Raw genomic sequence first — 226,239 nt, forward strand, 5'->3', positions numbered from 1 at the left:
GAGTTCCACCGGATGGGCCTGCGCCAGATCGAGGCGTCGGTGGGCTGGTTGAGCACCGTGGACGAGCTGGCTGGCCTGCTCAAGGCGGAGGCGCTGCGGTGAGCGGCCTGCTGGCGGGCCGTACGGCGCTGGTCACCGGCGCGGGCAAGGGTTTCGGCAAGGCGATCGCCGCCGCGTTTCTGGACGAGGGCGCTGCGGTGGTGCTGCATCACCACAGCAGCCCGGTGGACGACCTGACGGGCAAGTACCCGGACCGGGCCACGGCGCTGCGGGCCGACCTAACCGACGGCGCCGCGGCGCGGCGGCTGGCGGCCTCGGCGGCGGCCGCGTACGGCTCGGTCGACATCCTGGTCAACAACGCCGGCGTGATGGCGGTCGGCCCGTTCACCGACTCCACCGAGGAGCAGTGGGCGAGCGACATCGGCCTCAACATCTGGGCGCCGCTGCGGGTCACCCACGCGGTGCTGCCGGGGATGATCGCGCAGGGCCACGGCAAGATCATCAACGTGTCTTCGCAGCTCGCCCTGCGCCCCTGGGACCGCGGCGCCGTCTACGCGGGCACCAAGGGATTCCTGCTGAGCTGGACCAAGTCACTGGCCGCCGAGGCCGGACCGCACGGCATCACGGTCAATGCCATCGGGCCCGGCTCGATCGTCACGGACATGAACAAGGACATCTTCCCGGACGAGGCGGCCGAGCAGGCCAAGGCGGCCGAGTTGCCGCTGCGGCGGATGGGCCGACCCGCCGACGTGGCCGGGGTGGCGGTGTTCCTGGCGTCGGCGATGAGTGACTTCATGACCGGGCAGATGCTCGGCGTCAACGGCGGGAGCCAGATGTGATGACGGATCTGCCGGGCACCGATCGCGCCGCCGAAGCCGACCTGGGCAAGGCCCTGCGGTGGCTGGTGGAGAACACTGATGCGCTACTGGCCGACCTCGAGACCTACGTCCGCCTGGAAACGCCCAGCGACAGCAAGCCCCACCTGGACAGAGGGCTGGACTGGCTCACCGGTCTACTGACCGCCACCCTCGGCGATCCGGAGTCGATGACCCGGCACGACGGTGGCACGTACGGCGACACCCTGGTCGCCGACTTCTCCGGCCTCGGATCGCGGCGCCTGCTGCTGCTCTGCCACTACGATACGGTGTGGAAAGCGGGGACCCTCGCCGAGTGGCCATACGCGGTGACAGGGCCGGCCGCCACCGGCCCCGGCATCTTCGACATGAAGACAGGCCTGATCCTGGGCCTCTGGGCGATCCGGGCACTGGACGCGGTCGGCCTCACCCGCCCGCCGCTGCGGATCGTGCTCAACGGCGACGAGGAACTGGGCAGCATCTCGTCCCGGCCTACGGTGGAGGCCGCCGCCGATGGGGTGACCGCCGCGCTGGTGCTGGAGCCGGGCGTGGACGGCGCGGTCAAGACCGCCCGCAAAGGCGTCGGCATCTTCCGGATCGAGGTGGACGGCGTGGAGTCCCACGCCGGCCTGGACCCGGAGCGCGGCGTCAGCGCCATCGACGAGGTCGCCCGGATCGTCCTGCACCTGCGGTCGTTGCAGGACCTGGACCGGGGCACCAGCCTCAACGTCGGCACGGTCACCGGCGGCTCGCGGACCAATGTGATCGCCGGGCAGGCCCGCGCGATGCTGGACGTCCGGGTGACCACGCCCGCCGAGGCGGCCCGGATCGAGGCCGCGGTGACCGCGCTGACCCCGGCGCACGAGAAGCTGACGATCCGGGTGACCGGCGGCTGGAACCGCCCGCCGATGCCCCGGACACCGGGCATCGCGGCGATGTACGGCCTGGCCCGCACGATCGCCGCCGGGCTCGGCGAGGACCTCCGGGAGTGCGCGGCGGGCGGCGGCAGCGATGCGAATTTCCTGGCTGCGCTGGAGTTGCCGGTGCTGGACGGGATCGGCGCGGTCGGCGACGGCGCGCACGCCCGCGGCGAGCACATCCTGATCGAGCCGACGGTCGCCCGCGCCGCTCTGGTGGCCGGCCTGATCCACGTGTTCGCGCTGTGACCGGGATCCGGGAGGTGCTGCGCGGCGAACTGGTGTCGATCGCGACCGATACCGCCCCGCTGGACGGCATCCTGTACGAGCCGGACGGTGGCGCCACCGCGGGCGCGGTGATCCTCTTCCACGGCAACACGATGAACTTCTACGTGGGGCCGCCCCGGTTCCTGCCGCCCGCGCTGGTCGCGATGGGCTTCGCGTGTCTGGCCTTCAATCGCCGCGCGCACGACGTGCTCAGCGTTCGCGGCGACAAGGGACGGATGGAGGGCGGCGCCTTCCAGACCACCGCGCAGGCGCTGGCCGACCACGCGACCGCCGCCGACTGGCTGGCCGCGCGCGGGTATCCGGCGCCGGTGGTGATCGGACACAGCAACGGCGGCATGATGGCCGCGCCGCACGTCGCCGCCCGTCCGCAGACCCCGGCGCTGGTGCTGCTCTCGGCCGGTGCGGGTGGGCCGGCACGCACCCAGCGGGAGGGGCTGCTGGCCGGGCCCCGGCTGCCCGAGGTGCGGGCGCGGGCCGAGGCGATGGTGGCGGCCGGGCGCGGCGACGAACTGATGCTGCTGCCCGGCTGGTGGTACGTGATCACCGCGCGCAGCTTCCTGGACCGGATCACCACCGTGCCCGACATCCTGGCGTACGCGCCGCGGATCACCTGCCCGGCGTTGTACGTTCGCGGCGACGCCGAGTCCGAGGCGACCTTTCCCGGCGAGAAGTTCCGGCAGCTGGCCGGGGGGCCGTGCGAGTCGGTGGTGGTGCCGGACTGCGACCACTTCTACAACGGACGAGAGGCCGAGGTGACCATGATCGTGGCCGACTTCCTGCGCCGCCGGGTGGTGTCATGAGCTACGAAGGCTACCGGGCTTTCTCCTACCTGCGGCCCGGCGTGGACTACCGGGAGATCGAACTGGCCCCGACGTTCGGGCGGATGCCGCCGTACGACCTGGGCCTCGACCCGCGGCAGGCGGAACGCGCCGCACGGTTGCTGCGCGACAACATCGTGATCAGCCTGCACGAGCACCCGCAGAATTTCCCCGCCGACATGACCCGGCTGGGCGAGTACAACCGAGCGGGGCGGCAGTTCACCAGCTACGAGGGTCTGGCCGCGTCGGGGCTCACCGCGGTTTTCGACAACATGATGAACGGCACCGGATGCGTCATCAGCCACACCGGGTGGAGCTGGGAGGACACCATCTATGACATCGGGATGCGGCTGGCCGACCTGGCCAAGCAGTCGTACGCCCATGTCGTGCACGACCTGGCCGACATCGAGCGGGCGCACCGGGACGGGACGATCGGCATCGTCCTGTCGCTGGAAGCGGCCACCCCGATCGAGAACCAGGTGGACCGCATCGACATCCTGTACGGCCTGGGCATCCGGCAGATGGGGATCGCCTACTCGGAGGCGAACGCCCTCGGCGGCGGCCTCAAGGAGCGTAACGACGGTGGGCTGACCGCGTTCGGCCGCCGGGCGGTGGAGCGGATGAACCGTCTCGGCATCGCGATCGACATCTCGCACTCCGGCGACCGCACCTGCCTGGACACCATCACCGAGTCGTCCGCACCGGTGCTGATCACGCACGCCGGCGCCCGCAGCGTCTGGCCCACCTCCCGCATGAAGCCGGACGAGGTGCTGGTCGCCTGCGCCGAGCGCGGAGGGCTGATCGGCATCGAGGCCGCGCCGCACACCACCATCTCGCCGGACCACCCGCGGCACGACATCGACTCGGTGATGGACCACTTCCGGTACTGCGTCGACCTGATGGGGATCGAACACGTCACGTTCGGGCCGGACACCCTCTACGGTGACCACGTCGCGCTGCACCGGGAGCTGGCGAAGTCGCCTGGCTTCTCTGACCCGCCGCTGGTGGCGCCGTTCGAACCAGTGGAATATGTGGCCGGCGTGGAGAACCCCACCGAGGGCCTGGCCAACATCATCGGCTGGCTGGTTCGTCAGGGGTACTCCGACGCCGACATCCAGGCCGTCACCGGCGGCAACATCTTGCGGGTGCTCAAGCAGATCTGGTGACCGCGGCGCCGGGCGCGTACCACCCAGGGCAGCAGTACCCGGTCAAAACGCCTAACCGGCGACGGCGGGGCTACCGTCAGCGCCTCCACGTCGCCGTTCGGGGCGTCCGCCGCACCCGGCGTGGGGTGGCAGGACCGCGCCCTGTGATGCACCGAGTGCCGATCCGGTCGCGATCCGCGAGTCGCCAGAGGTAGTTGGTGCTGGGGGCCGACCGCACGCGCTACCGACGCCGCGAGGCATTGCGTGCGTCATGACACGCTGGGCTGTATCCAGGCCGCCACCGCGCCCGTCCCTGACAGCCATCATCCACCTCGACGAGTAACCGCGGCCGCCGGCTGCCACGTCACGCCGACCGGCAGGTCTCTCGGACTGCCGACGGGGACCGTGGCGGACGTCCTGGTCTTCCCGTCGACGCTGACTGCGTAGCTGACCGGCACACCTGAGTCGGAGCCCTCCAGAAACCACCCGCCCGTCGGAAAGACTAATCCGCCTCACGTCCGACGCCAGCACTGGCCTTCGATGGCTGATAATACTGCGTTATCGTGAATGAGCGACGTACCGCCCAGCGACACGCCGCCGGCGCCCGCTGAGACCTCTCGCCTGGATGTCAGTGGATTTCTCAGTCACCGAGGAGCCGGACTACGTCGCGTTCGAGCTGTCGGTCACAGGTAGCACTCCTCGTTGCACAGAGTGTTGATGTACTCGTACAGCTCGTCAGTCCAGTGGAACCATTCGCCGCGTGCGTGCAGGTGACGGAAGCGGCGCTGCAGGTCGGCTTCGATGGCACGGCGCCGGTCGGTGTCGGGTTCGTAAATGGCGTGCGCCAGATGCAGGTAGGCCGGGTTGCCGGTCTGGAGCTGAGCGAGGCGGCGGCGGACATCGGAGGCGTGTCCGATCTTGACCAGGTCGGGGAACTCAACGATGAAGTAGACCCCAGGGCCGTGGTGCGGCTCGTCGGGGGGCATACCGGCTTCGATCATCGCGTCCTTGGGGCTACCCCAGCAGTCACCGCCGGTCAGCCGGCCAATCCTGCTCACGGCTCCTCCCGCCGGGTACAGGTGCCGGCCGAGGCGGCGGCGCGGCGGGCGTTGAGGACCTGGAGAAACTCGTCGCCGGCCTGCTGCTTGGTGGTGCCGTTGCGGATCAGCCAGGAGCGGGCCTGTTCTCCGGTGAAGCTTGCCGGGCGGGCCGCAGCCCATGCGGTGGCATCAAGGACGAGCACCGGCGCGCTCGGCGGTGGGACGGTCAACGGGATGGGAGTGGTCATGACCAACCGTTGTACTCCTCACCCGCCACGTCGGGATCGCTCAGGGACCGCCGGCCGCCACCGAGATCCGGCGCGGCGAGCGTGAGCCGCAAGAACCGGCCGGCCTCAACCAGACCCTCGCCGCCGTCTGGCACGGCAGCATCTTCACCACCGCGATGCTTGCCCCGGCTGCGGCCGAGGGCACACTCGAACTCGAGTTCGCGGTCCTCGCCACCAGGTCCCCCGGCTGGAACTCCGGCTGGCGGCTCTCTGAACGATAGGAGATCAGCAGTGCCGCGTTACAACATCCCCCAGCCCGACTACATCGCCAACCTCAACGCGGCCCTGGAGTAACCCGCCGCGCGGTGCCCACCTCGAAGACGATCAGACCCGGCGGCCCGGCTGGCTCGGCCTGGCCCTCCCGCGCTTCGAGGTCGTCCGCGCCGCGATCCTCTACCCGCCGCGTTCGAGGCGCCACCGGGCATTCGTCCTCGTTGATCTTCGCCCTTACCGGCTCTCCCCTCCCCCACCATGACGAAGGTGAGGCATGTTCACGGCCGGCCCGGGCGGTGAGTCCGGCACGGCGCCGGGCCAGCGCGGCGGCTGAACCGGCGCTGCGCCGGCCGGTAGCGCCGATGCTCGCCGCGCCGGTAGACGCCGTGCCGGACGCTCCGGGCCTGGTCCACGAGCCGAAGTGGGACGGGTGGAGGTGCCTCGCCTTCCGCGAGGCTGACGGCGTCTACCTGCAATCGAGGGCCGGTCGGAACCTCACCACCTACTTCCCGGACATCACCCGGGCCGTCCGGATGCTCCCGCCCGGCGTAGTGCTCGATGGTGAGCTGATCGTGTGGCAGCGCGGCCGCACGAACTTCGCGCTGCTCCAGCGGCGGGTCACCGCCGGCCGCGGGCTGCTCAGCCTCGTCCACGAGTGCCCCGCCCACTACGTGCTGTTCGATCTCCTGGCCGACGCCGGCGGCGAGGTGATCCTGGACCTGCCCCTGGCGGAGCGGCGGGCCCGGCTCGAGCGGCTGCTCGTCGACGCGCCGGCGCAGCTCACCCTGACCCCGCAGACGACCGACACGCAGCAGGTCTCGGACTGGCTGGTGAACTGGACCGTCGCGGCTGGCATCGAGGGCGTGGTCACCAAGCGGCTGGGCTCCAGGTACGAGCCGGGCCGGCGCGGCTGGTGGAAGTTCCGGACCAGGCTCGCGACCGAGGCGATCGTCGGCGGGGTGACCGGCAGCATCCGCAACCCCGTCACCGTGCTGCTCGGGCGGTTCGATCGGAGGGGGCGGCTGCGGTACACCGGTCGAACCCATCCGCTGACCGGCGCCCAGTGGGAGCAGCTCGCCGGGATGCTGTCTCCGCTGCACCCTCTGCAGCACCGGCGCGCCGCCGTGGTGCACCCGTGGCCGGAGCCGCTGCCGGCGTCCTGGTCGGGGCAGCTGGAACGGCCGGAGCCGCTGCGGTACGTGCAGGTGGAGCCGACGGTGGTGGCGGAGATCGACGCCGACGTCGCGTTCGAGCACGGGCGCTGGCGGCATCGGGTGCGGTACGCGCGGCCGCGGCCGGACATGTCGGTGTACGACGTGCCGCTGCTGCTCGGGGAGGAGGAGGGCTACTTCGGGAAGCCGTAGAAACGCGCCTGCCCGCCAGCGCGCGGTCGGCGGGCAGGGCACGGGCGGCGGCTACTGGAGCCGGGCGTTGGCCTGTGCGGCGGCGGTCGACATCTCGAACACGACGACGCCCGGTCCCTCGCCGGCGGCGAGGGTGACGGCTCCTCCGCCTCTCCCCCGCCAGGCGTTCCCATGAGCACTCTGCAGCGGGCTGGCCCTCGGCCGCCAGGGTCTTGTCCGCTGGCGGCGCGGCGAGCAGCTGCTTTCGGTGCTGGTTGCCGTCGGTCATCCACCGCGCCGGCCCGCGCCTGGCGGGCCGGACGGAAGCTGGCCGGTCAGGCGTTGGGGCCGTCGCCAGCTGTCGTGCTGCTGGTGCTGCTCACCGGCTCCACCCGCGCGCTGGTGAGGCTCTGCCGGTACTCCAGGGCCTCAGGCACCTCGTCGTACTGCAGGAGGTTGCCGGTCAGCGCGAGCAGGTGCGTCTTGGTCTCCTGAGGGGTGACGTGGAAGAACTCGCGGCGCTGGTTGACGAGGTTCACGCGGCGGTCCGCCAGGCGGGTGTGCATCTGGGTCTCGATGCCGACGGCGTCCTCGGAGAAGAACAGGGCATGCACGTCGAAGTTGAACGGCACCGAGGCGTCGCTGAGCTCCCGCACCCGGTCGAGCGGGTCGAGCCGCCGGGTCATGCCGATCTTCACCATGTCCTCGCCGAACGCCCCGATGTTGGAGATCACGTAGACGTACCCGGCGCGGACGTTCGCGGCCCGATAGTCCACGGCCTCCGCCGCCGCCTCGACCTCGGCGAGGCGTTCCTCCATCTGGGCCACGCCCTCGGCGTCACCCTTGGCCTGAAGGGCGGCGAGCGCGTTGACGTAGTGCTGCCGCTCCTTCTCCAGGCGCGCGCGCTCGCGCTCAATTTCCTGCTGGACCTTTCGCTCCTCGCGCAGGCGCGCCTTCTCCTCCCGCTCCCGCTCCTTTTCCTCGGCAACCTTCGCCAGGTAGTCCGCGGTGAGCGCGAGCTCCTTCTTGCGCAGGCGGTGGTACTCGTTGGCAATCCGGATGTCCATCGTCTTGCCCAGACGCGCGATCGTTTCCGCCACCTTGTTCAGGCGCTCAATGGCCGCGTCCAGCCTGTAGGGCCTGAGGCCGCGGACCAGGTTGTCGGCCTCGGCGTTGTAGGCGCGCAGGACGAGCTTCGAGTAGTCCCGGATCATGGCCCGTCCTTTGGCCTCCGAGCCGGAGACGGTCACGCGGGTGTCCGCCTGGACGGCGCCGCCGTCCTTCATGGCCATGGCCTTGATCCGGTCCTGGACGGTCGCGAGCTTGCCCTGGTAGGCGACGGCGTCGGTCAGCGGGTGCCGGTACTCGTACACCCCGACCTCCTGCAGCAGCACGGTCTCCTCGGTGACGACCACCTGCCGGCTCAGCGTGCCCAATCGCTGGTCGAGCTCGGCTGTCTGCTGCGTCAGCCGGTCGCGGTACTGCTCCAGCTCGATGGCGGCCATCTGCCCCAGCCGTTGCATCTCGGACTGCAGACGGCCGCGCTCGGCTCGCAGCTGGGTGACCTCGCCCTGGCGCTGGTCCAGCTGGCCCTGCAGCCTGGTTGCCTCGGCATGCCACGAATGGAGCTTGTCTCGCAGCTGCGCGTTCTCTGCGGCCAGCTCCCGCGCCTTGCCGCGGGCCCCGAGGAGCGGGATGTCCTCGTTGATCCAGAGCTGCCACCCAGGAGGCGGAGGGCCCCATGCCGGGTCCGGCGTCCAGCCAGCCGGGGGTGTCCAGCCGGCCGGGGCCGGGGGCCAGTTCGGCGGTGGGTTGTATCGCATCGTCATGGGGGTCGTGTGTCCTTTCCGGCTGCCGCACACCATTCAGCCACCGCGCCGGCGCGCTCGTGGCGGGACGGACGGAAGCGAACTGATCAAGCGTGGCGGCCTTCGATGAAGTGGTCAATCAGCCGCAGGTGCTTCGGGGTAAGGCCGACGTGCTGAGGCGGGCAGACCGTTAGCACCTTCCCCAGCGAGCGCAGTGGCGCGTCGCAGCCGCGCCACTCCACCCGCCAGCGCAGGGCGGGTGTCCCCGCTGCTCGGGACGTTGGGGTGCCGACCCGAGCGAGGCGACGTAAGCGTCCCCGCTCGGGAGGATCCGGCTCATCATGAAGACCCGTCCCGCCGCCGCGTCCGCGGCGCAGCTGTGCGCCAACTGCCTGGTCTTGGTCGGCCGGCACGGCGACACGTGGCGGCACACCGCGATCCTGGACCGCAGCCGGTACGAGGTGTGCGAAAGCCCTTCCCCCGGCTGGGCGGCGAAGGTGTACGAGGTGGAGCGCGGGCACGGGCAGCCGGTCGGGGGGTCGCGGTGAGTCTACTGTCGGATCGGGGCCTGTTCGCGGAGATCACCGCTGGCGGGCTGGCCCTGGACCCGTTCGAGCCGGAGCTCATCCAGCCCAGCTCGGTCGACGTGCGCCTGGACAACCGGTTCCGGGTCTTCAACAACCACCTGTACACGCACATCGACCCGTCGGTTCAGCAGGACTACCTGACGAGCGAGGTGGTGGTCCCGGAGGGGCAGCCGTTCGTGCTGCACCCCGGCGAGTTCGTGCTGGGGTCGACGCTCGAGGTGGTGTCGGTCAGTGACCGGGCTCGCCGCCAGGCTCGAAGGGAAGAGCAGCCTCGTCCGGCTGGGGCTCCTCACCCACTCGACCGCAGGGTGGATCGACCCGGGCTTCTCCGGCCACGTGACGCTCGATCTGTCGAACGTGGCGAACCTGCCGATCGTCCTGTGGCCGGGCATGAAGATCGTCGTCCTGTCGGACACCTTCAACCCGTGCTACGCCGGCGGCACTCGAGCGCCGCAGCTGCGCGCCGACGCGACTCGGGTCGGCAGCTCGAACATCAAGTTGTCCGTGGAACCTCTGCTGCCGGCGCGGGCTGTTCGCCCTCTCCCGCGCTCCGGGACCCCTCATGATCACCTCCGGACCGTGACCTCGGATCGACGGCCGCCGCACGTCACCGTCTCGTCGTCGTTGATCCATGGAGCACTTGGCACGGTGAATCCAGCACAACGCTGACAGTCACGCCGCCGCGCGGGACACCGAGTCTCCGCTGCGGCCGAGGCGGTTTTCGGGACCAGGCCAGCCCCGTGCAGGATGGCGCCCTTGGCGGCTCTCCACCGCGCCCGGGCCCCCACGCGGGGCTCCCACCCGGAGACCCCGAGGTCGTTCGTTGCACCGTCAGTCGGCGGTGTCTGGCGGCATGGCTGCGGTGATGGTCAGCTGTGTCGCGCCGTCGCTTTCTTCGATCGTCAGCACGATCTCGAGTCCGGTGTTCAGGATCGCATCGAGGTCGGCGTGGTCGTGCGGGGCCGTGGTTGCTACCACTTTTTCATCGGTATATACGCAGAGTGGTGCTGGCGATGGCTCGTCCCGCTTGGGCTCCAAGGTCAGCAAACCGCCAGTCGGTGCCACCGGGCCGGTCAGGTCCACGTGGACCTGACCCGATTCGAGCAGCGCCTTCAATAGGCTTCGTCGGCGTAAGCGGGTGAAGTCGAGCAGGTCGAGAAGTTCCGGAGCTGTGGCGGCATACGCGGATCGCCACTCGCCGACGCCTTGTCCTCCGAGCCAGGCTCGCAGATTCTCAACGGTTGGTTCGAAGTCGGCGGGGAGCTGTCGGCTGACGGCATGCGCCAGACGGCGGGATCGGACGCCCGACCGCATCAAAACGAGGGCGGCGGGGTCGCCGACGCCATACCGCACGTAGGCTCCCAGATCAGGACAGAGCCGCAGCTCGTTCTCCAACTCTGATAAGCGCAGGTTGGTCAGCTCGATGAGTGCTCCGAGGGTCCAGGCCAGGTAGTGCTCGAAGAGGGTCGTGACGGCGTCAACCATCTGCTCGATTCGCCAGGCAGGCTTCGGGGCCGCTGCGAGAAACTCCTCTGCCAGCCGCGGAAGTGACGCGCCCCCGAGCCATCGCGTGAGAAGGTCAGCGACCGCGACATCGATGGAGGCACCCTGCTTGCTTTGACGGAACCCCCACTTTGGCGCTTCGGAGAATTCAAGAAGCCGATCAATAAACGTCCGTAGCAGGCGCGCCACATACTTCGGTTCGGTGAGGTCGCCAAGTTTGTTCGCGTTTGAGAGTTCGACCAGCTGGTCAGCGAGGTTTCGACCTAGCCGGTCGAGCGTGCGCGCTGTTCTGACTGATGTTCCGGTTCGACGCCAGCGGGTGCGTGCTTGCGGATCTGTCCGTGCGTAGACGGCGCGGACGGATGCAGCGATGGATAGGCATCGTTGCCGGCTGGCGGGCGATTGGAGGGCGGCGAGCGTGGAGTTAACGATCACCGCGATGTCGAGATCGCTGGGATCGGTGCCTCGCTCCTCTTCAACGGCCAGGAACGTCCAGACAAAGCTGATGAAGTCGTCTACGACAGAGTGCGCTGACTCTGCGGAGGCGGGGGCCTCGAACAACGCGTCTTCGTTCGCCTGCTGAGCCTCCTCGAACTGGGCGAAGGCTTCCAGCGCCTCATCAGTGGTCATGCAGGATGTGACCGCGAGTTCGTCGGCGTCTGGATTGAGGTCGTGGAAGTCTTGCTCGGTCGGCTCTGCGGCTCGGACGAGGACGATCCAACCTTCGGTCTCTCTTCCCGCGCGGCCGGCTCGCCCCATGGCGTTGACCAGTCGGGCGCCGCGAAGGCGAGCGTCGGCCGGCTGATCAGCGTATTGCTGGTCGTAGATGATGACCGTTCGTACGGGTAGGTTCACGCCTTCGGTGAGCGTCGACGTGCAGGTCAAGAAAGGAAGCGTGTCGTCGCGGACGGCGTTTTCGATGGCTTCGAGGACCTCGATGGGAAGGCCGGCGTGGTGGAAGCCGACGCCGCGTCGCAGGACGTTGACGAGCGGGTGGTCGTCACCGAGTTGGAGTCGTACGAAGTCAACGAGGGGTGCGGCCGGTGGGTATTCACCACGGACGTCGGCGATGCCGCGAGCAAGGGTCTGGGCAAGGCTGCGCGTGTTCGCCACGATGAGGACGGAGCCCGCATGCCCTAAGGCCGTGATCATGTCGCTCGCAATGCGGTACTGCTGCGTTGATCGACTACCGTCTACCTGGAGTCCATACTGCCGCCGGGCGCTACTCGTCGACTTGCGGACCAGCTGCCATCCGGTGTCGTTCATGAAAAGTCGCGACGTATGGCCGTTGGCCATCCGGAGTCGGATGAGGCCGGTGACATCAGTGACGAGACGGTAGGGCCATGTCGTCGCGCGGGTGTTCTCCTCGACGCGCGTCGTGTCCCAGCGGGCCGTCGCCGTGAAGGCGGCGTGTAGGCGTCGGGGTCCTCGCCATTGAGATTCGTACCGCAGCGATTGGCCGTCCGGGCTGAGCCACTGCGCGACGGTGCCGGCGTTGCCCATGGCGGCCGAGATGAGGACGATACGGTGGTCGGTCTCTCGGGTGAGGTGGTCGAGGATGGCGATGTTGGACTCGAGGATGAATCCGCGGCCGCTCTCCTTGAGTAACTGAGCCTCGTCGAAGATGAACATGCCGAACCGGTTGAGGACTCCTGGTGCGTCGTGCCGAAGGAGGTGGGCGAGCCGTTCCGGCGTCATCACTTCGACTTCTGGGTCGTCGAGGTTCTCGATGGAGTCGAAAAGGTCCTCGATGGTCGGGAAGTCGGACGGTTCCGGTGGCGTCTCGCGCTCGAGCATGCGGAGGCGGTCGCCCATGGCGCGCCGCACCTCGCGGCCGAGGCTGCGGGTTGGCACGACGTAGCAGACGCTTGTAGCGGTTCGAGCGATGTGCTCAACGGAAAGGATCTGGCCCAGGAGGGTCTTGCCTCCGCTGGTCGGTACCGCCAGGACCATGCGTCGGACATCGGGGTCGAGCGGCGAGCGTGGGCCGGCGAGTAGGTCCCGTTGAGGTTCCCAAAGTGTGAGGACAGCGGGGCGGCCGAGTGTGAATGCCTGTCGGACGAGCTGCGGCACGTCCGGCGGCAGGAGACTCGGGTTCCACAGCGAGCCTGCTTCGGCCTCGTCGGAGAGGTTGAGGAGGTGAGCCGCAACCCAGCGGGCGTTGAGGTCGCCGGGCCCAGCCGCGCCGATGGCGACGCGGGTGAGCCGCTCACGTCCTCGCTGTAGGCGGCGGATGTTGCCGCGGGCGAAGAATGCGAGTAGGTCGTCGGCGCCCAGAACCGTGAGATGTGTCGGTCCGAAGACCGTCGTGGAGAGGTCGGGCAGCTCGGACGCGGTAGCGATCAGGTCGAGCTGACGACGCCAGGCGCCGAACCATTGGAACAGTGTTCTGGTTTCGAAGCCAAGAAAGGCTAGGCCTGCTTCGAGCGCGAGCGTGCCGACATGGTCGAGCAGGGGCGGCTCGGTGGCGATGTCATCGCGCAGCCTGTTCATGATCGCGGTGGCGTTGGGGTCCCGGCCACCGCGGCGATACCCGATAGCGGCGGCGAAGCCGAAGGAGAGGCGCTCAGTGTGGGACCAGTCGGGCTGGTTGAGCGCCAAGTCGAAGATATGAGCGCTGACCAGGAACGCCTGTCGCTGCCGCTGCGGGGTGTAGCGATCTCGCGCTTGAGCGACGGCCGCAATGCCGTGCAGGTACCACGCCGCGTCGAGGAGCTGGTCCGGCAACTCCGAAGTCTGCAGAAAGAGCTGCACCTCCATCTGCGCCATGAGCTGCTGAAGTTCGTCCGCGGTCGGCAGGTTGGTACGCCCGTCGAGGGCGGCGATCAAGAGTTCCAGGTCTAGAGCCCGCTCCACACGATCTCCCTTACGCGTAGTGCGAACTGCGGGAAGTCCGGTACGGCCACGACTATGCCTTCTGCTTGTCCGGGACCGCTAAAGGCGGGGAAAGCCTCGGCGATGGCGTCGAACGCCCCCGGGCCGGTCGGTGCGTGCTGTGAGGACGTTCCAACGGTGACACCCACGCCGGCGCGCTCGTCCTGGTCCAACCACAGCTCGACGAGCTCGGCGTAGAACGCGCCGAGCGGACCGCCCTGCGCGATGGTTTCGGGACCGGCCAGCTTGGCGAGGTACTCCTTGCCCCGGCTCACCAGCTGCTGACTCGCCCGTTTGATCGTCGCCGAGATGGCTTTCGTGTTGGCCTCGTGTTTCTTGATCTCCCAGAGGCGGAACACCAGGGTGTCGCTTTCGACCCGGTAGATGACGAGCCCGTCACCACCCGGCTCCAGGGGGTCCGGCTTAACCGAGTGGGCGTGAACGAGTTCGCGTCCGTCGGCGCAGATGCGGCGCTCGCGGACGAGCCGGTTCCAGAACAGCTCTGCGACGAGGCCCTGCAGGTGATTCTCGTTGGCCGGCTTGGCCGGCAGCCCGAATCCAATCCCCGCGTAGATCGCCACCGCCTCGGCACGCACGCCCGACTCCGCTGGGCCGCCGTCACGACGCTGCCGCCACCGCTCGAGTATGGGCGAAGCACCACAACGAATAGCCATGGCGTCCTCTGCCAGGAGCTGGGCAGCGGTCTCGCGATCGGGTCCGCCGACCGACAAGCCCAGGCCGCCCACGACATAAGCATCGGTCCCGCTCACAGCAAGGGCGAGAAGCTCCGTGAGCGGCGACGACACATCGTCCATCACCAGCGACCACTCCTCTCCGACGCATGTGGACAGCATTGTCACCCAAAGCGAAGAGACCTGCGTTCTGCTGGCATCGCTGAGGGAGCGGACAGATGTAGGCATACTGCTGGCATGCCTGATGGACTTCATGGTCCGAACGTCATCAGCGGAGGCGGGTCGGTTCTTCTTCTCGTAGGGGTCAGCGGCGGTCAAGCGGTGCACCTCGTGCGCCGACAGGAGCCACCGGAGCCAGGTCGTGGCGCCGTCCCCGATTACTACTTCGATCCATCGAACAGTGATCGGGAGGCGATCCGGCGTCACTATGACAGGGCGGTGCTGCTGGATCCGGTCTGGGCGTGGACGACGATGTGCGGACGGGTCTGGGCGGCGATGGTCGGCGGCGACGGTGGTGCGCTCAGCAGATACCGGGAGCCGGCGTTCGCGCCGACCTGCCGGCGATGTCTGGCGCTAATGGATCGCCTGTTCGCCGCGCCCGCGGTTGATCAGCGGGTGCCGGTCGTGGCGCAGCTGGTCTACGCTGCGGTGCGCGAGCACGGTTACGCCGAGGTGCGTGGGGTGCCCGGGGATCAGCTCACCGTGCTCCGGAGGCAGATCCGGTCGCTGATCCGGCAGCGGACGGGTCATTCGAGTCAGACCTTCGTTCAGCGTGACCTGGTGCTGGTGATGTGCGGGCCGCTGGGTGCCCGCCACGAGCAGGCCGAGATGCGGGCCGCTGCGGAGGCGGTCGAGGCTGCCCTGTTGGGTGTGGAGCCGATGACGTCAGTCCGGCCCGAATGGGTTGTCTCGTGGAGCGGCAGCTAGACGTAGCCTGGGCAGATCTACGACGTCATCGTGCTGAGCGAAGTCGAGGAGGGAGAGCTGGCCTTCGTGCATAGTTCGCAGGCCGTACGAATCTGGCCACCGTGCTCCGCCACGATCGACCGCGGATATCGGTCGGATTACCTTGGCACAGGCGATCAACACAGCCCTACCGGGCTGGCCGGTACTCATGTTCCGAGGTGAGACCGAAGCTGCCACGAGTTGAGCCTGAAGTGAACGTCTACAGTGCGCTACATGACTGCCCGCGCCACTGATCCGGGTACCCCGGTGCCGATCGTCGTTCGGCGAGCCGTGCGCGCGCTGGGTCTGGAACGGGCCGCACTCAAGGATGAGGTGGAACGCTACGGCCAGGATCCGCAGCCGGGCTGCCCGTACTTGGTGGAGAATCTCGCGTGGCGCGTGGCGCCGCGGCACACCCAGCGAGCTCACCGGCGGCGGCTGTGGCAGGACGTCATGCTGTACGCGCGAATTGTCACGGTCAACGTCATGGACCATCTGTGGGCGGCCCAGCGGTTGCTGGACGTTACGGACGAGCTCCCGCTGTACGCGCACATGACGGTCGGGCGGGTTGTGTGCGAGGCGGCCGCGAAGGCCGCCCACCTCTTGGACCCTACGATCGACTACGAGACGCGGCTGTTGCGTGGCGCGGTTGTCCTACTCGACGATGTGGACTCCCGGGTTAAGGCGGCGAAGGCGCTCCCCGGGTCGCTGCCGGTGACGCCTGACGCGCTCACTGAGGCGGAGCGGAGCTCGCAGGCCCTGCGCAATCGCATTGCGAGTGCAGGGATCACGGAGGTGCCCGGGGCCCATGGCAGGCCTGCATGGCTACAGTTTTCCGACCGCAATGGCCGGGTGCCGCTGAAGCTGCAGCTGATCAGCCTGGTCGAGACGTCCTTCCCGCACCGGCCCAATCTCTACCGGCACACTTCGGGCGTGGTGCACAGCGCCCCATGGATGCTCGCCGACGCAGTCACCTCCACGCGGATGGTGCCCCACCTGCAGCTGAGCCCCGACATCCTCGGCATCGGCGCGACCGCGCTGACCTGTCTCGACGCCGCAGGGGTGCTGTCCGGGGCGTACGCGTCGTACTACGGTCACGACGCTTCCGCCGCCACGACCGCCCGTCAACTGCGTACTCGGGCGATGGACGTGTGCATGAACGAGTGGTTCGCCCGGCAGCAACTCGCCGCCGGGCGCTGACGCCCGCCTCCTTCTGCCGAGGGCCGCCTGCGCCGTGGCCGGTTGATCCGCACCTGGGCCACCTACCTGGCCCGCCGGGGGGTGCGACAGTTCCGGCCGGGAGCGCAGAGAGGGGACGTACCGGTGATCTGAAACCGTCAAACTTGACGGGTTGTGTCGGCACGTGATCGTGCGCCGTCGTCCGTCATCGTTGCTACAGGCGCTGCTACATCGTTGGTGGGCCTTGTCGGACCTCCGACGGCCTGGCGACGGCCTGCATACCACCACTGAGTGGCGAGGAACTCCAACTCGGGCTTGCATCTGGTACCTAGGTACAGGCTTACTGTCGGGGGTATGAGCAGTATGAGCAACCAACACATCACGGCAGAGGACGTGTGGGTTCCGGATGCCTGCACCCTGCCGACGGCTGAGCGGCCGCTGCGGCTCGCCGAGTTCGATCAGTTCTTCAGCGACGCTGTCCGGGGTGTCGACCGACTGTCGGCACAGCATCTGCGGTTGCAGCTCGACGGCGCGGCGCAGGTGGAGGAGACCGCGCGGGATCTGACGGCCCGTGAGTCGCTTTGCTGCTCGTTCTTCGCTTTTGACCTCTCCCGGCCCTCTCCGGACTCCCTGACGTTGGACGTTCGGGTACCGGTGGCACACGTCGACGTGCTCGATGCTCTCGCCGAGCGGGCTGCGGCTTTTCGGGATCAGGGATGACCGGGTCGGGATTGCGCAGCGGCCAGCTGGCAGACGCGGCCGGGGTCAACTTGCAGACGCTGCGCTACTACGAGCGCCGCGGCCTGCTCACCTCCCCGCAGCGGTCACCCGGCGGGCATCGGCTCTACCCGTCCGAGACAGTCACCCTGCTGCGGGTCATCAAGACCGCGCAACGCCTCGGCTTCACCCTCAACGAGGTCGCCGACCTGCTCGACGCCGGCCGGCACCACCACGGCACCCGCCCGGACACAGGCCTACAAGCACGGGCCTCCCAAAAGCTCGTCGAGGTCGAAGAGAAGTTGGCTGACCTCACCGTCATCCGCGACACCCTGCGCGCCGCCATCTCGGCCGGCTGTGACGACCTGGTCGCCTGCGCCGGCAGCTCCTGCTGCCCCCTGCCATTCGTTGAAATCGCCGGAAGGAACGACCGTGTCGACACCTGCTGACCGACTGCGCCGCCTGCTCCCCTCCAGCATGACCGGACTCGCGGCAACCGCCTGCGCCGCCTGCTGCGTGCTGCCGTTGCTGCTGGCCGCCGGGATTTTGAGCGGTGCCGGCTGGGCCGCCGCCAACCGTTTCCTGCCCGGCGTCGCCGTCGCCTTGGCCGTGCTCGCCGGCCTGTCCTGGTGGTGGGCCAGCAAGCGCCGCCACACTGCCGGCTGCTCCGGTGGCAACTGCTCCTGTGGCCAGGCCGACCAGCGCGACCGCGAGGTGGCCCCGCTACGGTCCGACGTATGACGGTCGCGCGCTCGATCCTGCTTTTCCTGCTTGCCGCACTCGCCGAAATCGGTGGCGCCTGGCTGGTGTGGCAGGGCTGGCGGGAAAACCGAGGGCTGTGGTGGATCGCGGCCGGAGTCACCGCCCTCGGGTTCTACGGCTTCGTCGCCACCTTCCAGCCGGATCCGAACTTCGGCCGCATCCTGGCCGCCTACGGCGGCGTCTTCGTCGCCGGATCCCTCGCCTGGGGCATGGTCGTCGACAAGTTCCGCCCCGACCGCTACGACCTCATCGGCGCAACCATGTGTCTCGTAGGGGTCGCCGTCATCATGTACGCCCCGCGCAGCAGCTAGCGCAAGCCGTCACGCTCGATAACGCCGCATCCGGATCGTTACGGCTGCGGGCGCTCCTTGTGCCCAGCTTCGAGGAGTTGGACCATCTCGGCGATACGTTGGGGCCGTTGATCGGGTCGGCGTTTGGTGGCGTCGATCCAGCGTAGGTAGGCCCGCCGGTAGAACTGGGCCAGGGAATCGAAGAACGCTGCGGCCTGCGGATGCGTTTCTAGCGCGGCGGCCACGTCTTCGGCGAGGTCGTCACGTTGGGGGCCCTCGGGCTCGATGGTGACGGTGACGGTGTCGCCGACGGCAAGGCCGCAGCCGCGTAGCCAAGCCGGGCCGAGGGTGAACGCGAAGCCGTGACCGTCTGGTTCGACGACGCCGCGCACACCTATGTTGTTGACGGTGCCGCGGATGTGGTGGCGGGGCTTGGTTCCCCAGACGGTGTCCGGGTTGAAGGGGATCGGGATCAGGACCCGGCCGCGGGTGGCGGCGGCGACCATGGCGGTGAACTGTTGACCCTTCACGGAGTCGTCCATGTGAGGCACCTTTGTTCGGTTCGACAGCGGGCGGGCCGGCGGTGCTGGGTGTCGGCCTGAGGCGAGCAGCGGTTCGAAGATGTCGCGGCCTAGCGTGACGGCCTGGTCCTGGTCGAGGACGGTGGCGGCCAGACCGGGATGGGCGGCGATCCACGCCTGGGCGTTCGAGGCGTTGGTGAAGAAGTTGATGGTGGAGCAGCAGGTATCGACCGAGCGGCCGGTCGTTCCGGTGGCCGCGTACACGATCACCGCCTCCGTCAGCTGGAAGGTAGCGGCACCGTTGGTGATGGTCACGCGGACCGGTTGGCCGGTGTGCGGATCGACAGAGGTGATCACCGCGTCGGTGCCGAGCATGAACGGCATGCCCAACGCGTCGATGGCACACATCGCGAACACCTCGACATCGCCGAGCGACACCACGTGCGGCGTTGGCGTTGGTGAGAACGGGTAGGCCGCGACCAGACGCCCGGCGCTGTCTACGGCGACAAGGTCCTGCCGAGCGAGTTCGCGCAGCGCGTTTGCTGTGTCCAGTTCTGCCGTGTTGACGGCAGTGCGGATGTCGGCGCCGCTGGGAGCAGTCCCGGTGGCGGCGAAGTGGCGCAGGATCGCCCGGTGCACCTGCCGCAGCCTGTCGGGCAGCTGCTCGGCACGGCGGGGCCGGTCGGTCCGGATGGCGTTGCCCGGCTGTGCCCAGCAATCGGCCAGGCTGGGCTCCGTCGCGGCGGTAGCGGATTCGGCGCCCATCGCCTGGCGCAGGGCAGCGCGTATGCGCCCACCAGTGGGCAGATCCAGCCGACAGGCCGCCGGCCCGTCACCGCTGCCGCCCATCACGTCCACGCCGTTGACCAGGATCGACGGCGACGGATAGTCCCCCACCACCTCGGTCACCACCGCAGGCAGCCCGAGGTCGGCCAGCGCGGCCTGCAGCGCCTCCCGAGCCCGAGCAAGGTTCGGACAGTCCGGCACGGAACGGAGCTCAACGCTCACCCGGCCATGCAGGGCTGATCCGACGAGGGCCTCGATGAACCGGCCCGCGCCGTCGATGGCCTGTTCGACAGGGAACACCGCGATGTCCTCGCGTCCTTGGGCCTCAGCCCAATGACCTGCAGCCTGCCCGCTGGAAAAGAACAGCTGGTCACGGCAGCAGCTGGACATCACTGCTGCAACCGCGTCGCCCACACTCTTGCCGCGCGCTCGCACGAAGGACACGACAGCACCATCGGCCGAGTTTTCCTGAATGCCGTCCGGTCCCAGGAGCAGCGAGATCGGCTGCCCGGTCGTCTCCAGCGACGACTGCACCGCGATGGTCTTGCCCAGCACTCGCGGTAGCCACAAGGTGTCCGGCGCGCACCACGCATACAGCGTCTTCCCGTCGACTGTCAGTCGGTGCGGCGACGGCATCTCGGGCAGGGACAGGCCCCAGAAGGCAATGATCCTGCCCTGGTTGTCCTGGTGGTGAGTGCCGGCCAACACGCCGTCGAGAGCAGCGGCCACCTGCTGCTCCGGCACACCGAGTCGCCCGGCCAGCGCGGGGGCCGTGACCGGCGTGCCCTCGGCGAGCAGCCGCCACAACCCGACGGCGAGGCGCGCCTGCGCCGGATCGAGCACCGGCATGATCTTCAGGTACTCCGCCAGGAGCCAGTCCAGCTCGCCCACCTCGGCCCCTACAGCATCTGCCGCTGCGGTCATCAACAGCCTCCCCACGGCAAGCGGCCTCGATGGCAAAACGCACACCGCCTGGCCGTCACGGCTCTACCGGTACCAGACTGGACCTTCCAGTACAGGGGAAGGTCAAGGCGCGACGACAGGAGGTCACCGGATGCGGATCGGGGAACTCGCCGCGGCAACCGGCACGACCACCAAGACGCTGCGCTTCTACGAAGCCAGCGGCCTGCTCCCACCCGCGCCGGCTACCGCGGCTACGGCGGCGACGCCGTTGCCCGGCTCGACTTCATCCGCCGCGGCCGTATTGCCGGACTCACCCTTGCCCAGATCCGCGACATCCTCACCGTCCGCGACACCGGCCACGCCCCCTGCGGACACGTACGCCAACTGCTCGCCGACCAGCTCGCCGCCATCGACGCCCAGCTCGCCGACCTACACGCCCTGCGCGCCACCGTCGCCCAGCTCCACCACTCCGCCACCAACGCCGAACCCGACACCTGCCCGCCCGAGCAGGTATGCCGCTACCTATAGCCGCCCAGGTGTCCTGGGGCTCTCGACGTTGAAGCGGAGCTGAAACAGGCCCTGGTCCTCGCTGACCAAGTGGCCGAGCGCTTCCCGGCCGCGGCGGTCCTCGGTCCCGTGGAGTCGGGCACCCGCGGGCGGTGGGGGCCATCGCCGCGACGCCTCGCCAATCGCCTCGCGACGAACGGCCAGGCGCGCGACAAGCCGGTCAGTGTGCGCGTGCTCGGGGCAGGGATTGCAGGGTCAGGCCGATGCGGGCCAGGCTGATCGGAATCGCCACGAGCATTGGCCACACCAGGGTCGGGGCGAAAAGCAGAACGGCGGCCACCATCGCCACGTCCAGAGCGACAAGGCCGAGACCGCCGGCGTCCCCCAGGCGAGCGCGCCGATAGCTACGCCGGCTGGTCGCCGCAGTGATCAACGCGGCGACGACGGCAAGCAGCGTGAGCCCGAACACGGCCGCAGCCGGAGCGGGAACTGGCCAGCTCCAGACGTGGGCGGCGACGAGGGTGGCGCCCCAGCAGGCACCGACAACGGGGCCGGTGGCCAGCAGCATCCGGGCGGTCCGCCGGCTCGGGGAGTGCACGACGAACGCGTCGGTGATCTGGTCGACCGTGCCGAATTCGGCGATCGCGGCTCGGGCCGCGTCCGCCGGCGGCAGCCCGGCGGCGAGGTGGTGCTGCCAGGTCTCGGTCAGCCCGTCGGCGAGCTCGTCGACCGCGTCGGCAGGCAGGCGGCGGGCCAGGACGCCGAGGTGGGCGTCGATCAGCTGGTGGCTGGCCACGGCTTGGTCCCCAGCATTGTGGTGATCGCGGCGGCGAACTCGCGCCAGTTGTTGCGGTCGGCGTGCAGCCGCCGCTCGCCGACCGGGGTGAGCTGGTAGGTACGCCGGCGCCGGCCGTCCACGCTCGACCAGGACCCGGCGATCAGACCAGCGCTTTCCAGGCGGTGCAGGGCCGGGTAGATGGTGCCGGTGGGCAGGTCGAACCGGCCGCCGCTGCCCTCCCGCAGGGCCTCCTTGACCGCGTACCCGTGCCGCGGACCGTCCTCCAACGCGGCGAGGAGCAGCACGTCCAGATGGCCCTTGAGCTCCTGCGCACCCACCTTCATGAGCGGAGCCTATCCCCTGCATAGGTAGTTATGCTACTGTCCGGCCGATAGGTAGTAATCCTAGCTATTGGGTGGTCGAGATGGGTGAACGACCGGCGGTCGAGGCGCAGGGCCTGGTCAAACGGTTCGGTGAGGTGCCCGCCCTGGCCGGCGTGGACCTGCAGGTGCCGACCGGCGGGGTGCTCGGGCTACTCGGACCGAACGGGGCGGGCAAAACCACTGCGGTGCGGATCCTGACCACGCTGCTGCCCCCGGACGCCGGGCGGGCCAGGGTAATGGGCTTGGACGTGGTGCGTCAGGCGGACGCGGTGCGACGGGTCATCGGCCTGTCCGGTCAGTACGCCGCCGTGGACGCCTACCTGACCGGTCGGGAGAACCTGCGCATGATGGGTCGGCTGTCCGGACTGCCCCGGGCCGCCGCGCGGCGGCGGGCCGATGACCTGCTGGAGCTGTTCGACCTCACCGACGCTGCCGGCCGCACCGCCCGGACCTACTCCGGCGGGATGCGCCGCCGCCTCGACGTGGCCGCGAGCCTGGTCGCCGCGCCTGCCGTGCTGTTCCTGGACGAGCCCACCACCGGTTTGGACCCGCGGGGGCGGCTCGGGCTGTGGCAACTGCTCGGTGAGCTGACCACGCACGGCACCAGCATCGTGTTGACCACCCAGTACCTGGAGGAGGCCGACCGCCTCGCCGACACCATCGTGGTCCTCGACCACGGCCGGGTCATCGCCACCGGCACCGCCGACGAGCTGAAGACTCAGGTCGGCGGCGACCGCCTGGAGCTGCAGGCACCCCCCGGCGCCAACCCGCACCCGCTCGCCGCAGCGATGGCCGGCCTCGGTTCCGCGCCGCCAACCGTTGACGTCGAGGCCGGCCGCATCGTCGTTCCGGTCGCCGATGGACCGGGCATCCTGCCTGACGTCGCCGCCCGCCTCGCCACGAGCGGGCTGCGGGTATCGGACCTCGCCCTGCGCCGTCCCACGCTCGACGACGTGTTCCTCACCCTCACCGGGCAGCCCACGACTACACCGTCCGCCTCGGACACCATGACGACCGGGAGCGTCCGATGACCGCGACCATCGCGCCGGGCAGTGTCGTGCGAATGAGCGGGCCGGGCTGGCTGCTGGCCGACGTTGCCACGATCACCGGCCGCAACCTGCACCGCCTGATGCGGGTACCGACGCTGATCGCGTTCGCCACCGTGCAGCCGGTGCTGTTCGTCCTGCTGTTCACCTACGCCTGGGGCGGCGCCATCCACCCGCCCGGCGTCACCCGCTACATCGACTACGCGCTGCCCGGCATCTGGGTCCTCGCCATCGCGTTCGGCGCCTCCCAGACCGGCGTCGCCCTCGCCGACGACCTGACCACCGGCATGATCGACCGGTTCCGGGCACTGCCGATGGCCCGCTCCGCCGTCCTGGCCGGCCGCGTCGCCGCAGACGCCGCCCGCAACCTGTTCGTCCTCGCCCTGATGACCGGCGTCGGCTACGCGATCGGATTCCGCTTCCACGCCGGCCCAGCCGCCGCGCTGGCCGCGATCGGGCTCGCCCTGGCGGTCGGGATAGCGTTCTCGTGGATCTTCGCGCTGCTCGGGCTGCTCGTCCGCGACCCCGAGTCGGCCGGTATCGGCGGACTCTTGGCCGTCATCCCGCTGATCTTCACCAGCTCCACGTTCGTCCCGGTGGCCACCTTCCCCGGCTGGCTGCAAGCCTTCGCCAACGTCAACCCGATCACCGTGACTGTCGACGCGCTGCGGGCGCTGTGCCTGGGCGGCCCGACCGCCACCCACGTGTGGCAGGCCCTGATCTGGATCGGTGGACTGCTCGCCACGGCCATACCCGCAGCTGTCATCCGCTACCGATGCACCACCGCCACATGAACACCCAGCCGGTGCTCGACGACGGCTGAGGTGCCAGGCCCGACAGGTGGCTTCGGGACATGACGCCCCCGCGCGTCACCGCCTGCTGGGCCCGCGCTGCGAGCTGGCTCATTGCTTTAGGACCTACCTCCCTGCAAGTCAGCGTTCGCGGCTATCTGCGCAGAGGTTTGTGCGCGTAGCAGCATGCCGGCTGTCGCGACGGCGCAGCAGATCGCGACGGCGATGAGCAGCGACTGGTAGTTGCGCGCCGCGTGGAGCAGGGCGGCAGCGGCCAGCGGAGCGGCAGCTCGGGAGACTGTGACGGGCAGGGCGAGGATGCCGGCGATGCTGGCGTACGCGGTGGTGCCGTATCGGTCGGCGAGCAGGGCAGGTGCGGCGAGGCTGGACACGCCGAAGCCGAGCCCGAACGCCACGACCGCGACCACGGAGCCGGTTCGGCTGCCGGCCAGGACGGGAAGGCACGCGGCGGCAACGGCCTGGATCCCGAAGATCACGGCGACCACGGTCGTCATCGAGGCGAGCCGCCGGGCTCCGGTCAGGACGATTCGGCCGGTGACGGACAGGACGCCGAGCAGGCCGGTGACGGCTGCGGCGAAGGTCGCGGGGTGGCCGCGGCTGGTGAGGTAGCCGACCAGGTGGACGACCATCGTGCTGGTCGCGGCGCCGTGGGCGACGAAGGTGATCACGAGGATCCAGAATCGGATGTCGCCGGTCGCGGTACGGGCTGAGGCCGGCCGCCCCTGCCGTCGTTGGTGCGTGGGTGGGTGGGGTGGTCTGCGGATGGTGGCGGCGTGCAGCGGGACGGTGATCAGTCCGTGGATGGCGGCGAGGACGATCAGAGCGGTGCGCCAGTCGAGGTGTTCGACGAGGACGCTGGTCAGGGGGAGGAAGATCGTGCTGGCGAATCCGGCGACGATGGTGACCGCGAGGAGGGCGTTTCCGCGTCGCTCGGGGGTGAACCAGGTGACGATGACGGCGAAGGCGGGTTCGTAGAGGACCATCGCACCGGTGACGCCGATGCCGATCATCACCGCGTAAAGCTGCCAGACGGTGTGGACCTGGGACCAGGCCAGGACCAGCGCGGTGGCGCTCGCCGAGCCGACGGTCATGAGGGCACGTCCGCCGTGGCGGTCGAGCCACCGCCCGACGGGGATGGCCATGAGGGCGCCTGCGAGGACGGACGCGGTCAGCGCGCCGGTGGCGGCGGTGGTGGACGCGCCGAGACTGGTGGCCATCGGGTGCAGCAGGACTGCATAGGCGTAGTAGAGGGTGCCGTAGCCGACGGTTTGGGTGATGGCGAGCGCCGCGACGATCCGCCGGCCGTGGGTGCTGTGGTGCCCGCCGACGCTGGCGTCGGCGGGCACCGTCGTGGTGGCGGGCATCAGCTACCGCAGCAGCCACCGGTCTGACCGCCGGCGGGGGCGGCGTCGAGGGTGATAAGGCTCAGCGGAGCGGACAGCAGCCCACCGGCGATGCCGGTGGCCAGACCCCGCCCGGCCGGCTCGGCGACGGGAGCCGGGCCGCAGCAGCTGTCACCGTTGACCGAGTCGGCGGGGTTGCTGTTGCAGACCCCGGTCTCGGGCAGGTCGAGCTGCACGTCGCGGGCGGCGTCCCAGTCGCCGGCGAGGGCCGCGACGACGGAGCGGACCTGCTCGTAGCCGGTGGCCATGAGGAACGTCGGTGCCCGGCCGTAGCTCTTCATCCCGACCGCGTAGTAGCCGACCTCCGGGTGGGACAGCTCGTCCACGCCGTGTGGGGGCACCGTGCCGCAGGAGTGCTCGTTCGGGTCGATCAGCGGCGCGAGGGCGCGGGTGGCGCCCATGACCGGGTCCAGGTCCAGCCGCAGCTCGGACGCGATGGAGTGGTCGGGACGGAAGCCCGTGGCGGCGACGATCCGGTCCACCGTGATCGACTCCTCACCACCGTCGGCGTGCCGCACGACGACAGCAACGCGGCCGTCGGTCGAGGTGAGGGCGTGCACCGAGAAGCCGGTGAGCAGCCGGATCCGGCCGGCGTCGACGTGCGCCCGCAGTCGGGAGCCGAGTGCGCCGCGCGCCGGGAGGGCATCCGCGTCCCCGCCCCCGTAGGTGCGGGCCGGGCTGGCCGTGCGGATCGCCCAGGTGACCGTGGTGCCGGGTTCGGCGGCGGCCAGCTCCGCCAGGGACAGCAGCGTGTTCGCGGCGGAGTGGCCGGCGCCCACGACCAGGGTGTGCCGGCCGGCGAAGCGGTCCCGGTCCGCTTCGAGCACGTCCGGCAGGGCGTGCTCGAGGAACGCCGCCGCGTCCTTCTCGCCCCGGGCGGCCAGGCCGGAAGCGCCGAGGACGTTCGGGGTGCCCCAGGTGCCGGAGGCGTCGATCACCGCGCGGGCGAGGATCTCCTCGCCGTCGGCGAGACGGACCAGGAATGGCGTGGACTCGCGTCCCGCGGTGCGCAGCCGGTCGAGGCCGAGGCGGCTGATCGCCTCGACGCGGGCGCCGTAGCGCAGGTGCGGCTTGAGCCGCGGCAGCTCCGCGAGGGGCTGCAGGTAGTCGGCCACGAGGTCCGCGCCGGTCGGCAGGGCCTCCAGGTCGGGGGCGACCCAGCCGGCGTCGTCGAGCAGCCGCCGGGCGGCCGGGTCGATGTTGTACCGCCACGGGGAGAACACCCGGACGTGGCCCCACTGGCGCACCGCCGCTCCGGCGGTGTCGCCGGCTTCCAGGACGGTGAACGGCAGGCCGCGCTCGTGCAGGTGCGCGGCGGCGGCCAGGCCGACCGGACCAGCACCGATCACCACGACGGGGAGGTTGTCCAGGGCACTCATCAGGGAACTCCTTGTGTTGAGAACAATCAGATCAATCGGCGGACGGTGGCCTGGGCGGCGAGGTCACCGGCTGGTTAGGTAATGACGGGATTGCGGCGTTCGAGCAGGGTCACGTCGGGCTTAGCAGTTCGACGCTCCGCTAGAACCGTCCGTAGGCCGCATACGTGGCGGTGCGGGCGGCGTCGTAGAGGCGCTGAGCCCGCTGGTCGGTGGTGGTGACCTCGGCGCAAGAGTCGCAGAACCGGACACCAGCAGCGGGCGACTTCGATCGACGCGCGAACCGGAACATGACATTCCCCTTCCTTCGGACGGCTGTCTTGACGTCCGTCGAATCAGAGAGTTGCATGCTGATTAGAGAGATGTCAACCTAGAGGCATGTCGAAGCAAGTGGCTCCCCTCACCCTCATCGATCTGACTGCCGACACGCCGTGCTGCCCACCTCTGGCGCAGCGGCGCGTGCCGGCCGAGACCGCGGCGGTGCTGGCGCCGGCATTCAAGGCCCTCGGTGACCCGGTGCGGCTGCAGCTGCTGTCGATGATCGCCTCCGCCGAGAGCGGGGAGGCGTGCGTCTGCGACCTGACCCCGGCCTTCGACCTGACCGGGCCCACGATCTCGCACCACCTGAAGGCGCTACGCGAGGCCGGACTGGTCGACTCGGAACGGCGAGGCACGTGGGTGTACTACCGCGCCCGGCCAGCCATCCTGCGTCAGCTCGCCGCGCTGCTCACCGTGGAGCCGACACCCGCCGCGTGAGCCGGGACCTCCCCCGAATTCCGCCGGACATGCCTGCGGCCAGGGCGCTGACGACGTAGGTAGCGTCGCGGCCGACGCCGCGCAGCGTGTTCGACGAGAACGACCGCTGGAACTCCAACCCCACATAGACCAACCCCGGGTGGGTGGCCGAGATCCCGCCCACGTGCCGGGGCATACCGTCCTCCAAGGTCCCGAGCGGGGCGAGATAGTCCAGGTGTGGGCGGTAGCCGGTGGCGAAGATGACCGCGTCGACCGGCTCGCGGCTGCCGTCGGCCCAGACGACGCCATCGGGGATGAACGCGGTGAACATCTCCCGGCGGGCGAGGAGCCCGGAGGCGACGGCGTCGCGGTAGACGCCGGTGTCGAGCACGGCGGCGTGGCGGACGAGGCGGGTGAGCACCCACCGTGGGAGGCGGTCCGCGCCGGTGACGTCGAGCCAGTGGTGCAGGTCCCGGCCGCGTATGCGCTGCGGTACGAACTGGATCGGCGCCCTGGTGGCCAGGGTGACCGTGGCGTGCGGAGCCAGTTCGTGCGCGACCTGAACGGCGGAGTTGCCGGCACCGACGACGATGACCCGCTTGCCGGCGTAAGGCTCGGGCCGACGGTAGTGCGCGACGTGCCGCAGCTCGCCGGCGTAGTGACGCTGGCCGGGCAGGACGGGCAGGTACGGGTTGCCGAAGGAGCCGCTGGCGGCGACGACGCCCGCCGCCGCGATCTCGTCGCCGGTGTCGGTGTGGACGAGGTACCCGCCGGCCGGGCGCGAATGCACGGCGGTGACCCGGACCCCGTTGCGGATATCGGCGTCGACGCTGCCGGCGTAGCGGCGCAGGTAGGCGACGACCTCGTCGCGGCACGGATACCGGTCGAGGTCTTCCCCGCTGAAGGCCATGCCGGGCAGGGCGCTGTATCGGGCCGGGGAGAACAGGGTGAGGCTGTCGTAGTAGTCCGGCCACGAGCCGACCGGCTCGACGCCGACGTGCAGGACGACCGGGCGCAGCCGGGCAGAAAGGGCGGCACGTGCGGCGGCGAGGCCGGACTGACCGCCGCCGACGATGATCACGGGTTCTGGAGAGGTGGTCACACCATCATCATATCGTCGTTTTGTTGAATGACAATATGATGATGGTGGGGGAGGCTAGGAGACATGGATCAGTCGACGCCCGCAGCCGGGGCGCCCGCCACCGGGCCGACCGGGCTGGCGCCGGACACGCAGGAGTTCCTGAAGGCGCTGGGCAGCCCGACGCGCCAGCGGATCATGATGCTGTTCGCGCAGGGCGCCGAGCTGTCGGTCGGAGAAGTGGCCGAGCGCACGGGCATCAGTCAGGCCACAGCGTCGCAGCAGCTGACCCTGCTGCGACGGGGGCGGGTGGTGACGTCGCGGCGCGACGGGAAGACCGTGTACTACCGGGCCGACCGGGACGGGGCGCTCGCGGCGCTGACCGAGTTGCAGGCCTATCTGATGACCTGCTGCTGACCGGACTTCACGCCCAAAGCGACGCCGGCCACCCGGACTTGACCGCCCCGCGGACCTGACATGCGGCGCGAGACCTGGAGCTGCACCCTGCCCAACGGCTGGTCACAAGGGCGATCCGACATCTGGCCTCCGCCACGGGGCTACACCCTGTGACTAGTCCCGCTTGACAGCTCTCAATCGCTCAGCAATCATTGAGTCAATGACTACTGAATTTGCTTCCCTGTCGGGGCGCGCACGGATCCACGCCGCCCTCGGCGACCCGGCGCGCCTGGCGATCGTGGACGCGCTCACCCTGGGCGACGCCTCCCCCGGCGAGATCGCCCACGATCTCGGCATGCCGACGAATCTGGTCGCCCACCACGTCAAGGTCCTCACCGAAGCCGGCCTGGTCGTCCGGGGCCGCTCCGAGGGCGACCGGCGTCGCACCTACCTGCGGCTACAACCCGAGGCTCTGGCCACGCTGACTCCGCCGCCGCTGGCCCGGGTGGGCCGGGTGGTGTTCGTGTGCACCCGCAACTCCGCCCGCTCGCAGCTCGCCGCCGCCCTCTGGTCCGACCGCACCCAGACGGCGGCGGCCTCTGCCGGCACGAAGCCCGCCGGGCAGGTTCATCCTCGCGCCGTCGCCGTGGCCCACCGGCACGGCCTCGACCTGAACCCGACCGGCACCTCCCACGTCGCGGACATCCTGCGGGACGACGATCTGGTCATCGCCGTTTGCGACAACGCCCACGAGGAACTCACCGGCCCGGTCCGGCCGCGCCTGCACTGGTCGGTTCCGGACCCGGTCCGCGTCGACACCGACGCCGCGTTCGAGGCCGCGTTCGCCGACCTGGCCGCCCGCGTCGACCGCGTCGCCCCCGTCATCACCCCCGCCATGAGTTCGGGAGACCGCCATGACTGACACCAGTCCCTACCTGCGCGAAGACCTCTCCGTCGACCAGCAGCTCGCCCTGCGCACCGCCGCCGCCCGCCTTGCGGCCGAGTTCGACGGCACCTACGGCACCGAGACGGTGGAGCGGTTCCTGCACGCCAGCTACGACCAGTTCGCCACCGTCGGCAGCGTCCCCAACTACCTGCCGCTGCTCGCCGAACGGTTCGCCCGCCAGCGGCTGCGGGCCCTGGCCCGAGTGGAGGGCCATCACCGTGACGGCCGCCCGGTCGCCTTGTTCTTGTGCACCCACAACGCCGGCCGTTCCCAGATGGCGCTCGGCTTCTTCACCCACCTCGCCGGCGACAGCGCGGTGGCGTGGTCGGGTGGCAGCGAACCCGGGATCGAGGTGAATCCGGCGGCGATCGCGGCGATGGCCGAACGCGGCATCGACATCTCGGAGGAGTTCCCGAAGCCCTGGACCGACGAGGTCGTGCGCGCCGCCGACGTGGTCGTCACGATGGGCTGCGGCGACGCCTGCCCCGTCTTCCCCGGCACCCGCTACGAGAACTGGGACCTCGACGACCCTGCCGGCCTCGACCTTGCCGGCGTGCGGCCGATCCGCGACGAGATCGAACGCCGGGTCCGTCGCCTTCTCGACGGGCTGCACGTCCCCGCAACCCGTTAAACCACCACACGCCGGGCCGACACCCGGCTCCGGGAAGTCACACCAATGGGAGAGAACAGACTGATGACCATCGCACTCTGGCGGCGGCTGCTGGCCGAGTTCACCGGCACCGCCCTGCTGGTCACCGCCGTGGTCGGCTCCGGCATCATGGCCACCGCCCTCTCCCCCGGCGACGTCGGCCTCCAGCTGCTGGAGAACTCGACCGCCACCGCGTTCGCCCTCGGCGCGCTCATCCTGATCTTCGGACCGGTCTCCGGCGCGCACTTCAACCCGGTCGTCTCCGCCGCGGACTGGTTCCTCGGCCGCCGCGCCGGCACCGGGCTGACCGGCCGGGACCTCAGCGGCTACACCGTCGCCCAGGTCGCCGGGGCGATCGGCGGGTCGGTGCTGGCGAACCTGATGTTCGACCTGGCCGCCGTCGACTTCTCCGGCAAGGACCGCGCCGCCGGCAACCTGTGGCTGGGCGAGGTCGTGGCCACCACCGGCCTGATCCTGCTGATCTTCGCCCTCGCCCGCTCCGGCCGGGCCCCCGTCGCCCCCGCGGCGATCGGCGCCTACATCGGCGCGGCGTACTGGTTCACCTCGTCGACCTCGTTCGCCAACCCGGCGGTGACGATCGGCCGGGCGTTCACCGACACGTTCGCTGGGATCGCTCCCGCCTCGGTGCCCGGCTTCGTCATCGCGCAGCTCGTCGGCCTCGCCGTGGGCGTCGGTCTCCTGGCTGCGCTCTACCCCGACGCCGGGCAGGCCGCCGACCAGGTCGTCGTGCCCACCGACGAACGTGACCCCGCGCTGGACCATCACGCATGAGCGCAACCCCGGAGCACAGCGGAGTGGACAGGTCGTACCGGGGCCTGCTCAACCCGCCGCGTCCCGCCGGCCGCTACCGCCAGCTCGACCGCAACAGCAACCCCGACCTACACCTGCCCGCGATTCCTGACGAGGCGCCGGTCAACCGGCCCTGCGACCCGTACAGCAAGAAAGGCTCCTGATGTCCAAGCCCAGCGTCCTGTTCGTGTGCGTCCACAACGCCGGCCGCTCCCAGATGGCCGCCGGTTGGCTGCGCCACCTCGGCGGCGACGCCGTCGAGGTCCGCTCCGCCGGCTCCGCCCCCGCCGAGACGGTCAACCCGGCTGCGGTGGAGGCCATGCGCGAGGTCGGCATCGACATCACCGACCAGACGCCCAAGCTCCTCGAGTACGAGACCGCTGAGTCCTCCGACGTCATCGTCACCATGGGCTGCGGCGACGCCTGCCCGGTCTTTCCTGGCAAGCGTTACGAGGACTGGAAGCTCGAAGACCCGGCCGGCAAGGGCGTCGAGGCCGTCCGCCCCATCCGCGACGAAATCCGCGCCCGGGTGGAGGAGCTCCTCGCCGACCTCACCCCCGCCGCCTGACACACCTCCCCCGTCTGTTGCCCGCCGCCGGCCCGTCCGGCGGCGGGCACACCCCTGAGCAGGAGCCCCTCGTGCCCGACCCGCACCGCCTGATCATCATCGGCTCCGGACCCGCCGGATACACGGCCGCCCTTTACGCCGCCCGCGCCAACCTCGCACCCCTGGTCATCGAGGGCAGCCAGTCCGGCGGGGCGCTGATGACCACCACTGAGGTGGAGAACTTCCCTGGCTTCCCCGACGGCATCACCGGCCCTGAGCTGATGGACAATCTCCGCAAGCAGGCCGACCGCTTCGGCGCCCAGTTCATCACCGACGACGTCACCCGCGTCGACCTCACCGGCCCCGGCTTGAAGACCGTGTACGTGGGCGAGAAGGCCTATCGAGCCGAGGCTGTCATCCTTGCCACCGGGTCCGCCTGGCGGCCTCTCGGCGTCCCCGGCGAGCAGGAACTCCTCGGCCACGGCGTCTCGTGCTGCGCCACCTGCGACGGGTTCTTCTTCCGCGACCAGGACATCGCCGTCGTCGGCGGCGGCGACACCGCAATGGAAGAGGCCACCTTCCTCACCCGCTTCGGCAGCGTCACCATCGTGCACCGCCGCGACACCTTCCGCGCCAGCCGCATCATGGCCGAGCGCGCCCTCACCAACGACAAGATCCGCGTCGTGTGGAACAGCGTGGTCGAGGAGATCATCGGCAACGACGGGGTAGCCGTCGGAGCGCGCTTGCGCGACGTCCACACCGGCGAGGTCACGGTCCTCGACGTCACTGGCGTGTTCGTGGCCATCGGCCACGATCCCCGCAGCGAACTGTTCCGCGGCCAGGTCGACGTCGACGACGAGGGATACGTCCTCGTGCAGTCCCCCAGCACCCGCACCAACATCCCCGGCGTCTTCGCCGCCGGAGACCTCGTCGACCACACCTACCGGCAAGCCATCACCGCCGCCGGCACCGGCTGCGCCGCCGCCCTCGACGCCGAGCGGTACCTCGCCGCCAACTCCTGAATCTCCGTCGGTCCTGCCGGTTGCAGGTCCGGCAGGACCGACATCCCGTAGTCAGCTCCGGGGCGCCAGGGGGTTCTTGAGCTGCACCCCGATGCGCGGCAACCTACGCTGTGAAAATGTCCGCGCGCCCACGGCCGCCGATAGCAGAGGCATCATGTCCCACATTTTGATCATCGGCGGCAGCGACGCCGGCATCAGCGCCGGGCTGCGCGCCCAGCAGGTCGACCCGTCCGTCGAGACCACCGTGGTCGCCGCCGGCGCCTTCCCCAACTACTCGATCTGCGGCATCCCGTACCACATCTCCGGCGACGTGCCGGACTGGCGGGACCTGGCCCACCGCACACGCGACGACCTCGAACGCGCCGGGTTGCGGCTCGTCTTGGACACCCGCGCCCGGCACATCGATCCCACGTCCCGCACCGTCACGGTCAGTGGACCAGGCGGGCGTGACGAAGAGCTGCGCTACGACCGGCTCATCATCGGAACCGGCGCCGTCCCGGTCCGCCCGCCGATCGCCGGCTTGCACGAGCTCACACCGGCCGACGGGGTGCATCTGCTGCACACCATGGACGACACCCTCTCCCTTGCCGAGACGCTGCGGCGGGGCCCGGAATCCGCGCTGATCGTGGGGGCGGGCTACATCGGGCTGGAGATGGCCGAAGCCCTGCACGCCCGCGGCCTGCAGGTCACCATGGTCGAGCAGATCCCGCAGGTGCTGGGCACCGTCGACCCGCAGCTCGCGACGCTGGTCGCCGACGAACTGGCGCACCACGGCGTGCGGGTCGTCACCAACACCACCGTCACCGAGGTGGCACGCGACGGCGGCCGGCTGAAGGTCACCGGCCATTCCACCGACCAGTTCGGCGACACGGGCAGCTTCAGCCAGGTCACAGACGTCGTGCTCGTCGTCGTCGGCGTGCGGCCCGACACCGCGCTCGCGCAGACCGCCGGGGTCCGGCTGGGAGTGCGCGGGGCGATTGCGGTGGACCGGCGGATGCGCACCGGCGTGCCGGACGTCTACGCCGCCGGGGACTGCGTGCACACCTACCACCGGCTCCTGGACACCACCACGTATCTGCCGCTCGGCAGCACCGCGCACAAGCAGGGCCGCGTGGCGGGAGAAAACGCCGCCGGCGGCGACCGGCAGTTCGCCGGCTCGCTGGGCACCCAGGCGGTCAAAGTCTTCGACCTCGTAGCCGCCCGCACCGGCCTGCGCGACGCCGACGCCCGCGAGCACGGATTCGATCCCGCCGCGCACGTCTCCCGCGTCGACGACCACAAGGCCTACTACCCGGGTGCCAAGCCGATCACCACCGCGATCACCGGCGACCAGCGCAGCGGACAGCTGCTCGGCGCCCAGCTCATCGGCCACCGCGACACCGCGGTCGCCACCCGCGTCGACATCTACGCCGGCGCCCTGCACCACCGCATGACTGTCGACGCCCTCACTGACCTCGACCTGTCTTACACCCCGCCGCTGGGCAGCCCCTGGGATGCCGTGCAGATGGCCGCGCAGCTGTGGGTCAGTGCCCACACCGCCGACCTCCCCTGACGGCGTCAGGGTTTCGCCTGCTCCCGTGGACTCTCTTAGTCGCTCCGCATTCCTCGCTTGCGGTGTCCCGATGTCCGGGCGATCCGCCAGTCACTTCGGTTGACCTCGCCGCTGCGTTGGCACCATTGCGACCACTTCGTCAGGCCCCACCGGTCACGTTCAGGCGCGTAGCAGCTCGCTGATCTCCGCGACCGTGGCCTTGGCGGTGCGCCCCGCGCCGGCCAGCGTCGCCGACGCGGGGCCGGTCCAGTCGCCGTAGCCGAGCAGGTAGAGGCGGGGCTCGTCGACCGACCGGGTGCCCACCGTCGGCACCCCGTCGTCGGCCAAGGCCAGGCCGAGAGGCGCCAGGTGCGCGAGATTCGGCTGGAATCCGGTGCACCAGATGACGGCGTCGCAAACCTGCTCCCGGCCGTCGGCCCAGGCGACGCCGAGTGGGGTCAGCCGCTGGAACATCGGCTGCGCGGTGAGGACGCCGCGGTCACGAGCGGCGCGGACGCTGGGGACCATGACGATGTCACCGAGGTCGGACACGCCCTGCGGCGATCCCTGCTGCGCGTGGCGTGTGGCCACGCCGAACAGCACCCGACCGTCGACGTCGTCCGGCATGAACCGCGCCGCGCGCAGGGTGACCCAGGTGGCCTCGGCGACCCGGGACACCTCGGCCAGGATCTGCGCCGCGGAGTTACCTCCGCCGACGATCACGACCCGCTGCCCCCGGAACTGCTCCGGCGAGGTGTAGTGCACCGTGTGCGGCTGCCGGCCGGCGAACTCCTCACGGCCCGGGATGTCGGGCACGTACGGGCAGTCCCACGTACCGGTGGCGGAGATGACGTACCGGGCCAGCCAGCTCCCGTCGTCGGTCTCCACCGCCAGGCGCTCCCCGGCTGGCCGCACCTCGTGCACCCGGACCGGCCGGCGCACCCGCAGGTCGTACCGCTGCTCGTAGGCCCGTAGGTAGTCCACGACGTGCCCGGCGGTCGGGAACTCCTCGCCCTCCTGCCGAGGCATCCCCCACCCCGGCAGCGGGCTGTACTCCGCTGGGGAGAACAACCGCAACGAGTTCCAGCCATGCCGCCACGCGCCACCCGGCTGCGACTGGGCGTCGAGGATGACGTAGTCCAGACCGGCGCGGCGCAGGTAGTAGCCCGCCGCCAGGCCCCCCTGCCCGCCCCCGACGACCACCACGTCACACGATCCGGGCACGCCGGCACCTCCCTCCGTCCGCCGATCATCATGCCGAGCGGCCCAAGATCCCCACACGCTGGGCCGATGCAGACACTCGCCCGTCCGGCGGCGGACACGACCGGGACGGATCAACAAGGCTCCCTACCCGCAAACTGACGGTGACCCGGTCCTGGTTCCACCGGCGTGGAACGATGGAAGACGTGGGAACTGCGAAAACTGCTACGCCTGCTATCTCGCCGCTTGCTGGCGAGCCGATTAAGCGTGCCGATGCTGAGCGGCTCGCGGGAGTGCTGAAGGCATTCGCCGACCCGGCCCGGCTGCGACTGCTCAGTCTGATCCAGTCCTCTCCGGAGGGCGAGGCGTCCGTGAGTGACCTCACCGCGCCGCTTAATCTCTCCCAGCCGACCGTGAGTCATCACCTTCGGATCCTCACCGAGGCCGGCCTGCTCGAGCGCGAGAAGCGCGGCGTCTGGGCGTACTACCGCCTAGTGCCGTCCGCGATCGCCGCGATCGCCGAGCTGTTGACGCCGCCCCGCAAGCGGGCGACGAAGAAGGCCCGCTGAGCGGCACTGTCGAAGGCCGGCGACGAGTGCGAGCGGCACGCCGGCATGCATGAGCACTGCCGGGTGTGTGCTGAGGCGTGCCGGCGCTGCGAGAAGGCATGCCAGGATCTCCTGGCAGCGCTCGGCAAGGTCCGTGTTGACGTCGGTCGGCCGACCACACACGATTGCCGTGACCTTGCGACCGAGTTACTCAAGTCGGTCGAGCCTCGGCGCTATCACTCGCACCGCTGGAATCCGATGGCCCACCCGCACTGATCCGGATGCACGAGAGGCCCGCATCAGCGGGCCTCAAGGCGGGCGCGGGAGCCCGGAAGGGCGTCCTGCGGTCTTTAGGCTAGCAGGACTTTGTGCGTCGCGGGCAAAGTCCTGCAGGCGACACGGGAGGCCGCCACTCGAGGGGACATAAGCGGCCCGAGTGCACAGGATCGCCTGCGTTACGAAGAGCCGCCCCGCCGCCCACGTACCGAGATGTTGCGCGACGACCCGGCCGCAGCTCGACGGGACAGCCATCCCTAGCAGTACGTCCTGCGCGGCGGCGAGCACCGGCGAGCGTGGACGGGCAGTGCCGGTATCGGCCTCGGGCACGGGCGGGGCCGGGTGGGCAGAGCGGCAGTTGCGAGCGGCCGGACGAGCTGTTCGCCATGTAAGCGAGAACGTTGTGTCATGCCGGCGACAATGGGAGATGCGGTCCCGCGTCGTCGTGCTCGACGAACTTAATGGCAGCGGGTCCGGGGCCGCGCAAGCCTCGCCTGTGGCCGTCCTGCAAGTAGGGGCAGCCATACTGCTGGCATGCGTGACGGCCTGCATGGACCGAACGTCATCATCGCTGGGGAGCAGGTTCTGCTTCTCGTGGCGGTCAGCGGTGGTGAGGCCGTGCACCTCGCGCGCCGGCACCGGCCGTCGGAGCCGGGCCGCGGCGCTGTACCCGAGCACTACCTCACGGGCGGGGATCGCGAGCGGGAGGCAGTCCAGCGGCGGTATGACGTTGAGGCGCTGCGGGAGCCGGTCTGGGAGCACACGACGATGTGCGGCCGGGAGTGGGCGCTGATGGTCGGGGGTGAAGGGGGCACGCTGAGCAGGTACCGGGAGCCGGCGTTCGCGCCGACCTGCCGGCGGTGTCTGACGGCGATGGACCGCCTGTTCCCCGCGCCTGCGGTCGACCGCAGGGTCCCGGTCGTTGCCCAGGTGGTCTGCGGCGTGGTGCGTGAGCGCGGGTACGCGGAGGTCCGGGAGGTGCCCGGTGACCAGCTTGCCGTCCTCCGGAAGGAGATTCGGTCACTGATCAGGCAGCAGACGGGCCACCCCGCCCAGACACTCGTTCACGGCGATCTCCTGCTGGTGATATGTGATCCGCTGCGGGACCCGGAGGCAGAGATGCGCGCGGCGGCCGAAGCGGTAGGAGCAGTGCTGTTCGGGGATCAGCCGCTTCCGGCCACGCGACCCGAGCGGCCTTGGATTGTCACGTGGACCGCGTGGGACCTGGGCTAGATGTACTGACCACAGACGTTGGTGACGGGTAGATCTTGAAAAAGGTGAGGGCCTTCGGGTTCGGTGTGGATTGCGACGTCCTACCCCGAACCTGCGGAGGCCCTCATGCCCCACCGTAATGCACCGTTGTCCGAGACTGGCAGGCTGCGCCTGGCCCGCTGCGTGGTCGAGGAACGGTGGCCACTACGCCGGGCCGCGGAACGTTTCCAGGTCTCACCCACCACCGCGAAACGCTGGGCCGATCGATATCGCACCGACGGGCCGGCGGGTATGACCGACCGTTCCTCACGCCCGCACCACAGCCCGGCCCGGACCTCGCAACGCACCGAACGGCGTGTCGTCAAGGTCCGGACCCTGCGCCGGTGGGGTCCGGCCCGCATCGCGTTCCTGCTCGGGCTGAACCCGGCCACCGTGCACCGGGTCCTGACCCGCTACCGCCTCGCCCGGCTCACCCACCTCGACCGGGCCACCGGCCGGATGATCCGCCGCTACGAGCACGAACACCCCGGCGACCTGGTGCACGTCGACATCAAGAAACTGGGCAACATCCCTGACGGCGGCGGCCACCGCGTGCTCGGACGCCATGCCGGCACCCGCAACCGCTCGGCCATGCCCGGCGTCACCCGCGTGCGACGTGGCGAGCCCCGGCTCGGCTACCACTACCTGCACAACGCCGTGGACGACCACTCCCGCCTGGCCTATACCGAAATCCTGCCCGACGAGACCAAGGAAACCGCCACCGCCTTCTGGTCACGCGCCCACACCTGGTTCACCGCCCAGGGCATCACCGTCACACGAGTGCTGACCGACAACGGCTCCTGTTACCGATCCCAACTCTGGCGCGACACCCTCACCACAGCCGGGATCACCCACAAACGCACACGGCCCTACCGACCCCAGACCAACGGGAAAGTCGAACGCTACAACCGCACCATGCTCGATGAATGGGCCTACGCACGCCCCTACCGCACCGAAACCGAACGCCGTGAAGCCCTGCCCGCCTGGCTGCACACCTACAATCACCACCGCGGACACACCGCACTCGGCGGCCTACCACCCACCAGCCGCGTCCCCAACCTCTCGGGTCAGTACAGCTAGATGCCGGATCGGCCCTTCCGCGTGCTCGCCACTCGCGGCTGCTTGAGCTGGATCTGCAGCGCGGCTCCTGGACGCGGTCAGATGGGCGGGGTTGCGGTGCTCGCCGCGTACGCGGCCGGCAGCTCGCCGGACGCTGCGTCCTGGTCAACACCGGCCCGTTTCCCTACCACGACGAGTGGAAACAGCTCGTCGCCAGCATGGAGAGCGCGCTGCGACTGCACCACCACAAGCCCGGCACGCTGACCTCGTTGGCGAAGTACTTGCACCAGCGCACCAGCGGCATGATCGGCAGCCTGTCGTACCTCATCCGCGCCGCGGCGATACGCGCGATCCTTGACGGCACCGAGACCATCTCGCGGGCCGCGATGGACGCGGTGCGCATTGACCACGCTGCCGAGTCCTCCGCCCGCCGCGCCGGTTCGCGACAATGATCCCGGCGACCGCCGGCTGGGGGCAGCCGCGGCTTCGGCGGCTGCCCAGACGCATCGCCCCGGTACACGACGAGACGCTCGAGTCGTACATCGACCGGCTCGCGGCGAGAAACTACCTGTCCCGCGCTGACCTCGCCGCCCACCTGAGACCGCGGCGCCAGGGCAGCCGCCGCGAGGCCATCGCGTCGGAGTCTCTCGCGGCGGTCACCGGATTCGCCGAGCCGCGGCTGGCCTACGCCTTGCCGGAGATCCGCCAGCGCGTCCCGTACCGCTACGCACCGCCGATGATCGGACAGGTCGTCGGCAGCTACCCCAACCGGCGACATCCGTTATGCCGAAGATGCGCGGGCGCCACCGGCCCCGTGACGATCTGGGCACGATGCGACTACAACGTCTGCGTCCGTCACCAGCTATGGGTCGGCGACGGTGTCTCGCAGCCACGCGACCAAGTCGACGTGGCCGACATGCCCGAGATTGTCCAGGCGCAGACTCGGCTGCGGCGGCTCATCCGCCGCCGCGGTTACCCCCGCGTGCGCTTCTACTTCTCCGACGCCTGCGCTATCGAACACTGGGGCTCACGCAACCCGTTTGCTCCGACCCCACGCAACGAGCGCATGAGGCGTCTGCACGCCCGCGAGCACGCGGAGTTCCTGCCCTTGCCCTACGGCTACGCGGCGCAGTACCCCGAAGTCGTCACGATCTTGTCCGTGATCTCCTCACCGTTCTGGCGTCGCACGGCCACGTCGGGCGAGATTGCGGACCGCTTCCGCTTTTACGACGAGATCCTCAAGGGACATCCAGCGCACCCCTCCAGGTACAGCCACGGTGGACTCGCCTCATGGATCAACCACGAGCGACACCCAACCGGGCCCGCTGACCCCGACGGCGAGCGGACCCTGCGCCGGCTGTACCTGGGCACCGCCGGGGTGCTGCGACTGTACGACCCCGCAGCCGATGCACCTCACCGCCCGCGAAGAGCGCAAACATGACTATCAAGACCACCACCGCTGCCTCACCCGGACCGGACCCTAAATCCGGAGCTGAGCTGACCGGCATCCAACAGGTGGTCGCGTGGGCTGCCGGTCTGCCGGGCCTGCCCGCCGACGACGGCCGCTTCAGCATCCGTCGCCTCACCGTCGCCTGGAACCTCGAAGCATGGGCCCGCTCCCGGCACACCGCAATCAGCTACCGCAGGGATCTCACCACATACCTCAACTGGTGCGTCCGCGAGCGACTAGACCCGCTCACCGCCCGGCCGAGCGACCTCACCCAGTTTCGGGTATGGCGCGAGCTGCACGGCCACACAGACCGGGCCGCAAAACCAGCCACCGTCGCCCGCGCGCTGTCATCATTGTCCAGCTGGTACCGCCACTTGGTGGCCAACACCGACGGCACGGTCGCCCGCAACCCCACCGCCAGTGTGAAGCGACCTCAGCTCCCCCAAGCCGCAACAACCGCCGGGCTCACCCCCGACGAAGTAGACCAGCTACTCGCCCAAGCCGACACCCAGTGCGCCGCTCGAACTGCAGTCGCTGCCGCTCATCCGAGCCCCAGCCACCGGGCTCGCCACCTGGCAGCGCTCCGCGACCGGGCACTGCTACGACTACTCGCCGACCTCGGTCTGCGCATCGGCGAGGCCCTCGACTGTCAGGTAATCGACCTGAGACACAACGCCGGCCACCGCACGCTGCGCACCGTCGCCAAGGGACGTGATCAACGCGAGCGCGCTCTACCGGCGCACACCACCGAAGCGCTCGACGCCTACCTCGCCGTTCGGGCCGCCGGCGCCGGGAACCTCACCGGCCCGCTGTTCGCTACCTCCGGCGTCGACGGCAGGCCCGGCCGCCTCGCCGAGCCCAACGTCTTCCTCATGATCCGCCGACTCGCCGCCGCAGCCGGCATTCCGTCAGCGGCAAGGCTGTCACCGCATTCGCTGCGCCACGCCTTCGCCACCACCGCCCGCGAGGCCGGAGTTCCGCTCGAAGACGTCCAGGACGCCATGGGCCACGCCGACCCCCGCACCACCCGACGCTACGACCGCGACCGGCACAAACTCGACCGCGACCCCGCGCACAAACTCGCAGCGCGCCGCGCATCGCGACGGACGTCAACAGACACACCTCACTGAGACCGCAGGCGAGGTACGGCCATCAACCAGAGCCGAATGTCCACCGCACTGCAAATCCGATCAGCGCACGACGTCGGGCCAAGCACCGTGGCCCACGCGCGCTCGCCCCGACGTCGGAAGACCCCCTTCAGTGCGAGGCTCTAGACTCGACGCCCGTACTCGGCCCAAGATAATGAGAGAACCTACACATGGCCCAAGATAATGAGAGGCATGGCTTTCCAAGGATTCTCACTAACTTGGGCCACCGCAGCTCAGGAGCCATCCGTGTGGCCCAGGTCAATTGAGAAATGACACCTGTGGCACCGGGACGGTGACTACCGGTACGGACATCGATGTGCTTTGGTGAGCACACACCACAACACACCTCCCGGGAGCACAGATGATCAGGATTGCTCGGAGCAGCGTCCTGGCCGTCCTCACCGCCGCCGCCCTCACCGCGACGCTGGGGCTGCCCGACGTCGTCACGGCCGCGCCGAACCCCAGGAAAGTCCGGGTCTGCGCGCTGCGACCGCTGCCGCTGCCGGCCGATCTGAACGGTTACGCCCGGGTGGTCGACCCGACCGGTCGGTTCACCGCCGGCGTCGGCTACCGGGTCACCGACGACGACCGCCACCCGCTGCTGCTGCTCTGGGACGGCCTGGCGCGCCGGGACGGCCCTCCGCGCCGGCCGCTGGTCTGGGACGAGCCGCGCCTCACCATCGTCCCGACAGAGGCGGAGCTTCAACTCGCGAGCATCAACCGGCACGGCGTCATCATCGGCAGCGGTTTCGTCGACAACTCCCACCGGCCGTGGCGCTACCGCGACGGCCAACTGGAGTGGCTACCCATCCCGCCGACGGTCTCCGGCGCCTCGGCGTACGGCATCAACTCCCGCGGCGACATCGTCGGCAGCGGCGCCGTCGAGGAGACCGAGACATCCCTGCCGCTGCTCTGGCCAGCGGACCGGCCGGGCGCCGTCGAGGTGATCGACGCCCCGCCCAACGCCGGCGCGACGGAGATCCTCGACGACGGGACCATCGTCGGCAGCGCGGGAGGCTCGGGCGGTTCCCTGAGCTCCGGTTGGGTACGCCGCCCGGACGGAACGACCGTCCTGCTCACCGCGCCCGGTGCCCGGTGGTCCACTGTCTTCGCAGCCCAGGGAGACTGGGCGGTCGGCAGAATCGGCGCCGGCAGCCCGTACGAGGACAGCACCTCGGTGCGCTGGAACCTGCGGACCGGGCTGGCGGTCGCGGTCAACCCCGCGCTGGGGCCCGCATCCGACGTCAACGCCCGAGGCACGGTGCTCGGCGACCGGGCGGTCGACCACGACGGCCGCATCGTCCCGCTGCGCGGCGCCATCCCCGACGTCCTGATCATCTTCGGCTGGGCGATCGCCGACGACGGCACGGTCGTGGGCTCCACCAACGGCACCCGGCTCCGCCCGGCGCGCTGGATCGGCTGCTGACGAGCCGGATCACCTGTCCCCCGCCCCAGCCGAAACGACTCGCAGCGGATGCGGGGTTGCGGGCGACCACACTGGCGCAGATAGACACAGATAGACGTCCTTGCCAGGGCGGTCCCCCGGGTGGTCGGGGTCCCCCCGGGTCTTGTACCAGGTCCGGATTGACGGCTGGCGCATCGACGACAGTGTTGAAGTTCGATGCGGGCTAGCCTCCAGCCATGGGCGACGCCGCCAACCTGGAAGCCGCCGGTGCTGCGGTACGGCACCTGAGCGGCCTGCTGGCGGACGTCTGGTTGGCGGTGGACGCTCCGGACCACGTCGGTGGGCGCTGGATGGAGATCTGCCGTGGGTCGCCGGTCAGCCCAGTGTTCGTCTGCATCGACGCCATGAGCAACGTGCTGCACGTGCGGTACCTCGACCCGGAGAACCTCTCCATCGTCTACCTGCCCGGCTGGTACTACGAGGTGGCGACGGCCGCCTCGCTGGGCCGGCCGCTCGACCCGTCCGCCGTGACCGTGCTGGATTTCCCGACCGCGCGTCCGCTCGCCTTCGACCTGACCGTCGAACACAGGATCGGGGGTGCGGCGGAGACCGTCACACTCTCCCAGGGCCGCGAGCCGGTCGAATACGAGCCACTCCCCTTCGGGTACGCGTTCGCGCCCGCGCGCGGCTTCGGTATCACCGATGCGCCGGCGGGCGCCGACCCGGCGACGGACCGGTCGGCGATCTTCCACTGGGGTGCGATGTCGCTGCGGGTCGCCGCGGCGCCGGGCGTCACGTTCGCGCAGCGGCCGTTGCTGGGCGAGGTCGCCCTGGGTGTCGTCCGGGCGGCCTACCGTCCGGGTGACGGCACCGTCACCTGCGATCAGGCGCTGCGCTTCGAGTTCGAGCGGCACCGTCATCCGATGACAGTGCCGCCGCTCGGCGCGCCGTTGCGTGCCGTACCGCTGGCGGAGCCGGACATCGTCGCGAACGCCGTCGCCATGGGCCGGGCACTCGGCGAGCCGCAACCCGTGGCGGTGCAGGAGACCTGCCCGGACGGCGTCGACCTGGTGCTGATGAAGCCGGACCCGCGCCGGCTGCCTCGGGGAACCCCGTGGAGTTGGCAGCCGAACTGGCTGGTCGAGACGGCGAAGGTCGTCGACGATGCCGTGTTCGCGATGTTGATGAGCCTGCTCGACACCTACGTCCAGTGGCTCGGCGGGTTGCCGGAGGCCGCACCCGTACCGATCCGCATCCGCGTCGATCCGGCGAGTGCGGAGGACCGCTTCGCTTATCGACTCGACTTTCTGGACGCGGACGGCGAGGTGTCGCCCGAACCGCCGGACACGACCGCGGCCTTCGCGCCGTGCTTCCGGTTGACCGTGGTCCGCACCGAGAACGTGCGGGTCGTCCTGGACCTGCCCCTCGGTGCCGCGGGAGATTCGGACATCGACGGTGTCGTCCAGTACCGCGAGAAGGTCGTCACGCATGTCGACGACGTGCCGCTGCTGATCGCCGACGGCGAGGTTGGCGCCAAGGCCGTTCTGGAGGCACGGGCGGCGACGATCGAGGAGCTGGTCCACATCGTCGTGGCGGTCGGCGAGTTCGTTCCGTTTCCGCCCCTGCAGGTCATGTACGACCTACGTGACCTGGGCAGCGTGGCGGCGTACGTGCTGACCGGGAAGAACCTCTACGGCGAGCCGATGGGCGGCCTGGAGGCGGCGATCACCCTCGGTGGTGTGCTCCTTCCCGAGGTCGCCGAACGGGCGGTCGGCTCGCTGCTCGCCTCGGGCCGGCGGGTCACGACCCTCGGCGACGATCCCGGCCGGCGTCTGCGGGAGGCGGCGGAGGCAGTGGTGCCCGGCGACGCGGTGTTGGCCCGTTCGCTGGTCGAACGCATCGAGGGTCAGCCATGACGCGGGTGCCGGCCAACGCCGGCCTGTCCGTACCGGAGCGGCTCGCACTGCTGGGCCAGTTGCAGCGCATGACTCCCCAGGCCCGGGCGCTCCTGCGGACGGACGTCCCGTCGCCTGCGTTCCTGCGTGATCCCGAGCAGCTGATTGACCGGTCCGGGGTCTGTTTTCGGTCCGGTTTTCTGCAGCATGCCTTCGAGGCGGTGCGCCGGGACTTCCCGGGCATGTCGATGGAGGGGTTCCTGGCCGCCGCAGGCCAGGGGTCGCTGCTGTCCGGTGTGGTCGACGCGCTGCTCGGGGAGGCGTCCGCGACGCTGCTGCGCACGTCGGATCCGGCGCGCTACGTCGACGCGCTGCGGCGGGCGTACGCCGATTTCCGGACGGTGTCGACGCCGTTCGACGGCGGGGTGTCCTATGGGTCCTACCGCTACCACGAGGGTTTTCACGTCGAGTTGCCCGATGATCTGAACGTCATGCCGATGAACGCTCCGGTCAGCCCGGGCCTGCGCTACCCGGCGTACGGCGCGGTGGTCACCGGCCGGGGCAACCGCTCGATCGGCACGGTGCTGGCGTCGCGGGTGTGGGACCGGGAGATCCCGTTGACCGCGCGGGGTCCGGAGCTGTTCCGGGAGTTGCAGGTGCGGAGCTCGGACGAGTTGCACGCCTGGGATTACGACCCTGACCTGCTGATGTCCGAGGTGCAGATCGCCCACATGATCTCCACCGGGGACGCCCCGATCTACCGTTTCTCGTTCGAGACGGGGCCGCCCAGCGCCCGGACGGTCACGCAGGCGCGTTGGGAGCTCGCGGCGCGGTTGGAGGACGAGCGGATCCTGACCGGCGACGACGCCGAGCTGCAGCGGTTGTGGGATCACCATGGTCGTAGCGCGACCGCGCCGCGCGGGGATCCGCTGGACGTGCGCAGCCGGTTCGGCCGTGATCCGTACTTCCGGCTGTCCCGCGATGAGTTGTTCGAGATGGCCATGCGGCTTCCGTCGGCGCGGAACGTGGCCATCCGTGTCTACGAGTGGGAACACGCGAGGCCTCAGCGGTTCATCAAGGAGATGCAGCGCTGGGTTCGGACGTTGCGGAAGAAGCTCGACGAGGATCTGTGGAGCAGCCGGCTGTCGATGCTGACCGGGGCGAGCGAGCCGGCCAATCTGCACCTGCTCTCCCCACGGGATCACGCGCTGACCGACCTCTACGCCGGACGCATGATGGGCGGCATGACCCGGCTGGACCGCTGGGGTAACCGCGTGGTCCCGACCATCGCGGAAGAGGCCGACTACGACTATGCGGCGCGCGCGCAGGACTACACGTCCACGTACGGCGCGACCGCGGAGCCGTTTCCCCTGACCGACATCGCCCGGGTGACCGAGCCGGTCATCGCGTTCGACCAGCGGACCCTGGCCGAGCTGATGGCCGCGCTGCGGGACGACGAGTGGCAGCGGGCGCTGGCCTCGACACCCGAGGCGGCCGGGGCCTGGAACGAGCTCGTGCGACGACTCAACAGCCAGGTCGACCGCTACGGCATGCCGACCGCGCTGCGCCTGCCCCAACTCTGACTGGAGGATCGGCCATGCCGGCAACACCAGAGGCCACGCTCCGTTTCGTGCAGTTGCGCCGGGCGGGTGACCCCGCGGGTGCTGAGGACGGCGCCTGCTCCACGGGACCGAAGGTCATCGGACCGGTCCTCGACTTCCGCGACGACTGGTCACCACCGGTCAGGAATGCGCTGGCCAGCCGCGACGTCGAGCAGGCCTGGGCACTGTACGACGCCCGGAGGAAGGAGCAGGACGACGCGATCGAGGACCTCGGTCGGTTGGCCCTGGCCCTGTTGCGGCGGGCCGCCGTCGACTCCAGCCTCACCGTCGGGAAGCTGCGTCAGGTCATCACCGCGTGGGCGGCCGAGCGGCAGGTGACCTCGGAACAGCTGCGCGGTCCGACAGCCGCCCTCACGCGCTGGACCGTGGACATGACCGCCCTCGGCCGGTTCCTGGGTCGGCCGCGTGGCGTGGCGTCGACCGTCCTCCTGCGGCTGCTGCGCGGCATCACCCTGATCCGTCTCGCTGGCAGCGACGCCGAGGACGTCTGCCTGGTCCGCTCGCTGATCGGTGGCCGCGACCTGGAGCTGCCGCCCGGACCGAAGCCGGCGCCGCAGTTCGACGCCGACGTCGGCTACGCCCAGCACTTCGGAGACCTGGCCGTTCACGCCGGGCGTCTGCTTGCCCGGGCACTCGTCACCGGTAATCCGGATCCGACGCTCGCCGACGTCCAGGCGGCCGGCTTCGCCGACCTCGTCCCGGCCATCGAGGCGGCGTCCCGCGCCGCCACCGAACTGGGCGTGCCGGCCACCGGCACGTTGCGCGCCCTGCGCAAGCTGTTCGACACCGAACGCGAGGCTGCCCGCCGTCGTGCGGACCGGCGGGCTGAGGCGATGGATCCGGGGCGGCTGGTCGAGAGCGGGCCCGTCGTCGTTGGTGACGACATTGAGTACGTTCCGCCACGGGTTCCGGTGCTGAGCGCGCAGGCGCGGGTCGTCGGCCGTGGCGACCTCATGGTCATCCGGACCGTGCATCTGCGCTACGAGTTCGGCGAGATCTCGCACGTCGAGAACGTGCTGGCCAGCGAGGTACGCGGTCGCACTCACGTGGTCGACACCAGCACCCGGGAGTCGGTCACCACGTCGACGCAGTCGATCGCCGAGACCACCCAGGAGCTGGAGACCACGGAGCAGAACAGCCTCGATCGGGCGCTGACCACCGCTGCAACCCAGAGCACCTCGATGTCGTTGGGGGTCAGCGTCTCGGGCGGTTTCGGCCCGGTTCAGGCCGGCGTCGACATCAACGCTGACCGGTCCACGACCACCGCGAGCAGCATGAGTTCGGCCGTTTCGTACTCCAAGACGCTCACCGAGCGGGCTTCCGAGCTGTTGCGCAGCGAGGTTTCCGAGCGTCGCGCCATCACCAGCACGACCCGGGTGACCGAAACCAATGATCACCGGTTCGACAACGCCGACGGGTTGGCGAACATCACCGGCGTCTACCGCTGGCTCACGAAGGTCGACCAGGCTCAGGTCTACAACTACGGGGAACGGCTGCTGCTCCAGTTCATCGTGCCTGAGCCGGCCGCCGTGCTGGTCTACCTGGCGCAGCAGAGCAGCGACGAGGGTGCGGTCGCGAAGCCGGCCGGTTGGTTCCTCGACGTCGCCGACCTCAATGAGGAGAACTACGCCGAGAAGGCGGCGCGCTGGGATGTGGTCGGCGTCGAGCCACCGCCCGAGCCGGAGGTGTCGGCCACCGTCACGTTCGCCGACCCGCCGGCGCGGCCGTTCGACTACGCCCAGAACTCCACTGACAAGTCGCAGCCGGAGTGGGGTTACAGCTCGTACGTCGGTGAGGTTATGGTGCCGGCCGGCTTCGAGGCCACCGAGGCGTACGTGACCACCACCTGGGGGCTGGTGGACGGCGAGTACACCGCGGAGGAGGGCAGCCCGCCGCAGGCTGTGCAGATCGCGATCGGTGAGAAGCGGGTCAGCAGCAACGACGGCGGTGACGGCCAGATGCACGTCCCGCTCGACCAGGTGCTTCCCGGGCCGCTGCCCGTCGGGATCAGCGCCGATCAGCGTGGTGGTCTCACGGTGGTGGTGCGGGTGCGTTGCGAACGCACCACCGCCGCGTACGAGGCCTGGCGGCTGCGGGCGTACGAGGCGATCCGGGCCAGCTATCTGACGCAGTTGGCGGCCTACGACAACGACCAGCGTCTGCGGCTGGCCCGCGCGGTGTACCGGTCCGAGCAGCCGTCGGAGATGAACCGGCGGGTCGAACAGTTGGAGTTGAAGCGGGCTTGCCAGAGTGTGCTCTTCGGCCACGAGTTCGACCAGTTCGGCAGTCTGACCTTCCCGGCTGACGAAGCCCCGCGCATCAATCGTCTTGAGATCACGGCGGAGGCGGACCAGATCCAGTTCGGTGAGGACCTCTTCGACTGGGAGAACATGGTCTACCTGTTCTACCCGTACCAGTGGGCCGGTCGGGAGCGGTGGGCGACGCTGCGGACCCGGACCAGCTCGGACCTTGTTCATGAGGCGTTCCTGCAGGCCGGTGCCGCTCGGGTGACGGTGCCGGTGCGTGCCGGCTACGAGCATGCGGTCGGGAGGTACCTGGAGACGTCGCAGATCCCGGTGCTGACGCCGCGCCCGTGGCGGGACGGCAGGAACCCGTACCCGCCGATCGAGGTCCTGATCGGCGACGCCCTCGACCGCCCGGGTGAGGAGGTCGCCGTCGACGAGCCTTGGGAGGTCTGCACCCCGACGGCGCTGATCTGTCTGCAGACGGGGGCCGAGCTGAATCCGGAGCCCGCGTGACCGACGGGCTGTCCTCAGGTGCGGGTTCGGTGCAGCCAGTCCTGGGTGAGTGACCGCAGCAGCGTGGGTTGTTCGAACGGGAGGTAGTGCCCGGCCGCGTCGATCGCGGTGAAGGTGCCGCGGGGATAGTGGCGCATGGCGTGGAACTGGTCGGCGTAGCCGACGATGCCGTCCTGTCGGCCGGTGATGACGCTGACCGGACCGTCGAAGGCGATGTCGGCGTCCTCGTCGGGAAGGGCGTAGTCGGTGCCCGCGCGGAGTTCTTCCTGGAACTTCTCGTCGCCGGGGCCGCCGGACTCCAGTGCCGCGAGCACTGTCGCGACGACAGCCGGCGTGCGGTGACCCAGTGCCACGTTGAGGTGTGCCCGCAGTCCGGTGGGGGCGGCGTCGAGCCAGCCCGGGGGCGCTTCGGGGGGATCGAGCTCGGGCAGGGTCCGGCTTGCTGGCGCGATGGTGACGCCCGGGCAGACGAGGAGGAGACCGCGGACAAGCTCGGGCCGCTGGCGCGCTATCCCGGCGGCCAGGTAGGCGCCGTAGGACGCACCTGCCAGCAGGACCGGCGCGTCGACGTGGCGGTCGAGCCAGGCGCATACGGTGTCCAGCACGGCCTGGGAGGCGGGCCGGCAGGTCACTGGGGAGTCGCCGTGGCCCGGCAGATCCACGTACACCTCTCGCAGGCCGGCGCCCGCGAACGCCGGGCCGAAGGCGGCGGCCGTGGCGGCGCGCGTCGTGCTGAACATGGGAAGGCAGACGACTGCCGGTCCGGCTCCCGCTGACTCGTCAACCGCCAGGCTCATGTCGGGATCCTAGCGAGCGTGTTCGCCCTCGGCGCCGGCCCGGATGTGGGTGGGCGTGCGCGGGGGTCCGGGCCGGACCCCCGCACGCTCATCCGGTCAGAGCCAGGGCACCTGCGGGGACGGGTAGAAGTCGACCTCCTGCAGTCGCCAGCGGGGTGCCTGCTCCCCCAGTCGCGTCCGGAACGACTCCCAGTTGTGGCTGGCTGCCGTGGACCAGCCGAGTTCGGCGATCGCGGGCAGGCGTGGGAAGGCCATGTACTCGATGTCGTCCAGGGTGCGCAGCGTCTCGGACCACAGCGGCGCCTCGACGCCGAGGATCGCGTCCTCGCCGACGCCGGTGACCCGGGTGGCCGGATCCCAGCCGTACGCGTCGGACACCTCGATGTAGCCGGCCCAGCGCAGCCCGAGGCGGGTGTTGGCGTCGTACTTCATGTCCAGGTAGGACTTGCTCGCCGGCGACATGACCACCTTGTTGCCCCGGGCGGCGGCCTCGGCCAGGTCGGCGTTGGTGGTGCCGGTGCCCCAGAACTGCGCGACGACGTCGGTCGGCGGGTCGGCCTGCGCGACCTCGTTCCACCCGGAGGCGCGCTTGCCGTACTTGGCGACCAGTGGGAGGACCCGGTTCATGAAGGTGCGGTAGTCCTCGTCGGTGGTCGCGTGCGCCTCGTCGCCGCCGATGTGCAGGAACGGGCCGGGCGTGATCTCGGCAAGCTCGCGGATGACGTCCTCGACAAAGCGGTAGGTCAGGTCGTCGTTGATGCACAGCGAGCTGTAGCCGACCGCCGTGTCGGTACGCGGGGCCGGTGCGACGCCGCCGCAGTTGAGTTCGGGGTAGGTCGACTGGGCGGCGTTGGTGTGCCCGGGCATGTCGATCTCGGGAACGATCGTGATGTGGCGGGCCGCAGCGTACGCGACCACGGCCTTGTAGTCGGCCTTGGTGAGGAACCCGGGGCCGACGCCGTCGACTCCGGTGCCCGGCCCGCCGCCGACCGTGGTGAGCCGGGGCCAGGAGTCGATCTGGATCCGCCAGCCCTGGTCGTCGGTCAGGTGCAGGTGCAGGTAGTTGATTTTGTACTGGCTGAGCAGGTCCACGTACGCGGTGATCTCGTCGACGGTGTGGAAGTGCCGGGCCACGTCGAGCATCGCGCCGCGGTACGCGAAGCGGGGGTAGTCCACGATCCGTCCGCCGGGCACCGTCCAGGTGACCCGCTGCCGGTCGGGTGCTTCGATCTGGGCGGGTAGCAGTTGGCGCAGCGTCTGCGTGCCGGCGAACAGCCCGGCCGCGGTGTTGGCCCGGATCGTCACGCCGCGGTGGGCCACGTCGAGTTGGTAGCCCTCCGGACCGATCCGTGCGTCCGCTCCCCCGACGACCAGGGCGATCTCGGGCAGCGGAGTCGAATGTACGGGCAGCACGGGCAGCGGGTAGCCGGTGGCGGGGCGCAGGGTTTCGGCGAGTTGCCGTCCCGCCTGCCAGGCGGCGAGCGAGCCGGGTGCGGTGCGGATGACGGTCAGCGGGCTGATCCGGAAGGTGCCGCGGGTGTCGGGGCGGGTCTCCACGGGTGCGGGGACCACGTCGGTCAGCTGCCGGGGTGGGGTGGTCGGGGCGGCGACGGCCGGGGCTCCCGGAAGGATGAACGGCAGTCCGAGTGCGGCTATGACCAGCAGCCGCGTCATGGTGTGTCGGCGACGCACGGATACCTCCAGGCCTTCGTGGTGATCGGTGGTGATCGATCCGATTCGCACGCTACCCGGGGTGCGCCGGAACTGTAAACCTTCCTTATTGTGCTCGCCTGGACGGCCGTGCCCACCGGGGCCCTGTCGCCGTCCTCACGCGGGTTGCTCGGGGGGAATTCGAGCGTGGGCCGAGAGGTTCTCCGGTTGGAAGATCAGGTTCACTCAATCGGATGGAAGAACCATGCACGTGCGCTCAGACGCGGTAGTGCTGTTCGGCGTCACGGGAGACCTCGTCTCGAAGAAGCTGTTTCCGGCGCTGTACGAATTGACCAGGCGCGACCGCCTCGACGTCCCCGTGATCGGCGTGGCCCGCTCCCCCTGGGATGACCAGCAGCTCGTCACCACCGCCCGCAAGTCGGTCGCCGAGGCCAACGACGAGGTCGACGACGAGACCTTCGACGCGCTGGCGCGCAACCTCTCGATGATCTCCGGCGACTACGCCGACCCCACCACGTACCAGCGGCTGGCCGCGCGCCTGCAGGGCGCCGAACGTCCGATCTTCTACCTGGCGATCCCCCCGGCGGTGTTCGGCTCCGTCGTCGAGGGCCTCGCGGCGGTCGGTCTGGCCGACCGCGGCCGGGTCATCGTGGAGAAGCCGTTCGGGCGCGACCTGGAGTCCTCCCACGAGCTGGACCGCACGCTGCGCGCGGCCTTCGACCCGGAGCGCGTGTTCCGCATCGACCACTACCTCGGCAAGGAAGCCGTCGAGGGCCTCTACGCCTTCCGGTTCGCCAACCGGCTGTTCGAGCCGCTGTGGAACAGCGAGCACATCGACAACATTCAGGTCACCCTCGCCGAGGGCTTCGGCACCCAGGGCCGCGCGGGCTTCTACGACACCGTGGGCGCCACCCGCGACGTGCTGCAGAACCACATCCTGCAGGTCGTCGCGCTGATCGCGATGGAAGCGCCGGTCGCCGACGACACCGACGCGTTCCGCGAGGCGGAGGTCGCGGTGCTGCGGCAGATCGAGCCGCTGTCGCCGGAGTCCACCGTGCGGGGTCAGTACGCCGGCTACCGGGACGAGCCGGGCGTACGGCCGGACTCGAACACGGAGACGTTCGTCGCCACCCGGTTGACGGTCAACTCCCCCCGCTGGGCGGGAGTGCCCTTCTACCTGCGGACCGGCAAGTCCCTGCCCGGGACGGCGACCGAGGTCGTGGTCGAGTTCAAGCAGCCGCAGCGGTCCCTCATCCCGGCCGAGGGCGGCGCCGTGGCACCCGCGAACCTACTGCGGTTCCGGCTCGGCTGCGGCGACGGCATCACCATGTCGATCCAGGCGAAGAGCCCGGGCGCCGAGGTGGCCAGCCGTCCGGTTGACCTGTCCGTGGACTTCGGCGCGGCACTCGGGCACCGGCAGGAGGCGTACGAGCGCCTGCTCGACGACGCGATGGACGGGCAGCACCTGCGGTTCGCCCGCGAGGAGACGATCCAGCAGGAGTGGCGCGTCGTCGGACCGATCCTGGATCTGCCGGCGGAGGTGCAGACGTACGACAAGGGCACGTGGGGTCCGGTGGACGCCGACGCGCTCGCCGGCGGCTGGCACGCCCCACACCTGCGGTGACCGTGCCGGGCATGGTGCGCGGACGCGGCCAGCTAACGCCTCGGCTCAGATCCCTGGCCTTTCAATTGCCCCCGTTCGGGGTGTCGGCGATCTGAGTGACGAGGAAATCGAGCCGTTCTTCCTGGCCGGCCGGGGGGATGCGGCCGCTGTCGGACAGGACAGCCATGCCGTGCAACGCGCTCCAGATGACTTCGGCGAATAGTTCGCGTCGCTCGTTGTCCGGGCGGAAGCAGCTCACGAACTCGTCGAAAGCGGCCCGTAGCGGGGGCAGTGTCTCGGCGCTCGCGAACTTCAAGTCAGTGGGCAGGACGAACATCGCCTGGTACAGGGCAGGTCGTTCGGTCGCGAACTCCAGGTAGGCGCGGCAGACGGCACGCAGGGCCTGCCCCGGCTCGGGGGCGGCCTGCCGCGCGCGGCGCAGGTGGGCGGCGAGTTCACCGAAGCCGTCGACGGCGACGGCGCTCACGATGGCGTCCTTGCCGTTGAAGTGGCTGTACAGCACCGGCTGGCTGTACTCGACGCGTTCAGCCAGCCGGCGCGTCGTCACCGCCTCCCAGCCTTCGGCTTCCGCGAGTTCGCGCGCGGCCGTGACGATCAGCTCATGGCGCTGGGCGCGTTCACGCTCACGGCGCTCGTTGATGGCGGACATGACAACATCCTAGCAGCACTAGACATGCTGTCGAGGCTAGGGTTATCGTCGCTACCACTACTAGTGCCGCTAGGAATCGCTGCGGCACTACCGTCGGGAGGGGACCCAACCCATGCTCACCAACGTCGCCAGCGTGCTCGCCGGACTGATCGGCGCGGGCATCATCCTCATCGGCGCGCGCGCCTTCTGGGCGCCGCAGGCCGCGGCAGGCTTTGGCATCCCCGGCACGCCGACCGAGGATCGGAACTTCCAGGCCTGGCTGACCGTCAAGGCCGTGCGCGACATTGCCTCAGGGCTCTTCATCTTCATCCTGCTGGCGGGAGCGACACCCCACCTGTTGGGTTGGTTCATGCTGGCCGCCACCGTCATCCCCGTCGGCGACGCGCTGATCGTGCTGCGCAGCAACGGGCCCAAGGCGGCCGTTTACGGCATCCACGGGGCCACCGCCGTGGTGATGCTGGCGATCAGCGTGCTCCTGCTCGTCGCGTAACCGCTTGTCACGCCGCTCGGGTCGGGACTCACTGGCCGAGTTGTGCGGCGAACCGGCGGCGTACCGGCGGAATCGCGTTGACCGTGCTCAGCACCGTCCGGAAGGCGAGCAGGAAGCACAGGCCTACTTCACGGTCCCGGGCCAGCCGAATGGCGGATGCAGCGCGGGGTAGCGCCGCGCGGGGCGGCTGGACCGCTCAGCTCACCGGACCGACCGTCCGGCGATCGTGAGGTTTGCCAGCTCCGCGATGTATGGGCAAGTGGTGAGGACGTTTCTCGCCCGCTTCGGAGAGGAAGCAGCTGATGCTTTCCGCGCTCGATCGTCGGCACACCGTCGCGCCGCCCGGTTACAGCCGATGGCTCATCCCCCCTGCGGCGTTGGCCATCCACCTCTGCATCGGCCAGGTCTACGCCACCAGCGTGTACAAGAACTCGCTGATCGCCCACTTCGATGCCAGTCAGACCGCCATCGGGGTGATCTTCAGTATCGCGATCGTGATGCTGGGGTTGTCCGCCGCGATCGCCGGGACCTGGGTGGAGGCGAACGGGCCGCGTAAGGCGATGTTCGTCTCCGCCTGCTTCTGGGCGACGGGCTTCCTGGTGGGCTCGCTGGGCATCGCCACGAAGCAACTGTGGCTGCTGTACCTGGGGTACGGACTGCTCGGCGGCATCGGTCTGGGGATCGGGTACATCTCCCCCGTCTCCACGTTGATCAAGTGGTTCCCGGACCGGCCGGGCCTGGCCACCGGGCTGGCGATCATGGGGTTCGGCGGTGGGGCGATGGTGGCCTCTCCCCTGTCCCGGCAGTTGCTGTCGTTCTACGACCCGGGCTACGACCCTGCCAACGCGGGATCGACGGCGTCGGGCAGCGCACTGGTGTGGCTGTTCGTGACGCTCGGCCTGGGCTACTTCGTGATCATGATGTTCGGGGTGGCGAACGTGCGGGTGCCCGCGCCGGACTGGCGTCCCGCCGGGTTCGACCCGGCGACGGTGGCGGCGAAGCCGCTGGTCACCACGGCGAACGTGTCGGCGGCGAACGCGGTGAAGACCCGGTCGTTCTGGCTGCTGTGGGTGGTGCTGTTCTGCAACGTGACGGCGGGCATCGGGATCCTGGAACAGGCCAGCCCGATGATCCAGGACTTCTTCCGGGACAACGGCACCTCGGCGGTGACGGTGGCTGCGGCCGGCGGGTTCGTGGGGCTGCTGTCGCTGTTCAACATGGCCGGCCGGTTCGTGTGGTCGTCCACCTCGGACGTGATCGGGCGTAAGCCGATCTACCTGGTGTATCTGGGTGTGGGCATGGTGCTGTACGCGCTGCTGGCCCTGGTCGGGCAGACGGCCACGGCCCTGTTCGTCCTGCTGGCGTGCGTGATCCTGTCGTTCTACGGCGGCGGGTTCGCCACGGTGCCGGCGTACCTGCGGGACCTGTTCGGCACGTTCCAGGTGGGCGCGATCCACGGCCGGCTGCTGACCGCCTGGTCGGCGGCGGGGATCGCCGGCCCGCTGATCGTCAACGGGTTCCTCGACGCCGAGGGCGAGCCGGGCACGTTGACGGCGGCGGCGTACCGGCCGGCGCTGTTCACGATGGTGGGTGTGCTGGCGGTGGGGTTCGTGGCGAACCTGCTGATCCGGCCGGTGCCGCAGCGGTTCCACGAGCCGCCCACCGGTGGGGACGCGGACGAGGGTACGGCGCCGGTGGCGGCGGAGAGGAGTGGCACGCGATGAGCGACGACGGCCGGCACGGGCAGCAGGCCCGGTTGTGGATCTCCTGGTTGGTGGTGGCGGCGCTGCTCGGCTACGGAGTGGCGCAGACGGTGATCACGGCAGCGAAGCTGTTCACCCACTGACCGCCGGGTGGGTGCCGCGCTGACGCGGCACCCACCCGAGGTCGGTTCAGAGACCGCCGGAGACGCGCAGCACGGTGCCGGTGGCGTACGACGCGTCCGGGCCGAGCAGCCAGGCGATGGCGGCCGCGATCTCGTCGGGTTCCCCGGCGCGGCCGAGCGGGATGCGGCCGGTGGCGGTGTCGGCGCGGTCGGGTACGCCGGAGTCCGCGTGGATGTCGGTGCGCACGATGCCGGGCGCGACGGCGTTGACCCGGATGCCCCGCGGGGCGAGCTCCTTGGCCAGGCCGACGGTCAGGGTGTCGGTGGCGGCCTTGACCGCGGCGTAGTGCACGTACTCTCCGGGGCTGCCGAGGGTGGCGGCGGCCGAGGACACGTTGACGATGGCGCCGCCGTCGGTCATCCGGCGGGCGGCCTGCTGGGCGCAGAGGACGTAGCCGATGAGGTTGACGTCGACGACCCGGCGCAGGTCGTCGACGCGCAGCTCGGTGAAGGGCCCGATGGGGCTGGTGACGCCGGCGTTGTTGACCAGACCGGTGAGCGGGCCGAGCTGCGCGGCGGCGGCGAACAGGTCGTCGACCTGGGCGGGGTCGGTGGTGTCGGCGCACACCGCGATGGCCTGCCGGCCGGTGGCGTGCAGGTCGGCCAGGACGGCGCTGGCGGCGGCGTGGTCGCGCCGGTAGCACAGAGCGACGTGGTGCCCGGCCGCCGCGAGGCGGCGGGCGGTGGCCGCGCCGATGCCGCGGCCACCGCCGGTGATGACGGTGACGGGTGTCATGGTGCCTCCCGCTGTTTCCTGGGGCCGCGTAGGGGTCGCGCCGACGCTACCGTGACCGGCGCGGCTCGGTCGTCGAGAGGAGAGTCACATGGAGCGGGCGTTGGTGCTCGGTGGTGGCGGGGTGACCGGCGTGGCCTGGGAGCTGGGCCTGCTGGCGGGGCTGGCCGACCGGGGCGTCGTGGTGTCCGAGGCGGATCTGGTGGTGGGCACGTCGGCGGGCTCGGTGGTCGGCGCGCAGGTGTGCTCGGGCATGCCGCTGGAGCAGCTGTACGAGGCGCAGTTGGCGCCACCGTCCGGCGAGCGGACGGCACGGCTGGGGTTTGCGACGCTGGCGCGGATGGTGTGGGCCGGTGGTCGGACCCGCGACGCGGTGCGGTCACGGGCGCGGATCGGGGCGATGGCGGTGGCGGCCCGTACCCCCTCGGAGGCGTCGCGGCGAGCGGTCATCGAGGCTCGCCTGCCGGCCCGGGAGTGGCCGGCGCGGCGGCTGCTGGTGACCGCGGTGGACGCGTCCTCGGGTGAGTTCGTGGTGTTCGACGGCGACAGCGGGGTGTCCCTGGTGGACGCGGTGGGTGCCAGTTGCGCGGTGCCCGGGGTGTGGCCGCCGGTGACGATCGGCGCGCGCCGCTACGTCGACGGTGGGATGCGCTCTGCGGTGAACGCGGACCTGGCGGCGGGCGCCCGGCGGGTGCTGGTGATCGCGCCGACGTCGGGGGCGTTCGGGCCGATGCCACGGCTGTCGGCGCAGGTGGCCGGATTGCGGGCGGCCGGCTCGCGGGTCGCGGTGGTGACGCCGGACGCGGGGGCGCGCGAGGCGATCGGCCGCAACGTGCTGGATCCGGCGCGGCGGGCCGGAGCGGCGCGGGCGGGGCGGGCGCAGGCCGCCGTGGTGGCGGACGAGGTGGCGACGCTCTGGGCGTGATCGCTTACGCTCACCGCCTGTCCGGTCTGACAACGGAGGTGCGCGGTGGCGGATGTGAGTGTCGGCGACGTGGTGGAGGACTTCGAGCTGCCGGACGAGACGGGCACGCCACGGCGGCTGTCGGAGTTCCTGGCGGCGGGGCCGGTGGTGCTGTTCTTCTATCCGGCGGCCTTGAGCCGGGGTTGCACGGCGGAGAGCTGCCACTTCCGGGATCTGGCGGCGGAGTTCGCGGCGGTGGGCGCGACCCGGGTGGGCATCAGCCGGGACACCGTGGAGAAGCAGGCGGAGTTCTCCGCGCGACACGGCTTCGACTATCCGCTGTTGTCGGATCCGGACGGGGCGGTCGCGCAGCAGCTCGGGGTGCGGCGGCGGCTGCCGTTGGGGGCCTTGAGCACGAAGCGGATGACGTTCGTGATCGGCGCGGACCGGCGGGTGATCGAGGTGATCCACAGCGAGGTCAGCATGAACGACCACGCGGACCGGGCGCTGCGGGCGCTGGGCGGCTGAGCGGACCGGAGCCCCGTGCGGCGGGTGTCGCAGCCGGCTGATATCAAGACAGCAATCAAACAGGTGTACGGAAGAGGGTTCTGATGGATGCCGGCCAGGGTTTGTCCACTGACGAGGTGCAGAGCCTGCGGGAGGCGTTGGCGGCCGGGCGTAAGCCGCGGGTGGTGTTCACCGCATCCGCGGGGCAGATCGCCGGTCAGGGGGGTCAGGTGGTGGAGCTGACCGATCCCGAGGTGTCCGACGAGTTCGTGGTGGTGCGCTTCGGTCGCGACGAGTTGCCGTTCTCCCCCGCGGATGTGGCGATGGCACCCAAGGGCGCCGGTCGTCGGGTGGTGGAGCCGAAGCCGGAGCCACCGGCGGAGGAGCCGCCCGCGGTGGCGGCGCCCGAGTTCGTGTTGGACACGCCGCGGGTGCCGACGCCACGGCGGGAGGAGCCAAAGGTGGAGCAGGTGGAACAGGTGGAGAAGGCGCCGGCACGGCGGGCGGTCAAGGCCGTGAAGCCGAAGGGCCCGGCGGGCCTGACGGTGACGCTGGCGTACGCCGACGGTGAGTGGACGGTCGCGGCGCAGCAGGGCAGCAAGGCCCTCGCCAAGCCGTACGTGGTGAAGCCGGCGGAGGCGTTGAAGATGGTGGCGCTGGTCGACGTGCCGGGCGTGCAGGAGGCGGTGGAGCAGATCCTCGGCACCGAGCGGGCGGAGGCGGAGCAGCAGGCGGAGAAGCTGCGCGCGGAGCTGGCCGAGATCGAGGCACGGCTGGCGGAGCTGCGCGAGGCCCGCTGAGCGCGTCGGTCCACTGACCGTTCCGGCCCCTGATGCGGGGTCAGTGGCGGGTGTGGTGGTCGAGCAGCCGGGTGAGCATCCGGGTCAGTTGGTCGCGTTCGTCGGTGGACAGCGGGGCGAGCAGATCGCGCTGGACCCGTTCCACGGTCTCCCCCATCCGGTCGGCCTCGTCGGTGCCGGCGTCAGTGAGGCTGATGACGTTGCGGCGACGGTCGGCCGGGTCGGGGGCGCGCACCACGAGCCCCCGGCCGGCCAGGTCGTTGATGGCCGCCACGACGTCGCTGCGGTCGATGCCGCAGCGCCGGCCGAGGTCCGCCTGGCTGGCCGGGCCGCCCTCGGCCAGTGCGGCGAGCAGTCGATAGTGATAGCCGCGTAGGCCGTGCGCGGCGAAGCCCTCGCCGATCAGGCGGGCGGCGTGGCTGGCGGTCTGGTTGAGCAGCCAGCTGGGGGTGGTGCGTAGCCCGGCGGGTGACTGCGGGCCGGTGGATTCCATGCGGCGCAGCCTAGCAGAAATCGTTGGTGCTACCCACGATTCATGCTACGTTGGTCGCACCAACATTGGTTTCGCCAACGTTTGAAGGAGGCGGCATGTCCACCGCACCCATCCTCAACGGCCAGGTCATCGGCCAGGCCCACTACGCCACCCGAGCCCTGCTCGAACGAGCCATCACCCCGCTCGGGATCAGCTTCGGCCAGGCGCTCGCGCTCAACGTCCTCGCCGACGGCGCCGTCGACCGGGCACGGCTGGTGCACCGGATCACCAGCACCCTGAAGGTCGACGAGCCGGCGGTGCACGCGGTGATCGGCCAACTCGTCGACGCCGACCTCGCGCAGGTCGGCGACCGCGCTCCAGCGGGCGACGGTGAGCCGCAGGTGTCGCTCACCGAGAGCGGTCGCGTCACACAGGGCCGCATCCGTGCCGCCGTCGCGGACATCACCGCCCGGCTGTACGCGGACATCCCGACCGACGAGATGAGCACGGCGGCCCGGGTGCTCGCCCTGGTCACAGACCGCGCGAACACCGAACTGGCGGCGGTGCCGACCTGATCAGAAGTAGTCGAGCAGCTGCGCCGGCCCGCCAGCGCCCAGCAGGTCGAGGGCGGCCGGGTCGGTACCGGTGGAGTACCGCAACAGCCCGGCCTGGGCGACCGAGCGGGCGTGGGCGGCGCCGGCGTACAGCAGCGCGAAACCGCGGACGGTCAGCCGCAGGTCCGCCTCGCCGCTGATCCGGGTGAGCTCGGCGGCGCCGTCAGCGACGGTCAACCGCCAGGTGCCGGTGTTCCAGTCGGCGAGGTCATCGTCGAGGGCGAAGTCGACGATGCCCCGGACGTGGGTGGGCCAGCCGCGCGCGCTGACCGCCCGGGCCACGTCCACCGGCCGGTGCATCCACAGGTTCCGTTCGTGCTCGCGGGCCGACTCGAGCGGCAGGTGGGCGCTGACGGCGTCGCCGTCGAGCGGGCACAGCCGCAGGGTCGGGGCGACGCTGGCCCAACTGCCGAGCACACCGACGAGTTCCCGGGCGGCCTCGGCGGTGCTGGCCAGGGCCTCGTCGACGGTGAGCACGGAGTCGGCGCCGTAGCCACGGCCCCGTTCCCAACTGGCGTAGCCAACCAGATCGCCAGCGTCCTCGACCAGGGTGAGCCCGTCGCCGGGCAGGCCGCCACCGGCGGCGAAGAAGTCGAACAGCTGACCCCGGCGGCTGAGCGGACCGTTGCGGTGCCGGGTGACCCGCTCGTACAGGGCGGCGACGGCGGGCAGGTCGGCGGGCGTGCCGGCGCGGATGGTGAACCGGGGGTCCGGCCGGTGCCGGGGCAGCGAGACAGTGGGCAGGTTGACGACGCGCAGCACGCCGGCGACCTCCCAGCCGCAGGCGCGATAGGGGGCGACGACGGTCGGGTACAGCGCGCTGATCGCCGCTCCCCGTTCGTGGGCACCGCGGAGCAGGGCGCTGAGCATGGCGCGGGCCACGCCCCGGCCGCGGGCCTCGGGGGCGACCGCCACGCCGCCGACGTCGGCGGCGGGCACCGCCCGTCCGGACCACCACTGGTCGTGGTGCAGGTCGACGGCCTTTCCGACGAGCCGGCCGGCGTCGTCGAACGCGCCGTAGCGGGTCAAGCCGGGCACCGCCTCGGTGGCGTGCGGAGGTCGTTGCGGGTCGGACCCGAAGGCGAACCTGCCCAGCTCCCAGGCATCGGCGAGGTCGTCGGCGGTGAGTTCGCGGACGTGCACGGCGGTGGGCATCGGCACACCCTAGCGGGATGGATCTTCGAGAGCCGCCGAATTACCGACGGGGTGCGGGGCCGATGCCGGCCCCGCACCTCCGTGGTCAGTGCTGCGGGATGTTGGCCACACCGATCCGCTTGCGGAACACCCAGTAGGTCCAGCCCTGGTAGGCCAGCACGACCGGGGTGAAGATCACCGCAACCCAGGTCATGATCTTCAGGGTGTAGGGGGTGGAAGCGGCGTTGGTGGCGGTCAGCGTGCCCGCCGCGTCCAGGGTGGACGGCAGCACGTTCGGGAACAGCGCGGCGAACAGGGTCGCCACCGCCAGGGCGATCGCCACGGCCGTACCGGTGAACGCCCAGCCCTCCCGGCGTACCCGGGCGGCGGCGAGGCCACCGAGCAGGGCGAGGGCCGCGCCGACGGCGAGCACGACGGCGGCCGGGCTGGAGCGGATGCTCAACGTCCAGCTCAGGAACGCCACCGCGAGCACGGCGGCGGCGACCCCGATGCGCACCGCGAGGGCGCCGGCGCGCTCGCGGATGTCACCGGTGGTCTTCAGGGCGAGGAACACCGCGCCGTGGGTGAGGAACAGCGCCATGGTGGTCGCGCCGCCGAGCAGGGCGTACGGGTTCAGCAGGTCGAGCAGGCCGCCGACGTACTCGTGCTCGGCGTCCAGCGGCACACCACGCAGGATGTTGGCGAAGGCGACGCCCCACAGGATCGCCGGCAGCAGCGAGCCGACCACGATCGCCGCGTCCCAGCGGCGCTTCCAGGACGCCTCGGGGCGCTTGTGGCGGTACTCGAAGGCCACCCCGCGGGCGATCAGGGCCAGCAGGATCAGCAGCAGCGGCAGGTAGAAGCCGGAGAAGAGGGTCGCGTACCACTCGGGGAAGGCGGCGAACATGGCGCCGCCGGCGGTGATCAGCCACACCTCGTTGCCGTCCCAGACCGGGCCGATGGTGTTGATCAGGACGCGGCGTTCGCGGTCGTTGCGGCCGAGCACGGGCAGCAGCATGCCGACGCCGAAGTCGAAGCCCTCCAGGATGAAGTAGCCGGTGAACAGCACGGCGACGAGGAGAAACCAGATGGTGGTCAGTTCCACGATGGGCTCCGGGATCAGTAGGCGAAGGCGAGCGGACGCTCGGCGTCGTCGGTGTCGTCGGTGGGGGGCTGTTCGCTGACGTCGGGTACGCCGGCCTTGGCGTAGCGCAGCAGCAGCTTGACCTCGATCACGGCGAGGGTGGCGTAGATCAGCGTGAAGGCGGTGAACGAGGTGACCACCTCGGCCAGCGAGACGCTGCGGGACACGCCGTTGCGGGTGAGCATCTCGCCGAAGACGATCCACGGCTGGCGGCCCATCTCGGTGAAGATCCAGCCGAAGGAGTTGGCCAGCAGCGGCAGCACCGGCATGGCCAGCCCGGCGCGCAGCAGCCACTTGCTGCTCGGGGTGCGGCCCTTGCGCTGGCTCCAGAGCACCAGCAGGGCGATCGCGCCGGCGGCCAACCCGAAGGCGATCATGAAGCGGAAGCTCCAGTAGGTGACCGGGATGATCGGGGTGTAGCTGCCGGCGCCGTACTGGCTGGCGTACTGGGCCTGCAGGTCGTTGATGCCCTGCACGGTGCCGTTCGGGTCGCCGGTGCCCAGGTACGACAGCAGGTGCGGGATCTTGATGGCGAAGACCTCGCGGCTGCCGTCGAGGCTGCCGACGGTGAGCACGGAGAACGAGGCCGGGCTCTCGGTGGTGTAGAGACCTTCGGCGGCGGCCATCTTCATCGGCTGCACGTCGGTCATGATCTTGCCCTGGATGTCGCCGGTGAACACCACGGCGGCGGAGGCGACCAGAACCACCCAGGAGCCGAACTTCGTGGCGAAGCGGTAGGCGCCGGTGTCGGCGGAGTCGCGGTTGCGGATCACGTGCCACAGGCCGACGGCCACGACCAGCGACCCGGCGACCAGGAAGGAGCCGGCCAGGGTGTGCGGGAAGGTGACCAGGGCGACCTTGTTGGTCAGTACGGCCAGGAAGTCGGTCAACTCCGCACGGCCGGTGTCCGGGTTGAGCCGGTAGCCGACCGGGTTCTGCATGAACGAGTTCGCCGCCAGGATGAAGTACGCGCTGAGGTTGGTGCCGATCGCGGCGGCCCAGATGCTGGCCAGGTGCGCCCGCTTGGGCAGCCGGTCCCACCCGAAGATCCACAGGCCGATGAAGGTGGATTCGAGGAAGAACGCGACCAGCGCCTCGATGGCGAGGGGCGCGCCGAAGATGTCGCCGACGAAGCGGGAGTAGTCACTCCAGTTCATGCCGAACTGGAACTCCTGCACGATGCCGGTGACCACGCCCATCGCGAAGTTGATCAGGAACAGCTTGCCGTAGAACTTGGTGAGCTTGAGGTAACGCTCGTTGCCGGTGCGGTGCCACAGGGTCTGCAGGATGGCCACCAGCACGGATAGGCCGATCGTCAGCGGCACGAAGAGAAAGTGGTAGACGGTGGTGACACCGAATTGCCACCGGGCGACGTCCAACGCGTCCACCTGAAACCCCCAGCTGTTCATACTACGAGACGTAGTAAATACTACTGCTCGTCGTAGAAGGATGGGCAGGGCCGGGCGACCCAAACCGGCCCGGGACCAATGACCCTGATCACCCCGGCCGCCCGGCCCGGCGCCGGCCGCCGCGGGCAACCAGGCGACCCGCCCTCGCGGCCCCGCCGCCGCGTGCGACGATGGCGCGCTGATGGACACCGCGCACTCCCCCTGGCGACCACCGCTGATCTGGCGCGCCGCCCAACTGCTGGCCCGGGCCCTGGTCGGCCTGCTGGCCCGCCTCGAGGTCACCGGCGACGTCGCCGCGCACCTGCGTCGCGGACCGCTGGTGCTGGCCGCCAACCACATCAGCCCGTTCGACCCGGTGGTGATGGCCGCCGCCTGCCAGACCCGCGGCATCGCTCCCCGGATCATGGCGACCGCCGGGCTGTTCCGCGCCCCGGTGATCGGCACCCTCATGCGCCGCGCCGGACACATCCGCGTCGACCGCGGCACCAACGCCGTGCACCGGGCACTCGACGCCGCCACCACCGCCGTGGCAGGAGGTTCGGTGATCCTCATCTACCCCGAGGGGCGCATCGGCCTGGACCCCGGCATGTGGCCCGAACGCGGCAAGACCGGCGCCGCCCGGCTCGCCCTGGCCTGCGCCGCCCCGGTCATCCCGGTCGCCCAGTGGGGCGCCCACGAGGTGCTGCCCTACCGGGCGCCCCGGGGAGCGCTGCGGGGCATCGCCCGCTCGCTGTGGCGCCGCCCGGTGATCCGCGTGCACTTCGGCGAACCCGTCGACCTGGGCGAGGTGAGCGCCGCCAGCCCCGGCGCCGCCCGCCGGGCCACCGACCGGATCATCGACGCGCTCACCGACACCCTCGCCCCACTGCGCCCCGACGAACCCGACGCGCCCCGGCAGGTCGACCCGGGCCGCCCGAGCGACCCCAGTCGCGCCCATCGCCGCCGGCCGGGCAACTGACCGGGCGACTGGCACAGCGATCACGTGTCGCAACGCCGGATCGGGGCGCCGAGCCGAGCACCGCCGGCTCGGTCGGCAGGAGAGGCGAGGGCGACCACCGGTCGACGAATGTCGCCGGCAGGTCACCCAAGGTCCACCGGCGGCGGGCATACTGCGTCGCGTGCTGACCCGATCCGGCTACCTCGACGCGCCCGCGCCGCTGGCGTTCGCCCACCGCGGCGGCGCCGCCGACGGCGACGAGAACACCACCGAGGCGTTCGCCCGCGCCATCGGCCTGGGCTACCGGTACGTGGAGACCGACGTGCACGCCACCGCCGACGGGGTGGCGGTGATCTTCCACGACCCGACGCTGCGCCGGATCACCGGCGAACCGGGGCGCATCGCCGACCTGCGCTGGGACGACCTCGCCTCGGTGCGGGTCGGCGGTGCGGCCGTCGTACCCCGGCTCGACGAGGTGCTGGGCGCCTGGCCGCAGGTCCGCTTCAACATCGACGTGAAGGCCGACGGCGGCGTCGAGCCGACGGTGGCCACCGTGACCCGGGCCGGCGCCGCCGACCGGGTGCTGCTCGCCTCGTTCAGCGACGCCCGGCTGACCCGGCTGCGGGCGCTCACCGAGGGGCGGGTCGCCACCAGCCTCGGCATGCGCGGGGTCGCCCGGCTGCGGGTCGCCTCCCTGCACGGCCGCCCCCTGCGGCTGCCCCCGTCGGTGGTCGCCGCGCAGGTGCCGCCCAGCTACGGGCGGGTGCCGGTGGTGGACCGCCGGTTCCTCGACTACTGCCACCGACTCGGCCTTCAGGTGCACGTCTGGACGATCGATGAACCCGCCCAAATGCACGACTTACTGGATCGTGGTGTGGATGGCATCATGACCGATCACGTCGGCGTGCTGCGCGACGTCTACCGCAGCCGCGGCCACTGGGCCGCCTGACCGGCGAAGGACCCCGATGGCCGAGACCGTGACCCCCACGGTGGACGAGACCCCGCCCCCGGCGAGCACCCGCCGCGAGCGGAGCGGCTGGTACATCTACGACTGGGCCAACTCCGCCTTCCAGACCACCGTCATCACGGTGTTCCTCGGCCCGTTCCTCACCACCGTCGCCGAGTTGGCCGCCGGCTGTCAGTTGGGCGCGGACGACTGCGACGGCTACGTGCACCCGCTGGGCATCCGGGTGGCCGCCGGCTCCTACTACCCGTACCTGATCTCGCTGTCGGTGCTCCTCACCGTTTTCGTGCTGCCGGTCATCGGGGCGATCGCCGACCGGTCGGCGCACAAGAAGCGACTGCTCGGCGGCGCCGCGTTCACCGGCGCCGGCGCGACCATGGCGATGGCCTTCGTCACCGGCGACCGCTACCTGCTCGGCGGGGCGCTGTTCCTGGTCGCCAACATCTCCTTCGGCGCGGCCATCGTGGTGTACAACTCGTTCCTGCCGCAGCTCGGCGGCCCCGACGAGCGCGACGGCATCTCCAGCCGCGGCTGGGCGCTGGGCTACCTCGGTGGCGGCCTGCTGCTGGCGTTCAACCTGGTCGCGGTGACCCTGTTCAGCGAGGACGACAACCCGCAACGCACCCTGGATCTGGCCCGCTGGTCGATCGTGTCCGCCGGGGTGTGGTGGGCGGCATTCACCCTGATACCGCTGCGCTGGCTGCGTGAACGCCCCACCGCGGCGGCACTGACCCGCGGCGGCAACGTGCTCACCGACGGGTTCCGGCAGCTGGCCCGCACCCTGCGCGAGATCAAGGCGTACCCGCTGACGCTGTTCTTCCTGCTCGCGTTCCTGGTCTACAACGATGGCATCCAGACCGTCATCACCCTCGCCAGCCAGTACGGCACCGAGGAGTTGCGGCTGGAGCAGAGCACCCTGATCGTCACGATCCTGCTGGTGCAGTTCCTCGCCTTCGGTGGCGCACTGAGCCTCGGTGCGCTGGCCCGGCGCATCGGCGCCTGGAAGACCGTGCTGCTCAGCCTGGTGCTCTGGACCGGTGTGATCATCGGCGCGTTCCGGCTGCCCGCCGAGGCGCCGGTGCCGTTCATGGTCCTCGGCGCGGCCATCGGCCTGGTCCTCGGCGGCAGCCAGGCGCTGAGCCGGTCGCTGTTCAGCCAGCTCATCCCGGCCGGCAAGGAGGGCGAGTACTACGGCTTCTACGAGATCAGCGACAAGGGCACCAGCTGGCTCGGGCCGCTCGCGTTCGGCCTGGTGTTCCAGCTCACCGCCTCCTACCGGGTGGGTCTGGTCTCCCTGCTGATCTTCTTCGTGGTCGGTTTCCTGCTGCTCCTGGCCGTGCCGATCCGCCGGGCCATCGTCGCCGCCGGGAACACCCCGCCCCGGGTGCTCTGACCAGCGTCCCGCTTACGCCGATCCAGGATTGCCGATGGGCTAGGCTGCCCGACCGTGACCGACGACGACGCCACCGCCCCGACCTGCCTGGCTCACCCGTTCCCCGGCCAGCCGCACGCTCCGGCCGGGTGCGCGGCCGCGCGCGGGCTCGACGGGCGCCCGGTGCACGCCGCGGCGTTGAAGTTCTTCTGGGGGCCGATGGACTGCGGCAAATCCACCATGGCGTTGCAGATGAACTACAACCACGCCCGGCAGGGCCGCCGTGGGCTGGTCACCACCCGCATCGACCGGTCGCTGGGCCCGCAGGTCACCACGCGCATCGGTCTGGCGCACGAGGCGATCGAGGTCACCGACGACCTGGACCTGCGGGCCCTGGTCCGGGGCCGGTGGGCCGACGGGGTACGCGTCGACTACCTGATCTGCGACGAGGCGTGCTTCTACACCGTTGAGCACGTCGAGCAGATGGCCGAGCTGGTCGACAGCTACGACGTGGACGTGTTCGCCTTCGGTCTGGCCACCGACTTCCGGTCCTGCCTGTTCCCCGCCGCGCAGCGGCTGTTCGAGCTGGCCGACGAGGTCGCCCGCATCCAGGTCGAGGTGCTGTGCTGGTGCGGCCGGGAGGGGCTGCTCAACGCCCGGGTGGTCAACGACCGGGTGGTCCGGGAGGGCGCGCAGGTCGTCATCGGCGACACCGTGGACACCGCAGATGTGCGCTACCAGGTGCTCTGCCGCCGGCACTACCGCTCGGGCGACCTGGGCCCGCGCGACTGACCGCTGCGCTCACGCCGTGCGGGGTCGGCGAACCGGTCCGCGATGATCACCGTGACGGTCACCATGGTGGCCAGCGCCGCGCACGCCGCGACGGGCAGCGCCAGCAGGACGCAGGCTGGCAACAACGCCAGCAGTACGACCACCCCCGCGATCCGGCTGGTCGGCCGGATCCGCCACAGCACCGCCTGATAGGCGGCGTGCCCGGCGAGGAACAGCGCCGGACCGCCCAGGGTGAACAGCGCGGCGACCGTGGTGGCGTCCGCACCGGGCTCGCGCAGCAGCCGCTCGTCGCCCGCCGCCGTGACGATGATGCCGGCGACCATCACCGGGTGCAGGTAATTGAACGCCACTCGGCTCAACCCGCCGGTGCGTTCACCGGCGCGGGCGATGACCTCCGTCGCGGCCGGCGCCGAGCGCGCGAAGTACACCCACCACAGCGCCACCGAGCCGGCGAACGCCAACAGGAACGCCGCCGATGTCACCGTGTCCAGGTGCTGGGTGAGGGTGCTCCCGGTGAGCAGGATCGACTCTCCCAGCGCGATCAGGATGAACGCCTGGCACCGCTCAGCCAGGTGCCCGCCCTCCACCATCCACCGCTCGGCGCGGCTACGCCCCAGACCGGGCACCGGAAACCCGATCGACAGGCCGATCACTTCGATGACGATCGCCCCCGCCCACAGCGCCTCCCGGACATCCCCGGCGGCCATGCCTCCGAGCACCACCAGCACCGACGTCCCGACGAACCACGGCAGCGTTTTCTGAAACCCGTCGGCCAACCACGATTGGCCCTGCACCGCCCACAGCGCGAACAGGGTGCGGCCGATCTGGAGCGTCGCGTAGACCACGGCGAAGAGCAGACCGGTATCGGCGAACGCTTCGGGGATCGCCGCCGACATCAGCAGACTGCCCAACATCAGCCCGATCAGCAGCGCCCGCACCGGCGCCTCGTTCGGTTGCAGCCAGTTCGTCAGCCAGGCGGTGTAGACCCAGACGAACCACACCATCGCCAGCAGCAACGCGGTCCGTCCGGCGCCAGGCCAGTCCGGGTGCTCGATGAGATAGTGCGACAGCTGGGTGACGGTGAAGATGTAGACCAGGTCGAAGAAGAGCTCGGTCGAGGTGGTCGGCTCCATACCCCGCCGCTCGCGCAGCAACCAGGGCCGCACCGGCTTGACGACCGGCGACTCAGAACGGGTCACCGCAGACCCGCCAGTCCCCGTCCTCGCGGATCACGGGCAGCCGACGTTCCTCACTGGTGCCGCCGGCTCGGGTCAACCGCACGGTCACCGTGCCGTGCGGGCGTCCGCCACGGGTGGCCACCGACACGTCGGTGATCTCGTAGTCGGTGACCATCGGCGGGGTACGCACCCAACTGGTGAAGCCGATCGAGCTCCAACGGGTGCGCGCGTCCGCGCAGAGCCGCTCGTACGCCCCGGCGGTGTCGCCGACGGCCACCTCGTTCAGGAACCCGTCGGCGGTCTCCCGGATCGGGCCGGCGGCCTGGCGTACGGTCTGCAGGTTCCAGGCGCCCAGCCCGGCCACCCCGACGCAGCACAGCGCCACGCCGAACCCGGCGAAGGCCAGCCCGGTGCGCATCGGGCGGTGCCGCCGGGCCGGTCGGCTCCACGGCTGGCCGGCACTCACGACTACCGACCGTAGAGAACGTCGTCGCGCAGAGCATGACAAGCCGGAAACTGGGTGCGCCCGATGGTCGGGTGTGCCCTGTTCGGACCGGCCACGGATCGTCTACCGTCGGCGCACACCCCCAGTGCCAGGGAGCCGATGGATGAGCCGCTTCGTGCAGCCGGTACCACCCCCCGCCGACCCGTACGCCGGTGACGCCCTGCTGCGGTCCTGGCTGGAGCGTCACCTCGGCCCGGCCGGGCACGCCGCCGCGAAGGGCCGCCTCGCCGACCTGGCCGCCGACGTCGCCGGGCCGCTGCGCGCGGCGCACGCCGACGCCGAGGCGCACCCGCCGAGGCTGGTCCGCTACGACCCGTGGGGCGCCCGGGTCGACCGGATCGACACGTCCGCCGGCTGGCAGGCGCAGCGGGCCGCCGCCGCCCGGCACGCCGTGGTCGCACTGCCCTACCTGCCGGACGCGCGCGGCACCTGGGGTGCTGCGGCGCGGGTGGTGCAGCACGCCCTGCTGCACCTGTACGGCCCGGAGTCGGCGACGTTCTCCTGCCCGGTGGCGATGGCCGACGGGGCGGCGACGCTGCTCAGCCTGCCCGACGTCGACGCCGGGGTCCGCGACGCATGGCTGCCCCGGCTGATCTCCACCGACCCGGCCACCGCGATCACCAGCGGGCAGTGGATGACCGAGTCGCAGGGCGGCTCCGACCTGGGTCGCTCCAGCACCGTCGGCCGGCCCGCCGCGGACGGTTCGTGGCGGCTGACCGGGGAGAAGTGGTTCTGCTCCGCCGCCGACGCGGCGATGGCGGTGGCGCTGGCCCGACCGGAGGGCGCCCCGCGCGGCAGCCGGGTGCTCGCCCCGTTCCTGGTCCCCCGGTACGCCGCCGACTCGCCCCTGGCCGACGGGGTCGCAGCGGGGGCGCCCGCGCCGGGCGTCACCGTGCACCGGCTCAAGGACAAGCTCGGCACCCGGGCACTGCCCACCGCCGAGATCGGCCTGCACGACGCGTATGCCGTGCCGCTGGGCGACCCGGCGGTGCCCGGCCTGGTCCGGGCGATGACCCTGGTCGTGGTGACCCGGGTGCACAACGCCGCCGCGGCGGCCGGCGGGATGCGGCGGGGCCTGGCCTACGCCCGGGCGTACGCGGACGCGCGCCACGTCGCCGGCGGCGCGCTGGCGTCCTCGCCGCTGCACCGGGCCACCCTGGGCACCCTCGCGGTCGACGCGGCGGGCGCGTTCGCCCTGGCCGGGCACGCGTTCGCGCTGCTCGGCCGGGTCGAGGTCGGCGCCGACCCAGCGGCCGAGGCGGAGCTGCGCATCGTGGCGCCACTGGCGAAGCTGGCCACCGGCCGGCTCGCCGTCAGCTCCGCCAGCGAGTACGTGGAGAGCTTCGGCGGGGCCGGCTACGTGGAGGACACCGGCGTACCCCGGCTGCTGCGCGACGCGCAGGTGCTGCCGATCTGGGAGGGCACCACCAACGTTCTGGCCCTGGACGTGCTGCGCGCGCTGGCCCGAGAGGACGCCGGGGCGCCGCTGCTGAGCCGGCTCGCCGTTGCCGTCGACCTGGCCCGGCCGCTGTCGCCGGCACTGGCCGACACCCTGGCCACGGCCGCCGCGCAGCTACGCGACACGGTCACCGCGGTGACCGCAGACCCGGGCGCCGCGGCGGTGCTCGCCGGCGCCCGTGGCCTGGCGCTGCGCCTGGCGTACGCGCTGACCACCGCACTGCTCGTCGAGCACGCCGCGTGGGGTGACGAACAGGCGGAACTGGCCGCCCGGCTGTGGGCGCGGCGCTGGCTGCGGCACGAGGAGATCGCGGAGGACGCCCACAACCACCTGGACCTGCTCTGCTGACCGGTCGGCGCGAGCGGGCGGGTGGACACCATGTCGGTGCTGATCGAGCTGGGCGACGACCGGGGCGCGCCCCTGGACGACCTAGGACCGCCGTCTCCGGCGGCCTCCCGGCCAGGTCGGGTGGGCCTGTTGCTGGCCGCGTGCGCCCTGCTCGGCGGCGCCGCCGCGCCCGTACACCTGACGCCCCGGGTCGGGCCGGCGCTGCCCGCCCGTGCGACCGTGCTCAGCGCGGGTCCGCTGCTGCTGGTCGTCGACGCCGGCACCGACCCGCCGGCGCTTAGCGCCTACGACGCCGCCGTGCCGCACCGCCCGGCGCGGTGGCGGGTCACCGTGCCGCCGGCCACCCGGTGGTCCGCCGAGGCGGCCGATGACCTGCTACTGCTCACCGAACGCGACCAGGTAGGCCGGGCGACGGCGACCACCGCGCGGTCGGTACGCACCGGCCAGCCGCTGTGGCGGCGGCCCGAGCGGGTGTACGCGGCCGGCGACGCGGCGGTGGCGGTGAGCGAGGTCCGCAGCGCCTCTGAGCCGGGACGCCGGGTCGAGGGCACCGTGCACGGCGTCGACCCCGCGACCGGTGCGACCCGATGGTCGGTGCCGGTGCCCTCGACGGCCATGCTGAGGGCGCTCCCCGGCACGCCCGGGCGGGTGCTGCTGGTGCAGGACGACGGGCTGGCGCGGCTGCTCGACGCCCGCGACGGCGCGGTCCGCGGGCAGGGGCGGCTTCCGCCGGCCGACTACGGTCCGGACAATCCGCAGGTCATCGGCGGGCACCTGGTGCTGCGCCACCCGACCGGCAGCGGGGCGGCGCTGACCGGGTACGACCTGCCGGGGCTGTCGCGGCGCTGGCAGGTGCCGGTCGAGCCGGGCGAGCTGACTCTGCGGCCCTGCCAGGGCCTGGTCTGCGGGCGCGACCGGCTGGGCCGGTGGGCCATGGACGCGGGCACCGGCATGCGGCGCTGGACGTGGCCGGCCGGAGCGCGCTGGCACACCCTGGCGGGCGCTCGGATCGGCGCCGAGCCGCTGCTGCTGCTCGGGACGGCGTCGGACGGCCGGCGCACCCTGGTCGCGACGGTGGGCCGGGACGGCCCCCGGGTGCGCGCGGTGCTGCCGGCGGGGCTGACCGACTGCCGTCAGGCCGGCGCCGGGCTGATCTGCCGTGACGGCGCCGCCCGGGTGACGGTGTGGCCGCTCGACGCGCCCTGATCGTCATCCTCTCTCGGTGCGAGAAACGCCGATGTACCTGACAGCGGTTGGCAGGTACGTGAGGGCAGACTGCCGGTATGACGACAACCGCTGACCTCGCCATGGTCAACCTGGACAGCTCAGACCCGGCCGCGCACGCCGCGTTCTACCACCGCGCGTTGGGCTGGGAGATCACCCACAGCGCAGCCGAATACGCCATGCTCAGCGGCGGCGGCGTCTCGATCGGCTTCGGGCTGGTAGAGGGTTACCAGCCGCCGTCCTGGCCCGACCCGGCCGGCGGTAAGCGCTACCACCTCGACCTCTACGTCGACGACCTGGCCGTGGCAGAGAAGGAGTTCGTCCAGGCCGGCGCGTCGAAGCCGGAGTTCCAGCCGGGCGGGGAACGGTGGGTGGTGCTCATCGACCCGATCGGGCAGCCGTTCTGCATCTGCCCCCGCCCACAGGGCTGAGGCTTCCGCCGCCACTGCCGGCTGGGTGCTGGGCGGCGGGTCAGCGCAGCGGGCCGCGGGCGACGGCGACCCGCATCGTCGCCGGGTCGCCGACCGGGACGTACTCGAGCCACCAGGTGGCGCCGGCCGCGGCGAGCTCACCGAGATAGGCCCACTCGGCGCGTTCGTCCGGTCGGCGCCGCCGGCCGCCGATCGCCACGTCGAACGGCTGGCCGTCGGCGCGGGTGGGTGGCAGGACGGCCACCAGCTCGCGTACCTCATCGGGGGTGAAGTCAGACCACCCGTCGGTGTCGGTGAGCTTGTACGGCACGATGCCGTCGGCACGGGCGGCCCGGCGTCGCACCGCCCCGGCCTGGGTGCTGCCGCCGACCCAGACCGGCACCCGGGGCGACTGCACCGGAGCCGGCCGCAGCGCCACCCCGTCGGCGCGGTAGTGGGTGCCCTGGTGGTTGACCGGCTCCCCGCTGAGCAACCCGGTCAGCAGGTCGAGGCCCTCGTCGAGCATGGCGGCCCGGACGGCCACCTCAGTCGGCTCGCCGAACGCGACCAGGCCTCGGTCGCCGGGGTCGCCGACACCGACCGCGACGGTGGCCCGGCCCGCGCTGAGGTGGTCGAGGGTGAGCACCTCGCGGGCCAGCTTCGCCGGGCGCCGCCGGGGCAGCGCGGTGACCGTGGTGCCCAGCCGCACCCGGCTGGTGCGCCCGGCGATCGCCGTGAGCACCAGCCACGGGTCGTAGGTGGACGGGTCGTCACCGGAGTGGTGGATCACGTAGTCCTCCAGGAACACACCGTCCCACCCGGCGCGCTCGGCGAGCTCGCCCAGCTCGACCAGGGTGGACACCGTGACGGAGGCGCCACCGCAGGGAAGCTCCAGGCCGTGTCTCATCCATCGACCGTATGGCGGGGGTACGACGGCTCAGCCGCGACGGCGGGACCGAGCCGCCCACACCACGTACGACGGGTCGCGGTCGAGGTTGTGCCGGTCCCGGTCGTAGCGGCGGGTGGTACGCGGATCGGCGTGCCCCATCGCGTCCTGCACGTCCTCTAGCGGGACACCCTCCGAGCGGGCGGTGGTGGCGAAGGCGTGCCGCAGCGAGTGCGGGGACAGCCTCGCCCAGGCGGGGATGCCGGCCGTCCGGGCCAGGCGGCGGACCAGCCGGAACACCGAGTGCCGGTCCATCCGGGCGCCACTGGCGGTGACCAGCAGTGGCCCGCTCAGCTGCGGCACCGGCACGCCGGTGGCGGCGGCCCGCTGGGCCAGGTAGGCGTCCACCGCGTAGCCGGTGCCCGGGGTGAGGGCGCGCCGGCGTGCTTTGCCGCCCTTGCCGATGAAGCGCACGCTGCGGTGCCCGCGTTCGGTGCCCAGGTCGGCCAGGTCCAGTGAGATCAGCTCGCCGACCCGCAGGCCCAGGTCGGCCAGGAGCGCGATCGCGGCCCGGTTGCGGGCGGCCGTCTGGCCGGTGTCCGCGTCGGCCGCGCTCAGCAGCGCGTCCACCTCCTCCGGGGTGAGGCCGACCGTGGCGGAGTGGTCCCGGTCGACGCGGGGCCGGTCCGCGCCGGAGACCGGGTTGGCTGGCATCGCGCCGAGCTTGACGAGGAAGTCGTACCAGCTCGACAGCGCGGAGAGCCGGCGCGCCACGGTCGCCGGGGTCAGCGGTCGGCCGCTGCGGGCGCCGAGGGTGGACTCCAGGGCCCGGGCGTACTCGTTGACGTGCAGGAAGGTGACGTGCAGCGGGTCCAGGTCGCGGCCGGCGCACCAGGTGAGCCAGCCGGTGATGTCGCGCCGGTACGCGTCGCGGGTGTGCTCGGACAGCCGGCGGTTGCGCAGCCAGGCCTCGGTGACGTCGACCGGCCCGCCGGGCAGGGCCGGTCGGGCGGTCGGACGGGCGAGCACCGGAGCGTCGGAGGACACCATGTGAAAAAGTTTCTCAGCTCCGGATGGGAAGACCCTGAAGGCGCGCCGAGGGATGCGCCCGGTGTCGGGGTGCGGCGCGCCGGCTACCGTCGGGCGGGTGCGCGCCAGTCGGTTGGTCTCCCTGCTGCTGCTTCTGCAGACCCGGGGGCGGATGACCGCGCCAGAGCTGGCCGAGGCCCTGGAGGTCTCGGTCCGGACGGTGTACCGGGACGTGGAGTCGCTGGGCGCCGCCGGGGTGCCGGTGTACGCCGAGCGCGGTCCCGCAGGCGGGTATCGACTCCTCGACGGCTACCGCACCCGGCTGACCGGGCTGACCGCGGGTGAGGCCGAGGCGCTGTTCCTGGCCGGTGTTCCGGGTCCGGCCGCCGAGCTGGGCCTGGGTTCGGTGCTGGCCGCCGCCGAGCTGAAGTTGCAGGCCGCACTGCCGGCGGACCTCACCGACCGGGGCGGGCGGATCCGGCAGCGGTTCCACCTGGACGCGCCGAGCTGGTTCCGCGAGCCCGAGCCCACCCCGCACCTGGCCACCCTGGCCGACGCGGTGTGGGAGGACCGCCGGATCCGGGTGCGCTACCGGCGGTGGCAGGCGCCCCGGGAGGTGACCCGCACCCTCGACCCGCTCGGCGTGGTACTCAAGGCCGGCCGGTGGTATCTGGTCGCCGCCGCCGACGGGCAGGTACGCACCTACCGGGTGGGCGCCATCCTGGAGCTGACGGTGCTGGCCGTGCACGTCGACCGGCCGACCGGGTTCGACCTGGCGGCCTGCTGGCGGGAGCACGCCGAGCGCTACGAGAGCAGCGTCTACCGCGCCGAGGCCCGGGTACGAATGACCGCAGCGGCGCTGGCGCAGACCGTGCATCTCTTCCCGCCAGCGATGAGCCGGGCGGCGCACGCGGCCGCCGGAGCGCCGGACGCGGACGGCTGGCTGCTCACCACCGTGCCGATCGAGTCCATCCGGCACGGTCATGTCGAACTGCTCAAACTCGGCGCGCAGGTGCAGGTGCTCGCCCCCGCCGAGCTGCGAGAACGTCTCACCGACACCGCCCACGCGCTCGCCGCGCTCTATCCACATGCCGGTGCCGACCGCGCGGGAGAGCCGGAGGTGGACGCCGACCAGCCGGGCGGTGCTTCTGTGGAGACGATCGATGCTCGGGGCGGACGCTGAGCACGCTGCTGGCTCAACCCCTCAGCGGAGCCGCTTCTCGAACCAGTGCTCGGCGTACGGGCCCTGCGAGTACGCCGGGATCTCAACGTAGCCGTGCCGGGCGTACAGGGCGCGGGCCTCGACCAGGTCGGCGCGGGTGTCCAGCCGGATCCGGTCCGCCCCGGCCGCCCCGGCGTGCCGCTCCACGGCGGCGAGCAACGCGGCGCCCCCGCCAGCGCCGCGGTGAGCGGGGCGGATGAACACCCTGGTCAGCTCGGCCCAGTCCGGGTACCACCGCAGCCCGGCGCAGCCGGCCAGTTCCGCGCCGTGGTGGGCGAGCACCAGCAGGCCGCTCGGGTACGTCAGGTCGTCGCTGGGCAACTCGGCCAGCGCCTCGTCGACCTCGCCGGGCAGGGCCGGGCGACGGTGGTAGCGGACCACCATCTCCGTCATGTACTCGCGGAGCAGCCGTGCCGCATCGGGCTGATCGGGACGGACGGTGGTGGTCACCCAGTCGGGTCGGACGGTTGTGGTCACCTGTCGATCATCAGCGTCCGGTCAACGGCATTTTCCGCCGTCCCAGGGCCGCCGGTGGCAGGGCGAGCAGGGCGAACGTTCCCGGGCCGCCGGCTCCAGGCGGGTGCCGGCGGCCCGGCACGCTACCGGCGGCGGGACGGCAGCAGCGCGATCAGCGCGACCGCCACGGCCACATGCATGGCGCCGAGGGCGAACTTGGCGCCGGTGGTGGCCTCGATGCCGAACAGCGGGCCGAAGGAGAGCACGGTCACCAGGACGGCCAGCGAGATCCAGACGATGCGGGCGACCCGCGGCGCGAACCGCTCCAGCAGTGCCAGCGCCGCCCAGCCCAGCAGGGCCGCGCCGAGGGCGATCCCGATGATCTGGCCCGGCCCGATGACCAACGCGGGTTGACCCGGACTCTCGACGGTGTAGTCGACTCCGGCCACCTCGCCGATCCCCCAGATGACCAGGCAGGCCAGGACGGCGGCGGCGACGCCGACGACGCCACGGCGCAGTGACGAGGTGGCGGTGGTGACGGTTGGTTCGGCGGTCGCACTCATGACGGCTCCTCGATCGGGGGGCACGAACAAGTGCGACCGTAGCAGATAGTCCCGTCCAAGACTATCTGCTACGGAACTAGCATCCGGAGCGGCTGCCGGGCGCGTATGGGGAGGTGTTGGCCAGCGGGCCGCTCACCAACGCGGTGAGCGCGCGCAGGAATGCCTCCTGGTCCTGCACGGGCAGGGTGGCGAGGAGATCGGCCTGAATGCGGCGCACGACATCCTGCGCCCGTTCCAGGACCCGCTCCCCGGCGGCCGTCACCGTGATCAGCCGGGCGCGGCGATCCGTCGGCGCAGGGCGACGCTCGGCCAGCCCGGCCCGCTCCAGCTGGTCCAGCGTGACGACCATGGTGGTCTTGTCCACGCCGCACCGTTCGCCGATCTCCCGCTGGGTCAAGCCCCCGATGCGGGCCTGCGCCAGGACGTAGTGCGCCCGCGGCGAGATGCCCAGCTCGGCCAGGCCCGCGGCGTGCTCGGCCTGGAGCGCGTGGCTCGCCCAGGAGAGCAGGAACAACAGGTCGGGCGGGCCGTCGGTGGGCGTACAGGAGGTCATGCACGGAGGCTAGCAACATGTTCCGAGACGGGACGGTTCGCGCAGCGGACGATCAGGGCCGCTGATAGATCCCGTGCTCGCGGGTGAGCAACTGCTCGTCGATCAGGTAGCGGCGCAGCGTGGCGTGGTCGGACCCGCCGGCGGCGCACCACGGTTTGAGCGCCTCGTCCACCACCCGCTCGGGGTACCGCGTGCCCGACTCGAAGGACCGCTCGGCGATGTGTGCCAGCAGCACCCGCCGCCGGCCGCGCTGTGCCGGCAGGCCCACCAGCACGTCACCGCGTAGGAAGGTGCGCAGCACCGGGTCGTCGGCCGGGCCGGCGTCGTCGGCCGGACGGCGTTCGCGCGCCGCCGCCCGCAGCGACACCTCGTCGGCCGCCAGGGCGCCGTCGGGGCCGGTCACCAGGCCCGCGTCGGTGAGCCGGCGAATCGCGGTGTGCACCGCCCGCGCCGGCAGATCGGTCCGCTCGGCGATCTGGGCCGCGCCGGCCGCGCCGAGCACGATCGCCGCGAAGACCCGCCGTCGTCCGTCGTCGGCCAGGGCGCCGGCCAGAGCATTCGCTGTCACGCCGGTCACCCTTGCACCAGCGGTACGCGGACCGCCAGGCGATTTTCGGGCGCGTGGCGTCGGCCGGAGGTGGATCGGTGTGCGCTGGGCCGGCGCTCAGTCGGGGTCCGATGTGCCCGCCGAGTTGGCCGGCTGCTCGGCGACGAGAAGTACCCGACGCAGCAGGTCGGAGAGCAGTCGGCGCTCCGACGGGGTGAGCGCGCCGAACAGCCGGTGCTCCTCGGCACCCCGGACGTCCATCGCCCCGTGCCATGCGGCCCGGCCCGCGTCGGTGAGCTCCACATCCACCCGACGCCGGTCGACAGTGGACGGCGTCCGCCGCACGTAGCCGCGTTCGACCAGGTTGTCGACCCGCGCGGTGATCGAGGCCGGCGCCATCGCCAGATCCGCGGCGAGTTCCGAGGGTGCGGCACGCCCCTGCCGGCCGGCAAGCGCGTGCAGCGTGTCGTACTCGTGCGCCGGCAGGTCGAAGTCCGCAAGGACCCGCTCCTTCACCGTGCGCAGGTGCCGGGTCACGACGCCCATCCGGGTCACGGCGCCTTCGACGTCGGCGTCGAGGTCGGGCAGGACGGGCAGCCAGCGCTCGACATGCCGGTCGACGGAGTCGTGGGCGGTGGTCACCCGCAGAGCCTATCGCAACCGAAATATTCGTTGACGAAATATTCGGTATCGAAGTACCTTGCGGTGGTGACCAACCCTCTGCGCGTCAGCTCCTTCCGGCTGCTGTTCCTGGGCCGGACCGTCTCCTCGGTCGGTGACGCCGTGGTGCCCGCCGCCCTGGCTCTGGCCGTGCTGCGGGCCACCGGCTCCACCAGTGCGCTCGCGGTCGTCCTCGCCGCGGCCATGGTTCCCCGGCTGCTCCTGCTGCCCCTCGGCGGCGTCGTCGCCGACCGGTTCGACGCCCGTCGGGTCGCCCTGGTGGCCGACCTGGTCCGCTGCGCGACCCAGCTCGCGGTCGGTGTGGAGCTGCTCGGCGGCGACCCGTCGCTGAGCACCATCGTGGTGGCCTCGGCGCTCGGTGGCACCGCCTCGGCGTTCGCCATGCCGACCGCCTCCCCGCTGGTCGCCGGCACCGTCGAACCGGCCGCCCGGCAGCGTGCCAACGCCCTGATGGGGATCACCGCCAACACCAGCCGACTCGCCGGCCCGGCGCTGGCCGGCCTGCTGATCTGGGCCGCCGGCCCCGGCTGGGCGTTCGTCATCGACAGCGCGTCGTTCGCGCTCAGCGCCACGCTGCTCGCGTTCGTCCGGGTCCGGCATGTGCCGGTACCCCGCCGTTCCGTCCTCGCCGACCTGCGGCACGGCTTCGGCGAGGTACGCGCCCGCGACTGGTTCTGGACCAGCCTGATCGGGCACGGCATGTGGAACGGCGCCGCCGCCGTGCTGATGACCCTCGGGCCGGCCATCGCCATCGACCGCCTCGGCGGCGAGGCCACCTGGGTGCTGCTGTTGCAGGCCGGCGCGATCGGCATGCTCACCGGCTCGCTGCTGGCCGGGCGGGTCCGGCTCCACCGGCCGGTGCTGCTGGCCAACCTCGGGCTGGCCAGCTACGCCGCACCACTGCTGCTGCTCGCCGTCGCCGCGCCCGCCCCGGCGGTGATCGTCGCCTACGGGGTGGCGCTGACCGCCCTCGGTTACCTCAACCCGGTCTGGGAGACCGTCGTGCAGCACCAGTTCCCGCCCGAGGTCCTGGCACGAGTCACCTCGTACGACTGGCTGGTGTCGCTGGGCGCGATGCCGCTGGGCTACGCCTTGGCGCCGCTGGCCGCCGACGCGTTCGGCGCGCCCGTACCGCTGGCGATCGCCGGCCTGCTGGTCCTGACCGCCTGCGCCGGCACCGCGCTCGTCCCCGGCGTACGCCGGCTCACCTGGCCCGCGGCCCCGCAACCGCAAGCGGCCGAACCCGCCGGCGTCGGCAGTGCCTCAACCCCCGCTCGTGCAGACGGCATTAATGACGCGCTCACCGACGCTTAGATGATTACGTTTCAGCCACAGGCTGGTCGGTGAACGGCACCGCGCGCAGCTCACCCCGTCCCGCGCATCGGTTGGACACCGCGCTCAGCGTGCCGGTTTGGCGACGGCATTACGGTGCCTCACCTCAGCTCTCATCGATAGAGGAGATTCGACATGTCAGGCGCGGCGGCCGCCACGGCAGGCGCTGAGTCGTTGCGTCCAACCCAGCTGCTTCGCCGCAACGGGCCCTTCCGAGCCCTCTTCTCGGCACGGGTTGTTTCTTACGCAGGCGATTCACTCAGCCTTGTCGCGCTCATGCTCCACGTCGCCGACACGACAGGCCAGGCGTTGGCAATCTCCCTCTTGTTGCTTGTCGGAGATTTCGCTCCATCCCTGTTGGGTCCCTTCACCGGCGCCCTCACCGATCGGCTTGATCTCCGGCGGCTGATGGTCGTCTGCGAACTCATCCAAGCTGTGGTCCTGCTGGTAATTGTGCTGACCCTGCCTCCGCTGCCGGTGTTGCTGGCCCTCGTCGCGATCCGCGCCACCGCCTCGCAGATCTTTCAACCGGCGTCTCGGGCGGCGGTGCCTGCACTGGTTGGTGACCGTGACCTGGAGACCGCCAACTCCACCGTCGGGTTCGGCTCCAACGGAGCAGAGGCGGTCGGCCCGCTGATCGCTGCGGCCCTGTTCCCGTTGGTCGGAGTGCGTGGTCTGCTGCTCGTCGACGCCGTGTCGTTTCTGGTCTCAGCCGTGCTGCTCGCGGCGCTTCCCTCACTCCCGGCGGCGACCGGCGATGGGCACCAGCCGTCCTTGCTGCGACAGGCCAAAGCGGGGATTGGTTATCTGTTACGTGTTCCGACGGTGCGGGTCATCTTTCTTGGCTTCACTGCGGTGGTCGCCTTCAACGGGGTCGATGACGTGGCGCTGGTGCTGCTGGCCCGGGACACCTTTCAGGTTGGCAATTCCGCGGTCGGGCTTCTGCTGGGCGCGGTCGGCCTCGGACTTGTGGCCGGTTATGCCATGTTGTCCCGGTGGGGCACGCGGGCGTCGATGCCGCTGCTGCTGATATTGGGCTTCGCTGTCAGCAGTGTCGGTAACCTGCTGACCGGGCTCGCCTGGGCCATCGCCGCCGCGATCGCCCTGCAGGCCGTCCGTGGGTTGGGGTTGGCTGCCATGGACGTCGCCTCCAGCACGCTGCTACAACGTACGGTTCCAGCGGGCATGCTCGGCAGGGTCTTCGGCAATCTGTACGGCGCAATCGGGGTCGCCGCCGCGACGTCCTACATCGCCGGCGGCCTGCTGCTGGACGCAACCTCCGCCCCAGTGACCCTGATAATCGCGGGTGTCGGCGGCCTGGTGGCTACCGGTATCGTCGCGCTGCGATTGCCACGGGCGATGCGACGCGCCGACGAGGATGGCGCGACGCCGACGGTATCCGCGCCGGTCATCGACTAGATCGGGACCGTACCCGGGCGCGGGGCCCGTTAGCTGGCGTCCGCTGATCAGATCCGGCCGCCGGTGCGCAGCCGTGCGTGCAGGTGCATGTCGTGCCAGCCGTCGGTGTGGCGAACCGACCCCCGGAGCACGCCCTCCACTGCGAAGCCGGCCCGGGTCGCCACTCGGCACGACGCCGCGTTGGCGGTCGAGTGCTCCAGGGCCAACCGGTGCAGGCCGGCCCGCGTGAAACTCCACCGGGTCAGTGCCCGCAGCGCGTCGGTGGCGATTCCCCGACCACGCGCGGCGGGCAAGACCCAGTACGACACCTGCGCCGACGCCTCGGCCAGCAGCACGCCTCGCAACCCCACCTGACCGACCGGTCGGTCGTCGGCGTCGACGATCGCCCAACTGGCGGCCGTCTCGTCGCGCCAACGGCCGGCCCACTGCGCCGTCCACGCCCTCGCCTCGTCGTCGTCGAGGCGGAGGACGTGCCACCGCTGGATCGCCGGACAGTCGAAGGCGGCCCGGACCGCCGAGGCGTCGTCGTCGCGCCACCCCCGCAGCGCCAGTCCGGGACGTACCGGAAGGTGGGGTTGGGTCTGGGCGCCGAGGCTCCCGGCGGGCATGGCGGGCGCGACGAGCAGCGGCACTCGCCCATTATCGGGGCGGGTTCACTCACTCTCCGGCCGGGCCACCGGCGAGTTCGGTGACCACGTCGAGGTGGCCGAGGTGGCGGGCGTACTCCTGGACCAGATGGAACAGCACCCGCTCCAGCGACGCCGGATCTGCGCCGTTCCAGCGCGGGCCCGGCGCGCCGATCTCCGCCAGGTCGTGCGCGGTCACCACCGTCGTGGTGTGCGCGCCCTGCGCCCGCAGCGCCGCCACCAGGTCCGCGCGGGTCTCGTCGGGGGCGACGTACCAGCGGTCCCCGCGGCGGTCGCCCCACGGCTCGGCGACGTCCCGTCCCTGGAAGCCCCACTCGATCCAGCGCAACTCGACGTGGCGCAGGTGCTTGAGCAGTTCCAGCGGGGTCCATCCCGACGGCAGCCGGCTGCGCCGCAGCTCCGACTCGGGCAGCGCCGACACCTTGGCCGTCACGGACTCCCGGAAGTAGTCCAGGTAGCGAAGGAAGACCTCGGTGCGGCTGCCGGCGGGGGCGGTGGGCTCCGGGAAGACGATCATTGTGCGGACGTGGTCGGCAGCTCGCGGCCGCGCTGCTGCACACCGGCCCGGCCGTACGGGTAGTCCCCCACCAGTGGGGCACTCGCCTCGTCCAGCAGCCGGGTCTGCTCCGCGTCGAGGATCAGGTCAGCGGCGGTCAGGTTGTCGTCGAGCTGCGCCGTGGTCCGCGCACCGAGGATCACCGAGGTGACCGCCGGTCGGGCCGCCAACCAGGCGAGCGACACCGCCGACATGGACACGCCACGTTCCTTCGCGACCTGCGTGACCGCGTCGATCACCCGCCACGTGCGCTCCTCGGCGTTGCGCCCCGCGTACGCCTCGACGCCGCGCTGCGGGTTCTCGCCGAGCCGGGTGGCACCGGTGGGGACGCTGTCGCGCTGGTACTTGCCGGTCAGCCAGCCACCGCCCAGCGGTGACCACGGCAGGATGCCGATGCCCTCGTTCGCGCAGACCGGCACCAGTTCGAACTCGATCTCCCGGGCCAGCAGGTTGTACTGCGGCTGCAGGGTCACGATCGGGGTGAGGTTGAGGTGCTGGGTGAGCAGGGCAGCCTTCTGCAACTGCCAACCGGTGAAGTTGCTGACCCCCGCGTAGCGGATCTTGCCCGCGCGGACCGCGTCGTCGAAGAACCGCAGCGTCTCCGGAAGCGGGGTCAGCGGGTCCCAGGCGTGCGCCTGGTAGAGGTCGACGGCCTCGACCCCGAGTCGCCGGAGGCTGGCGTCCAGGGCTCGGGTGAGGTGTACCCGGGACAGGCCGGCACCGTTCGCCCCGGGGCCCATCGGGAACCGTCCCTTGGTGGCGATCACCAGCCGTTCGCGCAGCTCGGGCCGCGCCCGCAGCCAGCGGCCGACGATCTCCTCGGAGACGCCGGCGGAGTAGACGTCAGCCGTGTCGATGAAGGTGCCGCCGGCCTCGACGAACCGGTCCAGCTGGGCGAAGCTGCCCGCCTCGTCGGTCTCCGCGCCGAAGGTCATGGTGCCCAGACACAGGGTCGACACCACCGTGCCGGTGGCGCCCAGAGTGCGATAGCGCATGTCTTCCTTCCGGTCGAGCGAACTGGCCGATCCTGCCACCGCCGTCCCGACCCTGACGGCGGGGGCGGCCGTTTGCGGGACCCGAGGCGAGAGGGAGCCTTGGGGTGTATGTCGTGTTTGTCCAGCTAGGAAACTTCGTGCGCCGTTCAGTGGTGGCCGCCCTATTCGTCCTGTTTCGCCGATCGAGACACCAGTACGGCCTTCGAATCCTGTTTCGTCACTTAGTATCCGATCGTTCTGTTCGACCGCTGACAGCCCGTATTTCCGGATATGCGAATGGCGAAGTATCCGTCGGAGCCTGTGTCAAGAATCAGGACATACACCGACAAGCTCCCCATAACCTCGACCGGTGGCTGTTCACATGTCTTTCGATGGGTTGCCGGGTCTCCCTCAGCACGTTCTGCCCACTGTCCTGTCCCGACCCATCGAACCGGTGTTCGTGGACGCCACCGGCATCCGCCGCCGCCGGATTCGACGCGCGGGCGTGCTGCTCGCAGTCGCCTCGCTGAGCTACCTGCCGATGGCCGCGACCGCCCTGCTCCCTGGTCCGGCAGCGCCAGCGCAACCCGCTCCACTGTTCGTCGGCGACCCCGGCGGCGGGACCGGAGAACAGCTTCACGCGGCGCCGTCGCCGCTCGCCGATCCGTATCCGAACCTCACCCCGGAGCCGGAGGACACCATGGACGGTCCAGAACCTCCGGCCGACCCGGCACCGGACGACTCGGCACCGATCACCGTGCCGTCGACCAAACCTCCCGAGCCCGAACCCAGCCCCCCGACCGACGTACTCCCGACCGGTCGTCCGTCCGCCACCCCAGTGCCCCCGACCTCGCCGCCGGCGCCACTTCCCGAGGGCTCGACACCGCCCGTAACCGCCTCGCCGACCATGTCCACCCCGGCCGAACCCAGTCCCGAACCCGCCGCGACCCGGCCGATCACGCTTGAGCTCGCGCCATGGGTGGCGGGATGATCCTGGTGAACCGTCGCCGCCGCGCCGCCGGCCACGCCGGTGACCGTCGGCCCGGCGGTATCGGCCCGGGGATCAGCCGGTTCGTCTGCGCCTCCCTGGTGACGGTGGTGATGTGCGTGCTGCTGGTGGAGGCGTACGCCAACTCCAGCTTCAGACCCGATCACGTGCGGGAGCCCGAGGACCAGGGCACCGTCCCGACCGACGTTCTCAACGGCGGGCCGGTAATCGATGCCCGGTACGACCAGCCCCGCTCCTACCGCCTGCCCGCGCGGACCATCGCCCTCACCTTCGACGACGGGCCGGACCCCGTCTGGACCCCCCGGGTGCTGGACGTCCTGCACCGACACCGAGCCCCGGCCACCTTCTTCGTGATCGGCTCGCAGGTGGCCAGGCACCGGGACCTGGTCCGGCGGTCCGTCCAGCAGGGTCACGAGCTCGGCGTGCACACCTTCACCCACCCCGACGTGAGCCTGCTGCCGGGATGGCGACAACGGATGGAGTACGCGCAGACCCAGATGGCGATCGTGGACGCGGCCGGCGTCCGGACCAGTCTGTTGCGCTTCCCCTACTCCTCGCTGCCCGGCGCTGTCGACGACGCGAACTGGCCGGTGATCCGCGAGGCCGGCCGACTCGGCTACCTGACGGTGGTGAACGACGTCGACGGCGAGGACTGGGCCCGACCCGGCGTCGACGCGATCGTGCGGAACATGACGCCGGCCGACGGAGCGGGAGCCGTGGTGCTGCTGCACGACGCCGGCGGAGACCGGTCGCAGACCATCGCGGCGCTGGACCGGTTCATCCCGATGATGCAGGCGCGCGGCTACACCTTCACCACGGTCAGCGACGGGATGAACCGGGCACGGCAGGGCGCGGCTCCTTTCGTCGGCAACGCCCCCACGTCGGCCGCGGACCGCTGGGGGGCCGCCCCCGTGGTGTGGGCGATCCGGCTGGCGGACTCGATCCTGCGCGGGCTCGCCCTACTCTTCGTGGTGGTCGGGGTCCTCGTCCTGACCCGGACGGTGCTGCTGCTCCTGATCGCCGGCAGGATCGCTCGGCGCAGACGGGCGCATCGCTGGCCCTGGGGAGCGTTCGACGCACCGGTGTCGGTGATCGTGCCCGCGTACAACGAACGGGCCGGAATAGTCGCCACGGTCCTATCGCTGGTGGCCAACGACCACCGGGACATCGAGGTGATCGTGGTCGACGACGGTTCGACCGACGGCACAGCGGACCTCGTCGACTCGCTGGGCCTGGACCGCGTCCGGGTGATCCGCAAGCCCAACGGCGGCAAGGCCAGCGCCCTCAACACCGGACTCCTGTACGCCTCGTACGACATCATCGTGACCGTCGACGCGGACACCGTCTTCGAGCCGAATGCGATCCGACGGCTGATCGAGCCGTTCAACGACCCGCGGATCGGAGCGGTGGCCGGCAACGTCAAGGTCGCCAACCGGCGGCGGCTACTCGGCCAGTGGCAGCACATCGAGTACGTCATCGGCTTCAATCTGGACCGTCGGTTCTACGAGAGGCTGGGCTGCATCGCCACGGTCCCGGGAGCGATCGGGGCCTTCCGCCGCCGCGCCCTGGTCGGCGTCGGGGGGATGAGCGGCGACACCCTGGCCGAGGACACCGACATCACCATGGCGATCCTCCGCGCCGGATGGCGGGTGGTGTACCAGGACCGCGCCCGCGCCTGGACGGAGGCACCCGCCACCGTGCGCGAGTTGTGGCGGCAGCGCTACCGGTGGAGCTACGGCACCATGCAGGCGATGTGGAAGCACCGGCGCGCGGTCTTCGACCGGGGCGCCTCGGGCCGATTCGGCCGGTTCGGCCTGCCGATGCTCGCCCTTTTCGGCGTGGTGCTGCCACTGCTCGGCCCGGTGCTGGACCTGCTCGCCCTCTATGGCCTCTTCTTCCTGGACACGACGAAGACCGCGGTGGCCTGGGTAGCGATGCTGCTCGTCCAGGCCGCGACCGCCGCAGTCGCCTTCCGGCTCGACCGGGAACGGATGCGCCCGCTGCTGACCCTACCGATCCAGCAGTTCGCCTACCGCCAGCTGATGTACGTGGTCCTGGCCCGGTCCGTGGTGACCGCACTGACCGGCTCCCGGCTGGGCTGGCGCAAGCTCAAGCGGGCCGGTGACGTCGTGGACGACAACCGCCTCGCCGCGTCTCCGGCGACGGCCGGACGCGAGGGGCGCGACCGCTGGTTCGACGCGTTGCGGGCGCTCGCGCTGGCTCGGGTCATCACGTACCACATGTTCGGGGCCGCCTGGCTGAGCTTCGCCTTCCCCGCCATGGGCGTGATGTTCGCGCTGGGTGGCTCCCTGATGGCCAGTTCGCTCGACCGCTCGCCGCAGCGGGCGGTCAGCGGTCGGCTCCGGCGCCTGCTGCCGGCCTTGTGGGCCCTGGGCATCGTGCTCCTGCCCCTGATGCTCTGGCACGGCTGGTCCGACCGTCCGGCCTGGCCGGCGCTGCTGAGCTGGTTGGTCCCGGTGCTGCAGCCGCCCGGCAGTGCGTGGGCGGCGGACGTCACGGATGTGCTGTGGTACCTCGTCGCGTACCTGTGGTTCGTGCTGCTCTCCCCCGCGGTGCTGACGCTGTACCGCCGCTGGCCGGTGTGGTCCGTGCTCACGCCGCTGGCCGGCGTGGTCCTGCTGCAGACCGCGGCGCCGACACTGGGCGGGCCGGCGGATTCGGTACTGACCGACCTGGCCACGTTCGGCGCCTGCTGGCTCCTGGGCTTCGCACACCGAGACGGTCAGCTGCGGCGGCTCCCACTCCGGTCTCTGCTGGCCCTGGCGGCGCTGTGCCTGGGACTCGCCGTCGGCTGGCTCGCAACCCATCCCGGCGCCGGGCTCGACCTCAACGACATCCCGGTGGCGCAGGCATTCTGGTCGCTCGGATTCGTGCTGCTGCTGTTGCGGGTGTCCCCACCGATGACCTGGCTGGCCCGGATCCGGCCACTCGACCGGCTGGTCACCGCGTTGAACAGCCGGGCCCTGACCATCTACCTCTGGCACAACGCCGCCATCGCGGTCTGCTTCGCCGTCGGTGACCTGCTCGGGGTCTGGCGACTCGGCATGCTGGGCTACCTGGTGGTGGCCCTGGTGCTCCTCACCGGCCTGGTTCTGGCCCTCGGTTGGATCGAGGACCTCAGCGCCCGACGAGCGCCTCGCTTGCTGCCCTGGCCCCGGCCGCCGCGAACGACAGGGCGAGATCGGACGGTGCAGCCGGCTTCGGGGGCTGTCGCGGCCGAGGAGCAGGACGTTCCAGAGGTGCGCCACGAACACGCCCGATCAGTACTGACGTGAGTGTTGTTCGGCGCGAAAGCACGCCGCGACGGCACGGCCGGGAATCGACAGGGTCCGGCTGAGCCGCCGCCGGCGGGAGACGGTGATGGGGGTGATCACCGTCGGCCGGCACGGGTCTCGCCTCCTACGGGCCCGTGCCGGCCACCCCAACAGAAGGCATAGTGCCGCCGAGGTCCGGGCCAGCAGGCATCGGCCCGACCAGCAACAGAGAGGAGATGGTGATGTGGCAGCTGCCTACACCGGCAGAGCAGGAGCTGTGGAACGCCGTGGTGGCCGGGGTACGAGCGGCCAACCGGACGGACCACGGGCAGTTCCAGACGTCCGCCGGGCGCCTCCTGCGGCTGCCCCACGCGTGGGCACACCAGGTCCTCAGGGACACCGCAGGGCTGCTCGTCGAGGAACTCGACCCGGACGGGCGGGACCAGTGGCCACGTCTGGAGGCGCAGGTCGACCACTCTGAGGCCTGGCTACCAAGAGTGGACAGGAAGTTGTTGGCCGCACTGCTCCCTGATGGCCACCGACCGCCGGCCACCGACGTACCCGACGAACCGGAGCACACTCAGCATCGACTACTGCTCATCGCCCTGCTGGCGGACGCCGCGCAGGTCAGCGTCGGAGCATTCGTTGACGTCGCCCTGGCCAACAACAGGCGGGCTGATGGAACTCTCGCCGGATCGGTCCCGCACTGCCGGGTCGGGCGCTGATACCCCAGCAGTCACGCGGCGGGCCAGTGCTACGGCGGCCCATCGGTGATGATGTGTGCGTGAGCGAAGCCGCCGCCACCACCGACCGCCCCCAGCATCCGGCCCCAACGTCCCCGCCGCCGGGGCCACCGTCGCCCGGCCCGCGCACGCTGGGGCCGTGGCTGGTGGCCGGCGCGGTCAGCCTGACGCTGCTGTTGCTCGCCGGCCGCTACGGCTACCACCGCGACGAGTTGTACTTCCTGCTCTGCGGCCGGCACCTCGACTGGGGCTACGTCGACCAGGGTCCACTGGTCCCGGCGCTGGCCCGGCTGCTCGACACCATTGCGCCGGGCAACCTGGTGGTGCTGCGTACGCCATCGGCACTGCTGGCCGGCGCAGCGGTCCTGCTGGTCGCCGCCATCGCCCGGGAGTTGGGCGCCGGCCGGGGCGGGCAGACCTTCGCGGCGGTGCTCGCCGCGTTCTCCGGCATCGTGCTCGCCGGCGGCCACCTGCTCAGCACCACCACCGTCGACCTGCTGGCCTGGCTGGCCGCGGCGCTGTGCGCGGTGCGGCTGCTGCGCACCGGCGACAGCCGGTGGGCACTCGGCATCGGGCTGGCGCTCGGCGTGGGCATGCTCAACAAGGTGCTGCCCGCGCTGCTGGCCGTGGGCCTGATCGCCGGGCTGGCCATCGCCGGGCCACGCCGGCTGTTGCGCGACCGGTGGGTGCTGGCCGCCGCCGGGCTCGCCGCGCTACTGGCCGCGCCGAACCTCATCTGGCAGGCGGCGCACGGTTTCCCGCAGCTCGGCGTGGCCGCCTCGATCTCCGACGGTGACAGCTCCTACAGTGGCCGCCTCGACGCGCTCATCCTCCAGTTCGTCATCATCAGCCCGTACGCCGTGCCGATCTGGATCGCCGGCCTCGTCGCGCTGCTACGCCGGCCCCGGTGGCGGGCGTACCGGGCGGTGGGCTGGGCCTGGCTGGTCGTCGTCGGCATCGTGCTGCTCGCCGGCGGCAAGGGCTACTACGACGCGCCGCTGCTGCTGGTGCTCACCGCCGCCGGCGCGGTGGTCACCGCCGCGTGGGCGTCGCGTGGCGCACTGAGGCTGCGTCGGGGCCTGCTCGCGCTGGGCGCGGTGCCGTTCCTCCTGCCCACCGTCGTGCTGCTGCTGCCGGTGCTGCCGGCCGACCGGCTGCCCGGTTTCGTGCTCGACGTCAACTATGACGCTGGCGAGACCATCGGGTGGCCGGCGTTCGCCGACTCGGTCGCCACCGTCCATCGTGGCCTGCCACCCGAGGAGCGTTCGCGGGCGGTCATCCTGACCGGCAACTACGGCGAGGCCGGAGCGCTGGCCCGCTACGGCCCGGCCCGTGACCTGCCCCGCGCGTACTCCCGGCACAACAGCATGGTCGACTTCGGCCGGCCACCCGCCGACGCCGACGTGGTGATCGTCGTCGGCTGGGAGCGCCCCGACCCGCTGACCGCCTGGTTCGACGCATGCGTGCTCGGCGGACGGGTGGATCAGCGGGTCGAGGTGGACAACGACGAGAACGGTGGCCCGATCTACGTGTGCCGGGGGCTGCGGCGTCCGTGGGCGCAGATCTGGGACACCGAGGTACGCCACACCGGCTGACCTCGCCGATGAGCCAGTCGCGGACCCCGGCCAGGGCCTGACGCCGCGCACTCAACTCTTCGGGCGGACCACCCCGGGATGCAGCACGCTCAGGTGTGACCGGGGTGAGCGGCGTGCGCCGTTCCGCCGTCGGGACAGCGAGCGGATCAGGTCGGCGTGCACCCGTTGCTCGTCACGAGGGCTGAGCCCGAGCTGATTGTGCAGCAGGTGGACCAGGTCGAACGTCATCGCGCCGTCGTACCCCGGCGCGCGACGGCACGCCTCCAGCAGCTCCGACCAGCAGGTCAACGGGTGACACTCGGTGGCCAGCGCGTCGGTGATCCGCCGCCAGCGCGCGCCCGGCATGACGGCCACGCCCCCGTCGCGCAGCGCGGGACAGTTGTGCACGGCCGCCACCATCGCGAGGTCCACGGCGGCGGAGAGCCGGGCCTGCCGGCCCGGGGTCATTCCGATCAGGTCGACCGCCACGCCGACCAGCCGTGGGTCGCGGGTCGGCGGGGCAGCGAGGTGTGGGGCGTGGACGGGACCCTTCGCCCCGACCGCCACACACAGCCCGGCCAGTCGGGCCGACAACAGTCGCGGTTCGCTGCCCAGCAGGTGGAGGTTGACCAACCGTGGGGACTGTCGGGTGAATGACCAGCCGGACAGTTCGCCAGCGGCCTGGAGGTCGTGCAGCAGTGGGCTGAGGCCACGGGTGAGAAACGCGTCGGCCACCGCGGCGCGGGGCGGCAAAAGACACTGAAATGCGTGCCATCGCTCCGAGTCGTTCAGAATCACCTCCGCATCCGACGAATTGTCCAGATAGGATCGGTAATGAACGGTCATCCGAAGTCCCCCCGTAGGCGTCGCACCGCCGGGTTCGACATTAAGCGACGAGGACCGATGCGACAGTAGGGGAAACCCCACATTGTCGTGAACTCAGCGCGACGGCGGGTACGCGCTGCGTCGACAACGAAGTCCGCATTTTCGATTTTTGGGTATCAACATCTGCTCTCTTCGGTAATAGGACCAACCGGTCGCGCGATCGCTGTTGTTGGCTTGCTCACATAGAGTTGCATCTGCCGCTCACCCGAGCGCCGGCAATTGGCACCGCTGGTATCGGGCATGCCGAGAGGCCCGAACGGGACAGATCCTGGAGGGTGGCAGTTGAAGCTGGACCGAAGCATGCCGCGTTGTCGCGCCCGACCAGGCCGTCCGGCCGTTCCCGCCCCGCACGGCGTGCCTCCGACCGCGCCCACCCGGCGGCGTGCGTCGGCGGGCGGCGCCGCGCGAGGGTGCGCCGTGGGTGGCCGATGAACACCAGCGAGGAGGAACTCGCCCCGACACCGTCGGGCGACCCTCTCGAGTCCCTGGTCGGCCGCAACTGCGCGCTCGACCTGTTCGACCGGGCACTGGCCGGTGTCCGCAACGGTCAGCCGACCATGATCGAGTTCGTGGGCGACCCCGGCACGGGCAAGACGCGGCTGCTGCGCGAGGTCGCCGCGCGGGCCCGACGCGCCGGCGTGCCGGTGCTCGCTGCCGCCGGGCGGGACGGGGACCAGGTCGAGCGGGCCCTCGGCACACTGCTGGACCCGCCCGCAACCGACCTGCCCGGGGCGGCCCAGACGTGCCCGCCGCTGCTGCTGCTCCTGGACGACCTGCACACCGTGTCACCCGCAACGGCAGCGCTGCTGGGCCGACTCGCGCAGGCGCCGCCCCCCGGTCTGCTGTGGATCACCGCGTACCGACCGCGGCAGATGCCGTCCCGCGTACGGGCCGCGCTCGCCGCCGGGATCCAGCTGAGCCGCCGGGCCGTCACCCTGACTCCACTCGATCCCGCCAGCGTCGCCGCGCTGCTCGGGTTGCCGGAGGGACGCGCCGCCCAGCGGGTGCACGGGCTCTCCGGCGGTGTGCCCCGGTACGTTCTCGCCTACCGGCCGGGCGCCCTGGACGGCCCGGTCGCCGCCCTGCGTGACCTGCCCGCCGAGCTGCCTGTCGACGTCACCAGCGCCGTCCAGCTCGACCTCGACGGCCTGACCGACGAGCAGCGGCAGATGCTGGAGGCCGTCTCGGTGTGCCCGGACGGGTTCGAGCCGGCGCTGGCAGGGGCGCTGGCCGAACGCGGCCCGGAGGTCACCAGCGACCTGCTCGACGCGCTGGTGGCCGCCGACCTGTTGCGAACCGACTCCACCGAGGCGTCGACCCTGCGGTTCCGGCACGAGGTGGACCGCGCCGTGGTGTACCGCCCGCTCCCCCCTGGCCGGCGGCGTCGCCTGCACGCCACTGCGGCGAGCGTCCTGCGCGACGCCGGACATCCGGTCACCCGGTACGCCGAGCACCTGTCGGCCAGCGGGCAGTGCGCCGAGCCGGCGACCGCCGACGCGCTGATCGAGGCGGCGGAGACCAGGCTGGTGCCCCGACTCGACGCGATCCGGTGGTTGACGAACGTCCAACGGCTGCTGCCCGCCGCCGAGGTCACCGAGCCACGCCGCACGCGGCTGGGGTTCGCCATGGCCGACGCGCTGGTCGGCACGGGCCAACTGCGCCAGGCCCGCACCCTGCTGCAGGAGCTCAGCCGCCGCCCGCTCGCCGACTGCGACCAGCGGCTGCGGGCGTTGGCCGCGCGGGCGCGCGTGGAGCGGCTGCTGGGCCGGCCATTCGACGCGTACGCGCTGCTGCTGCCGCACCGGGACGAAGGGGTCGAGCCGCACACCCACTTCTCGCTGACCGTCGAGGCCGCGATCGCCGGTGTCCTCTGTGGATCGGCGGGCGCGGCGGAGCACGCACGGCGCCTGGACCTGCTGGCCGAGCAGACCGGCGAGCCCGTCTGCGCCACGACGGCGGCGGTGGTGCAGGCGTTCGTGGCGGCGTACACCGACTGCGGGATCCCGGTGCGGGAGACGCTGGACCGGGCGTCGGCCGAGGTGGACGCGTTCGCCGACACCGACCTCGCCCAGCACCCGGACCTGCTGGCCCTGCTGGGCTGGGCCGAGTACTTCCACGAGCGGGAACGCTCCGCCCTGCACCACTTCGACCGGGCGCTGGACATCTGTTGTCGTGCTGGCCTGGTGGCGCTGACCCCCTGGCTGCTGATCGGCAGGTGCGCGGTGACCGGCAGGCTGGGCAACCTCGACCGGGCCCAGGTCGAGGGCGAGGACGCCGAGGAGGTGGCCGTCGCCATGGGCATCGACCCGTTGGTGGCGCTGGCGCGCGCGTACCGGGCGATCGGGGTGGCGTGGCGCAGCGGCCCGGCGGCGGCCCGCCATCTGGCCGACATCGCCGTTCTGGATTCCAGCACCCGGCGGGAAAACTGGTACGACGGAGCGAGCCAGCGCGTGTCGATCCGCTTGCGGTTCCTCTCCGGTGACCGGGCCGGCTCGACGTCGATGCTGCTGCGGGCCTGCGGCGGGGACGATCTCGATCAGGTCGAGCTGACCAACCGTGCGTGCTGGGCCTCGGCCCTGGCCGAGATGGCCCACAAGGCCGGCCGTCGGGACGAGGCGACGCGCTGGCTGGACGTGGCGGAGCGGTACGCCGAGCGGTTGGGGTTGCGGGGGCAGAGCGCCCTGACCCGGACCGCCCGGGCCCGGCTGGCCCTGGAGGTCGATCCGCGGCGCGCGGCGGAGTTGGCCGCCGCCGCGGCGGACACGTTCGCGACCCTGGGTTGGCGACTGGAGGAGGCGTCGGCGCGGCTGGTGCGGGCACGTGCCCTGTGCGAGGCCCGGGAGTGGGCGGCGGCGGAGGTCGAACTCGCCGAGACACGCCGCATCGCTGAGCTGATCGACTCCCCGCCGTTGCGGCGGGCGGTGGCCAGCGAGCAGAGTCGTGCGGCCGGGGCGGCGGGGCGTCTGCCGGACGCGACCGCCGGTGGGGAACTGACCCTGACGCGTCGGGAGTGGGACATCGCCCGCCTGGTGGCGGCGGGTGCGAGCAACGCCGAGGCGGCGGAGCAGGTGTACGTGACGGTCAAGACGGTGGAGGCCCATCTCACCCGCATCTTCCGCAAGACGGGGGTGTCGTCGCGGGCCGGGCTGGCGGCGCTGCTGGTCTCCGGGGCAGTCAACCATCAAGGGTCTGGCGAGGATCGTGGGTCCACTCCCCGGAGAACCCGATTTGATCGGTGATGCCCACAATCAAACGGAGATGAAGGATAGGCGTACCGTGGCGAGTGTCGGATATCTCGCCTTCTGGCAGCCAGAATCTGATATCTTGTCTCCCACTACCGGCCAGACCCGACAGGGCTGACCGGCGGGCCGGAAGCCGCACTGGCTCAACCGGAGATGCGCAGGAAAGGCATCGTCGTGAGTCAATACATCATCACCATCGTGCCCGTGCAGGACGACGGTGAGGAGATCACCGGCCCGGTGGCGCAGACCGTCGTCCGTCTGGAGACCGGAAACGGCCACCCAGTCGTGCGGGAGCTCACCGTCCGGGCGCCACAGAGCGCCGGCCTGACCGGCGAGCTGCCGTACGTCGACTTCGACGCCCTGCTGCGCGCCTTCATCCCGCCGCAGGACCGGGAGAAGAGCCGCCCGGTCGGCGGCGCCCTGCCAACGGCCTCCCGCCCGGCCGTGACGGTCGGGCCGGTCCCCGCGACCACCGCCGCGACCGCCGCCGCCGTGCCCCCACCGCCCCGCCCGGCCCGCCGGGCCGGCGAACCGGAGCGGCTCAGTCGGCTCAAGGCCGGGCGCGCCTACCGCCGGGCACCCGACCCGGCGGACCTGGAGGCGGTCTACGAGCAGGTCGGCACGATCAGCCGGGTGGCCGAGCACTTCGACGTCCCGGTGCACACGGCGCAGGGCTGGATCAGCCGGATGCGCCGCAAGCACGACACCGAGGTCAACGCCGGCTGACGCCGGGCTCGGCCGCCGGGTCGGGCACGTCGGCCAGCGCGTCCACCACGGCAGGCGCAGCCCGGTCCACCCACAGCTCGATGCCGACCTCCGCCGTGTCGAATTCCCGCTCGAGTACGCACAGACCTGGCGCGGGTACGCACGCACCCGCCTCGGCCAACAGGGTGCCCAGGTAGGTGTCGACGACGTGCCGGTGACCGGACCGGGCTGCGGTCATCAACGGCACGGCCACCACCCCGGTGAGCGCGCCCCGGGGCAGCACGTCGACGAAGAGCTTCAGCAGGCCGCTGTAAGCCGCCTTGAACGTGGGGCTGGCCACCAGTAGCAGCCCTGGTCGGCGTACCGCCTCCAACACTTCGTCGAGGGTCTCCGGCCGGCTGCCCTGACCGACCAGCTCGGCCGTCAGCTCGGACAGGTCGATCATCGTCGGCGCGCCGACCGGGGTCGGGCAGTGGGTCAGCCGGGCATGCAGGGCCGCCGCGGTGGCCAGAGCGACGGTCCGCGTCCGGGAGTGCGGCTTCGGATTGCCGATCAGCACGGTCATCGGCCGTTCCGTGACGGATGGCGTCATCGGCCCACCGCCAGCTCCGGGGGTCGCGCGGCCTCGGCATCGAGGAGACCGTCGTGCCGCAGCAGCGGCAGCACCCCCTCGCCGAACCAGTACGCCTCCTCCAGGTGCGGCTGTCCGGACAGGATCAGGTGCTCGACCCCGGCGGCGTGGTATTCGGCGATCCGCTCCGCGACCTCCTCGTGGCTGCCCACCAGCGCAGCGCCGGCACCCGGTCGGATCAGCGAGTAGCCCGCCCAGACGTTCGGGTACACCTCCATCCGGGCGTTGCCGCCCGCGTGCAGCGCCGCCGCCCGCCGCTGCCCCTCCGAGTCGGTACGCGCGAACCGCTGGCGGGCGGCGGCGATCCGCGTCGAGTCGACGCCGGCGAGCAGCCGGTCCGCCTCGGCCCACGCCTCCCGGGCGGTGTCCCTGGTGATCACGTGCAGGCGACTTCCGGTGCGCAGCGTCCGACCGCCCTCCGCCGCCAGGTCACGCGCCCGACCCAGCAGCTCCCCGAGCTGGGCCGGTGTCTCACCCCAGGCCAGGTAGACGTCCGCGTGCCGAGCCGCCGCCCGCTGAGCCGCCGGTGAGGACCCGCCCAGGAACACGGCCGGCGCGGTGGCCGGCGGCCGGGCCAGCAACGCGCCCTTCATCCGGTAGTGCTCGCCGCTGTGGTCGACAGGCTGGCCGCCCCAGAGGCCACCCAGCACGGCGAGGAACTCCTCCGCCCGGGCGTAGCGGGCGTCGTGGTCCAGCCAGTCGCCGTAGCGGCGCTGCTCGTCCGGGTCGCTGCCGGCGACGATGTTGAGCAGCACCCGGCCGGCGGAGAGGCGTTGCAGGGTCGCGGCCATCTGGGCGACCAGCGTGGGCGAGGCGAGCCCTGGCCGCAGCGCGATCATGAACTTCAGCCGCTCGGTCTGCGCGGCCAACGCGGACGCCACCACCCACGGGTCCTCACAGAACAGTCCGGCCGGAGTGAGCACGCTGGTGAACCCCAGCCGGTCGGCGGCGCGGGCCACCTGAGCCAGATAGCCGATGTCCGGCGGCCGCCGGGTCACCCGGGTCGGCCGGGCACCGCCCCGGGCCGGCTCGGCCAGGTCACGGCCGTCGCCGTGCGACGGCAGGAACCAGTGCAGGTCCAGTGGCATGAGGTCACTCCCCTTCCGGCGGGGCGTCGAAGCGCGCGGGCATCGCGGTGATGGCGTTCATGAAATTGGTCCGCATCCGGCGCACCGGTCCGGTCAGTCGCAGCCGGGCCAGATGCGGACGGATCGCGGTGAGGAAGGCCGCCATCTCCAGCCGGGCCAGGTGCGCGCCCAGGCAGAAGTGCGGGCCGATGCCGAACGCCAGGTGCGGGTTGGGATCGCGGCCGAGGTCCAGCCGATCGGGGTCGGTGAACGTGGCGGGGTCCCGGTTGGCCGAGGCGTAGTAGATGACCACCTTGTCCCCGGCGGCGATCCGGGTGCCGTCGAGGACCGTGTCGCGGGTGGCGGTCCGCCGGAACTGCATGATCGGCGTGGTCCAACGCAGCAGCTCCTCCACGGCGGTCCCGGTCAGGTCGGGGTCAGCGATCAGCCGATCCCGCTGCTCGGGGTGCTCCAGCAGCGCCTGCACCCCGTTGGAGATCAGATGCCGGGTGGTCTCGTTGCCGGCGATGACCAGCAGCAGCCAGAGCTGGCACAGTTGCGCGTCGGTCAGGCCCCGGCCGTCGGCCTCGGCGTGCACCAGCAGGCTGAGCAGGTCGTCGGTCGGCCGGGCCCGCCGCTCGGCCGCCAGCTCCCGGACGTACCCGAAGGCGGCGGCGAAGGTGTCCCGGTACCGCTGCACACTGCCACCGCCGTAGCGTGGATCGTCGAACCCGACCAGGTTGTTGCTCCACTCGAACAGCAGCGTGCGGTCCGCCTGCGGCATGCCGAGCAGGTCGGTGAGGACGAGCAGCGGCAACTCGGCCGCGAGGTCCGCCACCACGTCGATCTCCCGGGCGGCCACCGCCCGTGAGACCACCTCCTCGGCGTGCCAGGTGACCAGCTCGCCCAGGCGCCCCACCGCGCGCGGGGTGAACGCCCCCGCCACCAGCCGGCGCACCCAGGCGTGCTCCGGAGCGTCCATGTTGATCAGAAGCTGCCGGTTGCGCTGCAGGTCCTCCGGGGTCCGGGGGTCCGCGAGGAACGCCCCGCCGGCCGCCGACGAGAACGTCGCCGGGTCGCGGGACACCTCGGACACCGCGGCGTACCGGGTGACCGCCCAGAAGCCCCGGCCCCGGGAGCGCACCGACCGGTCCTGGTCGGTGCGGGTCAGCTCGACCTCGTCGACCCAGGCCACCGGCGCCTCCCGTCGGCGACGGGCGAACTCGTCGTGCGGCACGCCGCTCAGGTAGCTGGCCGGGTCCGCGAGCAGACTCGGCGACACCGGAGCCTGCCGGTAGCGGTCCCGCAACGCCCGCCGGGGCAGCTTGCCGGTGGGCTCGCGGGGGATCCGGTCGACCACCTCATACGAGCGCGGCACCTTGAACCCGGCCAGGCTGGCCCGGCAGTACGCGTCCAGGACCCGGTCGATGTCCCTGGCCGGCCACCCCGGGTCGAGCTGCACCACCGCCCGGACCTGCTCGCCGAACTCCTCGTCCGGCACCCCGATGACCACCCCGTCCTGCACGGCAGGGTGGGTCAGCAGCACCGCCTCCACCTCGGCCGGGTAGACGTTCACCCCGCCGGTGACGATCAGCTCCGCCGAGCGGCCGGTGAGGAACAGGTAGCCGTCCTCGTCCAGGCGGCCGAGGTCGCCGACGGTGAAGGTGTGCGGGGCGACGTGCGCCTGCTCGGTCTGCTCCGGGGCGTTGTGGTAGTGGAATCCGCGGCCCGGAGGCCGCCGGACGGCAACCCGCCCCTCCTGCCCGGCGGGCACCGGCCGGCCCTCGTCGTCGACCACCATCACCTCGGTGGGCGGCGCCGGCCGGCCCACCGTGCCCGGCCGGGCGAGCCAGGTGTGCGAGTCGGCGAGGGTGACGATGCCGGCCTCGGTTGCGGCGTAGTACTCCACGAACACCGGCCCCCACCAGTCGATCATCGCCCGTTTGGTCTCCGGCGGGCAGGGGCCGCCGCCGTGCCAGATCCGGGTGAGGCTGGCACCGGAGAACGCCGCCCGGGCGGCGGCGTCGACCCGGAGCAGGCGGATGAACTGGGTCGGCACCAGATGGCTGATCGTGATCTTCTCTTCGTCGATGAGTCGCAGCACCTCGACCGGGTCGAACCCGCGGCGTATCACCAGCCCGCAGCCACGCAGCAGCGGAAACTGGGCGAAGAACAGCTGCGCCGAGTGGTACCAGGGACCGACCAGCAGGGCCTGCCCCTCGGTCGGGATGCCCAGCCCGCCGCCGAGCGCCTCGGTGGTGGCGGCCACCCGGTCGATCGGGGCGCCGACCGTGAGCAGCGGATTGACCACTCCCTTGGGGCGTCCGCTGGTGCCCGAGGTGTAGAGCAGCACGCCACCGGAGACCGCCGGAACCCCCGGGCCCGCCGGCAGGTCGTCCACCGCTGTGAAGCCGTCCCCACCGTCGACCGTCACCAACAGGTCAGGCCCCGCCGCTGTGCGAGCCACCGCCTCGCGCATCGTCGCGGCGTACGTCGCCTCGGTGAGCACCGCCCGGGCGTCGCAGTCGGTCAGGATGTGGGCGATCTCCGGCGCGGTGAGGTGCCAGTTGACCGGTACCGCCACCAGTCCCGCGTGCACGCACGCCAGCAACGCCTCGAAGGTCTCGTGCCGGTTGCCGAGCACGAACGCCACTCGGTCACCCTCGTTCAGGCCGGCCCCGCGCAGCACGCCGACCCACCGGTCGACCGACCGGTCCAGCTCCGCCCACGTCCGCGTGGTCCGCTCGTCGGTCAGCGCGACGTCGCCGGCCCGGTCCCGGACCATGGTCTTCAGCAGCTCGGCCACTCGTCACTCCTGTCTGCGCGTGGTTCGGTTCGTGAGGTCGGGGCTGACGGCCATGACGTGCTCCGCGACCGGCCGGAAGTTCAGTCGGGCGATCTGCGGGGTGCCGATGTCCGCCCGGGCGGCCCGGGCCGCGTCGGCGGGGATCACCACCAGGTCACCGGCCGCCTGGGCGAGCAACTGGACCTGGCAGCAGCGCTCCATCGCCAGAAACCACCAGGCCGCCTCGGCCACCGAACCGCCGACCGTGAGCAGGCCGTGGTTGCGCAGGACGACCGCCTTGCCGGTGCCCAGCGTCGCCGCGATCCGGTCACCTTCCGCGCCGTCCAGGACCACCCCGCCGTACTCGTCGTGGACCTCGTGGTCCTCGAAGAACGCGCAGGCGTCCTGGGTGATCGGGGCGAGCGGCCGGCCCAGCGCCGAGAACGCCCGACCGTGGATCGAGTGGGTGTGCGCGGCGGCCACCACGTCCGGGCGTGCCTTGTGGATGGCCGAGTGGATGGCGTACCCGGCAGGGTTGATCCGGCCCGAGCCGTCGACCACGTCCCCCGTGTGGTCGACCCGCAGCAGGTCGTCGTCGCGGACGTGGCCGAAGTGCCGGCCGAACGGGTTGATCCAGAAGGTGTCCGGCTCGATCGGGTCCCGGGCGGTGACGTGGCCTCCGGCGCCCTCGTCGAACCCGGCCAGGGCGAAGGCACGCAACGTCAGCGCCAACTGCCGCCGGCGGTGAGCGCGTTCCTGTAGCGGGTCTCGTCGCTCAGCCACAGCCGCCTCCGGTGTCGGTGTCGTACCCGCCCACGCCCGCCGGCACCGCGGGTGGCGCGGGTGTGGTGACCGGCGTGCCGGTCCGCTCGGCATACGCGGCGAGGAAGTCGTCCACCCGGTCCACGCCCCAGAACCGGTGCGGGCCCAGCCGCAGGTAGGGAATGCCGAAGATGTCCTCCTCGTACGCCCGCAGCAGGCAGTCCACCCCGGCGGCCCGGACCGCGGAGTCCTCGACCGCGCCGAGCACCACAGCCGGGTCCACCCCGGCCCGCTCGGCGACCTGGGCGATCACCTCCGATGTGCACACGTCCTCGCCCCGCTGCCAGCGGGCGGCGATCACCTCCCGGTAGAACGCCTCCCCCGCACCCCGCTCCCGGGCGGCCAGCCAGCCCAGGTGCGGCACCTCCCACCACGGGTCGATGTCGATCGGCCAGCGCATCGGCAGGTCCAGCCGCTGGGCCTGCCGCTTGGCGTCCTGCAGCAGGTACAGGTGCTTCGGCTTGCTCATCTGGACGTAGTGGAAGGCGCCGCCACGGGCAGTCAGCGCCGCCTCGGTTCGGGCGTCCGGATCCCAGTAGGGGACGAACTCCAGCACCTCGTGCGGCCGGCCGAGCGCCCGGGTCAGCCGCTCCACCGCCAGCCAGCTGTACGGGCTGCGGAAGGAGAAGTACAGGCGGGGTCGCTTCGCGGCCATCACCGAACCTCGCCGGTCAGGGCCGCCACGGTGTCCGGGTCAAGGGTGGCCAGCCGGCCCGCCTCCGGGCCCCGGCTGACGGCGTACCCGTGCAGGATGCTGGCCGTCGCCACCCGGGCCAGGCGTCCCTGGCGCAGCACGTGACAGTCCATCCGTGCGTCGTACGTGACGTCCTTGAGCACGTCGGTGACGGTGAAGGTGATCCACATGGGCTCGTCGAGGTGGGCGTCGCCGAGCACCTCGATCCGGGCCCGGGAGACCACCGGGATCCAGCCCCGCTCGCGCAGCATCCGGCCCACCGACACGCCTCGGTCGGCGAGGTACCGGTCGACCACCTCCTCGAGCAGGCGGACGTACCCGGAGTGCTGCATGCGCTGGGAGTACTGGCAGTAGAAGTAGGGCACCCGCCAGGGCCACACGAAGCCCGCGCCGACGGCGCGCAGGGTCTCGGCCGGATCCGCACCGGCGGCGACGCCAGGCTCGCCGGCGGCCGGCTCCTCCACCATGCCGGACAGCTCAGCCGGCAGCGGCGCCCTGTGCGGTACGTCCGCCTCCCGGACCAAAGCGACCCGCACCCGGGCCCGGCACACGGTGACGTCCGCGTCGCGGCGGACACTCATCCGGACCGCGAACCGGCCGTTGGCGGAGGGCGTCGCCACCACCGTGGCCTCGTCGTCGACGTCGAGTACGGCGGGCAGCAGCAGCGAGCAGTCCCGGATCGACAACCCCACCCCGTGCTCGTGGTACAGCCGGCCAGGGCCGTGCCCCTGCTCCCGGAACCACCGCAGGACGCCCTGCTCCACCAGGTACGCGAAGTGTTTGAACCCGATCCAGGTGCGGATGTTCGCGCCCTCGAACCCCGGCCGGGCGGACAGCGTCACGGATGTTTTCTCAACCGCCGTGGTCACGGCGTACCTCCTCGGATCGCGGGGTCGGGGCAGACCTTCTCGACGAAGCCCGCGACGTGTCGGGCCACCTCGGCCGCCCGGTCGAGATGACAGAAGTGGTGGAACTCGGACTCGACGACGACGTGCGCGTCGGGCAGTTGTGCCCGGAGCGCGCCGACGCGCGGGCCGTCCAGGCCGGGGTCCCGGCCGCCGGTGAGCACCATGGTCGGCACGGTCACCGCGTGCAGCGGAAGGTTGGCGGTCGCGGTGAAATGGTCGAACAGCGTCGTGAAGCCGACCGGCCCGATCCGGTCCACCATGATGTCCCGCATGGCGGCCAGGGTCTCCGCGTCCAGGTCGGCCAGCCGGGAGCCGAGGCGGTTGCGGAGCCCGTCGTCGATGATCTGGACGAAGTTGGCCTGCGCTCGTTCGTGCACCGCCCAGGTGATCGGCAGGTCGGGCGGGCAGTAGAACGGCGCGATGAGCATCGCGCCGCGCGGCGACACGTCCGGTTCGGTGGCCAGCATCTCCAGCACGGCGTTCGCGCCGAGCGAGTGCCCGACCACGACGTCGGGCGGGGTGGCCATGGCGCGTACGGTGGCCGCCAGCCAGGACCCGGGGGTGCCCCGACGCCGCCAGCCGTGGTCGGTGCCGGCCTTCCACGGCAGCTCGGCCGCGAGCAGCCGCCAGCCGCTGGGCAGCCGCGCCGCCAGGGGCCGCCAGCTCCGCCAGGCGTCGGACATGCCATGCGCGAGCAGCACGGTCGGCGCCCCGGCGTCCGGGCCCGCGAGCCGGTGCACTGCGACCGGGGGTGGCGTGCCGCTCATCGCCGGGCCGCCAGGACGCTCAGCTCGCGGACACCGTCGACGGGGTCGCCGCAGCGGACCGTCACGCTCGTCGCCTCGCCGCCGCTCAGCCGTACGGCCAGCGCGGTGTGCACGACTCCGGCGGCACCGTAGTGGTCACCCGCCAGGACGGTCGAGTCGACCAGGGGCGCGTGCGGGGGGCCGTCGACGGGTACGCCCGTCCGGACCGGCCCCAGCAGGGCCAACGGTCGCTGCGGCGCGTCGACCGGGCCGAGCAGCAGGCAGGCCGCGCCGGCCCGCAGTGGCCGCCCGGCGACGGCACCCTCCCGGGCGGCGTGCAGGGCCTGGGCCTGCGGATCGTCCGGCTCCGTGCCGACCACCACCACCCGGTCGGCGCGCCCGGTACGCAGCAGCAGGCCGGCCAGCCAGATCGCGTCCAGACCGGCGGTGGCCCCGGAGCAGACGGTGAGATTCGGTCCGCCGAAGCGGAACCAGATGGCGATCGCCCCAGCGATGACGTTGCTGGAGGCGTTCGGCGCCTCCAGCGGCCCGACCTCCCGCAGGCCACCCTCGCGCAGCCGGCGCGCGATGTCGCCGACGGTGGCGACGTTGCCCAGGTTGGAGCTGACCACCACGGCGGTACGCGGATCCGCCGGCCCGGTCCTGCGCGGCGCCTTCGGCGGCAGGCCCAGCGTCCGGTGCACGGCGCAGAGGGCGAGCCGGGTGGCCGGCTCCTTGGCCAGCAGGCCCTTGCGGCCGAGCAGGTCGGCGGCGCGCTCGGGAGGACAGGCCGGCTCCTCGTCGGCGGCCCAGGACCCCGCTCCACCGCCCGGCAGGCCCGCCAGGTCTGGTAGGTCGACTCCGGGCAGGTGCAGTGCAGCGGCCAGGACGGCGGCCACCGGCCGGTCCGGATCGGTGCCGGCTCCGGCGATCCGGCCCGCTTCGGTGGCGGGCGACCCGCCCGGCGGCGTGGACCGGCTCGGCGCGAGGTGCGCGGCGTCGGTGCGGCCGGTCATCGCAACGCCTCCAGGAGGGTGACGGCGTTGAGGCCGCCGAAGCCGAACGCGTCCACCTGGGCCACCCGCGGGTCGGCCTGGACGGCCGCGTCACGGACCAGCCGCAGCCCGGCCGCTTCGGGCGCCGGCCGGGTCAGGCCGACCACCGGCGGAACCCGGCCGGTCCGCAGGATCTCGACGGCGATGGCGACGCTGAGCAGCGCCGACCCGCCGGACGTGTGGCCGACGGCGCCCTTCACGGCGGTGACCAGGGGGCCGGGTTCGCAGCCGGCGAACACCTCCTCGATGACGCGCGCCTCGGTCTCGTCGTTCAACGCGGTGCCGGTGCCGTGTGCCAGCACCACGTCGACCTGGTCGGGCCGGCGGTCGGCACGGCGGTGCGCGTCGTGGACGGCCCGCAGGATGCCTGCCGGGTCGGGGGCCGTCTCGTGCCCGGCGTCGCAGGACAGCCCGGTGGCGAGCAACCGGGCCAGGCCGGTGCCCGGCCGTTCCGGCTCGACCACCAGGACCGCCGCGCCGTCGCCGAGCAGCACGCCGGCCCGGTCGGCGTCGAAGGGCTGCACCCGTTGCGCCGGCCGGCTGGCCACCCGACCGATCATCGCGAGCATGGAGGCGGTGCTGCCGTCGGTGCCGCCGACCAGCACCGCGTCCGCCTCGCCGGTCTCCACCAGATCCTGCGCCAGGGCGAGGGCGTGCCCGCCAGCGCTGCACGCGTTTGCCAGGGTGACCACCCGCTGCACGCCGGGCGCCACGGTGCTGACCGCCCCGGCGAAGTGCAGCCGCTCGGTCCGAAAGTCGACCCTGCCCTCCAGGGCCGCCCGCTCCACCTCCGCCGACTCCCGCAGCCCGCTGCCGACCAGGCTGACCACCCGCTGTCGGCGCGGATCGACACCGGCGGCGGCGAGTGCCTCGCCCACGCAGTCGGTCAGCCAGCGGCTCGGGCCGAACGGCCGGTCGTCGGCGATCGGGTAGCCGTGGCTGACACCCACCCGGGCCGGGTCCGCCCGCCGCAGCGGGGCGACACCGCAGGCACCCCGCAGCAGTGCCGCGAAGGTGGCCGGGCCGTCGCCGAAGCAGGTGCGGACCGCGCTGGCGGTGATGGTCGCCGGCATGTCCTACCCCCGCACCACGGCCGCGGCGACCGCGCCGTCACGGGACTGGCCGGTGATCAACGCGGGTCGTCCCCGCGCGGTCGGGTCCTCGGCGTACCGGGCCAGTAGCACGCCCAGCGCCAGCGCGCCCGCGGCGGCCTGGCAGTCACCGAGCGCCGGGCGCACCGACAGCCGCTGCGCGGCGGCCGGTACCACGTCGGAAAGGATGTCGCCGTCTCGGTCATCGCTGGCGACCGCCCAGACATCGGCCGGGCGGACCTTCGCGGTGGCCAGCGCACGGCGGACGCAGTCGGCGAGCCCGTCGGCGGTCTGCTCCGGCTGGAAACCGGTGGCCACCGCGAGCACCTCCGCGCGCGGTGCCACGGTGACGCCGGGCGTCGGGCGGCGCAGCAGGTAGACGGCCGCGGCCTCACCGGCCGGGCCGCTGCCGGTCAGCTCCGCCGCCCACGCCGTGTTGGGCGTGTACTCCTCCACCCCGCCGACCAGCAGGGCGTCGGCGTAGCCCCGGCGCAGGGCGTTGAGCGCGTAGCGCAGCGTGTACAGGAAGGCGAGCGGACCGCCGGCCACGGTGGCGTTGACGCCGCGCAGCCCGTAGCGGATCGCCGCCTGGCCACTCGCGCAGTTCATCACCGTGTTCGGGAACAACACCGGGTTGACCAGGTACGGCTTGTCCTGCACCAGCGTCTCGCGGGAAAAGTCCATGGTCGACTTCAGGCTGCCGGTGGTGGTGCCCAGCACCACGCCGACGCGGTGCCGGTTGTCGTCGTCCGGGGTGAGTTCCCCGTCGGCCAGCGCCCGCCCGCAGGCCACCATGGCCAGCGCGGTCGCCCGGTCCAGAAAGCTGGTGCCCTTGCGGCCGAGCAGCCGACGTACGTCGAAGTCGGTGATCGCCGGCGCCTCGGCCGTGGGCAGCGGCTCCTCGAAGCGGTCGCGGACGTCGGTGCGGACGACGGTGTCGGCCCGCACGGCGGCGAGCAACTCGCTGACGGAGTCCCCGGCGGCCGAGAGAATCCCCCAGCCGGTCACCAGGCCGGTCACCGGATCGCCCCGAAGATCGTGATGGCGTTGTTGCCACCGAAGGCGAACCCGTTGTTCTGCGCCACCCGTACCGTGGCCGCCCGGGCCGTGTTCGGCACCGGGTCGATCCAGGACAGCTCCGGATCGGGGTTGGCCCAGTTGATGGTCGGTGGCAAAAACCCGTGCCGGATGCCCAGCGTGGTGGCGATCGCGCCGAACCCACTCGCCGCGCCCATGGTGTGGCCCAGCATCGACTTGATCGAGCTGACCGGGGGTACCCGGTCGCCGAACACCGCCCGGATGGCCCGCGCCTCGCACAGGTCGTTGGCGGGCGTGCCGGTGCCGTGCGTGCTGATGTAGTCGACATCCTCCGGCTTGACCCCGGCGTTGTCCTGGGCCAGCCGCATGCACGCCGCGACGCTCTCCTCGTTGGGCGCGACCATGTGGTGGGCGTCGCAGTTGACGCCGTAACCGAGCACCTCGGCGTAGATCCGGGCGCCCCGGGCCTGCGCGTGCTCCAGCGTCTCCAGGACCAGGGCGGCCCCGCCCTCGCCGGTGAGGATGCCGGAGCGGTCCCGGTCGAACGGCCGGCACGCCCGCTCGGTCAGCGCGCCGAGCCGGAAGAAGCCGGCGTGCGCCCAGCGGCACACCGAGTCGGCGCCGCCGGCCACCATCACGTCCGCCTCACCCCAGCAGAGCAGGTCGTACGCGTACCCGATGGCGTAGTTGCTGGCCGAGCAGGCGGTGGTGAGGGTGACCGACTCCCCGGCCAGGCCCAGCTCCGCACTCACCGCGTAGGACAACCGCTCGGCCGGCGCATGCCGCAGCGCCTCGACGGACATGGCCGGGTAGCCCCCCGCGACCAGCTCCGCGGTGAGCTGCTCCACCACCGTCGACTCGCCGCTGGTGGTGCCGACGACCGCGCCGAAGCGCCCCGGATCGGTGATGGGCAGCGGCAGGCCCGCGTCCGTCACGGCCAGCCGCGCGGCCGCCGCGGCGAACAGCGCCGAGCGGCCCCAGTCGGCGACCCGCAGCCGTTGCAGCAGCGCCTCCGGCCGGAACGCCGGCACCTCGCCGGCGTAGTGGTGCGGGAACCCGCTCGCGTCGAAGCTGGTGATGGGCGCGGCGGCCGACCGGCCGGAGCGCAGCCCGGCGGTGAACTCGTCGACGCCGATGCCGATGCCGGACACCGGACCGAGCCCGGTGACGACCACGCGGTGCACGGGTCAGTCCTGCCAGCCGGCGTGTCGCGCCACCACCTCGTGGACGGCCTTGAGGCTGCGCATCTCGTTGAGTTCGGCCTGTGGGATCTCCACCCGGTACTTCTTCTCGATCCGGGCCAGGATCTCGATCGCCCGCAACGAGTCCGCCTCGTACTCCTCGACGAAGTCGGCGGTGTCGGCGACCTCCTCGGGCTCCAACTCGAGCACCTCGGCCACGATCTCCCGCAGCTCCGCCACGTGCTGTTCCCGTTCACTCATCGGGGTTCCCTCTTCCTCTCATCATCGGGCTCCGGCGATGGCGTCGGCCGGTCGGACGACCGCCATCATCGAGCCGAACTCCGCCACCTGGTCGGTCCCGACCCAGCTGGACCCGGAGGCGAATGCGGCACCGTGCACGACCTGTTCCAGCCGGACCCGGTGCCGGATCACGTCGCCCGGATACACCGGGCGCAGCAGCACGCAGTCGCGGGCCGCGGTGAACATCGGCAGCCCGGCCTCGCCCGGGCCGCGGGACAGCAGCCACAGCACCGCCGCGCCCTGACCGAACGACTCGATCAGCAGCGAGGCGGGGTACGCGTACCGGTCGGGGGCCTGCCCCTCGGCGATCCCCCGGTAACAGGGCTCGCAGCCAGTGACCGCCTTGACCGCCTCCAGGCTCGTTCCCGGCTCGATGCTGTCGACCCGGTCGAGCAGCAGCATCGGGTACCGGTGCGGCAGCAGGGCGCGCAGCTCGCCGTGCTCCAGTCTCATCAGGTGCCCTCCCCGTCCGGGGCCGGCCAGCGGTACACGGCCCGCACCGTCGCCGCGCGGACCCCGTCGCCGCGAACGCACTGGGCGGCGACCTCGAAGGACTGGTCCTCGGTGACCGGGCCGACCGACGCCTCGACGGTGAGCGTGTCCCCGGCGAGTAGCGGGGCGAGGAACCGGGCGGAGCGCAACCGGTGCAGCTGGGGCAGCCGGCCCGCGCAGTAGCCGACGGCCGCGGTCACCGCCTGCCCGATCGTCTCCAGGGTGAACACGCCCGGATAGACGGTCAGTTCCGGAAAGTGCCCGCCCAGGTAGACGTCGTCCGGATCGACCGTGGTGCCGGCGCGCAGGCTGATCCCGCCGCGCGGCCCGGCGGACACCTCGACCCAGCCGATCGCGGGCAGCGGCGCCGCCGCGGCCTGGTACGTCTCGGCGGGGCGGGTCCCGGCGCTGAACGTGGGTGCGGCGGTCACAGCACGATCCCCCCGTCCACCCGGATCACCTGGCCGGTGATGTAGCCGGCCCGCTCGGAGAGCAGGAACTCGACCAGTTCGGCGACGTCGGCCGGTGCGCCGAAACGGCCCAGCGGGATCTGGCCCAGGGCCCGGTCGCGCAGCGTGGCCGGCAGCGTGGCGGTCATGTCGGTCTCGATGAAGCCGGGGGCCACCACGTTGACCCGTACGCCGTACCCGGCGACCTCCTTGGCCAGGGACAGGCTGAGCCCGATGACGCCGGCCTTGCTGGCGGCGTAGTTGGTCTGCCCGGTGTTGCCGGTGACCCCGGCGACGGAGGAGAGGTTGACGATGGCCCCGCGGCGTCGCTTGAGGAACCGGAACGCGACGGTCCGGCAGGTGTTCCAGGTGCCGGTCAGGTTGGTGCCGATCACGTCGTGCCACTCGCCGGGCGCCATCAGTACCAGGGGCCGGTCCCGGGTGATGCCGGCGTTGTTGACCAGCGCGGTGAGCGGCCCGAGGTGCCGTTCGGCGGCGGAGACGAACTCGTCGACCGCGGCCGGGTCGGTCACGTCGCACGGCCCGAACCAGGTCCCGACGCCGTACGCCTCGACCTCCGCCCGGGTCTTCTCCGCGGCCTCGCTCGGCGTGCTGTAGCAGCCGGCCACCGCGTACCCCTCGGCGGCCAGCCGCAGCGCGACGGCCCGGCCGATCCCTCGGGACACCCCGGTCACCAGCGCGCAGCGCGGCGCGTCACCTGCCGTTGCCATGTCACCTCCTCCTCATCCGATGGCCCGTTGCGCGCGCAGCCGTTCCCGGGTGGCCGCGTCGACGCCCATCTCGTCGAGGACCCGTTCGGTGTCGGCGCCGGGTTCCGGTGCGCCGGAGCGGACGGCGGTCGGCGTCCGGGAGAACTTGACCGCCGGCCCGGTCAGTGGCGCGGTGCTGCCGTTGGACAGCACCGTCTCCTGCACCATCGCCCGGGCGTGGACCTGCGGGTCGGTCGCGGCCTCGGCGAAGGTACGGACCCGCTCGGCGGTGATCCCGTTCGCGTCGAGGGTGTCGACCACCTCGGCGCAGCTCCGCCCGGCGCACCAGTCGGCGAGGACCGCGTTGACCGTGGCGCGGTTGTCGCGGCGTTCCTCGTTGGTGGCGTACCCGGGGGCCCGGGCCAGTTCGGGGCGACCGACCACCTCGGCCAACCGACGCCAGGAGCGGTCCAGGGCGACAGCCACGTAGACGTGACCGTCAGCGCAGCGGAAACAGCCGGCCGGCACCACGAAGTCGGCCTGGTCGCCCCAGCGTCGCAAAGGCACCCCGGTGGCGCCGAGGGTGAGGTAGCCGTTGCTGGAGAAGAGCAGGGAGTCGAGCATGCTGACGTCGACGTGCTGGCCCTCGCCGGTGCGGTCGCGGTGACGCAGCGCGGCCAGCGCGCCGATCACCGCGTGCAGGCCGGCGAGGTCGTCGGCCAGGAAGGTGGGTGCCTTCAACGGCGCACCGTCGGGCTCGCCGTTGAGTGCCATCCAGCCGGCGGCGGCCTGGGTGGTCGGGTCGTAGCCGGGCCGTCCCGCGTCTGGGCCGAACTGTCCGTAGCCGGAGACGGAGACGAGCACGACGTCCGGTCGGACCGCCCGGCAGGCCTGGTAGCCGACGCCCCAGGCGTCCAGCGTCCCGGGCTTGTAGTTCTCCACCACCACGTCGGCGGTGGCGACGAGCCGCAGGAACACCTCGGCCGCGCCGGGGCGGCGCAGGTCCAGGCCGATGCTGCGCTTGTTGCGGTGCACGCTCTGCCGGAACCAGGACAGCCCGGTGCCGGGGATGTCCGGGGGCATCAGCCCCTCCCGGTTGCCGGGCATCTCCACCCGCAGCACGTCGGCGCCGAGGTCGGCCAGGACGCAGCTCGCCACCGGGCCGGACCACACCTTGGTGACGTCCAGGACCCGTACGCCGTGCAACGGCCCGGTCAGGTCGTGGCGGGCGTCGGCGTAGAAGGCCGCAGCGTCGCGGGTCGCGGGGGCGGGCGACGTCGGCACGCCGCGCATGTCGATGTCCATGCCCGCCTACTCCCGCACCAGCAGCGACGCCGTGCCGAGCGAGCCGCCGCAGCACATGGTGACCAGGGCGACCTCGGCGCCGCGGCGTTCCAGCTCGTGCAGGGCGGTCACCAGCAGCCGGGTGCCGCTGCTGCCCAGCGGATGCCCGAGCGAGATGGCGCCGCCGTTGACGTTGACCCGGTCCAGGTCGGCGTCGTGGTGCGCGGCCCAGGACAGCACGACCGACGCGAACGCCTCGTTGACCTCGACGACGTCGACGTCGTCGAGGTTCATCCCGGCCCGCTTGAGCAGCTTGCGGGTCGCGACGGTGGGGCCGTCGAGCAGGTAGTAGGGGTCGGCGCCGGTGACCACCTGGTGCGCCAGCCGGGCCCGAGGGTGCAGGCCGTGCGCGGTGGCCCGTTCCCGCGACATCCACAGCACGGCGGCCGCGCCGTCGGAGATCTGCGAAATGGTGCCGGCAGTGTGGATGCCGTCGGGGATCACCGGCCGCAGGGCGGCCAGCCCGTCGATTGTGGTCTCCCGGATGCCCTCGTCGGCGTCGACGATCGCGCCGTCGGGCAGCGGCAACGGGATGATCTCCCGGTCGAACCGGCCCTCGGCGCGGGCGTGGGCCGCCCTCTGCTGCGAGCGCAGCCCGTAGGCGTCGGCGTCCGCGCGGGTCAGCCCCAGCCGGGCCGCGATCCGCTCGGCGCCGCCGAACTGCGCCTTCGGCGGGTCGTCGTACGGGTAGTCGGGGGTCTTGTAGTGGCCGGGCCCCTGGTAGAGGTTGGTGCCGACGGGCACCCGGCTCATCGACTCCACTCCGCAGGCGATGCCCACGTCGATGGCACCGGCGGCGATGAGCGCCGCGATCAGGTGGTTGGCCTGCTGGGCGGAGCCGCAGGAGGCGTCCACCGTGCTCGCCGCGACCTCGTAGTCGAGCCCGCTGTTGAGCCAGGCGTTGCGGGTGACGTTCAGGCTCTGCTCGCCCACCTGCGTGACGCAGCCGCCGATGATCTGATCGACCTCGCCCGGTTCGATACCGGCCCGGCGGATCACCTCGACCTGGACGTGCCGTAGCAGCTCGACGGCCTTCAGGCCGGACAGCACACCCTCGCGCCGGCCGATCGGCGTCCGGACCGCCTCGACGATCACCGCCTCCGGCATGGACTTCCCTTCCTGGTCGGCGCGTGCTTCGGGATGCTCAGGCCGGGACCAGCCGTATGCGCAGCTCCTCCAGGCCCCGGAAGGTGCTGCTGTGCCGCCACTCGAGGTCGATCTCGTCGGCGTCCGGGTCGGCCAGTTCGATCACCGCGAACCGGTCCACCAGCCGGCGGAAGGCGATCTGCCCCTCGGCGCGGGCGAGCTGCGCGCCGAGGCAGTGGTGTGGTCCCCAGGCGAACGACAGCGGCGTCTCCGGCGGTTCTGCGCCGGCGAAACGGGCGATGTCAAGCACGTCCGGGTCGGCGTAGCGGGCCGGGTCACGGTTGGCCGCGCCGATCAGGGTGATCACGTGTTCGCCCCGGGCGAGCGGGGTGCCGTCGACGAAGGTGGTGTCCTCGAACGCGGCACGGCCCAGCACGTGCACCGGGGAGTCGAAGCGCAGCAGCTCCTCGACGGCGGACCGGGTCAGATCCGGTTCGGCGCGCAGCCGTTCAAGCTGGTCGGGGTTGCGGCACAGCGCGTGCGTGCCGAGGCCGATCAGGTCGGTCATGGTCTGGAAGCCGGCGCCGAAGAGCAGCACGATGACCTGGATCAGCTCGTCGACCGAGAGCCGGTCACCGTCGATCTCGACCTGGCCGAGGGCGGAGGCGAGGTCGTCGCGGGGATCCTCGCGACGCTTGCGAACCAGGTCGGCGAAGTACTCCTCCATCTCGCCGAGCGCCTGGTCGGATGCCTTGAGCACCTCTGGCGGGGCGAAGATCTCCAGCCCGCCGGAGGCGGCGCGGGTCAGCCGGCGCAGCAGCGGCCAGTCCGTCGGCGGCACGCCGACCAGTTCGCCGATCACCATGACCGGCAGCGGGAAGCCGAACGAGCCGACGATGTCGACCTCGCCGCCGCCGGGGCCGATCTGGCGGGTGATGTCGTCGAGCAGGCCGTCGACGAACGAGGTCAGCCGGGGGCGCAGGGTCTCGGTGCGGCGGGGGGTGAACACCCGGCTGACCAGCCCGCGCAGCCGGCTGTGCTCCGGCCCGTCGAGGAACAGCAGGGTGCGGGCGCCCTCGCGGCCGCGGGAGTCACCCATCCGGGGGCGTTGCGCCGACTTGTCCAGCGACGGGTTACGCAGTGCCGCACGGCAGTCGTCGTACGTGGTGAGCACCCAACCCACGCCCTGGCCGGGCTGTTCCATCCGGTACTTCGGCGCTGCGGACCGCAACGCGTGGTAATGCGGATACGGGCTGCTGACGGTGGCCGGGGCCTTCATCAGCAACTCCATCGCGATGATCCGGGGGTCAGCGCTCACCACGGTCTCGGTCATGACTCGGAAGCCTAATAGTGTTTCGCGTATCTCGGAAGTACTTGTTTCTCGTATCTTTGGTTGAGCATACTGACGGGCATGACCTCGGCCCGTACCGGCATGCCGCCGAGATTCGACGCCCGCGACCCTGCCGTGCTGGCTGACCCCTACCCCACCTACGCGACGCTGCGGGCGGCCGGCCCGCTGTGCCGGATGGGTCCGGGCAGCTGGGGCGTCACCCGCTACGCCGACGTCGCCCGGCTGGTCCGCGACCCGCGCCTGGGCAGCGAGTTTCCGGCGGCTTACCACCGGATGTCGGCCGGGGACGGTGCCGCCGGCTCCTTCTTCGGCAGCATCATCCTCTACCGCGACCCGCCCGAGCACGGCCGGCTGCGGCGACTGATGGCCACGGCGTTCAGCCCGGCACTGGTCCGTCGGCTGCGCCCGAGAATCGAGGCGATGGTCACCGACCTACTGGCCCCGGCGACCCACACCGGACACTTCGACGCGGTCTCGGATCTGGCTTTTCCCCTGCCGGTGATGGTGGTCTGCGCCCTGATGGGCATCCCGCCGGCCGACCACGAACGCATCCGCCCGTACGCGCTGGACCTGAGCAAGGCGTTCGCGGCGATCGTGCCGGACGACGACCGCCCCGCCGCCGACCGCGCGGTGGAGTGGTTGCGCGGCTACCTCGGCGAGATCCTCGACCAGCGTCGCGCCGAACCCGGCGAGGACCTGCTGTCCCGGATGCTCGCCGCGACCGACGACGACGGCGCCGTGCTCGACCACGACGAGATCGTGGACAACGCGGTCTTCGCCTTCTTCGCCGGCTTCGAGACCACCACCAACCTGATCGCCACCGGCGTGGCCGCCCTGCTCGACCACCCCGACCAGCTCGCCCTGCTCCGAGCGGACCCGACCCTGACGCCCCGCGCGGTGGAGGAGTTCCTGCGCTACGACGCCCCCATCCAGGGCGTCGCCCGGCTGGCCCGGGAGGACGTCGAGGTCGGCGACCGCACCATCCGCGCCGGTCGGGTGCTGATCCTGCTGATCGGCAGTGCCAACCGCGATCCGGAGCACTTCGCCGATCCGGACCGTCTCGACGTCACCCGCGACCCGAACCCGCACCTGTCCTTCGGCGGCGGCATCCACCACTGCCTCGGGGGCTACCTGGCCCGGGTGGAGGCGCAGGTCGCGTTCGAGACCCTGCTGCGCACCTTCCCGACACTGACCCCGGCAGGGCCGGCCCGCCGGCAGACCGACGGGACGCTGCGCTCGTACGCCAGCGTTCCCGTGGCGGTGCGGCGGTGAGCCCGGCCGGGCGGGTCCTGCCCGCGCGGATGGACCCCCTCTCGCCCGAGGTCGTCGCCGACCCCTACCCGACGTACGCGCGGATGCGGGCGGCCGGCCCGCTGTGCCGGTTCGGCCCGGCGAGCTGGGGTGTGACCCGGCACCGGGACGTGGCCGCGCTGCTGCGCGACCGTCGGCTCAGCAACACCTTTCCCGAGGACGACCCGCAGTTCCGGATGGCGCAGGATCTCTCCCGCGAGGTGTTCCGACGCATCATCCCCACCCGCGACCCGGACGACCACAGCAGACTGCACCAGCAGATCGTCCGCGCGTTCAGCCCCGGCGTGGCCCGGCGCACCGCCGGCCGTGTCGGTGAACTGGTCGACGAGTTGCTCGCGCCAGCCCTGGACACCGGGCGTCTGGACGCCGTGGCCGAGCTGGCCTTCCCGGTCGCCGCGACCGTGGTCTGCGAACTCATCGGGCTGCCGGCGGCGCGGACCCGGGCCGAGGTCTGGCCCCGCTCGACGGCCCTGGGCCGGGCCTTCACACCGTTCCTGCCCGAGGCCGACCGCGCGGCGGCGGACGAGGCGCTGGCCTGGCTCCGCGGGTACGTCCGTGACCTGCTCACCGGCCGGCGCGCCGACTCGGACGGCGACCTGCTGGACCGGATGCTCGCCGTGGCGGACCCGGCCGAGGGGATCGAAGAGGTCGTCGACAACATCGTCTTTCTCTGCTTCACCGGCTACGAGACGACCATGAACATGGTCTGCACCGGCAGCATCGCGCTGGCGCAGCGGCCGGACGAGTGGCGTCGGCTGCGCGACGACCCGTCGCTGGCGGCCACCGCGGCCGAGGAGTTCGTCCGGTTCGACGCCCCGATCCAGTACACCGCTCGGCTGGCGCTGGAGCCGATCCCGGTCGGTGACCGGGTGATCCGGCCCGGTCGTTCGGTCTTCCTCCTGCTCGGTTGCGCCAACCACGACGAGGACGTGTTCGCCGACCCGGGCCGCGTCGACATCGGCCGTCACCCCAACCCGCACGTCGGCTTCGGCGGCGGCGTCCGCGGCTGCCTCGGCGCCGCGCTGGCCCGGATCGAGGGAGCGGTCGTCTTCGACCGGCTCGCCCGACGGCTCGCCGGCATCGACCTGGCCGCCGAGCCGGTACGCGAGCCCAACGCCCTGTTCCGGTCGTACGAGTCGATCCCGCTCGCCGTCACCCCGGCCTGAGCCGGCGTCGCGCCGGGAGACCCAGGGCCGGGAGAACCAGGAGTCGCAGAGATGTCACTGATCGGCCGACCGGTCCGGCGTACCGAGGACCGGGCCCTGCTCACCACCGGCGGGACGTACGTCGACGATGTGGTCGTGCCCGGCTGCCTGGAGCTGGTCTTCGTCCGCTCCCCCGTGGCGCACGGCCGGCTGGTCGGCGTGGACGCCGACGCCGCCCGGACGGCGCCCGGCGTGGTCGCGGTGTTCACCGCGGCGGACGTGGACCTGCCGCCGCTGCCGCCCGAGGCCGGCGTGCTGAACCAGAAGATGACCACACCGGTGCTCGCCGACGGCGTGGTGCGGTTCGTCGGCGAACCGGTCGCCGCGGTGCTGGCGACCAGCCGCGCCGAGGCGGTGGACGCCGCCGCCCTCGTCGACCTCGACATCGCGCCGCTGCCGGCGCTGGTCGACGTGGATCGGGCGCTCGCCGACGATCTGGTGCTGCATCCGCAGGCCGGCACGAACATGGTGCTCAAACTCGGCTTTCGTCGCCCGGCCGGGCGCGCCGAGCTACACGAGGGCGCCGACGTGGTGGTCCGGCAGCGGATGCGGAACCCGCGGGTCGCACCGTGCCCGCTGGAGGCCCGCGCCGGGCAGGCCGAGTGGGGCCCGGACGGGTTGCGCTACCGGGCCGGCAGCCAGGCCGTGCACCTGTGGCGCGGGCAGCTCGCGACGGCCCTCGGCGAGCCGGAGGAGCGGGTCCAGGTGGTCAACGGCGACGTCGGCGGGGCGTTCGGTTCCAAGGCGTTCGCCAGCCGGGAGGACGTCCTCGTCGCCTGGGCGGGCCGCCGGCTCGGCCGTCCGGTGCGCTGGGCGGAGACCCGCAGCGAGAGCATGATCGCCGCCGGGCACGGCCGGGCCCAGCAGCAGAGCGCCGAGCTGGGCGGCACCCGCGACGGGCGGATCGTGTCGTACGCGCTGGAGGTCGTGCAGGACGCCGGGGCGTACCCGCGCATCGGGGCGATCCTGCCGTTCTGGACCCGGACCATGCTGACCGGCCCGTACGCCATCAGGCGGGCGAAGTTCAGCTCGTCCAGCGTCACCACCACGACCACACCCGTGGTGTCGTACCGGGGCGCCGGGCAGCCCGAGGCGGTCGCCGCGCTGGAGCGGATGGTCGACCTGTACGCGGCGGAGATCGGCATGGACCCGGCCGAGGTGCGCCGGCGCAACCTGCTGCCACCGGAGAGCTTCCCGGTGACCACGGTGACCCGCGCCCGCTACGACACCGGCGACTACCCGGCGGCGTTGGAGCGGGTGCTCGCCGAGGCCGACTATCCGGCGCTGCGCGCCGAGCAGGCGGCCCGCCGCGCGCGCGGCGACGTCCAGCAGCTCGGCATCGGCCTGTCCACCTTCGTGGAGATCACCGGCGCGGACACCCGCAGCGAGTACGCCTCGGCGCGGGTCGATGACACCGGCCGCTTCACCGTCCACTCGGGGACCTGCCCGCACGGGCAGGGTCACGTGACCGCCTGGGCGATGATCGCGGCCGACGTGCTCGCCGTGCCGATGGACCGCGTCGACGTGCGCCACTCCGACACCGCGACGGTCGCCGAGGGCGGCGGCACCGGCGGGTCCCGGTCGTTGCAGACCGGCGGGATGGCGGTCCGCGAGGCGGCCCTGGCCCTGGTGGAGCGGGGCCGGGACGTGGCAGCCGTCCGGCTGGGCGTGCCCCGAGACGAGGTGGAGTTCACCGCCGGACGGTTCCAGGCGCCCGGCGGGCGGGTCGTCGACTGGGCCGAGCTGGCCGCCGACGACGCCGGCCCGGACGGCGGGCTGCGCGTCGAGGCGACCTTCCAGCCGTCCGCCGCGACCTGCCCGTTCGGCGCGCACCTGGCCGTGGCGGAGGTGGACACCGAGACGGGTCAGGTGACCCTGCTGCGGGCGGTGGCGGTCGACGACGCGGGCGTGCTGCTCAACCCGCTGCTGGCCGAGGGCCAGGTGCACGGCGGGCTGGCGCAGGGCGCCGGCCAGGCGCTGGTGGAGGAGGTCCGCTTCGCCGCCGACGGCACGCCGCTGCACGGCGACCTGCACCGGTACGCCATGGTGGGTGCGGCCGAGCTGCCCTCGTTCGAGACGGTCGTGATGCAGACCCCGACCCCGGTGAACGCGCTCGGTGCCAAGGGGCTGGGCGAGTCGGGCGCGGTCGGGTTTCCGCCGGCGGTGCAGAACGCCGTGGTCGACGCCGTCCGGCACCTGGGCGTGCGGCACATCGACATGCCGGTGACCGCCGAGCGGGTCTGGGCGGCGATCGAGGCGGCGGGCGCTGCCGACTAGCTGCCCCGGTGGGCCGCCCGGGTCACCGGGCGGCCCACCGACGTCAGTCGTCCACGACGGACAGCGCCTGCTTGGGGCAGCGGCGTGCGGCCTCCCGCACCCGGGCGGCCAGCGAGCCCTCCAGCGGCTGCTCGGTGATCTGCAGCCGGTCGTCCTCGCCGACGTCGAACACCTCCGGCGCCTGACCCACACAGATCGCGTTGCTCTCGCATCGGGAGAAGTCCACAACCAGTCGCACTGCTCACGCCTCCGTCTTCGCGACGATCTCGAGGATCGGGAACATCATGGTGGGCACGCTGCGGGCCAGCCGCAGGTCGGCGACGTCCAGCAGCCGTTCGATGTGCTCGCGGGAGCGGGCGCCGCCGCCGACCATGGCCAGCAGGAGCAGGTCGTAGAGGCGCCCGACGTCGAACCGGTCTCCCGCCTCGACGACCGGCTCCAGCACCAGCAGCCGGCTGTCCGGGCGCATCGCCGCCCGCACGGCCCTCAGCAGCCGTACGGCGTTGTCGTCGTCCCAGCCGTAGAGGATCCGCTTGAGCAGGTAGGCGTTCGCGCCGGCCGGGATGGTCTCGAAGAAGCTGCCGCCGGTCACCGTGCACCGCTGGGCGACACCGAGCTTCTGCAGCACCGGCTCGGCCTCGGCGACCACGTGCGGCAGGTCGAACAGGGTGCCCTGCAACGCCGGGAAGCGGGCCATGATGCCGCCGAGGAAGGCTCCGTTGCCGCCGCCGACGTCGACCACCGTGGCCAGTTCACCCCAGGGGTACGCGGGCAGCGCGGCCCGCAGCTCCAGCCGGGTGGCCGCCTGCTGGGAGGCATCGAAGCGGGCGCTGTCGTGCGGATGGGCGGCCATGTACGGCCAGTAGCCCTCGGGGTGGACCTGGTCGAAGGACGCCTGCCCGGTGCGGATGCTGTGGTCGAAGTGCGCCCACGCCTCGATGTCGGGTTCCAGCAGTGGGTACGCGTCGCGCAGCGACAACGGGTGGTCGGTGCGCAGCGGCTCGGCGAGCTTGGTCAGCCCGAACACCTCCGGCTCGACCTCGGTGAAGATGCCCTTGCCGGCGAGCGCTCGCAGGGCGCGCAGCAGCGACGGCGCGTGCGCGCCGGTGGCCTCGGCCAGGTCGGTCACCGGTCGCGGCCCGTCGACGAGCTGGTCGGCCACGCCCAGCTCGGCGACGGCACGCACGGTGAACGGCACGATGTAGTCGGCCAGCTCGGTCAGTCGGAACACCGATTCGATGTCGATCCGGGGTCGGGTCGGGGCCATCGATACCTCCTAGGGGAACGTCGGCTGCGCCCCGGCGGGACCGGCGGCGATCACGGTGAGCGTGGGGGTGGCGATGATGCGGTCCAGTGACAGGCCGGCGCCGGCCAGCAGGTCGACGAGCTGGTCGCGGGTGCGGTGCCGGCCGCCGGTCAGCACCAGGGTGTGCAGGTCGACGAGCTTCGCGACGTCGAAGGCGTCACCGGCGGGGATGATCGCCTCCAGCAGCAGCAGCCGGCTCTCCGGCCGCATCGCCTCGGCGATCCGGCGCAGGATGGCCGTGGCGTCGGCGTCGTCCCAGCCCGGCAGGATGGTCTTGAGCACGTACAGGTCGGCGCCCGCCGGCACCGGTTCGAAGAAGCTGCCCGGGGTGATCCGGCAGCGATCGGCCACCCCGGCGGCGGCGAGCAGCGCTGGCGCGGCCGCCACCACGTGGGGCAGGTCGAGCAGTGTGCCGGACAGCTGCGGGCAGCGGGTGAGCATGCCGGCCAGGAACGCGCCGTCGCCGCCGCCGACGTCGACGACCTCCCGGGCCTGCGCCCAGGGCCAGGCCGGCAGGACGGTACGCAGATGCAGCCGGGTCAGGCTCGACATCCACCGGTCGACGGCGAGGCTGTCCGCTGGATGCCCGGCCAGGTACGACCAGTAGTCGGTGCCGTGGACCCGGGGAAAGGCGGCCTCCCCGGTGCGCAGGCACCGGCCGAGCAAGGCCCAGGCGCGCACGTCCGCGGCCATCAGCGGGTACGCGTCGCGCAGCGACAACGGGTGGTCGGTGCGCAGCGGCTCGGCGAGTCTGGTCAGCCCGAACACCTCCGGCTCGACCTCGGTGAAGATGCCCTTGCCGGCGAGCGCTCGCAGGGCGCGCAGCAGCGACGGCGCGTGCGCGCCGGTGGCCTCGGCCAGGTCGGTCACCGGTCGCGGCCCGTCGACGAGCTGGTCGGCCACGCCCAGCTCGGCGATCACCCGGAGGGCGAACGGCACGATGTAGTCGGCGAGTTCGGTGAGCCGGGTCAACGCACCAAGGTCGGTACGGGGCCGCGCCGCCAGCATCAACCGCCTCCACTATCACGTGTCTTGTATCTCGTGTATCTGCACACTAGCTTGTGTTCAGGGTCGCTGTCACCGTCGTTCGCGGGAGGCACTGGATGCTGGACGGATGTGTGAGCTGGCCGCGGGAGCTGGCCGAGCGTTACCGCGCCGAGGGCTACTGGCGTGGCGAGTCGCTCGCCGACCTGGGCCGGGAGTGGGCGCGCACGGATCCTGAGCGCACCGCGCTGGTCACCGGCGAGCAGCGGGTGACCTACGGCGACCTCGACCTCCGCGCCGACCGGATGGCCGCCGGGCTGCTGGCTCGCGGTGTCGGCCGGTACGACCGGGTGGTGGTCCAACTGCCCAACAGCGTCGAGTTCGTGGTGGTGTGCCTGGCACTGTTCCGCCTGGGCGCCATACCCGTGCTGGCCCTGCCGGCGCACCGGCGTGCCGAGATCGGCCACCTGTGCGCGCACACCGAGGCGGTCGCCTACGTGACCGTCGACCAGGTCCAGGGGTACGACCTGCGCAAGCTCGCCGCCGACGTACGCGCCGACACGCCGTCGCTGCGGGAGGTGTTCGTGGTCGGCGACCCCGGCGAGTTCACCGCCCTGGCCGAGGTGGACGCCGATCCGGTGCCGCTGGCGGCCCCGGACCCGTCGGACGTCGCGTTCTTCCTGCTCTCCGGCGGCTCGACCGGCCTGCCGAAGCTGATCCCGCGCACCCACGACGACTACGCGTACCAACTGCGGGCGACCGCCGCGGCGATGGGATTCGGGCCGGGCGGGGTCTATCTCGCCGCACTGCCGGTCGCCCACAACGCGGCCCTCGGCTGCCCAGGCGTGCTCGGCGCGCTGTGGGTCGGCGCCACGGCCGTGCTGGCCGGCAGTCCCAGCCCCGACGAGGCGTTCCGGCTGATCGCCCGCGAGCGGGTCACCCTGACCACCTTGATGCCGCCCTTCCTGCCGCTGTGGGCCGACCTCGCGCCGATGCTCGGTGCCGACCTGACCGGCCTGGTGGTCGAGGTCGGCGGGGCCAACCTCAGCCCGGAGGTGGCCGACCGGGTGACCCGGGAGCTGGGGATCCGCCTGGCGCACTTCTTCGGCATGGCCGAGGGGCCGATCTGCTGCACCCGCCCGAACGACCCACCGGAGCTCGCCGCGCACACCCAGGGTCGTCCACTGTCGAGCGCCGACGAGTTCCAGGTCATCGACGACACCGGCCGGCAGGTCGCCGCCGGCGAGGTGGGCGAGCTGATCGTGCGCGGCCCGACCACCCTGCGCGGCTACTACCGGGTGCCGGAGTACAACGCGCGCACCTTCACCCAGGATGGCTTCCTGCGCACCGGGGACCTGGTCCGCTGGACCCCGACCGGTGAGCTGGTCGTGGTCGGCCGGATCAAGGAAGTGATCAACCGGGGCGGCGAGAAGGTTCCGGCCGGCGAGGTCGAGGAGCACCTGCTCGCTCACCCGGCGGTCCGCGAGGTCGCCGTGCTCGCCGTCCCCGACCGGGTGCTCGGCGAGAAGACCTGCGCGGTCGTGGTGCCGCGCTCGGAAGCCCCCACGCTGGGACAGCTGCGCGACTTCCTCACCGACCGTGGGCTGGCCGCGTACAAGCTGCCCGACCGGTTGGAGCTGCGCGACGCACTGCCGTACACCGCGGTGGGCAAGGTGGACAAGCGGACGCTGGGCGCCGACCTGGCCGGCTGAGCGGGCGGTGGGGAAGGAGCCGGTCGCCCCTTCCCCACCGCCCGCATCAGCCGGTCAGGTGGTACAGCCGGTGGAAACGGTCGTCCACCGGCACGATCTGCACGTCCGCGAAGCCCGCCTCGGTGGTGAACCGGCGCACCTGGGCCGGACGCAGGACCGTCCCGGTGGCCGTCGAGTCGGGCCCGGCCAGACCGGCCGGCAGGCAGTGCAGCACGCTGGTGGCGTACTGGAAACGCTCGACCTCGTCGCCGGGGGCGACGAACCGGTGCGCCACCTTCGCATCCAGCACCAGCACCGCACCGCCCTCACCGCGCAGCCGCCGACAGGCCCGCAGCACCGACACCGGCTGGCTCATCTCGTGCAGCGCGTCGAAGACGCAGACCAGGTCGTACCGGCCGGCCAGCTCCGGGTCGGCGGCGTCGCGCCGGTGGAACCGGACCCGATCGGCCACGCCGGCGGCCGTGGCGTTCGCGGCCGCCGCGGCCACCGTCGGCGCGTCCAGGTCGTAGCCGTCGACCTCCGCCTGGGGGTACGCCCTGGCCAGCGCGATCGCCGCCCAGCCCGCGCCGCAACCGATGTCGGCGATCCGGCTCGGTGTGGCGAGGAGCCGCTGGTGGATCTGCGGCAGCGTCGAGGAGAGCCAGCCGGGCAGGGCGTACGTGAACAGCGCCCGGTTGGCACCCGAGTGGCCGTGCCGCCAGTCGTCGCCGTACACCTCGTCCGGCACCCCGGCTCCGGTGCGGTACGCGTCCAGCAACGCCGGCAACGCCCCGGCCACCCCGCCCAGCGGCAGCATGGTCAGCGACACCAGCGACAGCGGGCTGTCCGAGGCAAGCAGCACCTCGGCGTGCCCCGGCGGCAGCCGGTAGACCCGCCGCTCGGGTGCGGCCGCCACGTCGTCCACCTCGACGAACCCGGCAACCGCCTGCTGTTCCAGCCACTCCCGCGCGTACCGGGCGTCGATCCCGGTACGCGCGCACAGCTCGGCCACGTCGGCCGGGCTACGGTCGAGCGCCTCGTACAGCCCGAGCCGGGCACCCAGGTAGCCAGCCAGCAGCTCCTGGGTGTGCAGCATGGCCAGGAAGAGCCGCAGCGACAGCGCCCTGGCCCGCTGGTCCCCGTCGCCGGGCGCAGACGGGCGCAGGGTCGCCGTGCCCGGTGCGTGCCCCGGGCGCCCGGTCAACTGGCCAGCTCGCCGCGGGATCGCAGGATGTCGCTGACGTGCTCCGCCACGGCGTCGATCGTGACGATCTTGCGTGCCGTCGTCTCGTCGATCGGCGGCAGATCGAACTCGTCCTCCAGGGTGAAGGCCAACTCCAGCAGCGCGAGCGAGTGGAAGCCGAGGTCCTCGACCAGCCGCGAGTCACCCGACCCCTCGATCTGCTCCGGGTTCGGCGCCAGTTCGGTGACGATCGCCGTCACCGAGTCGCGCACCTCCACCTCGGTACGCACCTCGGCTGTCGTCGACCTGGTCGCGTCGGTCATTCCCGCCTCCTGTCCGAACGTCCCTCAGGACGCCGTCGTCGTCTGCTCGGTCTGGTCCCGCTGACCGGCCGGTGCCGTGGTGACCACGGTGCCGGGCAGCCGGTCATCGACGAACGCCTGCCACAGCTGGCGCCGTTTGGGTTTGCCGCTGGAGGTGCGGGCGATGGTGCCGCGCGGGGCGTCCACGATGACCACCTGCGCGCCCTCCGCCCGGCGGCGCAGCTCCCGCTCCGCCTGCGCCAGCCACTCGGGCTGGGCCTGCTCGAACACGGCCACGACGGTCGCGGTGCCGGCACGGTGGCCCAGCAGCGCGGCCATCCGCTGGGCCGGCACACCGGGGCGGCAGATGGCCCACTCGAGATCCTCGGCGAAGACCGCCCGACCCCGCACCTTCATGCTGTCGCCGAGACGGCCCAGCACGTGCAACTGCCCGTCGTGCAGGAAGCCGGCGTCGGCGGTGCGCAGCACACCACCGCCGAGCGCGGTCTGCGACGCCGAGTCACCCTCGTTGACGTACCCCTGCGCGACGGACGGGCCGTGCACCTCGATCTCACCGACCACCCCGTCCGGCAGCGGCGCGCCGGCCTCGTCGACGATCCGGACCCGCACCCCGGTCAGCGGCCGGCCGCAGCCCACCACCGGGTACGCCTCGACGGCGTCGTCGACCGGCTCGGCCGGGTCCGGCACCGCCCGCGCGCCCAGCCGCAGGCGGTCGGGGCGCAGCTCGACGGCGTGGTACAGCTCGTCCAGTGGCAGCCCGGTGACCGCCAGGGTCGCCTCCGCCAGCCCGTACGCGGGCAGCAGGGCACGCGGGTCGAAGCCGTACGGGATGAGCAGCGCGCAGAACCGGCGCAGCGCCTCGGCGTCGATGCGCTCGGCGCCGACGATGACGGCCCGCCAGGCGGAGAAGTCCAGCCCGGTCAGCGCCTCGGGGCGGACCCGGCGGGCGATGTACTCCAGCCCGAAGTTCGGCATCGACGTCAGGCGCGCGCCGCGTGCCCCGAAGCAGCGCAGGTAGCGCCCGGGGTTGCGGACGAACTCCTCCGGCGGCATCAACCACAGGTCGCTGGTGTTGACCACCGGGGTGACGAGGCACCCGATGAGGCCCATGTCGTGGTGCACCGGCAGCCAGGACGCGGTGGGATCGTCCGGGGTCATGGCCAGCCACCGCCGGATCGCCGAGACGTTGGCGGCCAGCGCCGCGTGCGGCACCTGCACGCCCCGGGCGCGGCCGCTGGAGCCGGACGTGAACTGCAGCAGGGCGAGCGGGCCCGGGTCCGCGACCGCGCCCCGGGCACCGCCGGCGGCGTCGGCCAACTCGTCGGCGGAGAGGACCCGGCGCACCCCGGCGGTCGCGGCCAGCGGCTCGATGGCTCCGGTGAGGGTGGTCGCACAGACCACCACCCGTGGCGCGGCGGCGCGCAGCAGGCCCAGCACGTGCTCGCCGTAGACCTCGCGGTCCTGGAAGGCCAGCGGCGGGGCGATCGGTGAGGGCGCCGCCCCGGCGGCCATCGCGGCGAACAGCGCGGCCACGAAGTCGGGGCCGGCGGGCTCGACGATGGACACCACGTCGCCGGGGACCACCCCGACCGCCCGCAGGCCGGCGAGGATCACCCAGGTCCGGTCGGCCAGTTCGGCGTACGACAGGAAGGTCCAGTCGTCGCCCCCGGCGGCGAAGTGCACACCCCGGTCCTGCCGGGGACGCTCCAGCCAGCTCAGCAGCGGCGAGCCCGCAACGGCGCGTACGGTCATCGGCTCGTCACCTCCTCCCCCAGTACGTCTATCTGAGATTGATAGCAGATACAAGGCTAAACAAGATACGAGTGAGGCGATAGAGTGCATCTGTGACCAGTACGCTTCCCCGGGTCGACGGACTGCTCCCCGCCCTCGCCGAGCGGGCAGCGGAGATTGACCGGGCGGGCCGGCTCCCGGACGACGTTCTCGCCGACCTCAGCACCGCGGGATGCCTGCGGATGCTGGTGCCGACCGCGTACGGTGGCGCCGACCTGCCGCTGGGCGAGGCGCTGCGGGTCATCGAGCAGCTGTCCATCGCGGACGCCTCCACCGGCTGGCTGATCGGCCAGGTCGGCCTGGCGCACCTGCTGTTCGCCTGCTTTCCCGAGGCCGCCCGCGACGAGATCTACGCGGGTGGCCCGGACGTGCTGGGCGCCGGCGCGGTCGCGCCGAAGGGCCGGGCGGCACCGGACGGCGCCGGCTGCTGGCGGGTCAACGGCCAGTGGCCGTTCGTGACCGGCAGCCCCCAGGCGAGCTGGATCTACCTGAACTGCATCGTGCTCGACGGCCGCACGCCCCGGACCCTGCCCAACGGGGCGCCGCTGACCCGGATGGTGCTCTTCCCCGCCGGCGAGCTGGAGCAGATCGACACCTGGCAGGTGCTCGGCCTGCGCGGCACGGCCAGCCAGGATGTGCGCGCGGCCAACCGGACCTGCCCCGAGCACCGCGGCTTCAGCCTGGTCGGCGACGGCGACGACGTGCGCCGCACGGTCTTCCGGATCGCCCAGGCCGGGCTGCTCATCGCCGCGGTCGACCTCGGCATCGCGCAGGGCGCCGTCCGCGACGCCGCGGCCCACGCCGCCGCGGGCCGCCGGCGTACGTTCAGCACCCGCTCGCTGGCCGACTCCCCCGTGTTCCACGACCGCCTCGGCGAGGCCCACGTGGCCCTGCGCGCGGCCCGGGCACTGCTGCACCGCGAAGCGGAGGCGGCCTGGGAGACCGCCCGCCGCGGCGAGGTGCTCAGCGCACTGGACCGGGCCTGCCTGCGCGCCACCGCCGCGCACGTCACGGCCGCCGCGCTGCAGGCCGTGCAGACGGCGTACGCGCTGGCCGGCGCGTCGACCGTGTTCGACTCCGCGCCGCTGCAACGGCGACTGCGCGACATCAACACCGCGACTCAGCACTTCGTCAACAACCGGGACAGCTACGCCACGGTCGGCGCTCTACTGGCCGGCGCGGACGTCGACACCACGATGTTCTGACCGCGGCCCGGAACCGGACGCACCGCACCCCGTGGGGACGGGGGTCGGACCCCGGAAGCGGACGCACCGCGCCGGGCCGGAAGGGCCGGCCCGGCGGTCAGCCGCGGGCGGGGGCGGGCTCGGGTGCCGCCTGCGGGTCCAGCGCCGGCACCCGAGCCGGCACGGGCGCCCCCGCACCGAAGTACCGCTCCCGCAGCGTCCGCTCCGCCGGGTCGTACGCGGTCCGGAACAGGCCGCGGCGCTGCAACTCCGGCACCAGCAGCTCGCAGATGTCGTCGATGCCCTGCGTGGTCGGGCAGGGAATCAGGTTGAAGCCGTCCACGTCGGCCACCGAGCACCACTCCTCCATCCGGTCGGCGACCTGCTCGACCGTGCCGAAGAGGGTCACGGGGGCGTTGGTGCGGGGCCGGCGGGCGGTGGCCACCAGGTAGCGCACGTCGCCCACCGTCCAGGTGCGCTCGGGCCCGAGCCGGCGCAGGAAGCCCACGAAGCTCTGGCTGCCCTGGCCGGCGATCTCGGCCACCGGCGTCTCGTCCGGGTACGCCGCGAGGTCCACGTCCATCCAGCCGCACCACTTGGCCAGCTGGCCGTCCCCGCTCCACAGCGCGACGTACTCCTCGGCCCGCCGGCGGGCCTCCGCGCGGGTCGGGGCGACCATCACCATGCTGCCCTGCAACGCCTTGACCGAACGCGGGTCGCGCCCGTGCGCAGCCACCTGGGACCGCAGCCGGGCCACCTGCGCCGCGCCGCTGGCCGGGTCCGCCATGGTCAGGAAGACCACCTCGGCGTGCCGGGCCGCGAAGGTCATCCCCCGCCCGGACGCGCCGGCCTGGTACAGCACGGGGGTGCGCTGCGGCGACGGTTCGCACTGGTGCGGGCCCCGGACGGAGAACCAGCGCCCGTCGTGGCCGATCTCGCGCACCCGGTCCGGGTCGGTGAAGACGTTCGCGGTGACGTCGCGGACCACCGCGTCGTCGTCCCAGCTCTCCTCCCACAGCCGGCGCGCCACCTCGACGTACTCGTCGGCCCGGTCGTAGCGCTCGTCGTGGTCCAGGTACGACCCGAGGCCGTTCGCGGACGCGGACCGCAGATACGAGGTGACGATGTTCCAGGCGACCCGTCCGCCGGTGAGGTGGTCCAGCGAGCTGAACACCCGGGCGCACTCGTACGGGGCGTGGTAGGTCGTCGAGTAGGTGACGGCGAGGCCCAGCCGGGAGGTGGTGGCGGCGATCGCGGGCAGCACGAGCAGCGGGTCGATCGACGGGATCTGCACGGCGTGCCGTACGGCCGCCCGCCAGGATCCCTGGTAGACGTCGTAGGTCCCGTGCACGTCGGCGAAGAAGAGCGCGTCCAGACAGGCCGCCTCCAGCCGGCGGCCCAGCTCGACCCAGTAGCCGAGATCGCGGTAGCCGGTGGCGCTGCGGTCGGCGGGGTGCCGCCAGAACCCCTTGAACTGCGGCGACGGCGAGCACTGGGTGAACAGATTGAGATGCACGTATCAAGTGTCTCGCATGCTATCTGGTATCGCAACGCTGGACCGGATACGGTACGAACATGTCCGCGACGCCTCGCATCGACCTCGCGTCGGTCACCCGCCTCACCGAACTGGCCGACTACATCGTTCCGTTCACCATCCGGGTCATGTGCGACCTGGCCGTCGCCGACCACCTGGTCGAGGGCCCGTTGCCGGTGGACGTGCTGGCTCAGCGGGTCGGCGCGCACCCCGGCGCGCTGACCCGGGGCCTGCGCGCGCTGGCCGGCCGGGGCATCTTCACCGAGGTGACCCCCGAGGTCTTCGGGCTCACCCCGCTGGCCGAGCCGCTGCGCAGCGACCACCCGTTCTCGGTACGTGAGTGCTTTCCGCTCATGCCGCCGGACATCTACTCCTGGGCGCGGCTCACGCACAGCATCCGCACCGGCGAGACGGCCTTCGGGCACGTGCACGGTGGCACCCGGTACTACGACCACTTCGCCGACCATCCGTACGAGTGCGTCCGGTTCGAGAAATCGGCCGAGAGCGTCAACCCGTTCGTGCTGCGGACCGTGCTGTCGGTGCTGGGCCTGGCCACGGCCCGGACGATGGTGGACGTGGGCAGCGGCCACGGCACCTTCGCCAGCGGCCTGCTCGCCCGCCACCGGGAGCTGCGCGCGATCCTGCTCGACCTGCCGCACGTGGTGGCCGAGGCGCCGGAGGTGCTGGCCCGGGCCGGTGTCGCCGACCGGTGCGAGGTCCGCGGCGGGAGCTTCTTCGACCCGCTGCCCGCCGGCGCCGACGTGTACCTGCTGAAGACGATCATCCATGACTGGCCGGACGAGCAGGCCGCCGTGATCCTGCGCAACGTCCGTGCTGCCGCCCGGCCCGACAGCCGGCTGGTCATCATCGAGTCGGTCAGCAGGTACGGCAACCACGACGACACCGGCAAGGTGATGGACGTCAAGGCACTCGCCCTGTTCGGCGGGCGGACCCGGACCGAGCCGGAGTTCCGGGCGCTGCTCGACGGCGCCGGGTTCCACCTGTCGCGGGTCACGCCGACCTCGTCGATGTCGGTCCTCGAAGCCGTGCCGGCCGTGCCCGCTCCCGACGGCGAACCGGCCGCCGGCAGACCGGCCGTCGCGGCGGCCGGCCGGACGGCCTGAGGAGAGCCCGATGCCGCGCCTGGACGGTCGCAACCACATCAACCTCACCGTCGTCGACCTGGAGCGCAGCACCTCGTTCTACTGCTCGGTGTTCGAGATGGTGGTGGTCAACGACGTCACCCCGCCCGAGTCCGGCTTCCGCTTCCGCACCCTGCTGCACACGGCGTCGTTCGCTTCGGTCGTGCTGGGCTGCATCGAGGGCCCGGCCGGCGTCCAGGTGGGCGGGGCCGACCCGCAGCGCTTCGACGAGCGGCACCCGGGGCTGCACCATCTGGCCTACCACGTGCCCGAGCGCGCCGACCTGGACGAGTGGGTCGCCCACCTGGACGCCATCGACGTCCCGCACTCCGGCATCACCACCTCCAAGCACGAGGCCGGGTCGCAGATCTGGCTGCGCGACCCGGACAACATCTGGCTGGAGTTCTACTGGGTGAACCGGGACTTCTTCGTCGACCGGCTCCGGCAGGTGTGGCGGCGCGACCGCCGGATGGCCCGCGCCTGAGCACCGGACCGGCGGGAAAGGAGGGGCCGCCCGGTCGGGCGGCCCCTCCGCACGTCAGGCCGGCAGGTCGGCCTCGCTGCGCGCCACCACCGCGTCTCCGAGCACCAGCAGGTCGATCTCCTTGGCCCGCACGAAGGTGTCCACCGCGTCGGCGGCCGAGTTCACTATCGGCTCACCGGCCAGGTTGAACGACGTGTTGACCACCGCCGGCACGCCGGTGAGCTGCCGGAACTGCTCGATGAGCGCCCAGTAGCCAGGATTGGTGTCACGGTGCACGGTCTGCGGCCGGGCCGAGCCGTCCACATGGGTCACCGCCGGCACCCGCAGCCGCGCTTCCGGGCGCAACGAGGCGGCGGCCAGCATGAACCTCGACGGATCGCCAACCGGCCCGTCGATCAGCTCGGACACGTGCTCGGCCAGGACACTGGGTGCCACCGGCCGCCACATCTCCCGCCCCTTGAGCACGTTGAGGCGTTCCAGGCTGCGCCGGCCACGTGTGTCGGCCAGCAGGCTGCGTGCGCCGAGCGCCCGCTGCCCGATCTCACCCCGGCCGCGCGCCCAGCCCACGATCCGGCCATCGGCGAGTTCACCGGCCACGGCGCGGGCCAGGGCGTCGTCACCGAGGCGGCGGTGCACCATGCCGGCTCGAGCCGCCGCCGCCTCGCCGGCCTCCGTAGTGATCGGCTGTCCCCAGTACGCGTGGTCGATGCGGGTCGGCGCGAACTCACCGCACTCACGCGCGGAGACCAGCGCGGCCCCCAGGGACACTCCCGCGTCGGTGGGCACCGGCGGCACGTAGACCCGGTCGAACAGTCCACTGCGGACCAGCACGCCGACCAAGGTGCAGTTCATCGCCACCCCGCCAGCGAGCGCCAGCACCGGGGTGTCGACCCGCCGACGCAGCTCGGCGGCCAGGGACAGCACCGTCGCCTCCAGCCCTTGCTGAATTGTTGCGGCGAAGTCCGCGTACGCGATCGGCTCCTCTCCGGTGCGCGGCGCGTACGGGAACAGCTTGCCGAACTCGGGTTTGAGGGACTCGGCGACGGCCGGGTAGTACGCCATCAGCGGGCCGAGGGTCGCGGCCCGCCGGGTGGGGACCTCGGCGGTCGGCATGCCTCGGACCAGCTCGTACCCGCCGGAAACGGGCCGCACCGGCGCGCCAGGGCCCGGCCGTCCGTAGGCGGCGAGGCCCATCAGCTTGCCGGTGCCCCAGTAGCCCAGCCCGGCCCACTCGGCGGCGGCGTTGTAGTAGAAGCCCAACGACTGCTCGACGGGCCACTCGCGCAGGATCTCGATCTCCCCGTTCGCGTAGCGGCCGAACGAGGTCGACTGCGTCTCGCCGGCGCCGTCGAGGACCAGGACCGCCGCCTCGTCACAGTCGTAGCTGTACGCGGCGCTGGCCGCGTGCGCGACGTGGTGCGGCACCCAACGGACCGCCGGCATGATCAGGTCCTCGTGGTCGGGGAAGAGCATGGCCCGCAGCCCGTCGGTGGTGAAGCGCCGGTTGCGCCCGAGCGGGATGTCCCGGAAGTCCCAGCCGATGGCGACGGTGTCCACGTCCTGCGGGCCGATGCCGGCCATCGCCAGGCACGCGGCGATGGCCTCGGCGGGCGGTTGACCCACCGCGTGCTTGCGGCGGCTGACCCGCTCCTGCTCGACGAGGCCGCAGAGCGCACCGTCGCGGACCAGCGCGGCGCTGGAGTCGTGGAAGCCGATGTTCACCCCGAGTACGTAGCGCGCCGACATGGTCGGCCTCCTTTCCGGTGTCTGGCGGTCATCCGACCTGTCGGGCCTCGTCGAGGGCGAGCACGGCTCGGACGATGTTGTGGTAGCCGGTGCAGCGGCACAGGTTCCCCTTGAGGGCGTGCCGCACGTCGTGCTCGGTGAGCGGCCCCGGGTTCTCCTCCAGCAGGCTCACCACCGCGAGGACCATGCCGGGGGTGCAGAAGCCGCACTGCAGGGCGTGGTGCTCTCCGAACGCCTCCTGCACCGGGTGCAGCCGGTCGCCGTCGGCGAGCCCCTCGGCGGTGCGGATCTCGGCGCCGTCGGCCTGCGCCGCCAGCAGGCTGCACGACTTGACCGACCGCCCGTCGAGCAGCACGGTGCACGCCCCGCAGGAGGAGGTGTCGCAGCCGACCGTCGTGGCGGTCAACCCCAGCTCCTCGCGCAGCAGGTGGACCAGCAGGGTACGGGCCGGCACCCGCCGGCTGTCCGGGCGGCCGTTGACGGTGGCGGTGACGGTGACGCTCGTCGTGCCGAGCCGGGCGTCGATGCTCATCGTGATCCCTCCACGGTGCCGGAATCGGCCAGGGCGCGGGCCACCAGCACCCGGCTCAGGTGCCGTCGGTAGGCGGTCGAGGCGCGTACGTCGTCGGGTGGGTCGCACCCCTCGTCGGCGCGCGCCGCCGCGGCGACACCGGCGCCCTCGGCGAGGGCCGCCTCGACCCCGTGCGCCCGCCGGATGGTCGGGCCCATGCCGGCCAGCGCGACCCGACCGTCGGCGACCGCGACGGCCACCACCGACCACTCCAGCGCCGGCCGGGCGAAGGTCCGGTAGCTCCACCGCACCGGGCCGGGCAGTGGCACCCGTACCTCGGTGACGAGTTCGTCGGGACGGCAGACCGTCACCCCGGGCGCGACGGCCAGCTCGGCGGCGGGCACCTGCCGGGTGCCGGCCACGCTGCGCAGCACCACGACCGCGTCCAACGCGACCAGGGCCAGCGGCAGGTCCCCGGCCGGGTCGGCCTGGGCGAGCGCGCCGCCCACCGTCCCCACGTGCCGCACCTGCGGATCACCGATCGCCGCCGTCGCGACAGCCAACATCGGGGCGTACCGGTCGACCAGCGGGTCGGAGAGCAGCCGGTGGTAGCGGGTCAGCGCGCCCACGGCCAGGTGGTCGTCGCGGTACGCCACGAAGGACAGCTCCTCGACCCGGCCGAGGTCCAGCAGGGTGTCGACGCGGTCCCGGCGCAGCTTCAGCGCCGGCAGCAGCGACTGCCCGCCGGCCAGCGGCCGCAACTGGTCGCCGTACGCCTGGCGCAGCTCCAGTGCCTCGGCCAGGTCCCGGGCCCGGTGGTAGTGCAGGTTCGCCGGGATCACGGGCCGGCCGCCGACCAGGTGGGCACCGGGCTGCGGTGCGTGGCGCGCAGGATCGTCTCGATGAGCTGGTTGCGGCGCGGAAGCAGGTAGAAGTGGCCGCCGGGGAACGTGTGCAGGGTGAACCCGGCGCGGGTGCGGTGGGCCCAGTCGTCGGCCTCGTCCGCGGTGACCTCGGGGTCGTCCGCGCCGATGCAGGCCAGCACCGACACCCGCAGCGGCACCGGCGGCTGCGGACGGTAGGTCTCGGCGATCCGGTAGTCGGCGCGCAGCACCGGCAGGGCGATCGCGCGTATCCCTTCGTGCTCCAGCGCCTCGCGACCGGTGCCGCCGAGCCGTCCGGTCTCCGCCCACAGCGTGTCGTCGTCGGCCAGGTGCACGCTGGTGTCCCGCAGCCGGCCCGGCCCCGGGCGGCCGGAGACCACCAGCGCCCGCAGCACGCTGCCGGGGCCGTCCAGTCGGCGTGCCGTCTCGTACGCCACCGACGCCCCGAGGCTGTGCCCGAACAGGACGACCGGCGCGTCGGCCGGCAACGCCCGCACCTCCCCGGCGACTCCCTCGGCCAGGGTCGGCAGGTCGGCCGCGAAGGGTTCCCCGGCCCGGTCCATCCGGCCCGGATACTGCACACCGTGCACCTCGACGTCGTCGGGCACCTGGCCCGACCACGGCCGGTAGAAGGCGGCGTTGCCGCCGGCGTGCGGAAAACAGACGAGACGCAGCGCCGGCCAGCGCAGGGGCCGGGGGCAGCGCAGCCAGGTGCGGACGGCGGGGGTCACGGGCGCGCCCCGATCCGCTCCGGCAGCTGGGACGCGGCCGGCGGCGCGTCAACTGCCCCGGCGGCGGCGTCGGCCAGTTCCGCCACGTCGGACGCGACGAGCATCCGCGGCGGGACCGAGTGCACCAGGTCGGGCGGCCCCAACCGGGTGGTGACGTCCTGCCACAACTGGCACAGGCTCAGGTGGTACTGGCCGTGTCGGGCCAGCTTCTCCCCACCCAGCGCCGCCCGGTGCAGGTTGCCCAGCGCGTACCCGACGCCGGCCGGCCAGACCTCCTCGAACACGGTGCGGTAGCTGGGCGCGACCGCGTCGGCCAGCGGCTGCGCGCTCGGCACGTCCAGGTGGTCGGGTTCGGCGCTCTCCCCGTCGGCGAAGTGCGGCCGGCCCACCCCCCGGTCCTGCACCTGCTGGGGGAAGTCCGGCCGAGGGCTCCACACGGTGGGTCCGTGGGTGCCGACCAGGGTGAGGTTGCCGGCCTCGGTGCCGATGGTGACCCGGTGCAGCAGGTGCGCGTAGTTGTCGGGGTCCGCCGGGTCCATCTGGTTCTGCACCCGCAGGGTCAGCGGCACCCCGGCGAGCACCCCGTCGAGGCTGCGGAACGGCACGTCCACCCGGGACAGTCGGCGTACCTGCTCGGGCAGCTCGACCGCCGGGGCCAGGCCCCACGGGCGTACCCCGCCGAGGGCCTGGCCGAGGATGTCCAGCAGCGCGTACGCGACCTGGAAGCCGCAGGCCGCGTCGACGTAGCGCGCCGGCTGCCGGGCCAGCAGCGCCCGGGTTGCGGCGAGGAACCGGCGCACCGGGGCGGTGTGTACGTAGAACGAGTTCAGGTGGTAGACGACGCCGGCGCGGCCGGCGGTCCGCAGACACTCGACCAGTTCGTCGTGGTGCAGCGGATGCTCCTGCAGCACGTGCAGCCCGCGTTGCATCAGCGCCCGGGCCACCTCGCCGCCCGGCCCGCCGAGCAGGCCACCGCGGATCACCACGCAGGCCAGCGTGATGTCGTCGGGCACCTGGGCCACGTCGGTCCACAGCGGCACCCCGTAATGCCGGGCGCACGCGACCGAGCGGGCGCTGCCCCCGGCGAGGATCCCGGCCAGCTCGAACGGAAAGTCGGGCTGCCGGAACGCCTGCAGGTACACCTGGCCGAACTTGGTGCCGGCGACCAGCACTCTCGGTTTCACGCCACCCCCTCCTCGATCAGGTCGTGCGACCCCAGCGGACCGTCGTCGACCTGCAGCGATGTGACCGCCGGGCTGGTGTGCAGCAGGTCCACCGTCCATGCCGGGTCCACCGCCTCGGCGAGGTGGTGCACCCCGGGTGGCACGGCGCCGGCGGCGATCGCCAGCGCGCCGAGGGCGACCGCCGCGCCGGTGAGGGCGTTCGCGCCGACCCCCCGGCAGGCCAGCACGCGGCTGCCCGCCGGGCCGGTCGCCTCGATGACCAGCAACTGGTAGCGGGGTCGACCGAAGGTGTCCAGCTCCGCCGCCCGGCGCAGCTCGGCCGCCGCGTCGGCGAGCTGCGCCGCCGTCGCGCCGTCGCGCACCCGTCGGGCGCCCGCGGCGAGCGCGGCCGGCAGCCGGCTGCCGGCAAATGCCGACCACCAGTCGACGTCGGTGAGGCCGAGCCGGCGGGCGACCCGCTCGGTCTCGGTGCTGAGGTACGGCTGCAGCAACACCGGCTCGTCGAAGAACGGCACCGGTACGTCCGCCCGGGCTGCGAGGGCACGGCTGCGCCGCGTGCTGTCCCGCCACGCGGCCAACGGCTCGCCGTAGTCGGCGTTCCCGGCGGCGAGGAAGTCCAGGGCGGCGCCGGGCGTGAACCCGTCGCGACCACCGACGTACCCGGTCATCCGCCGCGCTCCCGGCACCTGCGTCACGAGGTAGGCGGGGAGCAGCCCGGACAGCCCGGGCATCAGCCCGGCGGAGAGCAGCGCGACCCGGTCCGCGGCCGCGGGCAGGGCGGACACCGCCGCGTGCAGCGGGTCGTCACCGGCCGCGTCGACGTAGGCGGCGCCGCTGCGCGCCGCCGCGCGGGCCACCGTGTCGCCGATCGAGGCCGCCGGTCCGGCGCAGTTGACGACGGTGTGGCAGCCGGCGCAGAACGCGTCCAGGCTCGCGGCATCGGTGACATCCACGGCCCGCACGTGGACCCTCGGGTCGTCGGTGACAAGTCGGGCGGGGTCACGGGTGCCGGCGCGTACGGTGTCGGTGCCCCAGAGCAGCAGGTGCGTCAGGGCGTGCCGGCCCACCCCGCCGGTGGCGCCCACCAGGGCTACCGTCCCCACGTCAGCCGTCCCCGGCGATCGGACCGGCCCACCCGGCCGGGTCGTCCGGCACCCGGCGCACGATCAGCTCGCCCAGGCACACGTCGCGCCACCAGTCGACCCCCGCCGGGTCCGGCTCGGACGGGCAGAGCAGCGTGACGTCTCCCGCGTACGGGGAACTGCCGTAGCCGTCGCCGGTGAACGGGTCGACGACCGCCAGCGCGACGTCCACCCCGGATTCGGTGAGCTGCCGGGCCAGCTCCAACGCCAGCACCCCGGCCTCCCCCCGGCCCACCAGCACCACCGCCCCGGTCGAGACGTGCTCGGCCAGCGCCGCCGTGTAGTCGGCGGCGAGGCGTTGCACCAGCGGCGCCGGGTCGAGACCGGCGTACCGCTGCAGGCCGGTGTCCGCGATCCCGCACACCGTTCCCGAGCCGGCCAGCCGCTCGGCCAGCCCGGCGTACCCGTCGAGGCTGCCGCTGCCGTCGTGCACCAGGACGTACCGGGGCGGGCCCGCACCGGCCAACGGCACCACCTCGCCGGTGTCGCTGGCCGCCGGTTGCTCGTCCGCCGCGACGCCGCCAGCGGCCAGGTGGTCGGCCAGGTCGGCCACGGTGGGGTGTTCCAGGATCCGGCGCAGCAGTTCGTCGAAGAAGACGTCGGCGGCGGCCGGCACCCGCTCGGTGAGCTGGCCGGCGAGCTTGGCGGCGAGCAGCGAGTCGCCACCGAGGGCGAAGAAGTCCGCGTCTCGCCCGACCCGCTCCACCCGCAGCACGTCGGCCCAGACGGCCGCGATCTGCTCCTCCAGCTCGGTGAGCGGCGCCGTGGCGGCCGCCTCGGGACCGGCCGTCGTGGCCGCCACCAGCCGGTGTACGGCTGCCCGGTCCAGCTTGCCGTTCGCCGTGCGGGGCAGCTCGTCGACCACCTGCAGCACGCCCGGGATCATGTAGTCGGGCAGCCGGTCGGCCAGGTGCGTCCGCAGCTCGTCGGGCACCACCCGCCGCCGGTCGGCCTTGACCTGCGCGGCGATGATCCGCATGCCGAGCCCTGCCATCGGGTCACCGGTCGGCGGCAGGTCGAGCACGGGCGCCGCGCCGGCGGCGGCGAGCAGACCGCGCCACTCGTCGCCGGTGAGGAACGTCCGGTCGGTGCCCTGCCGCAGGTCGGCGAAGTCCCCGAGGTCGTCGTCGAGCCGAACCAGCAGCTCCAGCGACGTCATGATCTGGTAGTGCTCCCGGGTCATCTCCAGCAGCACCAGGTGTCCGCCGGGGGCGAGCAGGCCGCGCAGCCGCGCCAGGGTGGCCGGTACGTCCCGGGTGGCGTGCAGGACGTCGCCGGCGATCACGATGTCGGCGCTGTTCGGCGGAATTCCCTGCCCGGCCAGGTCGGCGTCCAGGTCCAGCTGCGCGAAGCGGATGCCCGGCCGGTCGGCGAAGCGCTGCCGGCCGGCACCGAGGAAGAACGCCGACAGGTCGGTGTAGAGGTAATCGACGTCGAGGCCGTCCAGCGCGTCGAGCACGGCTGCGGTCGTACCGCCGGACCCGGCGCCGACCTCGACGATCCGCACCGGTCCGGTAAGCCGCTCGACGAGGGCCCGGACGGTCGAGGCCGCGACCGTGTTGGCCCACCGGTTGAACAGGGCGTCGGCGTAGAGGTTGTCCGACACGGCCAGTTCGCCGCCGGGAAAGAGCAGCGCGAGGGGGTCCTCGTCGTCGCGCAGTAGCGCCGGCAGCGCGACGGCGCTGGCCTGGAAGTACCGGACCAGTTCGGGGGACTCCCCGACCGCCGCCGCTCGCTCGGCCGCCGCGTCCCAGGCCCGCGCGGCCGGCGGCGGCGTGGCCACCAGCCGGTAGCCGTCGTCGTGCCGCAGCACCCCGGAGTCGGTGAGCGCCCGCAACCAGCGACGCAGCAGCCGGCGGTGCCGGGGCGCGACGCGGGTGGCGGCGTACACCTCAGCCAGGCTGTGCGGGCGGTCGTCCAGGGCGAGGCCGGCGGCGCGCAGGGTGTCCAGCATGGCGGCGAGACCGAGGCGGTCCAGCTCGTGCAGGTACGCCTCGTAGGCTCCCAGGTCGGTGCCGGCGACCAGGGCGGCCCCGGCGGCGGTGGGCCCGGCCGGGTCGAGCGGCTGCCCGGGGCCGGGCTCGACGGCGGCGGGCTGGACGGCGGCGGCCAGCCGCTTCTCCAGTGGACGGTCACCGTCCACCACCGCGATCGCCCCACCCACGGCGGGGTGCGCCAGCAGCGCCGACTCGACCTCGGCCAGCTCGATCCGATGGCCGCGGATCTTGACCTGGAAGTCCTCCCGGCCGAGGAACTCGATGGTGCCGTCGGGCAGGTAGCGGCCGAGGTCGCCGGTGCGGTACAACCGTTCGCCGCTGGCCGGGTCGGTGACGAACCGCTCGGCGGTACGTGCCTCGTCGCCGAGGTAGCCGAGGGCCAGCCCGGCCCCGCCGATGTACAGCTCCCCGGTGACCCAGTCCGGACGGGGCCGCAACGCGGCATCGCGCACGTGCCAGGTCTGGTTGGTCAGCGGCACCCCGTACGGGATGCTGCGCCAGGACGGGTCGACCCGGCCGATCGGGTGGATGATCGACCAGATGGCGGCCTCGGTCGCGCCGCCGAGGCTGACCACGGCCAGGCCGGGGACCAGGTCGCGGATCTGGTCCGGCAGGGTGACCGGAATCCAGTCGCCGCTGAGCAGGGCCAGCCGCAGCGAGGGGATCCGGACCATCGGCGCGGCCGCGAGGTAGTCGGCGAGCATCTGCAACTGCGCCGGCACCGAGTTCCAGACGGTCACCTCGTTCTCGGCGACCAGCTCCGCCCAGTGGGTGGGGTCGCCCCGCCGCTCGGGTGCGGGCAGCACCAGCGCCGCACCGACCGCGGGCGGGCCGAACAGGTCGTAGACGGACAGGTCGAAACCGAGGTTGGCCAGGCCGAGCACCCGGTCGTCCGGGGTCACGTCGAACCTGCTGTTGATGTCCGCCACGGTGTTCAGGGCCGCCCGGTGGGTGATCACCACGCCCTTCGGCGTGCCCGTCGACCCGGACGTGTGGATGACGTACGCCCGGTCGTCCGGGCCGATCGGCCGCGCCGGCAGCTCCGTCGGCGCCGGCCCGTCGAGGTCGTCCACCCCGATCGGCAGCACGCCCGCCGGCCAGTCCCCGTCCACCCGGGCGGCCTCGGTGAGGACGTGCCGGATCCCCGCACCATCGAGGATCAGGTCGCGGCGGGCGCGCGGCTGGTTGGTGTCGACCGGCACGTACGCGCCGCCGGCCAGCAGCGCGCCGAACACCGCGACCACCTGCCGCCAGCCTTTGTCGGCGACCACCGCGACCAGGGCGCCGGGCCGGCAGCCCTCCTCGGTGAGCCGGGCGGCCACCGCCATGGCGCGACCGGTGAGCTGCCGGTAGGTGAGCGTGCCGTCCCGGGCCACCACCGCCACCCGGTCCGGGGTCCGCAGCGCCTGGGCGAGGACCCCCTCGTGCAGCAACCCGCCGGGCAGCGGCGCGGCGGTGGCGTTGACCTCGGCGCGGCGACGGGTACTCGCCTCCGGAAGCGCGACCGGGGCCAGCTCCTCCCACGCCTCGTCGGTGCCCGCCAGCCGGCGCAGCAGCGCGGCGTACGCGGCGAACATCTCGTCGACCACGCCGTCGGGAAAGACGCCGTCGCGGACGTCCCAGTTGGTGGCCAGCCCGCCGGAGCGCTCGATGTTCTGGCAGTCGATCCAGACCTGCGGGGTCTGGCTGATGCCGTACCCCAGCTCGCCGAAGCCCTCCACGCCGGTGTCGCCGCCCAGCCCGATGGCGCTGGTGAAGACGATGGGCATCAGCGCGGCGTCGGCGCCTCGCCGGCGGGCCAGCTCGCGGACCACGTCGACGCCGGAGAACCGGCGGTGGTCCAGGTCGGACCAGAGCTGCGCCTGGATCCGCTTGGCCCGCTCCTGGACCGGCACGTCCGGGCTCTGCTCCACGGCGAGCAGGCTGACCGAGGTGAAGTCGCCGACGATCCGGTCCACCTGCGGGTGCGTCGGCGCCCGGTTGAGCAGGGTGACGTCGACGGTGAAGCGCGGGTGGGCGCTCCACGCCGCGATCACCTCGACGTACGCGGCGAGCACCGCCCCGGAGGCGCTGATCCCGTGCCGCCCGGCGCGCTGGCGCAACCCGGCCCACTCGGTCGGGTCCAGCCGCAGGTCGAGGCGGCGGAAGCGGGGCGGCGCGGCGGTGCCGTCGCCGCGCAGGGGCAGCTCCGGCGCGGGCGGCAGGTCGTCGAGGCGGGCCAGCCACCAGCCCCGGTCGGCCTCGTGGCCAGGGCCGCCGCGCAGCGGCTCGGTGGCCAGCAGGTGATCGCGGAACGTCAGCGTCAGCTCGTCGGTGGGCGGGTCACCGGCGTACCGGCGGCCCAGCTCGTCGAGCAGGATGTTGATGCTGACGAAGTCGCAGATCAGAAAGTCGATCGAGAAGTGCAGGACGCAGCGCTGCGGGCCGCGGGTGACCCGCAGCGCGAACAGCGGCCACTGCTGCGGGTCGTAGCGGCGGTGGTCCAGCTCCGCCCGGGTGGCGGCCACCGCGTCGGCGAAGCCGGCCGCGTCCGCGTCGCGCACCTCGATCCGGTACGCCGGCACGTCGGGCCGTACCTGCTGGGAGCCGTCACGGTTGACGACGGCCCGCAGCATGTCGTGCCGGGCGACGACCTCGTGCCAGGCACGTTCCAGCTGGCCGACGTCCAGCTCGGTGAAGTCCAGCTCGCCGTACCCGTGGCAGCCGACCCCGCCGTAGGCGAAGCTGTCGCCCCGCCCGAGCAGGTACGCGCTCTGCACGTCGGTGAGCGGGAACGGCTCGTAGTGCTGCTCCGGGTGCGGCACCGCAGTGGGCGCGGCGGCGTCGCGCAGCACGGCCAGCACCTGTTCCTTGTGCTGGCGCAGCGCGGCGCGTCGCTGTTCGGTGAGAACGCCGGTGGGGGCCCGGAAGCGGAGCTGGCCGTCCTCCTCCCAGAGTTGGACGCCGAACTGCGCCAGCTCGGCGACCAGGTCCTGCCCGTTCATATGGCCCCTTCCTCGTACGTACCGGCGGCGTGCTGCACGGCGGTGGCCAGGTCCGCGATGGTCGGTCGGTCGAGCAGGCCCCGCATCGGCAGGTCGACGCCGTACCGCTCGCGCAGCACGGCCAGCAACCGGGTGGCGAGCAGGCTGTCCCCGCCGAGGCTGAAGAAGTTCCGGGTGCGGCCGGGGACGGGGCAGTTCAACAGGTCGGCCCAGAGCGCCCCGAGGTCGTGCTCCAGCCCGGGTCGGGGTGGCTCGTCGGCCGGCCCGCTGTCCCCGCTGGCGAGCAGGGCGGCCACCGCGCCCCGGTCGATCTTGCCGTTGCCGCTCAACGGCAGGTGGTCGAACACCGCGACGTGCTCCGGCACCATGTACGAGGGCAGCCGGTCGACAACGAACGTGCTGGTGGCGTCCGGGTCGAGAACGACACCCGGCTCGGCGACGACAGCGGCGGCGAGCCGGCGGGCGCTGCTGCCAACGGCCACCACCACCGCCTCCCGCACACCGGGGCACCCGGTCAGAGCCGCCTCCACCTCGCCCAGCTCGATGCGATGCCCACGGATCTTTACCTGGAAGTCCGCCCGACCGAGGAACTCCAACGTCCCGTCCGGCCAGTACCGACCCAGATCACCCGTCCGATACCACCGCACCCCGTCATAAGCCACGAACCGCTGCGCCGTCCGTTCCGGATCACCCCGGTAGCCGGCCGCCACCCCGACCCCACCGATCCACAACTCCCCCACCACCCAGTCCGGACAGTCCCGACCCCGCCCGTCCACCACCCGGTAGCGCTGGTTGGGCAGCGGAAGCCCGTACGGAATGGACCGCCAGTGCGCCGGCACCCCGTCCACGTCGAACGCGTTGGACCAGATGGCCGCTTCGGTGGCGCCGCCGAGGGCGGTGAGCCGGGCGTCCGGGCGCAGCGCCACCAGCCGGTCGCGCAGGTCCAGACCGACCCAGTCGCCGGAGACCAGGGCGTGCCGCAGCGTGCCGAGCGGTTCGTCGCCGGCCGCGGTGAGCAGCATGTCGAGCAGGGCGGGCACGGTGTTCCAGACGGTGACGCCGTGCTCGCCGACCAATCGCAGCCAGGTGCGGGCGTCCCGCCGCTGCCCCTCCTCGACGAGTACGACGGCGCCTCCGATGCCGAGGAGCGCGAAGATGTCGAACACCGACAGGTCGAAGTCCAGCGCCGACACCGCCAGCACCCGGTCGTCCGCGTCGAGGCGCAGGCGGTCGCTGACGGCCGCGAGGGTGTTCACGGCCGCCGCGTGGGACACCTCGACGCCCTTGGGCTCGCCGGTGGAGCCGGAGGTGAAGATGACGTACGCGAGCGCTGTCGTGTCGACCGGTACGCACGCGTCGAGGGCGGGACCGCCGTCGCCGGCCGGGTCGAGACCGTCCGCGCCGATGACCGTCTTCACGTCGGCCCGGGTGAGGATCCGCTCCCGGCGGACCACCGGCTGGTCCACGCCCACCGGCACGTACACGCCGCCGGCGGCGAGCACACCCAGCACCGCGACGACCTGGTCGACGCCCTTGGGCAGGCACACCCCGACCGCGTCCCCCGGACCGACACCGGCCCGCGTCAGGGCGCCGGCCAGGGTCAACGCCCGCCCGGCCAGGTCACCGTAGGACACCGCCACCTGGTCACCGAGCAGCGCCACCCGACCCGGCTCCCGGGCCGCCCACGCGAAGAACCCGTCGTGCAGCCGACCCGATGGAATCGGCGCGGTGGTCGCGTTCACCCGGTCGCGGACCGCCCGCTGCCCCTCGGGGAGCCCGACCGGCACGATCCGCGCCCAGTCACCGGCGGTGAGGGTGGTCAGCAGTTCGACGTACGCGGCGAACATCGCCTCCACCACGCCGGGCGGGAACAGCTCGGCCACCACGTCCCAGTTGATGCTCAGACCGCCGTCGCGTTCCATCACCTGGTTGTCCAGCCACACCTGCGGGGTCTGCGAGGCGCCCCAGATCTGCTCACCGAACGGCAGGGACATGTTGACCAGGTCGTCGCTGATGCCCAACGCGCTGGTGAAGACCACCGGCATGGTGGCGGCGGGGGCGCCGGTGCGGCGGGCGATCTCCCGCAGCACCCAGATGGCGGAGACCCCGTTGTGCTCCATGCCGTCCCACATCCGCTCCTGCAACCGCCGGACCAGGGTCAGGAAGTCGTCGGCGGCGCCGGGCCGGTGTGGGACGAGTAGCAGCGAGGTGAAGTCGCCGAGCACGTGGTCGATGTCGGGGTGGACCTCCCGACGGTCGAAGAGGGTCAGGTTGAGGGTGAGGTCGGGCCGCCCGCTCCAGGCCGAGAGCACCTCGGCGTACGCGGTGGCGAGCACGGCGGCCGGGCTCACGCCGTGGGCGCGGGCCGCGTCGACCAGGGCCGTCCACGCCGCGGGGTCGAGGCGGGCCTCGTGGCGGACGAAGCGGGGGGCGCGTACCCGTTCCGGGTCGACGGCGAGCGGGAGTTGCGGCGCGGGCGGCAGCTCGGCCGCCTGCGCCGACCAGTAGCGCTGGTCGGCCTCGACCGTGGCCTCGTCGGGCTGGGCGGTGAGCACGTAGTCGCGGAACGACACGCCGATCGGGCGCAGCGGCGCGTCGAGGTCGACGTAGAGGGCGGACAACTCGGCGAAGACGGTGACGATGCTGAGCGCGTCGAGCACGATGTAGTCAAAGCTGAACGCCAGCCGGACGCGGCGCTCGCCGTACCGGACGGCCTCGATGGCCACCAGCGGCCAGCGGGTCGGGTCGGCGACGCGGTGCGACAGCCGTTCGCGCAGGTCGGCGAGCGCGGCCTCGCCCTCGCCGACCGGGATCCGCACCTCGGGCACCTCGGGCTGGACGCGCTGGCGTCCGTCGGGGTCGAAGACGGCCCGCAGCATCTCGTGCCGCCGGACCAGCCGGTTCCAGGCCGCGGTGAGCCGGTCGAGGTCCACGTCCGCGCCGTCGAACTCCCAGTACCAGTGGGACCCGACCTCGCCGAGGGCGAAGTCGCCGGTCCGGCCCATCCAGTACGCCCGCTGCACGTCGGTCGCGGGGAACGGCTCGAGGCGGTGCGCGGGGTCGGCGGCGAACGTGCCGGTGAGCCCGGTTTTCGGGTCGAGCCGTACCCCGGCGGCGAATCCGGCGAGCGTCGGCTCGGCGAAGAGGCGGCGCAGTTGGCCGCCGGCCAGCCCGGCCGACCGCATCCGGCCGAGTAGCCGGGTGGCGAGCAGGCTGTCCCCGCCGAGGGTGAAGAAGCTGTCGGTGCGGCCGACGGTCGGTACATCGAGCAGGTCGGCCCAGAGGGTGGCAAGCGTCGTCTCGACCGGCCCGACGGGTGCCTCGACGGTGGTGGGCCGGTCGGTGCGGTCGGCGAGCAGGGCGGCCACCGCGCCCCGGTCGATCTTGCCGTTGCCGCTCAACGGCAGGTGGTCGAGCACCGCGACGTGCTCCGGCACCATGTACGAGGGCAGCCGGTCGACGACGAACACCCGTACCGCCTCGGGGTCCAGGTCGGACACGTCGGGCACGACGACGGCGGCGAGCCGACGGGCACTGCTGCCGACGGCCACCACCACCGCCTCCCGGACACCGGGGCACTCGGTCAGGGCCGCCTCCACCTCGCCCAGCTCGATGCGATGTCCGCGGATCTTGACCTGGAAGTCCGCCCGACCGAGGAACTCCAACGTCCCGTCCGGCCAGTACCGACCCAGATCACCCGTCCGATACCACCGCACCCCGTCCTGCCCCACAAACCGCTGCGCCGTGCGCTCCGGATCACCCCGATAGCCCGCCGCCACCGCCGCACCGCCGATCCACAACTCCCCCACCACCCAGTCCGGACAGTCCCGACCCCGCCCATCCACCACGCGGCAGTGCTGGTTGGGCAGCGGAACCCCGTACGGGATGGACCGCCAGTGCGCGGGCACCTCGCCCACCTCGAAGACGGTCGAGTGGATGGAGGTCTCGGTGGTGCCGCCCAGGGCGACCAGCCGTGCCTCCGGGCGCAGCGCCACCAGCCGGTCGCGCAGGTCCAGACCGACCCAGTCGCCGCCGAGCAGCGCCAGCCGGAGATGGTCCAGCCCGCCCTCCGCCTCGGCGGCGGTCAGCAACATGTCCAGCAGCGCGGGGACGGACTGCCAGACGGTGACCAGGTGCGCGTCGACGAGCCGACGCCAGGCGCTCGCGTCGCGCCGCTGCCCCTCCTCGACGAGTACGACGGCGCCGCCGACGCCGAGGAGCGCGAAGATGTCGAACACCGACAGGTCGAAGTCCAGCGCCGACACCGCCAGCACCCGGTCATCCGGACCGATGTGAAAGCGCTGGCGGATGGCCTCGATGGTGCTGCCGGCGGCGCTGTGCGGCACCTCGACGCCCTTGGGTTCGCCGGTGGAGCCGGAGGTGAAGATGACGTACGCCAGCGCCGTCGCGTCGACCGGCACGCACGCGTCGAGGGCGGGACCGCCGTCGCCGGTCGGGTCGAGACCGCCGTCGCCCACGACGACCGTAGCGCCGGCCCGCTGCCAGATCCGGTTGCGCCGTGCGGCCGGCTGGTCCACGCCCACCGGCACGTACACGCCGCCGGCGGCGAGCACACCCAGCACCGCGACGACCTGGTCGACGCCCTTGGGTAGGCACACCCCGACCGCGTCCCCCGGACGCACCCCGGCCCGTGTCAGCGCGCCGGCCAGGGTCAACGCCCGTCCGGCCAGGTCACCGTAGGACACCGCCACCTGGTCACCGAGCAACGCCACCCGACCCGGCTCCCGGGCCGCCCAACCGAAGAGACCGTCGTGCAGCCGGCCCACCGGCAGTGTCGCCGCCGTGTCGTTGGCCCGCCGCCGAACCGCCCGCTGCCCCTCGGGCAGCAGGTCGAGCGGCGACCCGGTCCAGTCGCTGTCGGTGAGCCAGGTCAGCAACCGGACGTACGCGCCGAACATCGCCTCCGACACGCCGGGTGGGAACAGCTCCGCCACCACGTCCCAGTTGAGGTAGAGGCCGCCCTCGCGCTCGGTGACCTGGTTGTCCAGCCACACCTGCGGGGTCTGCGAGGAGGTCCACACCGGGTCGCCGAAGCACTCCCGGACCTCGGCGCCGAAGAGGTCGCCGAGGCTGAGCGCGCTGGTGAAGACCACCGGGGCGAGCACGCCCCGGTCGGACCGGGCGCGGGCCAGGTCGCGCAGCACGTCCACCCCGGAGTACGCGCTGTGGGCGACGTCCCGGGCGAACTGCTCCTGAAGTCGGCGGGCGCGGTCGACGAACGGCACCTCGTCGGTGGCGTCGACCTCGAGCAGCAGCAGGTTGGTGAAGTCCCCGCTGAGCAGCGGCACGTCCGCGTGGTACGGCGTCCGGTCGTACAGCGGCAGGTTGAGCAGGAAACGCTGCCGGCTGCTCCAGGCGGCCAGGACCTCGGCGAAGGCCGTCAGGAACACCATCGACAGGGTGACGCCGTGCTCGCGTGCGCGGGCGGCGAGCCGGTCCCGATCGGCGCCGGTGAGCCAGTGGTGGTGCCGGAGCACCCGGTGCCCGGAGATGCGTTCCGGAGCCACGGCGACCGGCAGGTCGGGCCCACCGGGCAGGTCGCTCACCCGCTGCCGCCAGTAGCGGGCCGCGGCCTCGCGGGCGGCGGCCCGACGCCGCTCGTGGGTGGCCAGGTAGCGGGGGTAGCTGTAGCCGATGGCCGGCAGTGGCTCGTCGGGCCGGCGGTAGAGGCTGGCGAGGTCGGCGAGGAGCACCCGGAAGCTGTGCGCGTCGGCGACCAGCATCTCGATCTCCACGTGCACCCGGCTCGCCCCATCGGGCAGCAGGGAGAGCTGGATGTCGAACACCTCGCCCCGGTCCACCCGCAGGGTGCGGTGGGACAGGGTGGCGCGCAGGTCGGTGAGCCGCCGGTCCCGCTCGTCCGCCGGCAGGTCGCGCAGGTCGTGCACGGTCAGGCCGGGCCAGGCGCCGTCCGGGGTGATCTGCTGCCGGCCGTCGTCCAGAAAGCGGGCCCGGAGCATGTCGTGGCGGCGGACCAGCGCCCGGATCGCCTGGTGCAGCCGGTCCGGGTCCACCTGCCGGCCGTCGAACTCGTTGTAGAAGTGCGCGCCCACACCGCCGAGCGCCTGGTCCCCGGCGCGTCCGACCCAGTACGCGTGCTGCATGGTGGCCAGAGCGAACGGCTCGGCCGGGTCGACCGTCACCTCGTCGTCGTCCTCGGCCGGCCCGTCGGCGGGTGCCGCGTCCTCGTCCGTCGGTTGGGCCAACGCGTGCCACTGCCGGACGCTGCGGTGCTCGATGAGCTGGGCGAAGGTGAGCCCCGCGCCGGCCCAACGGGCGGCGAGCCGCATCAGCCCGATCGAGTCCAGGCCGCGTTCCAGCAGGTCGTCGTCGGGCGACACCGGCTCCTCGAGCAGCGACGCGGCGTCGGCGCACATGCCGTCCAGAGTCAGCGTGGTCAGCACTGGCATGTCTACTCCCGACAGGTCAGGCGCGGGGGACGCGGATCGAGCGGTCGGCGAACCCGATGAGGTCCAGTCGCTCCAGGCCGTCGCGGACCCGGGGAGTCAGCAGGCCGATGTTGGCCAGGGCGGTGACCACCCGGGCGAAGATGGCCTGCCGATACTTGATCATCAGCTCGTTGTGCGAGGCGAAGTCGACGCCCTCGGCCCGGTCGACCTCGATGCGCTCCCAGACGTCCTCCAGCAGGAACCGGCGTCGCATCAGGCTCGCCGAGTCCAGCACCATCTCCTCGCGGTCGGCCAGCTCGGCGCTGGTCATCTCCCGGTAGATGCCCTCCAGCGACAGCACCCCGAACGACACGTGCCGGGCCTCGTCGCGGGCGACCAGCCGGGTGATGTCGCAGATGAGACGGTCGTGGAAGGTGCTGTTGGCCAGCCGGAACGCGGCCATCGCCAGGGCCTCGACCACGATCTGCATACCCAACGCGGTGATGTCCCACCGGGAGTCGGAGAGCAGATCCTCGATGAGTTCGGCCAGCGCCGGGTTGATCGGGTACGGATGCGGCACGTTCTCGCGCAGGTAGCGGGAGAACACCTCGACGTGTCGCGCCTCGTCGGCGGCCTGACTCGCGGCGTAGTACTTGCTGTCGAGGTCGGGCACCACCTCGACCAGGCGCGCGGCGACGACCAGCGCCCCCTGCTCACCGTGCAGGAACTGGCTCACCATCCAGGACTGCAGCTCCCATCGGAAGGTGTCCCACATCGGGCGGCCCCGCCGCGCCAGTGGGGACGCCTCGAAGGACGCCATGGCGAACGCGGAGTCGTCGGGCAACGGTTCACCGAACGGCACCTCGATCGACCAGTCGACATCCGTGCTGGCGTTCCACTGCGCGCTCTTGGCCCGTTCGTAGAGGGAGAGCACCCGGGGCATCTCGGACTCGTACCGCCACGTCAGTTGTGCACGCACGGGGGTGGTCACCGACAGACCAGACATGCGCCCAAGGTACCGAGAGACAACACAAGATGCCAGACCCTTGATGACAGATACAACGACCGGCGGTACGGTCGTGCCGTGGCACCCCAACCCGTACCGGCCTCCGTGGGACAGCGGCTGCTCGGCATCATCGAGCACTACCGGGCGGACCACGGGGCGTTGAACTGCCCGCTGCTCTGCCGTCTCTCCGGCGAGGTCGACCTGGCGGCGCTGCGGCGGGCGCTGACCGCGTTGACCGCGCGGCACGAGGCGCTGCGGACCACCTTCGCCGGCCGGGGGCCACGGCTGTCCCAGCTCGTGCACGACCCGCGGCCCGTCGAGCTCACCGTGGTCGACCTGCGCGGTGAGCCGGATCCGCACGTCGCAGCCGACGCGGCCGTCACCGCGGAGCTGGCCAGCCGGGTGGACGTCGCGCACTGGCCGACCCGGGCCACCGCCTGGCGGGTCACCGACCACGAGGTGATCCTCTGCTTCACCATGCACCACCTGGTCACCGACGCCTGGTCGTGCGGGTTGCTCTTCGAGGAGCTGCGCATCCTCTACGCCGGGTCGCCCGCCGAGCTGCCGCCAATGCGCTGGCAGTACCCGCAGTTCGTGGCCTGGCAGGAGGATCGCCTGGCCGGCACCGAACTGGACCGGCAACGCGAGTTCTGGCGTGAGCAGCTGACCGGGCTGCGGCTGCCGCGCCTGCCGTACCGCGAGCCGCCACCGGGAGCCACCCCGGGCGTGCTGGCCCGGGATCTCGACGCCGTCGTCGCCGACGGACTGCGCGCCCTGGCCCGGCGACACCACACGACGCTGTTCACCGTGGCCCTGGCCGTCTACTACGCCGTCCTGCACCGCGTCACCGGGCAGGGCGACCTCGCCGTCGCCTCGCTGTTCGCCAACCGGAGCCGGCCGGAGAGCCAACGCACCGTCGGCTTCTGCGCCAACATGGTCGTGCTGCGCACCCGGCTGCCGCCGTTCGCCACCTTCGCTGCCCTGGTACAGGCGACCCACGCGACGACCGCCGCAGCCTTCGCCAACCAGGAGCAGCCCTACCAGGCCGTGTCCACCGGCAGCGCCAACCTGGGCGGCCGGGTCGACGACGTGGTGTTCCAGATGATGGCCGAGCTGACGCACCGCGTGCGGGCCGGCGACACCGAGTTCGAGTTGCTCGTCCCGGAGGCGATCGGCAGCCGCTTCGGCACCGAGCTGGCGCTCGCCCCGCGCGGGGACGGGCTACGGGTGGTGCTGTTCCACACGCCACGGCTGGCGCCGACGGACGCCGTCCGGCTGCTCGACGGCTACCTCACCGTCGCGCGGGCCGTCGTGGCCAACCCCGCTGCGGCACTGTCGACGCTGCTGCGCCGTTAGCGGGGCGTACCGGCGATCAGCTCGGCGCCGCGCTCGCCGATCATGATGCTGGTCAACGCGGCGGGCGCGCGCAGCGGCACCGGAACGATGGAGGCGTCCACCACCCGCAGGTTGGCCACGCCACGCACCCGGCACCGGCCGTCGACGACCGCGCCTGGGTCGTGCGCCGCGCCCATCCGCGCGCCGCCGACCAGGTTCAACCGGCTGTACGTGGTGGCGCGCAACATGTGGTCCAACTGCTCGTCGTCGCCCACGACCGCGTCGTCGACGAGCGCGAACCGGGCGACGGTCTTGGTGAAGGCCGCCTGGTTGGCGATCTCCCACGCGTGCCGGTACGCGTCGCGCATCCGGGCGAGGTCACCGTCGGCGGAGTAGAAGCCGAGGTCGACAACGGGCGGGGTCGTCCCGTCGGCGCCGCGCACCGAGATCCGCCCCCGCGACGCCATCGCCATGTCGCCGATCATCACGGTGTTGACCTGGTCGGCGCCGATGATCCGGTCCAGACCCGCGCCGGCGCCACGGGAGGTGCTCATCCCGGTGAACAGGCTCAGGTAGAACGCCTGGTCGGCCTCGTGGCCCGGAATGCCGGCGAGCCGCGCGATGAGCTGGGTACGCGGCCAGTCGCCGCCCACCGTCTCCGGCTCGGGCACCACCAGGATGATCGCGCCGGGCTGGTCGATCACGTCGGCGCCCACGCCCGGCAGGTCGATCAGCGGCGTGATCCCGGCGGCGCGCAGCTCGTCGGCAGGGCCGATCCCCGAACGCAGCAGCAGGGCCGGGCTGTACGGAGAGCCGGCGCAGAGGATGACCTCGCCTGCGCCGATGGTCTCCCCCGCGACCTGCACGCCCACCGCCCGCCCGTCGGCCAGCAGCACGCGGTCGACCTCGGCGTCGCCCCGGACGACCAGATTGGACCGGGATCGGGCCGGGTCGAGGTGGGTGAGGGCGGTGGACATCCGCAGCCGGTCGTGCCGGTTCTGCGGATACATCCCGATGCCGACGGCGTCGGGGGCGTTCATGTCCTCCTGGTAGTCGTGGCCCAGGCCGAGCGCGGCCTGCAGGAAGCCGTCCATCGCCGGTGTCAGCTCACCGCGCGACCAGCGGGTGATCGGGACGGGACCGTCGGCACCGTGGTAGTCGCGGTCGCCGAACTGCTGGTCGGCCTCCAGCCGGCGAAACGCCGGCAGCACCGCCGGCCAGTCCCACTCCGGCAGGCCGAGGGCACCCCACCCGCCGAAGTCGGCGGCCGGGGCCCGCATGGCGCCCCGGTCGTTGATCTGCGTGGAGCCACCGACCACCCGGCCGCGCCGCAGCGGCGCGTCCCGCCCGGCGACGACGGTCGCCCGCAGGTCCCAGTCGAAGCCGTCCTCTGCCTCCACCGAGCCGGTGCGCAACGCCTCGGGCACGGCTGCTCCGACGAGGTCGGGGCCGGCCTCCAGCAGCAGCACGGACCGGCCCGCGTCCTCGCTCAGGCGGGCCGCCAGCACCGCGCCCGCCGCACCCGCGCCGACGATGACGTAGTCGTAGCGAAGCATGGGCTCAGCGTAGCCGAACACACGACATGCCAGGACGCATCACATGTGCTATCCGCGTTTCTTCATTAGACTCTCGTGTATGAGTAGAGGTCCGGAAGTCATCCCCACCCTGCGCTACCGCGACGCTCCAGCCGCCATCCGGTGGCTGGTCGACGTCGTCGGTTTCCACGCGGAGCTGGTCGTCCCCGGCCCGGACGACTCCATCAGTCACGCGCAGCTGACCTGGGGCAACGGCATGGTCATGCTCGGTTCACAGACGGACGGCAGCGACGGCCGGCTCGTTCTGGACACCGGGCCCGGCGCGACCTATGTGGTGCTCGACGACGTGGCAGCGCACTACGACCGGGTCGTCGCCGCCGGCGCCGAGGTCGTGCAGAAGCTCCGCGACGAGGACTACGGCGGTCAGGGCTATTCGATCCGCGACGCCGAGGGCAACCTGTGGAGCTTCGGCTCCTACCGACCCGGGTCGTCCTGACCACCGCCGGTTGATCCCGCGCACGGCCGGCGGGGTCAACCGTCCAGCAGCAGTCCGGCCAGCTCGGCCCGGGCGTCGGCGACCGTGCCGTCGAAGGTGGCCAGCCACCACGCCCGGCGATACCAGTGGTGCAGCGGCTGCTCCCAGGTGAAGCCACTGCCGCCGTAGGTCTGGATGGCCGCCTCGCAGGCGGTCATCGCGGCCTCGCGGGCGGCCACGCTGGCCGTGAGCACCGCCCGGTCGGCGACCGGGCCCGACTCCGCGTCGACCGACCACGCCGCCCGGTACGCCAGCGATCGGGCGGTCTCGACCTGCCCGTAGCTCTCGGCCAACGGGTGGGCGACCGCCTGGTTCGCACCGATCGGCTGGCCGAACTGGGTCCGGGTTGCGGCGTACCCGCTCGCCCACGACAGCGCCCTCGCCGCCACGCCGACCGCCTCGGCGGCCAGGAGCGCCAGGGTCCGCCGTCGGGTCGCCGCGAGCACCTCGGCGGCGGCGTCCGCGGCCACGAGGGGCGCCGAGGGTACGCCGGTCAGCTCCACCGTCGCGACGGGCCGGGTGGGGTCGAGCGCCTGCCCGCCGACGCCGGCCGGTGCCGGCCGCAACGCGGACGCGTCGACCAGTCGCAGCTCGACGCCGTCCGGGCCGCTCGCCGCCACCACCAGGTCCACGGCGTCGGCCACGTGCGGCACACAGATCCTGCGTCCGGTCAGCGTCCCGTCGGCCGCCACGGCGCAGTCGACCTCCGAGATGGACGCCGGCCGGCGGGCGGCGGCCACGGCGTCGGCGAGGGTGCCGGGGCCGTTGTCCCCGGCCCAGGCCAGCGTCGCGGGAGCGCCGAGCGGGCGGCCCGCCGCCCGCAGCGACGGCCCGGCCAGGCCCACCGTGGCCCACCACGGCGATGGGCTACGCGCCCAACCGAGCTGCTCGGCGAGCAGCGCCAGCTCGACGGTGCCCAGCTCCACATCCAGCCAGCCGAGGCCGGTCATCTCGGCCCAGGCCGGGCCGTCGCCGGAGGACCGGTCGTCGGCGAGGTACTTCGCCGCGGTGTCCCGCAACGCCTCCTGCTCACCGGTCAGTGCGAAGTCCATGGGTCTCTCCTCGTCGTGGGAGGCGCGGGTCAGTACGACCGGGGCAGGCCCAGCACCCGCTCGGCGACCAGGTTGCGCAGCACCTCCGAGGTGCCGCCCTCGATGGTGTTGGCGCGGCTGCGCAGCATCTGGTGCCGCCAGTAGTGGTCCCAGCCGTCCGGTTCGGCGCCGGCGCCGAGCAACTGCACGGCCAGCGTGGTCAGTCGCTGGTGCGCCTGCGACCAGCGCAGCTTGATCACCGAGGTCTCCGGGCCCGGCACTCCGGTACGCGCCAGCTCGGCCAGGCCACGCCGGTTGGTCCAGCGCAGACCCTCCAGCTCGACGTAGCGGGCGGCGATCTGGTCGCGGACCAGCGGATCAGTGTCCCGACCCCGGGCTCGCGCGGTGGCGACCAGCCGTCGGAACGCCACCTCCAGCCGGGCGGTCAGGGTGAACCCGAAGGTCCCCCGCTCGTGCGCCAGGGTGGTCATCGCGACCCGCCAGCCGTCACCGAGGTCGCCCACCACCGCGTCGAGCGGCACCCGGACCTCGTCGAACTCGATCTCGGCGAACTCCGCCTCACCGGTCATCTGGCGGATCGGGCGGACCGTGACGCCGGGCGACCGCAGATCCACCAACAGGCAGGACAGCCCTCGGTGACGCCGCTGCTCCGGGTCGGTGCGCGCCAGCAGCAGACAGTGGTCGGCGAGCTGCGCGTACGACGACCACACCTTGCGCCCGGTCACCACCAGCTCGTCGCCGTCGCGCCGCGCGACGGTCCGCACGGCGGACAGGTCGCTGCCGGCCTCCGGCTCCGAGAAGCCCTGACAGAAGATGCTCTCCCCGGTGAGGATTCGCGGCAGGTACCAGGCACGCTGCTCCGGCGACCCGCAGGCGATGATCGTCGGCCCGACCATGCCGAGGCCGATGACCCCGATGTGCTCGGCGGCCTCGGCCCGGGCCGTCTCCTCCAGGTAGATCGCCGAGTACGCCGGGGACAACCCTCGCCCGCCGTACTCGGCCGGCCAGGTCAGGCCGGCGTACCCGGCGGCGTGCAGCGCGGAGGTGAACGACCGCACCGCGGCGATGTCGCCCCACCGCCCCTGCAGCGGAGCCCCGTCCGCGCCGGTGGCCACCGGCACCACGCCCGCCAGCCACTCGCGCAGTCCCGCCCGGAACCCGGCCTCCTCGGTGCTGTCACGCAGATCCATGCGCCGCATCGTACTCGTATCTGCTTTTGATCTGCAGTATCTTGTTTTCACGCGTCCCGATGCCGGAAGGGGTCCACGATGGCCAGTCTCGCGGACGACGCCGCGGTGCGGCAGACCGAACCCGGCCGGTACCGCGCCCACCTGGCGGAGGACTGGTCGGTGTGGGGGCCCAACGGCGGCTACCTGGCCGCTATCGCGCTGCGCGCGGCGGGCGAGGAGGCCGGCGGAATGCTGCCGGTGAGCCTGAGTTGCCAGTTCCTCGCGCCACCGCGCTACGGCGAGGTCGACATCGAGGTAGCCCGGGTGCACGGCACCCGTCGCGCCGCCGCCCTGCACGTCACTCTTCGGCAACGCGGCCGGACCCTGCTCACCGCGCACGTCTGGACCATCGCCGCCGGGCTGCTCGGCCCGGAGCGGCGCTGGATGCCGCCGCCGGATTTGCCCAAGCCCGACGAGCTGCCCACCCTGGTCGAGCTGATGCGCCGTGACGGCCTGCCGGTCTTGCCGATCTGGGAGCGGTGTTACGAGGTGCGGCTGGCCGGCTGGCCCGCCGGCGGCTGGACCCCGCAACGCGACGGCGTGCCGACCATCCGGGGCTGGCTGCGCCTGTACGACGAGCTACCCGCCGACGCCGACCCCTGGCTGGCGGCGGCCCGGCTGGTCTTCGCCGTCGACGTGGTGCAGTTCCCGGCGGTCGTGCAGGCGTTCGAGCAGACCACCTTCATGGCCCCGAGCATGGACCTGTACGTGGGCTTCCAGGGCGGCGACGACGGTACCGGCTGGCTGCTGGTGGAGGGGGAAGCCGCCGCCGCCACCGGCGGGGTGCTCGGTGCCCGCGCCCGCGTCTGGTCGGACACCGGGCTGCTGCTGGCCACCGGCGGTCAGCAGATGCTCTACCGGATGGCCAGCCCGGTCTGACCGGTCCCGGGGATAAGGCCGGTTCAGCCAGCCGTACCCCCCGGCGAACCGGCGTGCGGCCGGCCTCAGTGATCGGTGCGTCGACCGAAGCGGCGTACCGCCACCAGCAGGCAGACCGTGCCCAACCCGAGCACCCAGCCGAGCGTCTGCAGCACCGGCACCAGGACCGGCCCGCCGCTGGACAGGCCGACCAGCGCCTCGGTGGCGACCGAGAACGGGTTGGCCCGCACCACCGGCTGCACCACCGAGGGGAACGCCGACACCGGCACGAAACCCGACGAGAAGATGAACAGCAGAGTCGCCGGACCGGTCAGCGACGGCGGCAGCGACTCCTCGTCACCGGACCCCGACCCTCGCCACAGCGCGATCGCCGCCCACATCAGCCCGAACAGCGCGATCACCGCGAAGAAACCGACAACGGCCAGCGGCCCCTCCCGTAGCCGGAAACCCAGCAGCAACGCCACGCCCGTGGTGAGCGCTCCGATCAGGACGATGCGCAGCACGTCACCGGCGACCCGGCCGGCCAGCAGCGCCCCTGGCGTCACCGGCATCGTGCGCAGCCGGTCGACCAGCCCGCCGCGCAGGTCGCGCAGGAAACCGACGGCGCTCGACGGCGACCCGAACGCGGCGGTCGACAGCACCACCAGCGGGGCCAGCCGCTGCAGGTAGTGCTGCCGGTCGCCGTCACCGACGATCCGGCCGAAGACCGCGTACTGGGTGAGCAGGAGCAGCACCGGAAACGCGAACGAGTAGACCAGCGCGGGCGGGGCCCGGAAGAACCGGCGAAGGTTACGCCCGGCGAACAGCGAGGCCTGCGTGACGGTGCTCATCGGCTCCTCCGAAACGAACGTGCCGCGGCCGCGCCGAACAGCAGCCCCAAGACCAGCAGCCAGACGAGGGCCGGCCACACCCTCTGGTCGGCCCCCTCGGTGGACAGCGCGCGTAGCGCGTCGACCTGGGCGGAGAACGGCGACACCTCGACCACCGGTTGCAGCCAGCCGGGAAAGGCGTCGACCGGGACGAAGGCGGTGGAGACCGTGGTGAGCACCAGATACGGCAGGGTCAGCGCCGAGTACACCTGCTCGGGGTCACGGGCGCCCAACCCCAGGGCCGCACAGCCGGCCGCGAGCACCACCGCGAAGCCGACCGCCAGCAGCACGAAACCCGCCGCGCGGGCCGCCCCGGCGGTGAACCGGAAACCGACCAGCACGGCGGCGACGAGGATCACCGCCACCGCGACGGCGGCCCGGGCCGCGTCCACCACGAGCCGGGCCGACGGCACCACGACCGCGCTCATCGGCAGCGTCCGGTAGCGGGCGATCAGGCCACTGCGGGCGTCACCGGCGATCAGGTAGCAGGCCGACATGGCGACCAGGGCGGTGGTCTGCACGACGATTGCCGGCGGGAGGAACTGCTCGTAGGCGATCCCGTAGTCGGACATCAGCCGCCGGAAGACCACCATGAAGCCGGCGAAGAACGCCAGCGGAAAGACGACGGTCAGGCCGACCGACCGGCCGGCGCGGGCCTGCCGCAGGTTACGGGCGGCCAGGACGGCGAACTGCCGCAGCGGGCTGGCCGCCGCAGCGGCCGTGGTGCTCACCGGCCGGCCCCCGCCACACCCGGCGCCACGGTCGACCGGTCCGCTTCGACGGACCCGGTCAGGGACAGGAACACCTCGTCCAGGGTGGGCCGCCGGACGGTGACGTCGTCGGCCTCGACACCGGCCGATTCGAGCCGCCGGACGACCTCGGTCAGCGTGCCGGAGCCGGCGGCCAGCCGCAGCACGTCCTCGTCCTCGGTCAGCCCCGCAAAGGCCGCGCGCAGTTGCTCGGCCGCGACCGCCCGTGCCCGCGGATCCTCCACCCGCACCTCGCAGACCGCGCCGCCGAGTTGACGCTTCAGTTCGTCGGGGGTGCCCTCGGCGACGACCCGGCCGTGGTCGATGAGCAGCACCCGCCCGGCCAGCTGGTCGGCCTCCTCCAGGTACTGCGTGGTGAGCAGGACGGCCGTTCCGCCGTCGCGCAACTCCCGGACGATCTCCCAGAGCGCCCGCCGGCTGCGCGGGTCCAACCCGGTGGTCGGCTCGTCGAGGATGAGCACGGGCCGGTCGACCACCAGACTCGCGGCCAGGTCGAGTCGGCGGCGCAGGCCACCGGAGTAGGTGCGTACCGCCTTGCCCGCCACCTCGCCCAGGTCGAAGCGCTCGACCAACTCGTCGGCCCGCTCGGCGGCCGGACGTCGGTCGAGCCCGAGCAGCCGGCCGAACAGCACCAGGTTCTCCCGGCCGGTCAGCAACTCGTCGAGCGCCGCGAACTGCCCGGTGACGGCGATGCTGCGGCGTACCTCCGCGCCCTGGCCGACCACATCGAAGCCGGCGACACGGGCGGTGCCGGCATCCGGTCTCAGCAGCGTGGTGAGACAGTGGATCGTGGTGGTCTTCCCCGCGCCGTTGGGCCCGAGCTGACCGACCACCTCACCCGCGGCGACCTCGAAGCTCACCCCGTCGACCGCCGCCGTCGTGCCGAACGACCGGCGCAGATCGCTGACCTGGATCATCTGTTGTGACATCGCACCACCCTCATGCCAGGAATGCCGGAACCATATCAACGCTCATCTCGGTAAAGCCAGATACAAGAATGGACCGCTCACCGCTCGGCGGGGCTGCGTCGGGCCCTGAGTCGCTGCCGGGAGGAAGCCGCGAAGGCGGCGGTGATCCGTCCGACCACACCCGAGCGGACGCACTCGCCGGCGATTCCCACGCTCGCCTCGACGTCGGCCGCCCCGGCCGTCCCGTGGCAGATCACGCACACACCGCGTACCCCGAGCAGCGCTCCGCCCGGCTCGGCCGCGAGCCCGTCGCGCACCGCTCGGGTCACCCGCCGCTGCCGGTCCCGGGCCAGCGCGCCGATCGGCGAGAACGCCCGCACCGCGTCCAGCGCCAGGCCGACGGTGGCGTCCAGCGTGCGCTCGTACATCTTCAGCGCCACGTCACCGGTGAAACCATCGGTCACCGCCACGTCGACCCGGCCGCCCAGCACGTCGTACGCCTCGATCTGGCCGATGTAACCGGGCATCGTGGTCAGCAGGAGGTGCGCGTCCCGACGTACCGGCCCGCCCTTGACCGCCTCGTGGCCGTTGGACAGCAGGCCGATCCGCGGCCGGGCCAGCCCCAGCCGCCCACGCGCGTACTCCGCGCCCAGCACCGCGAACTCGACCAGCCACTCCGGCACGGCGGCGGCGGTCACGCCGATGTCCAGCAACACGGTCGGGCCGGCGCCCGGCACCGGCAGCACCGTCGCCAGGGCCGGGTTGCTCACCCCTGGCACCCGGCCCAGCCGGACGGCAGCCGCCAGCACCGCCGCGCCGGTGTTCCCCGGGGTCACCATGGCGTCGGCCCGACCCGCCGCCACCTCCCCCGCCGCGACCAGGAGCGAGGACCGCCGCTTGGTGTACGTCGCGGCCACCGGATCCTCGGCCATCCCGACCACGTCCAGGGCGTCGACCAGTCGGACACCGGCCGGCGGGACGCCACCGGGCAGCAGGGGGCGGATGAGCGCGCGCGGGCCGACCAGCAGCACATCCACCGTCGCGGCCGCGGCCAACGCTCCGGCGACGACGGGCTCCGGGCCGAGGTCCGCGCCGGCGGCGTCGACTGCCACCCGCAGCCGCCGAGCAGGCCGGTCGCCGTGGCGCGTCTCGTCCGGTGTCATCCGGCACCTCACCCGAAATACGTGACAGCAGATACGAGATGCATGCTAGCCGCCCCGGCCGGCCGGATCACCCCCGCAGCTCTCCCCGATCGGGTTCCGCCAGGTGACCGGCCGGCCCGCAGCAGCGGGCTACGCTCGGCGCATGGCTACGGCGGGACTGCTCCTCGCGGCCGGTGCCGGCCGCCGGTTCGGCATGCCGAAGGCCCTCCTGTCCTACCGGGGGCGGCCCCTGGTGGAGCACGCCGCGGCGATCCTCACGGCCGCCGGCTGCCGGCCGGTCGTGGTGGTGCTCGGCGCGCAGGCCGAGTTGGTCCGCGCCAGCACGCGGCTGCCCGGCGTGGTGCTCAACGACGACTGGACGACGGGCATGGGCTCGTCCCTGCGGGCCGGGCTGTCCGCCCTGACGTCCGGCACCGCCGTGGCCGCCGTGGTCACCCTGGTCGACATGCCCGGCCTCACCCCCGAGGCGGTACGCCGGGTGGCCCGTGACGCCGCCGCAGACTCCCTCACGGTGGCCACCTACCAGGACAGTCGCCGCGGACATCCGGTGCTGCTCGGCCGGCACCACTGGGCCGGCGTGGCCGCGGCGGCCACCGGTGACCGGGGCGCGCGGGACTATCTGCGGGCACAGGGTGACGCGGTGCGGCTGGTCCCCTGTGCGGACGTCGCCGACGACACCGACGTGGACCTGCCCGAACAGGCGGCCCGCTTCGGTCTCTTCGGGGTTACGGCGGACGCCCGGCACGCGGGCCCTGGGCTAGAGTGACGGCGTGCTCAGCAGGGTCAACGGTCTGTCACGACACTTCACTGAGGACACTCTCCGCCACTATCTCCTGGAGCGTTCGGTCCGACGGGACGACGGCTGCCTGATCATCCGTGGATACGGCGCCGAGCGCGGCGTCTACCAGAAGGTGGCGGGCCGGGCCTGGGCGCACATCGCGGCCTACGCCGCCTTCGTCGGAGGCTATGACCCGACCCTGGACGTCGACCACCTCTGCGACGCCCCGGACTGCGTCGAGCCCACTCACCTGCGGCAGGTCAGTCATGCGGACAACTGCCGTACGCGCGCGCAGGCGCCGACCTGCCGCAACGGGCACGACCGCGAGGTCGACGAGTCGACGGGGCGGTACCGACGGACGTGTCGCGCCTGCAACCGGGACAGCCAGCGCCGGTGGCGGGAGCGCCAGGCCGCCGAGGTGGCCCAGGCCCGCGGGGCGTACGTCCGGACCTAGCCACTCCTGCTCCAGGCGGCTGCTGCTTATCGTCCCGTGGTGGGGTTACGTGGTGGTACGGGTGTGGCCACGACGAAGGAGCTGTGGGTCTGGCCGTGGAGCAGGAACTGGTCGAGTACGGCTTCGAGGTCTTCGATGGCGGGCACGTGAATCTTGAGCAGGAAGCAGTCCTCGCCGGAAATGCGGTGACACTCGCTGACCTGTGGGGTGCGGGCGGCGAGCTCGGCGATTTTGGGTAGTTGGCCGGGGCCGGGTCGAATGCGCACCCAGGCGGCGACGGGCAGGCCGATCGCGGCGGGGTCGATGTCGAGGCGGTAGCCGCGAATGACGCCGGCCTGCTCGAGCCGGGCGAGGCGCTCGCGGACGGCGGGTGCGGACATGCCGACCCGGCGGGCCAGCTCTGCGGCGGTCGCACGGGGATCCGCGCTCAGCACGTCGAGCAGCCGCCGGTTCGTCGCGTCAAGCGGCAACTTTCCCTCAAGAAAGCCAGTAGGCCTCTTGTCTTCCCCTAAGGCCATACCTGCTGCCCTCCACTTTCGATCCGGCATGGTCCTGTGCCGTATCTCTTTCGAGAATAGAGGCATGGCGGAGAACGGTTCGGCTCGTGGCGGTCAGGCGCCGGTGCTACGGCTGGCAGGTCGGGTGCCGCCGCACGCGTACTTCGTGGTCAGCGCGGTGTTCCACTACCTCGGGCCGGCGCTGGCGGTGCTGCTGTTCGCGCGCATCGACGTGCTCGGGGTGGCGTGGCTGCGGATCGCGACCGCCGCTGCGGTGTTCGCGTTGTGGCGGCGGCCGTGGCGGCTGTGGCAGCGCCTGGACCGGCCTACCCGGTGGCTGCTGGTCGGGTGGGCGGCCGTGCTGGCGGTGATGAACAGCGTGTTCTACCTGGCCATCGACCGGCTCCCGCTGGGCACCGTCGCCGCGATCGAGTTCCTGCCGGTCATCGTGCTGGCCGCGTTCGCCGCCCGGACCCGCCGCAACATCGCCGCGCTGTGCGCCGCGGTGGGCGGGGTGTATCTGCTCACCGACGTGCGTCTGGTCGCCGAACCGCTGGGCATCGGCTTCGCCGTCGCCAACGCCGTGCTGTTCGCGCTGTACATCGTGCTCGGGCACCGCGTCGCCCGCAGCCCGCACGTCTCCGGCATCGACGGCCTCGCCCTGTCGATGCTGATCGCCGCGGTGATCGCTCTGCCGATCGGCATCGGGCAAGCCGCGTCAGCCTTCCTCGACCCCGTCGCGCTGGCTGCCGCCGCCGGCGTGGGCATCTGTTCGTCGGTCATCCCGTACGTCAGCGACCAACTCGCCATGGCCCGCCTGCCCCGCGCCACCTACGCCCTGATGGTGTCACTGCTGCCGGCCACGGCCACCGTCATCGGCGTCATCGTGCTCACCCAGATCCCCACCGCCACCGAGATCATCGGCGTGGCGACGGTCGTCGCCGGCGTCGCCGTACACCAAGAACGCCCGTCGGGGCCGGAGCCGGAGCACACCGAGCAGCCGAACCCCGTGCCCTCTCAACAGCCCGCCTGACGCGCCACGAGCGCAAGCTCGACGACGCCACGGCCCGTTACCGTCGGGTCTGCCGCGCGTGCAACCGGGAGGCCCAACGCCGTTGGCGTGAGCGCGCCGCCCGCCGAGGTGGCCCAGGCGCGCGGGGCGTACGGGAAATAGGCCGCGTGCCGGGGAGCCGCCCCTAGCATGATCTTCATGGACATCACCATTCACACGAGCTTCCTCCCGCATGTCGACCCGGACGCCTCCCTGGCCTTCTACCGCGACGCCCTCGGCTTCGAGGTCCGCAGCGACGTCGGACAGGGCACGATGCGGTGGATCACGCTCGGCCCCGTCGACCAGCCCGGCACGTCCATCCTCCTGGCGCCACCGGCCGCCGACCCCGGCGTCACCGACGACGAGCGCCAGACCATCACCCAGATGATGGCCAAGGGCACCTACGGCTGGATCCTGCTGGCCACCCGGGACCTCGACGGTACGTTCGAGAAGGTGCAGGCCAGCGACGCCGAGGTCGTCCAGGAGCCGACCGAGCAGCCGTACGGCATCCGCGACTGCGCCTTCCGCGATCCCGCCGGCAACCTGGTCCGCATCCAGGAGCTTCGCTGAGCGGTCCCATTGCGGCCCAAGACCGGTCAGGAATCAAGAAGCACCGGTCGCCGAGCCGCGCCTAGCGTGATGGGCATGGCAAACATCGAATCCGTCACCCTCGACGTGGCCGACCCCACGGCCGCCAACCGCTTCTACACCACTGCCTTCGGTCTGGACACGCAGATACGCCTGCGGGCCTCGGAGGCGCCGACGACCGGCTTCCGGGGGTTCACGCTGGCGCTCACGGTGTCCCAGCCAGCCACCGTCAACAGCCTCATCGGCGCTGCCCTGGACGCCGGTGCCACCTCGCTGAAGCCTGCCGCGAAGTCGCTCTGGGGCTACGGCGGTGTCGTACAGGCCCCGGACGGCACGATCTGGAAGGTCGCGACCTCGGCGAAGAAGGACACCGGCCCGGACACCCGGCAGATCGACGAGATGGTGCTCCTGCTGGGAGTGGCGGACGTGGCCGCGAGCAAGCGGTTCTACGTCGAGCACGGCCTTGCCGTGGCCAAGAGCTTTGCCCGCATGTACGTCGAGTTCGCCGCTGGGTCGAGTCCGGTCAAGCTGGCTCTGTACCGGCGCCGTGCCCTTGCCAAGGACCTCGGCGTCGCTCCCGACGGCACCGGATCGCACCGGCTCATGATCGGCGGCAGTGCCGGGCATTTCACCGACCCGGACGGGTTCGCGTGGGAGGCCGCGTCGCTGGCAACCACGCCCTGACCTGTCACTGCTGTCTGCCGATCACGAGATGGCCGCACGAGTGAATGGAGAAAACATGACGGGCGCGCCGCCGCGTGGCTTTGCGGAGAGACTGCGGGACACCCGCGCGAAACTGGAGAGCGAGATCGATCTCTGGGTCGCGACGTCAGGCTCCCCGGGCGGCGTCCACCTCATTCCGCTGTCGTACCTCTGGGACGGGACCGCGTTCCTCATTTCGACGCCGCGCACCTCGGTCACCAGCCGCAACCTGCTGGCGGATGGCCGGGTGCGACTCAGCCTGGGGCCGACGCGCGACGTCGTCATCGTCGACGGCACCGCCGAGCCGGTGGACGTCGCCGACCTTGACCCGGACCTGGGCCACGCGTTCGCCACCAGGACCGGCTTCGACCCGCGCGAATCCGACGAGCCCTACCAGTACTTCCTGATCCGGCCGCGGCGCATCCAGGCCTGGCGAGAGGCGAACGAGTTGCAGGGACGAGTCCTCCTGCGCGACGGCCGCTGGCTCGGCTGACCCAGCGCGGGTTGGTTCACCGTCCAGTCGGGTCGACCGGGTGGCCTCAGGATGGTCGGCCCGACTCATCCTCTGCCGACAACGTCATCCGGCGGCGGCCAGCCCGACGAGGTGGCCCTCGGGGTCGGTGAAGAAGCCGACCACCAACGTGTCGGCGGGGTTGCGGTGCGGCCCCGACACGCGAATGCCGCCCAGGCTTTCCGCTTGCTGCAGCGCCGCCTCCACGTCGGGCACGCCGACGTAGAACAACGTCCGGTGCGGGTAACCCGCGCCGCCGCCGACGCCGCCCGGGATCCCGGCACCGCCGTCGGTGCTGGTGTCGGGGTGGACGAACCCGTAGTTGCCCGGTGCCGAGACCGCCTCGGCGGCGGCGTCCCCGATGTCGAACTGCCAGCCGAACAGCTCCCCGTAGTAGCTGCGCAACCGCTGCGGATCCGTCCCGATGATCTCGAAGTGCACCACTGGCCGCCCCATGGACGTGCTCCTTTCCTGCGCCGCGGCGCCCGACTGCTCCGGCCCTCGCGGCAGTTCGTCGTGGCCCGTGCGGGCCGTCCGGTGCGCGACCCCTGTCTATCGGGACCGTAGCGCCCATGGTTGCAAAAAACAACTGGATGGTAGCGTTTAACATGCAACCCGGATCAAGGTCAGGAGGAGGCGGCATGCCGACCAGTCGTACCTACGGCGACGCCTGCGGCATCGCCCGCGCCCTCGACGTCGTCGGAGAGCGGTGGGCGGTGCTCGTCGTCCGTGAGCTCCTTCTCGGGCGGCAGCGCTTCTCGGACCTGCGCCGAGCACTGCCGGGGGCCAGCTCCAACATGCTCACTGACCGACTGCGCGAGTTGGAGAGCCGCGACGTGGTGCACCGGCGCCGACTGCCGCCCCCCGCGGCCTCGGTGGTGTACGAACTCACCGAGTCCGGACGCGAATTGGAACCGATCGTGCTGGCCCTCGGCGGCTGGGGCCTACGCATCCCCCTACCCGCGGCTCCGGTCCACCTGAGTGCCACCTCGGTGCTGCTCTTCCTGCGCGGTTCACTGCACCCGAATCCCCAGGCACCGCCGGCCACCTACCGCTTCGAGCTCGACGACCGGGTGTGGACTGTCCGCACCCAGGACGGGCAGGTCCACATCGAGCCCGGCGAGCCGGCCCAGCCGCAAGCCTGCCTGCGCACCGATCCGACGACGCTCAATGCCCTCCTCGATGGCTCCATCACACTGGCCACCGCACTGACGACCGGCACAGCCGTCATCAGCGGCGACGAGGCCATGCTCGGTCACCTCTTGCAGCCCGCTAATCCCTGAGCCGATCGGCCATCGACGTCATCGGTTGTTCGGCAGAATGTGGCGGCGACGGTGCTGGCGGCCGGCAGCTGGCCGCGCAGCGCAAGCGACCCGTTGGAGACCGACATGCGGAAATTGATCGCGGACGAATGGATGACCCTCGACGGGGTCGTCCAGGCCCCCGGCTACGACGGGGAGGACAGCGACGGCGGCTTCCAGCACGGCGGCTGGCACATGCCCCACATGGACGACATCACGACGAACTGGGTCACCAAGACCACGGTCGAGACCGGTGCTTTCCTGTTCGGCCGCCGCACGTACGAGATCTTCGCGTCGTTCTGGCCGACCGCTCCCGCCGAACTCGCCACGCTCGCCGAGGTGCTCAACAACCGGCCGAAATACGTCGCCTCGACGACGCTCACCGAACCGCTCGCGTGGCAGAACTCCACGGTCCTTCAGGGCGACGTCGCCAAGGCCGTGGCGTCGCTGAAGCAGGAAGACGGCGGTGCCCTGCACGTCGTCGGCAGCTCCCAGCTGACCAGGACTCTCATCGAGCACAACCTCGTTGACGAGCTCCGCATCTTCATCGAGCCGGTCCTCGTCGGCGGCGGCAAGCGCATCTTCCCCGAGGACGGCACGCTCCGGCGGCTGCGGCTCACCGGGAGCCAGGTGACGACCACCGGCGTCATCATCGCGACCTACACCACAGCCGAGTCCTGACGCTCCGCACACGAGGGACGCACCCGCGTCTACCTGGCCGAGGTGGCGATCTGGGGTGTCCGCGCGGATACGAACCATGGCACCGTCGCGAGTTGAGCCAGTGAAGGAGCCGCCGATGATCACCGATCCAACGCTCGTCCGCATCGGCCAGGGGGTGGAGCTGCACCATGGTCGAGGCCAGCGTGAGGCCGCTCGCCACCTGTTCGCGCAGATCTGGGATGAGATCAACGGGGAGCAGGGCGATCCGTTGCACGTGTGCGTCCTCGCGCACGCGATGGCTGACGTGCAGGACGATGTCCACGAGGAGTTGGTTTGGGACCAACGGGCGCTGACGGCGGCCGACCAGCTCACGGAGTTTCGGGTGGCAGAGGCCGGGGTAATGCTGCCCGTGGCTGGCTTGTATCCGTCGTTGCACCTCAACCTGGCTGAGTGCTACCGCAAGCTCGGCGATCTCGGCCGCGCCCGGGAGCACCTCCAGCTCGCGCAGACTGGGATCGGCGCGCTTGGCGATGACGAGTACGCGCAGCTGATCAGGGGCGGACTGGATCGGCTGACGCAGCTGCTGACTTCCAAGTAACCGTTCGCTGCCGCCAGAGACCACCCGACAACCAGCGGCGCTTGGATTGAGGTCATGACGGGGTCCTCCGTCGTCGCTACAGGGGCAGGCCGCGCCGACCGTTGGCGGTCGGAAGACGGCCTCATCCGGCGCATGGTGGTATCGGTCCCGGAGTGGGGTCCTGGGCATGGTCATCCCCATGCCCAGGACCGGTGCCGCGAGTTCGGCGCTCAGGGGATGATGGTGATCTTGCCGTGGGTCTGCCCCGCCTCGCCCCTGCGGTGGACGAGCGCGAGGGCGGACAGCGGGTGGGACTCGGTGACGCCGACAGTGAGCGCGCCCATGTCGATGAGCTCGACGATCCCGGCGAGCTGTTCGATGTCGTTGCGGGCGACAAAGTGGACGGCGGTGACCTGCGCGGTGGCTGGCGGATCGACCGGCGTGGCGATCGAGACGATGATGCCGCCGGGCCGGACCAGGGGAACAAGCTCCGCAGCCGCCTCGGGACTGATCGCGGCGAGGTTGATGACGGCGTCGACCTGGCCGTCGAGCGCGTCGGCGAGGGGTGTGCGAGTGTAGTCGATGATCTGGTCGGCGCCGTAGGTGCGGACCGCGGCAGCGCTGCGGCCGCTGGCCGTGGCGATCACTGTTGCTCCGGTGTGCTTGGCGAGTTGGACGGCGAAGACACCGACGCCTCCGCCGGCGCCGTTGATCAGGACACGCTGTCCCGCAGTGGGATGGGCATGCTCATGCAGCGCCTGCCAGGCGGTGAGCGCGGCGACCGGGATCGCGGCGGCGTCAGCCAACGGGATGGTGGTGGGTGCTTTGACCAGGGTGCCGGCGGCGGCGACGACGTACTCGGCCGACGCCCCGCCGTAGTCGAGGCGGCCAACCACCCGGTCGCCCACGGTGAAGGAGCTGACATCGCTGCCGGTCTCGGTGATCGTGCCGGAGACATCGAAGCCGAGGGTGTATGGCAGGTCGACCGGCAGCACGGCCTGCAGGAACCCTGATCGGAGCGCGGCATCGGAGGGGTTGTAGGAGGCCGCGGCGACCCGGATGAGTACCTGGTCCGGCTCGGGCACCGGCCGCAGCACCTCTTCGTAACGGATGATGCCGGCATCGCCGTACTGGTGGATACGTGCGGCCTTCATGGTGTCGCGGAAAGCGCTGGCGTGGTCGGTCACCCAGGTCCGGAACGTGCGCGCCGGCGCTCCGATGACCTCCTGCACCGTGGAGGTGACCGGCCTCGGCTCCGTCACCAACTCGGACTGGGCCTGGAGGACGCCGTCAACGGCCGCGGGCGGCCAGCCCTGGGCTAGCATCTGCTGCCGCGCAGTGTCCGGTGCGGCCTCGACCCAGCGCACCGGGCGGCCGATCACCTCACCGATGATGCGCACCTGGTCGGCCTGGGTGAGTGATTCAGGACCGGTCAGCTCATAGATCGCTCCTGCGTGCCCGTCGCCGGTGAGTGCGCGTACCGCGACGGCGGCGATGTCGCGCTCGTGCAGCGGGGGCATGACGGCCGCCCCGTAGGGCGCGCGCACGATGCCCTCGGTGCGGATCTGCTCGGTCCACCTGAGGGTGTTGGCCGCGAAGACGTGGGGCCGTAGGAACGTCCACTCCAGCCCGGACCGCTTGATCAAATGCTCGACCTGCTGTTCGTGGTCGCGTACGGCCGCCGACGAAAGGTAGACCACGCGACCGGTGTGCTCGGCGACCACATCCAGGACTGCGGACACGCCCTCAGCCGTGGCAAAAGGCCAGACCAGGAACGCCGCCTCGACCCCGGCCATGGGCGCATGCAGGGTGTCTGGCTCGGACAGGTCACCGCGCATGACCTGGACGCCGGGCGGCAGGACCGCCGATTCGGGATCGCGGGCCAACGCCCGAACCTCGATTCCCGCGTCCATCAGCTGAGTCACAACCTGTCGGCCGACCGTGCCGGTCGCCCCAGTAACCACAATCTTGTGTCGCCGTGCCATGACGGTGCCTCTTCCAAGTTGTCTCGGCCCCGGCTCACGGCCGCGGGGTTGATCACTTCTCTTGCGATCCACCGTACGAGGAGCGCAGGAGACTTCCTATGCGCAGAAATCTCTGATTCATACGCAAACGTCTTCGCGGAATGTCAGCGATAGACTCGACCGGTGGATGTGCTCAGCGATGTGATCGCCATCATGCGCACCGGACGGCCCCGTTCAGCGCGCGTCCAATGGCACGCTCCCTGGGGACAGCGCTTCCCCTCCGCCCCCGGCTCGGCGGGCTTTCAAGTGATCCTGCAGGGGTCGTGCTGGCTCACCCCGCCCGACGGCGGCGCACCCATCGCGCTGGGCGTCGGCGACGTGGTGTTCTTCCCCCACGGGCACGGATACGGCCTGGCCGACAACCCCGCCACCTCGCTGGCCGAACCCGACTGCGATCCGCTTGAAGAGGCCGACCTCTACGCCTCAGCGTCCATCGGTCAGCCTGTGCACGGCACCCCCACCGTGACGCTCTGCGGCGGATATCGGCTCGACCCGGCCCGGGCTCATCCGCTGCTGGACGACCTACCCGGCATGGTCCACCTGCCCGCCCGGCTCGGGCACCGCGCCGAAGTCCGCGCCGCCGTCGACCTGCTCGGCAGCGAACTCAATCGCCCCCGTCTCGGCGCCGACACCATCGTGCCCGCCCTGCTCGACATGCTGCTCCTCTACATCCTGCGAGCCTGGTTCGACGAGCAACCCGAGCGGGGCACCGTCACCGGCTGGTCCGCGGCACTGGCCGACCCGGCGATCAGCGCCGCGCTGCATGCCATCCACCGCGACCCCGCACACCACTGGACGGTCGAGACACTGGCCGCACAGGCAAGACTGTCCCGCGCGGCCTTCTCCAAGCGATTCACCGCCATGATCGGCCAACCACCCCTCACCTATCTGACCTGGTGGCGCATGACCACCGCGGCACGGCTGCTCCACGGATCCGACGCCCCACTTAGCGAGGTGGCCACCCAGACCGGCTACACCTCGGAATTCGCCTTCGCAAACGCCTTCAAGCGGGAGTACGGCACCGCTCCCGGCAGATACCGCCGACGCAGCCAAGCGGGAACCCCGAACAAAGAACAGAGCTCGGCGTAACCACACCTCAGCCAGTCGCCCTGCTCCAGAACACGCCACCGCCAGCCCGGCAGATCTCCTGCGCCTCCCGGTCGGAGCCGGGCAGTTCTGCCTCCCGCCCACAGTGGATCGCCCCGTTCTCGGAGCACCGCGGCCGCTGATACACCAGCCTGAACCCTTACGCACAAGAACTGTCATTATGATGTGCTGCTGTTATGCCCCATTTGAGCGGATGGATTGCCGGATTATCGTTACCGGTTATCCGGCAATCCGTCCGCGGGGTTTCCGAACCCGGGGTTGAGGAAGATTCACGCCGAAATTGGCGCTAACGGTGATCTTGGCTAGCGACCAGGGCCGGGTCCACATTGGGGTGTGACGCCGCCCGCCTTTCCCCGCTCGGGTACGCGCACATCAACATGCTGGGCCGCTACAGCTTCCCCAAGCCGGGCGACGGGCCACAGCTGCGCCCGCTGCGCGACCCCGACCAGCCGGAGAACTGATGCCCGTTAAGGACATCGAGCCCGGCCGCGAGTACGGGCGCAACGCCTCTGCGAAAGCAGACAGCCGCTGTTGCAGGTGGCCGTGGAAGGCCTTCCCGTCCGCGCAGACGGCAGCAGCGGTCGGGCAGAGCTGGCCCTGGGTGCGCCGCTGCCAAATCGAGATCCGGTGGGTGCTGCTCGAGCCCAGCCGAGTACGCCGTGCCGAGTCCGGAACGCGAGGACTACCTGCCGGACGCAGATCGCGCACCCGATTAGGTTTCCGCGCCGCGCCCGTCTGTACGTATAAGAACGACTCACGAGAGGCTGGCATGATGCGGAAACTGACCTTTGGCATGAATGTGACCCTGGACGGCTACATCGCCGCGCCCGGCGACGACCTCGGCTGGAGTGGGGGTGAGGGACCGGACTCGTCGTCGAGCGACGAGCTGTTCCAGTGGTGGTCCGACCGGGTGGGGGCGACTGGCCTGGCGCTGTATGGGCGCAAGCTGTGGGAGGCGATGAGTTCCCACTGGCCGACCGCCGACCAGCAGCCCGGCGCCACACAGGCGGAGATCGAGTTCGCCCGCCGCTGGCGGGACATGCCGAAGGTGGTGTTCTCCTCGACGCCCAGGACGGTCGACTGGAACACGCGCCTGGTCACCGGCGACGCGGTCGCCGAGATCACCCGGCTCAAGGCCGAGGACGGCGGCCCGATGGACATCGTCGGCGCGACGCTTGCCGGGGCGGCCATGCGGGCCGGGCTGATCGACGAATACGCCCTGGTCACCCACCCGGTCCTGGTGGGCGGCGGCACGCCGTTCTTCACCGCGCTGGACAGCTGGGTGAACCTGAACCTCGTGGAGACGCGGACTTTTTCCGGCGGCGTAGTGCTGACCCGATACGAGACGAGGCGATGAGCACGGGCCAGCTGCTCGGCTCGTGAGGCCGGGTCGAAATCCTTCCTGACGTGCTGACCGTGACCCTCGGCTATGAGGGAACCTTCCCCGGGCCCTTCCTTGCGTTCCAGTCAGATGTTGACCGACTTGCTGGAGATGAGGACGACGGCGTCGTTGATTGTGACGATGTTCTTCGGGCATAACGCCGCCCCGCCGGCAACGCCGGCGGGGCGGTGGTGTTCGCGTTGTCGCGTTGGTGTTCAGCTGGTCGGGGTGCTCATTCCGCAGTGACTTCGGTGATGCCGGCCCGTGCGCTGGACTCGTCGACGATGGGGACTTGTGTGATCACAGTGTCGGGGGCAGGTCCAGCCATGGTTTGTCGGTGGCGTCGAATCCGGTGAGCTCGGCGATCTTCCCGTCGACGATGTGCAGGACCGCGATGTTGAATAACCGGTACTTTGGGTCGTTGGGGGTGCGGAGGTACAGCACGGCGGCGGGCATGCGGTTGATCGTCGTGGTGATACAGCGCCAGTCGTCGTAGCCGGGCTGGAAGAGCCCATTGGAGACCCAGCCGTCCACCGCGTCCTTGGCCGTGATGACCGAGGTGCCCGCCTCGGGCAGCATCACGAAGCGCAGGTCGTCGCGCAGCAGGGCCATCAGCCCGTCGAGGTCGTTGCGCTCATGGGCGTCGATATACAACTTCACCACGCCGCGCTCGTCATTCGACAGCTCGTGGGTGGCGGGTCTCCGCCAGTCGAGGCGGCGGTCGGGCAGCTGCTCGCGCATCGTCACACGGGCCCGCTGCAGTGCGCTGGTCACCGATGCGACGGTCAGCTCGAGGGCGTCGGCGGCCTTCGCCGCCGGCCAGCCGAGGACGTCGCGCAGGATGAACACCGCCCGCTGCCGCGGCGGCAGGTGCTGGACGGCGACGATGAACGCCAGCTCGATCGTTTCCCGCGCCACCACCGATTCCTGCGGGTCCTCGGGGAGCATCCGGTCCGGGTACGGCTGCAGGTAGAGCACCTCGGAGCCGACGTCCGCCAGCTCGGACGGTACGGGTGTGCGGTCGTTGCGCTTCTCCAGGAAGTCGAGGCAGGCGTTCGTCGCGATCCGGTACAGCCAGGTCCGCAGGGCCGCGTGGCCCTTGAACGACGCCCGCTTGTTCCACGCTCGCAGGAACGTCTCCTGCGTCATGTCCTGGGCGTCCTCGTAGTTCGCGAGCATCCGGTAGCAGTGCACCTGCAGCTCACGCTGGTGGCGCTCCGTAATGAGTGCAAACCGCGCCGTGTCGTCTGAGCGGGCCGCCGCGATGAACGCGGCCTCGTCGGCGCCCAGCAGTCTGGCGTCGGTCATGGTCATCAATCCTTCCACCGGTGCGAGAGGCTAACAGAACTGACGACGTGACGGAGGATTTCTGATCGGCGAAGCCGCTGACACCGGGCCGTTCGCCAGGCGGGCTGTGGCAGCTTGCCTCGCGCGTGCCGGCATTGAGCCCGCGCACGTACAAGAAGGCGCGGCTGGTCGGGAGCACCTGGACGCACTACTCGGTGGTACCGTATAGTGGTACTCGGTAGTACGAGGTACCGGAGGGTCGAAGAGGAGCCGCGATGGACGACCTGACAGAGATGCTGAAGGGCACGCTCGAGGGCTGCGTGCTCGAAATCATCGGCGGCGAGGAGACCTACGGGTACGCCATCACGCGTCGGCTGAACGAGCTCGGCTTCGCCGACGTCGTCGAGGGGACGGTGTACACCATCCTGCTGCGACTGGAGAGGAACGGACTCGTCCAGGTGACGAAGCGACCATCCGAGGTGGGCCCGCCGCGCAAGTTCTATGCGCTCAACGACGCCGGGCGCAAGGAACTCGCGATGTTCTGGGCGAAATGGCAGTACGTCTCATCACGCATCGACAGGCTCAAGGAGGGCGGGCGATGAGCTTCTGGGAGACCATCACAGGCAGCGATCTCACCAGGGAATGGAAGGTGTTCGAAGCCCGGGCAGAGGCATTGCCGGCCGACTACCAGGCGGCATGGGAACAGATCAAGGGCAACCTCTTCCCCTACACGGGCTTCACAGGTCGCAACCTGATGCCGATCCTCGACGCCGCCCTGGGGCTGCTTGAAGAAGCATCGGCGGACGGGCAGAGCATCCACGAGGTGCTCGGCGACGACATCCCCGGCTTTTGTACGGCGTTGGCCGGCGGAGAGGGTGCCCGTACCTATCGCGACCGGTGGCGCGAGCAGTTGAACAGGAACGTTGCAAGGAAATTGGGCCGGCTAGGAGGCTGACGTGGGCATCCAGGACATCATCGAGGGCAAGAAGCAGTGGCGGGCGCACGTGGCTCGGGTCAAGGCGCTCCCGCCGGACTACCAGATCGTCTACAAGGAGATGCAGAGGTACCTGTTCAAGGTCGGCCCGGTCGACCTTTTTGATGGGCGCCTGCTCGCCGGAATCGTCGACTTTTTCGAGGAGGGTGCCGCGGCCGGAAAGGGGGTTCTGGAACTCATCGGCACCGACGTCGCCGCCTTCTGCGACGACCTGGTCAAGGACTCGCGCACCCACGCGGACGTCTTTCAGGAGTCCATCAGCGGGACGGACGAGAAGTAACACCCGTCGTCATCATGGCAGCGGGTGTAAGGCCGCACGACGCGCTGGCGAGCTGAGCAGCTTGCCAGCGCGTCGGCAGATCCGCGCTCCCCTAGTCGGCCTTCGGATGGTTGTCGGCGGTTGCCTCGGCGATCATCGAAAAACTGGCCAGGTCATAAGCCTCGCGCCCCTCCTGCTCGGGCATCCGCAGTGTGCTCTCCCGCTGGTACCCGGCCTTTTCGGCCACCCGCAGGGACGCCACGTTGTCGACGCGGGAGTGCAACTGAACCCGCCGCATCCCGCCGTCGGTAAGCGCCCACCGTCCAACCGCCCGGGCCGCCTCGGTCGCATAGCCGCGACCTCGCTGACTGATGTGTATTCCGTAACCGATCTCGGTGCGACCAGCCTGCCAGTCGGTGTCCCGCAACCCGGTACTGCCGACAATCCGGCCGGTGGCCCGCTCCACTATCGCCAGGTGTACGCCCTCGCCGCCCAAACGCCGCTGATGCACCTTGTCCGCCAGCCACTCGTCCACGTCAGCGACCGCCTCAGGGAAGCCTGGCGGCAGTGCCGTGCGATCCCCGGTCGCCACAAATGCCGCCACAGATAAGGCATCCTGCGGCCCGAACTCACGAATCTCCAACCCGCCGGAGATGATCTTCACTGGAGGGAACATGGTGCGCAGGGTAAGCCGCACCCCGTGCGCGGTGCAGGGGGTTTTGCGCTCGTCGCGAACCAAGCGGATGGTGCCACCGCAACTCATCGGCAAGGCCCGACGTCTCTGGCGGAAGCACCGGAATTGGCCCGCCGCCGGGACCGAAAGTTACGGCCCGACAACGACGTTCTCGAGCGGCTTGCCCGCCGCGTACCGCCGTACCTGGTCGACCAGCAGCCGGCGGGCCCGGGGTGCCATCGCGGCGGTCAGGCCGCCGACGTGCGGGCTGATCAGGACGTTCGGCGCGGACCACAGTGGGTGATCGGTGGGCAGTGGCTCGGGTTCGGTGACGTCCAGGGCAGCGTGCAGCCGGCCCGCGTCGAGTTCGGCGAGCAGCGCCTCGGAGTCCACCACCCCGCCCCTCGCCACGTTCACCAGCAAGGCGCCGTCGGCCATCCTGGCGAGGAAATCCTTGTCGACCAGGCCTGCGGTCTCCGGGGTCAGCGGGGTGGCCAGGATGACAACATCGGCGTGTGGCAACAGTTCCGCAATTTCGGAAATCGGCCTCACGCCGGGGCGGGCGCTCCGGGCCACCCGGCTGATCTCCACCTCGAACCCCACCAGCCGGCGCTCGATCGCGGCGCCGATCGAGCCGTACCCGACGATCAGCACCCGGGCGTCAGCCAGCCCGGTCGACCAGCCCGAGGCCCAGCGGCCCTCGCCCCCCGCCCGGACGAAGTCCGGCAGCCGGCGCCGGGCGGCCAGGGTGAGTGCCACGGCCAGCTCGGCGGTGGCCGCGTCATGCACGCCCCGGCCATTGGCCAGGATCAGGCCGGGCCGCAGGAACGGCAGGATGTGGTCGTAGCCGGCGGTCACGGTCTGCACCACTGTGAGCCGGGGCATCCGGGCGATCGGCTCGCAAAGGCGCGGATCGATAATCCCGTACGGGATCGCATAGAACTCGACGTCGTCCAGGTTCTCGGCCATGGGCTGAGTGCCGTCGTACAGCGCGATGTCGAGATCGTCGAGATCGGCCATTGCGTCGGGGTGAGGGATCAGGTAGCGCACGGCGGCATTATCCCGAAGCCGTCGCCCGAGCCGAAATCCTCTGCAATCTGCCCTGGCGCCGCCACGGCACCGGGTTTACGAGCAGGGATTTTGACCCTCGGGTAGGTCGAGGCCCCAGGGTCGCGGCATGGACATCCAGAACGAACAAGCCGCACCCGACGAGACGATGGCGAGCATCGTCGCCGCGGTGGAGCTGGGCCGCTCAGGCCAGCGCGCGCAGGCCAGGGAGGCGCTCACCGCGCTCTGGGATCAGATCGGCGAAGCCGGCGACGCCTTCCACCGCTGCACCCTCGCGCACTACCTGGCCGACCTCCAGGACACCACCGAAGCTGAACTCGGCTGGGACGAGCGTGCCCTGGCCGCGGTCTCCGACCTCACCGACGAACGGGCCCAGCAGTACCACCACTCGATTCAGGTCCACAACTTCCTGCCGTCGCTGCACCTCAACCTCGCCGACGACCACCGCCGCCTGGGCAACACCGCCCGGGCCCGGGAACACCTGGCCCTGGCCGAGCGCTTCGTCGGGCGGCTGCCGGACGACCCGTACAGCGAGGTGATCCGCGCCGGCATCCGCAACGCTACCGAGGCGTTGGGGCCAGTGCGCGAGTAGTCGACCGCGAACCGCTGCGAACGTCGGGCCATGCCGGCGGGGCCGTCGCCAACCTCGCCGGTATCCGCGCCCGCGAGCCGGGTGACCGCCCGATCTTGCAACTTACCTTCTTGACGTGCGGCAGACGCGTAGCTAAGTTTCAGCCACCCGGACTGAGAGGCCGCCGTCTATGCAGACTCGACTCACTCCCGCAGCTACCTGGGTGACCACACTGGCGACCGCGCTCGCCCTCCTGCCCGCCCAGGCCTCGGCCGCACCGGCACACCCCCCGTCGGCCGAGCACGGCTGGGTCACCTCCACGCTGCGGCACATGAGCCTGGAGCAGAAGGTCGGGCAGCTCTTCGCCACCTACGTCTACGGCTCAGACGCCACCGCACCCACGGCCGCCGACCGCGCCGCGAACCGGGCCGCGTTCGGCGTCGAAACGCCGGCCGAGGTCATCGGCCGGTACCACCTCGGCGGCGTCTGCTACTTCTCCTGGTCGCACAACCTGGACAGTCCTCGCCAGATCGCGACCCTCTCCAACGGACTTCAGCAAGCCGCGCTCGGCGACCGGTCGAAGGGCCGCGTGCCCCTGCTCATCTCCACCGACCAGGAGCAGGGCGCGGTGGTACGGATGCCCTCCCCCGCCGCCCAGTTCCCCGGGTCGATGGCGCTTGGTGCCGCGCGGTCCCCCGAGGCCGCCCGGACGGCGGCGGAGATCACCGGGCGGGAGCTGCGCGCGGTCGGCATCCGCCAGCCGTACGCGCCGATCGCCGACGTCAACGTCAACCCGGGTAACCCGGTGATCGGCGTCCGGTCCTTCGGCGCCGACCCCACCCTGGTGGCTGACCTCACCGCCGCCCAGGTCACCGGCTTCCAGGACCGGGCTCGGGTCACCGCCGTGGCGAAGCACTTCCCCGGGCACGGCGACACGGCCACCGACAGCCACACCGGCCTGCCGGTGATCAACCACAGCCGCGCGGAGTGGGACCGGATCGACGCGCCACCGTTCCGGCGGGCGATCAAGGCCGGCGTCGAATCGATCATGACCGCGCACATCGTGGTCCCCGCGCTCGACCCCTCCGGCGACCCGGCGACGTTGTCGCCGACGATCCTCACCGGTGTGCTGCGCGGTGAACTCGGCTTCCGGGGCGTCATCGTCACCGACGCGCTGAACATGGCTGGCGTGCGCGCGAAGTACGGCGACGAGCGGGTACCCGTACTGGCGCTCAAGGCCGGCGCCGACCAGCTCCTGATGCCGCCGGACCTCGCGCTGGCCCGGGACGCGGTGCTGCGGGCCGTCGCCGCCGGCGAGCTCACCGAGCGACGGATCGACGAGTCGGTCCGGCGCATCCTCGGCATGAAGTACCGCCAGGGGCTGGCCCGCTCACCGCTGGTCGACGTCGAGCAGGCGGTACGCACGGTCGGCGCGCCGGAGCACCTCGCCGCCGTCGCCCGGGTCACCGACCCGACGCTCACCGCCGTCCGCAACGACGCCGACGTACTGCCGCTGCCCCGCACCGACCGGTCGGTGCTGGTCACCGGCTGGGACAGCGCCGCCTTCGCCCCGGTCGCGACGGTCGCCGACGGGTTCACCGCCCGCGGCGCCCGAGCCACCGCTCGACCGGCGACGCTGCCCTCCGACGCGGTGATCGCCGCGACAGCCGCCCAGGCCGCCGAGCACGACCTCACCGTCGTGCTGGTGAACAAGGCGTGGGACACCACTGTCACCGACCCGCGCGCCACCCAGCAGCGCCTCGTCGCGGCGCTGCTCGGCACCGGCAAGCCGGTGGTCGTCGTGGCCGTCCGAGACCCCTACGACATCGCGTACCTGCCGGGCGTGACCACCTACCTGGCGACCTACTCGTACACCCGGGCGGCGATGGACGCACTCGTCCGCGCGCTGCACGGCGAGCTGTCCCCGAGCGGGCGGCTGCCCGTCACGATCCCCACGGCCGAGGGGGCGGGCTCCGTGCTCTACCCCTACGGCCACGGTCTGAGCTGGTAGGAGGCAACCCAATGCAGCGGAGGAATTTCCTTGTCGGCGCGGTCGGTACGGGCGCGCTGGGGGCGAGCGCGGGAGCGCTCGGCGTCGGTGCCCTGGCACCGGCGGCGGCCAGCTCCCGTGGCCGTCGGGTCCGCACCGGTCTCGACGAGTTGGTGTCCTCCGGGTTCGCCGACCTCGCCGGCCAGCGGGTGGGCGTCGTCTCCAACCCGACCGGCGTCGACGCGGCGTACCGGCACCTCGTCGACCTGATGCACGGCTCGGGTCGGGTCCAGCTGGTCGCGGCGTTCGGCCCCGAGCACGGCTTCCGGGGCTCCGCGCAGGCCGGCGGCAGCGAGGGAAATGGCGTCGACGCCCGCACCGGCATCACGGTGTACGACGCGTACGGCGCCTCGCAGGCCCGGTGGGAAGCCATGTTCACCGAGGCCGGGGTGGACACGGTGGTCTTCGACATCCAGGACGTCGGGGTCCGCTTCTACACCTACATCTGGACGATGTACACCTCGATGGTCGCGGCGGCGCGGGTCGGCAAACGCTACGTCGTGCTGGACCGGCCCAACCCGATCGGCGGGCGGGCCTACGGGCCGATGATGACCACGCCGTACACCTCGGGTGTGGGTCTGAAGGAGATCATCCAGCAGCACGGGATGACCGTCGGGGAGCTGGCCCGGTTCTTCAACGCCACGTTCCTGCCAACCGAGGCGGGGCGACCGGTCGACCTGCACGTGGTGCGGTGCCGGCACTGGAAGCGCGACGACCTCGCCGCCGACACCGACGTGCCCTGGGTGATGCCCAGTCCGAACATGCCCACCCCGGACACCGCGCTGGTCTACCCGGGTACCGGGCTGTTCGAGGGCGTCGCGTCGATCACCGAGGGGCGCGGCACGTGCCGCCCGTTCGAGCTGATCGGCGGGCTGGCGACCGACTTCGACCACCACTGGGGTGACCGGCTCAACGCCCGGAACCTGCCCGGAGTCGAGTTCCGCGAGGCGTACTTCTCGCCGACCTCGGCCGGGCAGAAGCCGGACCTGCTCAACAAGCTCTGCGCAGGCGTGGAGGTCAAGGTCGTCGACCGGGCCGTGTACGACCCGATCCGCACCGGCGTGGCGATGCTGGTGGAGGCGCACAAGTACCCGGCGTTCGCCTGGCGACGCGACTCGTGGGACACCGTGCGCCCGTACTGGATCGACAAGCTCACCGGCTCGCCGCGACTGCGTACCCAGATCGACGCCGGAGCCGACGTGGACGACGTCGTCGGCGCCTGGGCCGACGAGCTGGCCACCTTCAACCGGCAACGCCGGCCCTACCTGCTCTACTGAGGAGTGCGGTCATGACCAGGTCGATCCGTCGTCCGCTCCGCTCACTCGCGCTCGGCCTGGCCCTGGTGGTCCTGGGCACGACGCTGCCGGCCGCCGCCGCGGTTGCCGCGTCACCCCCGGCCCCGTCGGGACCGCCGACCGTCACGCCCGCCGACATCCACTTCCGACACGACACGCTGCGGCGCGGCAGCGCCCGCCAGGTCGGCCTGCTCCCCGACCAGGTGGATCGCCTGCCCGCCGACCTGGCGGCGTACCTCCAGCCGACGCCCGACCATCCCGGATACCCGATGTACGCGGGCGCGGTGGTCCTGGCCGCGAAGGACGGCGTGATCGTGGAGCACGCCGCCGTGGGCAGCGCGGTGAAGTACGCCTCCGTCGGGCCGCCGCCCGGCCTGGTCGGCGTGGAACTCCCTGCCGACCAGCAGATCGCGACCCGTCCCGACACCATCTTCGACCTGGCGTCGGTGTCGAAGCTGTTCACCACGATCGTCACCATGCAGCAGGTGGAGCGGGGGCGGGTGGAGCTGGACGCGCCGGTCGCCCGGTACGTCCCGGAGTTCGCCGCTGGCGGCAAGGCGACGGTCACCGTCCGGATGCTGCTCACCCACACGTCGGGGCTGCCCGCGTTCACGGCGCTGTGGAGCAGGTACCCGACGCCGGCCGAACGGTTCGCCGCCACCCTCGCCACGCCCCTCGCGGCCGGGGCGACACCCGGCTCCCAGTACGTCTACTCGGACCTCGGGCTGATCGCGCTGGGCGTACTGGTGGAACGGGTGACCGGTCGGCCGCTGGCCGAGCTGGTCCGCGACGGCGTGACCGGGCCGCTGGGCATGACCGACACCGGCTACAACCCGGGCCCGGAGCGGCGGTCGCGGATCGCCGCGACCGAGTACCAGCCGTACGCCGGGCGCGGCATGGTCTGGGGTGAGGTGCACGACGAGAACGCCTGGTCCCTCGGCGGGGTGGCCGGGCACGCCGGGGTCTTCTCCACGGCAACGGACCTGGCCGTCCTCTGCCAGTCACTGCTCAACGGTGGCGAGTACCGCGGTCGGCGGATCCTGCGCTCGGAAACGGTGCGCACGATGCTGGTCAACTACAACGCGCCGCTGGAGTCGGCCTACCCGGAGAGCGACCGCGGGCTCGGCTTCGAGCTGAACAAGCACTGGTACATGATGGGGCTCTCCTCGCCGGTGGCCTTCGGGCATACCGGCTTCACCGGAACGTCGATCGTCATCGACCCGCTCTCCCACTCGTTCGTCGTCATGCTGAGCAACCGGGTTCACCCGGACCGGGGCTGGGGCAGCAACAACGTCGCCCGCCGGGCCGTCGCGCGTGACCTCGCCGAGGCGATGCCGGTGCGACCGCGCTCGGCCAGCGCCTGGCGGGCCGACCCACGCGACTCCGCGACGAGCACGCTCACGGCGCCGCTGCGCCGGCCCGCGCGGGGCGCGACGGCGAGCTTCCTGCTCTGGTACGACACCGAGCCCCGCTACGACAGCGCGCGGTTCGAGGTCTCCAACGACGGCGGGCAGACCTGGGCGCCGGCGACCATGCAGCTACGCGACGCCGGCCGACGGTGGACCGCCGACGGCACGGTCACCGGCTACGGGGGCCGGGTGTGGTGGCAGGTCTCGGTGGCGCTGCCCGACCAGGCCACCCACCTGCGGTGGAGCAGCAGCACAGACGGCTCCGGCCAGGGGCGTGGCGTCTACGTCGACCGGGTCGTGGCGGCGGACCGGTACGGCGTGCTCTTCCAGGGCGAAGGCGGTGACGCCTCCCGGCTCGTCGCCAACGGGTGGTCACCCGCGCGCAGCTGAGCCGTTCGCCCGGGGTCGGAGTGTGGCCGGCCCCGGGCGAACGGGCTGCCCTGCAACCGCGCGTCGAATCGCGTTGCGGTGACCGGCGGGCGCTGCGAGGCTCGACGGATGCCAGCCATGGACGGCGCCGACGTACGCGACGCGGCCGACGAGATGACCCGGGTCCTGGGTCCGCACCGGGACCGGGACTGGTCGGTGCCGGCCGGCACGCTGCGCTGGACCTGCTGGACCACCGCCGCCCACGTGGCACACGACCTGCTCGGGTACGCCGGCCAGGTCACCGGCCGACCCGACGACGCCTACCTGCCGTACGACCTGCGGGTCTCCCCCGACGCGAGCCCGGCGCAGGTGCTGACGGTTGTCCGGGCCTGCGCCGGCCTGCTCGCCGCCGCGGTCGACGCCGCCTCGCCGGAGACCCGGGCCTGGCACTTCGGCCCGTGCGACCCGGCCGGCTTCGCCGCCATGGGAGTGGCGGAGACCCTGTTGCACACGCACGACATCACCCTCGGCCTCGGCGTGCCGTGGCTGCCGCCGCACCGGCTGAGCACGCTGGTGCTGCGGCGACTGTTCCCGGACGCCCCGGCCGGCGCCGCGCCCGAGGTGCTGCTGTGGATGACCGGGCGCGGTGAGCTGCCCGGCCGGGCGCGGCGCACCTCGTGGAGTTGGCGCGCCGCGCTGGACTGAACGAGCCTCAGCTCACTGAGGGGGCGGCCAACGAGTGCCGGTGACCGTCGCGCGGGAACGGCGGGTACGCCGGCAGCACCTCCTGGAAGAGGTAGCCGCACTTCTCCGCCACCCGGCAGGAGGCCGGGTTGTCCACCTGGTGCAGCAGGTCGAGGCGCGCCAACCCGGTGAACCGGTCGAACGCCCACCGGCTGAGTGCGATGACCGCGCGCGGGGCGACGCCCCTACCGCGCGCCCACGCCGCCGTCCAGTAGCCCACCTCGGCCACCGGGCGTCCGGGCGCGACCCCCTTGAGCACCACGCACGCCACCAGCCGTGGACCGTCCGCGCCGTCCTCCAGCGCGGCGAAGGTGAACCGCCGGCCGTCGTCCCAGTCCTGCCGGGCCTGCTCCAGCCACTGCCGCCCCTCGTCGACGGTGGTCACCGGGTTCTGGGTCCACCGTTGCAGCACCGGATCCCGGTACGCCTCCAGCAGGGCGTCCAGGTCGTCGTCTCGCCAGGGGCGTAGGACGAGGCCCGGCGCAGAAGTGGTAACCATCGCGGGCAGCTCGATTCGCATCCGCACAGTCTGCCGTGACGGTGCTGGTCAGGCTGACCCGCCGCTGGCGGTTCAGGTCGCCCGGCGGCGCCACGGCAGCCACGCCCACCGGGACCGGCGGGCCGGTGCAACGGCGGGCGCCGGCGTGGCGGCGGGTGCCCTGGTGGCGGGCGGGGTGTGCTCGGCGCGCCAGCGGCGGACCACCTCGTCGGCGTTCACCGGCCGCACCACGACCCGGGGGCCGTCCGGGTTGCGCAGCCAGGCCACGATCTGTGCGTTCAGGTTCCCCACGAAGTCCCGGACGGACTGCTCGGTGGGCAGGTCGCGGACCTCGTCGGGCACCTGTTCGATGCGCCGGCGTAGTTGCAGCGGGGTGGGCAGCAGCAGGTCGCTGGGCAGCTTCTCGCGCTCCAGGAAGCTCTTGATCCACCACGACTCGTCGTACGGCATCCCTCGGCCGGGGATGGGCTTGCCCATGCCGGGCAGGTCATCGAACTCGCCGCGTTGCACGGCTCCCCGGATCTGCGCCTCCACGGCCGCGTCCCACGCTTCAGTCACCCTGCGGCACCTCCCTGGCCACCGTAACGCGCCGCCTCCGGACGGTGGCGCGCCCCGCAACGGACAGCGCGGTCGGGCCCGTGACCATTCCCGTCGGTCTCCGTCGGGGGTGCGTTCGGACCGAAAGACCGGTTCGAACGGCAGGCCACGGTCTGGCAGGTGGCCCTGGGCCGGGGTGCCCGCCCGGCCTACGGTCGGTGCGGGTATCGGTGAACGGGGGGCGTCATGGTGGGTACGGCTGCACTGCTGGGCATCGCGTTGGTGGCCTTGGGGCTGGTGCTCACACCCGGCCCGAACATGGTCTACCTGATCTCCCGCTCGGTGGCGCAGGGCCGCCGGGCCGGGCTGATCTCGCTGCTCGGGGTGGCCGCCGGGTTCGGCGTCTACCTGGCGGCGGCGGTCGCCGGGCTGGCCACCGTCTTCGTTCTGGTGCCGACGCTGTACGCGGCGGTGAAGCTGGCCGGGGCCGGCTATCTGCTCTGGCTGGCCTGGCGGACGCTGCGCCCGGGTGGGCAGTCCCCGTTCACGCCCGCGCCGCTGCCCCCGGACCAGCCGCGACGGCTGTTCACCATGGGCCTGGTCACCAACCTGCTGAACCCGAAGATCGCCATCCTCTACGTCTCGCTGCTGCCGCAGTTCATCGACCCGGCGCGGGGGCACCTGGCGGCGCAGAGCCTGCTGCTCGGCCTGACCCAGATCACCGTCGCGCTGACTGTGAATGCGCTGATCGTGCTCAGCGCCGGCTCCCTCGCCGGGTTCTTCGCCCGCCGGCCGCTGTGGCTGCGGGTGCAGCGCTGGGTGACCGGCACGGCGTTGGCCGCGCTGGCCGTCCGGATCGCCACCGACCGCTCCCGCGCCGCCGTCGCCACCCCCTGAGCCGGCGGTACGGTCAGTTGCCCGGGTCGCGGTGCCGGCGCAGCATGCCGGCGGCCAGCGGCGCGGCGTCCAGGTCGCCGGCGGCGAGCCGGGCGGCGAGGGTACGACGTACCAGCCGGTCGGCCAGCGCTGGCGCGTGCCGGCCGACGGCCATCTCCAGCCGGCCACGCGCGGTGGTCGCCACGTCCCGGGGTGCCCGCCGGGCGGTGGCGGCGCGCAGGATCGCCGCGACCACCCCCTCGACGGGCTCCGGCCGGGACACCCCCTGCAGGGACAGGCCGGCCTCGGCGGTGCTGTCGTGGATCGGTGAGGCCACCATGCTCGGGTAGACGACGCTCACCCCGACGTGGGTGCCCACCTCGTGGCGCAGTGCGTCGGCGTACGCGACCAGCGCCCGCTTGCTCACCCCGTACGCGGCGGCGAGCGGCAGCGGCAGCACCGCCATCCGACTGGACACGAAGATCACCCGTCCCCGTGTGGCGAGCAGTGCGGGCAGCGCCGCGGCGGTGGTCCGCCAGGCGGCCAGCAGGTTGACCTCGAGCTGCCGGCGGACCATCTCATCGGGCGGCAGCTCGGCCGGGGCGGGGCCACCGACCCCGGCGTTGTTGACCAGCAGGTCCAGCCCGCCGAGCCGGTCGACGGCAGCCCGCACCGCCGGCGGCACGGCGGCTGGGTCGGTCAGGTCGCAGCCGAGCACCGGCAGGTCGTCGTCGGGTCGCGCGTGCAGGTCCAGCCCGACCACCCGGGCGCCGGCGGCGTTCAGCGCGGCGCCGAGGTGACGGCCGAACGTGCCGCTCGCCCCGGTCACCAGCACCCGGCGGCCGGTCAGCCCGGTCACCGTCCGGCTCCGACCGGCGCGGTGGCGTCGGGACCGCCACCGCGCGGTGCGGTCGGGCGCGCGCGGCGGGCGCCGGCGGTCAGCTCCCGGGTCACCTCGGCCAGGTAGACGTCGAAGTCCACCCGCATCGCCGGTCGGCGCTGACCCCAGCGGGCGGTCGCCGCGCGGAGCTCGGCGCGGCAGACGGCCCGCTGCCGGTCGGCCTCCGGTAGCGCGTACCGGCCGGCGAGCTGCGCGGCGACCAGCTTGGCCTGCGCCTCCACCAGGGGGAACGCGGACCCGGTGGACTGCATCAGCCCGACGAAGGTCAGGCCGGGGGCGTCGGGGTGGAACACGTGCCGGTACAGCGACAGGGTGTCCGCGCCCTCGTTCAGCAGCGCCGGGTCGAGGAACGGGATCTCCACCCGGTAGCCGGTGCACCAGATGATCAGGTCGACCGGGTCGCTGCGGCCGTCGGTGAACTCGACCCGGTCGCCGTCGAGGGTGGCGATGCCGGGGCGGGCCTCGATGTCGCCGTGGGTCAGCCGGGACAGCAGCCCGTCGGAGAGCGTCGGATGGTCCTGGAGGAAGCCGTGGGTCGGTGCGGGCAGCCCGTAGCGGGCGGGACTGCCGACGGTGGTGCTGAGCATGGTCTGGCTGATGCGTTGGCGTAGTCGCCACGGCAGCCGGCGGGCCAGCGCCCCGTTGAGGGTGTCGGAGGGGCGGCCCAGCAGGTACTTCGGGACCACCCACACGCCCCGGCGCAGCGACAGCAGGGTGCGGGTGGCCGCGTACGAGGCGTCCACCGCGATGTCCATCGCGGAGTTGCCGCCCCCGACGACCAGGACCCGCTTGCCGGCCAGTTGTTCCGGGCCCCGGTAGTCGTGGCTGTGCAGCTGTTCGGCGGTGCTGGCGCCGGGGTACGGCGGGCTGGGCAGCCGGGGCACCCGGTTGTGGCCGTTGGCGACCACCACGGCCTCGACGGTGACCTCGACCGGCCCGTCCGGTCCGCTCGCCCGCACGGTCCAGGTGCCCGAGGGATCCCGGGTGACCCGCTCGACGGTGTGGCGCAGGCGGATGGTGTCGCCCAGCCCGAAGCGGTCGGCGTATCCGGCCAGGTAGCCGGCGATCCGGCGGTGGTCGGGGTAGTCGGGCCAGTCGGCGGGCATCGGGTGGTCGGCGAACTGGGTGCGGCCGCGGCTGGTGTTCAGGTGCAGCGTGCGGTACGCGGGCGAATCGGGCGCTCCGTACACCCAGAGGCCGCCGACCTGGTCGGTGGCCTCGAAGCAGACCGTCGGCACGTCGGCGTCTCGCAGTGCCTTGACGGCGGCGAGCCCGGCCGCGCCGGCGCCGATCACCGCCACCCTGGGTGGTACGCCCATCGCTGCCCCCACTTAATCCAACGTCCGATGGATAATCGTCGTGGGCGGGCGGCCCGTCAAGAGCCCGCCGGTCCGTACAGCCCGTCCAGGAAGCGGTGCACGAACACCCGAAACTCGCGCCGCTCCCGGGCGCCCGGCGCACCCGAGGCCAGCGCCACCACGTGCCCGTGTGCGGCCCAGACCAGGCTTCGCACCGTGATGTGCGGTGTCGGTTCGACCAGCGCGCCGGCCGCCGCCGCGGCGGTGAGCAGCTCCGTCACCAGCCGGTACAGCGGCTCGGCGTAGCGCTGGTCGAGCTCGGCGTGCCGCTGCGGTTCCAGCCAGCGTCGCAGCCACAGCGCGGTGGTCTCCGGACGGTCCTCCAGGAAGTCGACGAAGACGTCGACCAGGTCGTGCAGGGCGCGTCGCGCCGCGTCCGGCCCCGCGTCGAGGGCCGATCGGGCCTGCTCGGCGGCCTGCGTCAGGACCTCCCGTTCGGCGCTGAAGACCCGCGCGAAGCAGGCGTCGTAGAGCGCCGCCTTCGTACCGGTGTGGTGGGCGACCGTGGCGACGTCCACGCCGGCGGCGGCAGCGACCTCCCGGAGCCCGACGGCGTCGAAGCCGCGCTCCGCGAAGAGCGCGGTGGCCGCGCTGAGCACCACCTCGCGGGTCGGGCGGCTCTGGTCCCGGCGGGGCCGACCCGGACGGCGTTGGGGCATGGTCATGGCCGCCATTCTGCCCCTAGAATCCATCAACCGTTGGATTGGTGGGCTGCTGCCCTGGAGAGGATGCGGCGATGACCGGGCTCGACCGGCGGCCCGCTGCCGCCACAGATGCGACGCTGTCCCGCGGCCCGTTGGCCGGCTTCGCCGCCGGCTCGATCGGCATGGGTGTCTGGGTGACCGTGCCCGGCCTGCTGCTGCTCTACTTCCTCACCGACGTGCTGGCCGTCGAGCCGTGGCTGGCCGGTCTGGCGCTGCTGTTGCCGAAGGTCGCCGACGTGCTGCTGCACCCGTGGGTCGGGCATCGCGCCGACGTGGAGCAGACCCGCCGGGGCGACCGGCGGCGACTGCTGCTGCTCGGCTGCGTCCTGCCGCTCGCGTTCGCCGCGATCTTCGCGGTGCCCGGCGGGCTGACGGGCGCACCGGCCGCCGCGTGGGTCGCGGTGTTCTTCGTCGCCGGCAACCTGCTCTTCGCCGCCTACCAGGTCCCCTACCTGGCCACCCCGGCCGACCTGCGGATCGGCTACCACGAACGCACCCGGCTGATGGCGTTCCGGATGGTGGTGCTGACCCTGGGCATCCTCGTCTCCGGGCTGCTGGCCCCCCTGCTGACCGGCGGCGACGCCGCGACCCGCACCGGCTACCAGCGGATGGGTGTGGTCCTGGCGGTGGGGATGCTGGCCGCCATGCTGGTCGGCGTCGCCGGCATCGCCCGGCTGCGCGGCTCCGCGGCGGCGACCGGTCCGGCGGGGCACGGCGGGTGGCGGGCGTTGCGCACCGCGCTGCGCGACCGGCAGTTCCGCTGGCTGGTCGCCGCCTACCTGGCCATGTCCACCACCACCCATCTGGTACTGGCCGCGGTGCCCTACTACGCCGAGTACGAGCTGCGCGCCCCCGGCCTGACCACGGTGCTGGTGGCCGCGTTCGTGGCGCCGGCCCTGCTGGTGACCCCGGCCTGGCTGGTGCTGGCCCGCCGGGTCGGCAAGCAGCGGGCGCTGCTCGGCGCGCAGAGCGCGTTCGCGGCCGGCTCGCTGGTGCTGGCGGTGGGACGACCGGCCGGCCTGCCCCTGCTGATCGGCGCGGTGGCGGTGCTCGGGGTGGCGTTCGCCGGCATGCAGCTGCTGCCGTTCTCGATGCTGCCCGACGTGATCCGCGCGGCCGACACGACCGGCGCCGGCACCTACACCGGGGTGTGGACGGCCACCGAGGCCACCGGCGCGGCCCTCGGCCCGTACGCGTACGCCCTGTGCCTGACCGTCGGCGGGTTCGTGGCCTCGACGGCCGGTCAGACGCCGGTCCAGCCGGACGCGGCGCTCGCGGCGGTCCGCTACGGGTTCGGGCTGCTGCCCGCCGTGGCGATGCTCGCGGCGCTGCTGCTGCAACGCCGCTACACCCTGGACGCGACCGCCCGGACGGCCGGCTGACGGCGCGGCGACGCCGTCAGTTGCCCGGCACTAGACTTCGCCCTCGATGGACGCCCAGCCCACCCCCACCGAAACCCGCCCGTGTGCCCACTGTGGACAGCCCGTGCCACAGCGTGTCGGCGCGGGTCGACCGTTCCGCTACTGCCGGGACAACGACGGCGCCTGCCAGCGCGCCTCCCGCAACAGTCGGATGCGCCACCGCAACGCCCCCGGCCTACCCGGGCAGGTGGCCCGCACCTGGGAGGCGGTGGACCGGCTCGACCAGATCGTCGAGACGTTGACCGAGTCCCTGCACGCCGAGCTGTCCCCGGTGGGTGTGCAGCGGCAGTTGGCCCAGGCCCGCGCCGAGGCAGCCACCGAGGTGGCCGCCGCGCAGGCCGAACGCGATGAGGCCCGCGGCGACGCCGAGGACGCGGCGGCGGACGCGGCCCGGGCCCGTGAGCAGGCCCGTGGCGCGCTGGCCGACGCCGAGGACGCCCGGCAGCGCGCCGAGCGGGCCGTACAGCAGGCCGGCGCGGCCGACGAGCGGACCCAGCAGGCCGAGGCCGCCCGCGACCAGGCACGCCACGACGCCAGTGCGGCCGAGGCGCTGCGGAGCCAGGCCGAGCGGGACCGCGACCAGGCGCGACACGACCTGCGCGACCTGCGTACGCACCATGACACCGAGCGGCAGCGGGTGGCCGACCTGACCGTCGAGCGCGACGCGGTGCGCGCCGACGCCGAGCGGGCCACCCGGGCCGCGGCCGAGGCGACCGAGCGGGCGCAGCGGTGGCAGGCCGAGGTGCAGGACGTCCGGCGCCAGATCGAGCAGGCCCGCGCCGACGCCGCGCGGACCCGCACCGAGGCCGCCGACGCCGCTCGGGCCCGGGAGCAGGCCGACCGGGCCCGCGACCGCGCGCAGGTCGCCGCCCGCGAGGCCGACGACGCCCGGCAGGAGGCGGCCGAGCTGGCCGCGCAGCTACGCGCGGAACTGGCCGCCACGGCCGCGCAGCGCGACGCGCTCGCCGCCGAGGTGGGCGCCGCCCGGCAGGCCGCGGCCACCGCCGAGGGCCGGCTCAGCGCCCTGACGGTACGGCTGGAGGCCGCCGAGACCGACCGGGACCTGGCCCAGCGGCGGGTGGCGCAGCTCGGCGACCAGGTCAGCGACCTGGCCCTGGCGCTGGCCAGGCTCGGTGCCGCCACTCCCGACGACGCCACCCGCTGACCCGGCCCGGTGCTCAGGCCCGGTCAGTGGATGCCGGCCATCAGCGCGCGGATGTGCCGGGCGAACATCACCGCGCCCAGCCCGAACGCCACCGACGCCAGGCCGAAGGTGAGGAAGTAGGTCGGCTCGGACCAGGTGTCGGCGAGCCGGGCCACCTGCCCGCCGATCGCGTCGCCGACGGCGGTGGCGAGGAACCACAGCCCCAGCATCTGGCTGGCGTACTTCACCGGCGCCAGCTTGGTGGTGGCCGACAGGCCGACCGGGCTCAGCGACAGCTCACCGGCGACCTGGAGGGCGAAGACCGCCACCAGCCACCACGGGGACACCTGGTCACCGCCGACGGCGGCCTGCGCGGCGGCGGCCATCAGCACGAACGACAGGCCGTTGAGCACCAGACCGACGGCGAACTTCACCGGCGTGGACACCCGGTGGCCCACCCGCAGCCACAGCAGCGCGAACAGCGGCGCGCCGATGATGACCAGGATCGGGTTGACCGACTGGAGCCAGGACGCGGGGAAGGTGAAGCCGGCGACGTTCCGGTCGGTGCGCTCGGCGGCGAAGATGTTCAGCACCGACCCGGCCTGGTCGTAGATCAGCCAGAACGCGGCGGCGAACACGAACAGCCACAGGTACGCCTTCATCCGGCTGCGCTCGGTCGTGCTGAGCTCCCGGTCGGTCATGATCCGGGCGAAGTAGCCGATGGTGACCAGCACGGTGACCGCGGTGAGCAGGTTGACCACCGAGTCGATGGTGAACAGTCCGGCCAGCGCGAGCGCGGCGACGAGTACGACGAGCGCCGCGACCGCCACGCCGACGCGGGTCAGCGCCCGGCGGCGGTCCGCGCCCAGCAGCGGGTCGGCCGGCCGGTCCCCGGCGTCGCCCAGGTTGCGCCGGCCCAGCACGTACTGGATCACGCCGAAGGTCATTCCGACTGCGGCCACGGCGAACCCCAGATGCCAGTTGATCTTCTCGCCGAGCAGGCCGGTGATCAGCGGGGCGATGAACGCGCCCAGGTTGATGCCCATGTAGAAGATCGAGAAGCCGGCGTCGCGGCGTGGGGAGTCCCGGTCGTACAGGGCGCCGACCATGGTGGAGATGTTCGGTTTCAGCAGGCCGGTACCGAGGACGATGAGGGCCATCCCGGCGAAGACGCTCCACCGCGTGGGCACCGCCATCACGTAGTGCCCGGCGGCGATCACCACCCCACCCCACAGCACGCTGCGCCGGGCGCCGATCAGCCGGTCGGCGACCCACCCGCCGGGCAGCGCCATCAGGTACACCATCGCGTTGTACGTGCCGTAGACCGCGGTGGCGCTGGAATCGCCCAGGCCCAGCCCGTCGTCGGTGGTCTCGGCCGTGAGGTACAACACCAGGATCGCCCGCATGCCGTAGAAGCTGAACCGCTCCCACATCTCGGTGAGGAAAAGGGTGGCCAGTGCGCGGGGATGACCGAAGAACGTCCGCTCGGTCGGGGCACCGCGCTCGACCGGCACGTCATGGGCCATCGCAACCTCCGCTGCACTCGGGCGGTTAACATCCCCGGTGGCAGCCGAAACACTCCACCGTTGCGAACCGGCCGGGGATCACCTGGTGGGGTGGTCGTCCTGGCCGGCTACCCTTGGTCCCGGCCCACCCGTGGACGCCTCACGCCCCCGGGCGGGAATGGCTGGGCGGGAACGCACCGTTACACCCAGAAGACCAGCACCACGAACGAGGGGAAGTCGATCATGGGCGAGCGTATGCTGCGCGGAAGCCGCCTGGGCGCGGTCAGCTATGAATCCGACCGCAACACGGAGCTCGCGCCGCGTCAGACCCGCGAGTACCTCTGTGCCAAGGGCCACCAGTTCGAGGTGCCGTTCGCCGTCGACGCCGAGGTCCCGACGACCTGGGAATGCAAGTTCGACGGCAGCGTCGCTCGACTCGTCGACGGCAACGAGCCGGAGCAGAAGAAGGCCAAGCCGCCGCGTACCCACTGGGACATGCTGCTGGAGCGGCGCTCCATCGCCGAGCTCGAGGACATCCTCGCTGAGCGGCTGCAGGAGGTCCGTACCCGCCGCGGCCGCGCCTGAGCCGCACCGCACGACACGGCGCCCCCGGGGTTTCCCCCGGGGGCGCCGTCGTGTCTCTACCGGTCAGTTACGGCCAGGCTCGACGATCTCGCCCTCGATGGCCCGGCCGCCATCGACCACCACCGGCTGCTCCGGTTCCGGACGGGGCGTCGGTCGCGGCGCACCCTGGCGCACCCGCACCGTGCGCGGGCCGAACAGGTCACCGGCGACCATCGACGACACCCGGCGCTCGGTGGTGCGTTGCATCCCGGCGCGGGCCAACCGCCGCAGCGGCGGCACCAGCAGCAGCAGGCCGACCACGCCGCTGACCAGACCGGGCACCGCCAACAGCAGCGCGCCGGCCAACCCGACCAGCCCGTCGGTCACCTGCCGGCCCGGTGGCTGTCCCGCCTGCGTCGCGGAGCGGAATCCACGCCAGGCGCGCATGCCCTCGCGGCGCAGCAGCACCAGCCCGAGCAGCGAGGCCCCGAACACCAGCAGCACCGCCACGCCGAACCCCAACGCCCGCCCCACCAGGACGAACACCGCAAGCTCCAGCACCACCGCCAGCAACAGGGCCAACGGTACGAACCTCAGTCCTCGGCGCATCTCACCTCATCGCCATCCCGCGGCACACGGACAAGTACCGCCCTTCCAGCATGACACGGCCGCGCTCACGGCCACCGCACCTGACCGGTGGGGGTGCCGTGCAGGCCCCGACGCACCGCCTGCCGCCGGTCCTGCACCCCCCAGGTGGTGATCCGCCACAGCGCCTCCGCCACGATCCGCGGGCTCATCTTGCTGTCCCCGCGTTCCCGTTCGGCGAAGGTGATCGGCACCTCCACGATCCGTACCCCGGCCTGGTGCGCCAGCCGGGACAATTCCACCTGGAACGAGTAGCCCTGGGAGCAGACCGATGCCAGGTCGATGGCGTCCAACGCGCTGAGCCGGTACACCCGGTAGCCGCCGGTGGCGTCCGACACCGGCATGCCCAGCGCGAGGCGCGCGTACAGGTTGCCGCAGCGCGACAGCAGCAGCCGCCGCAGCGGCCAGTTCACCACCTGCGCGCCGCTGGTCCACCGCGACCCGATCACCACGTCGGCGTCGCGGGCGGCCTCCAGCAGCGCCGGCAGGTCCTCCGGGGCGTGCGAGCCGTCGGCGTCCATCTCCACCACGGCGTGGTAGCCGCGCTCACGGGCCCAGCCGAACCCGGCCAGGTACGCCGCCCCGAGGCCCTGCTTGCCCTCCCGGTGCAGCACCCGCACCTGCGGGTCGGCGTCGGCCAGGGCGTCGGCGATCGCGCCGGTGCCGTCGGGGCTGTTGTCGTCGGCGATCAGGATCTGCACCGCCGGGGCGGCCCGGCGGACCCGGCCCACGATCGCGGCGACGTTGTCGGCCTCGTTGTAGGTGGGGATCACCACCAGCACCCGGCCCACGCCGGGCACCTCATCCGAACGCCGGACCGTATCGGTCGCCTGGATCACGGTTCCTCCGCTCCCGCCGGCGTACCGGCTGCTGCTATCCGGGCATGACCCGCTGCCGCCGACGCAGCACCGCCGCGCCGACCAGGGCGGCCGCGGCCAGCCCGGCGAGCGCCACCTCCGGCCACCAGCCGAGCCGGGTGGCGAGGGTGGTTCCGCCGTCGAGCCGTAGCTGCCGCACCACGACCTCCCGGGTGTTGAACCCGGTGGCGTCGCTTACCCGCCCGTCGGGGGCCACGAACCCGGACACTCCGACCGTGGAGGCCATCAACGCCGGCCGGCCGTGCTCCACCGCCCGCAGCCGCACCATGGCCAACTGCTGGCGGGCCTCGGCCACGTTGAACGTCGCGTTGTTGGTCTGCACCACGAGCAGTTGCGCGCCGCCGGTGACGGTGTCGCGGACCACCTCGTCGTAGGCGACCTCGAAGCAGATGACGTCGCCGAGGACCGTCGAGCCGGCGCGTACCACGCCCGGGGTGCTCCCGGCCACGAAGTCCGACCGGATCAGGTCGACCTTGTCGCTGACCATGCGGGCCACGTTGCGCAGCGGCACGTACTCGGCGAACGGCACGGGGTGCCGCTTGGCGTACACCTGGGTCAGGTCCGGGCCGGTGCCCGGCTGCCACAGGACACCGGCGTTGCGGACCTCGCCGGGGCCGGGGCCGAGCAGCACCGCGCCGACCAGGATCGGCGCGCGGATGGCGTCGGCGGCCTGGGAGATCCGGTCCCCGGCGGCGGGGTTGCGCAGCGGGTCGATGTCACTGGAGTTCTCCGGCCACACCACCAGATCGGGTTGGCGCTGCTCACCGGAGGCGACCCGCGCGGCCAACTCCACGGTGGCGTCGACGTGGTTGTTCAGCACCGCCTGCCGCTGGGCGTTGAAGTCCAGCCCGAGGCGCGGCACGTTGCCCTGCACGATCGCCACGGTGACCGGGGCGCCGTCGCCCACGGCGGCGACCGGCACCAGCAGGCCCACCGCGCTCAGCGCCACCGCGGCGGCGGCCGGTACGGCCACCGGCAGCCACCGGCGCGCCGGAGCGGCGTCCCCCGGTGCTGCCCGGACGGCGGTCCAACCACGCCAGGCGCCGGTGACCAGCAGCCCGCCGACGAGGGCCACCGCGAAGGTGACCAGCGGCGCGCCACCCAACGCGGCCAGGCGCAGCAGCGGGGACGAGTCCTGGCTGAACGCGAGCCGCCCCCACGGGAACCCACCGAACGGGGTCCGGTCGCGCAGCGCCTCCTGCCCCACCCAGAGCAGCCCGGTCAGCGCCGGCCACGCCCACCGGGTGCGGTCGGCCAGCGGCGACACCCAGGCCGTGGCCATGCCGAGCAGCGCCAGATAGCCGGCCTGCAACAGCGACAGCAGCACCCACGGCAGGTAACCGGTGTGCAGGTTCGTCCAGGCCAGCAGCGGCCCGAAGAGCGCCAGCCCGGTGAGGAAACCCAGGCCGGCGCCAGCGCGCAACCGTCGCCGGTGCGCCGCGGCGGCCAGCAACGCCACCCCGACCGGCGCGAGCGGCCACACCCCGTACGGCGGGAACGCCACCAGCAGGGCCAGACCGGCGGCCAGCGCCATCGGCGCGGCGACCTTCAGCGGCAGTGGCCGGCCGGCGACGACCGGCGCAGCCGGCACCGCCGGGGCGTGGGCCTCATCCCGGTCCAGGGTCGTCACCGCAGCTTCACCTCGATCACGGGGCGAAGGCTACCTGGCCGGCGGGCGCGTCGACCGCATCGGGCCGCCGGGGACGAACCACCCGGCGGACATGAAATCGGGGCGCGGCTCGCGCCGCGCCCCGATGCTCCCAGGCCCTCCCCGGCCGGTGCGGCGAGAACGAGGCACGCCGACCTTCGGACCGACCGGACGCGGACTGGCTGCCCCCGCCGGGCCGTTGTCTACTGGCCGTGCACCTCACCCTGCCCGTACACCGGTAACCGCGACCGGTTCGCGCCGCCCCGCCGACCCCCGCCCGCTGGACCTGGCCGCCGCGACGATGACGCTGAAAAATGTCGCTCGGCCAGCGGACGAAGGGACGAAGCGAACAACAGCCGCTTCCCGTGGTAGGACTCAAAGACGGTACGTGTTACACCCCGCCCCCTGTCAACCCGCCCCCGGCCTGTCGTGTGTTGCGACACGGCGTGTCGGGTCGGCGAGTCTCAATGCGTGGCCAGATGGTGGCGCAGCAGCGCTCCCGCCGCCGCCCGGTGCTCCTCGGCGAGCAGCCCACCGGCGGCCAGCACATAGTCGACGTCCACCACCGCACGCGCGGCGCGCGGCAGCGCCCACCCCCCGGCGTGGTCGCCGAGGACGCTCGCCAGGACCTGCTCCGCCGTGCCCGCCGGGGCGTGCCGCAGCACCCCACCGGAACCCACCATCAGCCGCACGTCGCGCAGGTCCCGTCCGGCCCGTTCCCCGGTGGCGGCACCCCGGGCGTGCCGGCGCAGCGCCACCGTCGCCGCGAGGGTGGCGATGCGCCGGTCCACGGCCCGCTCGGGCTCGTCGGCGGCCAGGAACGCCGGGTCGGCGGCACGTCGTACCGCGGCCGCCGTCAGAGCGTCCTGCTCACCGGGGGCCAGCAACCGTTCCTCCGCCGCGGCGCGGACCACCCCAGGGGCGCTCCACCGCATGCCCAGGTCCCCCTCCACGGTCCGGGCCCGCCACAGGCTGCCGGCGACCTCCCGGCCCGGCCCGGTGGCCCGCTCGTCCGGGGTGAGCACCGAGTACACGTCGGTGGTGGCCCCACCCACGTCGACCACGGCCAGGTCCCCGCCGATGGTGTCGGCGAGCACCTCCACACCGGTGAGCACCGCGTCCGGGGTGGCCGCGCGCACCAGCCGGGCGAACCGGGTGCCCCGCGACAACCGCTTGCCGCCGATGACGTGCCGCAGGAACACCGCGCGGATCGCCGCGCGCGCCGGCGCCGGGGCGAGCACCCCGATGCGGGGCAACACGTTGTCCGCGGCCGTCACCGGCACACCGGCGGACTCCAGCAGCGCGGTCAGCTCGGCGCGTACCTCGCCGTTACCGGCGAGCACCACCGGCACCCGCCAGCGGGCCCGGGCCAGCCGGGTCGCGTTGTGGGTGATCGTCTCGGCGTCACCGCCGTCGGTGCCACCCACGAGCAGCACCACATCCGGCCGGGCCGCCCGCAGCGCCGCCAGGTCCGCCGCACCGAGGCGGCCGGCCGCCACGTGCACCACGTGCGCGCCGGCGGACAACCCGACCCGCCGGCCCGCCTGCGCGGTGACCAGCGGCTCGTAGCCGATCACGGCCAGCCGCAGCCCACCGCCGGCCGACGAGCAGACGTACCAGGGCAGGTCCCGCCCGCCCAGCCCGGCGGTGGCGGCCGCGGCCGCGGCGTCCAGGCCGTGCAGCACGTCGGTGCCCACCGTGGTCGGCGCCGCCGCCGCGCCCACCAGCACACCGGCGGCCAGGTCCACCACGGCCGCCTTGGTGTACGTGGAGCCGACGTCCGCGCAGACCGCCAGTGTCACGACGCGGCGGGAACGACCACGGTGCCGGTCGCGGTGACCGCCACGACCGGCGGGTCCAGGACCTCGGCGGCGGACTCGGAGCGGTCCGGGCGGCCCCGGCACACCACCGCGCAGCTCAGCTTCAGGGTGCGGCTGCGGGTGCCCACCCGGGACACCTGTGCGGTCACCTCCACCACGTCACCGGCGCGGATGGGCGCCGTGAACCGCACATCGGAGTAGCCGGCGAACAGGCCCTCGTCGCCGTCGGTACGGATGCACACCTCGGTCGCCACGTCCCCGAACAACGCCAACGCGTACGCCCCGTCGACGAGGTTGCCGGCGTAGTGGGCGTGCGAGTACGGCACGTACCGCCGGTGCGTCACCGTCAACCCGAGCCTGGAGTCGGTCATACCATCGCCTTCCGCTGCGTGATCAGGGCGTGCACCAGATAGCTGGCCACCTCGCCGGGCGTGGTGCCCCGACCGAAGATCCGGTCCACGCCCAACTCGTCGGTCATCGTCTCGTCGAACCGGGGACCGCCGACGATCAGCAGCGGCCGCCGCCCGGCCGGCATCGCCTCCCGGAACGCCGCCGACATCTCCCGGGTGTTGTGCAGGTGCGCGTCGCGTTGGGTGACCACCTGCGACACCAGCACCGCGTCGGCCTTCTCCACCCGGGCGGCCTCCACCAACTCCGGCACGCTGACCTGCGCACCCAGGTTGGTGACCTTCAGCTCCCGGTAGTACTCCAGGCCCTTCTCCCCCGCGATGCCCTTCACGTTGAGGATCGCGTCGATGCCCACGGTGTGCGCGTCGGTGCCGATGCACGCCCCGACCACGGACAGCTTGCGCCGCAGCCGCTGCTTGATCACCGTGTTGACGTCCTTGGCCGACAGCAGCGCGAAGTCCCGTTCCACCACCTGCACCGCGTTCAGGTCAACCAGGTGGTTCACCCGCCCGTAGACGACGAAGAACGTGAACCCGTCACCCATCGGCTTGGCGTGCACCACCATCGCCGGGTCGATACCCATCCGATTGGCCAACTGCACCGCCGCGCCCTCGGCCCGCTTGTCATGTGACACCGGCAGGGTGAACGACACCTGCACCATCCCGTCGCCGGTGGTGTCCCCGTACGGCCGCACGATCTTCTTCGCGGCGTCGGTGGCGCTCATGCCGCATCCCCTTCCAGGATCTCGGTGGCCGGGTTGCAGTAGTCCGCCTCGTGCGCGGCGACCCCGGCGAGGCCCTTGCCACGGTCCGCCGGCCTCTTCATGATCCCGAAGGTCCCCTCGGCGATCGCGGTGAGCAGCGTCTGCTCCCCGATGCGCTCCAGCAGGTCCAGCGCCTCACCGAGAACCTGGTTGGCGCGCCGCCGGATGAACCCGCCCGGCGCCGGCACGAAGTCCTCGTGCAACCCACCGGCCGCGCCCAGCACGTACCGCACGTTCTGCAGGGCGATGTCCCGGTCGGACAACCACGGCGTCACCACCGCCTCGGTCATCATCCCCACCAGCAGGATGCCCTGCCCGGTCATCGCGCCCGCCAGGTTGAAGAACCCGTCGAGCAGGTTGCCCCGGAACACGTCGCCGGTCATGTGCTTCGTTGGCGGCATCCACTTCAGCGGCGCGTCCGGGAACAGCTCCCGGGCCAGCAGCGCGTGCGCCAACTCCAACCGGAACGACTCCGGCACCTCCGGGTTGATCTCGAACGCGTGCCCCAGCCCCAACTGCCAGTCCGCCAAGCCCGCCTCGTGGGCGAAGAACTCGTTGAGCAGCTGCGACACCGTCACCGTGTGCGCCTCGTCGACCGCGTCGGCGGTGGTCAGGTAGTTGTCCTCACCGGTGTTGATGATGATCCCGGCGCGGGCGTGGACCTGCCGGGAGAACCGCTGGTCGACGAAGGTGCGGATCGGGTTGATGTCGCGGAACAGGATCCCGTACATCGAGTCGTTCAACATCATGTCGAGCCGTTCCAACCCGGCGAGGGTCGCCATCTCCGGCATGCACAGCCCGGAGGCGTAGTTGGTCAACCGCACGTAGCGGCCCAACTCCTTCGACGACTCGTCCAACGCCGCCCGCATCAGGCGGAAGTTCTCCTGGGTGGCGTACGTACCGGCGAACCCCTCCCGGGTCGCGCCCTCCGGCACGTAGTCCAGCAGCGACTGCCCGGTGGAGCGGATCACCGCGATCACGTCCGCGCCCGCCCGCGCCGCCGCCTGCGCCTGCGGGATGTCCTCGTAGATGTCGCCGGTCGCCACGATCAGGTAGATCCACGGCCGCTGCTTCGGGTCCCCGTGCCGCTTGATGAGGCGGTCCCGTTCCGCGCGCCGCCGGTCGATGCGCCGGATACCCGCGCCGACCGACCGACGCGCCGCCGACCGGGCCGCCGTGGCCGCCCGACCGGTGGGCAGGCCGAAACGCACCGACCCGGCCGCCGCCTTCTGCGCCAGCAGCGTCACATCCGAGATGCCCTCGCGGGCCAGCGCGTCGAACACCGGCACCGCCACCCCGTGACCCAGCCCCACGTCCGCGACGACCGCGTCGACGAGCCGGTTCACCCACGGGATGCCGTCCGGGTCCGCGCCGCTCACCCCGGCCAACCGCAGCACCGCCCGCTCCACCGACACCGTGGTGTGGCTGCGCGCCAGGTCCACCACCGGCTGCCCGGCCCGGCGCGCCAACTCCCGCGCCCGCGCCACCAGCACCGGATCAAGATCAAGCTTTCCGGTCACGCCGTCGCCCCCGCCACATCGATCATCCGCCCGCTCACGCCACCGCTTCGCGGCGCGAGCACCCCGCTGCTGTCCTTACCGGTTCGCTCGCTCTGCTCGCTCACGACGACCCTTCCTGATAGATGACCTCACCGCGCAGCACCAGGCTCCGGCACACCGGCAGCGGCGTCGGGTCCTCCGGACCCCGCAACTCCGGGTCCTCGGCCAACAACACCGGCAGGCCCCGCTCCACCCCGGCCGGCGTCGACCACACCGCGAACGTCGCCGGCGCACCCAACGCCAACACACCCTCGACGTCCAGGTGCACCGCCCGCCACCCGCCACGGGTGTGCGCGGCGAACGCCGCCCGCACGCCCATCCGCTGCGCCGGGTTGTGATGCGCCGCCGCCGCCCGCACCGACCCCCACGGATCCAGCGGCGTCACCGGCGAATCCGAACCGAACGCCAACGCCACGCCCACCCCGTGCATCGAGCCCATCGGGTTGGACTCCAACGACCGGTCCAGACCCAACCGCGACTCGTACATCCGGCCCGCGCCACCCCACAGCCGGTCGAACGCCGGCTGCATGCTCGCCACGACCCCGTACTCCACGAACTGGGCGATCATCCGCTTGTTCATGATCTCCGCATGCTCGATGCGGTGCCGGGCGGCGCGCAACCGCTCCACTCCCAGCGTCCGCGCCGCCGCCGCGAAGCCCTCCAGCACCGTGCCGATCGCCGCGTCACCAATCGCGTGGAACCCACCCTGCATGCCGTGCGCCGCGCAGTCCAACAGGTGATCCCGCACCTGCTCGGCCGAGAGGTACCCGTGCCCGCACCCGTCGCCGTCGCCGTACGGCTGCGACACGTGCGCCGTACGCGAACCCAACGCCCCATCGGCGAACAGGTCACCGCCAGCGCCCACCGCACCCAACTCCCGGGCCCGCGCCGCGCCACCCAGCTCACCCCAGTACCCGTACACCTCCGGCAACCCGGCGCCGGAGATGCCCAGCAGACCGGTGAAGTCCTCCTCGTCGGAGATCTCCGGGCCACCGCACTCGTGCACCGCCGCGATACCCAGCGACGCCGCGTGCGCGAGCGCCACCCGTTGCGCGGCGACACGCTGCGCCCGGCTCACCGAACCCTGCGCCGCCGCCCGCACCACGTGATGCGCATCACGACGCAACCACCCCGACGCGTCGTACCCGGCCTCGGCCGCCGCCTGCGGACACGCCGCCAGCAGCGCCGTCGACACCAACGCCGAATGGATCGACGCCTGCGACAGGTACACCCGCCGACCACCGGCCGCCCGATCCAGCGCCGCCGCGTCCGGCAGTGCCGGATCCGGCCAGCCCGACTCGTCCCAGCCATGCCCCAGGACCACCGCGTCCACCGGCAGACCGGCCGCGAACGCGGCAACCGCGTCGAGCAACTGCGCCGCCGAACGCACCCCGGACAACTCCAGCCCGGACAGCGCCAACCCGGTGTCGGTGGCGTGCACGTGCGCGTCGACGAACGCCGGCGTCACCAGCGCACCGCCCAGGTCCACCACCCGGTCGGCCGGCGGCGCGTCACCGTCGGTCCCCAGCCAGGCGATCCGCCCACCGGAGACCAACAGCGCGGTCGCGCTCGGGTCGGCGGGACAGTGCAGCACGCCGCCGCGGTACAAGGTCGAGGGGTTCGTCATGACCTCAGTCTGCCGCGACCCGTGCCGCGAACAGCTGACGCACCCCCGGCTCGGCGCGCAGCAGCCCCAACGCCAGCTCCGCGTGCCCCGGCACGTACCCGTTACCCACCAGCATCGTCACGTCCGCCGCCAGCCCCTCGGCGCCCAACGCCGCCGCGGAGAAGCTCGTCGCCATCGAGAAGAAGATCACCGTGCCGCCGTCGGCGGTGGCCAGGACCGCTCCGTGCTCGCAGCCCGGCACATCCACGCAGACCACGGTGACGTCCGCCGGGCTGCCCAGGGCGGTGGTCACCGCCGTGGACAGGGCCACCGGATCCCGGGCGTCGGCCAACGCCACCGCCGAGGCCAGGCCGGCGGCCGTCAGCGCGTCGCGCTCCGCCGCCACCGGCACCACCCCGACGGTACGCGCGGCACCCGCCCGCCGCGCCGCGGCAAGCGACAGGGAGCCGCTCTTGCCCGCCCCGCCGATCACCGCGACACGCACCGGCGTCGGGTCACCGGTCCGGCGACGATCCTCGACGTAGCGCGACACCACCCGTGCCGTCAGCGCGGGCGCCCCGCACACGTCCAGCACCGCCAGGGACAGCTGCGGGTCCTCGTCGTCGGGCAGCACCGCGGCGATGGAGCGGGCGAACAGAATCGCCCACCCGTCGCAGGGCACCTGCTCGCTGCGCCCGTCCCAGCGCGCCAGCCCGTCGGTCACCACCAGCGGGGTCAGCGTCAGCGACACCAGGGTGGCGACCCGCTCCCCGGGCTTGAGTCCGAGCGGGGAGCGCCGGCCGGCCTCCTCGACGACGCCGATCAGCATCCCGCCGGAACCGGTCACCGGGTTCTGCATCTTCCCCCGGGTGGAGATGATCTCCAACACCTCGGCGCGGACCGCGTCACCGTCACCGCCGTGCTTCTCCGACAACTGCCGGAAGCTCGCCGCGTCGAGGTTCAGCCGCTGTACCCGGATCCGCACCTCGTTCGGTGCGATCACGGCGGACGTGTCCAACCGCCAGGCCGCCTGCGGCAGCACCCCCGCCGGTTCCACGACGCGGTGCAGTCCCACCGGTGACGTCACGTCCACCTCCCCTGCTCAGCCGTCCGAAGCCCCGGTCAAGGCTCGCGTAACGGGAAAACTTACGGCAGACTAATTTCTTCACCGAATATTTTCCAGTAGCCTTCGGGTTTCGTGATCAGCCGCAGCACCGAGGAGGGGCCGTGACCCAGACCCAACCGGTTGAGACCATCCCTCAACCCCGTCACGCCCCGGTCGCCGTTCCGACCGCCGGGCAGCCATACGAATACCACCGCCGCCCCCTGGTCGAACCCGACTGGACCCGCTTCCCGGGCTGGCGCCACGTCACCCGCGACCAGTGGGAATCCGCACAGTGGCAGCGCGTCAACTGCGTCAAGAACATCAAGCAGCTCCGCACCGTCTTCGGTGACCTCATCGACGAGAGCTTCTACGCCGACCTCGAGGCCGACCAGAAGGCCCTGGCCACCATGTCGATGCTGGTGCCACCCCAGATGATCAACACGATGGTGCCGTTCGCGCCCCTCACGACCGAGGCGCTGCTCGCCGACCCCATCCGGCGCTACATGATCCCGGTCGCCTCCGACCGACGCACCGACTGGCCGTCACACCCCTACGCCAGCCGCGACTCCCTGCACGAGCACGACATGTGGGTCGCCGAAGGGCTCACCCACCGCTACCCCACCAAGGTCCTCGCCGAGCTGCTCTCCACCTGCCCCCAGTACTGCGGGCACTGCACCCGCATGGACCTGGTCGGCAACTCCACACCCACCGTCGACAAGCTCAAGCTCACCCTCAAGCCCGTCGAGCGCTACGACGCCCACATCAGCTACCTCAAGGCCCACCCCGGCGTCCGTGACGTCGTCGTCTCCGGCGGCGACGTGGCCAACGTGCCCTGGCGCAACCTCGAGTCGTACCTCATGCGCCTGCTCGAACTGGACACGGTCCGCGACATCCGGCTCGCCACCAAGGCCCTGATGGGCCTGCCCCAGCACTGGCTGCAGCCCGACGTGGTCGAGGGCCTCGAACGCGTCGCCCGCACCGCCGCGCGGCGCGGCGTCAACCTCGCCATCCACACCCACGTCAACCACGCCCAGTCGCTCACCCCGCTGGTCGCCCGCGCCGCCCAGACCGCCCTCGACGTCGGCGTCCGCGACGTCCGCAACCAGGGCGTGCTCATGCGCGGCGTCAACGCCACCACCCCCGAGCTGCTCGACCTCTGCTTCGCGCTCCAGGGCGAGGCCGGGATCCTGCCGTACTACTTCTACATGTGCGACATGATCCCCAACGCCGAGCACTGGCGCGTCCCGGTCTGGCACGCCCAGCAGCTCCAGCACGACATCATGGGCTACCTGCCCGGCTACGCCACCCCGCGGATCGTCTGCGACGTCCCATTCGTCGGCAAGCGCTGGGTGCACATGCTCACCGACTACGACCGCGACCGCGGTATCTCCTACTGGACGAAGAACTACCGCACCTCCATCGAGTCCGCCGACCTGGAGGCGCTCAACAAGCGCTACGCCTACTACGACCCGATCGACACGCTGCCCGACGGCGGGCAGCAGTGGTGGGCCGACCACCGCGACGACTGACCACCCGCGCGACGCCCCCGGGATCACCTTCCCGGGGGCGTCACCCGTTGCGGTGCTGGTGACCGGTGCCGGGCCGGTCAGCCGGCTGCCAACACCTCGGACAGCGCCGCCGGGACCAGGCCCCGCTCACGCAGCCCGGCCAGGATGCGCGGCAGCGCCTCGTCGGTCATCCGGGCGTTCGCCTCGGTCACATGCATGATCACGACCGATCCGGGGCGTACGTTGTCCAGCACCGCCCGCACGATCGGCTCCCAGGCGGTGGCGAAGGGATCCCCACTGACCACGTCCCCGTCGACCACCGTCACGCCGAGCGGTGCGAGTGCCGCCAGCGCCGCCGCGTCGTGGCAGAGCCCCGGAAAGCGGAAGTACCGGGTCTGCCGACCTCCGTACGGTTCGATCACCTCGAAGGTCTTCGCCGCGTCGCCGGTCATGCCCTTCGGGGGCACGCGAGGCAGGTCGTAGCAGTTGCCGGTGTACGCCGCGTGCCCGTAGGTGTGGTTGGCCAGTTCGAAGCGCGGGTTGTCGGCGATCCGCCGGGTGAGGTCCGGATACCGCTCCACCCACTTGCCGGTCAGGAAGAAGGTGGCCGGAACCTGCTCCCGCTCCAGCAGGTCGAGGATGCGCAGGTTGGCATAGGACTTCACCCGCCCGGTACGCAGGTTCTGCAGCATCGCGTCGGTCATGTCCGCGTCGAACGTCAGCGCCACCCGGTTGCCGCTGCGGGGTCCGTGATCCACCACCGGCGGACGGGTCCCCACCCGCGTCGCTCCAGGGACGGTGGCAGCCGGTCGGCGCTCCTGCCCAGTGGCGCTGACCGACGGCGCTGCCGAGGCGGTGGGTTGGACGAACGCTCCGCCGACGGTCGATGTGGACGGCCCTGGTGCCGTGGACAGCGCGATCGCGGATGCCGCGGTGCCGACAACGGCCGCCGCGACCAGTACGCCGAGCAGCGGGCGCAGCCGAGGTCGGATCACGACGGTGATCATCCCAGACGCGAAGGCCGCTCACTGTCCCCGCCGCCGGGGCCTACATGATGACGGCGACGCCGATCTCCGCCAGCGCGAACAACACCAGAGACCGGAGCACGGTCACCCCGCGGCCCTAGCCGCGGCACACGACGGGTCCCCGGACGATGCTGCGCCCGGGGACCCGCGGACCCGTTCAGGTCACTTCTTGAAGGCGTCCTTCACGTTGCTGCCCGCCTCCTTGACGTTCTGACCGGCCTGCTTGGCGCGCGCGTCACTCTGCTGGCTGGCGCCCTCGCCACGCATCCGCTCGTTGTCTGTCACATCGCCGATCCGCTCCTTCGCGGCACCGGCCACCTGCTCGACCTTGTTACGTGCCTTCTCGGTGAAGCTCATCGCGCCTCCTCCGTCTGGCGACTTGTTCCGGCTCGCTTGCCCGCTCTGCCGGTGCTGAAACCGGTGGTGCCGGTCGGCACACCCCGTAAGGCATCCTAGGAAGATAGGTAGGGTTTTTGACCAAGCCTGAGCGGATGGGGACGCGGCATCGGTGGCCACCGGGTGCTGCCCCGCCAGCGGTGGTTAACTGGCCGCATGGGAGAGCTCCTGCTGATCCGGCACGGCGAGACCACCTGGAGCGCCACCCGGCGGCACACCTCGTACACCGATCTGGAGCTGACCCCCGACGGCGAGCGGCAGGCCCGCACCCTCGCCGCGTTCCTGGCCGGCCGGCGGTTCGTGACCGTGCTGGCCAGCCCCCGCTCCCGGGCGCTGCGCACCGCGCAGCTGGCCGGGCTCACCGTCGACGCCGTCGACGAGAACCTCAGCGAGTGGAACTACGGCGAGTACGAGGGACGCACCACCGTCGACATCCACGAGGACCACCCGCACTGGAACATCTGGACCGACGGCTGCCCCGGTGGGGAGTCACCCGCGCAGGTGGGCGCCCGGCTGGACCGGGTGCTGGCCCGAGTCACCCCGCTGCTCGACCGGGGCACCGTGGCGCTGGTCGGCCACGCGCACAGCCTGCGGGTGCTCGGCGCCCGCTGGATCGGCCTGCCCCCGTCCGCTGGCGGCCTGCTGCGGCTGGACACCGCCACGGTCAGCGCGCTCGGTCACGAGCACGGGCGGCGTGTCATCCTGCGGTGGAACCAGCCGGCTCCTCCGGCACCCGGGACCGCGACCGACTCGGTGCCCCGGCACTGATCTTCGGCGGCCGGTTCTCGTACGGGGTGGACAGCACGACCGTGGTCCGGGTGGTCACGTTCGCCGAGGTGCGGATCTCCTGGAGCACCCGCTCCAGGTCGGTCGGGCTGGCCACCCGCACCAGCAGCATGTAGAAGTCCTCCCCCGCCACCGAGTAGCAGGAGTCGATCTCGGGCAGGTGAGCCAGTCGCTCGGGCGCGTCGTCCGGCTGCGACGGGTCGAACGGCCGGATCGCCACGAACGCAGTCAGCGGCAGGTCCAGCGCCTCGAAGGAGACCCGGGCGGCGTACCCCTTGATCACCCCGCGCTGCTCCAGCCGGCGCACCCGCTGGTGCACGGCGGACACCGACAGACCCACCTTCTCGGCCAGGTCGGTGTACGACAGCCGGCCGTCATCGGTCAGTGCCGCGACGATGGCGCGGTCGATCTCCTCCACGGCGAGCAACCTACCGGGAAAAACGCCTGACGGCGACGACGCTTCCACCGCACCTCACCGACGGCGGCTGCGATGGACCCACCGCAGCCGCCCCGCCACGTACCGTCGACCGCGCTCAGCCCTGCGCGAGCGCGCGGGAGATCACCAGTCGCTGGATCTGGTTGGTGCCCTCCACGATCTGCAACACCTTGGCCTCACGCATGTACCGCTCCACCGGGTGATCTGCCACGTAGCCGGCGCCGCCGAGCACCTGCACCGCGTCGGTGGTCACCCGCATCGCCATGTCGGTGGCGAAGAGCTTCGCCTTGGCCGCCTCGATCGAGTACGGCCGCCCGGCGTCGCGCAGCCGGGCCGCCGCGAGGGTCAGCGCACGGGCGGCGGAGATCTGGGTGGCCGCGTCGGCGAGGGTGAAGCCCAGCCCCTGGAAGTCGATGATGGCCCGGCCGAACTGCTGCCGCTCCCGGGCGTAGCCAACCGCGTAGTCCAGCGCTGCCTGGGCCAGCCCGACCGCGCAGGCCGCGATGCCCAGCCGGCCGGAGTCCAGTGCGGACATCGCGATGGTGAAGCCCGCTCCCTCGCCGCCGATCAGCCGTTCGGCCGGCACGCGCGCCTCGTCGAACGCGATCTGTGCCACCGGCGAGGAGCGCAGCCCCATGGTCCGCTCCGCCGCCTGCGGGGTGACGCCAGCGGTGCCGGCGTCGGCGAGCAGGCAGGAGATGCCCTTCGGGCCCGGCCCGCCGGTGCGGCAGAAGATGTTGTAGAAGTCGGCGACCCGGGCGTGGGTGATCCACGCCTTGGTGCCGGAGACAAGGTACGCGTCGCCGTCGCGGACCGCCCGGGTGCTCAGCGCCGCGGCGTCGGAGCCGCCCTGCGGCTCGGAGAGGCAGTACGCGCCGAGCAGCTCGCCGCCGAGCATGTCCGGCAGCAGCTTGCGCTGCTCGTCGGTGCCGAACGCGGCCACCGGGTAGCAGGACAGGGTGTGCACGCTGACCGCCTCGGCGACGGCGAGCCAGCGGCTGGCCAGGATCTCCAGCACCTGCAGGTACACCTCGTACGGCTGGGCCGCACCGCCGTGCTCCTCCGGGTACGGCAGGCCGAGCAGGCCAGCCCGGCCGAGGGTGCGCAGAACGTCGCGGGGGAACTCGGCGCGCTCCTCGAAGCCGGCGGCTTTCGGTGCGAGCTCGCGGTCGGCGAGCTCGGTGGCGAGGTCCAGCAGATCGTGGGCCTCGTCGGTGGGGAGGATCCGGTCGACAGTCATAGTGCGATGAGCTCCGTGGGGGTGGTGTTGAGCCGTTGCACGCCGTCCGTGGTGCAGACGACGATGTCCTCGATGCGGGCGCCGTGCCGGCCCGCCAGGTAGATGCCCGGTTCGATGGAGAACGCCATCCCGGGTTCCAGCGGCCGGTCGTTGCCGGCCACGAGGTAGGGCTCCTCGTGACCGTCCAGGCCGATGCCGTGGCCGGTGCGGTGCAGGAACGCGGGGCCGTAGCCGGCGGCGGTGATCGGCTCCCGGGCGGCGGCGTCGGCTGCCGCGCCGGTGATCCCCGGCCGCACGGCCGCCACCGCGGCGCGCTGGGCGTCGTGCAGCACCGCGTAGTAGTCCACGAACTCGGCCGGTGCCGGCCCGCCGGCGACGTAGGTGCGGGTGCAGTCCGAGCGGTAGCCCAACGGCATGGTGCCGCCGATGTCCACGACCACCGGCTCGCCGGCGCCGATCGGCCGGTCCGAGGTGCCGTGGTGCGGGCTGGCCCCGTTCGGCCCAGCCGCCACGATGACGAAGTCGACGGTGACGTGCCCGGCGGCCCGGATCGCCGCGGCGATGTCGCTGGCCACCTCGGCCTCGGTACGCCCGGGGCGCAGCCACTCCCCCATCCGCAGGTGCACCTCGTCGATCGCCGCGCCGGCCTCGGCGAGCGCCGCGATCTCGGCGGGGGATTTGCGGATCCGCAGCTCGCGCAGCACCTCGCCGGCGAGCCGCTGGGCGGCGGTGGGCAACGCGGCGCGCAGCGCGAGGACCTGCTCGGCCCACATCCGGTCGGCCAGCCCGACCGTCGCGAGCGGCCCGTCGAGGGCGGCGACGACCAGGGGGTACGGGTCGGTGCCGTCGGCGTGGTCGACGATGCGTACCCCGGTGGCGGGCGCCGGGGACGCCTCGGCGGCCGGGCGCTCCAGGGTCGGCACGATCAGGGTCGGCTCGCCCTCGGCGGGCAGCACCAGGCAGGTCAGCCGCTCCCCCTCGTGGGCGTCGTACCCGGTCAGGTAGCGCAGGTCGGAGCCGGGGGTGAGCAGCAGGGCGTCCAGGCCGGCGGCGGCGGTGGCGCGCTGCGCGGCGGTCAGCCGGTCCGGCGGGTACAGCTCGTCGATTCCCACGCGGTCAGCTTAACGGTCGTTTGGGGATACCCGGGGGTAGGCGCTTGGCCGCGTCCCGTACATCTCGGCCGCCGAAAACCCGGAAATTCACCGACGTTGATTGACGCGGACAGTTAACACTCTTTAAGATTTGGCTGCCTCGAGGCCACCCGTCCCTGCGTACCGCAATCGCACCCCCGCCCGCGACGACCCTGCGCGGGCGGCTGTCGACCCCCGCCCACGGGAAGGCCCCCGATGTCCCCATCACCACGCCGCGCCCTCGCCGCCGGCCTGCTCACGCTCGCCACGGCCGGCGCCACCCTCGCCCTCGTTCCCACCGCCGCGCAGGCCGTGGTGCTGCCGAACAACTTCAAGAGCGTCGGCTACATGCCGTCCTGGGCCGGCAACGTCAACACCATCCAGTACAACAAGCTCACCCACATCAACTACGCCTTCGTGTTGCCCAACAACGACGGCAGCCTGCGCGCGGTGGAGAACCCGAGCAAGCTCTCCTCGCTGGTCTCGCTCGGGCATGCCAACAACGTCAAGGTGTCGATCGCGGTCGGCGGGTGGAACGACGGCAACGACTCCGCCTTCGAGGCGCTGGCCGCCAACGCCGGCAGCCGGACCAATTTCGTCAACAACCTGGTCAACTTCGTCAACCAGTACAACCTGGACGGCGTCGACATGGACTGGGAGTACCCGGACCCGGGCGCCTCGGCGAACAACTACACCCAGCTCATGACGCAACTCGGCAGCGCCATGCACAGCCGCGGCAAGCTGCTCACCGCCGCCGTGGTCTCCGAGGGCGGCAGCGTCCAGGGCGTGCAGACGGCCGTGTTCGGCCAGGTCGACTGGCTCAACATCATGGCGTACGACGGCGGCAACCCGCACGCCAACTACGACTGGTCGATCGCCAGCATCAACCTGTGGAAGTCACGCGGCCTGCCGGCCAGCAAGGCCGTACTCGGGATCCCGTTCTACAGCCGCCCCGGCTACTACACCTACTCGGCGCTGGTCGGTATGGACCCGGCCAACGCCAACCGGGACTGCACCACCGTCGGCGGAGCACAGCAGTGCTACAACGGCATCCCGACGGTCAAGCGCAAGACGCAGTGGGCGCTGGCCAACGCCGGCGGGGTGATGAACTGGGAGCTGTCCCAGGACACCACCGGCTCCACCTCGCTGGTCAGCGCGATGTACGACACCATCATGGGCGGCACCACCCCGCCGCCGACCGGCCGCACCGGCCCGATCACCGGGATCGCCGGCAAGTGCGTCGACGTCGCCTCGGCGAGCACCGCCAACGGCACGGCCGTGCAGTTGTGGAGTTGCAACGGCACCGCCGCGCAGAGCTGGACCGTGGCCAGCAACGGCACGTTGCGCGCCCTCGGCAAGTGCGCCGACATCACCAGTGGCTCCACCGCCAACGGCGCCAAGATCCAACTGTGGGACTGCAACGGCAGCGGCGCGCAGGTCTGGCAGGCGCAGTCCAATGGCACGCTCCGCAACCCGCAGTCGAACAAGTGCCTGGACGCCAGCGACAACAGCTCGGCCGACGGCACCCGGTTGCAGATCTGGGACTGCTTCGCCGGCGCCAACCAGCGCTGGACTCTCCCGGCCTGACCCGGCCGCACGGAAGGCCCCCCGCGTAGCGCGGGGGGCCTTCCCACGCCCGTGGCGGCGGATCAGGCCGGGCGGTGCTCGCGGACCAGGTCGAGCATCTCGTCCACCGACCCGGCCGGGTCGGTGACCGGGAACTGCACGGCGCGAACCACCGCCGACGGGTCGACCAGCAGCGTCAGCCGCTTGAACCGTGAGACCCCACCGGCGCGGAAGGTGGGCAGCAGCAGCCCGGCGGCGACCCGACCGTCCTGGTCGGACAGGAGCGGGAACGGCACACGGGCGTGCGCGGCGAAGTCGGCGAGCTGGTCCGGCCGCTGCGTGCTGATCCCCCGCACGTCCGCCCCGGCGGCCTGGAAGTCCGCGTACCGAGTGGCGTAGGTGGTCGACTCCAGGGTGCAGCCGCGGGCCCCGGGAATGTCCGCCCAGCCCGGCGGGTAGCCCTGCGTCTCCGGCGCGTACGCCCCGGGGAAGAAGTACAGGACGCTCCAGGCGTCGGCGTCGGTCAACGCGACCGACTGGCCGTCAGGCCCGGGCAGGCCGACCTCGGGCAGCCGCCGCCCGATCAGGTCGTGCACCCGCCGCGCCTCGGCCGAGGCGGCGTCGGCGGTCGCGGTCAGCTCCCCATCGCCCATCAGGTGCCTCGTTCCCCAGTCCTGCAGTGCGATCAGCACCGGCAGCAGCCCCTCACCCTTGGCGGTGAGCAGGTAGTCGTAGCGCGGCGGGTGCTGGGAGTACGGCCGGCGCTCCAGCACGCCGTGCTCGACCAGCGCGGCGAGGCGTTCGGTCAGCGCCCGCCGGCTGACGCCCAGCTCGCGCTGGAGCGCGTCGAAGCGGGTCGTCCCGCCGGCGACGTCGCGCACGATGAGGAACGTCCACCAGTCCCCCAGCACGCCGAGCGCCTGCGCGATGCCGCAGTCCGCGTCGGCAAGATCCTCCCGCCGCACCCCTCACCCCCATCTGTCCCGCCCCCGACTATAGTGCGTTCCAGATTGGAACGCACTGGTGCGCGCGAACGGGGGCGGACGACATGCACGTCGGAGAGCGGGCCGGGGTGTTCTGGCGATGGTGGACCGCCGGCACGACCAGCATGGTCGGGTCGGCGGTCGGCGCGGTGGCCCTGCCGCTGACCGCGCTCACCGTGCTCGACGCCACCGCGTTCCAGATGGGCCTGATCGCCGCAGCCAGCTACGTCGCCTGGCTCGTGATCGGTCTGCCCGCCGGCGTGATCGTGCAGCGCCTGCCGCTGCGCGGCGCCCAGATCGGCGCCGACCTGGCCCGCGCGGTCGCCGTCGCGTCGATCCCGCTGGCCTGGTGGTGGGGCCACCTCACCGTCGCCCACCTGGTGATCACCGCTCTTGTGATCAGCTTCGCCAACGTGCTCTTCGACGTGGCCAACTCGACCTTCCTGCCCAGCATCGTGGACCGCGAGCAGTTGCAGTCCCGCAACAGCCTGACCTCGGCCACCCACGCCGCCACCCAGCTCAGCGGCCCCTCCCTCGGCGGGCTCGCCGTACAGGCACTCGGCGCGGTGCCCACCCTGCTCGTCGACGCCGTCAGCTACCTCGTCTCGGCGGCGCTGCTGCGCACCCTGCCCGCCCGCCGAGACGACGCGCCGGACCGCTGGCCACCGATCGGCGAGCTGATCCGCGAGGGTTGGCGCTTCGTCGCGTACCACCCGGTGATGGGGCCGGGCATGTGGGCCGCGACGGCGATGAACTTCGTCTGCGGCGCGCAGTTCGCGCTCTACCCGCTCTACCTGGTCCGTGAGCTGCACGCCCCGGCCGGCCTGGTCGGGGTCCTGCTCGCCGTCGAGGGGGTCGGCGCGCTGGTCGGGGCGGCGTTCACCTCGCGGATCACGGCACGGATCGGCACCGCACGCGCGCTGATCGTCGCCGGGTTCACCACGGTCGCCGGCGCGTTCCTGATCCCCTGGGGCACCGGCTGGCTGGCGTACGCCGCCTTCGCCGCCGGCAACGTCGTCTTCTCCCTCGGGACGGTGGTGCTCAGCGTGACCACCCGGACCTACCGGCAGATCGCCAGCGCACCCGACCTGCTCTCCCGGGTGATGGCGACCGTCCGGTTCGTCTCCTGGGGCGCGATCCCGGTCGGCGGGCTGGTTGCTGGGGCGGTGGCCGGGCCGCTGGGGGCCCGGGCCACCCTGCTGATCGTCGCCGGCGTGGTGGTCGCCGCGCCGCTGGTGCTGCTGCTCTCCCCCGTCCGGCACCTGCGTGACCTCACCGACCACGACCGGGGCGACGACCCGACGCGCCCGGCCACGCCGACGGTCACCGTCGGAGGTCGGTGACCCGCACGGCCTTTCGCAGTCGGCCAGCCTGGTACCCGGCGGTCGGTGTCCGGCCGGAGAAGAACGGCGTACCGAGCGGCCTGCGCCGCACGGTGACCGGCCCGCACGACGGTTTTCCGGGCCGGACGCCCCGAAGGGTCATAGCCTGGATCCGGGTGCCCGCGCGGGCATCCCGACCGGGAGGACCGACGTGGCACCGAACGAGGCGGACCGGGCGGCGACGCGCCGTCGCCGACAGCTGTGGGCCGGGGTTCTCGCGCTGGTCGGCCTGGTCCTGCTGGTCATCGGCCTCACCGTGGCCGACGGTGTCGCGGCCTGGGTCGAGGTGGTGGTCGCGATCCCGCTGCTGGTGGCGAGCTACGTCGTGCAGTACCTGGCCCGGCGGGAGACCGTCTACCAGCACGACGAGCGGCGCTGACGCCGCCGGCGGCCGGGCGTACCCCTGATCGTCGGGGGGGTGTGCCAGGCTGTCGGGCGTGGCACACCGATCCCCGATCCTGCTGATCGACGCACCCAGCCTCTACTTCCGCGCATACTTCGGCATCCCGGAATCGGCCGCCCGGGCCGAGGACGGCACCCCGGTCAACGCGGTGCGCGGCTTCCTCGACATGCTCGCCACCCTGATCCGGGGTCGCGGGGCGGACCGGATGGTCTGCGCCATGGACTACGACTGGCGCCCAGCGTGGCGGGTCGAGCTACTGCCGTCCTACAAGGCGCACCGGGTGGCCCCGCAGGGCGGCGAGGTCGTGCCGGACACCCTCTCCCCGCAGGTGCCAATGATCCTGGAAGTGCTCGCCGCGGTCGGCATCACCGTCGTCGGCGCGACCGGCTACGAGGCCGACGACGTGCTGGGCACCTTGTCGGTGACCCAGCCAGGCCCGGTTGAGGTGGTCTCCGGCGACCGGGACCTGTTCCAGCTCATCGACGACGCCCGGCCGGTCCGGCTGCTCTACGTCGGGCGCGGCGTGGCCAAGCTCGACGACTGCGACGACGCCGCGGTGCGGGCCCGCTACGGCGTGCCGGCCGACCGGTACGCCGACTTCGCCGCGCTGCGCGGCGACCCCAGCGACGGGCTGCCGGGGGTGCAGGGCGTGGGCGAGAAGACCGCGGCCCGGCTCATCGAGCGGTACGGGAGCATCGCCGGCATCCTGGCCGCCCTGGACGACTCGGACTCGTCCTTCGCGCCGGGCCTGCGGGCCAAGCTGGCCGCCGCCCGCGACTACCTGGCCGTCGCGCCGACGGTGGTGCGGGTCGCGCTGGACGTGCCACTGCCGGAGCTGCCCACCGCACTGCCGACCGCGCCCGTCGATCCGGACCGGCTGCTGGAGCTGGCCGGGACGTGGAACCTGGCCGGCTCCGCCCGCCGCCTGGTGGACGCCCTCGCCGCCCGCGCCGACGCCTGACCACCGATCCGCCGCCTCCGGTGCGGTGACGGCCCGCTGGTGACATCACCCGCGCGGTCCTCCTGCGGGCAGCGGTTCCGCCGTTCGTTCAGTTGATCATCGGTGTTGCGACCTTCCTCGGCGGTGGTCCTCCGATCATTACCCAGGCCGCGGCGACCGCCGTGCTGCCCGACGTCAGGGTTGGTCCAGTTCGATGCGCACCGTCAGCGGGCTCGTAGCCACCGCCTCGGAGGTGCTGACACAGAGCCGGCGAGCGAGACTGCTCCGCGCGATGTACCGCTGGCGCTCGCGCGGGTCATCGTCGTCGACGATGTGCGCCGTCCCGGTCCGCCAACGTGCGCTCCGCCCGCCGCCCGTCTTGACCCGGACCCGGGGATCGGCCTCGAGGTTTCGCACCCAGTCGGCGCGGCGCCCCCGCTGGGCGACCAGCCAGAAGATGTCACCGTCCAGGCCATCGCACACCGGGGTGTACCGCAGCCGGCCGGTACGACGTCCGGTGGTCTCCAACAGCGCGTCGCCGGGGATCGGGAGTTTCACGTCCCACGCGAACCGGACGATCGGGTTGATCAGGCGCTGCTGGAACGCGCGGAGCAGCGCGACCCGCCACGACACCTCAGCAGCCGTCCGCTCGCGCCGACAAAAAGCTGTGCCACCCACACCGACTGTCGAATTCCGTCATGGCCCCGTCCCGTCGAGGTGTTCAGCTCGCCGCAACTCCCACACCAGATCGGGTTTCCCCGGGCGCCAGAACTTAAGCGCGCACCCTCGGGTCTTGCAGCGCCCGCGCAATGGCAGCGAGCATGCCGCTTTCGCACAGACCGGGTGCTCCGATCAGGAACTCCTCCCGGTCATACCACTCGACCAGGTCCACACCCGGCCGAGCGGCGATTGACCTGTCGACGGGCAGGTCGGCGTCATCGTCATAACAGCCGTAGATCTCATCGGCGGCCCACATGCCCCAGTGCAGCGGGCCAAGCTGAGACTCTTTCTGCTCCTCGTCAAAGACGGTCATGAACCGCTCTTTCGCGTTCACCGGCCGCACGCCGAGCGACCCGGTCGCAAGCAGTTGCTCGAAGGTGGGGTCTTCGTCCCAGTACTGGCTGGGGATGACCAGCGTGAGCACATCCTCCAGATGCTCGTGGCAGGCACAATCGGGCCGTAGCGGCGGCTGCCAATCGTCCTTTGTGGAGAAGATTCCCATCTGGCGATCGTATGCGGCGCGCCATCGACGCCGCCGCCCTGACTCAGCAGCGGCTGGTCGGCGAACACCCCGACCCTCAGCTCGGGACCGGCGATCGGGGTGCGGTCGGGGTAGTCCGAGACGGTGTGGCCTGTGCGGCGAGGCCGATCCTCGGGTGGCCGGGCAACTGACCGAGCAGGGTGCCGGCCAGCGCGACGACCAATCCCAACACCTGCACCGGGCGCAGCGTCTGACTGAGCGCCAGCCAACCCAGAACCGCCGCGGTGATCGGGCTGAGCAGGGCGAGGAACGCCACCGAGGTCGCCGGCAGCGCCGCGATCCCGCGGAACCAGAGCCAGTACGCCAGCGCCGTGCCGACGGTGGCCAGGTATCCGTACCCGGCGAGATGGGTGCCGGTCAGGGCGGCCGGCAGTCCTTCCGCGACGAGTGCCACCGGGGCGAGCAGCAGACCACCGGCGGTGAGCTGCCACGCGGTGAACGGCAGTGCGCCGACCCCGTCCGGGCGTCCCCATCGTTTCGTCAGGACGGTGCCGGTGGCCATCGAGGCTGTACCGAACAGACCCGCCAGGATGCCCAACAGGTCGAGCTGGGCATCCGGGCGCAGGACCACGAAGGAGACGCCGAGCACCCCGAGCAGTCCAGCGCCCACCGCGATCATGGTGGGTCGGATCCGGAGCAGGGCGGCCGAGAGGCCGACCGTGAGCAGCGGGCCGGTGGCGCCGAGCACGGCCGCGACGCCGCCGGGCAGCCGGTAGGCGGCGAAGAAGAGCATCGCGAAGAACACCCCGATATTCAGCGTGCCGAGGACCGCCGCCTTCCACCACCACGATCCGCGGGGCAGGAGGCGGGTCACCGCGAGCAGGGCGAGGCCGGCCGGCAGTGCCCGTAGCGCCGCGGCCAGCAACGGCCGGTTGTCCGGTAGGAGTTCGCTGGTCACGGCATAGGTCGTGCCCCAGACGATCGGTGTGACGGCGGTGCTGACGAGCATCCGGTTCATCGTGCCGCCTCTCGTTAGCTTGCAGATAGCTTAGTACTAAGAAGCTTAGTGAGGAGCATCTGAGCTTGTATGAGGTGTGACACAATCGGACCATGCGGCAGAAGAGAGTGACGGCAACCGGCGACGGGGTGGACGTGATCGTCGGTCAGTGGGCGGCCGAGCGCCCCGAGCTTGAGACCCTCCCGATGGAGGTCTTCGGCCGGATCTACCGGATCTCCCGCCTGATGGGAGACCGGGTCGAGCGGGCGTACGCGCCGAGCGGCATCGGACGCGGTGAGTTCGACGTGCTTGCCACCCTGCGCCGCGCCGGCGAGCCGTACACGCTGTCGCCGAGCCAGTTGTCGGCGGCCCTGATGCTCACCACCGGCGGCATGACCGGCCGGCTGGACAAGCTGGAGCGGGCCGAGCTGGTGCAGCGGATTCCCGATCCGGCCGACCGGCGTGCGCTGCGTGCCCGGTTGACCGCCAAGGGTCGACAGGTGGTGGACGAGGCGCTTACCGCCGGGCTCGCCGAGCAGGCGGCGGCACTGAACCAGCTACCGGCGACGCAGCGCGAGCAACTCGCCGGACTGCTCCGTACGCTGCTCGCCGCCTGCTGAATCGCACCACTGCCCCGCGGCGCGGCGCGGGGGTGCCCGATTGACGATCTGGGCGTCACATCCCGGTCGGCTCGGGCGCGTCGCCCGCCGGATGCGCCAGGACGAACCGCTCCACGGCGGCGCCACTGACCGAGGCGCAGAACTGCCGGTACCCGGCGTGCGCGCCCCAGTGCGACAGGGCGATCGGACGGCCGGCCGGGAACGCCCCGTACCCGGGGTCCCACGGCGCCACCACGAACCTGCCCCCGTACCGGTCGCCACCGAGCTTTCGGGCCAGCGCCCGCAGTGCCTCGATCTGGTCGTGAGCGAGCGGTTCGACGTACCAGAGGATGGTGTACCCGTGTTCGAGGTTGTGGACCAACGTCTCGACAGGCGGACGGTCCCGGGCGGTGTAGAACCGGCGCACGGTCGGGGCCGGCACCACGAAGTGTGGCCCGGACGACGGCGGGACCAGGTCGTACTGGATCCGGGTGACGTGCGGCTCGGCGGTGCCGGGGCCGACGTGGACGCCAGCGCCGCGGATCGGGTCGGTCAACTCCGGGTCGCAGCCGGCCCGGTCGGCGGCGACCCCGATCGCGGCAGCGGGCCGGCGGGCGACCGGGTCGGCGTACGCGCGAAGGAACGGGATGATCGCCACCACGAGCAGGACGACGCCGAATGCGACGGCCACCGCGGCGATCCGCGGCCCGTACCCAGCGCGCGCCTCAGCCACGACCTTCTCCCCCGCCGCGCAGGTGGACGGCGGCCCACTCCAGTACCACCTCGACGGCCGGCATCCCCCGGCCGGCGAGGGTGCCGGTGCTCAGGGCGAGCACGGGTACGGGCGGCACCACGCCGTACCCGTCGGCGCGCAACTGCGCCACGTTGCGCTGCACCGCCGGGCGCTGCCACATCGCCGAGTTCATCGACGGCACCAGCACGACGGGAGCGGCGGCGGCCAGCACGCAGGTGCCGACCAGGTTGTCGGCGATCCCCAGAGCCGCCTTGGCCAGGGTGTTGGCGGTGGCCGGCATGACGAGCACCAGATCCGCCCACGCCGACAGGGCCAGGTGCGGAACCTCCGTCATCGCCTCCTCGTCGGTGAGGGCCGGGTGTCCGGTCAGCAGAGCGAACGAACGGGCCGGGACGAAGCGGGCCGCGGCGGCAGTGAGCACGACCCGTACGTCGAGCCCCAACGCGTGTCGCATCACCATGATCGACTGGGGCAGGGTCAGGACGTCCGCGGAGCCACAGGCGGCGACGAGGACCCGCCGCGCCGGGAACGCCTTCGGGTCGACGTCGGCGGGGCGGTCCGGCGCTTCGCCGGCGCTCACGGTACGGGTATCCACGGGTCGCCTCCTGAACGGGCGGGTTCGTCGTCGGTCAACTGACACCGGACCAGGTCGGCGTAGACGCCCCCGGCACGCAGCAGGTCGTCGTGCCGCCCGCGCTCCACGATTCGGCCTGCGGCGACGACGAGGATCTGGTCGGCGTTACGGACGGTGCTCAGGCGGTGGGCCACCACGATCCGGGTGCAGCGCATCGCCGAGATGGCCTGGTCGACGCGCCGCTCGGTGGCCACGTCGAGGTGGCTGGTCGCCTCGTCGAGCAGGAGCACGGCGGGCTGCCCCGCCACGGCCCGCGCGATGGACAGCCGCTGCCGCTGCCCGCCGGAGAGGGCCTGGCCCCGCTCGGCGACCTGGGTGCCGTACCCCATCGGCATCGCCGCGATGTCCTGGTCGATCGCGGCGACCTCGGCGGCCGCCCGGATCGCCGGCATGCCTACGCCCGGGTGCACGAGGCTGATGTTGCGCCGGATGGAATCCCGGAACAGGTAGCTCTCCTGCAGCACCACACCGAACTGACGGCGCAGCGCGGTCGGGTCGATCCGCGACAGCGGCACCCCGTCGAAGAGGATCTCCCCGCCGGTGGGCCGGTAGAGGCCGGTCAGCAGCATGGCCAGAGTGCTCTTGCCGCTGCCCGACGGACCCACCACGGCGACCTTCTCCCCCGGCGCGACGTCGAAGGAGACGTCCCGCAACACCGGCGCGGCGCCGCCGTCGTAGCGGAAGCTCAGGTCGCGGACACTGATCCGGCCGGTGAGCCGGGGCGCGGGCAGGTCGGGGTCCCCGGCCGGTTCGGGCTGGGCGGCGAAGACATCGCGCAGGCGTTGCAGGTGCGACACGACCGACTGGAGGACCTGGGCGCTGGCCACCAGGGAGGCGAGCGGGATGAGCGCGGACAGCGCCAGCGCCTGCAGGCCCAGGGTCTGGCCGAGGCCAGCGCCGTCGAAGAGTCGACCGGTGCCGAGCCACAGCAGCGCCAGTGGCCCGGCGAGCTGGACGCTCGCGGTGATGTTGGCGACCGTTGCGGAGAGCCGGTTCTGGGCGACGTCGGCGTCCAGTGCCGTGGTGTAGCGGCGCAGCCAGCCGTCGAACACCTGCCGCTCGGCACCCATCGACTTGACGGTCGCGATGCCCGACAGCGCCTCCATCAGCGCGCTCTCCGCGTCAGCCTGCACGGTCAGGTGGCGCTGGTTCAACCGCAGCAGCCGGCCGTTGACCACCGCGACGGCCACCACCTGGGTGACGCCGATCGCGGCGGCGAGTCCGGCGAAGGCGAGGTCCTTGGCGAACAGCACACCGAAGTACGCGATCACCAGCACGCCGTCGATCACCGCGGTCAGCACCTGGGTGGTGACCAGTTCGCGCAGCAGGATGCTGCTGGACAGCCGCTGCATCAGGTCACCGCTGGCCCGCTGCTGGAAGAAGGCGTACGGCAGGCGCAGCAGATGCCGGAACAGTCGGGTCATCAGCGCGGCGTCCACCTTCGCCTGCAGCGTGACCAGGAGCCGGGACCGCAGGTAGGCCACACCGAACTGGGTGAGCACCAGTGCCGCGATGCCCAGCGCCAGGTACGGCATGAGGGCGGTCTCCCGGGCCGGCATGATCTGGTCGAAAGCGACCGTGGTGGCCAGGGGCAGTGCCAGTCCCAGCGCCTGGAGCACGAGCGAGACGCTGAACGCGGCTCCCAGTCGGGGCAGGAAGGGTCGCAGCAGCGGGTGAGCGCGCCGCCACCTGGCCAGCGGACCGGGCCGGGTGGGGGGCGGCTCGGGTGCGGACTGCGGGTCGTGGGTGAAGGTCAGCACCGTTCCGCTGAAGCCGGCGGCGAACTCGGCCGGGGTGAGCAGCCGACGCCCGAGCGCCGGGTCGAGGAGCCGGAACCCTCTCGGACCGACGTGTTCCACCACGACGAAGTGGGCGTCCTCCCAGTGCGCGATGGCCGGCAGGGGCAGTGCCCCGACCTGACCGGCGTCGGCCCGGAAAGCCCGGCCGCGCAACCCGAACCGCGGGGCCGCGGCCAGCAGCGCCCGCGCGGTGACCCCGTCACGGCCGACGTCCAGCCCTTCCCGCACCCGGGCCAGCGAGGCGCGTACGCCGTGCCGGCGGGAGACCATGGCCAGGCAGGCGGCGCCGCAGTCAGCGTCCGTCATCTGCATCACCAGCGGCACCCGCCGCCGGCCCGGCCACCCCGGGACGACGGTCAGGCGGCGCACTGCCGCCCCCGATCGCCGAGCCTGCTGGTGGTGATGCGGTCGCGCACCGGCGCATCCGTCGGGGGCGCCAGCAGGAGCACCGACGGCACTCGGCCGGGTGCGGCCAGCCGCAGCAGGGCAAGTCCGATCCCCGACAGGCCGGTCATCAGCTCCGGTGAGGCGAGCGCCGTCGGGTTCGCGCAGCGCCAGCCGCCGGCGAGACCGTCGCGCAGCACCGCTGCGGCGGGTGCCGCCACCTGCTGCGGGGCGGCCGCCAGCAGCAGGTCGAGATTGCCGAGGTCGCCATGGCACAACGAGTGGTTGCGACCGAAGCCGGTGGCCAGGGTGGTGGCGACCGCCGTGGAGATCTCCGCGTCCAGGACCTCGTCGGTGCCGAGGGCGTCGCGGACGAGCAGCCGCGACAGGCCAATCCCCGGGGCGCCGTGGCACCAGGTCACCGTGCTCTGCCCGGGGCGGCGCAGGTCGGCCCAGTTCGCCAGCGCCGGGCGGAACAGGCTGCGGTCGTAGGCCAGGGCGCGGGCAGCGGCGTCGGCGTACCCGGGCTCGCCGGTCGCCTGCCGGGCCTGGGCCAACGCGGCGGCGATCCCGGCCGAACCGTGGGACAGCCCGCCCAGGGGGACGCCGGTCGCCGCTCCGGCGGGGTGCGAGTAGCGGTCGGCGGCGACGCACAGTCGTCGGGCAGCGGCGCGCACGGCCGGCCCGACCCGCTCGGGATCCAGGCCGGCGCGGGACACGGCGAGGACGGCACCGGCGTACCCGTCGACCAGATCGGGGGCCTGGTCGGTGGCGGCCAGCGTGACGATCCGCGCGAGTGCCACGTCGACGACCGGCGTGAACCGGCGGGTCTGCCACAGCGCTCCGAGGTGGCCGAAGGTGTAGAGCAGCCCCGCCCAGCCGGTGAACGCGCCGATCCGGTCGCCGGGGATCCGGCGGTCGAGGACGCGGGCGGCGAGCCCGACCGCCGCGCGATCGGCGAGGTCGGTGAAGCGCTGCTCACCGCTCAGCCGTCCGACGTGGGCCAGGAAGAGTGCCACCCCGGCGACGCCGTCGTAGAGGTGCGGACCGAACGGCGCTGGCGCCCACCGACCCGGGTCCGCGGCGCTGGGCGTGAGACCGAACCAGGTCGGCTCGGCACCCGGGCCGGCGAGCCCGGCCACGAGGGCCGCCACCTCGGTCGCGGCGGCCAGGTACGCCGCCGGCGGAGGCGTCGGTGCCGGTGGGACGTCCGCGAGCCGCCAGCGCACCCGTGCATGAGGTGCGTCGGTGGCGTCCACCCGGGAGGCGAAGGCGGCCTCGATCAGCCAGCGTTGCCGGGCCAGGTCGGCCGCGTCGAGCCGGGCGAGCCGACGACGCGCCTCGGCGAGGCCCGACCGGGCCAGCAGTCCGGGCAGTCGCCGTCCCCGACCAGTCCACAGGTCCCGGGAGTCCACCCTGGTGGTGAACATCGGCACGTCACGGCGCGCCAACTCGGCCCGTTCCTCGACGACGGTGGCCGCCAGCAGCGGCAGTTCGGCCACCCCCGACCAGAGCCAGTCGTGCAGCCGTTCGGTGTCGAGGCCGTCCTGCAGCGCGTCGGTGTGCAGGGCGGCGTCCCGCAGCCGCAGGTAGGTGCGGGTGGGGCGGAGCACGACGCGGATCTCGTCGGCCGCGAACGCGGTGACCGGCCCGTCCGGGGCCAGCAGTTCGTCGCGTACGTCGGCAAGGAGGAGGTACATCGCGTCGAAGCCGGCCAGCACCTGCGGCAGATGCGGGGCGACGTCGGTCACCGGCGGAGCGGCGGCGGGGTCGTGGGAGGCGGCCTCCTCATGGTGGTGGCCGGGTGCGCACAGCCGCATCTCGTCGGTCCCCTCGGCCTGCCAGGCCGAGCAGTTGCAGCCGTCGCCGGCCGGTCCCGCCGCCTCGTCGGCGCGTGGCAACAGGCCGACGGCGAGCACCGAGTCGGCGATCGCGTCTCCACCACGGGCACTCGCGGCCCGGACGACCGACGGGGTGAACACGGTCTCCAGGTCCACCAGGACGGGATGTTCGCCGTGGGCGATCACGTTTTCCTGGTGGCAGTCGGTGGCGCCAACGGCCTGCAGCAGGGCCAGCAACGCGCCGAACCGGCGGGCGAAGTCGCGGTGGCCGGCCGGTGTGCTGGGGGTCCGCAGGTCGACGTACTCGGCCCAGCCGTGCTCGCCGCGCGGCAGGACGGTGAAGGTGTGCAGGTCGGCGCCGCGCTCGTTGAGCCAGGCCAGCAGGTGCTGGAACCGTGCCTCGATGTCGACGGGGCGGGGCTTGTAGACCAGCCGCAGGCCGGTGTCGAAGGTGGCCACCAGCACCCTGCGACCGTCACGGTGCGGGTCGCCGGTCTCCTGGACCTCGACCAGGCGACCGACCGGGGCACCGGCGTGCAAGATCGCGCCGAGGGTTGGCGCGTCGCTGCTGAGCCGCTCCAGGAACTCGATCGTGCGCTCCGCCCAGTTGCGGGTCAGCTCGTACGCCTGACGTGCCAGGACCGGGTAGTCGGCCAGCAGGGTCAGGGCGGCCTCGGGCGAGCGATACCGGCGGAAGAAGGCCGCGAAGCGCTCCTGCGGCGTCTCGCCGGGCGACGTGCCGCGCAGCCGGTCAATGTTGAGTTCCAGAACGACGGCCCGGCTGAGGACCACCACCAACTCGTCGAGCAGGCCGGTCAGGCCCAGCCGGTCGGCGTCGGCGGGCAGCAGGTCGGGGGCGTCGTCGGCGAGCTGGCGGGTCCGTCGCGCCACCCGGGCGCGGGCCTGCGCGACCAGTGGCGCCACCAGGGCGAGGCAGGCGTCCAGCGGGCGGCCGGGCAGCAGCTGGGGTTCGATCTCCCCGCCCATCGGCTGGCCGTAGCAGGCCAGCAGGCGGCGGATCCACTCCGGGGGCCGGCCGAGGCGGGCGGCGAGCCGTTCCGGCGTCTCGTCCAGGAGCGCGAGGAGCACCTGCTCGTCGACACCCTCCGCCGCCAGCCGGCGTCGCCAGTCCTCATCGTCGGTGAACGCGCCGCCGGTGCGCCACCGGGACAGCCGCCACCGCGCCCGCTCGCCGGGCGGCGTCTCCGTCGACACGGGCGCGGCCAGCCGTTCCGTGATGGTCAGCGCGGCCAGGAGGCGCTCCTCGGCGCGGGCGGTTGGGTCGTCGTCGGCGCGGTGCGGTGGTACGGACATTCGGTGCTCCCGTGGCGGTGGATTCGGGCGGGACGACGGGGTCCGGGCCAGGCCCGGACCCCGTGCGGACCCGAGGGTCGGTCGTTCGAAATCAGCAGACGCAGTGGCAGCAGGCCGTGGTGTGGCCGGTGGTCGCGGCGGCACCGCCGGCCACCGTCTCCAGCTGGTCACGGTCCAGCTCGACCACGCCGGCCGGGTGGCTCTCCACGGCCTCGGCCGAGGCGGCGCGGCGATACTCGTCCTTCCAGCTGCTGACGATGTCGGTGATGGACATTCAGGGCTCCTTTCACGACGACCGCCGGCCTGCCCGGCGGTCGCTGGCAGAAACAGCCTCCGTGCCAGGGGGGTGCCGGCACATGAGTAGCCGGTACCTCACCCCCGACCGGCGCTGTCACGGTCGTGACAACCGAATCGGCGGATCGGGGCGTCAGGTGTGCAGGCGTGTCTGGAAGGCGACGGCACCACCCGTCAGGGTGTGTGAGGGTGAGGCCCGCGCCACCCAGACCGCTGTGCGCACGACCGGCTGTGAGAGCGGGTCGAGACGGAGATGGCGACCGGGCCCGGGGCGGGAACCCGGCCGGGTTGAAGGGGTTCCGTGTCTGCACCAGGAGGCTTCGTCGACGGAGACGCCGGATGGCCCTTCGTTGGCAGGATGCGCGAGCGGGACCGGGCGGTCGAGGCCCTCACCGCGCCGGCGGGTCAGGGGGTCCTGCTCACCGGCGATGCCGGGGTGGGAAAGAGCCGGCTGTTGGAGGAGGTGCTGGATCACGCGCTACGACGGCAACATGTCGTACTGCGGGTCACCGCCACGCCAGGCTGGCGCGGCGTACCGTTCGGCGTGCTCGCCAGCCGCCTGCCGCAGCCGTCGGACGCGAGCGTGGCCGACGTCTTCCGGGACGCGGAGCGCCGCCTGCGCGAGGTCGCGGCGGGCCGGGGCGTGGTGGTCGGCGTGGACGACCTCAACTGGCTGGACGACGCGTCCGCCGCACTGCTCGAACGTCTCGTGGCGGGGGGCACCGTGCGAGTGGTGGCGAGCGTGCGCGGCGCCGCCCTGGACGCCGCGCCGGTGGCGGCGCTACGACGGTCCCGAGCCGTCGACCGGGTCCACGTGCCACCGCTGAACCCGGACGAGACCGCCCTGCTGGTCCGCGAAGGGCTCGGTGGCCCGGTCGACGGTCTGACCCTCGGCGCGCTGTGGCGGATCAGTCAGGGCAACCCGCTCTTCCTGCGTGAGGCGGTGCGGTGTGGGCTGCGCGACGGCGGCCTGGTCCAGCGCGACGGGATGTGGACGTGGCCGGCCGAGTCACTGTGTCCCACTCATCTGGCCGACCTCATCGAGCAGACCCTCGGCACGCTCACCCCGGAGGAGGCCGAGGCGCTGCAGTACGTCGCTCATGCCGAACCGGCGCCACTGGCCCTGATCGAGCGGACGGTGGACCCGCTCGTCGCGGAACGGCTCGAGGAACGGGGCCTGATCCGCCTGGTCCGCCACGATGCGGCGGTGCTGGTGCAGACCGGCCACCCGCTGTACGCCGAGGTGGTCCGCAACCGCACCGGGGCGCTGCGGGCCCGCCGGCTGCGCCGGACCCTGGCCGAGGCACTCGCCGCGGTGGACGGCGGCACTGACGACCGGGCACGGATCGCGGCCTGGCGCTGCGAGGCGGATCTACCGGTCAACGCGGACGACCTGCTGGTGGCGTCGGAGTACGCGCTACGCCGGCACGACGCGGTGCTGGCCGAACGGCTGGGCCGCCGAATCGACTCCGCGCGCGGCGACTGGCAGGTGGGTCGAGCACTGGTGGCGCAGGGGCGCAGCGACGAAGCGGACGGGTACCTGGCCCGCGCGGCGGCCGACCTCACCGACCCGCGGGACCGCTCGGAGGCGACGGCGCTGCGGGCCTTGAACATGTACTGGGGAGGTCGACGGCCCGACCGTGCCCGTGCGGTGATCGACGCGGGCCGCCGCGAGCTGCCCACCGAGGCACTTTCCGGGCTGCTCGCCGCGGAGGTGGGGGTCGCGGCGTTCGGCGGCGACGCGGGCGGTGCCCGGGCGTCCATGGCGCGGTTGGCCGCCGATCGGCCCCGGGACCCCCTGCTGGCGACGGCCGTCGCGGCGCTGCTCCCGTACCTGCTGCTGTTCAGTGGGCAGCCGGGACGCGCGGTGCGGATGTTCGACACCGGCGACGTCGACATCCCGGAGACCTGGCCGACGATGCGGGCCGCGACGCAGGCCTGCCACGTGCAGTCCCTGCTGTTGTCCGGACGGCTGCACGAGGCCGAACGACTGGCTCAGTGCTACTACCAGGACGCGGTGGCTCGGGGCGTCGCGGACGCGGTCGGGCTGCTCGCCTTCTCCCGGGGCAAGTGTGCCTATCACGCCGGGCAGATGCGCCGGTCGATGCGCTGGCTGCACGAGGCGCGCACCCTCGCCGCCAACACCCTGTTCCCGATCCGGGACTACGTGCTGTCGGCCAACGCCTACGTGGCGGCGCAGTTGGGTGAGCTGGCCGAGAGCAGACGACTGCTACGGCAGCTCATCGACGACCGTGCCGACGGCGACGGGCACTCCGGCGGCCTGGTGGCCATCGACGCCGAGCTGACCACGGCCTGGCTGACCGCCGCCGAGGGACGGCCGGCCACGGCCACCGCCATGCTGCGCGAGCTGCACGGGCGGGCTGAGCAGGCGACGACGGTCACGGTCGAGTGCCTGCACCTGCTCTCCCGCCTGGAGCCCAGCGTCGCGACCGCTGAACAACTGGCCAAGGCCGCGGCCGACTGTGACAGTCCGCTGTTCGGACTGTGGTCCGACTACGCCCACGCGCTCGCCGGCGACGACCCGGCGGCGCTGGAACGGGTCGGCACCGCGCTGGAGGCCGGTGGATACCTGACGCTCGGCTTGGAGGCGGTGGTCGCCGCCGAGGCGGCGTGCGGGCGCCGAGGCGACCAACGCCGGGCGAACCTGCTGGCCCGTCGGGCGGATCTGCTACGGGAACGGTGCGACGGATACTGGCCGCCCCTGAGCCCTCGGCCAACGGACCGGGACGGGCTGACTCCGCGGGAACGGCAGATCTGCGAACTGGCCTCGACCGGGCACGACAACGCGGCGATCGCGGCGGAGTTGGTGTTGTCGGTGCGGACCGTGGAGAACCATCTCCAGCGGGCGTACGTCAAGCTCGGCGTGCGGGGCCGGAACGGACTGACCGAGGCGATCGACGCACGGCAGGCCGGTTGAGGGCGGCTGCGACCGCACGGCACCCGTCCAGCATCCGGTGACCCGGCACCATGGCCGGGTCAGCCGGTGCGCCGGTCAGCCGGTGCGCCGGGAGCGGGCCAGAGCCAGCCCACCGAGGACCATGGCGATCAGCCCCACCACCAGGGCCACGTAGGCCCCGCCTCGCCCGTTGCCGGTGCCGATGCCGCTGTCGGAGGTGGCCACCACCAGCCCGCCGAGGGCCAGGCCGATCAGCCCTCCGGCCAGGGCCATGGTGGCCCCGAGGAGCCCGTTGCTGGTGCCGATACGACCGGTGGGGCGGGCCAACGCCAGCCCACCGATGATCGCGCCGGCCAGCCCCAGCACGGCGGCCACGCTTGCCCCGAGTCGCCCGGCGCTCATGGCGTAGACATCGGCGGCGGTCGGCTGGGCCGAGACGTTCGCTACCGCCGGTGCGGCGAACCCGAAACCTCCGATCAGGACGGCTCCGGCCACGGTAAGTACACGTCGGACTGACGTCAGGGCTCCCGGTGGGTTCATGTTCTCTCCCCTTTCGTGCGGCTGCCTGCCGAGGTTTCGGAAGCCGCCTGATCATGTCGCCGGGCGCACCGCCAGTCGTCCAGCAGATGCAGGCAATTCGCGCTGCCGCCGATGACGCACCCGACTACTGCGGACGCCGCAGGCGCCGGGAAGGTACTGCGTTCGCGGTAGACAGCCGCTCGTCCGTGAGCAGGAGTCGCCAGCAGCGACATCGGACTAAGGTGCGGCCATGAGCACAGGACGGTCCGGCGATCGGGCCGCTGTCACCGATTGGGCGATCGCCGTTTGCGTGGCAGCGGTGCTGGTGGTCGCCGGGCTGTCCGAGAACCACTCCACCACGGACCTTGACCTACTCGGCTACGTACTGTTGGTGGCCGGTGGGCTGGCTCTGGTCGCGCGCCGCCGGGCTCCGGTTCCCGT

213 protein-coding genes and 2 pseudogenes (2 of these 215 only partly in view) are annotated in these 226,239 nt (G+C 72.1%); 104 read left to right on the forward strand and 111 right to left on the reverse strand.

Features of this window, described 5'->3' with window-relative positions:
- The 5 genes in view from OG990_RS10510 to OG990_RS10530 are tightly spaced (each overlapping or abutting the next) and all read left to right on the forward strand, a layout consistent with a single transcriptional unit that may run on beyond the window.
- Positions 1 to 102, forward strand: the final stretch of a protein-coding gene (locus tag OG990_RS10510) for a cysteine hydrolase family protein (RefSeq protein WP_406080126.1). The gene continues 576 nt to the left of window position 1, outside the view; only the last 102 of its 678 coding nucleotides appear in the window; its start codon lies beyond the left edge, outside the window; it ends in the stop codon at positions 100 to 102.
- Positions 99 to 839: an SDR family NAD(P)-dependent oxidoreductase gene (locus tag OG990_RS10515; RefSeq protein WP_406080127.1), complete on the forward strand. Its 741-nt coding sequence runs from the start codon at positions 99 to 101 to the stop codon at positions 837 to 839. The genes OG990_RS10510 and OG990_RS10515 overlap by 4 nt, the downstream gene beginning before the upstream one ends.
- Positions 839 to 2,020: a M20 family metallopeptidase gene (locus OG990_RS10520; protein ID WP_406080128.1), complete on the forward strand. Its 1,182-nt coding sequence runs from the start codon at positions 839 to 841 to the stop codon at positions 2,018 to 2,020. Before OG990_RS10515 ends, OG990_RS10520 begins: the two co-directional genes overlap by 1 nt.
- Positions 2,017 to 2,859, forward strand: coding sequence for an alpha/beta hydrolase family protein (locus OG990_RS10525; protein ID WP_406080130.1), 843 nt, complete (start codon positions 2,017 to 2,019; stop codon positions 2,857 to 2,859). Before OG990_RS10520 ends, OG990_RS10525 begins: the two co-directional genes overlap by 4 nt.
- Complete coding sequence (locus OG990_RS10530) at positions 2,856 to 4,043, forward strand: dipeptidase (protein ID WP_406080132.1); 1,188 nt, start codon at positions 2,856 to 2,858, stop codon at positions 4,041 to 4,043. Before OG990_RS10525 ends, OG990_RS10530 begins: the two co-directional genes overlap by 4 nt.
- Positions 4,044 to 4,705: 662 nt before the next feature.
- Here the strand turns inward: OG990_RS10530 and OG990_RS10535 are convergent.
- Positions 4,706 to 5,080 carry a GIY-YIG nuclease family protein gene (locus tag OG990_RS10535; protein WP_406080133.1) on the reverse strand — a complete coding sequence of 125 codons (375 nt, stop codon included), beginning with the start codon at positions 5,078 to 5,080 and terminating at the stop codon, positions 4,706 to 4,708.
- On the reverse strand, positions 5,077 to 5,310 hold the full coding sequence (locus OG990_RS10540; protein ID WP_406080135.1) for a hypothetical protein: 234 nt from the start codon (positions 5,308 to 5,310) through the stop codon (positions 5,077 to 5,079). Before OG990_RS10540 ends, OG990_RS10535 begins: the two co-directional genes overlap by 4 nt.
- 548 nt (positions 5,311 to 5,858) lie before the next feature.
- Here OG990_RS10540 and OG990_RS10545 point away from each other — a divergent pair.
- The gene (locus OG990_RS10545) at positions 5,859 to 6,926 is read left to right on the forward strand and encodes an ATP-dependent DNA ligase (RefSeq protein WP_406080137.1); all 1,068 of its coding nucleotides are present in this window, start codon (positions 5,859 to 5,861) and stop codon (positions 6,924 to 6,926) included.
- A 314-nt stretch (positions 6,927 to 7,240) separates the two neighbouring features.
- On the opposite strand, the gene OG990_RS10550 is transcribed toward OG990_RS10545, so the two are convergent.
- A complete protein-coding gene (locus OG990_RS10550) occupies positions 7,241 to 8,770 on the reverse strand; it encodes a DUF4041 domain-containing protein (RefSeq protein ID WP_406080138.1) in 1,530 nt (509 codons plus the stop codon).
- Positions 8,771 to 9,054: 284 nt separating this feature from the next.
- Here OG990_RS10550 and OG990_RS10555 point away from each other — a divergent pair, with 284 nt between their 5' ends.
- Positions 9,055 to 9,261, forward strand: coding sequence for a hypothetical protein (locus tag OG990_RS10555; RefSeq protein WP_406080140.1), 207 nt, complete (start codon positions 9,055 to 9,057; stop codon positions 9,259 to 9,261).
- A pseudogene (dcd, locus tag OG990_RS10560) lies at positions 9,258 to 9,699 on the forward strand (dCTP deaminase); the annotation flags it as partial. The gene OG990_RS10555 and the pseudogene dcd, both read left to right, overlap by 4 nt.
- Before the next feature lie 432 nt (positions 9,700 to 10,131).
- Here the strand turns inward: dcd and OG990_RS10565 are convergent.
- Together OG990_RS10565 and OG990_RS10570 are read right to left on the reverse strand one after the other, a co-directional pair.
- The gene (locus OG990_RS10565; protein WP_406080141.1) at positions 10,132 to 13,659 is read right to left on the reverse strand and encodes a DEAD/DEAH box helicase; all 3,528 of its coding nucleotides are present in this window, start codon (positions 13,657 to 13,659) and stop codon (positions 10,132 to 10,134) included.
- Positions 13,644 to 14,495 (reverse strand): hypothetical protein, encoded by an 852-nt coding sequence (locus OG990_RS10570; protein WP_406080143.1) that lies wholly within the window; start codon positions 14,493 to 14,495, stop codon positions 13,644 to 13,646. Before OG990_RS10570 ends, OG990_RS10565 begins: the two co-directional genes overlap by 16 nt.
- A 312-nt stretch (positions 14,496 to 14,807) precedes the next feature.
- On the opposite strand from OG990_RS10570, the gene OG990_RS10575 reads away from it, so the two are divergent.
- The 6 genes from OG990_RS10575 to OG990_RS10600 all read left to right on the forward strand — a co-directional run bounded on the left by OG990_RS10575 (position 14,808) and on the right by OG990_RS10600 (position 18,283).
- Positions 14,808 to 15,296, forward strand: a complete 489-nt coding sequence (locus tag OG990_RS10575; protein ID WP_406080145.1) for a hypothetical protein — start codon at positions 14,808 to 14,810, stop codon at positions 15,294 to 15,296.
- A gap of 252 nt (positions 15,297 to 15,548) precedes the next feature.
- Positions 15,549 to 16,514 carry a hypothetical protein gene (locus tag OG990_RS10580; RefSeq protein WP_406080146.1) on the forward strand — a complete coding sequence of 322 codons (966 nt, stop codon included), beginning with the start codon at positions 15,549 to 15,551 and terminating at the stop codon, positions 16,512 to 16,514.
- A gap of 333 nt (positions 16,515 to 16,847) precedes the next feature.
- The gene (locus OG990_RS10585) at positions 16,848 to 17,213 is read left to right on the forward strand and encodes a hypothetical protein (protein WP_406080147.1); all 366 of its coding nucleotides are present in this window, start codon (positions 16,848 to 16,850) and stop codon (positions 17,211 to 17,213) included.
- Positions 17,210 to 17,659 carry a MerR family transcriptional regulator gene (locus OG990_RS10590; RefSeq protein ID WP_406080148.1) on the forward strand — a complete coding sequence of 150 codons (450 nt, stop codon included), beginning with the start codon at positions 17,210 to 17,212 and terminating at the stop codon, positions 17,657 to 17,659. The genes OG990_RS10585 and OG990_RS10590 overlap by 4 nt, the downstream gene beginning before the upstream one ends.
- Positions 17,643 to 17,951, forward strand: coding sequence for a hypothetical protein (locus tag OG990_RS10595; protein WP_406080149.1), 309 nt, complete (start codon positions 17,643 to 17,645; stop codon positions 17,949 to 17,951). The genes OG990_RS10590 and OG990_RS10595 overlap by 17 nt, the downstream gene beginning before the upstream one ends.
- Positions 17,948 to 18,283, forward strand: a complete 336-nt coding sequence (locus OG990_RS10600) for a YnfA family protein (protein ID WP_406080151.1) — start codon at positions 17,948 to 17,950, stop codon at positions 18,281 to 18,283. The genes OG990_RS10595 and OG990_RS10600 overlap by 4 nt, the downstream gene beginning before the upstream one ends.
- 38 nt (positions 18,284 to 18,321) lie before the next feature.
- On the opposite strand, the gene merB is transcribed toward OG990_RS10600, so the two are convergent.
- Entirely contained in the window at positions 18,322 to 20,460 is a 2,139-nt protein-coding gene (gene merB, locus OG990_RS10605) for an organomercurial lyase (RefSeq protein ID WP_406080153.1), read from the reverse strand.
- A gap of 163 nt (positions 20,461 to 20,623) precedes the next feature.
- On the opposite strand from merB, the pseudogene OG990_RS10610 reads away from it, so the two are divergent.
- Positions 20,624 to 21,000: pseudogene (locus OG990_RS10610) on the forward strand (MerR family DNA-binding protein).
- A 199-nt stretch (positions 21,001 to 21,199) separates the two neighbouring features.
- Here the strand turns inward: OG990_RS10610 and OG990_RS10615 are convergent.
- Positions 21,200 to 21,775, reverse strand: coding sequence for a permease prefix domain 1-containing protein (locus OG990_RS10615; RefSeq protein ID WP_406080154.1), 576 nt, complete (start codon positions 21,773 to 21,775; stop codon positions 21,200 to 21,202).
- Positions 21,757 to 22,101: a PadR family transcriptional regulator gene (locus OG990_RS10620; RefSeq protein ID WP_406080156.1), complete on the reverse strand. Its 345-nt coding sequence runs from the start codon at positions 22,099 to 22,101 to the stop codon at positions 21,757 to 21,759. Before OG990_RS10620 ends, OG990_RS10615 begins: the two co-directional genes overlap by 19 nt.
- An 80-nt stretch (positions 22,102 to 22,181) precedes the next feature.
- Here OG990_RS10620 and OG990_RS10625 point away from each other — a divergent pair, with 80 nt between their 5' ends.
- Both OG990_RS10625 and OG990_RS10630 read left to right on the forward strand, forming a co-directional pair.
- A complete protein-coding gene (locus OG990_RS10625; RefSeq protein ID WP_406080158.1) occupies positions 22,182 to 23,171 on the forward strand; it encodes an ATP-binding cassette domain-containing protein in 990 nt (329 codons plus the stop codon).
- Complete coding sequence (locus tag OG990_RS10630) at positions 23,168 to 23,980, forward strand: ABC transporter permease (RefSeq protein ID WP_406080159.1); 813 nt, start codon at positions 23,168 to 23,170, stop codon at positions 23,978 to 23,980. The genes OG990_RS10625 and OG990_RS10630 overlap by 4 nt, the downstream gene beginning before the upstream one ends.
- 116 nt (positions 23,981 to 24,096) lie before the next feature.
- On the opposite strand, the gene OG990_RS10635 is transcribed toward OG990_RS10630, so the two are convergent.
- The 3 genes from OG990_RS10635 to OG990_RS10645 all read right to left on the reverse strand — a co-directional run bounded on the left by OG990_RS10635 (position 24,097) and on the right by OG990_RS10645 (position 27,069).
- On the reverse strand, positions 24,097 to 25,362 hold the full coding sequence (locus OG990_RS10635) for an MFS transporter (RefSeq protein WP_406080161.1): 1,266 nt from the start codon (positions 25,360 to 25,362) through the stop codon (positions 24,097 to 24,099).
- Positions 25,362 to 26,780 (reverse strand): FAD-dependent oxidoreductase, encoded by a 1,419-nt coding sequence (locus OG990_RS10640; RefSeq protein ID WP_406080163.1) that lies wholly within the window; start codon positions 26,778 to 26,780, stop codon positions 25,362 to 25,364. Before OG990_RS10640 ends, OG990_RS10635 begins: the two co-directional genes overlap by 1 nt.
- A gap of 139 nt (positions 26,781 to 26,919) precedes the next feature.
- Positions 26,920 to 27,069: a hypothetical protein gene (locus tag OG990_RS10645; RefSeq protein ID WP_406080165.1), complete on the reverse strand. Its 150-nt coding sequence runs from the start codon at positions 27,067 to 27,069 to the stop codon at positions 26,920 to 26,922.
- Between the two features lie 86 nt (positions 27,070 to 27,155).
- On the opposite strand from OG990_RS10645, the gene OG990_RS10650 reads away from it, so the two are divergent.
- The gene (locus OG990_RS10650) at positions 27,156 to 27,533 is read left to right on the forward strand and encodes an ArsR/SmtB family transcription factor (protein WP_406080167.1); all 378 of its coding nucleotides are present in this window, start codon (positions 27,156 to 27,158) and stop codon (positions 27,531 to 27,533) included.
- Here OG990_RS10650 and OG990_RS10655 read toward each other — a convergent pair.
- The gene (locus tag OG990_RS10655; RefSeq protein WP_406080169.1) at positions 27,505 to 28,614 is read right to left on the reverse strand and encodes a flavin-containing monooxygenase; all 1,110 of its coding nucleotides are present in this window, start codon (positions 28,612 to 28,614) and stop codon (positions 27,505 to 27,507) included. The two genes, OG990_RS10650 and OG990_RS10655, sit on opposite strands and share 29 nt — an antisense overlap.
- Before the next feature lie 63 nt (positions 28,615 to 28,677).
- Here OG990_RS10655 and OG990_RS10660 point away from each other — a divergent pair, with 63 nt between their 5' ends.
- The 8 genes from OG990_RS10660 to OG990_RS10695 all read left to right on the forward strand — a co-directional run bounded on the left by OG990_RS10660 (position 28,678) and on the right by OG990_RS10695 (position 34,512).
- The gene (locus tag OG990_RS10660; RefSeq protein WP_406080170.1) at positions 28,678 to 29,007 is read left to right on the forward strand and encodes an ArsR/SmtB family transcription factor; all 330 of its coding nucleotides are present in this window, start codon (positions 28,678 to 28,680) and stop codon (positions 29,005 to 29,007) included.
- A 199-nt stretch (positions 29,008 to 29,206) separates the two neighbouring features.
- Positions 29,207 to 29,908, forward strand: coding sequence for a helix-turn-helix domain-containing protein (locus OG990_RS10665; RefSeq protein ID WP_406080172.1), 702 nt, complete (start codon positions 29,207 to 29,209; stop codon positions 29,906 to 29,908).
- Entirely contained in the window at positions 29,901 to 30,563 is a 663-nt protein-coding gene (locus tag OG990_RS10670) for an arsenate reductase ArsC (RefSeq protein ID WP_406080174.1), read from the forward strand. Before OG990_RS10665 ends, OG990_RS10670 begins: the two co-directional genes overlap by 8 nt.
- A 63-nt stretch (positions 30,564 to 30,626) precedes the next feature.
- Positions 30,627 to 31,373, forward strand: a complete 747-nt coding sequence (locus OG990_RS10675; protein ID WP_406080175.1) for an aquaporin — start codon at positions 30,627 to 30,629, stop codon at positions 31,371 to 31,373.
- The gene (locus OG990_RS10680) at positions 31,370 to 31,555 is read left to right on the forward strand and encodes a hypothetical protein (RefSeq protein ID WP_406080177.1); all 186 of its coding nucleotides are present in this window, start codon (positions 31,370 to 31,372) and stop codon (positions 31,553 to 31,555) included. Before OG990_RS10675 ends, OG990_RS10680 begins: the two co-directional genes overlap by 4 nt.
- Positions 31,552 to 31,959, forward strand: a complete 408-nt coding sequence (locus OG990_RS10685; RefSeq protein ID WP_406081715.1) for an arsenate reductase ArsC — start codon at positions 31,552 to 31,554, stop codon at positions 31,957 to 31,959. The genes OG990_RS10680 and OG990_RS10685 overlap by 4 nt, the downstream gene beginning before the upstream one ends.
- A gap of 71 nt (positions 31,960 to 32,030) precedes the next feature.
- Positions 32,031 to 32,960 carry a thioredoxin-disulfide reductase gene (trxB, locus tag OG990_RS10690; RefSeq protein WP_406080178.1) on the forward strand — a complete coding sequence of 310 codons (930 nt, stop codon included), beginning with the start codon at positions 32,031 to 32,033 and terminating at the stop codon, positions 32,958 to 32,960.
- A gap of 154 nt (positions 32,961 to 33,114) precedes the next feature.
- Positions 33,115 to 34,512 (forward strand): FAD-dependent oxidoreductase, encoded by a 1,398-nt coding sequence (locus tag OG990_RS10695; protein WP_406080179.1) that lies wholly within the window; start codon positions 33,115 to 33,117, stop codon positions 34,510 to 34,512.
- 159 nt (positions 34,513 to 34,671) lie between these two features.
- On the opposite strand, the gene OG990_RS10700 is transcribed toward OG990_RS10695, so the two are convergent.
- Positions 34,672 to 35,715 carry an ArsO family NAD(P)H-dependent flavin-containing monooxygenase gene (locus OG990_RS10700; protein ID WP_406080180.1) on the reverse strand — a complete coding sequence of 348 codons (1,044 nt, stop codon included), beginning with the start codon at positions 35,713 to 35,715 and terminating at the stop codon, positions 34,672 to 34,674.
- 173 nt (positions 35,716 to 35,888) lie between these two features.
- On the opposite strand from OG990_RS10700, the gene OG990_RS10705 reads away from it, so the two are divergent.
- The 11 genes from OG990_RS10705 to OG990_RS10755 all read left to right on the forward strand — a co-directional run bounded on the left by OG990_RS10705 (position 35,889) and on the right by OG990_RS10755 (position 49,104).
- The gene (locus tag OG990_RS10705) at positions 35,889 to 36,260 is read left to right on the forward strand and encodes an ArsR/SmtB family transcription factor (RefSeq protein ID WP_406080181.1); all 372 of its coding nucleotides are present in this window, start codon (positions 35,889 to 35,891) and stop codon (positions 36,258 to 36,260) included.
- A gap of 45 nt (positions 36,261 to 36,305) precedes the next feature.
- Entirely contained in the window at positions 36,306 to 36,515 is a 210-nt protein-coding gene (locus tag OG990_RS10710; RefSeq protein ID WP_406080182.1) for a four-helix bundle copper-binding protein, read from the forward strand.
- A 534-nt stretch (positions 36,516 to 37,049) separates the two neighbouring features.
- Positions 37,050 to 37,748 (forward strand): hypothetical protein, encoded by a 699-nt coding sequence (locus OG990_RS10715; RefSeq protein WP_406080184.1) that lies wholly within the window; start codon positions 37,050 to 37,052, stop codon positions 37,746 to 37,748.
- A gap of 105 nt (positions 37,749 to 37,853) precedes the next feature.
- On the forward strand, positions 37,854 to 38,846 hold the full coding sequence (locus OG990_RS10720; protein ID WP_406080185.1) for an IS481 family transposase: 993 nt from the start codon (positions 37,854 to 37,856) through the stop codon (positions 38,844 to 38,846).
- Between the two features lie 197 nt (positions 38,847 to 39,043).
- Positions 39,044 to 39,277: a hypothetical protein gene (locus tag OG990_RS10725; protein ID WP_406080186.1), complete on the forward strand. Its 234-nt coding sequence runs from the start codon at positions 39,044 to 39,046 to the stop codon at positions 39,275 to 39,277.
- On the forward strand, positions 39,274 to 40,266 hold the full coding sequence (locus tag OG990_RS10730) for a TniQ family protein (RefSeq protein WP_406080187.1): 993 nt from the start codon (positions 39,274 to 39,276) through the stop codon (positions 40,264 to 40,266). Before OG990_RS10725 ends, OG990_RS10730 begins: the two co-directional genes overlap by 4 nt.
- The gene (locus OG990_RS10735) at positions 40,263 to 41,405 is read left to right on the forward strand and encodes a tyrosine-type recombinase/integrase (RefSeq protein WP_406080188.1); all 1,143 of its coding nucleotides are present in this window, start codon (positions 40,263 to 40,265) and stop codon (positions 41,403 to 41,405) included. Before OG990_RS10730 ends, OG990_RS10735 begins: the two co-directional genes overlap by 4 nt.
- Positions 41,406 to 41,784: 379 nt before the next feature.
- Entirely contained in the window at positions 41,785 to 42,849 is a 1,065-nt protein-coding gene (locus OG990_RS10740) for a hypothetical protein (RefSeq protein ID WP_406080189.1), read from the forward strand.
- Positions 42,850 to 43,064: 215 nt separating this feature from the next.
- Positions 43,065 to 44,744 carry a hypothetical protein gene (locus OG990_RS10745; protein WP_406080191.1) on the forward strand — a complete coding sequence of 560 codons (1,680 nt, stop codon included), beginning with the start codon at positions 43,065 to 43,067 and terminating at the stop codon, positions 44,742 to 44,744.
- The gene (locus tag OG990_RS10750) at positions 44,741 to 46,306 is read left to right on the forward strand and encodes a hypothetical protein (RefSeq protein ID WP_406080193.1); all 1,566 of its coding nucleotides are present in this window, start codon (positions 44,741 to 44,743) and stop codon (positions 46,304 to 46,306) included. Before OG990_RS10745 ends, OG990_RS10750 begins: the two co-directional genes overlap by 4 nt.
- Positions 46,307 to 46,320: 14 nt before the next feature.
- A complete protein-coding gene (locus OG990_RS10755) occupies positions 46,321 to 49,104 on the forward strand; it encodes a hypothetical protein (protein WP_406080195.1) in 2,784 nt (927 codons plus the stop codon).
- Positions 49,105 to 49,118: 14 nt separating this feature from the next.
- Here OG990_RS10755 and OG990_RS10760 read toward each other — a convergent pair whose 3' ends face one another.
- Both OG990_RS10760 and OG990_RS10765 read right to left on the reverse strand, forming a co-directional pair.
- Entirely contained in the window at positions 49,119 to 49,901 is a 783-nt protein-coding gene (locus tag OG990_RS10760; protein ID WP_406080196.1) for an alpha/beta fold hydrolase, read from the reverse strand.
- A 96-nt stretch (positions 49,902 to 49,997) separates the two neighbouring features.
- Positions 49,998 to 51,644, reverse strand: a complete 1,647-nt coding sequence (locus tag OG990_RS10765) for a beta-N-acetylhexosaminidase (protein ID WP_406080197.1) — start codon at positions 51,642 to 51,644, stop codon at positions 49,998 to 50,000.
- 172 nt (positions 51,645 to 51,816) lie between these two features.
- On the opposite strand from OG990_RS10765, the gene zwf reads away from it, so the two are divergent.
- Positions 51,817 to 53,196: a glucose-6-phosphate dehydrogenase gene (gene zwf / locus OG990_RS10770; protein WP_406080198.1), complete on the forward strand. Its 1,380-nt coding sequence runs from the start codon at positions 51,817 to 51,819 to the stop codon at positions 53,194 to 53,196.
- A 61-nt stretch (positions 53,197 to 53,257) separates the two neighbouring features.
- On the opposite strand, the gene OG990_RS10775 is transcribed toward zwf, so the two are convergent.
- Positions 53,258 to 53,845: a TetR/AcrR family transcriptional regulator gene (locus OG990_RS10775; RefSeq protein WP_406080200.1), complete on the reverse strand. Its 588-nt coding sequence runs from the start codon at positions 53,843 to 53,845 to the stop codon at positions 53,258 to 53,260.
- A 112-nt stretch (positions 53,846 to 53,957) separates the two neighbouring features.
- Between OG990_RS10775 and OG990_RS10780 the strand changes: the two genes are divergently transcribed.
- The 3 genes from OG990_RS10780 (at position 53,958) to OG990_RS10790 (ending at position 56,181) form a co-directional block, all read left to right on the forward strand.
- Positions 53,958 to 54,335, forward strand: coding sequence for a DUF4267 domain-containing protein (locus OG990_RS10780; protein WP_406080202.1), 378 nt, complete (start codon positions 53,958 to 53,960; stop codon positions 54,333 to 54,335).
- A gap of 302 nt (positions 54,336 to 54,637) precedes the next feature.
- Positions 54,638 to 56,059, forward strand: coding sequence for an OFA family MFS transporter (locus tag OG990_RS10785; protein ID WP_386991413.1), 1,422 nt, complete (start codon positions 54,638 to 54,640; stop codon positions 56,057 to 56,059).
- Positions 56,056 to 56,181, forward strand: a complete 126-nt coding sequence (locus OG990_RS10790; RefSeq protein WP_328416631.1) for a hypothetical protein — start codon at positions 56,056 to 56,058, stop codon at positions 56,179 to 56,181. The genes OG990_RS10785 and OG990_RS10790 overlap by 4 nt, the downstream gene beginning before the upstream one ends.
- Positions 56,182 to 56,227: 46 nt before the next feature.
- On the opposite strand, the gene OG990_RS10795 is transcribed toward OG990_RS10790, so the two are convergent.
- Complete coding sequence (locus OG990_RS10795) at positions 56,228 to 56,956, reverse strand: SDR family oxidoreductase (protein WP_406080204.1); 729 nt, start codon at positions 56,954 to 56,956, stop codon at positions 56,228 to 56,230.
- A gap of 88 nt (positions 56,957 to 57,044) precedes the next feature.
- Between OG990_RS10795 and OG990_RS10800 the strand changes: the two genes are divergently transcribed.
- The 3 genes from OG990_RS10800 to OG990_RS10810 all read left to right on the forward strand — a co-directional run bounded on the left by OG990_RS10800 (position 57,045) and on the right by OG990_RS10810 (position 59,164).
- A complete protein-coding gene (locus OG990_RS10800; protein ID WP_406080206.1) occupies positions 57,045 to 57,878 on the forward strand; it encodes a patatin-like phospholipase family protein in 834 nt (277 codons plus the stop codon).
- A gap of 45 nt (positions 57,879 to 57,923) precedes the next feature.
- A complete protein-coding gene (locus tag OG990_RS10805; RefSeq protein ID WP_328416635.1) occupies positions 57,924 to 58,385 on the forward strand; it encodes a peroxiredoxin in 462 nt (153 codons plus the stop codon).
- An 83-nt stretch (positions 58,386 to 58,468) separates the two neighbouring features.
- Positions 58,469 to 59,164, forward strand: a complete 696-nt coding sequence (locus OG990_RS10810; RefSeq protein ID WP_328416637.1) for a hypothetical protein — start codon at positions 58,469 to 58,471, stop codon at positions 59,162 to 59,164.
- A gap of 40 nt (positions 59,165 to 59,204) precedes the next feature.
- Here the strand turns inward: OG990_RS10810 and OG990_RS10815 are convergent, their stop codons facing one another.
- Entirely contained in the window at positions 59,205 to 59,657 is a 453-nt protein-coding gene (locus OG990_RS10815) for a MarR family winged helix-turn-helix transcriptional regulator (RefSeq protein ID WP_406080207.1), read from the reverse strand.
- Between the two features lie 95 nt (positions 59,658 to 59,752).
- Between OG990_RS10815 and OG990_RS10820 the strand changes: the two genes are divergently transcribed.
- Positions 59,753 to 60,211, forward strand: coding sequence for a hypothetical protein (locus OG990_RS10820; RefSeq protein ID WP_406080209.1), 459 nt, complete (start codon positions 59,753 to 59,755; stop codon positions 60,209 to 60,211).
- On the opposite strand, the gene eis is transcribed toward OG990_RS10820, so the two are convergent.
- From eis to OG990_RS10835, 3 genes are all read right to left on the reverse strand, one after another.
- Entirely contained in the window at positions 60,212 to 61,405 is a 1,194-nt protein-coding gene (gene eis, locus OG990_RS10825; RefSeq protein WP_406080210.1) for an enhanced intracellular survival protein Eis, read from the reverse strand.
- An 85-nt stretch (positions 61,406 to 61,490) separates the two neighbouring features.
- The gene (gene cydB, locus OG990_RS10830) at positions 61,491 to 62,489 is read right to left on the reverse strand and encodes a cytochrome d ubiquinol oxidase subunit II (RefSeq protein ID WP_406080211.1); all 999 of its coding nucleotides are present in this window, start codon (positions 62,487 to 62,489) and stop codon (positions 61,491 to 61,493) included.
- Between the two features lie 14 nt (positions 62,490 to 62,503).
- Positions 62,504 to 63,916, reverse strand: a complete 1,413-nt coding sequence (locus OG990_RS10835; RefSeq protein WP_406081717.1) for a cytochrome ubiquinol oxidase subunit I — start codon at positions 63,914 to 63,916, stop codon at positions 62,504 to 62,506.
- A 202-nt stretch (positions 63,917 to 64,118) separates the two neighbouring features.
- On the opposite strand from OG990_RS10835, the gene OG990_RS10840 reads away from it, so the two are divergent.
- The 4 genes from OG990_RS10840 (at position 64,119) to OG990_RS10855 (ending at position 68,002) form a co-directional block, all read left to right on the forward strand.
- Complete coding sequence (locus OG990_RS10840; protein ID WP_406080212.1) at positions 64,119 to 64,895, forward strand: lysophospholipid acyltransferase family protein; 777 nt, start codon at positions 64,119 to 64,121, stop codon at positions 64,893 to 64,895.
- 160 nt (positions 64,896 to 65,055) lie between these two features.
- Entirely contained in the window at positions 65,056 to 65,823 is a 768-nt protein-coding gene (locus OG990_RS10845; RefSeq protein WP_406080213.1) for a glycerophosphodiester phosphodiesterase, read from the forward strand.
- 16 nt (positions 65,824 to 65,839) lie between these two features.
- Positions 65,840 to 67,231 (forward strand): MFS transporter, encoded by a 1,392-nt coding sequence (locus tag OG990_RS10850; protein WP_386991401.1) that lies wholly within the window; start codon positions 65,840 to 65,842, stop codon positions 67,229 to 67,231.
- A gap of 54 nt (positions 67,232 to 67,285) precedes the next feature.
- Entirely contained in the window at positions 67,286 to 68,002 is a 717-nt protein-coding gene (locus OG990_RS10855; RefSeq protein ID WP_386991399.1) for a thymidine kinase, read from the forward strand.
- Here the strand turns inward: OG990_RS10855 and OG990_RS10860 are convergent.
- Both OG990_RS10860 and OG990_RS10865 read right to left on the reverse strand, forming a co-directional pair.
- Positions 67,969 to 69,201, reverse strand: coding sequence for a low temperature requirement protein A (locus tag OG990_RS10860; protein WP_406080216.1), 1,233 nt, complete (start codon positions 69,199 to 69,201; stop codon positions 67,969 to 67,971). The genes OG990_RS10855 and OG990_RS10860 overlap by 34 nt on opposite strands.
- The gene (locus OG990_RS10865) at positions 69,188 to 69,646 is read right to left on the reverse strand and encodes a hypothetical protein (protein ID WP_355604398.1); all 459 of its coding nucleotides are present in this window, start codon (positions 69,644 to 69,646) and stop codon (positions 69,188 to 69,190) included. Before OG990_RS10865 ends, OG990_RS10860 begins: the two co-directional genes overlap by 14 nt.
- 142 nt (positions 69,647 to 69,788) lie before the next feature.
- Here OG990_RS10865 and OG990_RS10870 point away from each other — a divergent pair, with 142 nt between their 5' ends.
- The 3 genes from OG990_RS10870 (at position 69,789) to OG990_RS10880 (ending at position 73,147) form a co-directional block, all read left to right on the forward strand.
- Positions 69,789 to 71,492: an acyl-CoA dehydrogenase family protein gene (locus tag OG990_RS10870; RefSeq protein WP_406080218.1), complete on the forward strand. Its 1,704-nt coding sequence runs from the start codon at positions 69,789 to 69,791 to the stop codon at positions 71,490 to 71,492.
- Between the two features lie 30 nt (positions 71,493 to 71,522).
- Positions 71,523 to 72,698: a PQQ-binding-like beta-propeller repeat protein gene (locus OG990_RS10875; protein ID WP_406080220.1), complete on the forward strand. Its 1,176-nt coding sequence runs from the start codon at positions 71,523 to 71,525 to the stop codon at positions 72,696 to 72,698.
- A gap of 77 nt (positions 72,699 to 72,775) precedes the next feature.
- Entirely contained in the window at positions 72,776 to 73,147 is a 372-nt protein-coding gene (locus tag OG990_RS10880) for a VOC family protein (RefSeq protein WP_328416661.1), read from the forward strand.
- Positions 73,148 to 73,187: 40 nt separating this feature from the next.
- On the opposite strand, the gene OG990_RS10885 is transcribed toward OG990_RS10880, so the two are convergent.
- Together OG990_RS10885 and OG990_RS10890 are read right to left on the reverse strand one after the other, a co-directional pair.
- The gene (locus tag OG990_RS10885; protein WP_406080221.1) at positions 73,188 to 74,033 is read right to left on the reverse strand and encodes an LLM class flavin-dependent oxidoreductase; all 846 of its coding nucleotides are present in this window, start codon (positions 74,031 to 74,033) and stop codon (positions 73,188 to 73,190) included.
- 30 nt (positions 74,034 to 74,063) lie between these two features.
- A complete protein-coding gene (locus OG990_RS10890; protein WP_328416665.1) occupies positions 74,064 to 75,062 on the reverse strand; it encodes a tyrosine-type recombinase/integrase in 999 nt (332 codons plus the stop codon).
- Between the two features lie 97 nt (positions 75,063 to 75,159).
- Here OG990_RS10890 and OG990_RS10895 point away from each other — a divergent pair, with 97 nt between their 5' ends.
- Entirely contained in the window at positions 75,160 to 76,224 is a 1,065-nt protein-coding gene (locus OG990_RS10895; protein WP_406080222.1) for a helix-turn-helix transcriptional regulator, read from the forward strand.
- Between the two features lie 21 nt (positions 76,225 to 76,245).
- On the opposite strand, the gene OG990_RS10900 is transcribed toward OG990_RS10895, so the two are convergent.
- The 5 genes from OG990_RS10900 to OG990_RS10920 form a co-directional block, all read right to left on the reverse strand.
- Positions 76,246 to 76,740 (reverse strand): GNAT family N-acetyltransferase, encoded by a 495-nt coding sequence (locus OG990_RS10900; RefSeq protein WP_355604416.1) that lies wholly within the window; start codon positions 76,738 to 76,740, stop codon positions 76,246 to 76,248.
- A 122-nt stretch (positions 76,741 to 76,862) separates the two neighbouring features.
- Positions 76,863 to 77,282, reverse strand: coding sequence for a DUF6069 family protein (locus OG990_RS10905; RefSeq protein WP_406080224.1), 420 nt, complete (start codon positions 77,280 to 77,282; stop codon positions 76,863 to 76,865).
- A gap of 76 nt (positions 77,283 to 77,358) precedes the next feature.
- Positions 77,359 to 77,835 (reverse strand): MarR family transcriptional regulator, encoded by a 477-nt coding sequence (locus OG990_RS10910; RefSeq protein WP_355604422.1) that lies wholly within the window; start codon positions 77,833 to 77,835, stop codon positions 77,359 to 77,361.
- Between the two features lie 52 nt (positions 77,836 to 77,887).
- Positions 77,888 to 78,403 carry a DUF2087 domain-containing protein gene (locus OG990_RS10915; protein WP_406080225.1) on the reverse strand — a complete coding sequence of 172 codons (516 nt, stop codon included), beginning with the start codon at positions 78,401 to 78,403 and terminating at the stop codon, positions 77,888 to 77,890.
- Between the two features lie 96 nt (positions 78,404 to 78,499).
- Positions 78,500 to 79,024: a MarR family winged helix-turn-helix transcriptional regulator gene (locus OG990_RS10920; protein ID WP_386991380.1), complete on the reverse strand. Its 525-nt coding sequence runs from the start codon at positions 79,022 to 79,024 to the stop codon at positions 78,500 to 78,502.
- A 66-nt stretch (positions 79,025 to 79,090) separates the two neighbouring features.
- Here OG990_RS10920 and OG990_RS10925 point away from each other — a divergent pair, with 66 nt between their 5' ends.
- Together OG990_RS10925 and OG990_RS10930 are read left to right on the forward strand one after the other, a co-directional pair.
- Positions 79,091 to 80,377, forward strand: a complete 1,287-nt coding sequence (locus OG990_RS10925; protein ID WP_406080226.1) for an MFS transporter — start codon at positions 79,091 to 79,093, stop codon at positions 80,375 to 80,377.
- Positions 80,378 to 80,530: 153 nt separating this feature from the next.
- Positions 80,531 to 81,814, forward strand: coding sequence for an MFS transporter (locus OG990_RS10930; RefSeq protein ID WP_406080227.1), 1,284 nt, complete (start codon positions 80,531 to 80,533; stop codon positions 81,812 to 81,814).
- A gap of 47 nt (positions 81,815 to 81,861) precedes the next feature.
- Here OG990_RS10930 and OG990_RS10935 read toward each other — a convergent pair whose 3' ends face one another.
- The 3 genes from OG990_RS10935 to OG990_RS10945 are packed head-to-tail and all read right to left on the reverse strand — an operon-like array spanning position 81,862 to position 84,012.
- A complete protein-coding gene (locus OG990_RS10935) occupies positions 81,862 to 82,446 on the reverse strand; it encodes a GNAT family N-acetyltransferase (protein WP_406080228.1) in 585 nt (194 codons plus the stop codon).
- A gap of 25 nt (positions 82,447 to 82,471) precedes the next feature.
- A complete protein-coding gene (locus tag OG990_RS10940) occupies positions 82,472 to 82,978 on the reverse strand; it encodes a DinB family protein (RefSeq protein ID WP_406080229.1) in 507 nt (168 codons plus the stop codon).
- Positions 82,975 to 84,012: an aldo/keto reductase gene (locus tag OG990_RS10945; RefSeq protein WP_406080230.1), complete on the reverse strand. Its 1,038-nt coding sequence runs from the start codon at positions 84,010 to 84,012 to the stop codon at positions 82,975 to 82,977. Before OG990_RS10945 ends, OG990_RS10940 begins: the two co-directional genes overlap by 4 nt.
- A gap of 433 nt (positions 84,013 to 84,445) precedes the next feature.
- On the opposite strand from OG990_RS10945, the gene OG990_RS10950 reads away from it, so the two are divergent.
- From OG990_RS10950 to OG990_RS10965, 4 genes are all read left to right on the forward strand, one after another.
- Positions 84,446 to 84,982 (forward strand): hypothetical protein, encoded by a 537-nt coding sequence (locus OG990_RS10950; protein ID WP_406080231.1) that lies wholly within the window; start codon positions 84,446 to 84,448, stop codon positions 84,980 to 84,982.
- The gene (locus OG990_RS10955) at positions 84,979 to 88,296 is read left to right on the forward strand and encodes a glycosyltransferase (protein ID WP_406080232.1); all 3,318 of its coding nucleotides are present in this window, start codon (positions 84,979 to 84,981) and stop codon (positions 88,294 to 88,296) included. Before OG990_RS10950 ends, OG990_RS10955 begins: the two co-directional genes overlap by 4 nt.
- 221 nt (positions 88,297 to 88,517) lie before the next feature.
- Positions 88,518 to 89,000 carry a hypothetical protein gene (locus tag OG990_RS10960; protein ID WP_406080233.1) on the forward strand — a complete coding sequence of 161 codons (483 nt, stop codon included), beginning with the start codon at positions 88,518 to 88,520 and terminating at the stop codon, positions 88,998 to 89,000.
- 59 nt (positions 89,001 to 89,059) lie between these two features.
- Positions 89,060 to 90,613 (forward strand): glycosyltransferase family 39 protein, encoded by a 1,554-nt coding sequence (locus OG990_RS10965; RefSeq protein WP_406080235.1) that lies wholly within the window; start codon positions 89,060 to 89,062, stop codon positions 90,611 to 90,613.
- Between the two features lie 51 nt (positions 90,614 to 90,664).
- On the opposite strand, the gene OG990_RS10970 is transcribed toward OG990_RS10965, so the two are convergent.
- Complete coding sequence (locus OG990_RS10970; protein ID WP_406080236.1) at positions 90,665 to 91,327, reverse strand: hypothetical protein; 663 nt, start codon at positions 91,325 to 91,327, stop codon at positions 90,665 to 90,667.
- A gap of 578 nt (positions 91,328 to 91,905) precedes the next feature.
- Between OG990_RS10970 and OG990_RS10975 the strand changes: the two genes are divergently transcribed.
- Complete coding sequence (locus OG990_RS10975) at positions 91,906 to 94,716, forward strand: LuxR C-terminal-related transcriptional regulator (RefSeq protein ID WP_406080237.1); 2,811 nt, start codon at positions 91,906 to 91,908, stop codon at positions 94,714 to 94,716.
- Between the two features lie 177 nt (positions 94,717 to 94,893).
- On the forward strand, positions 94,894 to 95,445 hold the full coding sequence (locus OG990_RS10980; protein ID WP_406080238.1) for a hypothetical protein: 552 nt from the start codon (positions 94,894 to 94,896) through the stop codon (positions 95,443 to 95,445).
- Here the strand turns inward: OG990_RS10980 and OG990_RS10985 are convergent.
- Genes OG990_RS10985 through OG990_RS11070 form a run of 18 tightly spaced genes read right to left on the reverse strand, consistent with a single transcriptional unit; the run spans position 95,432 to position 113,156 of the window.
- Entirely contained in the window at positions 95,432 to 95,989 is a 558-nt protein-coding gene (locus tag OG990_RS10985) for an NAD(P)H-dependent oxidoreductase (RefSeq protein ID WP_406080240.1), read from the reverse strand. The genes OG990_RS10980 and OG990_RS10985 overlap by 14 nt on opposite strands.
- Positions 95,990 to 96,012: 23 nt before the next feature.
- Positions 96,013 to 97,143 carry an LLM class flavin-dependent oxidoreductase gene (locus tag OG990_RS10990; RefSeq protein ID WP_406080242.1) on the reverse strand — a complete coding sequence of 377 codons (1,131 nt, stop codon included), beginning with the start codon at positions 97,141 to 97,143 and terminating at the stop codon, positions 96,013 to 96,015.
- A gap of 4 nt (positions 97,144 to 97,147) precedes the next feature.
- Complete coding sequence (locus tag OG990_RS10995; protein WP_406080243.1) at positions 97,148 to 99,928, reverse strand: cytochrome P450; 2,781 nt, start codon at positions 99,926 to 99,928, stop codon at positions 97,148 to 97,150.
- Between the two features lie 3 nt (positions 99,929 to 99,931).
- On the reverse strand, positions 99,932 to 100,690 hold the full coding sequence (locus tag OG990_RS11000; RefSeq protein WP_406080244.1) for a class II aldolase/adducin family protein: 759 nt from the start codon (positions 100,688 to 100,690) through the stop codon (positions 99,932 to 99,934).
- Entirely contained in the window at positions 100,683 to 101,384 is a 702-nt protein-coding gene (locus OG990_RS11005; protein ID WP_406080246.1) for a 2-hydroxychromene-2-carboxylate isomerase, read from the reverse strand. Before OG990_RS11005 ends, OG990_RS11000 begins: the two co-directional genes overlap by 8 nt.
- Positions 101,384 to 102,292: an acyl-CoA thioesterase gene (locus tag OG990_RS11010; RefSeq protein ID WP_406080247.1), complete on the reverse strand. Its 909-nt coding sequence runs from the start codon at positions 102,290 to 102,292 to the stop codon at positions 101,384 to 101,386. The genes OG990_RS11005 and OG990_RS11010 overlap by 1 nt, the downstream gene beginning before the upstream one ends.
- Complete coding sequence (locus OG990_RS11015; protein ID WP_406080248.1) at positions 102,289 to 103,098, reverse strand: alpha/beta fold hydrolase; 810 nt, start codon at positions 103,096 to 103,098, stop codon at positions 102,289 to 102,291. The genes OG990_RS11010 and OG990_RS11015 overlap by 4 nt, the downstream gene beginning before the upstream one ends.
- Positions 103,095 to 104,093, reverse strand: coding sequence for a beta-ketoacyl synthase N-terminal-like domain-containing protein (locus tag OG990_RS11020; RefSeq protein WP_406080249.1), 999 nt, complete (start codon positions 104,091 to 104,093; stop codon positions 103,095 to 103,097). The genes OG990_RS11015 and OG990_RS11020 overlap by 4 nt, the downstream gene beginning before the upstream one ends.
- Positions 104,090 to 105,205, reverse strand: a complete 1,116-nt coding sequence (locus OG990_RS11025; protein ID WP_406080250.1) for a beta-ketoacyl synthase N-terminal-like domain-containing protein — start codon at positions 105,203 to 105,205, stop codon at positions 104,090 to 104,092. Before OG990_RS11025 ends, OG990_RS11020 begins: the two co-directional genes overlap by 4 nt.
- Before the next feature lie 3 nt (positions 105,206 to 105,208).
- Entirely contained in the window at positions 105,209 to 106,243 is a 1,035-nt protein-coding gene (locus OG990_RS11030) for a beta-ketoacyl synthase N-terminal-like domain-containing protein (RefSeq protein ID WP_406080251.1), read from the reverse strand.
- On the reverse strand, positions 106,240 to 107,445 hold the full coding sequence (locus OG990_RS11035; protein ID WP_406080252.1) for a beta-ketoacyl-[acyl-carrier-protein] synthase family protein: 1,206 nt from the start codon (positions 107,443 to 107,445) through the stop codon (positions 106,240 to 106,242). The genes OG990_RS11030 and OG990_RS11035 overlap by 4 nt, the downstream gene beginning before the upstream one ends.
- A 3-nt stretch (positions 107,446 to 107,448) precedes the next feature.
- Positions 107,449 to 107,703: an acyl carrier protein gene (locus tag OG990_RS11040; RefSeq protein WP_355604487.1), complete on the reverse strand. Its 255-nt coding sequence runs from the start codon at positions 107,701 to 107,703 to the stop codon at positions 107,449 to 107,451.
- A gap of 21 nt (positions 107,704 to 107,724) precedes the next feature.
- Positions 107,725 to 108,195 (reverse strand): beta-hydroxyacyl-ACP dehydratase, encoded by a 471-nt coding sequence (locus OG990_RS11045; protein ID WP_355604488.1) that lies wholly within the window; start codon positions 108,193 to 108,195, stop codon positions 107,725 to 107,727.
- Entirely contained in the window at positions 108,195 to 108,665 is a 471-nt protein-coding gene (locus OG990_RS11050; protein ID WP_406080254.1) for a hypothetical protein, read from the reverse strand. Before OG990_RS11050 ends, OG990_RS11045 begins: the two co-directional genes overlap by 1 nt.
- Positions 108,662 to 109,414 carry a 3-oxoacyl-[acyl-carrier-protein] reductase gene (gene fabG / locus OG990_RS11055; RefSeq protein ID WP_406080255.1) on the reverse strand — a complete coding sequence of 251 codons (753 nt, stop codon included), beginning with the start codon at positions 109,412 to 109,414 and terminating at the stop codon, positions 108,662 to 108,664. Before fabG ends, OG990_RS11050 begins: the two co-directional genes overlap by 4 nt.
- Positions 109,415 to 109,426: 12 nt before the next feature.
- The gene (locus OG990_RS11060; protein ID WP_406081718.1) at positions 109,427 to 110,686 is read right to left on the reverse strand and encodes a CaiB/BaiF CoA transferase family protein; all 1,260 of its coding nucleotides are present in this window, start codon (positions 110,684 to 110,686) and stop codon (positions 109,427 to 109,429) included.
- A gap of 18 nt (positions 110,687 to 110,704) precedes the next feature.
- Positions 110,705 to 111,844 carry a steroid 3-ketoacyl-CoA thiolase gene (locus tag OG990_RS11065; protein ID WP_406080257.1) on the reverse strand — a complete coding sequence of 380 codons (1,140 nt, stop codon included), beginning with the start codon at positions 111,842 to 111,844 and terminating at the stop codon, positions 110,705 to 110,707.
- Between the two features lie 37 nt (positions 111,845 to 111,881).
- Positions 111,882 to 113,156 (reverse strand): cytochrome P450, encoded by a 1,275-nt coding sequence (locus OG990_RS11070; RefSeq protein ID WP_406080259.1) that lies wholly within the window; start codon positions 113,154 to 113,156, stop codon positions 111,882 to 111,884.
- Between the two features lie 78 nt (positions 113,157 to 113,234).
- On the opposite strand from OG990_RS11070, the gene OG990_RS11075 reads away from it, so the two are divergent.
- From OG990_RS11075 to OG990_RS11085, 3 genes are read left to right on the forward strand one after another with little or no spacing between them, the layout of a single operon-like run.
- Positions 113,235 to 114,446, forward strand: a complete 1,212-nt coding sequence (locus OG990_RS11075) for a cytochrome P450 (RefSeq protein ID WP_406080260.1) — start codon at positions 113,235 to 113,237, stop codon at positions 114,444 to 114,446.
- A complete protein-coding gene (locus OG990_RS11080) occupies positions 114,443 to 115,651 on the forward strand; it encodes a cytochrome P450 (RefSeq protein ID WP_406080261.1) in 1,209 nt (402 codons plus the stop codon). Before OG990_RS11075 ends, OG990_RS11080 begins: the two co-directional genes overlap by 4 nt.
- 51 nt (positions 115,652 to 115,702) lie before the next feature.
- Complete coding sequence (locus OG990_RS11085; protein ID WP_406080262.1) at positions 115,703 to 117,967, forward strand: xanthine dehydrogenase family protein molybdopterin-binding subunit; 2,265 nt, start codon at positions 115,703 to 115,705, stop codon at positions 117,965 to 117,967.
- Positions 117,968 to 118,010: 43 nt separating this feature from the next.
- Here OG990_RS11085 and OG990_RS11090 read toward each other — a convergent pair whose 3' ends face one another.
- The 3 genes from OG990_RS11090 to OG990_RS11100 are packed head-to-tail and all read right to left on the reverse strand — an operon-like array spanning position 118,011 to position 120,281.
- Positions 118,011 to 118,205, reverse strand: coding sequence for a ferredoxin (locus OG990_RS11090; protein WP_355604507.1), 195 nt, complete (start codon positions 118,203 to 118,205; stop codon positions 118,011 to 118,013).
- 3 nt (positions 118,206 to 118,208) lie between these two features.
- The gene (locus OG990_RS11095; RefSeq protein ID WP_355604510.1) at positions 118,209 to 119,234 is read right to left on the reverse strand and encodes a methyltransferase; all 1,026 of its coding nucleotides are present in this window, start codon (positions 119,232 to 119,234) and stop codon (positions 118,209 to 118,211) included.
- A 9-nt stretch (positions 119,235 to 119,243) separates the two neighbouring features.
- A complete protein-coding gene (locus OG990_RS11100) occupies positions 119,244 to 120,281 on the reverse strand; it encodes a methyltransferase (protein WP_406080263.1) in 1,038 nt (345 codons plus the stop codon).
- A 95-nt stretch (positions 120,282 to 120,376) separates the two neighbouring features.
- On the opposite strand from OG990_RS11100, the gene OG990_RS11105 reads away from it, so the two are divergent.
- Positions 120,377 to 121,969 carry a (2,3-dihydroxybenzoyl)adenylate synthase gene (locus tag OG990_RS11105; RefSeq protein ID WP_406080265.1) on the forward strand — a complete coding sequence of 531 codons (1,593 nt, stop codon included), beginning with the start codon at positions 120,377 to 120,379 and terminating at the stop codon, positions 121,967 to 121,969.
- 46 nt (positions 121,970 to 122,015) lie between these two features.
- On the opposite strand, the gene OG990_RS11110 is transcribed toward OG990_RS11105, so the two are convergent.
- The 3 genes from OG990_RS11110 to OG990_RS11120 are packed head-to-tail and all read right to left on the reverse strand — an operon-like array spanning position 122,016 to position 125,206.
- Positions 122,016 to 123,152 (reverse strand): class I SAM-dependent methyltransferase, encoded by a 1,137-nt coding sequence (locus tag OG990_RS11110; RefSeq protein ID WP_406080266.1) that lies wholly within the window; start codon positions 123,150 to 123,152, stop codon positions 122,016 to 122,018.
- Positions 123,149 to 123,454 carry a phosphopantetheine-binding protein gene (locus OG990_RS11115; RefSeq protein WP_355604522.1) on the reverse strand — a complete coding sequence of 102 codons (306 nt, stop codon included), beginning with the start codon at positions 123,452 to 123,454 and terminating at the stop codon, positions 123,149 to 123,151. Before OG990_RS11115 ends, OG990_RS11110 begins: the two co-directional genes overlap by 4 nt.
- 24 nt (positions 123,455 to 123,478) lie before the next feature.
- The gene (locus OG990_RS11120) at positions 123,479 to 125,206 is read right to left on the reverse strand and encodes an AMP-binding protein (RefSeq protein WP_406080267.1); all 1,728 of its coding nucleotides are present in this window, start codon (positions 125,204 to 125,206) and stop codon (positions 123,479 to 123,481) included.
- A 92-nt stretch (positions 125,207 to 125,298) separates the two neighbouring features.
- Between OG990_RS11120 and OG990_RS11125 the strand changes: the two genes are divergently transcribed.
- Positions 125,299 to 126,450 (forward strand): acyl-CoA dehydrogenase family protein, encoded by a 1,152-nt coding sequence (locus OG990_RS11125; protein WP_406080268.1) that lies wholly within the window; start codon positions 125,299 to 125,301, stop codon positions 126,448 to 126,450.
- A gap of 97 nt (positions 126,451 to 126,547) precedes the next feature.
- Here the strand turns inward: OG990_RS11125 and OG990_RS11130 are convergent, their stop codons facing one another.
- A complete protein-coding gene (locus OG990_RS11130) occupies positions 126,548 to 127,945 on the reverse strand; it encodes an LLM class flavin-dependent oxidoreductase (protein ID WP_406080269.1) in 1,398 nt (465 codons plus the stop codon).
- 59 nt (positions 127,946 to 128,004) lie between these two features.
- On the opposite strand from OG990_RS11130, the gene OG990_RS11135 reads away from it, so the two are divergent.
- A complete protein-coding gene (locus OG990_RS11135; protein WP_406080270.1) occupies positions 128,005 to 129,087 on the forward strand; it encodes a methyltransferase in 1,083 nt (360 codons plus the stop codon).
- A 10-nt stretch (positions 129,088 to 129,097) separates the two neighbouring features.
- Positions 129,098 to 129,589 (forward strand): VOC family protein, encoded by a 492-nt coding sequence (locus OG990_RS11140; protein ID WP_406080271.1) that lies wholly within the window; start codon positions 129,098 to 129,100, stop codon positions 129,587 to 129,589.
- Positions 129,590 to 129,643: 54 nt separating this feature from the next.
- Here OG990_RS11140 and OG990_RS11145 read toward each other — a convergent pair whose 3' ends face one another.
- From OG990_RS11145 to OG990_RS11185, 9 genes are read right to left on the reverse strand one after another with little or no spacing between them, the layout of a single operon-like run.
- Positions 129,644 to 131,335 (reverse strand): carbamoyltransferase, encoded by a 1,692-nt coding sequence (locus tag OG990_RS11145; protein WP_406080272.1) that lies wholly within the window; start codon positions 131,333 to 131,335, stop codon positions 129,644 to 129,646.
- 28 nt (positions 131,336 to 131,363) lie between these two features.
- Positions 131,364 to 131,867 (reverse strand): (2Fe-2S)-binding protein, encoded by a 504-nt coding sequence (locus OG990_RS11150; RefSeq protein WP_406080273.1) that lies wholly within the window; start codon positions 131,865 to 131,867, stop codon positions 131,364 to 131,366.
- The gene (locus OG990_RS11155; protein ID WP_406080274.1) at positions 131,864 to 132,688 is read right to left on the reverse strand and encodes an FAD binding domain-containing protein; all 825 of its coding nucleotides are present in this window, start codon (positions 132,686 to 132,688) and stop codon (positions 131,864 to 131,866) included. Before OG990_RS11155 ends, OG990_RS11150 begins: the two co-directional genes overlap by 4 nt.
- A complete protein-coding gene (locus tag OG990_RS11160; RefSeq protein WP_406080276.1) occupies positions 132,685 to 133,461 on the reverse strand; it encodes a thioesterase II family protein in 777 nt (258 codons plus the stop codon). The genes OG990_RS11155 and OG990_RS11160 overlap by 4 nt, the downstream gene beginning before the upstream one ends.
- Positions 133,458 to 134,645: a Gfo/Idh/MocA family oxidoreductase gene (locus OG990_RS11165; protein WP_406080278.1), complete on the reverse strand. Its 1,188-nt coding sequence runs from the start codon at positions 134,643 to 134,645 to the stop codon at positions 133,458 to 133,460. Before OG990_RS11165 ends, OG990_RS11160 begins: the two co-directional genes overlap by 4 nt.
- Positions 134,642 to 135,748, reverse strand: coding sequence for an NAD(P)H-binding protein (locus OG990_RS11170; protein WP_406080279.1), 1,107 nt, complete (start codon positions 135,746 to 135,748; stop codon positions 134,642 to 134,644). The genes OG990_RS11165 and OG990_RS11170 overlap by 4 nt, the downstream gene beginning before the upstream one ends.
- Position 135,749: 1 nt before the next feature.
- Positions 135,750 to 140,768, reverse strand: coding sequence for an amino acid adenylation domain-containing protein (locus OG990_RS11175; protein WP_406080280.1), 5,019 nt, complete (start codon positions 140,766 to 140,768; stop codon positions 135,750 to 135,752).
- Positions 140,765 to 147,199 carry an amino acid adenylation domain-containing protein gene (locus tag OG990_RS11180; RefSeq protein ID WP_406080281.1) on the reverse strand — a complete coding sequence of 2,145 codons (6,435 nt, stop codon included), beginning with the start codon at positions 147,197 to 147,199 and terminating at the stop codon, positions 140,765 to 140,767. Before OG990_RS11180 ends, OG990_RS11175 begins: the two co-directional genes overlap by 4 nt.
- Before the next feature lie 16 nt (positions 147,200 to 147,215).
- Entirely contained in the window at positions 147,216 to 148,184 is a 969-nt protein-coding gene (locus OG990_RS11185) for a ferritin-like domain-containing protein (RefSeq protein ID WP_406080282.1), read from the reverse strand.
- A gap of 78 nt (positions 148,185 to 148,262) precedes the next feature.
- Here OG990_RS11185 and OG990_RS11190 point away from each other — a divergent pair, with 78 nt between their 5' ends.
- Complete coding sequence (locus tag OG990_RS11190; RefSeq protein WP_406080284.1) at positions 148,263 to 149,540, forward strand: condensation domain-containing protein; 1,278 nt, start codon at positions 148,263 to 148,265, stop codon at positions 149,538 to 149,540.
- On the opposite strand, the gene OG990_RS11195 is transcribed toward OG990_RS11190, so the two are convergent.
- The gene (locus tag OG990_RS11195; protein WP_406080286.1) at positions 149,537 to 151,075 is read right to left on the reverse strand and encodes a GMC family oxidoreductase; all 1,539 of its coding nucleotides are present in this window, start codon (positions 151,073 to 151,075) and stop codon (positions 149,537 to 149,539) included. The genes OG990_RS11190 and OG990_RS11195 overlap by 4 nt on opposite strands.
- Positions 151,076 to 151,154: 79 nt before the next feature.
- Here OG990_RS11195 and OG990_RS11200 point away from each other — a divergent pair, with 79 nt between their 5' ends.
- Positions 151,155 to 151,550 (forward strand): VOC family protein, encoded by a 396-nt coding sequence (locus OG990_RS11200; protein ID WP_406080288.1) that lies wholly within the window; start codon positions 151,155 to 151,157, stop codon positions 151,548 to 151,550.
- Between the two features lie 35 nt (positions 151,551 to 151,585).
- Here OG990_RS11200 and OG990_RS11205 read toward each other — a convergent pair whose 3' ends face one another.
- Both OG990_RS11205 and OG990_RS11210 read right to left on the reverse strand, forming a co-directional pair.
- Complete coding sequence (locus OG990_RS11205; protein WP_406080289.1) at positions 151,586 to 152,641, reverse strand: acyl-CoA dehydrogenase family protein; 1,056 nt, start codon at positions 152,639 to 152,641, stop codon at positions 151,586 to 151,588.
- A gap of 29 nt (positions 152,642 to 152,670) precedes the next feature.
- Positions 152,671 to 153,831: an acyl-CoA dehydrogenase family protein gene (locus OG990_RS11210; RefSeq protein ID WP_406080290.1), complete on the reverse strand. Its 1,161-nt coding sequence runs from the start codon at positions 153,829 to 153,831 to the stop codon at positions 152,671 to 152,673.
- Between the two features lie 78 nt (positions 153,832 to 153,909).
- Between OG990_RS11210 and OG990_RS11215 the strand changes: the two genes are divergently transcribed.
- Complete coding sequence (locus OG990_RS11215; protein WP_355604576.1) at positions 153,910 to 154,749, forward strand: thioesterase family protein; 840 nt, start codon at positions 153,910 to 153,912, stop codon at positions 154,747 to 154,749.
- Positions 154,750 to 154,814: 65 nt separating this feature from the next.
- Here OG990_RS11215 and OG990_RS11220 read toward each other — a convergent pair whose 3' ends face one another.
- From OG990_RS11220 to OG990_RS11235, 4 genes are all read right to left on the reverse strand, one after another.
- Positions 154,815 to 155,579, reverse strand: a complete 765-nt coding sequence (locus tag OG990_RS11220) for an ABC transporter permease (RefSeq protein WP_406080292.1) — start codon at positions 155,577 to 155,579, stop codon at positions 154,815 to 154,817.
- Entirely contained in the window at positions 155,576 to 156,349 is a 774-nt protein-coding gene (locus OG990_RS11225; protein ID WP_355604582.1) for an ABC transporter permease, read from the reverse strand. The genes OG990_RS11220 and OG990_RS11225 overlap by 4 nt, the downstream gene beginning before the upstream one ends.
- Positions 156,346 to 157,317 (reverse strand): ATP-binding cassette domain-containing protein, encoded by a 972-nt coding sequence (locus OG990_RS11230; RefSeq protein WP_406080294.1) that lies wholly within the window; start codon positions 157,315 to 157,317, stop codon positions 156,346 to 156,348. The genes OG990_RS11225 and OG990_RS11230 overlap by 4 nt, the downstream gene beginning before the upstream one ends.
- 77 nt (positions 157,318 to 157,394) lie before the next feature.
- The gene (locus tag OG990_RS11235; protein ID WP_406080295.1) at positions 157,395 to 158,459 is read right to left on the reverse strand and encodes a phosphate acyltransferase PlsX; all 1,065 of its coding nucleotides are present in this window, start codon (positions 158,457 to 158,459) and stop codon (positions 157,395 to 157,397) included.
- A gap of 142 nt (positions 158,460 to 158,601) precedes the next feature.
- On the opposite strand from OG990_RS11235, the gene OG990_RS11240 reads away from it, so the two are divergent.
- Both OG990_RS11240 and OG990_RS11245 read left to right on the forward strand, forming a co-directional pair.
- On the forward strand, positions 158,602 to 159,225 hold the full coding sequence (locus OG990_RS11240; RefSeq protein WP_406080296.1) for an NTP transferase domain-containing protein: 624 nt from the start codon (positions 158,602 to 158,604) through the stop codon (positions 159,223 to 159,225).
- A 4-nt stretch (positions 159,226 to 159,229) separates the two neighbouring features.
- Positions 159,230 to 159,691: an HNH endonuclease gene (locus OG990_RS11245; protein ID WP_406080298.1), complete on the forward strand. Its 462-nt coding sequence runs from the start codon at positions 159,230 to 159,232 to the stop codon at positions 159,689 to 159,691.
- Positions 159,692 to 159,717: 26 nt separating this feature from the next.
- Here OG990_RS11245 and OG990_RS11250 read toward each other — a convergent pair whose 3' ends face one another.
- On the reverse strand, positions 159,718 to 160,209 hold the full coding sequence (locus tag OG990_RS11250) for an Lrp/AsnC family transcriptional regulator (RefSeq protein ID WP_406081720.1): 492 nt from the start codon (positions 160,207 to 160,209) through the stop codon (positions 159,718 to 159,720).
- Between the two features lie 64 nt (positions 160,210 to 160,273).
- Here OG990_RS11250 and OG990_RS11255 point away from each other — a divergent pair, with 64 nt between their 5' ends.
- The 4 genes from OG990_RS11255 (at position 160,274) to OG990_RS11270 (ending at position 163,022) form a co-directional block, all read left to right on the forward strand.
- Complete coding sequence (locus tag OG990_RS11255) at positions 160,274 to 161,221, forward strand: EamA family transporter (RefSeq protein ID WP_406080300.1); 948 nt, start codon at positions 160,274 to 160,276, stop codon at positions 161,219 to 161,221.
- Positions 161,222 to 161,398: 177 nt separating this feature from the next.
- Positions 161,399 to 161,809, forward strand: a complete 411-nt coding sequence (locus OG990_RS11260; RefSeq protein ID WP_406080302.1) for a VOC family protein — start codon at positions 161,399 to 161,401, stop codon at positions 161,807 to 161,809.
- A gap of 75 nt (positions 161,810 to 161,884) precedes the next feature.
- Complete coding sequence (locus OG990_RS11265) at positions 161,885 to 162,511, forward strand: glyoxalase (RefSeq protein ID WP_406080304.1); 627 nt, start codon at positions 161,885 to 161,887, stop codon at positions 162,509 to 162,511.
- A gap of 55 nt (positions 162,512 to 162,566) precedes the next feature.
- A complete protein-coding gene (locus OG990_RS11270; RefSeq protein WP_406080306.1) occupies positions 162,567 to 163,022 on the forward strand; it encodes a pyridoxamine 5'-phosphate oxidase family protein in 456 nt (151 codons plus the stop codon).
- A gap of 84 nt (positions 163,023 to 163,106) precedes the next feature.
- On the opposite strand, the gene OG990_RS11275 is transcribed toward OG990_RS11270, so the two are convergent.
- Entirely contained in the window at positions 163,107 to 163,496 is a 390-nt protein-coding gene (locus OG990_RS11275; RefSeq protein ID WP_386991360.1) for a VOC family protein, read from the reverse strand.
- 185 nt (positions 163,497 to 163,681) lie between these two features.
- Here OG990_RS11275 and OG990_RS11280 point away from each other — a divergent pair, with 185 nt between their 5' ends.
- From OG990_RS11280 to OG990_RS11290, 3 genes are all read left to right on the forward strand, one after another.
- Positions 163,682 to 164,323, forward strand: coding sequence for a winged helix-turn-helix transcriptional regulator (locus OG990_RS11280; protein ID WP_406080308.1), 642 nt, complete (start codon positions 163,682 to 163,684; stop codon positions 164,321 to 164,323).
- A gap of 51 nt (positions 164,324 to 164,374) precedes the next feature.
- Positions 164,375 to 165,022 carry a dihydrofolate reductase family protein gene (locus tag OG990_RS11285; RefSeq protein WP_406080310.1) on the forward strand — a complete coding sequence of 216 codons (648 nt, stop codon included), beginning with the start codon at positions 164,375 to 164,377 and terminating at the stop codon, positions 165,020 to 165,022.
- Between the two features lie 115 nt (positions 165,023 to 165,137).
- A complete protein-coding gene (locus tag OG990_RS11290) occupies positions 165,138 to 165,599 on the forward strand; it encodes a hypothetical protein (RefSeq protein ID WP_406080311.1) in 462 nt (153 codons plus the stop codon).
- A 209-nt stretch (positions 165,600 to 165,808) separates the two neighbouring features.
- On the opposite strand, the gene OG990_RS11295 is transcribed toward OG990_RS11290, so the two are convergent.
- A complete protein-coding gene (locus OG990_RS11295; protein ID WP_406080313.1) occupies positions 165,809 to 167,563 on the reverse strand; it encodes an NAD(P)H-binding protein in 1,755 nt (584 codons plus the stop codon).
- Positions 167,564 to 167,725: 162 nt separating this feature from the next.
- Between OG990_RS11295 and OG990_RS11300 the strand changes: the two genes are divergently transcribed.
- From OG990_RS11300 to OG990_RS11310, 3 genes are all read left to right on the forward strand, one after another.
- The gene (locus OG990_RS11300; RefSeq protein WP_406080314.1) at positions 167,726 to 168,691 is read left to right on the forward strand and encodes an AraC family transcriptional regulator; all 966 of its coding nucleotides are present in this window, start codon (positions 167,726 to 167,728) and stop codon (positions 168,689 to 168,691) included.
- A gap of 344 nt (positions 168,692 to 169,035) precedes the next feature.
- Positions 169,036 to 169,170: a hypothetical protein gene (locus tag OG990_RS11305; protein WP_406081996.1), complete on the forward strand. Its 135-nt coding sequence runs from the start codon at positions 169,036 to 169,038 to the stop codon at positions 169,168 to 169,170.
- Positions 169,171 to 169,502: 332 nt separating this feature from the next.
- On the forward strand, positions 169,503 to 170,066 hold the full coding sequence (locus OG990_RS11310; protein WP_406080316.1) for a dihydrofolate reductase family protein: 564 nt from the start codon (positions 169,503 to 169,505) through the stop codon (positions 170,064 to 170,066).
- Between the two features lie 324 nt (positions 170,067 to 170,390).
- Here OG990_RS11310 and OG990_RS11315 read toward each other — a convergent pair whose 3' ends face one another.
- Positions 170,391 to 171,398 (reverse strand): RNA polymerase subunit sigma-70, encoded by a 1,008-nt coding sequence (locus OG990_RS11315; RefSeq protein ID WP_386991347.1) that lies wholly within the window; start codon positions 171,396 to 171,398, stop codon positions 170,391 to 170,393.
- A 254-nt stretch (positions 171,399 to 171,652) separates the two neighbouring features.
- Between OG990_RS11315 and OG990_RS11320 the strand changes: the two genes are divergently transcribed.
- The 3 genes from OG990_RS11320 to OG990_RS11330 are packed head-to-tail and all read left to right on the forward strand — an operon-like array spanning position 171,653 to position 172,651.
- Positions 171,653 to 171,979, forward strand: coding sequence for a PadR family transcriptional regulator (locus OG990_RS11320; protein ID WP_406080317.1), 327 nt, complete (start codon positions 171,653 to 171,655; stop codon positions 171,977 to 171,979).
- Positions 171,976 to 172,332 (forward strand): DUF1048 domain-containing protein, encoded by a 357-nt coding sequence (locus OG990_RS11325; RefSeq protein WP_386991345.1) that lies wholly within the window; start codon positions 171,976 to 171,978, stop codon positions 172,330 to 172,332. Before OG990_RS11320 ends, OG990_RS11325 begins: the two co-directional genes overlap by 4 nt.
- 1 nt (position 172,333) lies before the next feature.
- A complete protein-coding gene (locus OG990_RS11330) occupies positions 172,334 to 172,651 on the forward strand; it encodes a DUF1048 domain-containing protein (RefSeq protein ID WP_328416732.1) in 318 nt (105 codons plus the stop codon).
- Between the two features lie 91 nt (positions 172,652 to 172,742).
- On the opposite strand, the gene OG990_RS11335 is transcribed toward OG990_RS11330, so the two are convergent.
- Positions 172,743 to 173,294, reverse strand: coding sequence for a GNAT family N-acetyltransferase (locus OG990_RS11335; protein WP_406080319.1), 552 nt, complete (start codon positions 173,292 to 173,294; stop codon positions 172,743 to 172,745).
- A 159-nt stretch (positions 173,295 to 173,453) separates the two neighbouring features.
- Positions 173,454 to 174,323 (reverse strand): 2-hydroxyacid dehydrogenase, encoded by an 870-nt coding sequence (locus tag OG990_RS11340; protein WP_406081722.1) that lies wholly within the window; start codon positions 174,321 to 174,323, stop codon positions 173,454 to 173,456.
- A 157-nt stretch (positions 174,324 to 174,480) separates the two neighbouring features.
- Between OG990_RS11340 and OG990_RS11345 the strand changes: the two genes are divergently transcribed.
- The 5 genes from OG990_RS11345 (at position 174,481) to OG990_RS11365 (ending at position 180,770) form a co-directional block, all read left to right on the forward strand.
- The gene (locus tag OG990_RS11345; RefSeq protein WP_406080321.1) at positions 174,481 to 174,963 is read left to right on the forward strand and encodes a hypothetical protein; all 483 of its coding nucleotides are present in this window, start codon (positions 174,481 to 174,483) and stop codon (positions 174,961 to 174,963) included.
- 202 nt (positions 174,964 to 175,165) lie between these two features.
- On the forward strand, positions 175,166 to 176,953 hold the full coding sequence (locus tag OG990_RS11350; protein WP_406080322.1) for a glycoside hydrolase family 3 protein: 1,788 nt from the start codon (positions 175,166 to 175,168) through the stop codon (positions 176,951 to 176,953).
- A gap of 11 nt (positions 176,954 to 176,964) precedes the next feature.
- On the forward strand, positions 176,965 to 178,269 hold the full coding sequence (locus OG990_RS11355; RefSeq protein ID WP_386991335.1) for an exo-beta-N-acetylmuramidase NamZ domain-containing protein: 1,305 nt from the start codon (positions 176,965 to 176,967) through the stop codon (positions 178,267 to 178,269).
- An 11-nt stretch (positions 178,270 to 178,280) separates the two neighbouring features.
- Complete coding sequence (locus OG990_RS11360; protein WP_406080324.1) at positions 178,281 to 180,086, forward strand: serine hydrolase; 1,806 nt, start codon at positions 178,281 to 178,283, stop codon at positions 180,084 to 180,086.
- A 117-nt stretch (positions 180,087 to 180,203) separates the two neighbouring features.
- Positions 180,204 to 180,770 carry a maleylpyruvate isomerase N-terminal domain-containing protein gene (locus OG990_RS11365; RefSeq protein ID WP_406081724.1) on the forward strand — a complete coding sequence of 189 codons (567 nt, stop codon included), beginning with the start codon at positions 180,204 to 180,206 and terminating at the stop codon, positions 180,768 to 180,770.
- Positions 180,771 to 180,777: 7 nt separating this feature from the next.
- On the opposite strand, the gene OG990_RS11370 is transcribed toward OG990_RS11365, so the two are convergent.
- Both OG990_RS11370 and OG990_RS11375 read right to left on the reverse strand, forming a co-directional pair.
- Positions 180,778 to 181,329: a GNAT family N-acetyltransferase gene (locus OG990_RS11370; RefSeq protein WP_406080326.1), complete on the reverse strand. Its 552-nt coding sequence runs from the start codon at positions 181,327 to 181,329 to the stop codon at positions 180,778 to 180,780.
- A 51-nt stretch (positions 181,330 to 181,380) separates the two neighbouring features.
- The gene (locus OG990_RS11375; RefSeq protein ID WP_328416746.1) at positions 181,381 to 181,866 is read right to left on the reverse strand and encodes a DUF1992 domain-containing protein; all 486 of its coding nucleotides are present in this window, start codon (positions 181,864 to 181,866) and stop codon (positions 181,381 to 181,383) included.
- Between the two features lie 225 nt (positions 181,867 to 182,091).
- Between OG990_RS11375 and OG990_RS11380 the strand changes: the two genes are divergently transcribed.
- Positions 182,092 to 182,742 (forward strand): LysE family translocator, encoded by a 651-nt coding sequence (locus OG990_RS11380; RefSeq protein ID WP_328416748.1) that lies wholly within the window; start codon positions 182,092 to 182,094, stop codon positions 182,740 to 182,742.
- A 13-nt stretch (positions 182,743 to 182,755) separates the two neighbouring features.
- Here the strand turns inward: OG990_RS11380 and OG990_RS11385 are convergent, their stop codons facing one another.
- From OG990_RS11385 to OG990_RS11395, 3 genes are read right to left on the reverse strand one after another with little or no spacing between them, the layout of a single operon-like run.
- Positions 182,756 to 183,580, reverse strand: a complete 825-nt coding sequence (locus OG990_RS11385; RefSeq protein WP_406080327.1) for an SDR family NAD(P)-dependent oxidoreductase — start codon at positions 183,578 to 183,580, stop codon at positions 182,756 to 182,758.
- A complete protein-coding gene (locus OG990_RS11390; RefSeq protein ID WP_406080329.1) occupies positions 183,577 to 184,941 on the reverse strand; it encodes a flavin-containing monooxygenase in 1,365 nt (454 codons plus the stop codon). The genes OG990_RS11385 and OG990_RS11390 overlap by 4 nt, the downstream gene beginning before the upstream one ends.
- Positions 184,942 to 184,997: 56 nt before the next feature.
- Positions 184,998 to 185,639: a TetR/AcrR family transcriptional regulator gene (locus tag OG990_RS11395; protein ID WP_406081726.1), complete on the reverse strand. Its 642-nt coding sequence runs from the start codon at positions 185,637 to 185,639 to the stop codon at positions 184,998 to 185,000.
- A 77-nt stretch (positions 185,640 to 185,716) separates the two neighbouring features.
- On the opposite strand from OG990_RS11395, the gene OG990_RS11400 reads away from it, so the two are divergent.
- The gene (locus OG990_RS11400) at positions 185,717 to 187,066 is read left to right on the forward strand and encodes an MFS transporter (protein ID WP_406080330.1); all 1,350 of its coding nucleotides are present in this window, start codon (positions 185,717 to 185,719) and stop codon (positions 187,064 to 187,066) included.
- A gap of 46 nt (positions 187,067 to 187,112) precedes the next feature.
- On the forward strand, positions 187,113 to 188,270 hold the full coding sequence (locus tag OG990_RS11405) for a hypothetical protein (protein ID WP_406080331.1): 1,158 nt from the start codon (positions 187,113 to 187,115) through the stop codon (positions 188,268 to 188,270).
- A 23-nt stretch (positions 188,271 to 188,293) separates the two neighbouring features.
- Here OG990_RS11405 and OG990_RS11410 read toward each other — a convergent pair whose 3' ends face one another.
- The gene (locus OG990_RS11410) at positions 188,294 to 189,775 is read right to left on the reverse strand and encodes a peptide MFS transporter (protein ID WP_406080332.1); all 1,482 of its coding nucleotides are present in this window, start codon (positions 189,773 to 189,775) and stop codon (positions 188,294 to 188,296) included.
- Between the two features lie 222 nt (positions 189,776 to 189,997).
- On the opposite strand from OG990_RS11410, the gene OG990_RS11415 reads away from it, so the two are divergent.
- Complete coding sequence (locus OG990_RS11415) at positions 189,998 to 190,339, forward strand: RNA polymerase-binding protein RbpA (protein ID WP_007460094.1); 342 nt, start codon at positions 189,998 to 190,000, stop codon at positions 190,337 to 190,339.
- A gap of 63 nt (positions 190,340 to 190,402) precedes the next feature.
- Here OG990_RS11415 and OG990_RS11420 read toward each other — a convergent pair whose 3' ends face one another.
- The 9 genes from OG990_RS11420 to OG990_RS11460 form a co-directional block, all read right to left on the reverse strand.
- Entirely contained in the window at positions 190,403 to 190,927 is a 525-nt protein-coding gene (locus OG990_RS11420) for an FxsA family protein (RefSeq protein WP_328416771.1), read from the reverse strand.
- Between the two features lie 65 nt (positions 190,928 to 190,992).
- A complete protein-coding gene (locus OG990_RS11425) occupies positions 190,993 to 191,802 on the reverse strand; it encodes a polyprenol monophosphomannose synthase (RefSeq protein ID WP_355604659.1) in 810 nt (269 codons plus the stop codon).
- A 34-nt stretch (positions 191,803 to 191,836) separates the two neighbouring features.
- The gene (gene lnt, locus OG990_RS11430) at positions 191,837 to 193,471 is read right to left on the reverse strand and encodes an apolipoprotein N-acyltransferase (RefSeq protein ID WP_406080333.1); all 1,635 of its coding nucleotides are present in this window, start codon (positions 193,469 to 193,471) and stop codon (positions 191,837 to 191,839) included.
- A gap of 482 nt (positions 193,472 to 193,953) precedes the next feature.
- Positions 193,954 to 195,291, reverse strand: a complete 1,338-nt coding sequence (locus OG990_RS11435) for a glutamate mutase L (RefSeq protein WP_406080335.1) — start codon at positions 195,289 to 195,291, stop codon at positions 193,954 to 193,956.
- Complete coding sequence (locus tag OG990_RS11440) at positions 195,288 to 195,680, reverse strand: hotdog domain-containing protein (protein WP_406080336.1); 393 nt, start codon at positions 195,678 to 195,680, stop codon at positions 195,288 to 195,290. The genes OG990_RS11435 and OG990_RS11440 overlap by 4 nt, the downstream gene beginning before the upstream one ends.
- Entirely contained in the window at positions 195,677 to 196,441 is a 765-nt protein-coding gene (locus OG990_RS11445) for an OAM dimerization domain-containing protein (protein ID WP_355604665.1), read from the reverse strand. Before OG990_RS11445 ends, OG990_RS11440 begins: the two co-directional genes overlap by 4 nt.
- Positions 196,438 to 198,000, reverse strand: coding sequence for a lysine 5,6-aminomutase subunit alpha (locus tag OG990_RS11450; RefSeq protein WP_386991309.1), 1,563 nt, complete (start codon positions 197,998 to 198,000; stop codon positions 196,438 to 196,440). Before OG990_RS11450 ends, OG990_RS11445 begins: the two co-directional genes overlap by 4 nt.
- Before the next feature lie 100 nt (positions 198,001 to 198,100).
- The gene (locus OG990_RS11455; protein WP_386991307.1) at positions 198,101 to 199,666 is read right to left on the reverse strand and encodes an amidohydrolase; all 1,566 of its coding nucleotides are present in this window, start codon (positions 199,664 to 199,666) and stop codon (positions 198,101 to 198,103) included.
- A gap of 4 nt (positions 199,667 to 199,670) precedes the next feature.
- Complete coding sequence (locus OG990_RS11460; protein ID WP_328426635.1) at positions 199,671 to 200,720, reverse strand: zinc-binding alcohol dehydrogenase; 1,050 nt, start codon at positions 200,718 to 200,720, stop codon at positions 199,671 to 199,673.
- A gap of 152 nt (positions 200,721 to 200,872) precedes the next feature.
- On the opposite strand from OG990_RS11460, the gene OG990_RS11465 reads away from it, so the two are divergent.
- Positions 200,873 to 202,279 (forward strand): KamA family radical SAM protein, encoded by a 1,407-nt coding sequence (locus OG990_RS11465; RefSeq protein ID WP_406080337.1) that lies wholly within the window; start codon positions 200,873 to 200,875, stop codon positions 202,277 to 202,279.
- A 77-nt stretch (positions 202,280 to 202,356) separates the two neighbouring features.
- On the opposite strand, the gene OG990_RS11470 is transcribed toward OG990_RS11465, so the two are convergent.
- Both OG990_RS11470 and OG990_RS11475 read right to left on the reverse strand, forming a co-directional pair.
- A complete protein-coding gene (locus tag OG990_RS11470) occupies positions 202,357 to 203,253 on the reverse strand; it encodes a polysaccharide deacetylase family protein (RefSeq protein WP_406080338.1) in 897 nt (298 codons plus the stop codon).
- 192 nt (positions 203,254 to 203,445) lie between these two features.
- Positions 203,446 to 203,640, reverse strand: coding sequence for a CsbD family protein (locus OG990_RS11475; RefSeq protein ID WP_328416786.1), 195 nt, complete (start codon positions 203,638 to 203,640; stop codon positions 203,446 to 203,448).
- A 195-nt stretch (positions 203,641 to 203,835) separates the two neighbouring features.
- Between OG990_RS11475 and OG990_RS11480 the strand changes: the two genes are divergently transcribed.
- Positions 203,836 to 204,447, forward strand: coding sequence for a histidine phosphatase family protein (locus OG990_RS11480; RefSeq protein ID WP_328416788.1), 612 nt, complete (start codon positions 203,836 to 203,838; stop codon positions 204,445 to 204,447).
- Here OG990_RS11480 and OG990_RS11485 read toward each other — a convergent pair.
- From OG990_RS11485 to OG990_RS11495, 3 genes are all read right to left on the reverse strand, one after another.
- Entirely contained in the window at positions 204,377 to 204,883 is a 507-nt protein-coding gene (locus tag OG990_RS11485) for an Lrp/AsnC family transcriptional regulator (protein WP_328416790.1), read from the reverse strand. The genes OG990_RS11480 and OG990_RS11485 overlap by 71 nt on opposite strands.
- Before the next feature lie 115 nt (positions 204,884 to 204,998).
- Complete coding sequence (locus OG990_RS11490) at positions 204,999 to 206,141, reverse strand: acyl-CoA dehydrogenase family protein (protein ID WP_386991302.1); 1,143 nt, start codon at positions 206,139 to 206,141, stop codon at positions 204,999 to 205,001.
- A complete protein-coding gene (locus tag OG990_RS11495) occupies positions 206,138 to 207,253 on the reverse strand; it encodes a M24 family metallopeptidase (RefSeq protein WP_406080339.1) in 1,116 nt (371 codons plus the stop codon). The genes OG990_RS11490 and OG990_RS11495 overlap by 4 nt, the downstream gene beginning before the upstream one ends.
- A gap of 234 nt (positions 207,254 to 207,487) precedes the next feature.
- On the opposite strand from OG990_RS11495, the gene OG990_RS11500 reads away from it, so the two are divergent.
- The gene (locus tag OG990_RS11500) at positions 207,488 to 208,858 is read left to right on the forward strand and encodes a glycosyl hydrolase family 18 protein (protein ID WP_355604689.1); all 1,371 of its coding nucleotides are present in this window, start codon (positions 207,488 to 207,490) and stop codon (positions 208,856 to 208,858) included.
- Positions 208,859 to 208,920: 62 nt separating this feature from the next.
- Here the strand turns inward: OG990_RS11500 and OG990_RS11505 are convergent, their stop codons facing one another.
- Positions 208,921 to 209,802: a winged helix-turn-helix transcriptional regulator gene (locus OG990_RS11505; RefSeq protein ID WP_406080340.1), complete on the reverse strand. Its 882-nt coding sequence runs from the start codon at positions 209,800 to 209,802 to the stop codon at positions 208,921 to 208,923.
- A gap of 83 nt (positions 209,803 to 209,885) precedes the next feature.
- Between OG990_RS11505 and OG990_RS11510 the strand changes: the two genes are divergently transcribed.
- The 3 genes from OG990_RS11510 (at position 209,886) to OG990_RS11520 (ending at position 212,566) form a co-directional block, all read left to right on the forward strand.
- Complete coding sequence (locus OG990_RS11510) at positions 209,886 to 211,163, forward strand: MFS transporter (protein ID WP_406080341.1); 1,278 nt, start codon at positions 209,886 to 209,888, stop codon at positions 211,161 to 211,163.
- Between the two features lie 190 nt (positions 211,164 to 211,353).
- Positions 211,354 to 211,581 carry a hypothetical protein gene (locus OG990_RS11515; protein WP_406080342.1) on the forward strand — a complete coding sequence of 76 codons (228 nt, stop codon included), beginning with the start codon at positions 211,354 to 211,356 and terminating at the stop codon, positions 211,579 to 211,581.
- 58 nt (positions 211,582 to 211,639) lie between these two features.
- Positions 211,640 to 212,566, forward strand: coding sequence for a 5'-3' exonuclease (locus tag OG990_RS11520; RefSeq protein WP_328416804.1), 927 nt, complete (start codon positions 211,640 to 211,642; stop codon positions 212,564 to 212,566).
- 174 nt (positions 212,567 to 212,740) lie between these two features.
- Here OG990_RS11520 and OG990_RS11525 read toward each other — a convergent pair whose 3' ends face one another.
- From OG990_RS11525 to OG990_RS11535, 3 genes are all read right to left on the reverse strand, one after another.
- Positions 212,741 to 213,178, reverse strand: a complete 438-nt coding sequence (locus OG990_RS11525) for a nitroreductase/quinone reductase family protein (RefSeq protein ID WP_406080343.1) — start codon at positions 213,176 to 213,178, stop codon at positions 212,741 to 212,743.
- 139 nt (positions 213,179 to 213,317) lie between these two features.
- Positions 213,318 to 213,767, reverse strand: a complete 450-nt coding sequence (locus OG990_RS11530; RefSeq protein WP_406080344.1) for a hypothetical protein — start codon at positions 213,765 to 213,767, stop codon at positions 213,318 to 213,320.
- A 76-nt stretch (positions 213,768 to 213,843) separates the two neighbouring features.
- On the reverse strand, positions 213,844 to 214,755 hold the full coding sequence (locus tag OG990_RS11535) for an EamA family transporter (protein WP_406080346.1): 912 nt from the start codon (positions 214,753 to 214,755) through the stop codon (positions 213,844 to 213,846).
- A 101-nt stretch (positions 214,756 to 214,856) separates the two neighbouring features.
- Between OG990_RS11535 and OG990_RS11540 the strand changes: the two genes are divergently transcribed.
- Positions 214,857 to 215,363 carry a MarR family transcriptional regulator gene (locus OG990_RS11540; protein ID WP_355604709.1) on the forward strand — a complete coding sequence of 169 codons (507 nt, stop codon included), beginning with the start codon at positions 214,857 to 214,859 and terminating at the stop codon, positions 215,361 to 215,363.
- Between the two features lie 55 nt (positions 215,364 to 215,418).
- On the opposite strand, the gene OG990_RS11545 is transcribed toward OG990_RS11540, so the two are convergent.
- From OG990_RS11545 to OG990_RS11565, 5 genes are all read right to left on the reverse strand, one after another.
- Positions 215,419 to 216,075 (reverse strand): DUF3105 domain-containing protein, encoded by a 657-nt coding sequence (locus OG990_RS11545; protein WP_406080347.1) that lies wholly within the window; start codon positions 216,073 to 216,075, stop codon positions 215,419 to 215,421.
- A complete protein-coding gene (locus OG990_RS11550; protein WP_406080348.1) occupies positions 216,068 to 216,691 on the reverse strand; it encodes a flavoprotein in 624 nt (207 codons plus the stop codon). Before OG990_RS11550 ends, OG990_RS11545 begins: the two co-directional genes overlap by 8 nt.
- The gene (locus tag OG990_RS11555) at positions 216,673 to 218,841 is read right to left on the reverse strand and encodes a peptidase domain-containing ABC transporter (RefSeq protein WP_406081728.1); all 2,169 of its coding nucleotides are present in this window, start codon (positions 218,839 to 218,841) and stop codon (positions 216,673 to 216,675) included. The genes OG990_RS11550 and OG990_RS11555 overlap by 19 nt, the downstream gene beginning before the upstream one ends.
- Positions 218,842 to 218,885: 44 nt before the next feature.
- The gene (locus OG990_RS11560; RefSeq protein WP_406080350.1) at positions 218,886 to 222,068 is read right to left on the reverse strand and encodes a type 2 lanthipeptide synthetase LanM family protein; all 3,183 of its coding nucleotides are present in this window, start codon (positions 222,066 to 222,068) and stop codon (positions 218,886 to 218,888) included.
- Positions 222,069 to 222,159: 91 nt separating this feature from the next.
- Positions 222,160 to 222,342 (reverse strand): mersacidin/lichenicidin family type 2 lantibiotic, encoded by a 183-nt coding sequence (locus tag OG990_RS11565; RefSeq protein ID WP_328416831.1) that lies wholly within the window; start codon positions 222,340 to 222,342, stop codon positions 222,160 to 222,162.
- Positions 222,343 to 222,663: 321 nt separating this feature from the next.
- On the opposite strand from OG990_RS11565, the gene OG990_RS11570 reads away from it, so the two are divergent.
- Positions 222,664 to 225,300 (forward strand): AAA family ATPase, encoded by a 2,637-nt coding sequence (locus OG990_RS11570; protein WP_406080351.1) that lies wholly within the window; start codon positions 222,664 to 222,666, stop codon positions 225,298 to 225,300.
- A gap of 75 nt (positions 225,301 to 225,375) precedes the next feature.
- On the opposite strand, the gene OG990_RS11575 is transcribed toward OG990_RS11570, so the two are convergent.
- On the reverse strand, positions 225,376 to 225,774 hold the full coding sequence (locus tag OG990_RS11575) for a DUF6223 family protein (RefSeq protein WP_355604728.1): 399 nt from the start codon (positions 225,772 to 225,774) through the stop codon (positions 225,376 to 225,378).
- Positions 225,775 to 226,048: 274 nt separating this feature from the next.
- Between OG990_RS11575 and OG990_RS11580 the strand changes: the two genes are divergently transcribed.
- Positions 226,049 to 226,239: the beginning of a sensor histidine kinase gene (locus OG990_RS11580; RefSeq protein WP_406080352.1), read on the forward strand. 940 nt of this gene lie beyond the right edge of the window; only the first 191 of its 1,131 coding nucleotides appear in the window; the start codon lies at positions 226,049 to 226,051; its stop codon lies off the right edge, out of view.

This window comes from Micromonospora sp. NBC_00858 (assembly GCF_045207365.1).
Lineage (GTDB): Bacteria > Actinomycetota > Actinomycetes > Mycobacteriales > Micromonosporaceae > Micromonospora.

Bases quoted from the DNA above. Each gene is read 5' to 3' on its own strand.
- OG990_RS10520 (WP_406080128.1), top strand. From the start codon at position 839: ATGACGGATCTGCCGGGCACCGATCGCGCCGCCGAAGCCGACCTGGGC.
- OG990_RS10530 (WP_406080132.1), top strand. From the start codon at position 2,856: ATGAGCTACGAAGGCTACCGGGCTTTCTCCTACCTGCGGCCCGGCGTG.
- OG990_RS10540 (WP_406080135.1), bottom strand. From the start codon at position 5,310: ATGACCACTCCCATCCCGTTGACCGTCCCACCGCCGAGCGCGCCGGTG.
- OG990_RS10550 (WP_406080138.1), bottom strand. From the start codon at position 8,770: ATGGTGTGCGGCAGCCGGAAAGGACACACGACCCCCATGACGATGCGA.
- OG990_RS10555 (WP_406080140.1), top strand. From the start codon at position 9,055: ATGAAGACCCGTCCCGCCGCCGCGTCCGCGGCGCAGCTGTGCGCCAAC.
- OG990_RS10580 (WP_406080146.1), top strand. From the start codon at position 15,549: ATGACTGCCCGCGCCACTGATCCGGGTACCCCGGTGCCGATCGTCGTT.
- OG990_RS10585 (WP_406080147.1), top strand. From the start codon at position 16,848: ATGAGCAGTATGAGCAACCAACACATCACGGCAGAGGACGTGTGGGTT.
- OG990_RS10590 (WP_406080148.1), top strand. From the start codon at position 17,210: ATGACCGGGTCGGGATTGCGCAGCGGCCAGCTGGCAGACGCGGCCGGG.
- OG990_RS10600 (WP_406080151.1), top strand. From the start codon at position 17,948: ATGACGGTCGCGCGCTCGATCCTGCTTTTCCTGCTTGCCGCACTCGCC.
- OG990_RS10620 (WP_406080156.1), bottom strand. From the start codon at position 22,101: ATGAAGGTGGGTGCGCAGGAGCTCAAGGGCCATCTGGACGTGCTGCTC.
- OG990_RS10625 (WP_406080158.1), top strand. From the start codon at position 22,182: ATGGGTGAACGACCGGCGGTCGAGGCGCAGGGCCTGGTCAAACGGTTC.
- OG990_RS10630 (WP_406080159.1), top strand. From the start codon at position 23,168: ATGACCGCGACCATCGCGCCGGGCAGTGTCGTGCGAATGAGCGGGCCG.
- OG990_RS10635 (WP_406080161.1), bottom strand. From the start codon at position 25,362: ATGCCCGCCACCACGACGGTGCCCGCCGACGCCAGCGTCGGCGGGCAC.
- OG990_RS10640 (WP_406080163.1), bottom strand. From the start codon at position 26,780: ATGAGTGCCCTGGACAACCTCCCCGTCGTGGTGATCGGTGCTGGTCCG.
- OG990_RS10645 (WP_406080165.1), bottom strand. From the start codon at position 27,069: ATGTTCCGGTTCGCGCGTCGATCGAAGTCGCCCGCTGCTGGTGTCCGG.
- OG990_RS10650 (WP_406080167.1), top strand. From the start codon at position 27,156: ATGTCGAAGCAAGTGGCTCCCCTCACCCTCATCGATCTGACTGCCGAC.
- OG990_RS10660 (WP_406080170.1), top strand. From the start codon at position 28,678: ATGGATCAGTCGACGCCCGCAGCCGGGGCGCCCGCCACCGGGCCGACC.
- OG990_RS10665 (WP_406080172.1), top strand. From the start codon at position 29,207: ATGACTACTGAATTTGCTTCCCTGTCGGGGCGCGCACGGATCCACGCC.
- OG990_RS10670 (WP_406080174.1), top strand. From the start codon at position 29,901: ATGACTGACACCAGTCCCTACCTGCGCGAAGACCTCTCCGTCGACCAG.
- OG990_RS10675 (WP_406080175.1), top strand. From the start codon at position 30,627: ATGACCATCGCACTCTGGCGGCGGCTGCTGGCCGAGTTCACCGGCACC.
- OG990_RS10680 (WP_406080177.1), top strand. From the start codon at position 31,370: ATGAGCGCAACCCCGGAGCACAGCGGAGTGGACAGGTCGTACCGGGGC.
- OG990_RS10695 (WP_406080179.1), top strand. From the start codon at position 33,115: ATGTCCCACATTTTGATCATCGGCGGCAGCGACGCCGGCATCAGCGCC.
- OG990_RS10705 (WP_406080181.1), top strand. From the start codon at position 35,889: ATGGAAGACGTGGGAACTGCGAAAACTGCTACGCCTGCTATCTCGCCG.
- OG990_RS10710 (WP_406080182.1), top strand. From the start codon at position 36,306: ATGCATGAGCACTGCCGGGTGTGTGCTGAGGCGTGCCGGCGCTGCGAG.
- OG990_RS10715 (WP_406080184.1), top strand. From the start codon at position 37,050: ATGCGTGACGGCCTGCATGGACCGAACGTCATCATCGCTGGGGAGCAG.
- OG990_RS10720 (WP_406080185.1), top strand. From the start codon at position 37,854: ATGCCCCACCGTAATGCACCGTTGTCCGAGACTGGCAGGCTGCGCCTG.
- OG990_RS10725 (WP_406080186.1), top strand. From the start codon at position 39,044: ATGGAGAGCGCGCTGCGACTGCACCACCACAAGCCCGGCACGCTGACC.
- OG990_RS10730 (WP_406080187.1), top strand. From the start codon at position 39,274: ATGATCCCGGCGACCGCCGGCTGGGGGCAGCCGCGGCTTCGGCGGCTG.
- OG990_RS10735 (WP_406080188.1), top strand. From the start codon at position 40,263: ATGACTATCAAGACCACCACCGCTGCCTCACCCGGACCGGACCCTAAA.
- OG990_RS10740 (WP_406080189.1), top strand. From the start codon at position 41,785: ATGATCAGGATTGCTCGGAGCAGCGTCCTGGCCGTCCTCACCGCCGCC.
- OG990_RS10745 (WP_406080191.1), top strand. From the start codon at position 43,065: ATGGGCGACGCCGCCAACCTGGAAGCCGCCGGTGCTGCGGTACGGCAC.
- OG990_RS10750 (WP_406080193.1), top strand. From the start codon at position 44,741: ATGACGCGGGTGCCGGCCAACGCCGGCCTGTCCGTACCGGAGCGGCTC.
- OG990_RS10755 (WP_406080195.1), top strand. From the start codon at position 46,321: ATGCCGGCAACACCAGAGGCCACGCTCCGTTTCGTGCAGTTGCGCCGG.
- OG990_RS10760 (WP_406080196.1), bottom strand. From the start codon at position 49,901: ATGAGCCTGGCGGTTGACGAGTCAGCGGGAGCCGGACCGGCAGTCGTC.
- zwf (WP_406080198.1), top strand. From the start codon at position 51,817: ATGCACGTGCGCTCAGACGCGGTAGTGCTGTTCGGCGTCACGGGAGAC.
- OG990_RS10775 (WP_406080200.1), bottom strand. From the start codon at position 53,845: ATGTCCGCCATCAACGAGCGCCGTGAGCGTGAACGCGCCCAGCGCCAT.
- OG990_RS10780 (WP_406080202.1), top strand. From the start codon at position 53,958: ATGCTCACCAACGTCGCCAGCGTGCTCGCCGGACTGATCGGCGCGGGC.
- OG990_RS10785 (WP_386991413.1), top strand. From the start codon at position 54,638: ATGCTTTCCGCGCTCGATCGTCGGCACACCGTCGCGCCGCCCGGTTAC.
- OG990_RS10790 (WP_328416631.1), top strand. From the start codon at position 56,056: ATGAGCGACGACGGCCGGCACGGGCAGCAGGCCCGGTTGTGGATCTCC.
- OG990_RS10795 (WP_406080204.1), bottom strand. From the start codon at position 56,956: ATGACACCCGTCACCGTCATCACCGGCGGTGGCCGCGGCATCGGCGCG.
- OG990_RS10800 (WP_406080206.1), top strand. From the start codon at position 57,045: ATGGAGCGGGCGTTGGTGCTCGGTGGTGGCGGGGTGACCGGCGTGGCC.
- OG990_RS10810 (WP_328416637.1), top strand. From the start codon at position 58,469: ATGGATGCCGGCCAGGGTTTGTCCACTGACGAGGTGCAGAGCCTGCGG.
- OG990_RS10815 (WP_406080207.1), bottom strand. From the start codon at position 59,657: ATGGAATCCACCGGCCCGCAGTCACCCGCCGGGCTACGCACCACCCCC.
- OG990_RS10820 (WP_406080209.1), top strand. From the start codon at position 59,753: ATGTCCACCGCACCCATCCTCAACGGCCAGGTCATCGGCCAGGCCCAC.
- eis (WP_406080210.1), bottom strand. From the start codon at position 61,405: ATGCCCACCGCCGTGCACGTCCGCGAACTCACCGCCGACGACCTCGCC.
- OG990_RS10840 (WP_406080212.1), top strand. From the start codon at position 64,119: ATGGACACCGCGCACTCCCCCTGGCGACCACCGCTGATCTGGCGCGCC.
- OG990_RS10850 (WP_386991401.1), top strand. From the start codon at position 65,840: ATGGCCGAGACCGTGACCCCCACGGTGGACGAGACCCCGCCCCCGGCG.
- OG990_RS10870 (WP_406080218.1), top strand. From the start codon at position 69,789: ATGAGCCGCTTCGTGCAGCCGGTACCACCCCCCGCCGACCCGTACGCC.
- OG990_RS10875 (WP_406080220.1), top strand. From the start codon at position 71,523: ATGTCGGTGCTGATCGAGCTGGGCGACGACCGGGGCGCGCCCCTGGAC.
- OG990_RS10880 (WP_328416661.1), top strand. From the start codon at position 72,776: ATGACGACAACCGCTGACCTCGCCATGGTCAACCTGGACAGCTCAGAC.
- OG990_RS10885 (WP_406080221.1), bottom strand. From the start codon at position 74,033: ATGAGACACGGCCTGGAGCTTCCCTGCGGTGGCGCCTCCGTCACGGTG.
- OG990_RS10890 (WP_328416665.1), bottom strand. From the start codon at position 75,062: ATGGTGTCCTCCGACGCTCCGGTGCTCGCCCGTCCGACCGCCCGACCG.
- OG990_RS10905 (WP_406080224.1), bottom strand. From the start codon at position 77,282: ATGAGTGCGACCGCCGAACCAACCGTCACCACCGCCACCTCGTCACTG.
- OG990_RS10910 (WP_355604422.1), bottom strand. From the start codon at position 77,835: ATGACCTCCTGTACGCCCACCGACGGCCCGCCCGACCTGTTGTTCCTG.
- OG990_RS10930 (WP_406080227.1), top strand. From the start codon at position 80,531: ATGTCAGGCGCGGCGGCCGCCACGGCAGGCGCTGAGTCGTTGCGTCCA.
- OG990_RS10940 (WP_406080229.1), bottom strand. From the start codon at position 82,978: ATGATCGTCTTCCCGGAGCCCACCGCCCCCGCCGGCAGCCGCACCGAG.
- OG990_RS10945 (WP_406080230.1), bottom strand. From the start codon at position 84,012: ATGCGCTATCGCACTCTGGGCGCCACCGGCACGGTGGTGTCGACCCTG.
- OG990_RS10955 (WP_406080232.1), top strand. From the start codon at position 84,979: ATGATCCTGGTGAACCGTCGCCGCCGCGCCGCCGGCCACGCCGGTGAC.
- OG990_RS10960 (WP_406080233.1), top strand. From the start codon at position 88,518: ATGTGGCAGCTGCCTACACCGGCAGAGCAGGAGCTGTGGAACGCCGTG.
- OG990_RS10975 (WP_406080237.1), top strand. From the start codon at position 91,906: ATGAACACCAGCGAGGAGGAACTCGCCCCGACACCGTCGGGCGACCCT.
- OG990_RS10985 (WP_406080240.1), bottom strand. From the start codon at position 95,989: ATGACCGTGCTGATCGGCAATCCGAAGCCGCACTCCCGGACGCGGACC.
- OG990_RS10990 (WP_406080242.1), bottom strand. From the start codon at position 97,143: ATGCCACTGGACCTGCACTGGTTCCTGCCGTCGCACGGCGACGGCCGT.
- OG990_RS11005 (WP_406080246.1), bottom strand. From the start codon at position 101,384: ATGGCCGCGAAGCGACCCCGCCTGTACTTCTCCTTCCGCAGCCCGTAC.
- OG990_RS11015 (WP_406080248.1), bottom strand. From the start codon at position 103,098: ATGAGCGGCACGCCACCCCCGGTCGCAGTGCACCGGCTCGCGGGCCCG.
- OG990_RS11020 (WP_406080249.1), bottom strand. From the start codon at position 104,093: ATGACCGGCCGCACCGACGCCGCGCACCTCGCGCCGAGCCGGTCCACG.
- OG990_RS11025 (WP_406080250.1), bottom strand. From the start codon at position 105,205: ATGCCGGCGACCATCACCGCCAGCGCGGTCCGCACCTGCTTCGGCGAC.
- OG990_RS11040 (WP_355604487.1), bottom strand. From the start codon at position 107,703: ATGAGTGAACGGGAACAGCACGTGGCGGAGCTGCGGGAGATCGTGGCC.
- OG990_RS11045 (WP_355604488.1), bottom strand. From the start codon at position 108,195: ATGAGACTGGAGCACGGCGAGCTGCGCGCCCTGCTGCCGCACCGGTAC.
- fabG (WP_406080255.1), bottom strand. From the start codon at position 109,414: ATGGCAACGGCAGGTGACGCGCCGCGCTGCGCGCTGGTGACCGGGGTG.
- OG990_RS11060 (WP_406081718.1), bottom strand. From the start codon at position 110,686: ATGCGCGGCGTGCCGACGTCGCCCGCCCCCGCGACCCGCGACGCTGCG.
- OG990_RS11065 (WP_406080257.1), bottom strand. From the start codon at position 111,844: ATGCCGGAGGCGGTGATCGTCGAGGCGGTCCGGACGCCGATCGGCCGG.
- OG990_RS11070 (WP_406080259.1), bottom strand. From the start codon at position 113,156: ATGACCGAGACCGTGGTGAGCGCTGACCCCCGGATCATCGCGATGGAG.
- OG990_RS11075 (WP_406080260.1), top strand. From the start codon at position 113,235: ATGACCTCGGCCCGTACCGGCATGCCGCCGAGATTCGACGCCCGCGAC.
- OG990_RS11085 (WP_406080262.1), top strand. From the start codon at position 115,703: ATGTCACTGATCGGCCGACCGGTCCGGCGTACCGAGGACCGGGCCCTG.
- OG990_RS11095 (WP_355604510.1), bottom strand. From the start codon at position 119,234: ATGGCCCCGACCCGACCCCGGATCGACATCGAATCGGTGTTCCGACTG.
- OG990_RS11100 (WP_406080263.1), bottom strand. From the start codon at position 120,281: ATGCTGGCGGCGCGGCCCCGTACCGACCTTGGTGCGTTGACCCGGCTC.
- OG990_RS11105 (WP_406080265.1), top strand. From the start codon at position 120,377: ATGCTGGACGGATGTGTGAGCTGGCCGCGGGAGCTGGCCGAGCGTTAC.
- OG990_RS11115 (WP_355604522.1), bottom strand. From the start codon at position 123,454: ATGACCGACGCGACCAGGTCGACGACAGCCGAGGTGCGTACCGAGGTG.
- OG990_RS11120 (WP_406080267.1), bottom strand. From the start codon at position 125,206: ATGACCGTACGCGCCGTTGCGGGCTCGCCGCTGCTGAGCTGGCTGGAG.
- OG990_RS11135 (WP_406080270.1), top strand. From the start codon at position 128,005: ATGTCCGCGACGCCTCGCATCGACCTCGCGTCGGTCACCCGCCTCACC.
- OG990_RS11140 (WP_406080271.1), top strand. From the start codon at position 129,098: ATGCCGCGCCTGGACGGTCGCAACCACATCAACCTCACCGTCGTCGAC.
- OG990_RS11145 (WP_406080272.1), bottom strand. From the start codon at position 131,335: ATGTCGGCGCGCTACGTACTCGGGGTGAACATCGGCTTCCACGACTCC.
- OG990_RS11150 (WP_406080273.1), bottom strand. From the start codon at position 131,867: ATGAGCATCGACGCCCGGCTCGGCACGACGAGCGTCACCGTCACCGCC.
- OG990_RS11175 (WP_406080280.1), bottom strand. From the start codon at position 140,768: ATGAACGGGCAGGACCTGGTCGCCGAGCTGGCGCAGTTCGGCGTCCAA.
- OG990_RS11180 (WP_406080281.1), bottom strand. From the start codon at position 147,199: ATGCCAGTGCTGACCACGCTGACTCTGGACGGCATGTGCGCCGACGCC.
- OG990_RS11185 (WP_406080282.1), bottom strand. From the start codon at position 148,184: ATGTCTGGTCTGTCGGTGACCACCCCCGTGCGTGCACAACTGACGTGG.
- OG990_RS11195 (WP_406080286.1), bottom strand. From the start codon at position 151,075: ATGCTTCGCTACGACTACGTCATCGTCGGCGCGGGTGCGGCGGGCGCG.
- OG990_RS11200 (WP_406080288.1), top strand. From the start codon at position 151,155: ATGAGTAGAGGTCCGGAAGTCATCCCCACCCTGCGCTACCGCGACGCT.
- OG990_RS11205 (WP_406080289.1), bottom strand. From the start codon at position 152,641: ATGGACTTCGCACTGACCGGTGAGCAGGAGGCGTTGCGGGACACCGCG.
- OG990_RS11210 (WP_406080290.1), bottom strand. From the start codon at position 153,831: ATGGATCTGCGTGACAGCACCGAGGAGGCCGGGTTCCGGGCGGGACTG.
- OG990_RS11215 (WP_355604576.1), top strand. From the start codon at position 153,910: ATGGCCAGTCTCGCGGACGACGCCGCGGTGCGGCAGACCGAACCCGGC.
- OG990_RS11220 (WP_406080292.1), bottom strand. From the start codon at position 155,579: ATGAGCACCGTCACGCAGGCCTCGCTGTTCGCCGGGCGTAACCTTCGC.
- OG990_RS11230 (WP_406080294.1), bottom strand. From the start codon at position 157,317: ATGTCACAACAGATGATCCAGGTCAGCGATCTGCGCCGGTCGTTCGGC.
- OG990_RS11235 (WP_406080295.1), bottom strand. From the start codon at position 158,459: ATGACACCGGACGAGACGCGCCACGGCGACCGGCCTGCTCGGCGGCTG.
- OG990_RS11240 (WP_406080296.1), top strand. From the start codon at position 158,602: ATGGCTACGGCGGGACTGCTCCTCGCGGCCGGTGCCGGCCGCCGGTTC.
- OG990_RS11250 (WP_406081720.1), bottom strand. From the start codon at position 160,209: ATGGCCTTAGGGGAAGACAAGAGGCCTACTGGCTTTCTTGAGGGAAAG.
- OG990_RS11255 (WP_406080300.1), top strand. From the start codon at position 160,274: ATGGCGGAGAACGGTTCGGCTCGTGGCGGTCAGGCGCCGGTGCTACGG.
- OG990_RS11260 (WP_406080302.1), top strand. From the start codon at position 161,399: ATGGACATCACCATTCACACGAGCTTCCTCCCGCATGTCGACCCGGAC.
- OG990_RS11265 (WP_406080304.1), top strand. From the start codon at position 161,885: ATGGCAAACATCGAATCCGTCACCCTCGACGTGGCCGACCCCACGGCC.
- OG990_RS11270 (WP_406080306.1), top strand. From the start codon at position 162,567: ATGACGGGCGCGCCGCCGCGTGGCTTTGCGGAGAGACTGCGGGACACC.
- OG990_RS11275 (WP_386991360.1), bottom strand. From the start codon at position 163,496: ATGGGGCGGCCAGTGGTGCACTTCGAGATCATCGGGACGGATCCGCAG.
- OG990_RS11280 (WP_406080308.1), top strand. From the start codon at position 163,682: ATGCCGACCAGTCGTACCTACGGCGACGCCTGCGGCATCGCCCGCGCC.
- OG990_RS11290 (WP_406080311.1), top strand. From the start codon at position 165,138: ATGATCACCGATCCAACGCTCGTCCGCATCGGCCAGGGGGTGGAGCTG.
- OG990_RS11295 (WP_406080313.1), bottom strand. From the start codon at position 167,563: ATGGCACGGCGACACAAGATTGTGGTTACTGGGGCGACCGGCACGGTC.
- OG990_RS11310 (WP_406080316.1), top strand. From the start codon at position 169,503: ATGAATGTGACCCTGGACGGCTACATCGCCGCGCCCGGCGACGACCTC.
- OG990_RS11315 (WP_386991347.1), bottom strand. From the start codon at position 171,398: ATGACCGACGCCAGACTGCTGGGCGCCGACGAGGCCGCGTTCATCGCG.
- OG990_RS11320 (WP_406080317.1), top strand. From the start codon at position 171,653: ATGGACGACCTGACAGAGATGCTGAAGGGCACGCTCGAGGGCTGCGTG.
- OG990_RS11325 (WP_386991345.1), top strand. From the start codon at position 171,976: ATGAGCTTCTGGGAGACCATCACAGGCAGCGATCTCACCAGGGAATGG.
- OG990_RS11340 (WP_406081722.1), bottom strand. From the start codon at position 174,323: ATGGCCGATCTCGACGATCTCGACATCGCGCTGTACGACGGCACTCAG.
- OG990_RS11345 (WP_406080321.1), top strand. From the start codon at position 174,481: ATGGACATCCAGAACGAACAAGCCGCACCCGACGAGACGATGGCGAGC.
- OG990_RS11355 (WP_386991335.1), top strand. From the start codon at position 176,965: ATGCAGCGGAGGAATTTCCTTGTCGGCGCGGTCGGTACGGGCGCGCTG.
- OG990_RS11360 (WP_406080324.1), top strand. From the start codon at position 178,281: ATGACCAGGTCGATCCGTCGTCCGCTCCGCTCACTCGCGCTCGGCCTG.
- OG990_RS11365 (WP_406081724.1), top strand. From the start codon at position 180,204: ATGGACGGCGCCGACGTACGCGACGCGGCCGACGAGATGACCCGGGTC.
- OG990_RS11370 (WP_406080326.1), bottom strand. From the start codon at position 181,329: ATGCGAATCGAGCTGCCCGCGATGGTTACCACTTCTGCGCCGGGCCTC.
- OG990_RS11380 (WP_328416748.1), top strand. From the start codon at position 182,092: ATGGTGGGTACGGCTGCACTGCTGGGCATCGCGTTGGTGGCCTTGGGG.
- OG990_RS11390 (WP_406080329.1), bottom strand. From the start codon at position 184,941: ATGGGCGTACCACCCAGGGTGGCGGTGATCGGCGCCGGCGCGGCCGGG.
- OG990_RS11395 (WP_406081726.1), bottom strand. From the start codon at position 185,639: ATGCCCCAACGCCGTCCGGGTCGGCCCCGCCGGGACCAGAGCCGCCCG.
- OG990_RS11400 (WP_406080330.1), top strand. From the start codon at position 185,717: ATGACCGGGCTCGACCGGCGGCCCGCTGCCGCCACAGATGCGACGCTG.
- OG990_RS11405 (WP_406080331.1), top strand. From the start codon at position 187,113: ATGGACGCCCAGCCCACCCCCACCGAAACCCGCCCGTGTGCCCACTGT.
- OG990_RS11410 (WP_406080332.1), bottom strand. From the start codon at position 189,775: ATGGCCCATGACGTGCCGGTCGAGCGCGGTGCCCCGACCGAGCGGACG.
- OG990_RS11415 (WP_007460094.1), top strand. From the start codon at position 189,998: ATGGGCGAGCGTATGCTGCGCGGAAGCCGCCTGGGCGCGGTCAGCTAT.
- OG990_RS11420 (WP_328416771.1), bottom strand. From the start codon at position 190,927: ATGCGCCGAGGACTGAGGTTCGTACCGTTGGCCCTGTTGCTGGCGGTG.
- OG990_RS11440 (WP_406080336.1), bottom strand. From the start codon at position 195,680: ATGACCGACTCCAGGCTCGGGTTGACGGTGACGCACCGGCGGTACGTG.
- OG990_RS11445 (WP_355604665.1), bottom strand. From the start codon at position 196,441: ATGAGCGCCACCGACGCCGCGAAGAAGATCGTGCGGCCGTACGGGGAC.
- OG990_RS11455 (WP_386991307.1), bottom strand. From the start codon at position 199,666: ATGACGAACCCCTCGACCTTGTACCGCGGCGGCGTGCTGCACTGTCCC.
- OG990_RS11475 (WP_328416786.1), bottom strand. From the start codon at position 203,640: ATGAGCTTCACCGAGAAGGCACGTAACAAGGTCGAGCAGGTGGCCGGT.
- OG990_RS11480 (WP_328416788.1), top strand. From the start codon at position 203,836: ATGGGAGAGCTCCTGCTGATCCGGCACGGCGAGACCACCTGGAGCGCC.
- OG990_RS11490 (WP_386991302.1), bottom strand. From the start codon at position 206,141: ATGACTGTCGACCGGATCCTCCCCACCGACGAGGCCCACGATCTGCTG.
- OG990_RS11500 (WP_355604689.1), top strand. From the start codon at position 207,488: ATGTCCCCATCACCACGCCGCGCCCTCGCCGCCGGCCTGCTCACGCTC.
- OG990_RS11510 (WP_406080341.1), top strand. From the start codon at position 209,886: ATGCACGTCGGAGAGCGGGCCGGGGTGTTCTGGCGATGGTGGACCGCC.
- OG990_RS11530 (WP_406080344.1), bottom strand. From the start codon at position 213,767: ATGGGAATCTTCTCCACAAAGGACGATTGGCAGCCGCCGCTACGGCCC.
- OG990_RS11535 (WP_406080346.1), bottom strand. From the start codon at position 214,755: ATGCTCGTCAGCACCGCCGTCACACCGATCGTCTGGGGCACGACCTAT.
- OG990_RS11540 (WP_355604709.1), top strand. From the start codon at position 214,857: ATGCGGCAGAAGAGAGTGACGGCAACCGGCGACGGGGTGGACGTGATC.
- OG990_RS11555 (WP_406081728.1), bottom strand. From the start codon at position 218,841: ATGCAGATGACGGACGCTGACTGCGGCGCCGCCTGCCTGGCCATGGTC.
- OG990_RS11560 (WP_406080350.1), bottom strand. From the start codon at position 222,068: ATGTCCGTACCACCGCACCGCGCCGACGACGACCCAACCGCCCGCGCC.
- OG990_RS11565 (WP_328416831.1), bottom strand. From the start codon at position 222,342: ATGTCCATCACCGACATCGTCAGCAGCTGGAAGGACGAGTATCGCCGC.